Source organism: Halomonas sp. AOP5-B2-8 (assembly GCF_052376475.1).
Lineage (GTDB): Bacteria > Pseudomonadota > Gammaproteobacteria > Pseudomonadales > Halomonadaceae > Vreelandella > Vreelandella casei.
Window position 1 is genome coordinate 344,394 of sequence record NZ_JBQSVS010000001.1, and the last position, 230,686, is coordinate 575,079.

Consider the following 230,686-nt stretch of genomic DNA (forward strand, 5'->3'; position numbering starts at 1 on the left):
CACACAGCCCGCTAGTGGCACGCCAAAATGCGCTTCAAACATAGCTGGAATATTAGGCAGCATGGCCGCCACCGTTTGACCCGGCTGAATACCACGCTGTTTGAGCGCAGAGGCAAGCTGGCGGCAGCGCGTCCAGGTTTCGCCCCAGGTGCGGCGAGTGCTGCCATGCACGATGGCGGGATAATCGGGGTAAATCGACGCGGAGCGCTCGATAAAGGTCAGCGGCGAAAGCGGCACGTGATTGGCAACGGTTTTGGGTAAGCCTTGCTCGAAGATAGCGCTCATAGTCGACTCCTACCTATTGTTATTAAAAGCGATCGTTTTAAATGCATGTTTTGATAGCCTACAAACAGCGCCGCCGCCTTTAAGGCGGCGGCGCGTAGCTATGTGATTCGCGTCAATGAATCTCAAAGTCGCTAAGGCATTGCATGCCCGCCTCAATGACCGCGCGCTGGGCACGGCCAACCGGCAGCCATTGAGTGATAGCAAACTCTGCGCTGCGCAGCTTGGCAGCGTAGAAAGGGTCGTCGCTGCCGTTATCAAGCGCAACTTGAGCACTGAGCGCCGCTTGCCCCATTTGCCAGGCGCACAGCACGTGCCCCGCTAAGCTGAGAAACGGCGTGGCGTAGGCCTGCACCGCGTCCGCCCCTTTTTCAGGGTCGGCGCCCTGCTTGAGCACTATCGCTTGGGCGGTTTTTAGATCGTCTAAGCCGGCGGCTAAGCCACTGCCTAACGCAGCAAGCGCAGGGTTCGCGTTGAGCTGTTCGACGGTAGTGGCAACGTCATCTAGCAGCGCAGTTAGCGCCTCGCCACCATCGCGTTGAAGCTTACGCCCTGCCAAATCAAGCGCCTGAATGCCATTAGTACCTTCGTAAATCGGAGCAATCCGCGCATCGCGCAGCAGCTGAGCTACGCCGGTCTCTTCCACGTAGCCCATCCCTCCGTGCACCTGAATGCCCATGGACGCGATATCAACCGCCTGGTCAGTGGAAAAACTTTTAATCACCGGAATAAGAATATCGGCGCGGGCCTGTGCAGCGCTGCGCGTATCGCGGCTGTCTGCATGACGGGCTGTATCCAGCTCGGCGGCGCAATACAGCGCCAGTGCCCGCAATGCATCGGTACGCGAGCGCATTGAAAGTAGCATACGGCGCACGTCGAAATGATCGCTAATACTGCATTCAGCACCGCCACGCGAGGCCGGCGCTCGCCCCTGACGACGCTCAAGCGCGTAGGCGAAGGCATGCTGGCAGGCACGCTCAGCCACGCCAATGCCCTGGACACCTACTTTGTGGCGAGCCTCGTTCATCATGGTAAACATATGATTCAGACCACGCCCTTCCTGGCCGACCAAGTAGCCAATCGCACCGCCATTTTCACCAAAGCTTAGCGTGCAGGTGGGGGAACCGTGAATGCCCAGCTTATGCTCAATGGATGCACAGGTGACGTCGTTGCGCTCTCCAAGCGAGCCGTCGTCATTGACCAAAAACTTGGGCACTAAAAACAGTGAAATGCCTTTATTGCCTTGCGGCGCATCGGGCTTTCGGGCCAGGACTAGATGAATGATATTGTCAGCGGCGTCGTGCTCGCCCCAGGTGATATAGATTTTCTGGCCGCTAATGCGGTAGTGATCGTTTTCGGGCACGGCGCGAGTGCGCACTTGGGAAAGGTCCGACCCCGCTTGGGATTCGGTAAGGTTCATCGTGCCCGTCCAGCTACCTTCCACTAATTTGGGCAAGTAAGTGGATTTGAGGGCATCGCTGCCGTGGTGCGCCAGCGCCTCGATAGCGCCAGCGGTTAGCATGGGGCAAAGACCTAGCGCCATATTGGCACCGTGAAGCATTTCCTGAACGGCACTGGCCACCACTTCAGGCAAATTCTGCCCACCTAACGCCTCGGATACGCCAATACCGTTCCAGCCACCCTCTACATACGCCTGATAAGCCGCTGCAAAGCCATCCGGTGACGTCACGCTGCCGTCGGTATGACGCTTGGCACCCTGTCGATCACCGCTAGCATTTAGCGGCCCCCAGACATCGCCCGCAAGCTTTGCCGCTTCTTCAAGCACTGCCTCAACTAAATCGGGCGTAGCTTCTTCAAAGCCTGGCAGGCTTAGCGAGCGATGCGCGAGCAGCTCTTCGAGCACAAAGCGCAAGTCGCGTACGGGCGCAGCGTAAACATTCATGGCGAACCTCGGCAGAGAGTGAATCTGGGCGTTCTTAAACAATTGTTTGAAAGTAGCGCTACGATAGTAGTAATACTCTCGCCCAGACACCATTAGCCCAAGGTATCAGCCGCCGCCAATAATGCCTCTATATTGCGCTACTTGCGCACGCCCATCTGCTCCACGTCATCATAATAGGTGATATGACTTTCATCTTCGGCAGGCGGCCCTACCACGGGCTCAACGGCGTCAACATCCCATACCGCGTCGGACAAATCTTCCAGGTGCTCGTGCTCTAGCGCGCCCTGCATTAATTCTTCGGTCACCACTAGCTCGGCACCCGCTGCGGTCATTGGCGTTGTTGGCGTAAATGGAGCCACGGGCACCGGCGCTGGGCGAACATGGCGACGCCAGGAAAAGAACATGACGAGGAACAGGCTGAGCGAACCAAAAGCCCAGAATAGACCTGCGTCGCCTATCGCCGTCATGACCGGTGAAATCATTAGCGGGCTTAGCGTGGCGCCAATCGAATTGATCAACAGCAAGCCCTGGCTCATACGCACTAAGGCGCCCGCGGGTGCACGGTCAGCGGCATGGCTAACCGCGACAGGGTAAAGAGCAAACACCCCGCCGCCGAGCAAGAACAGCAGCCCTGCTAACAGCGGGGTTGAGAGCGGCAGCCAGAGTATCGCCGCCGAAATCAATACACAGAAGCCGCTAATCCCAATCAACACCATCTGACGGTCGTGGCGGTCCGACCAGCGGCCAATCGGATACTGCAGCAGCATGGCGCCCATAATCACCACGGCCATCATCTGCCCTACCTGGCTAACGCTCATACCGTTACGCTGCAAATAGAGCGGTAGCAGCGTATAGGCCGCCGCCACTACCATGCCCGAGCCCAAACTACCCATCACCCCGGTGGGTGTCAGCATAATCAAACGATGGGGAGGCAGCGGTTCGGCATGTTCCATGATCGGCGAGACACGGGGAATCATTGCCATTGGCAGGACGGATAGCGAGGCCAGCAAACCAATCACCATAAAGGGCGCGGTGACGCCCATGGCGTTAGTCACGCCTAGCAGTAGCTGGCCCAAGACCCCGGCGCCATATAGCGAAATCATATACAGCGCCAGCAGGCGGCCGCGGACCTTTTGATCCCCGGCGGTCAGCAGCCAGCTTTCAATGACCAGATAAACGCCCACCGTCGCCCAGCCGCCAATCAGGCGTAGGCCAAACCAGGCCCATGGGTCGAAAAACAAGCCCTGCAGCAGCACCGTAACTGCGACGAGTGAGGCGAAACTACCGTAGGCACGAATGTGGCCAATGCGCAGCAACAGGCGATCATTCACCAGCGCACCCAACGCTAAGCCGATAAAGTAAGCCGACGACACAATACCGATCACCGTGGCCGACTCACCGGCGGCGTCCAGACGCACGGTAATTAAGGTGGCAAGAAAACCGTTGCCAATCCCGAGAATGAATAGCCCTAACAGGGGCGCCAGCGCCATGGCTAATAGTTGCCGCGACATGAAAACCTCACCTTGCCTACAGGAGTGAAAAACACGCATGAAACATGTTGCCAAATGTGCTCAAAACCACCGTCATCTCACCTGGCACACCTAGTCAGGCTGGGGTATCGGCGCGCAATTATTGCCCTCAATGGTGCAAAGTCAATGCTTTTCGAATGCTTCGCTCACTCGCGCTGGCGGTTTCTAAACAATAACCGTGTCGGGGCCAGGAAATTCCACTACCAAATTATTCTCTTGTGCCCACCAGCGAAAGGTCGCTTCACTAAAAAAGCTAACGTGCGTGGGGGTCGCTAATATAGTGCCAGTGGGGTAAATAAACGCCCTAAAAAGCGCCGGCATCCCGTATCATGCGGCGAGTTTTGATGTTTATCGTATTCGGCTTTGGCAGCGGCGGCGCTCAAATGCTGCTCCGGGGGGAACACATACCAGCGCGCACGTGGCACACTGGTCATAGTCACGACGCTGGTCCCTGTGGTAAAGCGCAGTGTAAGTTTCCGCGCATAGCGGGCAGCGGCGCATCATCGTATTCTCTGGCTTATCGCTATGGTTTAAGGAAAGAGGCATGCTAACAGGTCTGGATCATCTTGTTGTTACCGTCACGGACATGGGGCGCGCGGTGGATTTTTACTCCCGCGTGCTAGGCTTAGACGTACGCTATCGCGATGCCCAGCGGGTCGATCTAATGCTTGGGGATACCGCGCTACGTCTGCATCAAACAGACACCGATATCGCCCCCGTCTCCGCAACGCCTACTCCCGGCAGCCTGGATTTATGCCTGCGCTGCCAGCTGCCGCTGGACGAATTTAAGCAGCATCTGGACGCCTTGACGATTGACGTGGAGCTTGGGCCTGTGGCTCGCCAGGGCGCCAACGGGCCGATTGAGTCAATTTATCTGCGCGACCCGGACGGCAACCTGCTGGAGATTTGCCGAGCTTCTTCACGCTAAGCATTGGCCCGCGTTAATGCCAAGCCGGGGATCGCAAGGTATCATACGGCCCTTGAACAGCAGCCGCTGTGCTGGGTAATGCGCAGCGAGCTCTATGCCCTTATACAGATTGATCGAAAGGAAACGCTATGCGTGATAACGCCAATGCGCCGCTTGAAGGCGAAATAATCAGCGAAGAACAGCGCCACCAGCCCGACACCACGCTGGCGATGGTTATTTATGCGCTTTATCTGGCCAGTTTTTTTCTCGGTTTTACGTCAGTTATCGGGGTGGTCATCGCCTATGTGTATAAAGGCAAAGGCCCTGCCTGGCTAGAAGAGCACTATCGCTACCAGATTCGCACCTTCTGGATAGGGCTGGTGTACGGCATCGTGTTTTCGCTCTTGACCTTCATACTGATCGGTTTTCCATTACTGTTGGCGCTCGGCGTATGGCTGATCATCCGCTGCGTTAAGGGCTTTAAAGGGCTGCAAGAGAAGCGTGCACCCACCAACGTAGATACTTGGCTGCTCTAATAATGACTCAGCACAGGTCTGAATCCGATGGGCGTTTCTCAAAAGCCAGTGCCATTAGCGGGCTTTGGCGTCATTTGTCAGGCTGGTCGCTCTCACGCCTGTGGCGGGTTTCCTCAGCGCTAGGGCCTCAGGTTTACCGCTTTAGCAAGCGTGAACGCTTTATCACAGAGCGCAACTTGGGCGTTGTTTACCCCCATTTTTCGGCTGCCGAACGCAAGACGCTTGCCAGGCATAGCCTGCGCCACTCAACGGCAACCATGTTAGAGCTTGGGCATGCCTGGATGGCGGAGCCGGATAACGTTGAAGCGGGAATTTTGGCGGTCTATGGGCGTGACAAACTCGATAGCGCCCGGTCGCAAGGCCGTGGAGTGATTGTGCTAGCCCCGCACTTTGGTAACTGGGAAGTGCTCAACTTTTGGCTGTCGAGCCACTTCCCCTTTACCGCCATGTACGAGCCACCCAAAATTACCGCTTTAGACCCCATCATTCGCCATGGCCGAGAGCGTATGGGAGCAAGCCTAGTGCCGACGAATCCTCGCGGCGTCGCGGCACTGCTCAAAGCGCTTAAACGTAGCGAAGCTATTGGCATATTGCCCGACCAAGAACCCGACTGGGGCAGCGGTGTTTTCGCACCTTTTTTTGGTCGCGATGCCTACACCGCCACGCTGCTGCCAAAACTAGTGGCGCGTACCCAAGCAAGAGTCGTCACCGGCGTGGCGCTGCGCGTTCCTGGCAAAGGCTTTGAGATCCACTTTCTAGATGCCGACGAGCGCGTTTATAGCGCCGATGACGTGGAGTCTGCCACGGGGGTCAACGCTTGCGTAGAAAACGCCATTGCCCTGGACCCCGCGCAGTATCAGTGGGAGTACAAACGCTACCGTAAAGTGGTGCAAGAACAGCAGCAATTGCCCAACTTTCGCGACTTTCGACCGTATTGATAACGCCTCATTCTTACGGCAGATTACTCGTTATTGTCACGGGCATACACATCGTCTAAGCGCTCTATATCGTCCTCGCCCAGGTAGCTTCCCGACTGCACTTCGATCAATTCAAGAGGAATCTTGCCAGTGTTTTCCAGCCGGTGAAGCGCCCCGATGGGAATATAGGTCGACTGATTTTCACAGACTAAGAAACTCCGCTCTTCAATCGTCACCCGTGCCGTGCCGCTCACCACTACCCAGTGTTCAGCGCGGTGATGGTGGCGCTGCAACGACAGCCGCCCACCGGGTTTCACAGTAATGTGCTTCACCTGATAACGCTCGCCGCTATCCATCGCTTGAAAGCTTCCCCAAGGACGCTGAACCTGAGGCGCGCATTCAGGCTCGCGACGCCCCGCCAGAGAGAGTGCCGCCACCAGCTGTTTGACCTGCTGTGCCTGCTCACGGTGAGCGATTAATACGCTGTCAGATGTTTCCACGACAATCAGATTTTGCACACCCAGCGTTGCCACCAAGCGATGTTCGGCAATTACCAGCGAGTCCTGGGTATCGGTTAGCCAGGTATCGCCTTTGGCAGCGTTACCAGCTTCATCAGGCACTACCGTTGCCCACAGCGCATCAAAACTACCGATGTCGCTCCACTGCGCCCTCAGCGGCACCACCGCGGCGCGCTCGCAGTGTTCCATGACCGCATAGTCGATAGAGTCCCCCGGGCAGCGGCAAAATGCCTCTTCGCCCAGGCGCAGAAAATCTAAGTCGCGATGGGCCGAGCTAACCGCCTCCACGCAGGCCGCAAGCATCGTCGGCTGCAGGCGCTCTAACTGCTCTAAATAGCTTGAAGCACGCAGCAAAAACATGCCGCTGTTCCACAGGTAGTCGCCGCTTGCTACCAGCTTAGCGGCGCGCTCGGCGTCAGGCTTTTCGATAAATGCGGCAAGATGATGCCCCCCGTCTAAGGGCGCACCGCAGGCAATGTAGCCATAGCCAGTTTCAGGCTGGGTCGGCACGACGCCAAACGTCACCAGGTAGCCTGCTTCGGCGAGCGGCGTGGCAAGCGCAACGCTGTGCTGAAATGCGCCAACATCGCCTATTTCATGATCCGCCGGCAGCACCAGGAGTAGCGGATCATCGCCGGCTTGCCGCGCCAGCAATGCCGCACAGGCAATCGCGGGTGCGGTATTACGCCCTTCGGGCTCAAGCACCAGCGTAGCCGCTTGATTCATTTCGCGCAGCTGTTCGGCCATTAAGAACCGGTGGCTCTGATGCCCCATCAGCATCGGGGCTTTATCGGTCAGCCCGACTAAGCGCCTCAGCGTTTGCTGCAACAAACTCTGCGGCGACGTTAAGCGCAAAAATTGTTTAGGCATTTGCTCTCTTGATAGCGGCCAAAGCCGAGTGCCGCTACCACCGCTTAAAATTACCGGCTGAATCATGGTTCCATCCTTGTGGTCATCCTTGCATCAGAGCACGCGTTTTAGCGAATAGGCTCACCGAAATCGGCCTGTAACCAGTGACGCAGCTCGCTCATTCTAGGCGCATTTTCAGCCTGTTCGAGCGCAGGCAGCGTGCCGGGTACAAATCCGCGGGCGATAAACGGCGCCAGAAGCGCGGGGTCTGCACTGATGATATGCACCGGCACCGCCGCGCTAGCATTATCACCGGTAATTAACGGCGCAGCCTGATGATCACCAAGAACGATCATCAGCGTTTTGTCGTCCACCACCCGCTCCGCCCAGCGCCCGGTGACTTTTACAGCGTAGTCCACCGACCAAGCATAGTGATCGCGAATACGTTCGATGTCTTGCCACAGCACTTCTGGCGGGGCGCCGGCGTTTTCCCACGGTGCAAAAATGCGGCCATCCTCGATTAACGACCAGTCTTCAATGACCGGCAGTATCGGTGTCCAGGGCGCATGGCTAGAAATCAACGCCTGCTGGGCAAACACCGGCGAGTCGCCTAGCAGGTATTTTTGAGTGTAATCGAGAGTGAACTGGTCGGGCATAGTCACCCAGTTAAGGGCAGGGCCGGCGTAGTCGATATCGTTGGCGGCGGCTATTTCATCGAAACCGTAAATCTCGCCTTCCGGCCACGCCATGGTAATAGCGGGCATGACGGCTAGCGTGCGCTGCCCGGTGGCACGAAAATCATCAATCAACGTGGAATGGCCGCTGTCTAACATCAGCCGATACCACAACTGGTTGTCGATCCACCGGCCGCTGAGCGTGGTCGCGTGCGCCAGCCACGACTGCCCTCCGCGAATCGGGGCTTCTAACATACCCGACACGACGTGAATATCTCGCTTTTCTAAGCGCTGCTGCATCTCGGCAAGGGTGGGCAGCAACACGTCAGCATAGCGCGGGTCATTCAGCGCCGAGATGCCGTAAGACTCAATGAAAGTCAGCAGCACATTATGTCCCTCAAGCCCTGGCAGGGCCTGGGCCTGCATAGGCGCATCTTCCAACTGCGCGATAAATTCACGGCGAGCAGCATGGGTATCAGTTACTTGCTGCCATTGAAAACGCGTGATGTTGACCAAAGGCAGGCGGGCGCTATCCACTAATCGCATACCGTTAAGCTCAAGCGCTGCACCGCCGGTCGCCATCACTAGCAGCGCTAATGCAACCACTCTGGGTATGCGCTTAGTAACGTAAGACGCTGGTGGCAGTAGCAGCCATGCCAAGCCCGCAGCAATACCCAGCAGCAAGCCGGCGCCGGCCAGCATTGCGCACACGGCCAAAAATTGCCCGAGATTACCTTCCAGCAAGTTATAAACCGCGCTCATTAAAGGCAAATCGAGATAGAGGTTGAGTGGCCTGGCAAAGGCCATATGCGTCGCGGCAGTTCCCAGGTTAGTTGCCGTTGCCAATACCACCCAGCTCACCAGCCCCACTGCCACGATGAGGCGAGCCCTGCCACGAGGAAGCAGCAGCATTAAAGGCGCGATGACCAACGCTTCCCAGGCAATCAGATGTGAGCTGATATCACTAAAACGCCACCACAGCGGCGCGATGAGCAGCAGATTGAGCAGCAGTACCGTTGATAATAATCGAGTCATCGCATTCTCGTGTGTGTCTGCTTTAGCTTAAGATACCTAAGATAAGAGCTATCAGTGTCCTACCTTATTGAAAGGCAATAGACAGGCGCAAGGCATAGGGCTGCTGAAAAACACCATAATAATGTATGTCGAAAGGATTTCGCCCATGTGTGTTAGCAGCGTTAATAGAGGCAAGGTTGATAAAAACAAAGTTGGTAAAGACCGGGTTGGCAAAGACAGGGCTCGCAAAGACAGAGCTAGGAGGGTGCGGGCTGGCAAATTGACAGTGTTACTCGGCTGCACGATCGCATCGACTGCGTTTGCCGACGATGACCAGCACTTCAACGCGGTGATTGAACGTGCGCAACAGCTTGCTGAGAATACGTATCAAGCCCCTGAAGAAACGCTGCCTGATGCGCTGCGTGATATTAGTTACGATACCTATCGGCAAATTCGCTTTGATCCAGAGCATGCTTACTGGAAAGAAGAAAGCCCGTTTAACTTACAGCTATTTCACAGCGGCTTCCTTTTCCAAACCCCCATTGTGCTCAATGTTATTGAGAACGAGGGCATTGAAAACGACAGCGTAGCCTCTCTGCCGTTTGCGCCCGAGGATTACAACTACGAAGGAAATGCTGAAGCGCTGAAGGAACAGGATTTATCGGGTAGCGGCCATGCGGGATTCCGCCTGCATTATCCACTCAATAACGAAGAATACGCAGACGAAGTAGCGGTTTTCCTTGGCGCGAGCTATTTTCGCATCGTAGGACGCGACCAAGTGTATGGGCTTTCGACGCGGGGGCTGGCAATCGATACGGCGTCCCCCGACGGCGAAGAGTTTCCAGCATTCCGCGAATTTTGGTTTTATAAGCCCACTGCTGATGCCGATCACCTTGAGCTATTGGCACTGTTGGATAGCCCTTCTGTCAGCGGCGCCTATCGCTTTATTATCCGGCCCGGTGACGATACGCAGGTGGAAGTAGAAGCCGAGCTATTTGCGCGAGACGATATTGCCAAGCTAGGCGTTGCCCCACTCACCAGCATGTTTACTTATGGCGAAGCGAGCCGCGAGCGCCCGGACGATTTTCGCCCGCAGGTACACGACTCGGATGGGCTACTGATGCATACCGGTAGCGATGAGTGGATTTGGCGCCCGCTGAATAACCCTGATGATCTTCACACCTCGGTGTTTATTGACGCATCGCCACAGGGGTTTGGCCTCATGCAGCGCGAGCGCGACTTTAACCGCTACTTAGATACGGAGGCCCAGTATCATCGCCGTCCCAGCCAGTGGGTGGAGCCTTTAGACGACTGGGGCCCTGGTCACGTTGAGCTGATTGAGATCCCCACTGCCGATGAAACTCACGACAACATTGTTGCCTTCTGGGTCGCCGATGACGCGCTGAAGGCCGGTGAGTCTCGCCGCCTGCACTACCGCACCTACACCCTCAATGCTCAGCCAGAAGACGCAATGCTTGGGCAAGTCATTCGCACCCGTCATGGCCGTGTCGGCATTATCGAGCAGGAAGATTCAGCCTCGTCAGGGCAGCGCCAGTTTATTATCGACTTTCAGGGGGGCGCGCTAGATGAGCTAACGGCCGACCAACCGGTTGAGCTAGATATCAGTATCCAAGACGGTGAGGTGCTGTTGCCTCAAGTCACCGCCCTACCTAATAAGGGCTGGCGCGCTAGCTTCAGACTCCCCGCCAGCGATCAGCCTAGCGATGTTAGCCTCAGACTGACCTTAAATGGCGAACCGGTTAGCGAAACCTGGAATTACGTGTGGTATCCGGATGTCTGACCCAAGCAACACAACGCTATCCCTTATCTGGCTCATCATCCGCTATAGGTCGTTCACGCTATGATTTACCACTGGCAAGCGCTTACCTCTTCACAACTCGCCGATATCGCCCAGCGCGACCCGGTGGCGGTACTGGTGCTCGGTGCCATAGAGCAGCATGGCACTCACCTGCCTTTAGCCACTGATCTCACTATTGGCCTAGGCCTTCAGGCGGCCATGCTGGAGCAGTTGAATGAATCGCTTAATGTCATTTGCCTACCGCCAATTTCCGTGGGCGCCAGCGATGAGCATGCAAGTTTTCCCGGCACGCTGAGCTTGCCCGCGCCGCTTGCTATTGCCACTCTGGAAGCCTATGGCGATAGCCTAGCCCAGACGGGCATTCGCCGCCTGGTACTGCTAAACAGCCATGGCGGTAACAAAGCGGTGATGGACATCGCCGGGCTAACGCTGCGGCGGCGATATGCCATGCGTGTGGTAAAAGCGACCTATACGCGGCTACCTCCTCTTGAAGACGGCATTGATGCTGAAGAACTACGCTATGGATTACACGGCGGACTGCTGGAGACCGCGATGATGCGGCACTTAGCACCATCGCTTGTGCAGCTTGATGACTACCAAGCCGCCCCCACCGCGGCGCCACAGGGCAACGCATTAGTCAGTGCAGAGGGCGCCGCGGCGTTTGCATGGCTAGCAGAAGACCTAAGTGCTCAGGGCGTGGCAGGTGATGCCACTCTCGCTAGCATTGAATTAGGAGAGCGGTTAGTACGCCACTACGCAAGCCAACTTGCCATGGTAGTAACAGAAACCGCCCAATTGCCACCGTTAGCAGAGCAAGAATAACGCTCTGACGAGCGGCGGTTGCGATTAGCGCTGGCTGCTTAGCACATCGTCCAAGAGATGCCCGCCACGGGTTGCCTTAGCGTTTAGGTAGCGCTGATTGTGATCGGTAACGCTGCCGTAGAGCGCTTGGCGCGACACCACTTCGATGCCGCCTTGGCGCAGGGCGTCCATTTTCAGCGGATTATTGGTCAGCAGTTGCACCTGGTCGATTTTAAGGGCGCTGAGCATGTCCACCGCGACGCTATACTGGCGCTCATCATCGCCGAAACCCAGCACTTGATCAGCATCGACCGTATCCAGCCCACCGTCTTGCAACGTATAGGCACGCAGCTTGTTAGCTAAACCAATGCCACGCCCTTCTTGAGCCAAATAGAGCAGCACACCGCCCCCCATGGCCTGAATATCCTTTACGGCATTGCGCAGCTGTTCACCGCAGTCACAGCGCAGGCTAGCGAAGAGATCTCCCGTTAAGCAGGCCGAATGCATACGCAGCGGCACCGCTGCTTCCCACTCTTCCGGCTTGCCAATGACCACGGCCACATGCTCGCGCAGGCCGTCGGGCTCACGAAAGAGCACGAAGCGGCTGTCGGCCGCTTCTTCCAACGGAATATGCGCTTCGCTCACCCGCTTAAGCATGCCCGGCACACCGGACAAGCACTGCTGAGCATCCTTGGCATTAACGGCTAACAGCCGCCCTTCGGCAAGCTGCTGCTCAATATCCGCGGCGGCTTTTTCACTCACAAACGCGCAGAGTGCTGCGGGTATGAGCAGGGCGCGACGCATGAGCGTCACCGCACCTACTTCCGCTAGCGCCGCTGGCTTTAAGCCCTTTAATCGCTCGCTGCCCGCTGACGGCTGATCTTCTGAGGTGGCTAAACGATGCAGTTCACCAGCGCCAATGTTCGCTGCTAGCGGTAAGCTTGCCGCCTCAGCGGTGACCGCCACACCGATAGCCGCTAAGCGGTGGCGAGTAAGCACTAGTGAAGGGGGGCTACCGGCCAGCTGCGCAAGGGCATCTATCGACTCGCTGCCTTCCAGCGCCTGCACTAATAAACGCTGTTTGCCGGCATTAATCACCACGGGAAAACCACGACGAATATCGAAAATAGCGCGTTCAATCTGATACATGTTGGCCTCCTGGCTTCCTGGCGTGGGAGTTGTTATAGCTTGCGCTGGGCGCTGCTTGCTGCGAAGTGCTGACTCGAAGTGCTTGCTCTTAACCAAGCAGCGCCCGCATGATTAAGCGGACTTTTCATTACGGAGACGTCATGCCCGACCCCAACGTCAACACGGACGCTACCTCGCCAACCATCCATCAAGATAGCCGTATTGAGGCGGCTGATGCCTGGGAGTGGCTGCTGGCGCTGCGCTACTGTCGCGCCTGCTCGGTGATGATTAAGCTCACGCCTAGCGGCGAATGGGCAACGTCTCTGGCCGTTAGCGCTGACGCCCGCGAGCTGCTGGACTGCCTGGCGCCGCTGGCCAGCCAATCTCAATGGGTTGTCGCTCAGTTGGGCCAAAGCCTTGATGGCCGCATCGCAACGGAAAGCGGTCATTCGCACTATATCAACGGCCACGAAAGCTTGGTGCATCTGCATCGGCTGCGCGCCATGGTCGACGCCGTGGTGATCGGTGCGGGCACTGCCTGTGCCGACAACCCGCAGTTGACCGTGCGCCACGTTAGCGGCGAGCACCCGGCCCGCGTCGTGCTGGACCCTCGCGGGCGGGTACCCAGCAGCCTGGCCCTGATGCAAACAGATACCGCACCGACGCTGCATATTGTGGGGCCGGAGGTATCGGCGACGACGTCTCATTCCCACGTTGAGCGCTGCGTGCTGCCGCTGAACGCTAGCAGCCAGTTCAACCCTCAAGATGTCATTGCACTGCTGGCCGAGAGAGGCTTGCATCGCGTGCTGGTGGAAGGTGGCGGCATTACCGTTTCTCAGTTCATCGAAGCGCACGCCGTTGACCGTTTGCATCTGCTCATCGCCCCGCTGCTGATTGGCTCCGGCAGGCCGGGGCTGAAAATGACACCCATCGACACGCTTGATAAAGCGCTGCGTCCGCCCACGCGAACCTTCCGCTGCGGTGAGGACACCTTGTTCGATATGCTGCTTCGGAAGGCTGCCCCCTGAGGGCGACGCCTTTTCACGACGGCTCAGCGCAACCCAGATACCCGGCAAACTGGCCAGCAGCACTAACACACCGTAAGCCAGCGATACCGCCACGCCCTGGGCTGCTGGCAAGCCCACCAGCGCCCAAACACCGGCCGCGGCACCTTCACGTAGCCCCCAGCCCGCGACCGAGAAAGGGATCACCATCGCTAAGAGTAATACCGGCGTGAGCGCGAGCAGCTGCAACACGGGTAGCTCAACGCCAATCGCCCAGGCTGCGCAGACCATCACTAAGCCATAGCTCAAGACAATCATCAGTGACGAGAGCAGTTGCCGAGGCCACACGCCGCGTTGCAATAAGCCACGCTTAATATCGCGTGCTAAGGCTTGGCTCCAGTCTGGCAGCCGCCCAGACCAGGCGCTAAAGCGATGGCGCAGCAACAGCCCGCCGACGATCGCTAAGGCTGGCCCTATCACTATGCTGAGGCCAACCACCGTGATCACGGGCATACCCAAGGCGGCATGCCAAAGCGGCGAAAACAGCAGCGCCGTTAGCGTTAATAGCACTAACGCTAGCTGGCCCGACGCACGTTCAATAATCACCGCCCGCCAGGCCTTGCCCCGGGACTGTGCTTGGCGGGCATGACGATGAGCGCGGCCTGCATCGCCTAGCACTCCTCCTGGCAACAGCTGATTGACTAACAGTGCGAGATAATACTCGCGCAGCGCATAGCCGAATCTCAGCGGCACGTTAATTAGCCCCGCGGTGAACTGCCAACGCCAAGCGCTGAGCATGATCTGTAGCGTACTGATAACAAACGCCAGGACTACCCAGCCGACAGAGAAACGCTGCACCTCATCAACGATCGCCCTAGGGTCAACCCACAGTGCGACTGCTCCCAGCAGGGCGACGCTGACAACGCCATGGTGAAGCCATGGGCTGCCTAACATCGCGTGCAGCTGCGTGCGGACTCTCGGCGCCTGGGCCATTGGCTTACGCCTCTTCCTGGGGCATGGCGAACAGATCACGATGCCCCACCCAGATACCTAATTCACCGCCAGCAACCGCCTGCTGACGATGCTGCAACCAGGCGGCAATACGTGCCGATGATTCAGGCACTTGTTCTGTTACGGCCAGCGCCCAGCCTTCCAACAGCGCCGACATCAACGGCAGCTGCTCGCGATTGCCAGCGCTTAGATGCCAAGGCGTTTCAGCTTGCTCAATGCGGTACTGCGCCTTTTCTAAGGCGGCGACTAACGCGTCATGGGCCTGGCCACCCAGCGCGGCACCTAGTCCTTTATCGCGCTGCTGGTGAGCCATAAACATCGCCAGCATCCAGTGATCTTCATCGTCTACTACCGGGGCGTCGAGGACATCCGTAAAGTACCACTCGCCGGTCACGCTTAAGGCAATCAATAGGGCCTGATGCTGATGAGCACAGCGAGTGACCAGTTCATCAATCCACTGCTGTGAAACCAAATCAAGCAGCGCTGACGCGGTCACTAGGTGTGAGTCGTTGATCGGCACATCGCTCAGCGGCTCAAGCGATACGCAGTGTGTTTCAACCGTTACGGGCAACCCCTGACAATCGCTAAACTCCACCACTCGCTGCTGGGCCTGCTCTAACAGCCCAGCGTCATGATCGATTAATTTCCAGCGCTGGTAGCTGCCCAGATGCGGGGCAAGAAAGCGCATATTGCTGCCTCGGCCGCAGCCAAGATCCGCTATGCGGGGTGATGCTGCACGCGCACTGAGCCACTCAGACGCCTGCATGGCCAGCGGTTGGCTGCGCGAGGCAATGTCAGCCTCTTCGCGCAGCGTCAACCAGTCTGCTGCAAACTGGCTGCCGGCACTAAAACCAAGCGGAGCCCTCGGCGTGGTTAACGCAGCAGCAAAGTCAGCGCCTGCCGCCTGCCAGTCATTAAGGCTATGGCGTGCTTGCGCAGCGCCTTGACGAAGCTGATGACGTAAATCGGGGTCACCGCAAAATCGATTAAGGGCATCTTGCAGCGCCTCGCTATCACCCGGCGGAACGCTCAAACCCGCCCCCGGCGGCAGCGTATCGCGCAGCGCACCACCGGTAGTGGTAATCACCGGCAGGCCGTGGGCCAGCGCCTCAGTAATCACCATGCCGTACCCTTCATACCAAGACGGCAACACGAGGGCGTGGGCACGCTGGTATGCTGCTTCAAGCGTTTCATCATCGCACTCACCGTGCAAGATTACTCGACCGGTAAGCTGATGTTGCTCGATAAGCTGCTGAACGCGCTGGGCAAACCCTGCGTCACGCGCACCGCCATAGCAGTCGCACTGCCAGTTATCCCCCGCTACGTCTGCCAACGCCTGAACTAAAATGTCCTGCCCTTTGCGGGGCGTTACCGTCGCCACACACAGCAGCCTCAGCGGCTCGCCTGGCTCGTCGGCGCGACTTACCGGCGCTTGAGCGACTCCCGGCTCAACGACCGAAATAGCGGCATTGAGCGGCATGGCGTAGTTCGTTGCCAGTTCCAGCACACGCCGAGCGGTAAAATGACTAGTGACGATAATGCGTGCCACGCCTGCAAGGGCCGCAAGTTCACTGCGATGAAAGCGCTGCTGATCCGCTTCGCTCAGACCCAGCTCATCACCTAACGGATGATGCAGCAGAGAGGTAATATCCAAGCGCTGCCCGTGTAGAGCGATCACCTCTGGCAATGCCCCCATGGCCAGCCCATCAATCACCACCGACGCCCCTTGTGGCAACGACTCAAGCGCTTGGGTGAGCTGCTGTGTTGCCTCGCTATCGGGATCAGGAAACGCACCAGAAAGGCCGATCACGTCGATCTCCCAGCCCTGCTCACGCAAGGCTGCGACGGTGTGCGCATCGTAAAGATAGCCACCGGTGCGTTGCGCAGGGTCGCCAGCAACGATTAACGTGAAATGCCGACTCATAGCGCGCCTTCGAAGCTTGCCCAGGCCACATGAGACTCGTGGAGTTTGATTTCCATATGCGTAATACCACGGGCCGTCTGGCCCATTTCCCCCTCGCCAATCGCGCCGGCGAGCTTGTCAAAAATCGCCTTGGCCATAAATTCCGTGGTGGTGTTTTTGCCTGAGAACTCGGCTTCTTCGTCCAAATTGCGAAAGTTGTAGCCCGCAAGCACCTCTTTTACCGTTTCACTCGCCAGGCCAATATCGATCACGAGGCCATCTTCATCTAGCTCAGGGCGTTGAAAAACCACATCCACGACATAGGTCGCCCCATGCGTACGCTGGGCAGGGCCAAAAATCTCGCCTTTAAAGCTATGCGCAATCATAAAATGGTCACGGACGCATAAACGGTACATAGAGACTCCTTGTCATCAATAATTAGTTCTGAAATGTAGCTATGAAAAAATAGTTATAAAAAACAGCTATAAAAAAAGTTACGAATAGCGTAATCGGTGGCACAGCGCGGTGCTTCCTGACCCCAATAGATGCGGTGCAAGCGCGGGGAAATCGTGAAAGTCGCTTTCACCACTCACTAAAATGTCCAGCCGATCGTCGTCCAGCAAATTTAGCGCTAACGCTAAGCGGCGGCGATAGTCCCAGCGGGAAAGCAGTTTCGTAGGCAGTTGGCCGACTTGGCTAGCGCGAAGCGTCAAGCGCTGGGAATGAAAGGCGCCGCCCAAAGGCAATGTCACGTCATCTTCGCCGAACCAGCTCATCTCAATGAGTCGGCCCGCGTTACCCAGTAGGTCAAGCCCCTGACGCAGCCCGTCAGGGTGCCCGCTGGCGTGAATAACGCAGTCTTGATTGTGAGGGGCCTGGTCGGGAGTACTAAACGCCACCCCTAGGTGGGCGGCAACGGTCTCGCGCTCAGGGTTAATATCGATTAGGTGTACATTCACCCCGGGAATTTGGATGCACAAATACGCCACTAAAGCGCCTACTACGCCCGCGCCGATGACGCACACCTGCTCGCCCAGCATGGGCTCTGCGTCCCACACGCCGTTAATCGCCGTTTCCATATTGGCAGTCAGCACCGCGCGTTGAGCAGGCACATTTGCAGGAATGGCAACGACCGCCGAGGCGGGCACCACATAGTGATCTTGATGTGGAAACAGACAAAAAACGGATTTATTCAGTAGTTCATCAGGGCCATGCTCGACACGCCCAACGCTGCAGTAGCCGTATTTTACCGGGCCAGGAAACGTCCCTTTTTGAAAAGGAGCCTGCATGCGCGCAAACTCGCTCGCCGGTACGCGGCCATTGAATACCAACGATTCGGTACCCCGGCTAACCCCACTGTACAAGGTGCGTATAAGCACTTCATCTTGCCCAGGGGGCTTGAGTATTTCACGCCGCATCTCGCCTTGCTGGGGGTTGGTCACCCAAAAGGCAGTGGCGTAGTCAGGCGCCAGCATAGCCATTCCTTTTCGTTGCGAGCTCAACCAACCCGAGCCCATGCTCATTCCATTGAATGCTACGTTTTATCGCTAGGCTGCGAACTAGCTAGTCTGCGAACTAACAACGTCTTGCACCATAAGCCCGTTAGCGTTGTCACATAGCCAGTGGCCACCTTCAGAATAGTGTTCAATGGCTCACCTAATTCAGCGTAGCGCTTGGAAAGAAAATATTCGATTAACAATTTTTAAACACTTGATACTATCACTGCCTTCAACGTTAAGTTGCTCTATGTACAACCCTACCTTCTTCTACAAGAATGGTACATATAAAAATAGTTGCATCACTTACTTTAACTGCGGACAGCGACGCCGCTTCGTGAGCCAACATGCCGCTTTTCTCAAACGCGTCTTCCTGCACTCCGCACAAGTCGCTTTATACCGCTTTTGAACTGCTTTTAGGCAGTCTGATATTAATCATCCTTGGCAATGCTTTGCCGTTACTTATGCTGGGCTCCAGCAACTGGTGGGTGGCCGGTGGTTTCTACGCGTTTATTTCTATACTGATTCTAATTTTCTGGCCCCACGGGGCGCTCGGATGGGCAAATCGCGTCACGCTGATACGCGCGGTGCTGGTGGCCATAGTGGCTGCTGGCTTGCTCGCAGGCGCTTTTAAAGACGCTATTTGGCAGTGGCTGTTGATTGCGGTAATAGCGTTGCTGCTTGACGGCGTGGACGGTTGGATCGCGCGATACACGTACAGCCACTCAACCTTTGGCGCGCGCTTTGACATGGAGCTAGACGCCCTGCTGATTATGCTGCTATGCATCGGGCTGTGGGAGTTTGAATCGCTGGGCGCCTGGGTATTGCTCATTGGCGGCATGCGCTATCTGTTTGTGATGGCGGGCTGGCGATTCAAGTGGCTAACCGCCCCTCTGTTTGCCAGCTTTCGCCGCAAAGCAGTATGCGTATGGCAAGTGGCGGCGCTACTCCTAGCACTGACGCCGCTCAACTCGCCGCTAATGGCTAATTTACTAGCGCTCAGCGCGTTAGTTTCGTTAGCTTATTCATTCGGGGTCGATGTACGTTGGCTCTACGCAAGATCTAAACCCTAAGCAGAGCTAATCGGCCAGCCGATTCTGAAGCGCATTTAACGCGTTAGTATCGGCCTCTAGCTCGCGGGTTGCGTCTTCTAGCTTGGCACGTCTTGTTTCAATATCGCCGGCATCGCCTTCACTGAGAGCCTCTTCAAGATCAGCCTGACGCTCTTGAACCTCCTCCTGGCTTTCCCGCACGTCCTTTGCAGCATCGTCTAGCACGCCTTCGTTGGTGCATTGGGCTTCTATAGCGTCTAACGCACGCTGCAAACCGTCAATACGATGTTGATTACCATGCTCACGGGCGTATTCAAGCTGTTCTTGAACGTCAGCTGTCTTGTCCTCACACAACATGTCCGTGGCATGTGCCAACGGCATGGTGACAACGCCTGCCATCATGATGAACCCGAGCATGGTTAATGATTGCTTTTGCATAGCTCTCTCCTGCCTGTTTTACGAATTTTCCTGGCTAATCATTTTACAGCACTGCCTTACGGCGCAAATGCGATATAGTTATCACAAAATACAATTTATTGCATAAAAGAAATATTCTATATTCTTTATAAGAATATAGAATCTCTTCAAAGCAAAATCTCTTCAAAGCATTGGACACCGCTCGCTATGAACATTCAGCAGTTACGCATCGTACGCGAGACCGTGCGTCAACACTTTAATCTGACAGAAGCCTCCAACGCGCTGTTCACGTCACAGTCTGGGGCCAGCAAGCATATCCGTGATTTAGAACAAGAGCTGGGCGTTGAGCTATTCGAACGGCGCGGCAAGCGTATTCTAGGGCTGACCGTGGCGGGCAGTACGCTAATTGATTGTATTGAGCGTATTTTGTTGGATGTCGAAAACCTCAAACGCTCGGCGCATCAGCTTACCCATGAGGATCAAGGCAGCCTGGCCATTGCGACGACGCATACCCAGGCCCGCTACGCCCTGCCACCGATTATCGCCCGTTTTAAAAAAATCTTTCCCAACGTGCACTTGGAGCTGCATCAGTGCAGCCCGGAGGAAATTGTCTCGTTATTAAAAGCGGGCAAGGTCGATATCGGCATTGCCACGGAAGCGCTTAACGAGGAAGGGCAGCTATTTGCCTGCTTCCCCTTCTACCATTGGTATCACGGCGTAGTAGTGCCTCAAGAACACCCGCTTAATGATGGATTACCACTGACGCTTGAACGCATTACCGAGCATCCTATTGTGACGTACCACGAAGGGTATACGGGTCGAAAGCGAATCGATACCGCGTTTTCGACAGCCGATGTCTACCCTGACATTGTGCTAACCGCGCTTGATGCGGATGTCATCAAAACTTACGTTGAGCTAGGCATGGGCGTTGGTTTGATCGCATCGATGGCTTATCACGAGCAGCGCGACCAGGGCTTAAAACTGCTGGATGCCAGCAGCTTATTTCCACGCAACACCACCTATCTTGCGCTGAGGCGCGGCCACTTTTTACGCGGCTATGCCTATCAGTTTTTGAAGCTTTGCCGTGAAAACTTAGACGAAGAGACCGTCCAGAAGGTGCTAGCGGGCCGTCAGGATTAATCCTTCTCTTAATCACAAAAAAACATAAGCAATCCATTTTTTATTCGTTAATTAGCATATAGAACCCCGTTAGGCTGCTCCCATCACATCAATAAACGATCGTTCAAGATCCGACTCTGGAGCAGCCTAACTATGCGAACTATCTCTTCATCAACTAGCTCTTCTTCCAGTATTTGGCAACTCTCCAAACTCACAGGCGCCGTTCTGCTGGCCGGCGCCGTGCTGGCGGTTACCTTTAGCACCACCGCCCAGGCTCAAAGTGAAAGCGTTGAGCTTCTCAACGTCTCTTACGACCCCACCCGTGAGTTCTATCGCGAATACAACGAACTGTTTGACGAATTTTGGCAAGCTGAGCACGGCCAATCTGTGACCGTTCGCCAGTCTCATGGTGGCTCAGGCTCGCAAGGCCGCGCCATCATCGACGGTATTGATGCAGATGTGGCGACACTGGCACTCGCTTACGATATTGACGCAATTCATGAACGTGCTGACTTAATTCCGCAAGACTGGCAGTCGCGCCTTCCTAATAACAGCTCTCCTTACACGTCCACCATCGTTCTACTGGTGAGAGAAGGTAACCCTAAAAACATTCAGGATTGGGATGACTTAGCCCAAGAAGGCATTGACGTCATTACGCCCAACCCGAAAACATCAGGCGGAGCACGCTGGAACTTCCTGGCGCTGTGGGGCTACGGCTTAGAGCAGTTCGATGGTGATGAACAGCAGACCTATGATTTCGTGCGCCAGGTATATGAAAACGTGCCGGTGCTCGACTCAGGTGCCCGCGGCGCGACCAACACCTTTGTCCAGCGCCGCATTGGCGATGTGTTTATCGCTTGGGAAAACGAAGCATTCTTGTCAGTGGAGCAGCTAGGACAGGGTGAGTACGAAATCATTGTGCCGTCTCAGAGCATTCTTGCTGAGCCACCCGTGACCGTGCTGGATGCCAACGTTGATCGTAAGGGCACCCGCGAAGTAGCAGAAGCTTATTTAGAACATCTCTATACCGATGAAGCCCAGCACTTAGCAGCGAAACACTACTACCGGCCAAGCAATCAGGAAATCTTGGCTGAATATAGTGATGAGTTTCCAGCACTCGATCTTTTTACCATCGATGAGGTCTTCGGCGGCTGGCAAGAAGCCCAGCAGCGCTTCTTCAATGATGGCGGTGTATTTGACGACATTCTCGAAGCGATCAACACCCAGTAAATCGCGTGTAACCAACCTGCCAGGGGGCTATCGCCTCCCGGTATTTTAACGAGAAGCCACTATGTCGATCACCCCTGCCAAGCGTCGCGTCATCCCAGGGTTTGGTCTCACCATGGGGTTCACCCTGCTGTATATGGGGTTGGTGTTTCTGATCCCGGTGGGCGCCTTTTTGCTCTATACCACCACCATGAGCTGGGACACATTTTGGAGTGCGGTCACTCAGCGTCAGGTCGTCGCTTCCTACAAACTGTCTTTTGGCGGTTCCTTAATTGCCGCAACGATCAACTTGGTGTTTGGGGCATTGGTTGCCTGGGTATTGGTGCGTTACCGGTTTCCTGGTAAGCGTTTGGTCGATGCGCTGGTTGATCTACCGTTTGCCCTGCCAACGGCGGTAGCCGGTATCGCCTTAGTAACGCTCTACGCGAGCACCGGCTGGGTGGGGCAATACTTGGATGTGTTTGGCATTCGCATCGCCTACACACAGCTGGGCGTGGTGATTGCCCTTACTTATATCGGTTTACCGTTTGTGGTGCGTACCGTACAACCGGTATTGGAAGACTTAGAAGCCGAGCTGGAAGAAGCCTCCGCAAGCCTGGGTGCTGACCGCCTCACCACCATACGTCGGGTTATTTTCCCCGCGCTATTCCCCGCCCTGCTCACCGGCTACGCACTGGCCTTCGCACGGGCGTTGGGCGAGTACGGCTCGGTGGTCTTTATCTCTGGCAATCTGCCATTTCGTACCGAAATTACCCCGCTATTGATCGTCGCCAAAGCTGAACAATACGACTATCACGGCGCAGCCGCTATCGGCACGGTCATGCTTGTCGCTGCATTTTTAATGCTGCTGGTCATTAACGGCCTGCAGTGGTGGGCCAGTCGGCGCCATGGATAACAGGAGTACGCCGTGACAACGTCATCAACGGTCATTGAGACCCATGACACTATCGCTAAACGCTGGCGACGCGCGACCGAAGAGCCCGCTTGGCTGCGAATCATCCTCATCACCATCGCCTTAATCTTCCTGGGTCTTTTTTTAGTGCTGCCGTTAACGGTCGTGCTTTACGGTGCCTTTGAACAAGGTATTGGCGTCTGGTACGACGCGGTAAGCGACCCTGATGCGCTATCAGCGATTCGCTTAACGTTTCTCATCGTGGCCATTGTTGTACCGCTCAATACGCTGTTCGGCGTGGCGGCCGCTTGGTCTATCGCCAAGTTTGAGTTTCGCGGCAAGTCGATTTTAATTTCGCTCATCGACATGCCCTTTGCGATATCTCCCGTGGTGGTGGGCCTAATCTTCGTCATTTTGTTCGGCTCACAGGGTTGGCTTGGGCCTTGGCTCTCGGCTCACGATATGCGGATTATTTTCGCCATTCCTGGCATCGTCATCGTGATCGCTTTTGGCACTCTGCCGTTTGTTGCACGCGAGCTTATCCCGCTTATGCAGCAGCAGGGTAAAGAGGAAGAAGAGGCTTCTTTAACGCTGGGCGCCAACGGCTGGAAAACGTTCTGGTACGTCACGCTGCCCAATATCAAATGGGGGCTGATTTACGGCGTCATTCTGTGTAATGCCCGCGCAATGGGCGAGTTTGGCGCGGTGGCCGTTGTGTCTGGCCGCATTCGTGGTGAAACCAACACCATGCCGCTGCATATCGAAGTGCTTTACAACGAATACATGTTCACCGCCGCCTTTGCCGTCTCTTCGCTATTGACAGGCCTAGCGCTGGTCACCATCGCGATTAAAAGCGCCGTTGAGTGGAACGAAGAGCGCCGTCAGCGCATTGCCGCCGCATGACCCCCTTTAGCTCTTCACAGAGATAAGAGAGAGCCTTCATGAGCATCGAAATTGATCACGTTAACAAACACTTTCGCGACTTTGTGGCGGTAGATAATGTCAGCCTCACTTTCCGTGATGGCGAACTGACTGCCCTACTCGGCCCTTCTGGTTCGGGCAAAACCACTCTGCTGCGGATCATTGCCGGCCTTGAGCAACCCGATACCGGACGCATCCGCTTTCACGGCGAAGATACCACTGACCTGCACGTCAGTGAACGCGGCGTTGGCTTTGTATTTCAGCACTATGCGCTGTTCAAACATATGACCGTGTTTCAAAACGTGGCTTACGGACTCACCGTTCGGCCACGCAAAACCCGCCCCAGTAAAACCGAGATTAAGCAAAAGGTCATGCGGCTACTAGAGCTAGTGCAGCTGGACTGGACCGCACATCGTTATCCGCACCAGCTTTCTGGTGGCCAGCGCCAGCGCATAGCGTTGGCTCGCGCGCTGGCGGTCGAACCTAAAGTGCTGCTGCTGGATGAGCCTTTCGGCGCGCTGGATGCCAAGGTACGCGCAGAGCTTCGCCGCTGGCTACGCAGGCTCCACGACGATATCCACGTTACCAGCGTTTTCGTCACTCACGACCAGGAAGAGGCGTTGGAAGTCTCTGATCGCGTCGTCGTCATGAATAAAGGCCGCGTTGAGCAAGATGGCTCGCCAGAGGAGGTCTATGACCACCCTGCCAATCCTTTCGTTTACCAGTTTTTAGGTAACGTGAACCTGTTTCATGCACGGGTTCATGACGGCGTTGCACGCATTGGCGATGTGCAGCTGCCGGCACCGGAATTTGCAGGCTATAAGAATGAGCTAGGCCAGGCCTACGTGCGACCCCATGAAATCGAAGTGTTTGCTGGGCGTGAGCATGCTGATGCTTTGCATGCCAAAATCGAGCTGGTCTCGGTTGTCGGTCCCACCGTTCGGCTTGAACTGCGTACCAATAACAGCGAAGCGCTGATCCACGCTGAACTCACCAAGCACCGCTTTCGCGCGTTAGGACTAGCCCAAAATGGAGATGCTTGGATTCGCCCGATGTACAGCCGTATTTTCTTGCCTGATGAACGTGTTTCAAACGGTTAAGCATTTAATGGGCAGATTTCGTCGCTGGTGCGAGCGCCACCAGCGACCAGCCCCCATGGCACCAAACAAATCAAAACTCCCCCCCTGGCTTGGGCCTCGTGACATTATGGATTGGATCGATGGGCCTTGAGTAGAAATAAACGATACAGTTCACGGGATACTTCTCAACGTTTAGGTACTTATCAGCGGCTAAAACTATCATTCAATGTCTATTGTCCAATTACGCTTAGCATTACAGAGTGGTGTGGTTATACTCTCTGTCAGAACAGATCTGTTAGTAATAATCGATTATATTAAGTCATGCCATCATGAGAGCTTCCCTGCTCTCACTAACCACTGATTTAAAAAGCATGTGCACCGTGGAGCGACTCAAGAGCTTCCACCTTTAACGTGCTCAACAAACCATGCGTGCGCTCCCTCGGACGAGGAAGTGGTACGTTAATCGTATGCAGTATCGTACCTGGATGACTTCCCATCACTAATACCCGATCCGCCAGATACAGCGACTCATCGATATCGTGGGTAACCAGCAAGATAGCAATGCTATGGGAGTCGGCAATCGAAAGTAGCAAATCCTGCAACCGCATCCTCGTAAATGCATCCACCGCGCTAAACGGCTCATCCAGTAGCAGTACATCTGGCCGCGAATATAATCCTCTCGCAATCGCAACACGCTGAGCCATTCCACCGGATAACTGCTTTGGCAGCGCTCTCTCCCACCCTACCAACCCCACCTCAGAGAGCAGTTCATGCGCTCGTCCGATATCAGCCCGCTTACCATCAGAAAAGCTGACATTTTCCTCCACTGTAAGCCACGGCATCAGGCGAGGCTCTTGGAAAATAAAGGCGACCCGACGCATGCTCTGTTGCTGACGTGCGTGCTCAAGAAGTCTTACCCGACCGACAAAATCGCGATCCAGGCCCGATGCGATTCTTAGCAATGTGCTTTTCCCGCAGCCGCTGGGGCCTAGCAACGCAACAACTTCCCGGGGCTTAATCCCCACATGAACATGATCAAGGATTAGCGTATCGCCAAAGCGCTTCTCATGAACATCAAGTCTCAATACATCTGTCATTATGTCTGCCGCTCCTCAATGGGCTGTGCTAAAAGCATCTCGCCAGCGTAGGCTGCGCTCTTCGACAAACTTCAAAAGGGTATCGGTTAATTTGCCCATTACCGCCAATGAGGCGATGGCAATAAGCACCAGATCAGGTCGAGAGACCTCTCTACCATCGGTTAGCAAATATCCTATTCCCTGGGTGGCGGCTAATAGTTCAGCGGCAACGACACATAACCATGCCATCGACAGGCCGTTTCGTAGCCCCGTAAATAGATAAGGCTGGGCGGCGGGCACAAAGATACGCCGAATTTTATCAAGGTGGGAGAAGTGGTACATATCCCCCACCTCGACAAGTTTGCGATCAACGTTACGAATACCGGCGACCAAACTCATATAAACAGGAAAGAAAGAACCTATGGCAATGAGGGTAATTTTGGAAGTCTCACCAATACCTAGCCAAATTAGCAGTAAAGGTACCCAAGCAAGCCCGGGTACAGCCCTTAGCGCCTGAAACGTTGGATCTACATACGCCTCGATTGAACCGCTAATGCCTACCAGCGCGCCGAGCACTAGTGCCAATACCGCACCGCATATAAATCCTGCAAAGACACGCCCGGTGCTAGCTGCAATGTGCTGCCACAATGCCCCTTCTGCTAATTCCACCAGCGTGGCTGCCAACTCACTAGGAGCTGGCATTATATAAGAAGGCACCAATCCACTACGCACTACCGCTTCCAGTAGAGCTATTAAAAACATCGGAAGCAGCCATCCTCGCCAGCGGCGCCTACCCCGTGCCACGTTTTTGAGCATGGGTCGGGGACGGGCCTGTCCGCTATCTGCATTCGAAGCATCGCGCACGTCACTATGCGATGGAACCACGCGTGTCATGGTGACTCTACCTCAAGTAGCTTATCGATTAAGGTTGCATCGACCAGGCTATCCAAGGCGTCCTCTACATCTGCATTGCGACGTAAGATGCCATCTGCTTGGAGTAGTGGAATGACAGGCTCAATGGCTGCAATAAATCGTTCATCTGGAATGGGCGAATCGAAGTTATAACGTGCCAGTTGGAGTTGAATAACCTCAACCGGCAGTTGTGTCTCATCGGCCACTAACTGTGCGGTTTCACCAGGGTTATCAATGATCCATTGGCGAGCACGCTCATACGTTTTCAGCACGAGAGTGACGACATCGGGGTAGTCACGCAGAAAGCTTTCGGTGGTATTAAGCGATGCACCCAGCCCAAACTCAGGATTACGATAAATAAAGCGGTTACCAGCGAGCTCAGCTGAAGCCATATGAGGATCCAAACCGGCCCAAACATCCACACGCGCCTGCTCAAGTGCCGTTTTTCCATCGGGATGCTGCAAATGGACGATGTTGATATCACCAGGCTCAAGCTGATTGGCCTCCAATGCACGGAGTAAAAAGAAGTACGGATCCGTCCCCTTGGTAGCTGCTACGGTTTTACCTTCAATATCTGCAATTGATGTAATACTTGAATTTTCAGTCACCATTAACGCACTGGGCTCAGCCCATAAATAGCTATAAATTGTTTTAACCGGCTGCCCATTGGCACGACTAATAAAAGCAGAAATGCTTGATGTAAGAGCAAAACTAGTTGCTCGACTATTGAGAAACTCCAATGAATTATTACTACCGCGAGAGTGAACCCAGTTGACCTTTACATCATGGTTTTCCAATGCTTCTTCTAGCCACCCATGGTTTTTAATAATCAAACTTTGAGGAGAGTAATATGCATAGTCCAGACTTAACTGATCAGGGTAGCTTACCTCCGCCGAGGCTGTAGACACGCCAAGCGTCGACGTAGCTATTATTACAGCAGCCAATGAAAAGAGTTTTACTTTTTTAGTTTTCACTTCTTTTTCTCCACAACAACTAGAAAGGATCAAGGGGAGAAAACATAGTCATCAAGTTCAGCACTCGAGACAAATCACTTAACATGATAAAGGTATCAAAAAGCCTATATAACAAAAGTAAAAAAGCCCCGGCACAGAGCAGGGGCTTTTAAAATTCAAAAAACAACAATAATAAAACCATGGAGTCTCTGATTAACGTTGACATCCACTCATGTAGTATTAATGTGATGCCGCTTATATAACTTGGAATCCATGAGTCCCATCTTTCTCCAACTGCGCGACTAAACCAAACTCCCAATCCAGATAGGCCTGCATGGCCTCTTCGGGGTTATCCGTACCCTCATATGGGCGCCGGTAGCGGTCGATCAGCGGTGACAATGCTTCACCAGATCCCGTTTCTTCCGGCAATCCCACTCTTCGCCAAGCTGCATTGCCACCCTCCAGCACAACCACCTTATAGGGCACTTGCTGGGCCAACTCTTGCCGGGCGAAACGGGCTAAGCGGTCACTGCCACAGGTTAAAACGATAACCTGTGGCTGGGGCAGGGCTTTTACTTGGGAGACCACATCCGTACGCAGCACCCATTTAGCACTAGGAATGTGGCCTTTTTGATAGCGCTGATACGTCGTAAGATCGAAAATCGTTACTCCGCTTTCACCCAGCAGTATCGCTAGGCTTTCCGCCGTCACCACGTCGGCAGACTGCACCGGCGGATACCGGCGTTTTTCATTGCCTGACTCTGTGAAATGACTAGGTTCGACGCCCTCAAGCACATAGACCTCCCACCCCATTTGCGCCAGCCAAGATGCCGTCATGTTGGCACGTACGCCATCGTCGTCTACCAGCACCACCCTGGCGCCTCTCACCGCCGCATGATGATCCGTCTCTTGAACTAACTGACCTCCTGGTGCAGAGAAGGCGTCAGGAAAATGCCCTGCAGTAAATTCATCAGGGGTTCGTACGTCGAATAGATAGGTGGTGCGAGCCGGCTCTTGCTGCAAAGCAGAAAGCTGCTCTAGCGTGGCTCTTTTAACCAAGGTTTGATCCGCCAACGCGCGCGCAGAGGTCGCCGCCGCTAAACGCGTTTCATCACTAACCAGCTGGAAACACCGGGACTGGCAATACTCAAGCGTTTGCCCCGCTAGTACCCAACCGATAGTGCCATTGCGCAGCGCCGCCACTTGATTGGGGATGCCCGCGTTAATTAACGACTGGGTACCAATAAGGCTACGCGTACGCCCGGCACAATTAACGATCACTTGGGTAGAGAGGTTGGGGGCAAGCTCTTTTATACGCAACGCAAGCTCCGCACCAGGCACGCTAATGCTCGTCGGAATACTCATGGTTTGATACTCATCAAAGCGACGCGCGTCTAGCACCACCACATCAGCATTAGAGTCGAGCAATACTTTCACTTCTTCCGCGGTCAAAGAGGGCGTATGCCTTACAGACTCAACCAGTTCTCCAAACGCTTTGCTAGGAGAATTAACGTCATGAAAAATTTCACCCCCCGCTGCCTCCCATCCCTTTAGGCCGCCCTCAAGAAGCGCCACATCACTATATCCCCATATAGAAAGCTTTTGATAAGCCTGCTCTGCCAGCCCCTCACCGTTGTCATACACCACTACCGGTGTACTGAAACTAGGGACCCGAGTTAAAACCTCCAGTTCGAGGCGAGACAGGGGAATATTGGTAGCAAAGAGTGGGTGCCCTTCTGCAAACAGGGCTTCTTCACGGACATCGATAATGGCGATTTCTTGAGACTGCAACAAAGCCTCTTTAATCCTGAAAAAACCTTTGAGCGGGTAAAGCGACATACCGCCTCCTTATTAAAAACGGGGTAACTAGTAACGACATAACCAATAACATGAAACGCCTTTATTTCATTAAAACACCACCTATTCATTAATTTATTATTTTTTATTGAATAAGCTTTTCTCTTTTAACTATTTAAGCAGACGGCCAGCCTATTGCTAGCATAAAACCACCACTGAACCAGCTTAGCATTGTCATTTTTATAGATTTTTTTGTTTGCCACTTTCATTGGAGTGCCTCTCGATGGCTATTGTTTCTAAACGATTAATATCACACAGGCTCGCCGACACTGCGCTGCCCTGGGCAGTGCCTATAACACTCATACTGCTGTGGCAGCTTGCGGTCACTTTCGGATGGATTTCTAACCGCATTATGCCTGCCCCGCTGGCCGTTCTTGAAGCAGGCTGGAGACTGACCGCCTCGGGTGAAATTTTTTATCACTTAGGCATCAGTTTTCAGCGCGCGGCGCTAGGGTTTGTGATTGGAGGAGGCATAGGGCTCGGGCTTGGCCTGATCAGCGGGCTGTCTCATTGGGGCGAAAAATTATTGGATAGCACCGTGCAAATGATTCGCAACATCCCACATCTGGCACTGGTTCCGCTGGTCATTCTCTGGTTTGGCATTGATGAAACAGCCAAGATCTTTCTCGTGGTATTGGGTACGGCCTTTCCCATTTACCTCAACACCTTCCATGGCATTCGCAATATTGACTCCAACCTGATGGAGATGGCGCGCAGCTACGGCCTGTCTGGCTGGCCGCTCTTTACCACCGTGCTTTTACCGGGTGCCATGTCGTCAATCCTGGTGGGCATGCGTTACTCGCTTGGGTTGATGTGGCTAACGCTTATCGTGGCGGAAACTATTTCAGCCAGTGAAGGCATTGGTTATCTCGCCATGAATGCTCGTGAATTTTTGCAAACCGACGTCGTCGTGCTCGCCATTGTGCTCTATGCGTTACTAGGCAAGTTAGCTGATGAAGCTGCCCGCTTCCTAGAGCGTCGCTGGCTGCGCTGGCACCCCGCCTATGTTAAGAGAGACTGAACATGAGCTTTTCTACCTATTCAGAAACAACGACGTCAGTTAAAGAGAGCGCTGCCAGCAGTGCTCGCACCTCCCTCTCTTCGTCGAAAGGAGGTACGCATTTACACCTCAAGGGTGTGGTTAAAAAGTTTGGTGAGCTAGAGGTACTTAAAGGCATCGACCTGGAGATCGAGAACGGCCAGTTCATTGCTATCGTGGGTCGTAGCGGATGCGGAAAAAGTACGCTACTCCGCCTGATTGCCGGATTAGATCGCCACAATGCGGGCACCTTAAGTGCCGATGGCCATGCTGACCTCGCCTCCACGGATATCCGTTTAATGTTTCAGGATGACCGGCTGCTGCCCTGGAAATCCGTTATCGACAACATTAGGATTGGACTTAAAGGCGACAGGAAGCCTCGCGCGTTAAGAGTATTAGAAGAGGTCGGCCTTTCCGACAAAGCCGATGTGTGGCCCGCCAAACTTTCAGGTGGACAACGCCAGCGTGTTGCCCTCGCACGTGCACTTATTCATCAGCCGCAGCTACTGCTACTGGATGAACCTCTTGGTGCGCTGGATGCACTCACCAGAATCGAGATGCAGCGCCTCATTGAGCGATTATGGCAACAGCATGGTTTCACCGTATTACTGGTTACCCACGACGTTCAGGAAGCTGTGCAACTGGCGGACCGCGTGATTGTTCTGGAACAAGGGCAAATTGGCATGGATAAGGCAGTAGATCTTGCCAGGCCCCGCGAACAAGCCAGCGCTGATGTCACTGCCATTGAAGGAAAAGTACTGAAACGCGTCTTAAGCCAATAACAACCATCTGACCTTACCCCTTAGCTTTTCTCATAATCCCAAAGCACACGGAATGTGCCCATTAAGGAATAACTCCATGAAACCTTTCGCTCTGCCACTCGCCTTTAAACGAACCGCCATCGTGGGGGCTTTAGCAACAGCCACACTACTTCAAGCACCGCTTACCCTGGCCGAAGAGTTACGTATTGGCTATCAGCGCTCGTCTACTCTGATGAGTGTTTTAAGGAATAACAATTCGCTTGAAGAGAAACTCGCTGAGCAGGGCGTCACCATCAACTGGTACGAATTCACCAGCGGCTTACCGATGCTTGAGTCTTTAAATGTTGGCAATATCGACATCAGCGCTGATGTCGCTGATACCGTGCCGATTTTTGCCCAAGCGGCCGGCGCCGACCTCACCTTCTATGCCAGTGAAGCCCCCTCGCCTGCCGGTCAGGCATTGATCGTTCTCGAAGACAGCGACATAGAAACATTGGAAGACCTCGCCGGTAAGCGAATTACCGTGACACGTGGCGCGGGCAACCATTACTTACTGATTGCCGCCCTTGAAAGCGTTGGCCTCACGTTGGATGACGTACGCGTCTCCTATTTGCCACCTGCCGATGCCCGTGCTGCCTTTGCCCAAGGCAATGTAGACGCCTGGATTGCGTGGGAACCCTTCCTCTCTGCCTCCCGCGCAACCCTTGAGACTCGCACTATCACAGATGGAAGCGACGGATTGGCCAGCTACACACGTTATTACCTGGCAGCCACGCCCTATGTAGAGGCGAACCCTGAGGCGATATCAACCGTTTATGAAGCGCTAAACGAAGCGGGCAACTGGGTAAACGAGAACTCAGAAGAAGCCGCCGAGCTGTTAGCACCGCTCTGGGGCAATCTTGACCCTGACATTGTACAAACGGCCAACCTAAATCGTAGCTATGACGTTCAGCCTGTCACGCTGGAAGGCCTTGGAGAGCAACAGAAAATTGCTGATGCCTTCTTCGCCGCGGACATTCTGCCTCATGCCGTTGATGCAACGGGCTCGCCCATTTGGCAACCAGGAGAATAAGATGACCGCATCTTCTGTCGCGTCCCAAACAGCAGCGCCTGTCAAAAAAGGGAAGTTTCTGTGGTTTTTACCCACTCATGGAGATGGGCACTATTTGGGAACGGCCAAAGGAGGCCGCGAAGTCAGCCTTGGCTACCTTAAGCAAATTGCCCAAGCAGCAGACCAACTCGGCTTTTACGGGGTTCTTCTTCCCACTGGCCGAAGCTGCGAAGATTCCTGGGTGATTGCCTCCGCTCTGGTACCCACCACCGAGCGCTTGCGCTTTCTCGTTGCGGTGCGCCCGGGGTTGCAGTCGCCCACCGTGGCAGCTCGTATGACCGCAACCCTTGACCGCATTTCCAATGGCCGATTGCTGATCAATGTAGTGACCGGAGGCGATCCCGTTGAGAATAAGGGCGATGGCATCTTCCTGCCCCACGACCAACGGTATGAAGTTACCCGGGAGTTCCTGGACGTTTACCGTCGTTTGCTTGCCGGTGAAAATGTTACCTACCAGGGTAAGCATATCCACATTGAAGAGGGCCAACTGATTTTTGAACCGGCTCAAACACCCTACCCACCACTATATTTTGGTGGTTCATCGGTAGCAGGTATCGAAGTAGCGGCGGATATCGTTGATAAATATCTCACCTGGGGTGAGCCACCGGCACAAGTGGCCGACAAAATTGCTACCGTGCGTGAAGCAGCCACCAAGGCGGGCCGTGAATTAACGTTTGGCATCCGGCTGCATGTCATTGTACGCGACACGGATGAAGAAGCATGGGCAGCGGCGGATAAACTCATTGAGCATGTGGATGATGAGACCATTGCCGCTGCACAGAAGACGTTTTCACGTATGGATTCCGAAGGCCAGCGCCGGATGGCCGCCCTACACGGTGGGCGGCGGGATAAACTTGAGGTCAGCCCCAACCTATGGGCGGGGGTGGGCCTGGTGCGCGGCGGCGCAGGCACCGCATTAGTGGGTAGCGCTGAAACCGTGGCCGAGCGTATTCGAGAATATATGGCGGTGGGCGTCGATACCTTTATTTTCTCAGGTTACCCACACTTGGAAGAGGCCTACCACTTTGGTGAAAAGGTACTTCCACTGCTGCCAAAAGACCACGAGCCGCCACCCGAACTCGACACTCTTCGCGCAGCGGTGCGCGGCGAAATAGTTGCTAACAGTACCAAGCCTCGCTAAACAAACACTTTTTAACTCAGGACTCAATATGCCTCTTTTCTCAAAGAGGCATGTTTTTTATTTATCTTTATTCCTTAATAAGCTTTTCATTTATCCTTATTTACCAGCCATTGTTATTTTCTCCCCGTACGACATACTCTTTTTAATTGCAGCAATTTCAATCTGGGAGATTTAAGGATGACGTCATTAAACAAACACTATCTGATAGTACCCGGTTGGAATGGCTCTGGTTCGGATCACTGGCAAAGCCATTGGCAAACACAGCTGCTTAATAGCTCACGTACACATGTTAATAGTTGGAGCCACCCTCAATTAAATGATTGGGTTTCATCACTTGAACATGCTATTGCTCAGGCCAAGGGGCCTATTGTCCTGATTGCTCACAGCCTTGGGTGCGTTACTGTAGCGCATTGGGCAGCCACAAGGCCAAACTTAAGGACCAAGATACAAGGCGCCTTGCTCGTCGCACCTGCTGACGTAGAACGAGGGAGTGTGAATCAGAGCTTGGCGGCGTTTGGCCCTATTCCCTTAACGCCATTACCTTTTCCCAGTTTGGTAGTCGGGTCTACCAACGACCATACCGCGAGTCTCGAACGTATTCAGCATTTTGCTAACGAATGGAAAAGCGCTCTACATATTATCCGCGATGCAGGTCATATTAATAGTGCATCAGGGCATACGCATTGGAGTGACGGTCTTCGCTTACTAAAGTGCTTTAATTATTATCGCGAGCTACATAGTGATCAGCGACGCAGTGCTTAATGTCTTTTGCTAAGAGATCATAGTCTTCTCCTTTCGCCTTCAGCGTCATCTCTCATCCCTCGTTAAGAGGGATTTTTTATCATCTTACTTATGTCTTATTTATGAATATCAACATCTAAAATACTTCCTAAGCTTTTATTTATAAATAGATGATCATTTACAGAAGCACTTCCGATGCGCAATCACTAACCACCCTGCATTGATTTATAAACACTTATTAAGGATAAGGACTTACGATGAAACTTCGCTCATTATTACTTTCTTCAGCACTCATAGCGGTTGCAACGGCCTCCTATGCCGATAATGTGGTACGCATTGGTACAACGTCTGGGGTTACGTCAGATTCACTGCTAGCGCTCAGTGATGAAATTAGTGAACAAGGTATTGACCTTCAAGTCATTGAATTTAGCAACTGGACGCTCCCCAATGAAGCGCTTAACAATGGCGATATCGATCTCAACTTTTTCCAGCACCAAGCCTTTTTAGATAACGCGATCGACCAGCGTGGCTATGAGCTCAGCATGTTGGGGCTGGGGTTATTGCAAAATATTGGTATCTACTCCAATACCCTCACCGCATTGGAGGATATCCCCGAAGGAGCCCGGGTGGCGGTTGCCAGTGATCCTGTCAATCAAGGGCGGGGGCTATTGCTACTTCAGCGCGCAGGATTAATCGAATTAAGTGATAGTGATGCCATTGGCGCTACCGTGCACGATATTACCTCGAATCCCCATCACCTCCGTTTCCATGAAATTGATGGACCACAAATCATACGCAGCCTGGATGATGTGGATTTAGCCGTTTCATGGCCCAGCCAATTTGTGAATGCAGGGCGTTCGGAGCAAGCTGGCGAGGCGCTTCTTTATTCAGGGATTGACGATACCTTCTACGCCATTGGCTTTGTGGCCCAGGAGAGCCGAACGGATGACGCTCTTCTTCTGGATGTCATTAACCAATTCCAAACGTCTCCTGCCGTAAGGGAAACCATTGATGCCAGCTATGGCGGCAACCCTGATCTCTATACGCTCCCCTGGGTAGAGTAGTTACTTATGAGCTCATCACCCACTACTGCCTCAGCGGATGGCTCCTTAATGGAGCCTCTCCCCATTGTCGCCGACCGTGTTCGTATTATCCGTAGTGACGAGGAAGCAATCTCCACGGCACATGCACTTGCCAAGCGCTTCGCACAGGAAGCCGCCACTCGCGATGCTGAACGGCGGCTGCCCTGGAAAGAAATTAATGAGTTTTCTTACAGCGGCTTAGGCGGAATAACCGTACCACGCGAATACGGCGGGGCGGATGTCTCTTATCAAACCGTTGCGGAGGTTTTTCGCCTTTTGAGTGCTGCTGACCCCGCTTTGGGTCAAATTCCTCAAAACCAGTTTGGCGTAATCGGCGTAGTGAAAGAGCTGGCTAGCGAAGAGCAGAAAGCGCACTGGTTTGACCTCGTCTTGAAAGGTCAGCGATTTGGCAACGCAGGGCCAGAGCGGGGAACCAAAACCATTCTGCATCAGCGCACACGCATTGCTGAACAGCAAGGCCAAGATAACCTCAGCCTTAATGGCACACGCTTCTACTCCACCGGCGCACTCTATGCCCACTGGATTCCTACCCGCGCTCTGGATGAACAGGGCCGTGCTGTACTGGCTTTTGTGCCACGCTCAGCGCCAGGCGTAGACGTTATCGACGACTGGTCGGCCTTTGGTCAACGTATCACGGCCAGTGGCACCGTCACGTTTAACGACGTTCAGGTTCCCTTGGAACATACCCTGGCGGTGTGGAAAATCGCCAATAAGCCTGGGCTGAGCGGGCCATCTTCACAGCTCATTCAGGCCGCTATTGATGAAGGCATTGCCAGTAACGCTATCGACGATGCTATTCAGTTTGTGCGCGAACACGCCCGCCCCTGGACAGATTCCGGCGTTGCTCGCGCCAGCGATGACCCTTATATCATGCATGCATTTGGCCGCCTGAAAATCGACCTCCATGCCGCCAACGCAGTGCTTCAGGAAGCTGCCGCGACGCTTGATGAGATCGCTAGCCAGCCGATTGACGATAAAGGCAGTGCAAGAGCTTCCGTTGCGGTGGCAGAAGCGAAAATTCTCACCACGGAAGTAGCGCTTGAAGCCAGTGAGCGACTCTTTGAGCTTGCCGGGGCATCTGCCACCCGCGCCAAGCACAACTTGGATCGCCATTGGCGTAACGCGCGTACCCACACCCTGCACGACCCGGTTCGCTGGAAATATCACTTACTCGGCAACTACTACCTCAATGACGTGCTACCCGCGCGCCATCAATGGAATTAAGGGAGCAACCATGACTCGAGCTACCCTCTCGTCTCCTCAAGCAAACCGCGCGGGGTTGATCATCAGCGATCAGCAAGCGATTGCGGCCGCGCACATCCTCGCTAGACGTTTTGAACAGCAAGCAGCTAAGCGTGATAAAGAACGCCTCCTGCCTTGGCAAGAGCTTGATGAATTTACGAAAAGCGGCCTATGGGCGATCACCGTACCAGCTGACTATGGTGGCTCAGAGCTAAGTAGTGACGCACTTACTCAAGTAATGGCCATCATTGCTGCAGCCGATGGCTCCATCGCCCAAATCCCCCAAAACCACTTTTATGCCCTTGAGGTGTTGCGCGTAGGCGGCAGTGAAGCACAAAAGCGCTTCTTCTATTCAGAGGTCATCCGCGGTAAGCGATTGGGTAATGCACTAGCGGAAATAGGCCATAAGGATTACAAACGCCGCACCAGATTGTACAGAGACGCCAGTCATAAGTGGCGCGTCAATGGACAAAAATTTTACTGCACCGGCGCTCTTTATGCCCATTGGATACCCACTCTAGTGGTGGATGAAGCAGGCCGCCAGCAGCTGGTTTTCATTCCCAAATCAGCACACGGAGTCACCATTACCGACGACTGGGACGGCTTTGGCCAACGCCTCACGGGAAGTGGATCAGTACAGCTGGAGAACGTTTTGGTAGACCCCTTATGGGTAGTGCCGTTTACCGACTCCTTTGAACGGCCCACCGCTATCGGCCCCTTTGCCCAGTTGATGCACGCCGCGATTGATTTGGGCATTGCTCAAGGCGCTTTCGCCGCCACACTGGCGTTCGTCAAACAGCATGCTAGGCCTTGGATTGATGCAGGCGTAGAGCAGGCAAACGAAGACCCGCTGTTAATTGAGCGGGTAGGAAATCTCTCCGTGCGCCTAAAAGCGGCAAAGAGTCTGCTTAAACGAGCGGCTGGCAGCGTTGCCATTGCCCAGAAAACGCCCGATGACAACAGCGTGGCGCAAGCCTCCATCGATGTCGCCGAGGCGAAAGTACTCACCACCGAGGTTTCATTGTTGGCGGGTTCACAGTTATTCGAGCTATCCGGTACGGGGGCAACGTTGGATAACCGGCAGTTAGATCGCTTCTGGCGCAATGCCCGCACACATACCTTACATGACCCTGCACGCTGGAAGCTGCACGCAATAGGCAATTTCTACCTCAATGATCAACGCCCACCCCGTCACGGAGCTATCTAAACGATGCCAATGCCCAAAAAACATATTCTGCTTAATGCGTTCAACATGAACAGTGTGGGCCATATCAATCACGGGTTATGGACTCACCCAAGGGATAACTCGTCAGACTACAACACGCTGGAATACTGGACAGAGTTGGCAAAGACTCTGGAGCGCGGCCTGTTTGATGGCCTGTTTATTGCCGATATCATCGGGGTGTACGACGTTTATCAAAATAGTGTTGAGACGACGTTGCGAGAGTCAGTACAGCTGCCTCTCAATGACCCTGCCGTACTCGTCTCGGCGATGGCTGCAGTGACGCAGCATTTAGGCTTCGGCATTACCGCCAACTTAAGTTTTGAGCCGCCCTATCTCTTTGCTCGCCGCATGTCGACACTCGATCACCTCACCCGTGGCCGCATCGGTTGGAATATCGTCACAGGATATCTCGATAGCGGTTCTAAAGCAGCCGGTCTCCATGGACTAGCCCCTCATGATGAGCGCTATGACCGCGCGGACGATTACTTAGAACTTCTCTACAAGCTATGGGAAGGCAGCTGGGAAGAAGGTGCCGTACTGCGCGACCGCCAGGCTCGCGTGTTTAGCGACCCCGCGAAAGTGCACAAAATCATTCATCAAGGCCCTTACTACCAGATGGAAGGCTACCACCTAAGTGAACCTTCCCTACAGCGCACGCCGGTACTTTATCAGGCAGGCAGTTCAACCCGTGGGCAACAGTTTGCCGCCCGCCATGCAGAAGCCGTGTTTATCAGCGCCCAGGATAAGGGTGAGGCAAAACGGGCAGTGGATAGCCTGCGTCGTGAAGCCGTTGAAGCGGGGCGCAAAGCTGACGATATCAAAATCTTCGCGGGCATTGCGATGATTACGGGCACTAACCAACAGGAGGCGAAGGATAAGTACGATGATTACCGCCGCTATGCCAGCCCCGAAGCAGGACTTGCCCACTTTTCTAGCAGCGTCGGCATCGATTTTGATCGCTTTGAGATGGATGAGCCGATTCACTACGGCAACAGCAATGCCATTCAGTCGGCGGCGAGCAGTGCCCAAGCCAACGCCATGACCAAGCGTAAGTTACTGGAACGTTTCAAGCTAGGCAGTCGCTACCCCACCCTAGTAGGCGACCCCTCCAATATCGCCGATGAACTTGAGTCATGGATCACTGACGTCGGCATTGATGGGTTCAACGTATCGCGCACGGTCACACCGGAAAGCTTTGACGATATTGCCGATCTCATCGTGCCGGAGCTGCAAAATCGCGGTGTCTACAAAACCAGCTACCAGGAAGGCAGCCTACGCCACAAACTCTTTAGTGCCGGGGACCGTCTTCCTGACTACCATGCTGGAGCTCAGTATCGCCGTTTAAATAGCCACCTCAACATTCAACAGGTTTCAGAGGAAACGATCACCGAAGAGCACTGGGTTAAACAAGAGGAATAATAGATAGCGAAGCAAAACCCAAGCTCGTAGCGATGTTTAATACGAGCCTGGGTAAGTCATAATAAGGAGTGCTATCGCTTAGCCTAGCAATGATAGGATTGTGAATTTAGGTATTCTAAGTATCTACCGACTGCCGCAGTACCGCCTGAGTAATCCTGCTACCTGGAGGTACATCGCGGGTTAGCCAAACGTTGCCGCCAATCACAGCGCCGCGACCAATGGTGATACGACCAAGAATGGTGGCACCGGCATAGATCACCACGTCGTCTTCCACAATGGGGTGGCGTGGCTCGCCGTTGGTGAGTGCACCCTGATCGTCTTCATCGAATCTTACCGCTCCTAGCGTCACCGCCTGATAAAGGCGTACCCGCTCCCCAATGACCGCCGTTTCACCAACCACAACCCCCGTGCCGTGGTCGATAAAGAAATGGCTGCCAATTGTTGCGCCAGGATGAATATCAATACCTGTCACCGAGTGGGCTTTTCGGCAATGATTCTGGCGAGGATCCTCAGCCCTTCCACATAGAACACATTTGCTATGCGATGATGAATAATTGCCAATAGCCCTGGGTAACAAAGCAAAATTTCGTCTACCGAGGACGCTGCCGGGTCGCCGCGATAGGCAGCTATCACGTCCTGATCCAATTGCCGACGCAGTGCAGGCAGCATGGTGGCAAAACGCCGGACAAATTCGTTCGCTTTGCAATCTTGAGCCTGGGGTTCCAGGCGCGGCTGCTGGCAACTCAGTTCTAAACGCACCTGGGTAACCAGAATATTCAACGCGTGACCAAGCTGATGCCCCACATAAAAATCTTCACTCTCCTGTTTGAGATCGAAGGGTCCTAAACGCATGGGAAATAAGATGCCGCATAAGGCATCAATCACCTCATGTATATGGCGGTGAGCAGGAAGCTCCCGGGTGCCCAGGTCGGTCTCCCGGCCTTGGCGCTCGCGCCACTCGTGCCTTAACCTGGCGTAACTCTGTCACCACACTGTCTAATGGCCATGGAGATGGCTCATTGTGTTCTTTTTCACTCATCTCAGCGTGGGCCTCTTCTGTTTCAAGCCTTGATAGTTTGCCCTGACTACGAATAAGACGTCGGCACTGGATACTGGTCCAGCAGTGCCCACCGGCCTAGATCGCGTATTTTATAATCCACCGGATCATGGAGTGTATGGGTGCGTGCATTGCGCCAAAAACGATCCAGCCCCAAAGGCCGCGCAGTCGCCCTCGCACCTGCAATATCAAACAACCGGCTGCTAGCATCCAAAGCCGCTTGGTGCGCCACGACTTTCGCCTCTGCAATGGCAATCGCGGCCTCACCCCGGTTTTCGGCACTAATAGCGGTACGTTTCACAAAGTGGCGCTGGGCTATATCGCCTGCTATATCGGCCAATACTTGAGCACTACGCAGCTTGACCCATAGTTCACCAAAGTGGCGCTGAAGGTAGGGGTCATCTTGCGCTTGAGCTGCGTCAGAGGCTAACCAAGGTCGCCCATGCTCAAGCGTAAAGCGCTTAGCCTCCTCAAACGCCCCTTCGGCAATGCCGACGTATAGATTGACTAACACTAACTGGGCTAAACAGGCGCGAAACTGAGCCGGCGGGGACCACGCAAAACCAGGCGGTAGCAGGACTTCGCGCTCTAGCACTTCCACCTGCTCGAAACTCACGGTACCGCTATCGGTTTGCCGCTGACCGATAGCGTCCCAATCATCATGCACGGTAATGCCAGGGCGGTGAGTGGGCAACGCCGCAATCACTAGACTTTGGGTCGGCTCATGCCACGCTGAGACGGTCAGATAGTCTGATCCTTTTGCTCCCGAGCAGAACCCCTTCTTGCCTTGCAGGATAAAGCCGCCACCATCGCGTTCGGTAGCGACTGTGCGCTTATCCAGCGGGTTAAGGGTATTGCCCCAGAAAAGATGTTCTTGAGCAGTGGCGGCTAAAAGTCGCTGCTGCTGGTGTTGATTGCCGTAAAGTAATACCGACCCCACTTGCAGGTGGTGGAAAGCAAACACATGGGCAAGTGCTGAATCCACCCTGGCTAAGCGTCTGACCACTTGATAAACAAGTGACCATGGCTGCCCCTGACCGCCATACTCAGTGGGTACAGCAAGCGTCAACAAACCGCTGTCACGAATCAGCTCGCGCTCAAAAGAGGCATGCCCACCCAGGCGATCACGCTCAACGGCACTTTCGGCTAGGCGCGCTGCCAACTGATCAGCAATGGTCAGCCAATGCTGCTGATCATCGCTCGACAGAACGTCTCGCTTGGGATCCACCGCCCTCAATCGTTCAGACTGATCTGGATAGGCATTTCCAATGCTCATGCGGCCACTCTCCTCAATGCATTAATGCAAAAACCAGAAAAAAGAACCATCAATCGGTAAAACGCAGGCCCAGGCACCCTGAGGCTCAATCACCGTTAGTGGGTAAGGATACGGTGTATTACTCATCGCTAGGCCGCCATACCACAGAAGCGATATCCAACTCGTGGGGAATAAGCTCCAATTCAAAGAAGGTATCGGCGACATCCTGCTGCTGAGCAATCACTTCATCAGACAGATATTGAGCACCGTAGCTTGCGCGATTCGCGGCTACATACACCACATCCGGATCAAGGCCGATGGAAGGGGCTAGCAGCTCAGCCACTTCACGCAGGTTATCAGCTGCCCAGCTATCTAGTTCCTGTAGCTCTTGTACAATCTCTTCAACAACATGCGGGTACTGCTCTACCAATGGCCCTGCGGCAATATAAAACTCATGGTTACTGACTAAATCGGTACCGTCGGTCAGAATACGTGTTCCTAATGCATCTTCGGCAGCAGCCAAGTAGGGTTCCCAAATGACCCAGGCATCGACGCTGCCTCGCTCAAATGCTGCGCGCGCATCCGAAGGGGTTAAAAAGGCAGTGCGAATATCGTGGATCGATAGCCCGGCATCCTGTAGCGCACGTACCAACAGGTAATGGACATTAGAACCACGGTTTAGCGCAACGCGCTTGCCTTCCAGCTCGGTCACACTTTGGATAGGCGAATCTTCGTGCACAAGAATCGCTTCTGCTTGAGGCGCTGGGGGCTGGTGGGCCACATAAACAAGATCCGCCCCGGCAGCTTGGGCAAAGACCGGCGGTGTTTCACCTACCGTGCCAAAATCAATGCTGCCTACATTAAGGGCTTCCAGCATTTGTGGGCCAGCAGGAAACTCCGTCCAGGTGACATTGATATTACGATCAGAAAATCGTTCTTCCAGCGCTTGACGCTCTTTGAGCAGTACCAACGTGCCATACTTTTGGAAACCAATACGCAAGGTTTCAGGGTCATCGGCAGCCAATAATGAGTGAGGCAAGAAGGCCAACACTCCCGACAGTACGGCGGCAGATAAGGCCGATTGTTTGATCATAATAGAGCCCATCCAAGAAAATTAAGCGTAGGCAACAGAGCGCTGGTAGGCACTCGCTGATGCCGAACTCTGACTGGGGAGCGTTTCAATCAGCTCTTCAATAGAGCGACTGATCCGAGCGCTTGCCTCCTCCCCCACCTGATAGCGCTTTTCACCATCAAGCGTGAGCTGTTTCGCGTTGACGTAGACACCGCCCAACACATTGCTGGCCCCTAACGCTGACAACACCGGCTTTAACGCGTAATCGATCACCAGTAGATGACTGTCAGAGCCGCCGTTGGCAAGAGGCAACACTACTTTGCCTTTCAGCCCACGCTCAGGTATTAAATCTAGCAGCAGCTTAAGTGCCCCTGAAAAGCAGGCCTGGTAAACGGGCGTTGCCAACACAACCGCATCTGCCTTGGCGATCGCCTCTCGGTAGCGAACAATTTGAGGGGCTGTAAAATCAGCAAAAAACACTTCATTACCGTCAAACTCATTAACGTTGAATACGTCTGTTTCGATCCCTTTTTCTTGTAGCTCGCTGTTAATAAAGTCGATTAACGCTGCGGTACGTGACAAACGGCCTGGGCTTCCTGCAATTAGTACAACACTCATAACAAGCTCCTTATTCAACAAATAGCTAAGATGTCATGGATAGAAACAGTGATTTAAGAGGCTGATTCCTGAGGCGTGCGCGTAGCTCTCGCATCAAAAGCACCGCCTGTAAATACGCCCTCTTCTGTCACCGCCTGTTTACCGGGCAACAAAGGGAAGACGAGTTCAGCGAAGCGGATCGCCTCTTCAAGATGCGGATAACCCGAGAGCACAAACGTATCCACGCCCAAATCCGCGTACTCTTTCAAACGCTGCGCCACCGTTTCCGGGTCACCAACCAACGCCGTACCTGCTCCGCCTCTTACCAGCCCGACACCTGCCCAAAGATCAGGGCTTATCTCGAGCTTATCGCGCCTTCCACCGTGCAGCTCGGCCATGCGCCGCTGCCCAACGGAATCCATGCGGGAAAAATTCTCTTGAGCTTTTTGAATGGTTTCGTCATCGAGACTGGCAATCAGCTTATCTGCCGCCTGCCACGCCTCTTCGCGGGTTTCTCTCACAATCACATGGAGGCGCACGCCAAATTTCACCTCGCGCCCGTACTTGGCTGCGGCTGCACGTACCTCAGCGATTTTTTCCGCGACAGCGGCAGGGGGTTCGCCCCAAGTTAGATAGGCATCAACATGCTTTGCGGCTAATTGATGAGCGGCGGGGGAAGATCCGCCAAAATAAAGCGGTGGATAAGGCTTCTGGACAGGATCAAAAAAATTCTTGGCTCCTTCAATCTGAAAGTATTTGCCCTGATGATCAACACTTTTGCCTTCCAACAGGCGCTTCCAAACCGTTAGAAATTCATCGGCCACTTCATAGCGCTCGTCATGGGTCAAGTGAACCCCTTCGGCCGCCAGCTCAGCGGCATCGCCACCCGGCACTACATTGAGCAACAACCTGCCTTTTAACGCCTGATCCAGCGTTGCCGCCTGGCGAGCGGAGGCAGTAGGGCCTGAAATAGAGGTGCGCAAAGCCACCAGTAACTTAATCCGCTGAGTGACGGGTACTAAACTTGAAGCCACCACCCAAGGGTCTAGGCAGCTGGATCCCGTAGGAATGAGTAAGCCATCATAACCATGGTGTTCTGCGGCAACCGCTATTTGCTGCAAATAAGCGTTGCTGGGTGGCCGCCCACTACCTTTACCCAAATAACGCGTATCGCCAGACGTAGGCAAAAACCAGAAAATATCTAAACTCATCGCGTCATCATCCTGTCAATAACCTGTAGCCAGGTTGCAAAGGGCATTAAGCACTGATTACCAACAGCATAAAGAAATGGATAAAAGCCACACAAATCACTTTATTAGATATAAATATTCAGAACACAAAAAGCCAGTCTAACGCCATCAAATTTCCGACCACTTTTATTTTAACTATTCGCATCACAAGCCTTCTCAGGCTATATAGCCTCCGCTACTAAACCCCACCTTATCAATAAAAAAACCAATCAATCTCTTATGAAAAATACATTTAACTAAAAAACCTATCACTAAAAACAATTTGCTAATCATGAATTACAAAGCATCCATAACTATTTTTAAGCATCGGCATAGTGATTTATGGTCTTGCATTACTAACCATGACTGAGTACATCATTATGCGAACACCCCCTCTCACTCGCTTTTTCTCTTTTGCCCAAGCTAGAAAATACTGGCTAACCAGCCTTTTATTGCCCTTTACCGCTATTTCACAGGTCAAAGCTGAAGACGTTAAAATTGGTGTTGTTTCAAATGGACTGATTGTCGATTCGATCTATGTCGCGGCTGACCTTGCAAAAGAACAAGGTATCAACGTTGAAGTGATTGAATTTAGCGACTGGGTTCTTCCTAATACCGCCGTACTAAATAAAGATATCGATATCAACTACTTTCAGCATGAACCTTTTCTGACCAATGCCGAGGAGGAGCGCGGCTTTGATTTAATCCCTCTTGCCTACGGGGTTGAGGGCTTAATGGGCATTTACTCAAAGGAATTTGATAAAGCAGAAGACATACCGGCGGGTAGCACCATTGCAGTAGCCGATGACCCAGTTAATCAGGGCCGAGGATTGCTGCTTTTAGAGCAAGCTGGATTAATCACCTTGCCTGAAGGCATTGGCTACCATGCCAGCCTGTACGATATTGAAGACAATCCGTTGGATCTGTCTTTTGTAGAGCTACCAGGGCCACAGTTACCTCGCGCGTTTGAAGATGTTGCCGCTATTCTTAGCTACCCACATTACATAAAATCTTCCGGGGTGACTGATCCTGCAGATGCACTGCTATTTCATATTGACGATACGCATACTTTCGCGCTGCGTTTCGTTGTGCATCCTGATAACGAAGATGCTCCCGCTATTCATCAGTTCATTTCAATCTACCAGCAGGCGCCTGAAGTAAAGGCCTCTCTTGAAGAAGCCTTCGGCGATAGCTCGCTGTATCAATTGGCATGGGAATACTTTCCTCCCTTGGAGCTGAGTGAATGAATATTGCCGTTGCCCCCTATCGTAAGATAGCCCCTTCGGGGGCTGCTTATAGCCAAAAAACGTCTCCCCGTCCCCCTCTGCATCTGAGACTTGAAGGTGTCAGTAAAACCTATGTATCTGGTCAGCGGCGTGTGGAGGCGCTTAAAGATATCAATTTGGATATTTACCAGGGAGAGATCTTCGGCATTATAGGGAGGAGTGGTGCGGGTAAATCAAGCCTGATACGCACGCTGAATCGCCTTGAAGATGCCACTACCGGTAAAGTGCTGATTAATGGCGTCGATATCCAATCCCTCGATACAGGTGGTCTCGTTATACTACGCCGCCGCATTGGGATGATTTTTCAGCACTTTAATCTGCTCTCTTCAGCGACCGTATTTGAAAATTTAGCGCTTCCGCTTAAAGCGGCGGGCATTCGTGATAAGAAGCGCATCCGGCAACGGGCACAAGAGCTTCTGCGCTTAGTGGGCCTAGAGGGAAAAGAAGATGTTTACCCCTCTCGCCTTTCCGGTGGACAAAAACAGCGCGTTGGCATTGCTCGTGCGCTGATGCTAGACCCAGAAATTCTGCTATGCGACGAAGCGACCTCGGCACTCGACCCTGAAACGACGCAATCCATTTTGAGCCTCATCAAAGAGATTAATAAAACGCTAAAATTGACCGTCGTACTGATTACTCACGAGATGTCAGTGATTAGTCAAATATGTGACCGTGTGGCGGTACTTGAAGATGGCGCGCTGGCTGAACTAGGGCCTGTTTGGCGCGTGTTCGGGCGCCCTGAACACGAAGCCACTCAGGCGTTACTGGCGCCATTAAAACCTAAAGTAGCTGACGATATTGCTCAGGCGATATCTGCTACGCCGGCGAATAGCACTTCCAGAGCGATTGTTAAGTTATTTTTCGATGGAACCGCCGCCACCTACCTGCCCCTGGGCATCCTTAGCCAGCGTTTAGGCGGCGACCTCAGGCTGCTGCAGAGTGGCATTGGTCGACTTCAAGGCCATCCACAAGGCGAGCTGCTTGTCAGCCTGCCCTACCAGCAACACGAGCTAGCACAACGCCTCGAAACTATTAATGACCTTATCTCAACCGTGGAGGTACTCGGCTATGCTGTCCCAGCGAATGCTTGATGCACTTTGGCAAGCCTTTCTCGATACGCTTTATATGGTGGGTGTATCAGCGGCGATTGTATGGTTTGTGGGTATTCCACTGGCCATTATTTTGGTGACCACCGCCAGGGGGCAAATTTTTGAAGCCCCGCTGGTTAATAGAGTGCTAGGCAGCATTGTCAACGGCTTCCGCGCCACACCCTTTATCATTTTACTGGTTGCGCTGATCCCGCTTACCCGCTTGATTACTGGTACAACCATTGGCATTTGGGCAGCCGTTGTGCCTATTACTGTGAGCGCGACGCCTTTCTTTGCTCGCATTGCTGAAGTCAGTCTGCGCGAAGTCAGCTCAGGGGTGATTGAGGCTGCCCAGGCGATGGGTTGCCAAAAGCGCCATATCATTTTCAGCGTTCTTCTGCCTGAGGCCTTACCGGGGATTATCGGCGGCTTCACCATCACGCTTGTAGCCATGATTTCTGCCTCTGCCATGGCAGGTGCCATCGGTGCAGGCGGGTTAGGCGACTTAGCTATTCGTTATGGCTACCAGCGCTACGATACCACCGTAATGCTTGCCGTTATTGCCATTCTTATTGCCATTGTTGCCATCATCCAGTATGCCGGTGACCGCTATGTTTACCTTTTAAAAAACAGGTAGGCCAATGTTTCTAACTCTTAATTAAGGTAGGCACCCAATCCATTCAGAAAAAGTTTTGGGGAAAGAGCATAGCTTCACCAAGGCGCTGGAGTAGTATCTTCAGCGTAGTGCTAACGAGGAAACATGATGACAAACAAGCGTCGCGGAGCAACCCCCAACACCTCCCGGAAACGGGACAAAAGCCTGTTTGTAAACCGCGGTTTTACCCGCGATCGAGCTTTCCCATACTGAAAGCCAGGCACTGCTTGAGTTTCTGTATCGCCATCAGGAAGCACCGGAATTCACCGTACGCCTAAATACTTTGGCTATCAGGGACAACCGCTGCACCCAGCACCGCGCCATTTTTGACTATGCGGGCCAAGCCCGCCGTGGTGAACGCGTTACCGTTAAAGGCGACCGACCTTATGTCAGTGAAACCGCTGCTGAAATCGAATGGGGACTCGTCCGGTAACGAGTATTGCTTTGCCGCTTACCAAAAATATAAATGCTAGTACACCTACATAAGGCTGAAGGATGGACCTTGAACGATCGGTCGCTGCTAAACTAGCCCAACGCTGCCCAATCGCTGGAGACACTTAATGACACGGACCCACCATTTAAAGCCAACGTTTCAATTACGCTTGGTGCTGCATCGTGACGTGATTATTGGGCCGGGCAAAGCAGAACTGCTAGAAATGGTTAGCCAGACAGGTTCAATTTCAGCCGCTGGCCGCGCACTCAAGATGAGCTACAAAAAAGCCTGGCAGCTCATCGATACTATGAACAACCACTTTCCATCCCCTCTTGTATCGACCAGCTCTGGCGGTAACGAGCGCGGCGGTGCTCATCTCACGGAGCTTGGCAAGCAGGTGCTGACTCACTACCGTGCGTTGGAACGCCAGCTCTCGCTGGAGGACTCGACTGACGCTCAGGCGCTGCTTTCGCTATTGGTCCCGGCCAGCCATCCCAATCCCTGAACGTGCTTATTATCGTATTGAGCTAGTGAGCCGTTTTGTGTAATCTCCGCTATATCCATATGGAAATAACGGAATTAATACAATGCTTACACATGCAATGAATCGCCGTTTATTAGCCACTGCGCTGACACTAGCACTTCCAACCTCAGCCTTTGCCACTGACAACATTCAAGTCGCCGCCGCCGCCTCGCTTACCGATGCGCTCAATGACGCCATTGCCGTCTATGAAGCTCAGCATGATGTTGACGTGACGCCCATTTATGCATCGTCCTCGACGCTTGCTCGGCAAATCGCCAATGGCAGCCCCACGGATCTCTTCCTGTCCGCCAACGTACAGTGGATGGACTGGCTCGAAGAGCAAGGCGTCAACATCCAACAGCGCAGCGACTTACTCCAGAACCGTTTGGCGCTGGTATCAGCGAGCCCTGACCTGCCAGAACAGTTCGTCCCAGGCGACGAGGCACGCATTGCAACGCTGCTAGAAGAGCGTGATCGTCTTTCCGTCGGCGACCCGGATCACGTGCCGGCCGGTATCTACACCCAGCAAGCGCTGGAATTTCTCGGTGAGTGGGAAGAGCTGGAGCCAAAGCTTGCACGTGGCAACGACGTCCGCGCGGCGTTAACACTGGTAGAACGACAGGAAACGCCGCTTGGCGTTGTGTATCAAACTGATGCCTTTGCCAGTGACCGCGTGCGGGTACTCGGGCTATTTCCCACCTCCAGCCATGAACCCATCACCTACCCCATTGCACTAATAGGGGCAGAGCAAAACGACGCGGCCGTGGCGCTGCGCGAGTGGTTAGCAAGCGAAGAAGCGCTGACTATTTTTGCTGACTATGGCTTCGACACCGACATTAGCAGCCCGTGATACTGTCGCCAGCCGAATGGGAGGCTATCCGCCTTAGTCTCCTCATTGGCTTAGCGGCAGTGGCCTGGATTTTACCACCGGGCATTGCGGTTGCCTGGTGGTTAGCCCGACACGACTTCAGAGGCAAATCCATCGTCGATGGTTTTATTCATCTACCGCTGGTGCTGCCACCCGTGGTAGTGGGCTATTTACTCTTAGTATCGCTCGGTCGACAAGGGGTGGTCGGCCAGTGGTTATATGCCACTCTCGGCGTATCACTACCCTTCACATGGCAAGGCGCCGCCGTTGCCAGCGGCGTGATGGCATTTCCATTATTGGTACGAGCACTACGCCTATCATTGGAAGCGGTGGACCCCAAGCTTGAAGCCGCAGCGCGAACGCTAGGCGCCAATCGCTGGCGAGTGTTTACCTCCATTACGCTACCATTGGCCATTCCAGGCCTGCTGACGGGCACCGTCTTGGCCTTTGCCCGCGCGCTTTCCGAGTTTGGTGCCACCATCACGTTTGCCTCCAATATCCCAAGCGAAACACGTACCTTGCCGCTGGCGCTGTATACGCTGATTCAGACGCCCGGCCAGGAATCAGCGGCGGCGCGGCTCTGTGTTATCGCTATCATCATCGCCCTGTTCTCATTGATTGCCTCTGAATGGCTGGCTCGCCGCACCAAACAACGACTGCAGGAACGCGATGCCTACTAATCCTACTAATCCTAGTAACCTTAGTCATCCCGCATTGCCTGTGGGCTCCTCTTCGCTGTCATTGTCTATCGACCAACGGCTCGGTAGTTTTCATCTTCAAACCGAGCTGGTACTCCCCGCCCACGGCGTGACCGGCATTTTTGGCACGTCAGGAAGCGGCAAAACCAGCTTGCTGCGCCTTATTGCAGGTCTTGAATATCCCGATAGCGGGGTTATTCAGCTGGGTGACCAAGTGCTGCTGGATACCCGGCGCCGCATTAGCGTTGCCGCCCATAAACGTAGAATCGGTGTCGTGTTTCAGGAAGCCCGGCTGTTTCCTCACTACCGAGTACGCGGCAATCTCACCTATGGCATGCCAGCACATGCATCAGCCCGCTTTGAGGAAATCGTCGAGCTCCTGGGTATTAAAGCGTTGCTCGACCGTATGCCCGGCACGCTATCGGGCGGGGAAGCCAGGCGGGTTGCCATTGGCCGCGCACTGCTCAGCGACCCTCAACTGCTGCTGATGGATGAGCCACTGACAGGGCTAGATGGCGCGCGCAAAGACGAGCTACTACGCTTTATTGCTCAACTGACCAAGCAGGTAGACATTCCGGTAATTTACGTCAGCCATGATGCGGAGGAGATTTCAGCTATCGCCGATCATCTGGTGCTGATGAAGGCGGGCCGTGTCGTGGCCAGCGACCGATTGAATCACTTGCTACAGCGCTTTGATTTGACTCACGAACTCGGTGGGTTTGACGCTGCATCGATTCTTGAAGGCCGCATAGATGAACACGACGCGACGTACAATCTGACTCACCTCGCCCTTAATGACACCCATCGATTAGTCATACCGGGCACGTCGGCTCCTATCGGCAGCCCACTGCGCGTGCGTATCCTCGCACGCGATATTGCCTTAGCACTGACGCCATTACAGTCAACCAGCTACCGCAACCAGCTCAGCGCCACTATTGAAGACATGACCTCACTATCGACAAGCCCGCACTCCGTAGAGCTACTTTTGAACGTTGGCGATATCCGCCTAAGGGCAAGGCTAACGCGAAAGTCCTGGGATGAAATGGGGCTACATATCGGCAAACAGATCACGGCACTCATTCGCAGCGTATCGGTTGCTCACTATTGATCAGCGCCGGATTCGTGCAGTGCGGTGTATGTCATAAAGGAGCATCTTGCGGGGATGCTAAGGTGGTGCACTCAGTTTCTCGCACAAGCCCCTAGCCCCTAGCCCCTAGCCCCTAAACAGTTGGCCCGACAACCATCGTGTCGGGCCAACGTTAAGTGCTGCGTGAGCGATAGAAAGGCATCGTTAGAACGTTTTGGGGAACATCATTTGCGGCAGGTATAGAAACACGCTCGGCAGCAATATCATGGCAATAATCACTAGCATAATAAGCACGATGAGCGGCATGACAGCCACGAAAGCGCGCCCCATCGACACCTCGCCTATCTGTGTAGCTATCAGCAGACAAATACCGTATGGCGGCGTGATCAGTCCCAGCGTCAGCGACAAAATCACCACCAGGCCCATATGGATCTGGTTGATATCTGCCGACACGCAAAGCCCTTGAATGATAGGCAGGAAGATAATCACCGCCGTCACCGGGCTAAGCACTGTGCCGATGACGAGCATGAAAAACATCACCAGCAGCATGATACCGACTCGGGCCTGGGTAACAGACAGGATAAAGTCGGCAACCTCCTGAGCAATCCCCAGGTACGAGATCAGCCACCCCATGATCCCCGCTGACGCAACGGCGAACATCGGCAGCGAAAAGCTCACCACGGAATCGGCTAAAATACCCGGCAGTTGCTTAATATGAATCGCACGATAAAACACAAAGGCTAGAAGCCCACCGACCAGAACGGCTACCGAGGCCGCTTCTGTAGCGGTAAATACGCCGGCGGTAATACCGCCTAGCACGACCAGCGGTAACATCATGGGAGGTGCCGCCGTCAGGGCGGTGCGGCCCACTTTTGAGAACGAAAACTTGCCTGTTGCCTTGATACCGTGACGCTTGGCAACGTAATAGACGTAGCCCATCTGCATCAAACCTACCAGCACACCAGGCAATACGCCGCCCATGAACAACGCCCCGACAGACACATTGCCGAAAGCACCGTAAATCACCATCAAGATCGAGGGTGGAATAATACCGCCCAGTACTGAAGACGCCGCCGTTAAGGCAACAGCAAAAGGCGCGGGGTATCCGGACTTCTTCATCGCGGGAATAAGTACGGCGCCGACGCTGGCCGTATCAGCAGCGGCGGAGCCCGACAGGCTGGCAAACATCATCGACACCATGACGTTGATGTGCCCAAGCCCCCCGCGAACGTGCCCGACCGTGCTGTCAGCAAAGTTCAACAGGCGATCGGTAATGCCGCCGTCGTTCATCAGCCGGCCTAACAATAGAAAGAACGGCACGGCCAGCAGCGGAAATGAATTGATGCTGGCAAACATCTGGTTGACGACCGAGGTCAACGGTAGCCCTAGCTGGGTGATCGTAATAATAGATGCTAAGCCAATGGCAAACGCAATGGGTACGCTAAGCGCAATAAGAAGCAAAAAGCTGCCAATCAAGACCAACAAAGGGTTCATATTTTGGTTGCCTCGCGCGCGCTATCTACGCTGTTAGCTTTTTTGAGCATCGCAATATCATCCATTATGATTTCAAAGGAAAATAGCAACATCGCTAATCCCGCTACTGGAATCGCGGCAAATATATAGGCCATGGGCGTTCCTAGCGCGACCGAACGCCGGCTCCAGCCCATATCAACCAGCACATTGCCGTGGACAATTAACACATAGATCACCGGCAAGCAGGCGACGTTGCCAAACAGACGCAGCGCCCGCTGGGTGATCACAAAACGCGATGGAAAGACATCAACCACATAGTGACTGCGCCTGCGCACCGCAATAGCGGCACCCAGAAACACTGACCATACGAAAAACGCCATGGCTACTTCATCGGTCCAGGAAACCGAAATTTTCAAGTAGTTGCGCGCCACAACCTGATAGAGAACCGTAAGAATAAAGCCCGCAAACAAACTGCTCGCCACAAACGTCAGCGCCTTTTCTATTACATTGTTTATTCGTCGCATGCGTGCGCCCTTTCCTTCGCGGTAACGCTCCCCGTTAACGGGGAGCGGTCAGCTAACCAAGTGACTTATCGGTGACGGCTTAAAGATTACGAATCGTTTCAAGCAGTTCGGTCAAATCGCGCTCTTGAGCAAACTGGTCATGAAGAGGAACGATTTGATCAATAAAGGCCTGCTTGTCGACCTCCGTTACCGTTACACCCAGGTCTGCAAACTGCTGAATGACTTCGGCATCATACTCAACGCCTTTTTCTGTTCCGTACTCACCCGCGTGCTGCGCCGCGTCGAGAATAATGGCCTGATCTTCTTCTGAGAAACGATTAAAGCGGTTCTCGCTGATAGAGATGTGGCTCATCATGATCTGATGCTCGGTTTTGGCATGATACGGGGCGACTTCGTAGAGTCGGCTTGAGAAGTAGCCGCTGATAGTGCTTTCAAAGGCACCGACGACGCCAGTTTGCATACCCGTGTAGATTTCTGTCCAGGGGAGCGAGGTAGTCAACGCCCCCGCCGCTTGCCACATTTCTGCGTCAAGGCGTGAGCCGGTAACGCGCATTTTGACGCCTTCAAGGTCGGAAGGCTCAACAATCGGCCCCACATTGCTGCTTAAGTTGCGCGTACCGCCGCCGGTTAAGCTAAGCAGTTTCAAACCAACGCCAGACTCGCTCATGGCATTGTCGAAATACGCATAGACAGGAGAATCAGACGATGTGGCTGCGCGAAAGTCGTCCATATCATCAAACAAATAGTTGAGGCTGAAGATCTCGAAATCAGGAATATAGGGCGAAACATTCATGACCCCGCCAATAATCATGTCGGTCGTGCCAATGCGTATTTCGTCGACCATGGTTTGGTCGTTGCCCAGCTGCCCACCTTGAAAAATTTGTACTTTCACACGGCCATCGGTAGCTTCTTCGACTTCTGTTTTAAAGGCTTCCGCCGCATCAACCCAGGGGTGGGGCGCGGTGACGACGGTACCAAGGCGCAGCGTTTCTGCCAATGCTGGCGTTGCGGTCAACAGGGCCGCCGCGCTTAATAGGGCAATACTTGAGAGAGTGCGGGTCATCGTGGAGATTCCTTTGTCGATATATGGTTAGCAAAAAGGCCGTATGGCTACTTGCCCGATACCGGCTCGCCGAGCGTGTGCATTAGGCGGTTGGCCCATCCAAACAGCGTCGTTGAAAGCGTTAAATCCAAGATTTCTTGATCGTTTAAACCCACCTCTTTCAGACTTCCAATATCTTCTTGAGTGACGTTGGGAGGACATTCGGAAAGACGCATACCGAATTTCAAAATGGCGCGCGTGCGCGGGTCAAGATCGGCCTCTTTGCCACGCAGGAAGATATCCCCCATGACCCGATCATCGCCGACAATATTATTGTAACGCTGGGCATGAACAGCAGCACAATATATGCAGCGATTGACCACAGACGCAGCCACCGCGCCCAGTTCACGCTCTTCGCGGGCAAGGCCACCCTTGTCGTACATAATGCCGTTGAACAGCGAGGTGCGAATGCGCAGCGACTCCGGGTCGTGTGCCAACACCAGCACGTAATCGGATATCTTGGTATTAGAGGGCGTTTCCTTCAGCGCTTCGCGCTGGGCGGGCGTCGCCTGCTCATAATCAATCGGCGTGATATGGGGGCGCCACGTAGGGACACGCGTCGTAAACTTATGAATAACGCGGCTCATTGCGTTTCTCCCATCACACTTAACACAGCGGCAACTCGCAGCTGATAATTAACAAAGGCGACCAGCCCGGCTAAGCGCACAATGTCCGATTCATTGATATCCGCTTTACGCAGCCGTTCAATATCGCTTTCGCTGGCATCTTTGGGTGAGCGAGTGACTAAATCTACATAGCTCACCATGGCAGCTAGACGCGGCTCACTTGCCGGTGGGTGGCTGTCCGTCGTTGCCAAGCTCAGCGGGTCGGCTTCGCTGCCGTAGCTGGACAGCAGCTCGACATAGTGGCGCGTTAGCCCCTCTTGCTGGCACATTTTCGCCATCCGGCAGGCAAACACTGCCCTGGTTTCAAGCGCCAGCCCACCTGGGTCGCTGGGCAACAGGGCGGCTTTATAAGAGGCCTGCGTCAAGTCCATCAGCTTGCTACGCATCGCTAACGCGTCAGCGAGGGGGCCGGTACTCGGCACATTGGCCGCTGCTTCTATTACATTTGTCATTTTTATGTCCTTAAACGGATCAGCCAAGCGCTTCTTATCAAAGGGAACCGCTTTATAACGGTGACGGCAGCGGCGATGCCTGCCACTCGTCGCCCAGGAGTTCCGGGGTGTCATAGTCCTGAAACTGCTGCCAGTGGCGCTCAACGTCTTGCTGGTAAAAACACGCAGCGATGGCGTTAACCAGCCAGCTGGCTCCCTCGCTAATGCCCGGGATATCGCCACTTACTTTGCCAAGACTGACGGACGCACCGTAGTTGAAGCAGTGTATGTGGCGTAACCATGGCGCTGAACCAGGCTCACGTTCTTGAAAAGCGAAGTCGCGCCCGACATACGGGAATTTACCCAGCTCGTCATCCTCAAGCTCACGCGGCGGCTGATAGCAGTCGCGCCATAGCAGAATACGGTCGGCGTAACCCGCTAATTCAGTGCGTGCCAAAGGGTCGACTTCAAACCCGGTTCCCATAATCAGAAAGTCGCCGCGAACCTCGCCCTGCTGTGTTTCGAGCACAACGTCATCGCCGTCCATTCGCGTTGAACGGACACCGCAGCCAAAATGAAAATAGGCGTTGTCATGGCGGCTAACGCGCAAGGTAGAGCCACGCGGTGGCGGGGTCTGGGTAATAAAGGAGTAGTGCATAAAGCGCCAGCGCCAGTCGTCGCTCAAGCCGGCATAGCCTTGAGTGAAGCCAAACGAACCGATACCCATCATTTTATTGACGGTGGGCATTTGCGGACGGCGAATCAGAAAGCGCACCGATTGCGCGCCGTTCTCCAGCGCTTCGGCGGCATTATCAATGGCCGACGCGCCCACGCCTACGACAATAACCCGCTTGCCTTTTAACGCAGTAAAGTCGATATCATCTGCGGTATGCGCCCACACCCGCTCAGGCAAGGTGGCCACAAAACCCGGAATTTTGGGTGCGCCGGTGCCTTCACGCCCGGTCGCCATGATGAGTTTACGGGTCAGCACCGACCCGCTGCGGGCACCGGCACCCGAAAGTTCAAGGCTTAATAAATCGCCTTCTGGCTTAACATGCTCAACGTTAACGTTATTATCGATCGGCAGTGCCAGCACCTGACGATACCAGCATAAATAGTCCATCCACATGGGGCGGGGGATTTTATCCAGTGCTTCCCATGCCTCGTTACCGAACTGAGCTTCATGCCAGGCGCGAAATGTCAGCGACGCGAATCCATAGCTAGGGCCAGGTAGCGTTTTAGGCGAACGTAGCGTTTCCATCCGCGCATAGTTCATCCATGGTCCTTCAAGACCCGCGGCATTTCGATCGAAGACACGAATATTCCGAATACCCGCAGCTAACAGTGCAAACGCTGCGACCATACCGCACTGCCCGCCGCCTATGATGACGACATCATAAATATGTCGGCCATCGTGAGCGGCTCGGCTAGGCACCCAGTTTTCACGGGGCAGGTTTAAACACGCCAAGTCATAGCGGACGCGTTCATTAAGCGCTTCAAGACCAGCGCCAACCTGTGAGGGGGAAGAAGTTACTGTCATTGCGTCATCTCAATCTGGGACTGCCTAGCCTTGTCTGCTTCATGAGGCCACCAAAACCAACGGATAGGTACATCTGAGCTAGCAGTGCTTGCGGGCAGGTCGGCCTGTTCTGCCAACGCAACAATATCCCGTGCCTTAGCGAAGTAATCCTCGCCTTCTTCGAACGTGGCGTCTGATGCAGGGCTCGCCTGGGTGAAAAGCGCGTCCAGACATATCGCTGGCATGCTGGGCTGATTTTCCACCAAGTGTTGGCGAACGCTCCAAACACCGGATTTTTCATCGACGGTGTAGAGCTTCATTAATACCGCCGCGTAACGTGTAATAAACTCGACGGCAGATATTACATAGTTAGCCGACTCATTGCTAAAAAAGAAATGAAATCCGAGTCTTACCCAGCCTGGACGATATAAGCTTCGACCTTTTTGGACTAAGCGTTCGTGCTCTAACGCCGTGTCCGCATCAATTGAAAGCAGCTCATGACCATAAGGGCCTGCACACGAACAGCCGCCTCTTGCCTGAATGCCAAACAGGTCATTGAGCATGGCAACAATGAGATTGTGGTGAATGTCACGCTGCCCGGCGCGAACGTTAAAAGAGAAAATAGACAGCCGCGGCGCATCCACCGGCCCCAAAAGCGTTAAGTTATCAAGCGTTGACCAGCGCGCCATAGCCATCGCTATCATGGCTTTTTCCTGCGCTTCAATGTAATCCACACCAACCAGCGATTTAACGCGAAAGGCAAGGCCCGCTCGGATGTTGCCTAATATATCCGGGGTGCCGCCCTCCTCCCGGCGTTGAATATCGCTCACATAACGATGTTCCGTCGCGGTGACATAAGACACCGTGCCGCCGCCTGCAACCGAGGGGATGGCATTACGGCACAGCGCCTTTCTAATCACCAAGACGCCGGAACTACCCGGCCCACCTACGAACTTATGCGGCGAGACAAAAACCGCGTCCAGGTGATCATTTTTGCCGGTGCCCGCCACATTAATATCGACGTAAGGGCCGCTGGCGGCATAGTCAAAAAGCGCCAGCCCATCGTAACGATGCACCAGCGTGGCGATAGCCGAAACGTCCGTTTTGATACCGGTTACGTTAGAGGCTGCCGAAAACGCGGCAATTTTTAGCGGCCGGTCAACGTAGCGCTTTAGCTGCGCTTCTAGTTCGTCCAGGCGGATAAGGCCATCTTGGCCTAGCGAAATACGTACCAAGTCGGCATCGCATTCACGCCAGATAAGATCGTTGGAATGATGCTCGTAAGGTCCGATAAAAATTACCGGCCTAACGTCACCCAACGTATCGCCCCCCTGCTTTAGCTCTAAAATCTTACAACAGCGATCAATCGCTGCCGTTGCCCCGGCACCAGCAAACAACACCGCATAGTCGTCATTAGCCCCAACAGCCTGGGCCACCGCTTGGCGCGCGGACTCGCGATAGCGGGTGGTGACTTTGCCGGTAAAAGAAGTCTCGGTGTGCGTATTGGCATAAAACGGCAGCAGTTGCTGGTAAACGGCGTTTTCAACAAAGCCTAACGCACGCCCTGAAGCCGTGTAATCAGCATAAAGCAGCGGGCGCATGCCAAACGCGGTAGGAATAGACATGCCTTCGCCTATCACGTCATCGCGAAGAAACGCTACCCACTCACTAGAATTGCCCGAGAGGCAGCTCGGTGGTTTTTTTGACTTGTTCCATTGAAAAACATGATGTGACATTGCTTAACTCTACTGTCGAAATTAGCCTTTTATAAAAGGCGTCGAAAGACTGATTATCGCGTGTAATGACCTTAAGCAAATAATCATACTCACCGGCCAAACGATTAACTTCCATAATTTCAGGAAAAGACTGAACAGCTTCCTGAAATGTATCTAGCCAGGCTTGGTTATGTTTGTCTGTTTTAATCATGACAAACACAACAAGGCGAAGATTTAGCTTCTCAGGATTGAGAACGGCAATTCTTTTTTCTATAAACCCGTCTTTCTCTAACCGCTGTATTCTTCGCCAGCACGGGGTTACCGACAACCCAATCCCTTCTGCTAGCTGGGCAATAGAAAGACTATCATCATGCTGAAGCTGTTCAAGAATTTTTAAATCAAAGCGATCAATAAGCAATTTATTTCCCTTCAGATAAAATTATTAGAATAATTTTTTATATATTCAAAATATTGCTCCGTCAAGGAAAATAAATTCCTCTGCCATCCCGTCGATAAAAAAGCAAATAATGGAATTATATAAAGTCTGGCGGGGCAATCACACTCTTTATAAAATCAGGAAAACTTTGTAGACAGCATATTATCAATGCTTCTCACCAATTGAATATAAGCGTTAAAAACCAGCGTTAATAAAACACTAAAAAGCAGCCAAACTAAAAATCATAAAATATTATAAGCTAACCAAAAAAATCTATTGAATAGGCAACCCCGCCCTTTAGCTTTAAAAATACAACATAATCAGCTACCACATACATTGTTAGCAAAGGCTATGTTAGTTCGCCATTACAAACTTTATTTTTAATCATTACACTTTTTTAATCATTAAAGCATGCTAGGATTCATCGCTATTGAATACCCGACTTTTGCACTCAGGTATGGCTCTATCGCCATACTCGTCAGTAGATATACGCAGTCATTTGTTTCAGCTAGCGTTTCTATTGCTTGAGTTTCTATTGCTAAAGCGCCTACTCAGAAAGAGTTTTTAAGTTATGACACCGATCACCCTGCTGTTCCTGGCCGTATCAATGTCAGCGGATGCCTTCGCTGCCTCCATCAGCAAAGGCACAGAACTTAAGAAGCCCACTTTTCGCCATGCGATCGGTATTGGCTTAGTCTTTGGCATCATTGAAGCCATCACGCCGGTGCTCGGCTGGGCGGCGGGAAAGGCATCGCAGCAGTATGTGCAAGCCTGGGATCACTGGGTGGCATTCACTCTGCTTTCGGTGATTGGCCTGCATATGATTTACGCCGGGCTCAAAAAGGACGGCAAAGTAGAGCATCGCAAGCAAACACTCTGGCTATTAGTCATCACCGCCACCGCGACCAGCATTGATGCGATGGCGGTCGGCGCAAGCCTTGCCTTTATCGATGCCAACATTATCGCTACTAGCTTTGCCATTGGTCTGGCCACAACAATCATGGCTTCAATGGGCACGCTGCTGGGCCACCGGCTTGGTAAGTTTGTTGGCCATTGGGCAGAGTTAATCGGCGGTATTGTATTGATTGGGATTGGGCTGGCGGTACTGGCACAGCACACCGCCATTTTTTAGATCTTTTCAGCACGCCTAGACCCTGCATTGCACGCCACATAAAGGTCAGCTATCGCCAACGATAGCCGACCTAACCAGCCTTTAGATAGGCATCTGCGCGACCACTCCCCCATCACTCCCGCCCCTTAAACACCGGCCCCACCAGGGCGCCAACCTGTACTGTTCAGGCTTTAAGGAGTAGGGTATGCCACCTGCTCGATACCTCCTGCGCCTTATGGCGGCTTAATGATGGTATTGATCTGGCCCCCTTACGACGGCGTCTCCAACGTCGGATATTGCTTTACCAGACGGCTAACCGCAGTCTCATCTCGCTACAGACATAACTAGAAAGATGTTCTGTTTTTTGCTTACTTCCTGTGGCGACCGCTCCGTGAATGGAGTGTGGGTTGCTATAAAGGATGCTAAGGCTGCAAAGCCTATGGGTATTCAATGAACGAAGAAAGTTTCTATCAGTTCTCTACACTGACCGTGCTCGCCTTATTGGCGGCCTTTTATGGCGGCACTTATCTGCTGACCTTGCTAATCAAAAAGAAAAAGGAAAATACCGACGCCTTCATGGTGTCCAACCATCAAATCGGTTTTGGCCTAGGCGCCGCCAGTATGACCGCCACTTGGATATGGGCAGCATCCTTCTATGGTGCCGCTACCTCGGGCTATACCTACGGCATTTCAGGCCCCTTGCATTACGGGCTATGGGGTGCGCTGATGATTCTGTTCATCTACCCGTTTGGGCGTCGCTTTCGCAAGCTGGCTCCCAATGCGCACACCTTAGGCGAGCTGATTCATGCACGGCATGGTTCTTCCAGCCAGCTAATCCTCGCCTCTTCTAATATTCTGGGCAGTATCATTAGTCTGATGGTCAATTTCACGGCGTCGGGTGCGCTGGTCTCAGTACTCTCGCCGCTGTCATTCCAAGCAGGCGTTGTGATTGCCGGTGTCGGCGTGCTTTCTTACACGCTATGGTCCGGGTTTCGCGCATCGGTGCTCACCGACTTTGCCCAGCTAATGGCGATGATGGCCGTCGCCATCCTGATCATTCCAGCAGTCATGTTCGCACTCGGTGGCCCGCAAACGCTATCCGATGGAATGAGCCTACTGACGCCAGAGCAGGCAAATCTGTTCTCGATGGACGCGATTCTCAATCAGGGTGCACCCTTCTTCGTCGCCGTGTTGGCCTACGCTATTGGCAACCAGACTATTTCCCAGCGGCTATTCGCGGTGCGTGAAGACCATATCAAACCGACCTTTATCACCGCGACGATTGGCTACGGCGCGATCGTTATCGGCCTGGGCATGATTGGTTTGATGGCACTGATGACCGGCATGGAGCCCATCGATGGCGATATGAACAACCTGATACCGCAAATGGTGTCGATGTATCTGTCACCGGTATTTATTGGGCTGTTCTTTATTCTCGTTATCGGTTCGCTCTCTTCCACCGCCGACTCTGACCTTTCCGCCATGTCCGCCATTGTGATGGCCGATGTGTACGGCAAGAATATCGCCAAAAACAAACCTGATCCCACCAAGATGCTGTTTATTGGCAGGCTGACGATGATCATTGCCACGTTGATCGGCGTGATTCTGGCCAGCTTCTCGATGGATATTCTGATCATGCTGGTGTTTGTCGGCGCGCTCTGGGGTGCCATTGTATTTCCCGTTATCGCCAGCTGTTTCTGGGACCGAGTGACTAATAAGGCCTTCACCTCCGCGGTCATCGCGGGCCTGGTGATGTTCTGCGTCGCCCGCTTTGAACTAGTGCCAATGGTCGGCGTCACCGCTGGGCTGTTTGAGTTACTGGCCGCCGTGGGCGGTGGTGTGGTGCTGGGTCTGATGGCCTTTGGCTTCTGCGGTCGTCGGGTCGGTGTGGTCTTCGGTGCCCTCTGCACCATCGTGCTCGCCTACTTCTGTTTCGGCTTCCTGCGCGACTACACGGTATTACTAGCCTCGTTAATGGCTTATGGCGTCAGCACCCTTGTGTGTATCGGCGTTAGCCTGCTGAGCTCCAGCAAGTTCGACTTCGCGCAGATTAACCAGGACGTCATTAACTACGATCCGGTCAAGCCTGCTGTTCAGGCTTAAGGCCTTCGCATCGCAAGAACCACTTTCATTAACGGGTGTGCAATAGCGCACCCGCTAGACAATAGGAGTGAATATGCAAACCTTAGTATTGGCGCTATATGTACTCATCTGGCCGTTAATCTCCCTCGCCATTTTCGCGATCATCGGCATTGCCACCGTTAACGACATTCGCGTAGCGCGACGCGATAAACGCGAACTGGTGTGAAATAACGATTAAAAAACGGTTAGCACCGTTTTAAGCAGTAAGGGGACAAGGCACGGCAAGGGACTGCCGCGTCTTGTAGGCCAGGATCTATTTCAAGTTCATATCTATTTCAGAGCTATAGCTAGGTCTACATCAAGCTCCAAAATGCATCAACCAGCGGGTTCTTTAAGTTTTTCTTTAACGTAAACAAGCCAATATCGTAGGGTTCCAGCTCAGGCGTCACGTCGAGCACCCGGATACGGTCCATCAATGGGCTGTTATCAAGCACAATCTTTGGCACCACGCCAATCCCGAAGCCCAAGCTCACCATACTCACAATCGCCTCATTACCGGTGACCTGTGCATAAATGCGCGGGGCGATATCTCGTTGGCGAAACCATTCGTCCACACGCGCTCGTGAGACACCGCTTTCAGATAAAATCATCGGGATGCTTGCCCACTCCTCCGCTGCCGTTGGCGAATTCATGGGCACATTTGGCACCTGCTGCTCAAGCGGCGCAATAAACAGCAATGGCGACGTCGCAATAGGTTTAAATGCCAGGCCTCGCGCTAAGTTTGCAGGCTGAGCCGCAATACTGAGATCCTCTTTACCATCTAAAACATGCGCAATCGCGTGCTCTGGATCCCCCGTACGCAGCTTTATTTCAATCGCAGGATAGGCAATACGAAAGCGGCGCAGCAGCTCATAAAGAAAGCTGTAGCTAGCGGTGACGGAACCATACAAGCTGATTTCACCGCTTAACTGATCAGAATTATCGGTTAACTCATGGCGGATCAAGTTCCACTGGCTGCTGGTATCGCGCGCGTATTTAAGAAATTTTTGGCCTTCCTGGGTCAACGCCACGGTTCGATTGTCGCGATTAAACAGCGACACCCCCAGCTCGTCTTCTAAATGACGAATGTTACGCGACAGCGCAGAAATGCTGATATGGCACTCATCGCTGGCGCGCCCGAAATGCAGCGTTTCTGCCAAGGCGAGGAATTGTTTTAAGGTTTTAAAATTCATAGGTGTCATTCTATCTCGTCATTGCATAAAACGGGATGTGTTATTGCAAATATATCAATTTAAGAAATAGTCACTTTTGTATAGATTAGCCTTATTCACATGGCGCTGAGCTCCATCTTGAGCGGCCATGTCATGCATTTTTAATACCGAATTCAAAGTATCGGCGTGTCTTACAGCGATTTTTTATATCAATATTATGCTCACCAAACATTAGGATGTTAACGATGGCTAACTATTTCAATACCTTACCGCTACGCGAGCAATTGGCTCAGCTAGCGCAATGCCGCTTCATGCACAGCGCTGAGTTTGCTGATGGCGTCGAAGCACTAAAAGGCAAAAAAATGGTAGTGATCGGCTGTGGTGCACAGGGCCTTAACCAAGGTTTGAACTTGCGCGACAGCGGCCTAGACGTTTCTTACGCACTGCGCCCTGAAGCCATTGAGCAAAAGCGTCAGTCTTGGAAAAACGCCTCTGAAAACGGTTTTGTGGTGGGCACTTATGAAGAGTTAATCCCCACCGCAGACGTTGTTTTGAACCTGACACCCGACAAGCAGCACACGTCGGTTGTGACAGCGGTGATGCCGCTGATGAAGAAAGACGCCTGCCTGTCTTACTCTCACGGTTTCAACATCGTAGAAGAAGGCATGAAAGTGCGCGAAGACTTAACCGTCATCATGGTGGCACCGAAGTGCCCAGGCTCTGAAGTTCGCGCTGAATACGTGCGTGGTTTCGGTGTTCCTACCCTGATCGCTGTTCACGAAGCCAACGACCCTAAAGGTGAAGGCCTGGCGCTGGCAAAAGCCTACGCGGTAGGTACTGGCGGCCACAAGGCGGGCGTGTTGATGTCGTCTTTCATCGCGGAAGTTAAATCCGACTTGATGGGCGAGCAAACGATCCTTTGCGGCATGCTGCAAACGGGCTCTCTGCTGTGCTTCGACAAAATGATCGAAGAAGGTATCGATGCAGGCTACGCGTCTCGCTTGATCCAATTCGGCTGGGAAACCGTCACCGAAGCGCTGAAGTACGGCGGCGTGACGAACATGCTAGATCGTCTTTCTAACCCAGCGAAGATCAAAGCGTTTGATCTTTCTGAAGAGTTAAAAGACATCATGCGCCCGCTGTACAACAAGCATCAAGACGACATCATCAGTGGCCACTTCTCTCATACAATGATGGAAGACTGGGGCAATGATGACAAAAATCTACTGCAGTGGCGTGCCGATACCGCTGAAACGAACTTCGAGAAAACCCCGGCTGGCGATGTAGAAATCTCTGAACAAGAGTTCTTCGACAACGGTATTTTGATGGTCGCCATGGTTAAAGCCGGCGTTGAGCTTGCGTTCGAAACCATGACAGCGGCGGGCATCGTTGCTGAATCGGCTTACTATGAGTCTCTGCACGAAACGCCGCTCATCGCCAACACCATCGCGCGTAAGAAGCTCTACGAAATGAACGCGACGATCTCTGATACCGCAGAATACGGCTGCTACCTCTACAACCACGCCTGCGTACCGCTGTTGGCAGACTTTATGAAAGGCATTAAATCCGACGTGATCGGTAAAGGACTTTCTTTAGACGACAACGGTGTGGATAACGCTCGCTTGATCGAAGTTAACGCTGCCCTTCGTTCACATCCCGTCGAAGCCGTTGGCTCGGTTCTGCGTGGCTACATGGCTGACATGAAAAAAATCGTTTAATCGGCTAATGAACCGATAGGCGTCTAGGTTTTCAAAATCGAGCGCCACCAAAAAAAGCCGAGCTATCATCACGATATGCTCGGCTTTTTTGACTCTTCTGTGCTTAAACAACTTCTATCGAACAGTGTAAGGAAGACAGTAATGGATCCATTAATCCGCCCAGGCACTATCCGCTTAACAAAAGCGACGGTTAGCTTTGATGATCGCTTCACGCTAAGCGAGATTGATTGGACCATTACGCCAGATCAACACTGGGTGATTACGGGTACTAATGGCGCGGGAAAATCGGCCCTGGCGGCTACGCTAGCGGGCATTGGTGACATTAAGGGAGGAAGTATTCAAGGGCTTCCCAGCAACGTGGGAATCGTCTCTTTTGAAGCCCAGGCGGAGCTTATCGCCCAGGAGCTCAAAAAAGACGACGCCGATATTATGGACGTCATTTCACTCGGCACGCCCGTTAGTGAAATGATTTTTGATTACTGCCAAGATCATCAACTCGCCAGCGAACTGGTAGAAAAATTCGGGCTGACAACGCTACTCGATCGCGCGTTTCGAAAACTTTCCACCGGCGAAACGCGTAAAGTCATGCTGATTCGCGCACTGGCCAACAAGCCTGATTTACTTATTTTAGACGAGCCGTTCGATGGCCTAGATGTGGCCACGCTGGCCATGCTGCAAGCACATCTCACCTCTATTATCGACACCGTTCCTATGGTCATGGTGCTGAATCGTTTTGATGAAATGCCGGATTTCATCACGCACGTGGCCTATCTAGACAAAAAAAACGCGGACAATAGAAAAGGTAAAAAGACTGGCGACCAGGGGCGCCTAGCGCTCACGGTAGACCGTCAGGACGAGGCCGCCTTTAATGAGCTTTATCAGTTGCTGCATTTAAAAACCACCGACCTAAGCGTGCCAGAGGCCGACCCTACCCATAAGCTACCCGCTCTCGATCCAAGCCAGCCATTGGTAAAACTAACGCAGGCAACGATTCAATACGGCGACACCGTGATTGTTGATAAGCTCGACTGGACCATAGAACGGGGCCAGCATTGGCAGCTGAGTGGGCCTAACGGTAGCGGCAAAACCTGCGTGCTGTCGTTGATCACCGGCGATCATCCGCAGTGCTATACCAACGATATTTTTGTGTTTGGATTCCAGCGCGGTAACGGCGAAAGCATCTGGCAGATTAAACAATTTATCGGCTATGTATCCACTAACCTGCAATGGGAATACCGCGTTAGCACCAGCTGCAAAAACGTGATTATTTCTGGCTTCTACGACAGCATTGGCATGTACACCAAGCCCACCGACAGCCAGAAAAAAATTGCCGACCAGTGGCTGGAGCTGCTGGGCATGACAGAGCGCGCCGACCAGCCGTTTAACAAGCTTTCTTACGGCGACCAGCGCCTGCTGCTCATCGCCCGCGCGATGGTCAAACATCCGCCCCTGCTGATTCTAGACGAACCCTGCCTTGGCCTGGACGAAATGAACCGCCAACTCGTCCTGGCTCTGATCGAAAAAATCTGCCAAGGCTTCGAAACCACGGTGCTTTACGTCAACCACCACGCGGAAGACCAGATAACGGGCATAGAGCATTACTTAGGCTTGGAAAAGAATCACTAGCGCAGAGTTAAGCGATGCGCACCAGCAACAGCGCTCATGATTGAGCGCTTAAATGCCATAATCCCGCTCCACCTTGGCCACCCGAACTTTAAACGCTGAGTACCACGCTTTGTGGCCCAAGCGCTGGGCTTCAAGATGCTCAGCGTTCTGCTTCCAGCGCTTGATGGCTTCCTCGCTTGCCCAGTACGAGACGGTGATACCCACCGCCTCACGCGCAGACTCAATGCCCAGAAACCCCTCCTGCTGGGAGGCAAGCGCGAGCATTCTGTCAGCCATTGCCCCGTAGCCATTATCTTGCTCGGTGCGCACAGAGCTGAAAATGACCGCGTAATAAGGTGGGCTGGGGGTGTTGGCAATTGACATTGCATCCTCTGGAAATGTTGTGACGTGCACCGCTTTCTTAACCGTCTCTACAGCCATCGTTGGATGCTCTATTAGTCTTTTTTATCTATCGTTATCTCAATAGTTTTACTGTCGCCAGCAAACCATTTCTGAACGTACAGCGTACCCACGATAGGCGCCGTTCCTTCCTCGGGCACTTCCTTGTAGCGCACACTATTTTTGGTTTCTTTTTCGTATTCAAACATAACTACTTTCTTCGACATGACATGTACCCGATATATAACGATTGAAACCTGGGCGACTAACGCCGCTCAGCTGGTGTGTGGCGTGATTCGCGCTATTAAACACTAAACATTTAGCGTTCCCAAAGGCCTGAATCATACATGAGGCGCATGGTGTAGTTGAGCTGAAGCGTTTGGTTACCGTCGCATTCAATCTCGCTACTTCGCCCTACTGGAGAAGGCCCCGTTACCGATATGGAAGAATATGTTCTGAGCGGGTCAAGCAGCCTGTACTCGTAGCCGTCATTTGAAAACACGATGGAGGCGTCACCGTTACCCGCGGCGTAGTAGTTGAAAAACCCCAGTGGCGGCCTTTTTTCAGGTGGATAAACAAACTCAACTTGGCCATTGCGTGACGCGCGGTACTGCATATAGCCGGACGTACGGTTTACAACAGGCGACGAGCAGAGCGAAAACACCTGATTATCCGCTTCACAACTCCACAGCGTGGCCTCTTCCTGATCGCACAAAGGGCTTTGCTGATAGTCATCCCGATACGCTTCCCAATCAGCCTGCGCAATGGCGGGCACTGGCTTTGTTTTGGAGGAAAGATCAGTTTCCTGCGATAAAACGGCGGGAGTGGCCAGCATTAGGCATATCGATAGCAGCGGTTTCATCATGTTGTTTATAGTCCCCAGCGTTAGGCTATACCGCGCTACCCAGCTTCATCACCATTGGCTGTACGCAAAGCGTCGAACCGGCTCTCAGCGCTTCAAGCTGCCCTGTTGCGATAAAACCAGACGATTTATATAAGCTAACGGCACCTTCGTTGCCTGTCGTCACGGCAAGCGCTAATAGATTACACCCGTAGCCGATTGCCCAGGCTTTAATTTCCCGCAGAAGAGATGTTGCGATGCCCTTTCCTCTTAGCGCTGGTGAAACCCACATTTGATAGATATGCGCCGTTGCCACATCAGGCTTATGTATCACGCCCCAAGCAAGACCAACGGGCAGGCCGCCAATCTGTACGATAAGTGGAAGCGCATTAAGGGCTCGTGATTGAAGGTCTAGGCGTAACTGCCATTCCGCATCTGATAATACGGCCTCCTGCTCATACGTTGACCCAAACGAGTTTGGGGCATCCCTTAAGGATTTCAATCTGACTGTTTTGTATAAAACCCAATCTTCTGGCGTTAATAAACTGATCTCGAATTCATCCATCGCATGGCCTTAGGGCATAACGCCAACTCATCTATTTATACTCCTAAAGAATTGATCAGCCTCTTTTGGGCTTCTCAAGCGTATAAACTCAACGTGCTTAATAATTAGGGCGCATCCGGTGAACACCTGCGAGGCCGAGAACATGCTTGAGCGAAGAGTTATGAGCTACTTACTGGCTCAATATCTTCACCAAACATGATCCGATGGCCCTCGGGTGTTTCGACACCAAACTCTCGCAGGCCCCACGGTTTGTCAGCGATTGCCTGAAAAACATCCGCCCCACGGCGTTGGTAGTCCCGATAAATCTCGTCGATACCCTCACAGTTTACATAGGCAAAGTACGAGTGTTCATGCGTATCTCGCGCAGACACTTCATCAGGGCAGTGGCCTAACATGATATGAAAACTGCCTAGGCTTAAAAACGACCAACCCTCCACTCGGAATCGAACGGAAAAGCCAAGCTTGTCGAGGAAGTAGCGTTCGGTGCTCTCAATATCTTTGACTGCAAGGACATGCTGGGTTGATGTAACTGTAAACATTGATGGCACTTCCTAGTGTTGTGGGTACTTGTAGTGAATTTTTGAAGCTGTCACTTTAGTAACGCGACGCGGCGAAAAGCTTCCAGCCAACAGTGATGTTCTAAAGATATCTACGAAAGCTGGATCAATTCAGACCGCTTCTACTAAAACAGCTTTAGACTATTAATCAACCAACTCAACACCTAAGACTTCTAACAAGCTTAACGCTTCATATCGTGAAAACTTAGCCTTTTGGACATTATTTTCTAGTATATTAATGGCATACGCCGTTGACTCGCTAAAATCGACTTCTTGCAAATTTGTTCTCATAAACACACTACGACTGAAATCACTATCTGTCATTTTCGAACTAACAAAACTACCTTCACGAAAGTCGACATCATGTAACTTACAATCATCAAAAACCAACTCACTTAAGGTAAGACCAAAGAAAGACGAGTCATTTAAAATACAGCGCCTAAAACTCAGCTCAAAATCTAAGTGGAAAGCTGACCACGTCGCTTTCGTCCAATCAACTCCAACCAGCTTACTATCTTGAAAATCAAGCTCAAATAGCTTTGTATTTGAAAAATCAACCAAGCTGAGATTACAACGATCAAATGTGCAGCTAGTGAACTTACAGTTCTGAAATTTAGATGCTGAGAAATCACAATCGGAGAACCGGCAACCTTCGAATTCGATGCTGATATAGTGTTTATCAGGTAACGAAAGCTTCTCAAAAGAAACGTCGAAATAATGCTCACTATTTTTTAATGCTGTCATCGTATCCTCTGAATAGCTTAATACTTGGGCTTAGTCACTGGTTTGGGGCGACAGCGAGAAATCGGCCGGTTGCCGCTCCTGGCTATTTCATGAACCATGACGCTGAGCATAGTGGCGACACGTCAGCTGCGTCCGGCGGCCATAGACCTCAACTTGTTACACATTGTTCTGCCATTCTAAGTACTTACATACATTGTCGTATTCAAGCCATGGCACATCGTGTGAAATCCAAATATGCGCTTCAGGCTTCAATTCAGGGTCATCATCCAACGTGGCCACTCGAACAATAACATGTGGCTGCGCGATTCTTTCCGCCACCAGGTGAGAACCACAGTGCCTACAGAAATGACGAAGCTTCCCAGGTGATGATTCATAGGTTGAAAGAGACTCAAGACCTTTGAGCCAGCGGAAATGTTCACGTTTTACACCCGCCGTTGAGGCATATGGGGCCGCGTGCGCCTTGCGACACGTCTGACAATGACAATGAACGATCGGCATATCCAAGGAATCTATTTCGTAACCAATTTCGCTGCACAAACAGCTTCCTTTCAGTCCCACTCGATGATCTCTCTTTTGGTATTTAACAACGCTTTAAAACGTGCACTTTTCAACGTCTTTTTTGATCCCATTGTTATGTGTTTTCATTGTAGGTTAGCTCTATTTTACTGCCTTGAAAGTCTTTAAAAAGAGCGTTATGCGCACTGTATGAAAGAGCGTCATCTCTTTCCCCATATCCCGCAATCCAATCAAGGAGCATGGGAAGATTGTCATCTTGTGCTTTTTTTGATGCGTATTTATGAGGCTCCAACGGTCTATTTCTCGCATTTTCCTGGCAAAGATGAACGGGCAAATTCATAAATATTGCTTCACTTGCGAACGGCTTTACCAGCTCAAGCAAGTCAGCGTAACAGCCTTCTACGACCCACTCTTTATTTTCACCAATGAAAGCCTGAATCTGCTCACTCACCTGACCTATCGGTCGTCGCTCGGGCGGGTTCGAAGGCAGCCACGCTAGAGCATCTAAATCGAGATGGGTTAGTCCTTGTTTTTTAAATTTTCGGGCTAATGTAGATTTCCCGGAACCAGAGTTTCCAAAAATGATTATTTTTCTCATGGGCTTCCGTTCTTGATTTAGGCATAACGCTGCGCTCACCGGCTAGTCCGGCGCAGCGCTTGGTTAGACATTTGCCACTGCTAGTTCTGGCCAAATTTCCAGCCACCTTTTTTCGGCCATGCGTTTCCTGAAATCAACTGGCTTAGGCCTCTTGGGGTTTAGCGTAATAGAGTAATTAAATAAAGGTTCGACGCCAAAAGGAGCGACAATGACGACCTCACCACTGTCATCCAATGTGGCTCCGACTGCTGTTTCAACTTCTACCCAATAGCTCATAGCATCTTCTGTGGACGCATACGGACTATCTGAATTCCGTATATGCATTCTCGCCTGGTTCTTTACCGACCATGGGAAGTCGGATATCGTTTTGAGTTGCTGTTCTAAGCCTCTATCCGTTTCCTCGCTTGTATTGTCCGGATCAAAGTAAATCAAGTCGATGTCACTCAGAGCTGTCGCGCAGCTATACCCATGAACTCTATCCCACACAGTGTTGCGGACGAAGCCAGCGGCAAGGCACCAATCACTCAACCCCAGCGAACTGGCAATGAAAAGCGCCTGCATTCGCATGGAGTCTTCCAATATCCACTTCTTGATCTGTGCACTGTTGTCCATTTCGATGCCTAACGCCTGAATTAAGCCGCGCCGCGAAGCGGCGTCGGCTTGAATGAATTGTTAGACCGCTGACCTACAGTCTTAGACGCCATATAAGGGAAGCTATGGTCGGCTGCAGATGCCGAATCCGTCGCTGTAGGTCTCCGTAAAACGTATCGAATTCCGTGTAGGCAATTCTTGCGGATTCTGCCTTCTCAAGAGCCACCGAAAGCTCTTGATTAAGTTCTAAGAGAGCCATGCCGGCCTTTTTGTGACCGAGATAGAGAAGATCGGAACCTATAAGCAAGAGATCCGCGTTTGCCGTTTCGTGTCCACTGATCTTGGCGGAACCTTCCCATCTGTAATCTATTCTGCGCACGACACGCAAAGCTTCGCTCCGTAGTGCAGCAAATCTGGTGAACTTGGTCACCACCCAGCTGGAGATGAGGCCAGTAGCGATACCAACGAGTACATTCCCAAAAAACTGCATGGACTTCCCCAGCGGTCTAACGCCGCCAGAACGCGGCAGCTTTGTAGTTGTTTTTTTTGTGGCAGTCTTTTTCGCCACAAAAAAGCGACGGAAAAGCTGCTCGCCGTTACTGGCTTTGTTAACTGTTTCCCAACCAACACGCTTTGGACGCAAGATGGACATCTTTGATGCCTTTTGGTTGAAAAGGAGTATCAAGTGCTGCCAGGGCTATTGATACCCAATCAGGATATTTTTTACTACCACTCCACTCAATATTGGAACCACAAGTACTACAGAATTTTCTGATAATGCTTCCCGATGAATTGTATGAGGCTAGCAGCTCTTGGCCTGAGACATACTTCAAGTCCGATTTCGGCACGCTCGCATAAGTTGCAAACGCGGCACCATGCTGCTTTTGACACATTTTACAATGGCAGTGTGATGTAGCCTTTGGCTGTGATAAAAGCTCAAAAGATACAGATCCACATAAGCAACTACCTCTGTGCATTACCCCTCCAGACAGTTAACAGTGATTATATACCCGGCTGCATAACCTCAATGAACGCGCTGGCGCGTTCATTGAGGTTATGCAGCCGCTCTGATCAAATCTACCTCATTGATTCTATTGCGAGCAAAGAAAATTTTGGCTACCTATCCAAAATTCGCGTGCTGGCACGATTTGCCATTCTCAATAATACTGTATACAAATACACGTTAAAATTAATAAAAAGGGATACCCCATGAAGCTAATGGATAGGGTCCGGGCTACCTTGCGGGTAAAACGCTATAGCCTTCGTACTGAGAAGACGTATTGCTATTGGATTCGCTTCTTCATTCGTTTTCATGGAATACGCCACCCTGCCACGATGGCGGGTGAAGAGGTCAGGCAATTCCTGGAGCACCTTGCAATTGAAAGGCATGTGGCAGCTGCCACACAAAATCAGGCACTTAATGCCATCGTATTCCTGTATCGGCACGTACTTGAACAACCGCTTGGTGAGATTGGCACTTTTAGCCGAGCCAAGCGCCCTCAGCGTTTACCGGTCGTGCTTTCCCATCAAGAGGTAATGCGTGTTTTCGAGCATCTTGCAGGCTCCATGCGCCTAATCGCTTCTCTCATGTATGGCTCCGGCTTACGTGTTTCTGAAGCCTGCCGTCTGCGTGTCAAAGACCTCGACTTTTCACGACACGTGATCACCGTCCGCGCCGGCAAAGGTAACAAAGACCGTACTACTCTCTTACCACCTTCTTGTATGGCGTCATTGCAATCTCACGTTCACCGGGCAGAGCAGCAACTGACCAAACGCCTTGAAAGCAGCGCGATACCTGTATCGCTACCCCATGCGCTAGACCGAAAGTACCCAAATGCAGGAACGTCGCTTGCATGGCAGTGGCTTTTTCCTTCATCAAAGCCCTGTTTTGATGCCGAGAATCGGGTAGTGCTCCACCATATTCATACCTCCGCCGTCCAAAAAGCGGTGAAACAAGCCATGCGTGCGGCGTCTTTAACGCGCCCAGGGTCATGCCATTCTTTGCGTCATAGTTTCGCGACTCAGCTGCTTAGCCAAGGTACGGACATTCGCACGCTGCAAGCATTGCTAGGGCATAAAAGCGTCGAAACCACTCAGATATACACACATGTACTGGGTAATGACTTTGCGGGCGTAAAAAGCCCACTGGGTTAACGGTGCCACCTGACTGAACAGGATAACGCTCTTTCCTCCCTTGCATCACTCCCACCTACCTCCTACACTCCACCAACGAACAGCTTGACGGGGTGCCGGTGAATCCGGCTGAGATGGCGCAGGGTCTGTCCTTTTTAAGGATGCCGAGCGCTGGTCCCGCTGAACCTGATCCGGCTAATGCGCTGTATTTCATATGAGATGCGACGCGGGTACCGGCGTAGGGATCAAGCGATGGCCATGGCTAGCTCTCTTACGATCGCACGCCACCTTTCCGCGCCATTTCCTCGATCTTTTTCGCCTTACCTCCGGATCATCACCACCGGAGGCATCATGGGCTACCGCTTTACTGATCTCACCACCGCTTGCCAGCAAGATTGGCGCGCCTATATTGAGCACGATTTTGTGCGCCAGCTGGGTAATGCCACGCTGCCTGAGGCGTCGTTTCGCCACTACTTAAAGCAGGATTACCTGTTTCTGATTCACTTCGCCCGCGCCTATGCGCTGGCCGCCTATAAAAGCCCAACGCTTGCGGATTTGCGCCAAGCCCACGAAGGCTTAAAAGCCATTGTCGATGTGGAGCTGGGCCTGCACGTGGGCTTTTGTCAGGAATGGGGCATTAGTGAAGCAGAACTGGCGGAGCTTCCCGAAGCCAGGGCGACGCTGGCCTACACTCGCTATGTATTGGATACCGGCAATCGCGGCGACCTGCTTGACCTGCACGTAGCGCTGGCCCCGTGCTTAGTGGGCTATGGCGAAATCGCCAACTGGCTGAACGCCCAGCCTTCCACCCTGCGCGGCGCGCAAAACCCGTTTGATGCGTGGATTGCCATGTATGAAGGCGAGGAGTTCCAGGCAGCTATGCAGTCGGAGCTTGAATGGCTCAACGCCCGCCTTGCCGATGTGTCGCCCGCCCGCTTTAAAGAGCTGAGCAAAATCTTCCGCGATGCTACCCGCCTGGAAATCGACTTCTGGCAGATGGGCCTGTCGCTAACAGACGAAGACCTGCCTCACTAATCCTTCCCAACAACAATCGAAGAGACCGCAATGGCTAATACCTTAACGGCGAAGACCGCCACCAGTAAAACCAGCCACTTTTTAGCCGAAACCGCCCAGGTCGATGCCGCGGCCATTGCGCCGCTGCCCGGCTCGCGCAAGGTGTATATTGAAGGCTCGCGTGCAGATATCCGCGTGCCGTTTCGGGAAATTTCTCTCTCGCCGACTAAAACTAGCGGCATTGATGAAGAGAACCCGCCGCTGCTGGTGTACGACACTTCCGGCCCTTACACCGACCCTGCTGCCAGTAACGATTTGCGCAAAGGCTTGCCCGCCCTTCGCCGCGCCTGGATTGAAGAGCGTAACGACACCGAGTTCCTGTCAGGTCATACCTCTGATTACGGCAAGCGACGCGCCAACGACCCCACCCTTGCCCAACTGCGCTTTGATTTAACCCGCACGCCGCGCCGCGCTAAAGCGGGTAAGAACGTCACCCAGCTTTACTACGCCCGCCAGGGCATTGTCACCCCGGAAATGGAGTTCATTGCCCTGCGAGAAAATCAGCGACGCCAAGCGCTGGGAACCACAGAAGTGGAGCGTATTCTGGGCCACCAGCACCGAGGTCAGAGCTTTGGCGCCAGCCTGCCGGATCAGATTACGCCTGAGTTTGTGCGCGATGAGGTCGCCCGTGGGCGGGCTATTATTCCTAATAATATCAACCACCCAGAATCTGAACCGATGATTATTGGCCGTAACTTTCTGGTCAAGATTAACGGCAACCTGGGCAACTCCGCGGTGACGTCTTCTATCGAAGAAGAGGTGGATAAGATGACCTGGGGCATCCGCTGGGGCGCGGACACCATTATGGATCTTTCTACCGGTCAGAACATCCACGAAACCCGCGAGTGGATTATCCGCAACTCACCGGTGCCGATTGGCACGGTGCCGATCTATCAGGCGCTGGAAAAGGTTAAAGGCGTGGCCGAAGACCTTACCTGGGAAGTCTTCCGCGATACGCTGATTGAGCAGGCTGAACAGGGTGTGGACTACTTCACCATTCACGCGGGCGTGCTGCTGCGCTATGTGCCGCTGACCGCCAAGCGGGTCACCGGCATTGTCAGCCGCGGCGGCTCGATTATGGCCAAGTGGTGCCTGTTCCATCACCAGGAAAGCTTTTTGTACACCCACTTCGAAGAAATCTGCGAGATTTGCAAGCAGTACGATGTGGCGTTCTCGCTCGGTGACGGCCTGCGCCCCGGCTCAATCGCCGATGCCAACGACGAAGCGCAAATGGCGGAGCTTAAAACCCTGGGCGAGCTGACCCATATCGCCTGGAAGCACGATGTGCAGGTAATGATTGAAGGTCCCGGCCACGTGCCCATGCATCTTGTGAAAGAGAATATGGATAAACAGCTAGAGTACTGCGACGAAGCGCCCTTCTATACGCTTGGCCCGCTAGTGACGGACATCGCCCCTGGCTACGATCATATTACCTCGGGCATTGGGGCGGCGATGATTGGCTGGTTTGGCTGCGCGATGCTTTGCTACGTCACGCCCAAAGAGCACCTGGGCCTGCCTAATAAAGACGATGTGAAAACGGGCATCATTACCTACAAAATTGCCGCCCACGCAGCGGATTTAGCCAAGGGCCACCCGGCGGCGCAGCGGCGTGATAACGCGCTTTCCAAGGCCCGCTTCGAGTTCCGCTGGGAAGACCAGTTCAACCTGGGGCTCGACCCGGACACCGCCCGCGAATACCACGATGAAACCCTGCCCAAAGATTCCGCTAAGGTGGCGCACTTCTGTTCTATGTGCGGGCCGAAGTTTTGCTCCATGAAAATCAGCCATGAAGTGCGTGAGTATGCTGAAGAGCATGGCCTTAACGGCGACCAGGAAGCCATCATGAAAGGCATGGAAGAGCAGGCGGAGAAGTTTCGACAGAAAGGCAGCGCGCTATACCAAGAGGTGTAAGCACACCCTGCGCTGAGTGTTCGTTAGCCCTCGCGATGCAAGCGAGGGCTTTTTATTGCCCACTCACTGCTGAAATACACACTGACGTTATAGACAGATCAATCTTCCCAACTGCTTTATTGTTATGATATAACATATTTTAAATAAAACCGTTTTACGAGATAAGCATCATGGGATTGTTAAGAGCCGTAGTTACACCACTGCTGGTAAGCATAGTTGCACTCAGCGCAGGCACCGCTGGGGCCAGCGAGCCTGCACTAAAGGTGGTGGCTTCGTTTTCCATTATTAACGATTTTGCTCAGCAAATAGGCGGTGAGCGGATCGCCCTTACGAGTATTGTCGGGCCAGATTCTGATGCGCACATGTACGAGCCAACGCCTGCTGACGTAAAGGCCGTGGCACAGGCAGATATCGTGCTGATCAATGGCCTGATGTTCGAGGGATTCTTGGCACGCCTGATTGAGGCCAGCGGCAGCGATGCTGACATAGTCACGCTGACGGATAACGCTGAGATTCTTCAAGACCCCCAGGGCGGCCACTACCATTTTATTGGCGATAAGGCTGTGTTCCACGCGGCACCGGAAGACCCTCACGCCTGGCAATCGGTTAGCAACGCGCAGGTGTATGTCAGCAATATCGCCCAGGCATTCTGCGCAGCAGATCCGGCTGGCTGCCGTGCGTATGAAGCCAATCAACAGCGCTACTCGACCACACTAACAGCACTCGATGACGATATCCGCGAGCAGCTAAGCACCCTTCCCGCGTCGCGGCGTACAGCGGTGGTCGCTCATCATGCCTTTCGCTACTTCGAAAATGCCTACGGCCTCACCTTTTTCGCCCCTCAAGGCATGTCAACGGAATCTGAAGCCAGCGCTGCGAATGTTGCGGGCCTAATCGATGAACTTCAATCACAGCAGGTCTCGGCGGTGTTTGCCGAGAACATTTCCAACCCACGCTTGGTCGAGCAGATTGCCACTGAAGCGGGCCTACCCATGGGCGGCACCCTTTACTCGGATGCGCTTTCCAACGCAGCGGGGCCCGCGTCAACGTATGAAGCCATGATGCGCTACAACGTTGCCACGCTAATGTCGGCGCTTACGCCGCCTTAATTCTTTCTTACTGTGACTTATACCCAGCAAGGCACTACGAACGTTCTGTTTTCAGGAGATGTTTATGAAGAAACGTATTTTGGCCCGCTCAATCGCGGCGTTAGCGGTCGCTATTGGCAGCACCAGCGCTTATGCCCACGATGAGGGTGTCACCGAGTGGCGGCTTTTCGTCGCTGACCAAGCGTCCCCAACGGTTAGTGTTATTGATGCCACTGACAAAGCGCTAATCGACACTTATGAGCTCAGCGGGCCGGCGGCGCTGCATCGTACCAGCAGCGGCCAAACGGTATTTGCCGTTCAAGGCTCGGAAGGCCGCGTCTCGGCGATCAATACCGGGATCGCGTTTCATGACCACGGCGACCATGCCGATATTGATGTCGATGCGCCCGAGCGCCTGGATATGGAGCTAACGGGTGAGCGTCCGGCCCATTTTGTTGAACAGCAGGGCTATATCGCCCAGTGGTTTGACGGCGAAGATGAGGCGCGCTTCTTTACCGAAAACAGTGTGCTTGAAGGTCAGCCAGAGATTCGTACAGCTAACATTGAGGCTGCCCATCACGGCGTTGCGGTGCCCTATCAACATCACGCCGTTGTATCGATTGCTAACCCTGACGATGCCTCCCAACGCCCCATTGGTGCCCGGGTAGTAGACTTTGAAGGTAACCATGTTGGAGAAGACGTCGCTTGCCCAGGGCTGCATGGTTCGGCGGGCTCGGGCAGCCTTTATGCCTTGGCGTGCCAAACCGGCCTGCTGATTATTTCAACTCAAGACGGTACACCTGAGATCGAGCACCTGGCCTACCCTGCTTCGCTGCCAGAAGGCAGTGCTTCAACGCTACTCGGCGGTAAAGGGCTGCAATACTTTATTGGCAACTTTGGCGCTGACCGTCTCGTGATTATCGATCCCTCTCAAGGGGAAGAAGGCTTCCAGCTAGTGCAGTTGCCTACTCGCCGCGTCCACTTTGCCACTGACCCTATTCGTCCGCGGTTCGCCTATGTGTTTACCGAAGATGGCCAGCTGCATAAGGTAGATGTGCTCAGTGGAGAGCTGACGCAATCGCTGCGCTTAACAGACCCCTACTCCATGGACGGCCATTGGAACGACCCGCGGCCACGTATTGCCGTCGCTGGGGACAACATTGTGGTGACCGACCCTGCAGCGGAAACACTACATTTCGTCGATGCTAATAGCTTTGAACAAGTGGATGACATGCCGCTAGAAGGGAAACCGTTCAATATTGTGGCGGTAGGCGGAAGCGGTGTTTCACATCACGATTGATGTGATGCTCTCGTGAACGCAAACAGGGGGCCGAAGGCCCCCTGTTATCATCAGTCATTACTATTAGACAGTAATGACTATCAGCATAAGAATTAGTGCTTTTTCTTCAGCGCTTCCTTGGCTTCACCTTTGCCTTTTTGCAGCTCACCCTTCGCTTGCTGAACTTTGCCTTTGGCTTCAGTTTTTTCGCTGCCGGTTACTTTACCCGCTGCTTCTTTCACTTTACCAGCAGCCTTGTTGGCAGTACCTTTCGCTTTATCTTCTTTACCTGTTGACATGACGAGCACCTCTAATCCGTTAGTAGGGAAAACGCCGTATGTGAAAGTGTGAATTGCACTGCGAATCACACATCGACATATCATCAGAGTAGTCTTTATTAAAAAAGTTGCGCTAATTTATTTATGATCATTTTACTTCGGGCAAGCGCGTGGGCTCCCAGTAATTCAATAAATAGTGCAAACATGACATCACAAGCAGCGTTGACACCAACGCCACGCTCATGGAAGAAAACCGATAAAGTGCACTATAAACAAGGTCTTGATTAGGCCCAAGTGACTGCCCAAAGAGGATGCCCAAGGTCGTTAGCCCACCAAAACCAATCCCGGAACCGCCCCCTTCGTGAATATGTTCACGCCCAAAAAGCATTAATCCCAGCCAATAAATAATCACCACCAGCAGGAAATGATGGCTTTGGGTATACAGCAGCAGCTGCATTAGAAGCGCTAAATTGCACCCCAGCAACGTGCCTACCGCCCGCTTCGCGGCAGAAAGGCGTGCGCCGGAGTATCCCAAGGCAAACAAAATCAAAATGGTCGCCATCTGCGCCGAAAGCGAGTCTTTTAAGTCAAAGGCTTGAAACACAACAAAAGAAAGCGTCGCGGTTATTCCCCCAATCAACGTTTCATGGCGAATTTGCGCCGGTGACTTAACGCCTTTCGGCGGAGGTTTGCGAGCCTCGACGTCAGGAAACAGAGTATGCATCAGCATGGCAATAAATACCGCTAGGCCGCTCGCGGCTAAATTACAGGCCAATAAATCGCTTAAGTCGGTGCCGGGGTAGCTGGCAAAATGGAGCAGGATACTGAGTGTGAGCACACCATTGGCGCCGAATAAAAACAGCGGCCCCTTCGCCATCAAGTTAAATCTAAATAAAAATATGCCCAGCACCACCAGCGTCATTACCACCGGCATATGTTTGAGCAGCCCAACCACTAGGCTAACTTCCAGCACGTTGAGGGAAACATTGGTTAAAAACTGGCGAATAATACTGCCATTGAGAATAGGCACCATGCCCAGCAAGAACATCGGGAAAACGGTAAAAAATACCCCGTAGTTCCAGCCCATTAGCTGACTGACCACAAACCCCAGCGTACCGCCGCCCGCCACCCGCAAGCACTGGCGCAGACCATTTTGGGTTAGCCCAGGGCGAGAGGCACGCTGCACATTAGAACCATCGCGCTTAGCCCACCACCGGCTAAGCGGCTTAATATACATAGTGCAGCAAACTAATCAGGTGCGCCTGCAGCCAGCCAAAGGGTTTTGCCAGTACAAAGTCGCTCGGCTGGAGCTGCACGGTAGCGCGCGCGCCGCTCGGTAGCGCGTTTATAACCGGCTGCTGGAGAGCAATGTGCACACGCATACGCTGGGCATCGCGAATCCAGCGGTCGGATGTGGGAATATCGGCTAATTGACCATCGGCCGCTAGCTGCCCTTCACGTACACCGGCATCCACGGCAATGACTCTCGCGTCAAATACTTGGCCCGGCCATGCATCGAAAATGACTTTCGCCGGGTCGCCCAGCACAACATGACGCAAACTTTTTTCACGAAAATCGGCAATGATATCTACTTCTTCAGCCACCACTGCGACGGCCGGCTGGCCGGCTTGAACATAGTCGCCAACGCCTAGCTGCAGGTTAGTCACATTGCCTGACTGGGCGGCGCGCACCTGCGTATGAGCAAGGTCCAGCTGAGCCTGTGATAGCGCGTTTTCTGCCTGACGAACGCGCAGATTCGCATTACCTGAATCGCCTAGCTGCACTTCAAGACTGACGATTTTCGCCCTGGCGGCGGCGACGCTAGCTTGCGCCGTTCGTTCAGCGGCCACCTGCTGATCGTACTGCTGACGCGATACACTTTGGCGAGATAGCAGCGTTTCAGCACGCCGACGCTCACTCTGGCTTTCACTGGCCGTTGCTTCTGCCGAGGCCAAATCTGCCTGTGCGGAGGCTAAGTCTGCCTCTAAGCGGGCATTCTCCCGCTCGGCCTGCTCACGATTAAGACGCGCCTGATCGACCGCTAACGCAAAGGGCGCTGCCTCTATCTGAAACAGCACATCGCCCTTTGCAACACGCTGATGATCGCGCACTAAGAGTGCGTCTACCGGGCCACTAAGCTCAGGCGCAATGCGAGTAACCGGCCGCATTACCCGCGCTTCCGGCGTCATTGGCATAAAGCTGTCGGCCACTAAAAAATAAATAAATAACACTATGAAGGCGACAATAGCGACCTTCACCCAGCGGGCAAACGTTTGATCGGGGGTCATGCAGGGCTCACTTGTTAGCCGCCAGGGTAGCCCTGGCCAGCGCCGCCGAGGGGCGCGCATTGTATAAGATACTTTAGTCTAACAACTAATTAGCTAGCTAACAATATAACTAACCCAGTGAGCACATATGCTTTGATAATGGCGGGCTGTAAAAACCAAAAAACCCATGGCATAAAGGCCATGGGCTTGACGATTAACGCAGATCACTAACGATTAAAAACGATAGCGCAGACCTACGCTGGCTGCATCGAACGTGTAGGCAGACTTATCGAGGTAGCGCATATAGTCAGCGCCGACGGCTAAATTCGGTGCGACGTCAAATTCTGCGCCGCCGCCATACGAGAAGCCACTTTCACGATCACTGTTAAAGTCTACGTCTGTAACGCCCGCTAAGCCGTAAATGCGAACGTCAGGGGAGACGGGGAAAATACCTTTGGCATAGGCACCCGCTAAATAATCCAGCTCAGCGCCACCGTCGGAGCCACCCGTACCTAAGTGCCCTTCTAGTGCGAAGTAATCGTTAAACTGCGCGCCGCCGCGAAGGCGTAGGCCTACGGAATCACGCGAAGAGCCATTGTCTGGATCAAGACTCCAGAACATCGCATCACCGCCTACGTATCCTTGTGGATAGTTGAAGGATTGCTGTGCTTGAGCAGATGCTGCGAACGTACCTGCGCCAACCAGGAGTGCCGCGGATGCTAGTGATAATACGGACATCTTCATAGGTTGTACCTCAGTTAAAAAACAGTGTTTCCTTACTCCACTGCATTGTGGTCCATTCCTATCAATAACGCAAATATTTACCGTCCCTTGGATAAGCTAAGCACCACAATCCCCCCGACAACGACCGCACCACCGACTAGCTGCCCAGGGCTAAGCATTTGATCTAGAACAAAATAACCGAGAACCAGCGACGCTACTGGTTCGATATTCATTACCGGCGCATTACGCGCCATATCAAGCCGAGGTACAAAAATAAATAGAACTGAAAATGCCGACCCGTACAGCAGGGCAAGTAGCGCAAGCCCTAACCAACCCGCGCTATTTTCAGGCAGGCTCATGCCTCCCGGAACGACACCCGCGATACCGCCAATGACCATCGCGGTAAAAACCGTCTGCATGGTCAGCAGGCTGCGCAGCGTACTACCTACGCCGGCTAAACGGTGCTCGGTAACCCACAGCGCACAGGCAAACACAAATGCGGCCACGAGGCCAAAACAAATCCCTGCGACCCAGCCTGGCCCCATGTCATCGGTATTAGCTAACCAAGCAGGAATATCCAGCACCACCAGCAGCCCAATTAAGATAGTGCCCATAATGAGGCAGCTACGCAGCGTTGGTCGCGGGCCGCCAAATGCCCAGCTCAGCAGCGCCAGTTGAATGGGAAATGTATTGACCAGCAACAGTGCAATTACCACGGGCAGCCTTGCTACCGCCGAGTATAGGCTAACGCTCTGAATCGCAATTAGCAGCCCTACGGTTAACTGCCACGGCCAACTACCCGCGGGCAGCCACAGGCGCTTTTTCTGCACAATCACCAGCGCCAGCAGGATGAGGCACGCCACACCCGAACGCGTTAATACCGCGAGCAATAGCCCAGCACCATTATCAAATGCCAGCCGTGCAGAGACATGATTAGCGGCAAACATTGTCGCCACTGTCACCATCAGCAGAATGGCTAAACGACGCGGCAACAGATTGGGTAAAGGGGACGCAGGCATAAGAACAAAACGGCTCATAGTGGCGATGATAGTGGCGATGTAAGAAGAAAAATAGCGAGAAACGAGCATCTAGGTTCAGCATGCCTAGCTTTTATAGCCAAGGCTAACGAAATCTAGCGGCTATTTTCCGCACCGCAGCATATTAAACTAAAGTCTATATTAGTGCGCGACTTAATCCCCAAATTAACCATTTGGAGGGCACAGAAGCGAGATTGAGCAGCAGATATCAATAAAACGCCCCGAGCAGATATCTACTCGGGGCGCTAGTGACGGCAAGTGGCTTAGCGCTGAACTTAGCTACACCAGCATGGGCACCATCGCTTCTAGTACCATTACAATGCTCATTGCCGTAATGGTCAGAATAGAAACACCAAAGACACGTTTGGCCCAGCGCACGTCGTCGTCTAAACGATAGCCACGCAACGCCAAGTAAAGCCAGTACCCGCCCATGGTGAGTGCCACACACAAATATCCAGCGCCTGCCTGGCTGGCTAAACCTAATGCCAGCGAAGCAGGAATAAAGGCCACGATGTAGCCGAGGATATGGTGTTTCGCCATTTTGATACCGCGCACTACCGGCAATACCGGAATAGACGCACGACGGTAATCAGCGTAGCGAAAAATCGCAATCGCATAGGAGTGCGGCATCTGCCAAAGGCAGAAGATCACCAGCAGCATCATTGCACCGCTGTCGAACTGCCCCGTCACCGCACAGTAACCCACGACCGGTGGCATGGCCCCGGAAAGGCTACCGACTAAGGTGCCGTACTCTGAGCGACGCTTCATATAGAGACTATAAAGCCCTACATACACACCCCAGCCAATCACCGCTAAGGCAACGGTTAATCCGTTGGTACCCAGCGCCAGACATACCACACCCAACACGCCTAGCAGCGCCGAAACGCCCAATGCCTGGGTAATTGAAATGCTTCCTCTCACCAGCGGGCGATGGCGCGTGCGCGCCATCAATGCATCAATATCGCGGTCAATAACGTTATTACACGCACAGCCTGAAGCGATAATTAATGCAATCCCCACCATGACCGAGATAAGGCTAAGCCACTCAAACTGCCCCTGCACGGCAAGAAAGTAGCCGCCCAGGGTAGCAATCAAGTTGCCGCCAATAATGCCCGGCTTAGTCAGCTCAAGCAGATCGCTCCAACGGCTAGGCGTTGTGATCAGCCGATCATCATGTTGAGATGCAGATGCTGCATGATCCACAACGAGCCTCCTATCACTAGGACAAGTATCGATATTGTGAAGACGAAGGAAAGCATGTTCCAGCCATCCTCAGACTTGAAGTTCAAATGCATGAACATAACAAGCTGTACCAATACTTGCAGAATGGCCGTTACAACGATAATACCGACGTTGATTGGCATGCTGAAAGAGCCCAGCATAATGGCGCCAAAAGGGATAATAGTCAGCACTAACGACAGCACGAGGCCCGTAACATAGGACTTTACGGAGCCGTGATCAGACGGTTGGCTAGAAGAGCTCATATCACAGCACTCCCATCAAGTAGACGAAGGAGAATACACAGATCCAAACGATATCCAGGAAGTGCCAGAACAAGCTCAAGCATAGGATACGCGGGCGCGTTTTATCAGTCAGTCCTTTGGTCGACAGCTGTACCAACATCACTGCAATCCAGATCAAACCAAATGTTACGTGCAGACCGTGCGTGCCTACCAACGTGAAGAAGGACGATAGAAAGGCACTACGATCCGGCCCATAGCCTTCATGGATCAAATGATTGAACTCATAGAGCTCCATGCAGATAAAGCTAAGGCCCAACAAGAACGTGATACCCAACCATATTTTCACCTGGCCAATGCGGTTGGCATTCATCGCCAACACGCCCATGCCGAAGGTAAAACTACTGATCAGTAGCGCGAAGGTGCTGACCAAAATAAGCGGCAGTTCAAAAATGTCTGCGCCGGTCGGTCCACCCGCCGTGCCCCTCATGAGCACGGCGTAGGCTGCGAACAGTGACCCAAAGATCACTAGATCGCTCATTAGGTAGACCCAGAAACCAAACACTTTGGTACCAGCGGCATCGTGGTGCTCATGCTCTTCAGCATGGGCATCGAGATGTTGTGTTTCAGTAGCCATTACGCCTGGGCCTCCACACGTTGTTGATGGGCACGCTCGATACGCTCGACCTCAGCTGCTGGCACGTAGTAATCGATATCGTCGTTAAATACCCGCACCAAGAAGCTGATCAGCATACCAATGACGCCAAACCCTGCCAGCCACCAGATATGCCATATCATCGCGAAACCGAAGATCATCGCAAATAAACTGATGATCACACCTGCTCCGGTATTTTTGGGCATATGGATATCGGTATAAGGCGCTTCTTCTAGCTGCTCGTTGCTACGCTGCTTTTGCGACCAGAAGCTATCGATATCGCCCACAACCGGTAAGCGTGCAAAGTTATAGAACGGCGCAGGTGAGGAAGTAGACCACTCAAGCGTACGACCATGCCACGGGTCACCAGTAACATCCGCATTCTTCTTGCGGTCACGAATACTGACAACGAACTGGATAATGGTGCATAGAATGCCTAGTGCAATGATAACCGCACCTACCCATGCAAGAATCATCCACGGCTGCCATTCGGCATTCGGGTAGGAGTTCATGCGGCGTACAGCACCGAAGAAGCTCAGTACGTAAAGCGGCATAAAGGCAACATAGAAGCCGACAAACCAGCACCAGAACGCACGCTTGCCCCACTTCTCGTCCAGCATGAAGCCGTACGCTTTCGGGAACCAGTAGGTCAGACCCGCCATCATACCGAACACCACACCACCGACGATAACGTTGTGGAAGTGGGCAATAACGAACAGGCTGTTATGCAGCACGAAGTTGGCCGCAGGTACTGACAGCATAACGCCTGTCATACCACCGATAGTAAAGGTGATGATAAAGCCCAGCGTCCAAAGTACTGGCGACGTCAGCTCCAGGCTTCCACGGAACATAGTGAACAGCCAGTTGAACACTTTCACACCGGTGGGGATGGCAATAATCATCGTCATTATGCCGAAGAAGGCATTGACGTTCGCACCCGCCCCCATGGTGAAGAAGTGGTGCAGCCACACAATAAAGGACAGCAAGGTAATCGCGATTGTCGCCCACACCATCGTCATGTAGCCAAACAGCCGTTTACGGGCGAATGTGGCGATAACTTCAGAGAACACACCGAAGGCAGGCAGAATCAAGATGTAAACTTCTGGATGGCCCCATGCCCAAATGAGGTTGACGTACATCATCATGTTGCCGCCAAAATCATTGGTAAAGAAGTGCATGCCCAGATAGCGATCTAACGTTAGCATCGCAATGGTAGCCGTCAGGATCGGGAACGAGGCAATGATCAATACGTTGGCGCACAGCGAGGTCCACGTAAAGATCGGCATGCGGAACATGGTCATGCCTTTAGTACGCATTTTAATAATGGTGACGAAGAAGTTGATACCTGTGAGCGTTGTACCTATCCCGGATATCTGCAACGCCCATATCCAATAATCCACCCCGACCCCGGGGCTAAACTCTATCCCCGATAACGGCGCGTAAGCGAGCCAGCCCGTTGTGGCAAACTCCCCGACGAACAGCGAGATGTTAACCAGCAGCGCCGACACGGCAAACAGCCAGAAACTCAGGTTATTCAGGAATGGGAACGCAACATCGCGCGCACCAATTTGCAGTGGCACTACAAGGTTCATCAGACCAATCACCATCGGCATTGCGACGAAGAAGATCATGATGACGCCATGCGCGGTAAAGATCTGGTCGTAGTGGTGAGGCGGCAGAATGCCTTCAGAGCCACCGGCCGCAATGGCTAGCTGTGTACGCATCATGATCGCGTCGGCAAAGCCACGCAGCAGCATGATCAACGCCACAATAAAGTACATGATACCGAGTTTTTTATGGTCGATGGAGGTGAACCATTCGTTCCATAGCCAGCCCCACTTACGGAAATAGGTTAACGCGCCCAACAGGGCCGCCCCACCTAAAATAGCGATAATTCCCGATATCAACAAAATGGGTTCGTGATACGGAATTGCTTCTAAGGTTAGTTTACCGAACACGGTTTACTCTCCCGCCTCGTTGCTCAAAGATTGACGAGCTTCGTGGCTATCGATGGCTGGCGCACGATTTTCATCATGTGATGGGTTTGGGTCGGTACCTGAATGAAAGCTCGACACCAGACGCTCGTAAAACTCAGGCGTAACGCTTGAGAAGTACTCGACGGGATTAAACTCAGACTGCTCCGCTAACGCTTCGTAGCCTTCTGGATAACTCAGCGTGTTAGGTGATTGCGCAACTTCTGCAACCCAAGCATCGAAATCTTCGTTTGACGTCACGTGTGCGTCGAAGGTCATGCCCGAAAATCCAGCACCGCTATAGTTGGTCGAACGACCTGGATAAACACCAACTTCATTGGCGATCAAGTGAACATCGTTATCCATGCCGGCCATGGCGTAGATCTGGCTGCCTAGGCGGGGAATGAAAAACGCGTTCATCACTGTCCCTGAGCTCACACGAAAACGCACGGGCGTATCGACAGGGAAAGCCAATTCATTAACACTGGCGATGCCTTGTTCTGGATAGACGAACAGCCATTTCCAATCCAGCGCTATGGCCTGAATCTCCATCGGCTCAACGTCGCTTTCCAACGGCTTATGAGGATCAAGACTGTGGGACGTTTTCCAGGTTAATAGGGCGAGCACAACGATAATCGCGCAAGGCACGATCCAAATCACCGCCTCAATCAAATTGGAGTGCGCCCAGTCAGGCGTATATTTCGCGACGCTATTACTGCGACGATAACGCCAACCGAACAGCATCGTCATTGCAATAACTGGAATGACCACAATCAACATCAGACCAAACGATGTGAGGATCAGCGTACGCTGCTCAGCGCCAACTTGGCCTTTTGGGTCTAACAGCGCCGAGCTGCAGCCTGCTAGAAAAAGGCACAGCGCAAGTAGCACCAAAGTGCCTCGCCTACGCCACAGTGAGTGTCGTTGCATGGTGTGATCTCATCAGAGGTTCAATAAACACTAGCCAACTACAAAGTAGGCTAACTATCACCCCATACTTTTCCCAAAGCATTATCCTCAAAAAACGCCCTACCGCTGCGATTTAAAAAGGCCGTACGATGTCAATCAGCGCTATGTCAATCAGCGCTAATTAGTACGTTAACTGCTGCTTTAACCGCTACGTTTGCAACTAAGGCGCGTAGCAGGCGGCATCGGTAGCATTGCTCCGGGAAAAATATGCGCCGTCGAATGGGAATGGCGGCGGGTCTCTTTCGTCAAACGATCAAGATTGTAGCATTCTCTACTGGTCTGGGTCATGCAAGAAGTGGCGCTTTGACGCACCCCAAATAGTTGCTGTTTGATGCTATTGCCAAAGCGCTTATGCGATGCTAACCCTGGGCACATCAACGCCGGGATTGGTTAGTAACTGCGGCGCGCCCTTCTCATCGGTAACGATTACATCAAAATCTTCCAGCGAGGCGAAGTAGGCCGGCCGAATCACGCCAAACTTGCTGGCATCCACCACTAATAAGCGCTGCATCGCCGTCGAAATGGCCGCCTGTTTGGGCGCCACCTCATGAAAGTGGAAGCAGCTCACTCCGCGCGCAAGGTCCACTCCCGCTGCCGAAATGAGCGCTTTGTTAATACCCAAACGCTCAATAGCCGCGGCCATCGTATCGCTGCCAAACGACTGGGAAACTGCATAGAATAGCCCACCCAATAGCACTAAGCGCACGTTGGGCAATGCAGCGACCGCATTGGCCACATTGAGCGCATAGGTCACCACCGTCAGTTCTTGAAAATGGCTTAACTGACTTAATAGCGGGATAAGCGTCGAGCCGCAGTCAATGAACAGCGTGTCGCCCTCCTCGATAAACGTAAGCGCGTGCTGGCAAAGCCGATATTTGGCTTGGTAATGGCTATCCTGCTGCTCGGTTAAATCATATTTAGGGATTGCGCTAGCGTAGTTCGCCATAAAGAGGCGCCCACCCAGCAAACTAATAGCAGAGGGCTGGGTAGTGAGATCGCGGCGAATAGTCATTTCCGAGACACTGCACAGCTCTGCGGCATCGCGCAAATGCAGGGTGCCGCCACAGGCAAGCGCTTCCTGAAGCAGGCTAATGCGCAACGCGCTACGGCCATTAATAGTGGGCATCCTCTTACGACCCCTCTTCTTATGATGACTGCGACATCCTTATCGCACTCATTCTTCACTGACGGCTTTTGATTCTATGTTGAGCGAACGTTGGCGTCATTGCCACTGACTTATTTTCACGGACACGACGACTTTTTATGCTCCGGCGCCCTAAGCAAAAGAAATACCAAAAGCAGGTAGTAGAACGCTTGCAAATCCGCGTTATAAAAATAACACTAAATGTTATAATTTTAACATTAACGCCAGCCCGCACGATTATAACCTCGGATAGCCACCCTCTATGGCTCCGCACCAACTTTTGTTGAGGCTTTCATGACTACTCGTACACGCTCTTGTACACCCTCTCGCACCTTGCCTCTGATTCCGCTGGGCGCTGGCGTAGCTGGAATATTAGGAGCCACCTTTGCCACGCCGCTACTGGCAGACCCCGCTCAGCCTAACTCTCTTAATCCGCTCTGGTCCTTTGCTAACGTCTCCGTTAACTACTTGGACTGGTCGAACGGCACCGAAGCCCGCACGGCCTCTAACGCGGCAAAAAGCGACTTTATGTTTCTCGAAATCGAAGGCGGCGCTGGCTTTAGCTGGGGCGAATTTTACGGTTTTTTTGATTTCGAGAACCCTACCAACGACCAGTTTGATGAGTCCAGCGGTGGTAAAGACAACTTTCGCACTGCGGGCAAGCTAACGTCGCACATTTATTTAGGCGACAGCCCGCTGTCAATTTACGCCCACCTTTACGACTTTCGCGACTATGGTTTTGAAAGCCGTGAGCAGGACCAGGTGCTGGGCTTAGGCTACCTCACTACGTTTGATAACGGCCTATGGTTTAAACCGTTTATTGGCGCTGCTCGCGTGCAAAGCGATGGTTACACCGGCATGAACGGCTACATGGCAGGCTGGGTGGCGGGTTATGATTTCACTGCACTCAATCAGAACTTCAGCGTGACCAACTGGCACGAGCAAACGTTTGGCCGTGATGACGAGTATCTGGAGCAGAACTATGTGGGCGCTTCCGCAGGCAGCGTAGGCACCAACGGCGCCTTAAGCCTGTGGTGGCACCCGAGTGATTTGATCACCACCGGCATTCAGTATCGCTATTCAGAAAATAAGTTGGGCACTCCCAACGATTATCAAAATGCGATGATTTACTCCGTCAAGCTCAACTTACTATAAGCATTTGCAACCAGTAAGCTTTTGTAACCCGCGCGCCTAACCCTCGCGTACTCGAAGGATCCCCCTATGACACTCCTTATGAGCTTGGTAGGCATGGTCACTCTGGTGGCCATTGCTCTGATCTTTTCTTACGACCGTAAATCTATCCGCCTGCGCACCGTATTGGGCGCGTTCGCTATTCAAGCCGGCATTGGTGCCTTTGTACTGTATGTGCCCTTCGGCCAGGCGGTGCTACAAGCTATATCGAGCGGCGTTAGCCAAATATTGGTCTATGCCAACGACGGTATTGGCTTTCTGTTTGGTGGCTTAGCCGACGTTGATAACGTCGGTTTTGTGTTTGCCATTAAAGTGCTGCCGGTGATTATCTTCTTCTCGTCACTGATTGCCGTGCTGTACTACATCGGCATTATGCAGTGGGTCATCCGCATCTTGGGTGGCGCGCTACAAAAAGCGCTTGGCACCTCACGCACCGAATCCCTTTCCGCCACCGCGAATATTTTTGTTGGCCAAACGGAAGCGCCGCTTGTGGTACGCCCGTTTATCGCCCGCATGACGCCTTCACAGCTGTTTGCAGTGATGTGTGGCGGCCTAGCCTCGGTGGCTGGCTCAGTACTGGCGGGTTACGCCGCGCTGGGCATTCCTATGGAGTACTTGGTAGCAGCATCGTTCATGGCCGCCCCGGGCGGGCTGCTGTTTGCCAAGCTGATCATGCCGGAAACGCAAGACGTAACGGATAGCGACAGCGTCTCCAAAGTGGAAGAAGAAATTGAGGCTCAGGAAGACAAGCCTGCCAACGTGTTAGACGCCGCCGCCTCCGGCGCCACCTCTGGCCTTATGCTGGCCGCTAACGTGGGTGCTATGCTGTTAGCCTTTATCGCGCTAATTGCCTTAATTAACGGCATCCTTGGTGGCATTGGCGGCTGGGTTGGCTTTGAATCCCTTAGCTTAGAAATGATCTTAGGCTGGCTGTTCGCGCCGCTGGCTTTTTTGCTCGGTGTCCCTTGGGAAGAAGCGACGCTGGCAGGTTCGTTTATCGGTCAAAAGCTGGTGGTCAATGAGTTTGTCGCCTACATCAACTTAGCGCCGTACATTGATGGGGAGCAGGTCGTTGCGGCCACGGGCCAACTAATGACGCCGCACACCATGGCGATTCTCTCCTTTGCGCTATGTGGCTTTGCCAACCTATCCTCCATTGCGATTCTGCTTGGCGGCCTGGGCAGCATTGCACCCACCCGTCGCAAAGAAATTGCTCGCTTTGGTGTCAAAGCCGTTTTGGCCGGTACGCTTTCCAACTTAATGTCGGCCACTATTGCCGGCTTCTTTATTGCGCTGAGTAGTGCCGCAAGCTAACAGCAGCAAGCACGACACCCTGTAACGGACGCTGTTGTTTTAGATCGCAGTGTCCGTTTTTTCTTTTACCAATTTGCGAGAATTCTATGACCGCGACTGCCTCCCCACAAATCGCTCAAGCCGCCCGCCAAGCGCTGACGATGATGGATTTGACAAGCCTGAATGACAATGACACCGACAGCACGATCGAATCGCTGTGCCAGCAGGTGAAAACGCCTTTCGGACACCCGGCCGCGGTATGCGTTTATCCGCAGTTTATTGTCACTGCGCAGCGCGCGCTCACTGCCCACACGCTCAATGATCAGGTCAAGATTGCCACTGTTACCAACTTTCCCCATGGCGGTGACGACATCATGGGTGCTGCTCGTGAAACCCGCGATGCCGTTGCCTCAGGTGCGCATGAAGTGGATGTAGTATTTCCCTACCGCGCGCTAATGGCAGGCGACGAAGAAACAGGACTTGAACTGGTTGAGATGTGCAAAGCCGCCTGTGCTGGCCAGGCGCTACTCAAAGTGATTATTGAGTCTGGCGAACTCAAAGAGCCTGCGTTGATCAAACGCGCCAGTGAAATTGCCATTGAAGGTGGCGCCGACTTTATTAAAACGTCGACCGGCAAAGTGGCCGTCAACGCCACGTTAGAAGCCGCTGAAATTATGCTCAACGCGATTAAAGCCAGCGGTAAAGACGTTGGATTCAAAGCGGCGGGTGGCGTTAAAACCGCTGAAGATGCGGCCGAATATTTGGCTCTCGCCAGCGATATCATGGGGGCCGCCTGGGTGACGCCGGCGCACTTTCGCTTCGGCGCCTCTAGCCTGTTAGGCAACTTATTAGACACATTGACCGGCAACACCAACGCCGCCCCCATTGACGGAGGTTATTAATGTCAGCCAACGCAACCAAACATGCCCTACTTCCTCAAGAGCTGATTCGCCTTAAGCGCGACGGCCAGCCGCTGCCTGCTGAAGAGATTAAAGGTTTCGTGCAGGGCATTGCCGATGACCGCATTAGCGATGCCCAAATTGGCGCCTTCACCATGGCCGTGTTTCTCAACGGTATGAGCCGTGAAGAAGTGGTCGCACTGACTACCGCCACCCGCGACTCCGGCCATGTGATGCAGTGGAGCGACCTAAACCTGCCCGGCCCGATTGTTGATAAGCACTCCACCGGCGGCGTAGGCGATTTAGTCTCGCTAGTACTCGGCCCGTGGGTCGCTGCTTGCGGTGCCTTTGTGCCGATGATTTCTGGGCGTGGCCTGGGTCATACCGGCGGCACGCTGGATAAACTTGAATCAATCCCCGGCTACGACCCTTACCCTGCGCCAGAACGCTTTCGCGAGGTAGTGAAATCCACCGGCGTGGCTATTATCGGCCAAACGGGCGACTTGGCCCCCGCGGACAAACGTATTTACGGCGTGCGTGATGTGACCGCTACCGTGGAATCTATTCCGCTGATTACCGCCTCTATTCTCGGCAAAAAGCTGGCGTCAGGGCTGGATGCGCTGGTCATGGATGTCAAAGTCGGCAGCGGCGCTTTTATGCCCACACCGGAAAAATCCCGCGAGCTTGCCAAAAGTATCGCGAACGTAGCAACGCAGGCGGGCACCCCCACCACGGCCCTGCTTACCGACATGAGCCAGCCGCTGGCACCCTGTGCCGGTAACGCTGTCGAGATTGTTGAAACACTGGCGCTGCTGCGCGGCGACCGCGGGGATAGCCGCGTGATGCAGGTAACACGTGAGTTGGCGGTGGAAATGCTGATTGCTGGCAAACTCGCAGGTTCCCGTGAAGATGCGCTTAAACAGCTTGAAAAAGCGCTAACCTCCGGCGCTGCCGCCGAAGTATTTGCCCGCATGGTGCGCGAGCTTGGCGGCCCCAGCGACTTTATGGAACGCTCTGATCACTACCTGGCCAAGGCCGAGGTGATTAAACCGGTATACGCCGAGCAAGCAGGCATCGTACAGCGTATTGATACCCGCGCCGTGGGCATGAGCGTGGTGGAACTGGGTGGTGGTCGCCTGCGTAACGACGCAAGCGTTGACCACAGCGTAGGCTTCACAGAGATCGTAGAAACTGGCGATAGCGTGGATAGTCAGCGCCCCATCGCCATGGTTCACGCCCGCGATAACGCCGCCGCAGAGCGTGCCGCAGAGCAACTGCGTGCAGCGTTTACGATTGGCGAGAGTACGGCCAGCGCCGATACCCTGCTGCAAGACACGTTTCGTGGAGAAGCCTCATGAGCCGCGCGATTGTAATCGTCCTTGATTCTTTTGGAATTGGCGCCGCCCCGGATGCCGCCACCTTTGGCGATGTAGGGGCTGACACTCTCGGCCACATAGCCGCCGCCTGCGCCCGTAATGAGGCCGATAACGCCCATCGTTCAGGGCCACTCAAGCTACCCAACATGGCCAAGCTTGGCCTGTTTCATGCCCACCGCGATGCCACCGGCAGCGTGGCCGAAGGCGTGACGCTACCGGAAAGCCTGGAAGGTGCTTACGCCCACGCTAAAGAAATTTCCAGCGGTAAAGACACGCCCTCCGGGCACTGGGAAATTGCTGGCGTGCCGGTGCGCTTTGACTGGGGTTACTTCCTCGATAAAACCGACAGCTTCCCGCTGGAACTGCTCGATGCCATCGTTCAAGAATCGGATTTCACCGGCGTGATTGGCAACTGCCACGCGTCGGGCACCGAGATCATCGCCCGCCTGGGTGAAGAGCACATCGCCACGGACAAGCCGATCGTTTACACCTCGGCAGATTCGGTGTTCCAGATTGCTGCTCACGAAGAGTATTTTGGCCTGGAACGGCTGTATACGCTGTGTGAGACCGTCCGCGAACTGCTTGAGCCCTACAACATTGGCCGCGTTATCGCCCGCCCGTTTGTGGGTGAGGACAGCAAGACCTTTGCCCGCACCGGCAACCGCCGCGACTACAGCGTTGAGCCACCGGCCCCCACGGTGCTGCAAAAGCTCGCCGATGCCGGCGGCGAAGTGGTGTCTATTGGTAAAATCGCCGACATTTACGCTCATTGCGGCATTACCCACAAGGTAAAAGCTAGCGGCCACGATGCGCTGATGGATGCCACACTCAGCGAGATCAAGCGCACGAGTCAGCGTGACGTCGGTGAGCGCGCCATGATCATGGCCAACTTTGTCGATTTTGACTCGGTTTACGGCCATCGCCGCGACGTGCCCGGCTACGCCGCGGCGCTTGAAGACTTTGATGCCAAGCTGCCCACACTGCTGGCGGCACTGAGTGACGATGACCTGCTGATTCTAACTGCCGATCACGGCTGCGACCCAAGCTGGCACGGCACCGAGCACACTCGCGAATACATTCCGGTTCTAGTGTATGGCCCAGGCTTCACGCCCGGCCCGCTAGGTGCGCGCGACACCTTTGCAGACATTGGCCAAACCCTGGCCGACTTTTTCCTGCTACCGGCCATGGCCGATGGCGAAAGCTTTCTTCCTAACGCTAGCTAACGCCTAGCGCCGCTTAAAGGAGACTTTTATGGCAACCCCGCACATTAACGCCGCCCCCGGTGACTTCGCTGATACTGTATTAATGCCCGGCGACCCGCTGCGCGCCAAATACATCGCCGACACCTATCTAGAAGACGTTCGGCAAGTTAACGATGTTCGCAACATGTTCGGCTACACCGGCACCTATAAAGGCCGCAAAATTTCTGTGATGGGCCACGGCATGGGCATTCCGTCGGTCTCCATCTATGCCAAAGAGCTGATCACCGACTACGGCGTGAAATCGCTGATTCGCGTGGGTTCCTGCGGCGCGGTTCGCGACGATGTCAACGTGCGCGACGTGGTCATTGGCATGGGCGCCAGCACCGACTCCAAGGTCAATCGCATGCGCTTTAACGACCACGATTTTGCAGCGATTGCGGACTTTGATCTGACGCTGCACGCGGTGGCCGCAGCAAAGGCTCAGAACGTTCCGGTAAAAGTCGGCAATATGTTCTCAGCTGACCTGTTCTACAACCCTCAGACCGAGATGGCCGAAATGCTGAAGCGTTACGGTATTGTCGGCGTTGAGATGGAAGCTGCTGGCCTCTACGGCGTCGCCGCCGAGTTTGGTGCCCGTGCCATGACAATCTGCACCGTATCGGATCATATTTTGAAGGGTGAATCGCTCTCCAGCGCCGACCGTCAATCGACCTTCGACGATATGATGCTGATTGCGCTAGACACAGTGCTGCGCGACGACGCAGCGCGCGCTTAGGAGAAAGTGCTCATGAGTCAACGTTCTGATGAGTTCATTACAGCAGAGATCGTTTCAGAAGAAATCGTTCAACAGCTGCTAAGTGCGCAAGCCAATGCCTATGCGCCCTACTCGAACCACCCGGTAGCTTCAGTGATGGTGACGCCGGATGGCCAGCAGTTTGCGGGTGCCAACGTGGAAGTAGCGCACTATAAAGGCCTGTGTGCCGAAGCATCGGCTATCTCTGCGATGGTCACTGCAGGGCAGCGACAGCTCGCGACCGTGTACGTGATGGGGCCAGGGGATCATCTTTGCACGCCTTGCGGCGATTGCCGCCAGCGTATTCGCGAGTTCGCGACGCCAGCAACGCAAATCAAGGTACTTTCCGCTCGCGGCGAGCTGATGAAAACCTACACCATGGAAACCCTGCTGCCCGACGCCTTCGGCCCCGAACAGTTGCCACCGCGTTAACCCCACCTGCACGGCATTAAAGACCAGCTCCTTCGCGGGCTGGTTTTGTGCGTTTATTGCTCGTACTCTTAGTGATGATGACTTATCAATGATGAAGTGTGCCGCTTAGAGCACATCCCCCTTGGAGAACGCCATGGCTGGTTTACTGCCCAACGTCGATCCCGACGGCTTGCTTGAGTACTCAGTGGTCTACACAGACCGCTCGCTAAATCATATGTCGCAGCAGTTTCAAGGCGTGATGCGCGACATTTCTGCCACGCTGAAAGAAGTCTACAGCGCTCACTCAGTGGCCATTGTGCCCGGTAGCGGGACCTTTGGCATGGAAGCGGTAGCGCGTCAGTTTGCGCTCGATCAGAAAACCCTGGTCATCCGCAACGGCTGGTTTAGCTATCGCTGGACGCAAATTATTGAGATGGGTCGCTTAACCGATTTACACACGGTGCTTAAAGCGCGGCGCCTCAATGCCGATGACGCGACTGCACCTTTTCAGCCGGTGCCCATTGATGAAGCCGTAGCGCAGATTCTTAGCGAAAAACCTGCTGTCGTATTCGCCCCGCAGGTGGAAACCTCGGCTGGCTTGCTGCTGCCGGACGACTATATCCAAGCACTGGCTGAGGCCACTCACGAAGTGGGCGGCTTGTTTGTGTTAGACGCCATCGCCGCTGGCACGCTGTGGGTAGATATGCAGACGCTCGGCATTGACGTGGTGGTGAGTGCCCCTCAGAAAGGCTGGAGCGGCTCACCCTGCTGCGCGATGGTGATGCTCTCAGAGCGCGCCACGCAGCGATTAAGTGAGACGCAGAGCAACAGCTTTGCGTGCGATTTAGCGAAGTGGCACAGCATCATGCAGGCCTATGAAAACGGCGGCCACGCTTATCACGCCACCATGCCGACCGATGCCCTGCGACAGCTGCGTGACATCATGCAGGAGACCCGCGATTATGGCTTTGCCAAGGTAAAAGAGGAGCAGCAAGCCATTGGGCATGACGTCCGCGCCATGCTGAAACGCCACGGCTTTGTTAGCGTTGCCGCTGAAGGCTTTGAGGCACCGGGCGTCGTGGTCTGCTATAACAACGATAGCGGCTTAGTGGGCAAACTGGCCCAGGCGGGCATTCAAGTAGCCGGCGGCGTGCCGCTGATGTGTGATGAAGGCGACAATTTTCAGACCTTCCGCATTGGCCTGTTTGGGCTTGATAAACTCCATCACACCCAGCGTAGCGTCGATAGCTTAGAGCAAGCAATTAAATCAGTGGCCTAATACGACAATGCCCGCCATTAAAGACGGCGGGCATGTTCTACGGCCAGTGATCTATTGGCGAAATGTGCTACGAATAGCCAAAGCCGCGCGGCATCATGCCCAGGTGATTATCGACCCGAGTCACCCCTGCAATGTTTTCTGCTGCAACAGCTGCTGCTTGCTTCTGCTCTAGCGACTCAACTAGCCCCCAAAGCTCTACCGCACCGCCGTTGACAATCACGCTAATGTTTCCCGTCTGTACACCAGCGTTATGCTCAACTTCTTTTAAAATAGCGTCTCGAATGTGTCGATCATCGGTCGGTGACTGGGTCGGTGCCACTGCCGCATTAGCAACCCCTTGTAGCAAGTTGGCACGACTGACAATGCCTATCAGCTTATCGTCGCGCACGACGGGCACGCGTTTAATGTGATTTTTTTCTAGCAATCGAGCAATATCGTGAAGGGGTGTGTTCTCTTCCACCGTGATCGGATTCGAGGTCATCACTTCATGCGCTTTACGGCCGTGCTGCTTAACGTAGTCGCCGGGATCTTTGCCCCCGCTAACCAGTGATAACCACCAGGACTGATTGCCGTCATCATCATTTTTCAATTGGCGCATTAAATCGCCTTCGCTGACAATCCCGATCACCCGTTGCTCACTATCAACAACTGGAACGGCACTAATACGGTGATTGATCAATAGCTGGGCAATTTCACGCACCTCGGCATCGGGGCTCACACTGATCACTTTTGGCGTCATAATATCAATAGCTTGCATGGCTTTTCTCCTTGCGACAGCTCTAAGATGAACCTTAAAGGCTGCGCCGCAAACGCAGGTTAAGCTACCCATTATTTGAGCCTAGTTCGCTCCTCGCGATTTAGCCATGCATTCGCTGTGGTTAACGCTGTTAGTTGCTGCCCTTCATGACCTCGTTCTTGATGATCTCGTTCTTAATGACAGTATTCTCTTCGACTTTTTCAACATCAACAATCCCTGAGCGACTGACCACAACCTTCCAGCGGGCAAGGTAGGGCGAGTCTTCGCTGCCGGTTTCTCGAACGACGAGGTTAAATAAATGGCGACGCTCAACGCTTTCACGAACCGCTTGGCCATCTTTCAGGCGGTATATGTGGTGCTTTCCTTTATTCATTAATCGAGTAAGCATTGATATATCGAGATTCAGCGTTTCACGGGTATGTTCGTAGCCGCTTAAAAAACGAGTGGGCGACATACGCGAACTTGAACGATAGTGCAGCACCATTTCTTCACGCTGGGCGACCGTGCGGCGGCGCATCTGCTGAATGTCGTCGCTTAACGAGGCGAAGCGTTTGTAATCAAACCACTCTAACTGGCGGCCTACCAAGGCATTACGAGTAGGATCGAGATACTGACGGCGCCACTTAGGCCGTCCTTTGCGCAGCAGCCGCCAGAGGGTGTTGCGCAAATCGTCTTTGAACACTTCCCGCATGGCGTAAAGAAGCGCCATGGCCAGCACAAACAGCGCCGTAATATCGCCTACCACCTCACGCACGCGTAATACACCCAACGTTACGCATGCCATCACCACGGCCGTCGCCAGCGCCTTAACCGCTTTTTGCTCACCGCCACCCAGCTCTAACGCCTGCTGTTTAAGCGTGATGGGATGCTCGATTAGGCGGCGCAGCAGGCGCATTTTATTCGACATTCGAGTGGGATCAGCCATCACTCGCTCAGCGTTATACTCCTGCTCGCGACGATACTCATCCTCACGATGGCATACGCTAATAAAGCGCCGACGGCTTTCGGTAAACTCACCGCCACGAGGCATGTGCGCTACCAACGCCAACAGCTGCTGCTCAGTAAACCAAGAGAGATAATTATCAATATTAGCAAAGTACTTATATAAGCTTTCATCGCTGGGCTGATTGCGCCGCAGCCGCTTAAGTATGCCATCGCTTAAATCGATCATTTCATTCAGCTGGTCGCGTAAAGCGTTGGCGCTTTCGTGCACCTCACTGTTCTCTTCTCGCTCCTCTTGGCGGGCATGGCGGAGCTTATTGGCACTGACCAACATCATCTGAGTGGTGCGCTCCATCGCCACCACGTACTGATAAGCATATAAACTCAAACTCAGCCGGTAAGAGTCACTGCCCAAACGGTTTCGGCTGGCGAGACGGCTATGCACCAGCGGCAGCAGATATTCGTCACTATAGTAGGTGCGCGACACATTAATTGCCGAGTGGTAAAACGCTTCCTCGGAGATGAGCTGGGTACTTAATCCCAGCTCGCCAGGTATGAAAAGATAAACATCGAGGTTATGCGATGTCTCTTCCTTAAGCCGCCGAGTAAGGCGCAGCTGAAAGCTATTTTTACGCTCAACGTTGATCAATTGCGCTCCCCCCCGACGTCAATGCTCACTACGATAATATTGAGAAGCTAAAGCCACATCTCCAGGGTCCTCTACATTTGGCGAACGGGCGCCACTGCACCTTTGCATAACAGATACCCGCTATCGCCGTGGTTACTCATCGCCGTGTTCGCCACTGGCGCTGGTATAGGTATTGCTCTGGGGCTCGCCTTGAGCCTGGGGTTTGTGACGATGTGACGCCGCTCGCTCAGACGTCTTATCGTTTGCCCGCTCCCGTTCATCTTTTTGCGTTTCTGCCGTGGTAGGCAGCGGTGCGGGCTGGGGCGGCGCGGGCTTTTTACGCGAGCTATCTGTGTCCTCTTCGCCGCTAGCTTCGATGGCAAAGTCAGTACCGGTTTCATCCTGACGACGGTCTTCAGAGCGCGCTTCCATACTGACGCTAAGACGCGGGATGCCCAGGTCAATCGCCTGAGATTCCATGCGCTGTTTTAGCAGCAGGTTAAATGCCCGGGAAACATCCCACTGCATTTCTGGCGCCGTACGAAAACGCATACGCAGAATAGGACAGCCATCTTCGAAGCCCTGAACCCCCTGCATCTCAAGCGGCGACCAGATGTAATGGCGCATCATCGGATCTTTACGCAGCTCTTGGGCGGTCTCCTGCATCAGCGTAATCGCATCGTCGATCTTCATATCGTAGGGAATTCGGATACGCATTAATGCGATACCGAACTGGCGCGACATATTGTGAATCGATTCGATACGGCTAAAGGTGATGATATGCACGACACCGTCTAGATCGCGTAAACGCACGGTGCGCAGCGTTAGCCCTTCGACCGTTCCCATATGATTATTGATCTTAACGAAGTCATCTACCGCTAGCGAATCTTCGATCAAGATAAAAATACCGGTAATCAAATCCTGAACGAGGGTTTGGGCACCAAAACCAATGGCCAAACCGATCACACCCGCACCGGCCAGTAGCGGCGTCACATTGACGCCTAAGTTGGCCAATCCAGAAATTACCGCAATAATTAAAATGATGACAAAAATGACGTTGCGAATCATCGGCGTGATGGTTTGCGCCCGCGCCTGATTAACGCGCCGCCCGCGCGAACGCGCAGAGGAGGTAAGCGCGCGCTGAATTGCCGTGTCAGCCAGAATCCATACCAGCCACGCAAGCAGTACGGTGGCACCCAGGCTGACCAGCGCTTGACCAATTCGGGCGCTGGCAACGGCTTGCTGGCCAAGACCAAACAATGACCCACCCCACACCTGCATGGAAAGTTCGGCAAACACCATCCACGAACAGATATGCGCCAACACAAAACCAAACCGCTCTAGGCGCTTACGGTACTGGCTGTAGCGATGCCGATGACGGCGTTTCCCCATCCGTTCCGACTGGCGTCGCAGTAGCCCCGTAATGACTAATGTGAGCACCAACAGACTGGCTGAAATAATCGAACGAGCCAGCGCGGTACCCACATCGCCAACGGTAATAAAAATAGCCAGCAGAGAACCGCTCACCAGCAGCAGCGCGGGAATATGCCACAGGCCGCCCAGCGAGCGAATCATTTCAACGGCCGTACTGGCATCGCGGCGCTGTTTAAACGGGCGATTGCAAATCAGATGGCGCACGGGACGTTTAAATTTAAAAATAAACCGCACGGATAGTAGCGCCGCCAGCATATTGGCAAGCACCGATACCAGACTCGACAGCTCACTGCCAAGCAGCTCTACCAAGCGTGTAGAGTTAACCGCGTCACCGAGAGCAATCAATGCCCCAATCACAAACAGGCCACGCAGGGCCTGCTGCTGGAGAAGCTGAACAGCGGTAAAACGATGACCGCGGCTGAAAAATGCCACCACCGTTTCAAACACCACCGACAGCGCTCGACCGCACAGGCAAATATACGCCACGACTAATACCATCGTTCGCCCTGGACTATCAGGCAGCACCTGACCAATCCCTAGCGTGATGGCAAAGGCTAGCGCCCAGGGCAGCATGCGCCGGAAAAAATGTATCGCCAGTAGCCTGCCTTTCGGGTCACGAGGTAGATCCAACGGCCAATGGCGGCGAGTTGCCAGCATCCGCCCAAAAGCTATCATCACCACCAGAAGCCCTGTCCAGATAAGCGCCAGCACCGCGCCCTCAGCCACGGCTCGAATGATCTCACCCTGATCAGCATCATCGTTAAGCGCGCGTAAATCGTCAGCGCCCTGCGACAATTGGCGCGACCACTCATCAAGGGGAGAATTGCCGGCTTGAGCTTGATCACCAAGATCGCTTAGCGTATCTGCAAGCGCGCCAAGCAGGCCTTGGCGCAAAATACTGTCTTCCTCATTGGCAGCATCCGTGGTGATCTGCAGCTCGCGCAGCGACGCCAACAGTTGGGTCCGCTGCTCCTCGTTTTCGAGCATGCCGATAACATCGTTTAACGAGCTCTGAAACTCGCTCCCGCTAACGTCGGCTTTTTCCTCATCAGCGCCGCCGCCCAAACTTGGCAGGGACACCATCTGCGCCTGAGCCTGCATGGCAGTCACGCTGATCAGCACAAAGAAGACGATGCTTATTATCGTGTGGGTTAACCGGTGCTGTCGCACGCTTTACTCCTGAAAATTAGTCTGAATAGCGTCCTGCTGACCTTCTTCATCCGCATTGAGTACGCGCAGCCTCGACGCGTGTCTATGATAGGCTGAGCACCTAAACGTTCACCTCAAGGATGCTGAGATGACGCTACAAGCTCCGCCCAACCGCTTAAACAGCCATGGAAAAAACCGGCATGTTGGCGTCGAAATTGAATTTGCTGGCCTACCGCCCAGCGACACAGCGCTGATCGTACGCGATCTATTTGGCGGGGAGCTTAACGTGGTAAGCCCTCACCGGCTACTAGTAGAGGCTACTCGCTGGGGCCAATTTGGTATCGAGCTAGACACTCAGTACGCTCACCCTGACCAATCCTTGTTTGAAGACCCTAGCGCTCTCGACAACGAGTGGACGCGCCACCGGCAGCAACGCCGCATTGAGTTTCACCAGAAAACCCGTGAGCTGATTGGCGACATGGTCACGGGCCTAGTACCGACAGAGATCGTTGTGCCACCCGTGCCCTGGAATGAACTCGAAGCGCTAGACACGCTATTTGAAACTCTGCGCAAGCACGGTGCGAAAGGCACCGATGCAAGCCTAATGTATGGGTTCGGGCTGCATCTTAATCCGGAAGTGGCGCATTTTGACGTCGGCTACCTGCTCGCCATGCTGCGGGCCTATATGCTACTTGCCAGCTGGTTGCGCGACGACATCAAAATCGACATTACCCGGGAAATACTGCCTCACGCCAACCCTTTCCCTAAAGAATACGTGCTGAAAGTGCTCGATAGCCACTATTCACCCGATCTTGACACGCTGATCAATGACTATCTGCACTACAACCCTACGCGTAATCGCGAATTGGATATGCTGCCACTATTCGCCTATTTACGCCCAGCGCATCCGCATGCATTGCTGCATGCCAAGCTCACTAAATCGCGCCCTACCTTTCATTACCGGCTGCCTAATGCACAGCTTTCACAGCCCGGCTGGGGCTCGGTCGTTGAATGGAACCGCTGGGTCGAGGTAGAAAAACTCGCCGCCAATGCCGAGGTACTGCTGGCACGGTGCGCCGAATATATCGCCGATCAAAACCGGCCGCTGCTAACGCGTGTAAAAGCAAAGCTGGCCCGAGGATCAAAAAAACTGGGCCACTGGCTTCGCCGTAAGCGTTAGAGCGCTACCTTCTTTAATTTAAAAAATAGCGAGTAACTATCGGCATGTCTCGACCGCTTATCGGAATCACAACGTCTGATCAAAAAAGCCAGCTAGCCTGGTGGTTTGATTGGTTTGCCGTCTGGCGCCATGGTGGTAAGCCGCTGCGCCTATCGCCCGCGCGCGCTTTACCGAAGAGCCTGGATGGCTTGATCATTGGCGGCGGCGACGACATACAGGCCTACCTCTACGGCGCAGAGGTACAGCTGGATGTGCGCCTTGACCCCGCGCGCGATGAGCTAGAGCTTATGCTACTGGAACGTTTTATTCCGTTACAAACGCCGGTACTAGGCATCTGCAGGGGGGCGCAATTAATCAACGTGCATCTTGGCGGCACGCTTGATCCTGACATCTACACCACCCATGAAGGCTTAAAGCGGCGCCGTACCGTGCTACCCCGCAAAACCGTCGACATTGTCGGCGCAAGCAAGCTACACCGCTTGCTGGGAGTAACGTGGTGCCGCGTCAATAGCCTGCATCATCAAGCCGTTTACCAAGCTGGACGGGGCATTGATATCGTCGCTCGCGACCGCGATGGCCTAGTCCAAGGCATCGAGTCTCGTGAGCATGACTTTTTGATTGGCGTGCAATGGCACCCCGAATGGCTGATTTTCAACCGCCCCCAGCAGCGCTTAATTCGCGCACTGGTGGCGGCATCAAAGCGCCATTCTAGCCGGTGCGGAAAACAGTGCGAATAGCGTTACTACTTGAGAACCGCTAGCGCAGCGCTGTAGTCAGGCTCGTTTTTCAACTCACTCACCAGCTCGCTGTGCAGCACCCGGTTATCGGCATCCAGCACAACTACCGCTCGAGCGCACAGCCCTTCCATCGGACTATTGCGCAGTGCAACGCCCCAGGCCTCAAGAAATTCGCCGTGGCGGAAAGTAGACAGTGTTTCGACGTTATCTAATCCTTCAGCACCGCAAAAGCGCTTCGCCGCAAAAGGTAAGTCGGCAGACACAACCAACACCACGGTGTCAGCAAGATTAGAGGCCAGCTCATTAAAGCGGCGTGTGGACATTGCGCAGGTGGGGGTGTCTACGCTGGGAATAATGTTGAGCACTTTACGCTTGCCGGCGTAAGTCTCGAGCGTGACATCCTGCATGTCAGTATTGGTAAGCGTCATCACAGGTGCCACTTGGCCTTCAGCGGGCAGCGTGCCAGCGACATCCATAGGTTCGCCTGCGCGGGTAATCTGTTGCATTGCCTACTCCTTGGGTTATTCAGCTAAATAGGGTGAGAATGTCTCGGGCCTCACTGACAAACCCACTAGAAAGCATTGATGATAAGCGCTATCGTCACGCCTTTGCAGACTTGCCGTTAGCGTATTTGTTCAACGCTGCCGGTTTATCTTACTGAGGTTTTGGCATGGCCTGTGTACTAATTGTTAAAACTGGCGACGCTTTTCCAGAAGTGATCGACCAACACGGTGACTTTGAAACGCTGTTTGAAAAACAGCTCAGCACCGCCCTGCCAGAGCATTTGACGCTGCGGGTTTGGGACGCACGGACCAACACACCCGCGCCCTCGGTGGGTACGCTGGCCGCCATCGTTATTACCGGCTCGCACAGCATGGTGAGTGACGCCGAGCCCTGGAGTGAAGCACTCAAGCCATGGCTTGAAGAAGCGCTCGCCAACGATACGCCCATGCTCGGCGTTTGCTATGGCCATCAGCTGATGGCTGCCGCGTTTGGTGGCGTGAGTGACTATCATCCGGCTGGCCGAGAGTCCGGCACGCGCACCGTGCGGCTCACCCAGGCAGGTCAAATCGACCCCTTGTTTCGCCAGCTTCCGGAACGCTTTGCGGCGCACCTTACTCACGCGCAGTCGGTTATACAGGCGCCACATGGATCTACCGTGCTAGCCCATAACCACCACGATGCTCACCAGGCGCTGCGCTACGGGCCGCGCCAGTGGAGCGTGCAGTTTCACCCTGAATTCACCGCCCCCGTGATGCGCGCCTATCTTGAACGCCAGCGCGAGGCGCTGCGCGACCAGGGCGAAGAACCCGAAGTACTACTAGCGAACGTGGTTGACTGCCAGGCATCTTCAAGCCTTCTCCAGCGGTTTTTAACCTTCGTATAACTCCGCAGCACGACTCACGACCGACGCTCATCGCGCCGGGAAGCTAAACGATCCGCCAGGCGCGTTGGCTCCGGTAGCTTAGTGCGGCCTAAGCAGCGCATTACCCAGGCAAGCGAGGTTTCCAGCGTCACCCGGTGCCCTGGCGACACATAGACGGGCTTGACCTTGGCGCGGGAGCGCACGACGGCACCGATCGTCTCGGCTCCCGCGTAAAGCGGCACCCAGTCGCCGCGCTGCTCGCCCACCTCCGCATGCTTTCCACACAGGCGTGACTTGGCAATACCAATCGTGGGCAAATCAAGCCACAGCCCTAAATGCGCCGCCACGCCTAAGCGGCGGGGATGAGCAATTCCCTGACCATCCACCATCACTAACTCAGGCTGCACGCTGAGCATTGCAAAGGCCCCTAGCGCCGCTGGAACCTCACGAAACGACAGCAAGCCAGGAATATACGGCATGCGCGTGGGCTCGCGATAAACCACTTGCTCAACCACGCTTAAATCTGGCGCAGTGGCCGGGTTCCATTTCAGCACGACCACCGCCGCGCGCGTCGTTTCGCCGCCGTCTTCAAAACCGATGTCAACTCCGGCAATGTGCGAAACCGGCGCTAGCCGATCTGACGTTTCTAGCCGCTCAGCCAGCTGTGACTGCAGCGCCCTCGCCTCCCTTGGCATAAGGTTCCAATCATGAAGCGGTGCCAGCATGGCGTCCTCCTAACGTGGTAAAGAATAGCGTGATGCAGGACAGCGTAGTGAGTGAGATCGTAGTGAGTGAGATCGTGGTGTGAGATATCGTAGTGAGAAATAGCTAAAGCAGCAAAAAAACGCCCCCGCACCAGGAAAGGTGCGGGGGCGTTATGAGCGTCTCAATTGCTGCTTAGCAGCCGTTGATTAAGCCTTACGTTAATTAAGACTCACGCTAATAAAGACTTAGGCGCGTTCGCGACGACGAACCGGCGCATCGCCTTCATCACGACGGCGGCGCGGTGCGCGCTCAGCCGGTGCGCTGTCTTCGCTGATTTCTAGTGGACGACCGGCTACACGAGCACGTGCCATCTTAGTAAGAATCGTTGCAGGCAGGCCGCTTGGCAGCTCAACTACAGAGAACGCGTTGCGAATATCGATACGGCCGATACGCGCGCCTTCAATGCCACCTTCGTTAGCCAAAGCGCCAACTAGCTGGCCCGGCTTAACGCCATCTTTATGACCAACGGAGACGCGGTAGCGCGTCATGCCTTCGGTCGGGGCACTGTTGCTAGTACGCTCACGGCGAGCACCCGGCTTACCGGCAGGTGCGCCGTCACGCGTCGGACGCTCTTTGCGCGGCGCCTGAAGACGACCAATTGGCGCTTCATCAGCACGCGCCATAGCGGCAAACGCACAGGTCAGCTCGATCGGATCATGGCCTTCTTCAATAAGACGCTCAATCAAAGCACGCTGTTCTGCGGCGCCTTTGGTTAAAGAGGCGATAACGCGATGATGGAAGACGTCATCACGATGAGCGCGGATAGCCGACTCATCAGGCAACGGCATTTCAGCCATTTTCTGACCGGTTGCCTGCTCCATCCAACCGACTTTGCGGCCTTCACGGAAGCCAGCAAAGGTAATCGCGATACCGCTACGACCAGCGCGACCGGTACGGCCGATACGGTGCGTATAGGCTTCCGCATCTTGGGGCAGGTCATAGTTGATGACGTGAGTGATACGCGATACGTCTAGGCCACGAGCCGCAACGTCGGTAGCAATCAACACATCAACTTTGCCACGCTTCAAGCGAGTAATAGTACGCTCACGCAGGCTTTGATCAAGGTCGCCCGAAAGCCCAGCAGCGTTAACACCGCGTGCAGTCAGTTGCTCAACCAGGGTAGTACAGGCTGCACGAGTACGAACAAAGACGATGGCTCCATCGACCGGCTCGACTTCAAGAATACGTGACAGGGCTTCTAGCTTGGCGCCGCCATCAACGCGCACAATGCGCTGCTCGATGTTTTCGCCAGTCGTGGTGCCAGATTCAATCGCCACTTTCACGGGGTTAACCAGGTAGCGGTTAACGATACGCTCTATTTCTGCCGGCAGCGTAGCCGAGAAGAACACGCGCTGTGCATCTTTAGGGGTATCGGCAACCACGCGTTTTACGTCGTCGATAAAGCCCATGCGCAGCATTTCGTCGGCTTCGTCCAGCACTAGCGCGGATAGGCCATCCAGTTTCAGGCTGCCGCGATCCAGGTGATCGATAATACGACCCGGTGTACCCACAACGACTTGTGCGCCACGCTTAAGAGCGCCTAGCTGCTCACGATACTCTTGGCCGCCACACAGGGTAGCCACTTCGAGGCCTTTCAGGTTTTGGCCGTACTTACTAAACGAGGCAGCTACTTGCTGAGCCAACTCGCGGGTCGGTGCCATGACCAGCACCTGTGGCTCGCGACGCTGGAGTTCCAGGCGCGATAATAGGGGTAAAGCAAACGCAGCCGTTTTACCCGTACCTGTCTGAGCTTGGCCCAGCATGTCGCGGCCTTCAAGCAGCGCAGGAATGGTTTGTGCCTGAATCGGTGAGGGTACTAAATAACCCTGTGATTCAACAGCAGACAGAACGGCAGGCAATAGAGCCAGATCACCGAAGCTCGGCGAGGCGACAGAAGTCGAGGTCATTAATCACACCTTGGTAGGCCGGCAAGTACCGGCAAAAAACATCATAAGCGTCTCTGACTCTGTCATCGCGCAACGACCTTAACAAAATGGTCGTTGTCGAAAACAGGCACCGCCGTAGCGGTCGTAGCCATCAATGGAGTCGGAGACGCCGGTCGCACCTAGCATCCGGTTAGCAAACACCGCGTTTGCGGGCCAACCGTTGTGGCGACCTTCTGCGCCGATTTCACCCGTGTGGTGAAATACTGGAGGCGCGCCATCTACACAGCAATGAACATCAAGCAATTGGCTAAATGTTCCCGCAAGCGATACTGCTAAGTAGCTAAGCAGGTAAACGCTTATCGTCGTGATGGAGGGGTCAACACATGCGAGGAGCGCGCATCCTAACACCGCATTTTGCTCCTGACCAGCACTTTTAACTTGCACCACATTGAATCAACCACTTGCACTTGTGTACATTTCGTCTAACATATTAAGTGTTCAGTCAAGTTCAAGACTATCAAGGAGTGAGGCGATGAACTGGGATCAGATTGAAGGCAAATGGACAGAAATGAAGGGCAAGGCTCGTTCAAGCTGGGGCGACCTTACCGACGATGAGCTTGATCAGATTGGTGGCAAGAAAGATCAGCTGGTCGGCAAGCTTCAGCAAAAATATGGCCTAGCGAGAGAAGACGCAGAACGTAGAGCCGATGAGTGGGCTGAGAAGCAATAGTCACCTGAACAAACCTGCCAGCACTTAAGAGCAGTACGTTAAGACAGTCAAATTTTTGCAACACCATTTAGAATACTAATAAGCACAGCAGCTTATTATTTATCGTAGCCACATGGAGAGATGCTATGCGTAAAACTATCCTGACAACCGTTATCGGTACCGCCCTACTGGGAAGCGTTGCTATGAGCGCCCACGCGTCAAGTGAGCCACAGGGCATGTATTCTGCCGACAATATTCTTGATGCAGAGGTTTATTTTGCCGGCGGTTCCGGTGAAGAAATCGGCGACGTTGAAGACATTCTGTTTGACGAAGAAATGCGCATCACCGCACTGGTCATTGAAAGCGGTTCCGTACTCGGGCTAGGTGGTCGTGAAATCGTCGTCGATACCGACTACTTCACTCTTGAAACCGATATGGAAAACGATGGTGATACGGAACACCGCGTCATGATCAGCGCCAGCCAGGAAGAAGTAGAAGCATTTCCTGCCTACAACCATGACTGGTGGGAGCAGACCAAAGCTAGCGCCCGCGATGCTTGGGAAACTACCCAGGAAGGTGCACAAAGCGCTTGGCAGAGCACTCGTGAAGCAGTCAATCCTGACGAGTAATCACACCAGCACGGTTTTTCATTGAATTTGAGCAAGCAAAATACGCCTTGAGCCTCCAGTAAAAACCGTAGTGATAGCAGCTCGTTAACACTAGCTCGTTAAAAGGGCCGCCCCATTTCATTGGGGCGGCCCTTTTCTATTACTGCGCCCGCCGTCACATTACCAAGCTATTTGTGCCTGACGCCCTGCCCTGGCAAACGCTCTCGATCATGGGGCTGCTGAAAATCGAGCAGCGGGCCAGCGGGGACAATACGGGTTGGATTAATCTTATCGTGGCTGTAATAGTAGTGGCGCTTGATATGATCCATATTGACCGTCTCGGCCACGCCCGGCCATTGATAGATTTCCCGCACATAGTTGGCAAGGTTGGGATAATCTGCGATGCGCTTAACATTGCACTTGAAGTGGCCGTAATAGACTGCATCAAAACGCACCAGGGTGGTAAAAAGGCGAATGTCAGCCTCTGTTAACCACTCCCCCGCCAAATAACGCTGCGTGCTTAAGCGTGCCTCCATCCGTTCCAGCGCTTCAAATAACGCTTTCACGTGCTTTTCATAAACGTTCTGCTCGGTGGCAAAGCCTGATTTATAAACCCCATTATTGATGTGGTCGTACACATCGGCGTTAACTTCATCTATAACGCTACGCAGGTCCAGTGGATAAAAATCTAAATCGTTGCCCGTTAGCTCATCAAACGCATCATTAAACATGCGCAGCAAATCCGCAGACTCATTATTGATGATAGCGCTGCGCTGCTTATCCCACAGCACAGGAACGGTGACTCGGCCAGTGTAGTGCGGGTCGGTCATCGTATAGAGCTGGCGGTGAAAGTCGACGCCATTGATTGGGTCGCCGCTGGCCCCCTCATCCTGACGATAAGTCCAGCCATCCTTAAGCATCAGCGGGCTAACATGCGACGTGCCAATAAGTGGCTTCAACCCTTTTAGCGTACGCATAATTAAAGCGCGGTGCGCCCAGGGACACGCCAGGGACACATATAAATGATAGCGATCTTTAGCTGCTGGATAGCAGCGACCATCCGTTTCCGGCTGGTCGCCCACCCAGTCGCGCAGCTGGGCTGATTCGCGCACGAATTCCCCGTTATTCTTTTTGGTGTCGTACCACTGGTCGTGCCACTCGCCATTGACTAATAGTCCCATGGGGCCTCCTGAAAGTGTCTTCAGGTAATGGACACATTACCTTGCATCTATTCAGCATACGCCCGCATCAGGGATGCTCAAGCGGATGTTTTAGGGCTTTTCATTCGACTGAGTCGAATCCTGCACGGCGCACTCACTGATCACCGCTTGCTTTAACGCAGTGGCCATCGCATGGGCAGCAGGCCCGGCACGATCTCGGTCACGGAAAATGAGCTGAACCGGCACCTCGCGCACTCCACCTGCGGGCAGCGGCAGCGGCTTCAACTGACCGCTTCGCAACTCGTCAGCGATACGCGTTTCAGGCATCCACGCAAAACCCAAACCACGCCGGAGCATATCCAGCGACGTATTTAGGTGGGTGACCGTCCAGCGCTGCTCGGCTTTCAACCAGCCAGCGTTCGTCGATTGGCGCAGCGCTGAGTCGCGCACTACAAGTTGGCGATACTGAGCTAGATCGCGCAAGTCAAGCAAACGGCCTAGCTGATGAAGCGCATGCTGGGGATGTGCCACTGCGATAAAGCGCACGGTTACCAGTGGTTCACCCAAAAAACCCTGGGCATCAATGCCCGAGACCACAAGATCAGCCCGGCCATCGTAGAGCATTTCTACGCCGCCATTGAGCACGCTTTCGTGCAACTGAACACGCACTTGAGGGTAGGTTTCAGAAAAGCGCTCTAGCGCTTTGGCTTGGGCATCGGCGGGAAACACCTGGTCGATAGCGACGACGATCTCCGCCTCTAAACCAGCAGCGAGGCGAATGGCAACATCCTCAAGCGAGGCCGCGCTTTCAATCAATTGACGTGCGCGCCGAAGAAGCAGCTCACCGGCTTCGGTTAAGCGCACTTGGCGACCAATGGGCTCTAACACTTGAACCCCTAACTGCTCTTCTAACTTATGGACGGCATGATTCAACGTGGAAGGGCTCTTGTGCACGGCTTCTGCCGCACGCGCGAACCCACCATGATCAACCACGGCAGCCAACATTTGCCATTGTGAAAGCGTTACCCGGGACATTTCGATTTCCTCGACGCAAAATAGCGAAACACTGCGTTTAATATTCGAAAAATATGACTAGAATGCCAGTAAACGCTCCGCAGTTCTGCAACCTATATAAAAGGCTGGCTAATCATGGCCAACGTTTGGCACCCGGCCATCTTTTAAACACTCATGCTTGCCCGCATAAACCCGACTTGTAGTGCTGGCTGGCGCTAACACTGTCATCCTTTTACTGACCTATCGGCACTAGACTAAAGGATGAATACTATACATTTGTTGTATTAATACTTTTAAAAAAAATATTTTCGTATATGATCGGATAACGCTATTTAATTAGCTTTTCTCAGTTACATTTATTTGCAAACAGCGTTCACTAATAGACTTTTCGTGCACATTGTTTGCATTTTTATATTTAAGTACGTTTTATGTATAGGCATACAGTCTATGCACCCCCCTCTGCATGGGGTATGGTTCCGGGTATATATATTTTTTTGTCATCTTTTAATCACGAACTCGGCGGTCCATTTACCCATGTTGCGAATCCTCCATTCGCTGCCTCGCACGCACAAATTATTACTGTTACCCGTGGCTACTATGGTCACAGTGCTAGGCACACAGAAGTTAGTCACTACTTATCATGATCTAAACCAGTCATATACACCGTTAGAAAGCGTGCTAGTGCCGCTGCCTAGCGATTCGGCACCGGGCGTTCCTTCATTAAGCCAAGAACGCACCCCGGTGGCTGAAGCGATCGATCGTGCCTCACGCGCCCTCGACGCCACCCGCGGAAACATCCCTCTCAGCGATCTAGCGGTTACTGAGGTCGTTGATCTTGACGTCATTTCCAAGGCCGAAGCTGATATAGCTAGTCAGCCGACGCTGGGCAGTAATCTAGCCGCCGTTAGCACCATTACACCCAACACAGTAGCGCTGGGTGTATCTTCGCTTGATAGCGGTGCCCTGCACATGGCAGTGGTCGTTGGCACGTTAACGAGCGGCATGTTGGACGTAGATAGCGCATCTTCAATGGAAATTGCCGATGCCACCTCGTATGAAGACTATGGCATTGAGCTATTCGATGACGTTTCGTTTCTGAATTTAGAACTAGCGGCAGAAGAGCCGTTTGTGCCCGTATGGAAAACGCATATTGTTGAATCCGGCGAAACATTCGCCGTGCTGGCGCAAGATCAGCTAGGCCTTGGCTATAGTGAAGTGCTCACCCTGCTTGAAGACTTACCCGATCAGCGCTTGTTAACCAACTGGCGCGCCGGGCATAGCTTTGATTACCAGTTGGATGAAGACGGCCGTTTACTGTCGCTACGCATGATGAAAAACACCCGCGAAGGTGTCATGTTAGAGCGTGATGCCGACCAGTACGCGATTACCGCTATTGAGCGTCAGGGTGAACCTGTTCAACGCCTTTATGCGGGTAGCGTCAGCGGCAGTTTTGCACGTTCGGCCCAGGCCACCGGCTTAAATAGCGGCTCAGTGACTGAATTAACCAAGATACTTGAGAAAAAACTCGATTTCCGACGTGATAGCCGTCGTGGAGACCGTTTCCAAGTACTGGTTGAGTCAGACATGATTGATGGCGAAACCCTTGAATCTCGCGTATTAGCCGTTAAGTATGACGGCGAACGCATGGATTTGACCGTGGTACGCAATCTGAACGACAACAACTTCTATACGCCCGAAGGTGGAAGTCTGGATCCTGCGTTCGCGCGCCATCCCTTTGATGGCAGCTACCGCTTAAGCTCTAACTTCAACCCCAACAGAAAGCATCCCATCACGGGGCGAGTCAGCCCACATAACGGCACCGATTTTGCTATGCCCATTGGCACGGCGGTTCTCGCCCCCGCGAACGGTCGCGTTGAGCGCGTTAGCAACCACCCTGCTGCCGGGCGATATATTGTAGTTCGACACGACAACGGATACCGCACGCGCTACCTACACCTTTCTAGCCAGCTGGTTAACCAGGGCGACCGCGTGACCATGGGTGAGCGTATCGCGCTTTCCGGCAATACAGGCCGCAGCACCGGCCCGCACCTGCATTATGAAGTCATCGTTAATAATGCACCGGTAGACGCCCTGACCGTTAGTCTTCCCGAGAACAGCAGCTTAAGCGGCGATACATTGGTCGCCTTCCAGAGCCAGGCAGAGCCAATGCTGGCCACGTTGGAAAGCGGCGAAACTGGCCCGGTTAGCGTTGCGAACTACCAGCAAAACGATGATTAATGTTTATATTGACTAACAAGGCCTAGATGAACAGCAAGGGCCTTGCTAGCCACTAACTTACTGACGCTGATAATGCAAAACACCGCCCAATTGAGGCGGTGTTTTGCATTGTACTGGATACCCATATCTTGCTGAAACCGCAGTTAGCTTGAGGGTAGCGCGCGCTGTAACGCCGTCAGCAGTGTCGCATCGCGTCGATAGATATCAGGCCTAAACTCTACCTCTCCCTGCTCATTCGGCCAGGCGGTTAAATAATGCAGCGCCACGGGTATCCGCTGAGCCAGGCTCACATTACGATCACTGCCTCCACTTAGCAGGCTGCTCATTTGATAACGGCTGCCGGTATCTTGCAGCAGCATCTGCGCAAGCTCGGCCACCCCCTCGACGCGAATGCAGCCGGAGCTTAACGCACGCTGGTCGCGCTGAAACAGGCCGCGGGCAGGCGTGTCGTGTAAATAGATCATGTCGTTATTAGGAAAGCGCACGACCACGCGCCCTAGCGGGTTACCCACACCGGCCACCTGGCGCAACATAACGCCGCCTGGGCGCTGCCAGTCAATCTCCTCAGCAATCAGCGGCACGCCCGCTGGGCTAATCACCTGAATATTTTGACGCGCCAAATAACCGATATCCGCCCGCACGCGAGGCAATACGTCCTCACGCATAATAGTGGGCGGTATTGTCCAAGAAGGATTAATGGTTAGATGACTGATCGCCGAGTGGATAATGGGCGTTTCACGGCGTGGCGACCCTACCACCACGCGCGCATCCCACTGCTGACCATTAGGACGCACGTAGTGCATTCGGTAGCCCGCAATGTCGACCCACACACGCGGCTCGGCAAACTGCATTGGACGTATCCAGCGCGCGCGCTCTAAGTTGACACGCAGCTGATCAATACGCGTGGCAACCGATGTATTTAACGCCAAGCGCGTTTGCTCACCGACCACCCCATCAGCTTGCAATAAGTGACGCCGCTGAAAGCGTCTCACGGCCGTTTCCAGTGACGCATCAAAAAGACGCCGATTGGTTGCCGTGCCCTTCACTCCAATCAGTGGATAAGCACCGCTGTCGGCTGCCAATAAATCGGTATCGCCCCAGAGAGCTAAGCGCTGGCGAAGTACAACGACATCATCTGTTTCATCGCCTGGGCGGAGTGACTCCTCCCGCGCGGCCAAGTAAGGCGTGCTGCTCAGATTAGCCAGCTGGTAATGTTGCTTTAAGGCATCGCGCAACTGCTGATATTCAGCCGATGAGGGACGGGCCAGCGCGATAGCGTCTTCCAGCTTATTATCTTCAATGGCATGCACAACGCGCAGCAGTGAGTATCCGCGCGCGGGCCGCGGCGCGTCCCACTGGGGCTCAACATCCCGCGGGTCGACCTTGCCACGCTCTACATGATCCAGCGCCAGCAGCAGCGACTGGGTTGCCTTGATATCAAATGCCGCCTGCGCCGACACTCCTAAGGTCTGGCTACGATGAAATTCATTGAGCAACGTGTCAGCGTGATAATCCATTGGCGCCAAGCCGTCACTTTCCAAGCCATTCAACGCAGCCACCAACGACTCAACCGTTAAGACAGCCTGCCAAACCGGCTGACCGTCACGCAGTTGATAAAACTCGGCAATGGGTAGATGCTGCTCTTCGGCAGTGATTAGCTGCTGCGCTAACGCTTGCTGCAATGGCGCTGAGTCTGCATATGCACTGTTAATACCTAAAGCACTGTGGGTAAGCGTTAGGCACAGGGCGGTTCCCAGCGCCCATCGTTTTAGTGGCTGCATCTCGTTCATCGCTCTCTCCTTGCGTTACTATCGCGTTCCACACTAGCCGCCCCGTCTTTTTATCTTAGTCGGCTGTGGTCATCATGACTGATATTGTTTGCAGGATCGATTTATATGGCGCTTCGTTTAAAACTTATCACGCTGCTATGTTTTCCTTTTTTAGCATTATTTACATTACCGCTATACGCCGCCGGCTTCTTTGCTCAGGTTGCCTCAACGCCGCCTCCCGGCGTGCCACCGTTACAGCATCAGTTGCTACAGCTTGCTCCTCAGGCAACGCACCAGGCGCTGCGCTTGGCTGCTCAAGCACTTAACTGCGCGGCACCGAATGCCGAGCGTCTAGCGGTGATCGACTACTCGCTGCCGTCTACCGAGCCACGTCTGTGGGTATTTGATTTGCGCCAGCATCAACTGCTCTTTGAAGAGCTAGTTTCACATGGTCAGGGCTCCGGCGACATGCAGGCGGAAACGTTCTCCAATACGCCTGACAGCCACCAGTCGAGCCTGGGGCTATTTCGTACGATGAACAGTTACTACGGCAGCAACGGCTATTCACTGCGTTTAGAAGGCCTTGAGCCCAACGTCAATGATCTAGCGTATGAACGCGCCATTGTCATTCACGGCGCGGACTACGTGAGCGATGCCTTTATCACTCAAACGGGCCGGTTAGGACGCAGTCATGGCTGCCCGGCCGTTCGTGAAGATGTGACGTATCCGCTCATCGACAGCCTTAAAGAGGATCAGTATGTTTTCGCCTATTATCCCGATGCCGAGTGGCTGGCCACCTCTGCCTTTCTAGGCTGCACAGCGGCCAACGATCAGATTGCTCGCCGCTAAGCTCGCGGCATGTGCGCACCAATAGCATTTCGTTTTCACGCACGGCCTATGCCATGCTGCCCCCACAGCAACTCTATTTTTTATCAGTTCTATTTCTTCATCCGTCGCAATGGGAAACAGCATATGACCAACGTCAAAAAGCTAGACCTCGCCTTACAAGGTGGTGGCGCCCACGGCGCTTATACCTGGGGAGTGATTGATCGCCTGCTGGCGGATGATCGCATTGAAATAGAGGGCATCAGCGGCACCAGCGCCGGGGCAATGAACGGCGTAGTCATGGCCGATGCGCTGACCCGAGGCGATAAACAAACCGCCCGACAAGCGCTGCACGACTTCTGGCAAGCGGTCAGCCGCGCAGGTATGGCCAGCCCCATTCGCCGCTCCCCCATGGATATGCTGACCGGCAACTGGAGCCTTGACCAATCGCCCGGCTTTGTCGCCATGGACTTATTAAGTCGCGTAGTGTCGCCCTACCAGCTTAATCCGCTGAACGTTAATCCGCTGCGCGACATAGTGGCCAGCCATATTGATTTTGAGCGGGTTCGACAATGCCAGCAGCTCAAGCTATTTATCACGGCGACCAACGTGCGCACGGGAAAACAGCGCGTGTTTCGCCGCGAAGAAATGAGCGTTGATGCGGTAATGGCCTCGGCCTGCCTGCCCTTTATGTTCCAAGCCGTAGAAATCGATGGTGAGGCCTACTGGGACGGCGGCTATATGGGCAATCCCGCCCTGTTTCCGTTAATGGAAGAGTGCGGTGCGCGGGATATCCTTCTCATACAAATTAATCCCATTAGCCGCGATGAGATACCCACCTCCGCCTCGGCGATTATGAATCGCCTTAACGAAATCACGTTTAACTCAGCGCTGATAAAAGAGATCCGAATGATCGCGCTGCTTAAGCATGCCCTTGAAGAGCAAGGTATTACAAACTGCTATCAGCAGGCACTGTTTCATCGCATCAGCGGTGAACAAGCGCTTGAAGAGCTCTCCGTTTCCAGTAAATCCAATTCTGAGTGGGCTTTTTTATGCCACCTCTTTGAACACGGCCAGGCCGCCGCCGAACGCTGGTTGAGCGAGAATTTCGACGCTATTGGCGACCACTCCACGCTGGATATAGATACGGTTTATCTGAATGAATAAGCAACGCCACGAATAGGCTCGCTCATATATTTTCAACTTGCCCCTACTGCTAAGCACCAAGATGCCGCAGAGCTGATATCGCGTGCCCAATCATGCAGCATAGTGATGGGATTGATCCGCTTCAAACACCTTTCTAAAAAAATAAGATTATGATTTTTAAAAATAAATAGGCAACTGGCAAACTACCTGCATAACTCCTACCAGTGGTGGTAGGCGTGGACCAGGCCCAACAGGGTACGAGTGCGTCGAAACTGACCTTCAATGATGAAGGCATGTTCTCGTCAATTGTTTGCGCGGCGCGGTTTTGATCAGCGTTGTGTAACAAAAAACTCGTTTTATGCCCTGTGAGGCCATCATGGACATTCGCAATAAAGCCAACCGCATTCGACTGTTTAATTTTTCCACACCGCAAATGCGCGCTTTTCACTTCTCATGGTTCGCGTTCCATATCTGCTTTTTCGGCTGGTTCGGCATCGCCCCCCTAATGGCGATTGTGCGTGAAGATCTGTCACTCACCCAAACACAAATTGGTAATACGATTATTGCCTCGGTCGCCATTACGGTGATTGTTCGGCTAGCAATTGGCATCCTTTGTGATCGAATCGGTCCACGTAAAACCTATACCGGCCTGCTGCTGTTAGGCGCCATCCCCGTGATGGGCATTGGCTTCGCCAATAGTTTTGAGACATTTCTGCTGGCACGCTTAGCCATTGGTGCCATCGGCGCTTCGTTTGTGATCACGCAATACCACACCACGATGATGTTCGCGCCTAACGTAGTGGGAACCGCTAATGCCACCAGCGCGGGCTGGGGCAACTTGGGAGGTGGCACCACACAGATTTTGATGCCTCTCATCTTCTCAGGCCTGCTGATGCTAGGTGCTAACGAAGCCTTCGGCTGGCGATTGGCGATGATGGTGCCCGGCGTGGTCATGCTGTTTACCGGCATCGGTTACTGGCTGTTCACCCAGGATGCTCCCAACGGCAACTTCAGTGAGCTGCGCGCACGAGGCGAGCTACCGGAAGCCACCGGTGAAAACGGCGCCAAGCAAAGCTTTCTAGCCGCGGCTAAGGATATACGTGTATGGGCGCTATTCGTTGTCTATGGTCTCTGCTTCGGCGTCGAACTGACGATTAACAATATTGCGGCGATCTACTTCTTTGATAAATTTGATCTCACTTTAGCCACTGCGGGCCTGATCGCTGGCTTATTCGGGCTGATGAATATTTTTGCCCGCACGCTAGGCGGCGTCTTCTCGGATCTTTTCGCCAAGCAAAACGGTTTAAAAGGACGCGTACGCTGGCTGTTTATCGCCCTCATTTTCGAAGGCATTGCGCTGGTCGCGTTCTCACAAATGCATGTATTGAGCCTCGCCATTGGCATCATGTTGGTGTTTAGCCTGTTTGTACAAATGGCCGAAGGTGCCACCTACGGCGTGGTGCCCTTTATCAATAAAAAAGCGCTGGGTGCGGTAGCGGGCATTGTCGGCGCGGGCGGTAACGTAGGCGCAGTGGGTGCAGCGTTCCTGTTTCGAAGCGAGAGCTTGAGCTATCAGCAGGGCCTGTTCTATTTAGGGCTTACGGTGTTGGCGCTGGCATCCTGTGTCTTGCTGGTACGCTTTAGCGACGCCACCGAAGCCGAAGAGGCTAAAGCCTACCGCGATGCGGTGGGCGATGAAGTAGGCGCAGGCGCGCTATCATTGCGTTAAGCGCTTTTAAATACACCCCTGCGCTTCACAGCGATGAGGGAGTCATGACTTTAAGCGGTAAGCTACCAGGGAAAACTCTATGTCTTCAGCGCAGCAGCTGCTACTAACCGCCATCCGTTGCGATATCGATAGCCTCTCCCACCTTGCCACTACCGCTGATATTGTCGGTGACATTAGCCGCTTTATTCATATGCTACAGCGTGAGCGTGGCGCCTCCACGGTCTATCTTGCCTCTCAAGGACAGCGCTTCAAAGCACGTCGCGATAGCTACCGCCAGCACAGCGAGCAGGCTGAAACGCTAATGCGTCAGCGGTTGGAAGCGCTTAGTCAAGAGGCTCGTCCACAGGCTGCTGCTCGCCTATTGCGCCGTATCGCCGCCGTTTGGCATGCCCTTGATGAACTTGGCACGCTGCGCCAAGCCATTGATACGTTTTTGATCTCTCCCGATGCCGCGACCCAAGCGTTTAATCAGTTGACCAGTGGGCTGCTAGCGATTGTCTTTGAAGGCGCGGACACCTCCATTGATCCCGACATTACCCGCAGCCTGGTGGCTATTTTCCACTTAATGCAAGGCAAAGAGCTGGCTGGCCAAGAGCGCGCCTGCGGTGCGTTTGGTTTTACCCATGGCCACTTTGATGAAGCACACCGCGACTTATTAAATCAGCTAGTGGCTGATCAAACGCGTTGTTTTGATACCTTTTTGGAATTTGCCACGCCCGAAGCTCAGCAGGCTTGGCATACCGAATGCTCGCCACGTACGCTATCGGGCATCTGCCATCTACGCGACATCGCCTGCCGCCCCTCACCCAGCGCGCAGCATCCACCTAGCGACAATGCTAATACGCTGAGCGAAACCTGGTACGAACTCATGACGCTACGCATTGATTCAATGAAAACGGTCGAAGAAGCGCTTATCGATCAGTTAAGCACCCTTTGTCATCGCAAAATAGCTCAGGCCAACGCTGCGTTAGCGAAGGCTAACGTCATGCCCTTTCGCTACATGCCCGCCCCCTGCGAACAGCTGCTAGCGCTAAATGACGCCCAGCCGCTCGGTCATTTGACGGCCGACGCGCTAACGTCACCGCTAGGACGCTCGCTGATCGAACTGACCCAAGCCCAGGCTAGCCGCCTGCAAGGGCTTAGCGACGAGTTAGAAAACACCCGTAAAACCCTGCGTGAGCGTAAACTGATTGAGCGCGCTAAAGGCCTGATCATGGCACATCAAGACATGAGCGAAGAGGAGGCCTATCGGTTTTTGCGTAAAACCTCGATGGACCAAAGCAAAAGTATGGCGGACATGGCCCAAGCCATTTTGGATCTCTCGGCCATGCTTAAACGCAAAGAAGAGCACCGCTCCCGTTAGGCCGACATAAGCTGGCATCGCATCACGTGGAATAAGCTTATGTTTGCAGGATGACCTCTCCTTGGCCATGCTAAAGGCCACCTGTTTAATCCAGCAAGGAGTGCAATCCTATGCATCACGGCGTGCTATTGATTACCGGCGCATCAAGCGGCATCGGAGCAGCGACTGCTCGTGCCGCCGCCAGGGAAGGTTACAAACTGGTATTAGCGGCTCGCTCTAGTGACAAGCTCAGCGCACTCGCCCAAGAGCTAGGGCCAGAAAATGTGCTGCCCTATTCACTTGATGTCACCAACATGGAGCAACAGCAGGCGATGGTCGAGCAGGCTATCGAAACCTTCGGTCGGTTAGATGCCGTTTTTGTCAACGCTGGCCGCGGCGGCTCGCCTGGTGGCTTTAGTGGCGCTGACCATACCGCTTGGCGAGAGATGATCCTGACCAATGTCTATGGCGCAGGCCTCACCATTCAGGCCTGCTTACCGGCCCTAAAACGTAGTAAAGGACAGGTAGTTTTAACAGGCTCCTCAGCCGGTCGCACCACCATTCCCGGTTCGATGTACAGTGCGACTAAATGGGCTATAACAGGCATTGGCTATAATCTGCGCGAAGAACTTCGTGGCACCGGCATGCGCGTCACGCTGATTGAGCCAGGGATGGTCGACACGCCGTTTTTTGACGAGCCGCCGGAGCATGCCCTTGAAGATCGCGATGTCGCCAACGCCGTCATCTATGCGCTGTCACAGCCTGCTCATGTGGACGTTAATGAAATACTCATTCGGCCGACGCCACCCGTCGAGTAAGCGCTATTCATGCAGCAACGTTGCAAATAGGATGCTTATCGGGGCTCAGCAATGGATCATGCCTTGTAATTGGTCGGCACTGACCGCATAACGTGATATTACCAAGCGCGCTAAGTAATTTTGCACTCCACGCGCCCACGACGTCATATGCAGGTGAACCATGAGCCAACTCGCCAATACCGCCCTCTCCGTGCTGGACTTAGCCCCGATACGCCAAGGCGGTAGCGCCGCTGAGACTTTTCGCGACAGCGCGGCGCTAGCACAATTAGCCGAGCGGCTGGGCTATACCCGTTACTGGCTAGCCGAGCATCACAACATTGCTGGCATCGCCAGTGCCGCCACCGCTGTGTTAATCGGCCACGTCGCCGGGCAAACCTCGACGATCCGCGTAGGCAGCGGCGGCATCATGCTGCCGAATCATCCACCGCTGGTGATTGCCGAGCAGTTTGGCACGCTGGAAACGCTGTATCCTGGCCGTATTGACCTAGGTTTAGGGCGTGCCCCTGGCTCTGATGGCGCCACCATGCAGGCCATGCGCCGCAATGCCCATGCCGGCGTCGATGACTTTCCTCAGTTACTCAATGAGTTAAGTAGCTACTTAGCTGACGCCGAACCTCATCAGCGCGTTAAAGCCGTTCCCGGCCAGGGAACACATGTGCCGATATGGCTGCTAGGATCTAGCGGTTACAGTGCGCAGCTGGCAGCCAAGCTTGGCTTACCTTTTGCGTTTGCCGCCCAGTTTGCACCGGGCTATTTATTTGAGGCTTTGCGGCTATATCGCGACAACTTCCGCCCTTCCGAACATCTTGCCAAGCCCCATGCGATGGTTGGCTTACCCGTGATGGCGGCTGAAAGTGATGCGATGGCCCACTACCTAGCCACCACCGCACAGCAGAAGTTTCTTAATCTAATTCGAGGCAAGCCTACTCAGTCGCTGCCACCGGTTGAACAACTAGATTGGTCACCGGCTGAGCAGGCTCAAGTTAGCCAGTTTTTAGGCGCGGCGATTATTGGTGGGCCTGAGACAGTGAAAGCCGAGCTGGAAGAGTTTCAAGCACGCACCGGCGCTGATGAGTTAATGATTAATAGTGACTTTTTTAATCATTCAGATCGCTTGCGCAGCTATGAAATTGTCGCCGAGGTCGCTCGCTGATCGCTTAGCCGTTGCTTAGGTATTCGCTAGACATTCGATAACCAATAGGCTTTAAACCAGAGGGCACCGCTAGAAAGCTTATGACAACACTCACCTTCACGCCGATGACAGAAGATGATTTCGCCGTCTTTTGGCCAACGTTTCAAGCGATTGTCGCGGCACAAGAAACTTACGCGATTGAGCCCAGCATCAGTATCGAGGCGGCGCGCCAGCTATGGCTTAAAGCACCTAAAGCCAGCGTGGTCGCCAAGGATGCCAGCGGCCAACTATTAGGCGCGTACTACCTAAAAGCCAATGCTGCAGGCCCCGGTGATCACGTATGTAACTGTGGTTACATGGTGGCCCCCGCCGCGCGGGGCAAAGGCGTTGCACGGGCCATGTGCGAGCATTCCCAGCAGCAGGCACATCAGCTAGGTTTTCTAGCGATGCAATACAACGCGGTGGTGGCGACTAATGAGGTTGCCGTCGCGTTATGGCAAAAACTCGGATTTAGCATTGTCGGCACGGTTCCCAATGCCTTTCGCCATGCGCAGCTTGGTTTTGTCGATACCCACGTGATGTATAAAGTGCTGCCAGGCCACTAAGGTCTGCCGCTTCTTGGCGATTCTTTACCCAGTCAAAAGTAATGATGAGATCTAAGCAAAGGCCGCGCACATTAAGCGGTTTTCCGGTAAGGTTCAGTGCATAAGTTAAGTCGGCCTAGCCGTCAATCAACGATTGATTGCACCGACCACCTGAACCTTACACTTTTCACGGGAAAGCATTTCAGAATGTTTAAACCGGCTTTTATTTCACGCCTCTCTCTGCGCTCACGTTTTATTGCCCTGATTGCTACCTTAATCTTCGCGACCACGCTGCTGCTTGGGTGGGTGGCCGCTCGGGAAACAGCCCACCAGTTGGAATCAAACATTGGCTACGCGGCGTCAGAATCCGCCTACCAAATGGTAGACAAGCTTGACCGCAGCATGGATGCGCGTGTTAAAGAGGTCAAGCTACTACTAGGGATTCAGGCGCTCACTAATGACAATGATTTGAGCGTACTGCGCGAGCAGTTAGAGCTATTGCAGAGCAATCATAATGTCGTTTCCTGGATTGGTTTTACCAATCCAGAAGGCATCATCCAGGTTGCAACGGATGGCACTCTAGAAGGAGAATCTATCGCGGCGCGCCCGGTATTTATCGAGGGTCGGCAAGCACTTTGGGTGGGGGATGTTCATGAAGCATTGCTGCTTGCCAAGTTACTGCCTAACCCGAGTGGCGAAGCCCTTAAGTTTGTTGACATCGCCACACCGGTGACCGACCAAAACGGCGAGCTACGCGGTGTGCTTGCCGTGCATTTAAGCTGGGAGTGGGCGCGGTACGTTGAAAACTCCATGCTATCACCGTCGGTACACCAGCAAGACACTGAAATGCTGCTGCTGTCGGCTGATAACACAGTGCTACTAGGGCCTGCAGAGATGATTGGCCAGCCACTCAATACGCTGAAACATTTACCCAGTCGCGACAACCCAACGCCTCAGTGGGCAATCGAAACATGGCCTAGCGGTGAGCGGTTTGTGACAGGCTATACACGCAGCAGCGGCTTTGAAGACTTCCCAGGTCTAGGCTGGGTAGCGGTTAGCCGCCAACCCATTGCTACTGCCTTTGCTCCCGTAAAGCAGCTTCAAGCGGCCATTATGGGCACAGGGGTATTGCTAGCCTTGGTGTTCGCGTTGATTGGTTGGATCATTGCATCACGCATGGTTGCTCCCCTCACCCGCTTAGCAAGGGCTGCTGATCGTATAAAAGAGGGCGAGAATGGCGACACTATCCCGCTTGAAAGCGGCTCTCCAGAGCTTAAACGCCTATCTACTTCAATGCGTAATATGGTCGATCGTCTATTGGTCCAGAACTACACCATCAACCGTCTGGAAGATTTAGCGAATACTGACCCGCTCACCGGCCTGCCTAACCGCGCGTTCCTCAATCAGTATCTGCAGCTAGCGATTCCCGAAGCAGAAAGAAATCTGCAAAGTATGGCGGTTATTTTCATCGATCTAGATGGCTTCAAGCAGGTTAATGACGAGCTGGGCCATCATGCCGGCGATTTACTGCTGATTGAGATCACACAGCGGCTGAAGAACGCACTGCGCAGTGGTGATGTCGTGGCCCGCTTGGGTGGCGATGAGTTTGTCATGGTGCTTAAAACGAAACCTGAGAATCTTGAAATACTCACCCATGAGGTAAGTAAGCGTTTACTAAACGCCATTGCCGACCCCATCTTATTACCTGAAAACGAGCAGGCCACCGTCGGCTGCAGTTTAGGCGCGGCTTGGTGGCCTCAGCACGGTCACCATATAAACACGGTTATGAAACTTGCCGATGTCGCGCTTTACACAGCCAAAAGCCAAGGCAAACATCAGTTGGTAATTCACACCCCTTAAACATCCACTCCAAAGCAGCGCTGCAGCTGCTGCTCAGCGGCATCGCTGCCCATAGCCGTCAATTTGGCAATATTGCGCTCGGGGATAGCATCGGTATCGCCGTAAAACTCAATCGCCTTCTCGACGCTCTCTTCACGCAACAAGTGGACCATCGCGTAGGGGGAGCGGTTGGTATAATTAGAAGCATCCTCAGGCTCAGCGCCATCAAAGCAGTAATCAGGATGAAAGGTTGCGAGTTGATAGATGCCTTCATAGCCCTGATCGACCAAAATATGCTCAGCCAGCTCAACAAAGTCGAGATAATGGTCAAAGCTTTTAAACAACGTTGGAAATACCAGCAAGGTTGTTTCCGTCTCCGGGTGCTCGTCTAACCACTGCACTTCAACCATCAGCTCTTCAAGCGCCACTTCCATTTTCTTGGAACGTACGACCTCGACGCGAATGGATTCACGCTCTAACTCCCGCTGCGCAAATGGGCAAATATCCTGCGCCACAATGAAGGTGCGCACCCAGCTTAGCGTTTGCGCCACTATTTGATTATCCGCGTGCATAGCACCCTCTTTAGCATTAGCCCGACAATGGCCGATGGACAGATCGCGGCAGTTTATCAGTTGCCGTCAGTTGCCACTACGTGGCCCTATCAGGCGTGCTCTTGGTAGCGCTTTAAAGCGACTTCATAGGATTTATGAATATGGTCGTTCATTAGTTCTCGCGCCGCCCTGACATCGCGCTGTAATGCTAGCTCAACGAGCTGGTGATGCTGCTCGTCAAGCTCTTGACGAATCGTTGGCATTTTCGGACCCAAGCGACGATAGCGATCAAACTGGTCGTGCAACTGCTCAATAAAGCGCAATAGCCAAACGGAACCACAGGGCGCCACCAGCGTACGATGAAATTGCGTATGCAAGTGCTCCCACGGCTCGCCTTTATCCAAACTGATATCCGCGCGTTTCAGGCGGTGCGCGGCGGCCAGCAAATCGGCCTCCCACAGCGAATCGCCATGGCTGATTGCCCGCTCCAACGCCATGCCCTCCATTTCCAGACGCATCTGGACAATATCTTCCAATTCCTCACGCGACAGCTTTGGAACCCGAAAACCACGCTGATTTTCCTGTATCAACAGACCATAGGCCGCCAACTTATTGAGTGCTTCTCGTAACGGGCTCAAGCCTACGTCATAGCGCTCTTTGAGCGCATTAATGGCAAGCTTTTCGCCCGCAATAAAACGCCCCCCCACTAAGTCTTTACGCAAGTGATCAAATACGCGGCTTGATGCTGTTGCAGCTAATTTAGGTAAAGAATCACTCATAATGCTGTCCCTTTATTATTTCGCGCTCGTGATCATTCTTCGCCTCAGTATTGACGCCACACCGAGCACTACCTATAGTCTATTTTATATAAAATAATCGATTTTTTAACCTACGAACGATAAATAAGGTCGGATATGCTTTCTATCTCATTGTCAGCCCTGCAGGGCCACTGTCCATGAAAACACGGGGCATGAAAGTGCAATCCGTCTCCTGGCAATTGTTTTGGGCATTTTTCCGCGTAGGCATCTTCGGCTTTGGCGGTGGCCCTTCCATGATACCGCTTGTACGTGCCGAGGTTGTCACCCGCTACCAATGGCTCACCGATGAAGAATTCGCCGACGTATTAGCGATCGGCAATACCTTGCCAGGCCCCATCGCCACCAAAATGCCCGGCTACATTGGCTACCGAGTAGGCGGCACAATGGGCTGTATTGCCTCAGTTATTGCCGTCATTTTTCCCATGATAGTGGCAATGATAGTCATGTTAGGCATTTTTAGCCGATATCGCGATGTTGCTTGGATTCGAGGCATGGGCCAAGCAGTGGTTCCAGTGGTGATGGTAATGATGGCGCAGCTAACCTGGGACTTTTTTGATAAATCCAAGGCGTCGCTTGGCTGGCTAGTCAGCATAGCCATGGTGATTATTTCTGCTGGACTCATCTATTGGCTCGGCATTCATCCTGGCTGGGTCATTGGTGCCATCTTACTGGCTGCCCTGCTTCGACCCTCCAGCAAGAAAAAAACGGAGGAGACCGCGTGATTTACTGGGATCTCTTCTTAGCTTTTTTTATTCCCAATATTATCGGCTACGGCGGCGGCCCGGCGATTATTCCTTTAATTGAAGCCGAGGTCGTCGGCCGCTACGGCTGGATGACGTCTCAAGCCTTTGCTGAAACGCTTGCCTTAGGCAACGCTTTACCCAGCCCTATCGCGACCAAAATGGCGGGCTACGTTGGTTATGAAGTCGCTGGCGTTGGAGGCGCTTTCGTTTCGATCGCGGCCACCGTCATTCCTTCCTTACTGTTAATGCTTGGCGCATTGGGGTTGCTGTATCGGCACCGCGAATCGCCACGCGTGAAGCGTATGAGCCAATGGGTTCGCCCAGTCATCGCTATGATGATGGCATGGTTGACCTTGGGTTTTCTGCTTGAAGGTATTAACACCAGCGGCGTCATTCACACACTGATTATCGGAATCGTCGCTGCCATAGCCCTGATTCGCTTTAAAACGCACCCAGCCTTTGTCGTCATTGGCGCCTTGATTTATGGGGCACTCCTGCTGGGCTAACACTGCCTAAAACACCGCATTTTTATAACAAGAACCCGATAACGGAACCACGCGCTCACCACGTCGCTGCAGTTAGGGCGACTTCCCAGAACACCAAACTCAATCTATAAAGGTGACAAGAATGACGCGTTCAAAATTGACTCTAAGTACGACCCTTGCGGCCATAGGGCTTGCATCGAGCTTGGCAATCGCTACCACCGCACAAGCTGACTATCCTGAACAGGATGTACGCTTAATCATTCCTTACGGCCCTGGCGGAGCAACCGACATTCTGTTTCGCTTAATTTCCCAGGAAGCCGAAAAGACGCTGGGTGAATCCATTGTTCCTGTCAATATGGCCGGCGCGGGTGCAACCTTGGGATCACGCAATGTTAAAGATGCCAATCCCGATGGCTACACCCTGCTTGGTAGCCACGACACCATTGCACTTTCAAAGCTAGCAGGAACTGTCGACTACTCGTTTGATGCCTTTGAGCCCATCGCATTACTCACTCAAACCATCAACATTCCCACCACCTATTCCAATCATCCGGTACAAAGTGCCGATGAAATCGCTGACTACGTCAGTGAGCACCCTGGCCAAGTACGCTTTAGCATGATCCCTAGCTCAACCGACCACTTCTTCTGGTCACAGTTTTTTCAGGAAGCCGGCATCGATATGGCGGACGTGCGCTTAGTGGGCTATCCAGACACAGGCCAGCAGGTATCGGCTCTGTTAGCCGAAGAAATTGATTTCGCGATGTTTAACCTACCCTCAGGCGGAGCATTCTTTGAAGATGGCACCTTTCGCGCATTAGGCATCGCCCATTCCGAGCGCCTTGATAGCATGCCCGATGTGCCGACGCTGCGTGAGCAGGGCATCAACATGGATCACTCTACAAGCCGTGGCATTTTCGCGCCTAAAGGCACACCGCAAGAAATTATCGACACCCTCTCTGATGCTTACGGCAATGCTCTTGAAAATGAAGAAGTACGTAGCCGTATCGAAAATGAGTTCGGCTCTGTAGTGAGGTTCCTTGCGGGCGATGATTATCAAACGTTCCTGGATGAAAATGAAGCTACATTAAGTGCTGCTGCAGAAAACATCGATTTCCAGAACTGATAACGCACCCTCTGGCCCACGTAGTTGCACGGGCCAGGGCTGCCTGAGGCATCGCTAATGCTGACGCTAACTAAAGACCGCGCCTTGGCGCTGGCACTGCTGCTAATTGTGGCTGTCATGTGGATAGAATCGGGTGATATTCGCCCCCCTACCAGCTGGCAACCTTATGGATCAGCGCTTTTCCCACGCATCTTGTTGGTAGTGATTGGACTGTTATCACTCATGATCTTGGTACGTTCGCTATTGATAAAAGTGCCTGAACGCGCGAGTGCAAAACAGCTCATCAAAGAGTGGTTTCAGAGCCGGCGTACTATCGTCGCTCTATTTCTACTGTTTGGGCTTTATGCAGCACTACTTCCACTAGTGGGGTATATCGCAGCCACCATTGGCTTCTTAATCACCTCTCTCGCACTCCTGATGGGTATTAATACACGTCGTAAGTGGCTTATTAATCTCACCCTTAGCTGCTCCCTAGCCATCGTGATATTTGTGATATTCCGCTATGGCCTGAATGTCTGGCTACCTTAACCTGGAGTGAATAATGACTAACTTTTTTCTCCAAGCGCTTGCTGAAGTGGGTACGCCATCGGTTTTAGGCTTGATCACCATCGGCGTCTTGTTCGGAATTGTAGGCGGCAGTATCCCTGGATTCACCGTCACTATGGCCATCCTAGTGGTCTTCCCTTTCACTTTTGCCATGGACCCGGTAAGCGGCATCTCACTCATGGTCGGTGTCTTTGTGGGGGGCTATTCAGGCGGGATAGTGTCGGGCGTTATGCTCGGCATCCCCGGCACGCCCTCCTCCATTACCACTGTCTACGATGGCTACCCGATGGCCCAGCGAGGCGAGCCTGGTCGTGCACTGGGCATTGGCGTTGCCTCATCGTTTCTAGGCACCATTATCAGCGTAGCGGTACTGGTCTTTTTCGGGCCATTAATTGCTAGCTTCAGCATGAACTTTCGCCCTTGGGAGATCACTGCGCTGATTGTTTTCGCACTAACGCTGGTGGCAGGACTTTCAAGTGGCGCGCTGCTTAAAGGTTTAATGGCCGCTGCGCTGGGGCTGTTAATTACCACCGTTGGTTATGACCGCAATAGCAACCTACGCTTTGATTTCGGGCTACCTGCTTTGAGCTCAGGGTTTGAGATTTTACCGGTAATGATTGGTATTTTTGCGTTCTCGCAGCTTCTTGGCAATATCGAAAAACTTAAAGACGATGGCAGCGGTAGCAAAAAAATCGATACCAATGTCACGATCCCTTACGGCCAAATTATTAAAGATATGGCGGGGCAAAAGCTCAATATCATGCGCTCGTCTTTAATTGGCAGCTTAGTCGGTGCACTGCCAGGCACTGGCGGCACCGTTGCTAACTTTCTAAGTTACGATCAGGCTAAAAAATTCTCCCGACATCCGGAAGAGTTTGGCACGGGGACCCCTAGCGGCATCGTCGCCTCAGAAGCTTCTAATAGTGCAGTAGCGGGCGGCGCCTTTGTGCCCACGCTTGCACTAGGCATACCTGGCGATTTGCCTATGGCCATCATGATGGGGGTACTCATTCTGCATGGTATTACGCCGGGGCCGATGATGTTTGAGCAGAACCCGGTACTCGTGGGAGCCATTTACGCCAGCCTGCTGATCGGTGCGGTGGTGATGGTGCTTTGCAACCTGCTGCTAGTGCGTTGGTTCGCCAAAATATCGTTGATTCCTCAGCAAATCCTCGTTCCTGTAGTACTAATGCTGTGTGCGATTGGCGCCTACGCACTCAATAACAACCTGTTCGATATTTGGGTGTTATTTATCTTTGGCATCATTGGCTACCTACTTTGGAAAGCTGAAGTACCGCTCACCCCGCTGATACTGGGCGTAGTGCTTGGTGACAACCTTGAGCGCCAGCTATTCCGTGCCCTTGAACTTAATGAAAGTTGGTTAACTTTTTTAACTCGGCCTCTCTCTGCGCTTTTCTTAGCATTAGCCGTCGCTTCTATTCTATTTTCGCTTTATCAAGAGCGTAAGATTCGCCGCTTAAAAGGACTCTAATATGCAACAAGATGCACTCTACTATCCCAGCGCTTCACGTCGTATGTCTACGTTCGGAAAACGTGGCATGGTTGCCACTTCTCAGCCATTAGCCGCTCAGGTGGGCATCAGTATTTTACAGCAAGGCGGCAATGCTATTGATGCCGCTATTGCAGCAGCGGCGGCGTTGACCGTCGTCGAACCCACCTCCAACGGTATCGGCAGCGATGCCTTTGCCATTGTGTGGGTCGACGGCAAGCTACATGGCCTAAATGCCAGCGGCCCGGCGCCACAAGCGGCGACCATTGAAGCATTGAAAGCACTCGGTCACGATACAGTTCCCACCCACGGCATGCTGCCGGTAACGGTACCGGGTGCTCCCGCTGCCTGGGCAGCGCTTTCCGAGCGCTTCGGTAAACTACCTTTTGCCGAGCTGTTAGCGCCAGCCATTGCACTCGCCGATGAAGGCTTCCCTGTATCACCCGTCATTCATCAAATGTGGAAGGCTGCCTTTACCAATTATTCGGCATACAGCGAGGCTTCTTTCAAACCCTGGTTGGATACTTTTGCGCCCGAAGGACGAGCACCAAACGCCGGTGAACTGTGGCGCTCTGAAGGCCATGCAAAAAGTCTAAAGGCAATTGCTGACACTCATGCCAAAGCGTTTTATGAGGGTGAACTAGCGGAGGCCATCGACGCATTTTCGCGCCAACACGGTGGGCTCTTGCGTAAAGAAGATCTAGCGGCTTACCAGCCAGAATGGGTCGACCCCATCAGTGTGCGCTACAAAGGCCATGATATTTGGGAAATCCCCCCCAACGGCAGCGGCATAGTGGTGCTGCAAGCGCTGGGCATGCTTGAACAGCTGGGTGAAGAGGGCTGTGATCAGATTGAAACGCTGCACCGCCGTATTGAGGCTACCAAACTAGCCTACGTCGATGGCTTCGCGCATGTTACTGATCTGGATGCCATGCGCCCCACCATCGACCAGATGTTGAACGATGACTATTTGAAAGCGCGGGCAGCGCTAATTGGCGAGCAAGCCGTTGACCCTGTACACGGTAACCCAATTAAGGGCGGCACAGTCTATCTGGCAACAGCGGACAGCGATGGCAATATGGTGTCGCTGATTCAAAGCAACTTCAAAGGCTTTGGTTCGGGCATGGTCGTACCGGGCACCGGCATTAGCCTGCAGAACCGCGGCTGGTCGTTCTCACTCGATCCTACGCACCCTAATGCCTTAGCGCCTGGCAAACGCACCTATCACACCATCATTCCGGGCTTTATCACCAAAGATAATCAAGCCGTTGGACCATTTGGCGTTATGGGCGGCTATATGCAGCCGCAGGGTCATGTACAGGTGGTGACGGCCATGCTTGAAGATCAACTCAATCCTCAGGCAGCGCTCGATATGCCGCGCTGGAAATGGACCAAAGGCAAAACCATCGAAGTCGAGGCTGATTTCCCCAACCATTTAGCCTTAGCGCTGGCCCGCCGTGGGCACGACATTGTTAAGGTGGCCGATTCAATCAGCTTTGGCCGTGGTCAAATTATCCTGCGCGATCCTGAAACCGGTGTACTGCAAGGTGGCACCGAGCCGCGCACCGATGGGGCCGTATTACCCTGGTAGATCGCTTTCCTGCTCACATGCTCTCCGTCGCGTTGCCGTTTCAGGCAACCGGCGGTTGAACTAGCTATCCACGCTTAACCCCCGCATCATGGCACTACTTTTTTTACTCAGTGTTTTGCCTCTTCAGCTATGCCGTCATCACGTCAGCCTTCATCTTCTTCATCTGTGCCCTCTTCTTCAGCGGCCACTTCACCGCTAAGCGGCTTTTTGGGCGTCTTTCGCTATAGCCGTCGCGCGCTTGGCTTGGTGTGGCAAACCTCGCGCTGGATGATGTTGGGATTAGCGCTATGCACGCTGGTCGCGGGCATCTTGCCAGCGGTAGCGGCATGGATTGGCCAATTGATCGTGGATGGCGTCGTTAGTGCTATGGACGCCCATCAGGCAGCGTCAAATCCCAACCTGCTGGCATCCATTGCGCCGGTACTCAAGCTAGTGGGGATAGAGGCGCTCATTATTGGTTTAATCGCGCTGGCCCAGCGCGGCCTTTCGGCTCAGCAGTCACTTTTGCGTGCCATGCTGGGGCAAAAAGTGAACGTCATGATTCTGGCGAAAGCGAGTACGCTGTCCCTCAGCCAGTTTGAAGACTCCGAGCTATACGACCAGCTGACGCGTGCGCGGCGTGAGGCGTCTACGCGCCCCTTGGCGCTGGTCAACAAAACCTTTGGACTGCTGCAAAATGCAATCTCGCTTGGTAGCTTCAGTGTCCTGTTAGTGCAGTTTTCCCCCTGGGCGCTACTGATTTTAGTGGTGGGCGCACTGCCGGTGTTTATCTCGGAAGCTAAGTTTTCGGGCGATGCTTTCCGGCTGTTTCGCTGGCGTTCGCCGCAAAACCGTATGCAGATCTATTTAGAGACGCTGCTTACCCGGGAAGACAGCATTAAAGAGGTCAAATTGTTTGGCCTTGAAGGATTATTTCTTAAACGCTACCGCGCTATTTTCACCCAGCTATTCGCCGAAGATCGCCGCTTAACGCTACGCCGGGAAAGCTGGGGATTTTTGTTAGGTTTGCTGGGCACTCTGACGTTTTACCTTGCCTACGGCTGGGTCGTGGTTGAAACAATTATCGGCGCGCTGACGCTGGGCCAAATGACCATGTATTTAATGGTCTTCAAACAGGGGCAAACAGCCCTCTCGGCGAGCCTCACCGCCATCAGCGGCATGTACGAAGACAACCTCTACCTCTCCAATCTTTATGAATATTTGGAGCAGCCGGTTGAGCCCGAAAACGGCACGCTAACCCAGGGTGTTGCCCCCGGAGATGGCCTGCGCTTTGAACAAGTCAGTTTCTCTTATCCTGGCGGCGCCGATGTTTTACACGATATTTCATTGCATCTTGCCCCTGGCCAAAGCCTAGCCTTAGTAGGTGAAAACGGGTCGGGGAAAACCACGCTTATCAAACTGCTAACGCGGCTTTATCGCCCCACGCAAGGGCGTATTCTGCTCGATGGTAGCGACCTGCAGGAGTGGAGTACCCAGGCGCTACGTGAACGTACCGGCGTCATTTTTCAGGACTTCGTACGCTATCAGCTCAGGGTGGGTGAAAATCTTGGCGTCGGCGATACTCGCGCGTTTGACGACGAACAGCGCTGGCAGCAGGCCGCGCGCCATGGCATGGCCGATGACTTTATTGGCCGCATGGCCAGCGGCTACCACACTCAGCTTGGTCGTTGGTTTAAGAATGGGCGGGAGCTCTCTGGCGGGCAGTGGCAAAAAATTGCGTTATCGCGTGCTTACATGCGCAAAAACGCCGATATTTTAGTGCTAGATGAGCCCACGGCGGCCATGGACGCCGCCGCAGAGGCCGACATATTCGCCCGCTTTCGCGAGCATAGTCAGCAGAAAATGACGATTCTGATCTCCCACCGCTTCTCAACCGTTCGCAGCGCTGATCTCATTTTAGTCATCGATCAAGGCCATATGATTGAGCGCGGCACACATGAAGAGTTATTAAAAGCACAGGGTCGCTATGCAATGCTGTTTCAACTACAGGCAGAAGGCTATCGCTAGATAGATCACGGTAACAACACATCAAACCGCTGTTTAATACAACGCGCCAGACTGGCGATGAGGTAAGGTTTGGAGGTGCCAGAAGGGCTTTTGGAGATGCCAGAGGAGATATTGCCAAAACGCTGAGCTTAAACACTTCGCTTAAGCGGCTTGGCGATATCCCCTCAGACCCTTTTGATCTTTACGCGAGTAGCTTCCTTTGCCTTTTTTCGGTGCCTGCTGCTGCATTTTAAACATGGGCGTTCGCAGCTGCGCTTTTAATGCGTTGTCTTGGACCTTGCGCTGTTTCATCGTTTTATCCTTACGTTAAAAGATGCCTGCTCAAAACAGGCATCCCATCAGACATCGGCTATCTTTTAGTGTTCAAGCACCCGCTTACTCATCCCATGCCGGTGCAAAGCCGGGATTAGCAATACGCTCTTGGCGATCCAACATAGCAATATCGTCCATCTCACTGTCGCTTAACACTAAATCAAAAGCAGCAATATTGCTTTGAATATTACGCGCCTTAGTGGAAGAAGGAATTGTAATCATCTTACGCTGATTGACCCAGGCCAGGGCAACTTGCGCAGGAGTTACTTTATGCGCGTCGGCAATTTGCTTGAGGATCGGATCGTCCATCACCTTACCTACCGCCAGCGGCATAAATGCAGTCACCTGAATGCCCAGGTGCTCGCAGTGCTCTGCTAGCTTACGGTTCTGCAGGAAGGGGTGAACCTCGATCTGATTGGTCAGAATTTCATCTTTACCCAGGATGCTAACCGCCTCGTCCACCTGATTGCAGGTAAAGTTAGAAATACCAATATGGCGGGCTTTACCCTCCGCTTTGATTTCCTTCAGAGCCGTCAAATAATCGGCCATAGGCACGTCACCCTCTGGTGATGGCCAGTGGATCAACAGCAGGTCAACGTACCCTGTGCCCAGTTTCTGGAGACTTTCGTCTACGCTGACCTTCAGCCTTGAGGGCTCCAAATTGTCAAACCACACCTTGGTGGTGAGGAAAATATCGCTGCGGTGCACGTCACTGTCATGAATAGCCTCGCCAACTTCCGCTTCATTGCCATAAAACTGCGCCGTGTCGATGTGCCGATACCCGGCCTCAAGCGCTGCATGAATGCTCTGCTTGAGCGTTTCGCCCTCCAGGCGAAAAGTACCGAATCCGGGATTAGGAATTACATTTTGCATCATTAACATCCTTTTCTATTGATAGCGTGTTAACTAACATGGGGGCAGTCACCCGCGCACTTCAACCCATGCACCCAAATCTTCGCCTACCATGATGATGCTATGACCTCTGCTACCCATTCACTGCCCAGCTCTTCGGAACCATTAGTACCGCTGCATCGCCAGCCCGGCTTTTTAAGCTTTTTGCTATCGCGATTAGCGGCGGTATTTGCCATGCAGATTCAGGCCATTGTGGTGGCCTGGCAGGTGTATGACATAACCCGAGACCCGATGGCCCTGGCCTATGTGGGCCTGGCTCAGTTTCTACCCATGGTGCTATTGCTACTGCCTGCCGGCGATTTTGTCGACCGCTTTTCGCGCAAACGTATCTTGCAACTTAGCTGGGTCGTTCAGGGCCTGTGTAGCGCACTGCTGCTGACGCTTTCGCTAAATGGAAGTCAAAGCGTTAGCGGCTTTTACGTGGTATTAGCATTGTTCGGTGCCGCGCGGGCTTTTACCGGCCCGGCCTTACAAAGCCTGCTGCCCAATATCGTCCCCCGTGCGCAGCTTGCCTCTGCGATCGCGTTAAACAGCTCTATCATGAAAGTGGCGGTAATACTTGGCCCGCTATTAGGCGGCATTCTGTACGGGCTAGGGGGTGGCAGCCTGGCGTATAGCGTCTGCTTAGGATGCTTTATAGCCGCATTATTTCTACTGCTGCCGGTGCCCATTCGCTATATTGAAGCGGCTAAAACGCTGGAGAGCACCGCCATCAAGCGTTTTACCGCAGGCATCCGCTACATACGCTATCAGCCGATTATTTTAGGAGCGATTTCGCTGGATCTATTTGCCGTGCTGTTAGGCGGGGTGGTAGCACTGCTGCCTATCTATGCACAAGAGGTACTGCACGTGGGGCCCGAAGGATTAGGTGCACTGCGAAGCGCGATTGCTGTCGGCGCACTGCTCATGGGGCTGTACTTAGGCATCCGCGGCATCAAGCATCGCGCCGGGCTGGTTATGTTTGTGGCGGTCACTGTTTTCGGCATTGCAAATTTAGTGTTCGCTTTCTCGACGTTTTTTTGGCTTTCGATGGCGGCGATGTTGGTGGCTGGCGCTGCCGATATGATTAGCGTTTATGTACGTACCACCCTGATTCAGCTCGCGACTCCCGATGAAATGCGCGGGCGCGTCAACGCAGTCAATATGCTGTTTATTGGTTCCAGCAATGAGCTGGGTGAGTTTCGCGCAGGCAGTATGGCGGCATGGTTTGGCGCCGTACCGGCAGCCATCATTGGCGGCGTAGGCACGCTCGCGGTCGTTGGCGCTTGGATGAAGATTTTCCCCACCCTGCGCCAGGTCGACCGCTTTGACGACGCTCGTTGATACAAAGCACATATTAACGCGCCAGCAGCGTGATAGCGGTAGCGGGGCGCGCTCTAAAAGCGATAATTGTGCACAGTGAGCATGATGGGAAGAGTGGTCTTAAGGGTCAGAGAAGTGATGCAGCACAAACGTCGATAGACTTGCCAGCCGGCGAGGTGGCAACCCGCTGTACCACGCTACCCACCACAATCAAGCACGGTGACGGCAGAGGATTCTCAGCCAGCATGCTTGGCATGCTGGCTAAGCTGCCCACCAGCGACTGCTGGTTCGGCTGGCTAGCGTTGGCCACTAGCATGATCGGCCATTCATCGGGCAGACCTGCCTGGCGTAAGCCTTGGCAAATAGCGGCTACTTTGGAGAGGCCCATATAAAACACCAGGGTTTCATCTTTACGTGCCAGCGACGCCCAATCCGGCGTGCCCTCTTCGCGACATATCTGGGCGGTCACAAAGCGCAGCTGCTGCGCATGGCCGCGATCGGTCAAAGGAATACCCATACAGGCTGCAGCGGCTGAGGCGGCGGTAATTCCCGGCACAATAGTGGCAGGCACCTGGGCGGCTGCCAGAGCATCCAGCTCTTCACCCATGCGCCCAAATACCGCTGGGTCACCGCCTTTCAGGCGCACTACCGACTTTCCTTGTTGAGCAAGCGCGACCATCAGTGCGCCGATTTCATCCTGAGGAACGCTGTGATGGCCGCGCGCTTTGCCCACGTAGTAGCGCTCTGTGCGGTGAGGAATCAGTGCCAGCACGTCATCGCCGACCAAGCGGTCATAGACAACGGCATCCGCCTGCATGAGCAGCCGAGCAGCCTTGAGCGTTAATAGCTCCGCATCGCCGCTTCCCGCGCCGACTAAGTAAACCTGCCCGCCACGGCACTGACCCAAAACTCCCCGCAGCGGCACATGTAACCCCTCAGTAGGGCGAACTGACGACGAGCACCCACGGGCCAACATGCGCATAAAGGCGTTAAGCCAGTTCAGTATTAGGGGTCTGCTTAGCGCGCGCATGGGGCCGCTCCTCTTCAATAAGTGATTTCAATTCGGGAATACAGCTGCCGCACTGAGTGCCGCAGGCGAGCCTGGCACCCAGCGCTTCGATGCTGATATCGCCCGCACGAATGGCGTTAGTAATAGTGGTTTGGCCTACTTGATGACAGCTGCACACCACAGGGCCGGTATCGACGGCACCATCGTCGCAGCCCGCTAATAAGCGCCGCCGGAGGGTATCGCTCAGCGTCGTCTCGTTAAAGCGGGATTCCAGCCACGAAAACCCCGGCAGCTCGCTGGGCAGGCCGACCATTAGCCACCAGCGGAGCTGGCCATTTTCAACACCCGCCGCACGCAGCCGCCCGCTCGCGGCATCTTGACTGAGTACTGACACAGACCCTGGCAGCCACGCGCTAAGCTGTGCTAACCAGTCGCTGACCGGCTGGGTATCGGCGAGCTGCCAACGCTGGCAACCGCGCATAGGAATGCGTGTCCAGTAGGCGCTGGCGCACCAAGGCGTTGCTTCAATAGCTGTATCAGCAATAAGCAGCGTGGCCTGCCACTCTACCCTTAGCGCCGCCAGCGCTACGGCACCGTGTTTGGACTCCGGCTGACCGGAGAGCGGGTCCGTAATGCTATCGATCAGCGCACTGCTTCTAGCCTGCTGAGTGAAACAATCGGTCCAGTGAATGGGTACAAACACCTCGCCACGCCGCTGGGCATTGGAAATCCGCACACGGGCACGAAACGCCCCCTTTGCAGCGGTTAATACTGCCAAGCCTTGGTCGGTAACACCGGCGACGTGTGCATCGTCGGGGTGCACATCGATGAAGGGCTCCGCGCGGTGATTCATTAAGCGCGGCGCGCGAGCGGTGCGCGTCATGGTGTGCCACTGGTCGCGAATCCGACCGGTATTTAAACGCAGCGGGTAAGCGGCGCTAAGCGCTTTCTCGGGCCACTGTGGAACAATCGCCAGCAGCTTGGCGCGGCCATTCGCGGTGGCAAATTCACCCTCTTCAAACAGCCGAGCAGTGCCCTTCGGTGCGGCCTTGGTGACCGGCCATTGAATCGGCGCTAAGGCGTCGTAGCCTGCGTGCCCCAGCCCGACCAGGCCCGAGATATCAAATAGCCGCTTTGGAGTGGCGTGTAGGGCGTCGTTCTCAAACCCTGACAGCCTTGCGTGCTCATCAAAAATCTCCCAGGGATGCGCATAGTTAAACGCCTCAACAAACCCCAGCTGTTTGGCGACTTCACAGATAATCCACCAGTCGTGGCGTGCCTCACCCGGGGGTGCCAACATGCCCCGCTGACGTGAAATACGTCGCTCGGAGTTGGTCACGGTGCCATCTTTTTCCGACCAGCCTGATGCAGGTAGCACGATATCGGCATAGGGCAGCAGGTCGGTGTGGGCCGCGCACTCGGATACAATCACCAGCGGGCATTTTTCCAGCGCGGCGCGCACCCGCGCCGCGTCGGGAAGGCTAATGACGGGATTGGTGGCCATGATCCAAAGCGCTTTAATCTCGCCGCGTTCAATGGCCTCAAATAGCTCAACGGCTTTATAGCCGGGGCTTGCGGGTAACGTTGGCGTAAGGTTCTCGGTTGCCCAAAAGCGGCTGACCAGATCAATCGCGCCAAGGGTGTTGTAATCCATGTGGGCGGCTAGCTGATTGGCAAGCCCGCCGACTTCGCGCCCGCCCATCGCATTTGGCTGGCCGGTAATTGAAAAGGGCCCGGCTCCCGGCAAACCAATTTTTCCGCCCGCTAGGTGGCAGTTAATAATCGCGTTGCATTTATCGGTGCCGCTGGACGATTGATTAACGCCTTGAGAATAAAGCGTGACCACGTGCAGCTGGCTGGCAAACCAGTAAAAGAAGGTTTCTAGCCGCTCGGGATCCACATCGCAGGCGACCGCGACATCAGCCACCGGCCCTGCTGACTGCTGGGCAGCCACCAAGGCATCGTCAAAGCCCTCGGTGTGGCGCTCAATATAAACAGTATCGAGCCTGCGATGCTGCGCCATCCATGCCAGTAAGCCGTTAAACAAATACGCATCGCTACCCGGTTTAATACCTAGGTAGAGGTCGGCGATTTCACAGCTGTCGGTCACTCGCGGGTCAATCACCACCAGACGCATCAGCGGGTTGCGCTCTTTAGCGACTTTAATGCGCTGGTAAAGCACCGGGTGATTCCAAGCAAGGTTGGACCCCACCAGCACTACTAGCTCGGCCTCTTCCAAATCCTCGTAGTTACAGGGAACCGCATCCGCACCGAAGGCGCGCTTGTAACCTGCCACCGCTGACGCCATACAAAGTCGTGAGTTGGTATCTAAATGAGGGGTGCCTAAAAAGCCTTTAAATAGCTTATTAGCCACGTAGTAATCTTCGGTTAACAGCTGCCCGGAAAGGTACGCTGCCACGCTGTGATTGCCATGCGCTGAGCGCAGCGAGTTTAAGCGCTGCGCGACGGTGCTCAGCGCGACGTCCCAGGTAACGTTGACACCATCCACTCGGGGATGGTTTAGGCGCCCATGATGACCCAGCGTTTCATGCAACGCCGACCCTTTAACACACAGCCGTCCGTAGTTGGCTGGGTGCTCAAGATCGCCCTCTACGGCGCACAGCGTACCCGCTTTCACGGTTGCCGTTACGCCACAGCCGACGCCACAATAGGGGCATGTCGTTTTCACCTGAGTCATAGCTACTCCTCGGGTTGCTGATTAACGCCACGCATAAAAAAACGCCCAGTCCTTTTCTCTAATGCGCTATATAAACGCATTGGGAGAAGAGGGCTGGACGTCGTTGCCACAGCGTATCTTCGTCGGTGCAGACTAATTCACTAACACCTGCCTATTTCCTGACAGTGACACATTTTTAACGGCTACTTATTTTTCTAACGGCTTTGGAGTTATTCGCTGCCGTCGCCTATCAATGCGCTTACTGCTTATTAACTCATTTATTATCTCGCTTATTGATTAGACAACTGCAAATGACAGTCCGCTCATCGCTATTTTCTAAATTAAATATTTAAAAACAGAAGCTTATAAATTAAAAAAATCATAACCGAGCATCTCAAATCCGCTCAGTACACGCTAAATGATGCCTGGGAGTGCATACCAAGCACTTAACGCACCATTGCCGTGCAGGCTTACATTCGAGCAGCTAAGTTAGCCACCTTAAAAATCCCTCTAAGCAACTGACATAATTACAAAAAAAATAATTTAAAAACAGTTGGCTAGATAATTGCTTTTTAATTAGATATCAAGATTTTAAAAATGCTATCGGGCAACGGCGCCCCTGCTACCTCTTCTGCTTAGAAGGTGTAGCAGGGGCGTTTTTTGTTTGGTGCTCAAGCAGCCGCAAAGACACAGAGGAGCCGCCCATGGAAACCACACCCCAGTGCTCATCCATTCGCCATCTGGTGATTATCGGAAACGGCATGGCGAGTCATCGTCTGATTGAGGCGTTGGTGAAACAGCCTACTCGCCCACAGCGCATCACGGTCATCGGTGCAGAGCCGACCCCTGCGTATAACCGTATTTTACTCTCGCCGCTGCTCGCTGGTGAAATGCAACCCGACGTACTGATGCTGCGCGACGCTGCGTGGTACGCAGATCAAGGCATCACGCTAATACTTGGCGAAAAAGTCGACACGCTTGATCGCGCCCATCAAACGCTCACCACCGATAGCGGCCGCACGCTCACTTACGATCACGTGGTATTAGCCACCGGTTCCCACCCGGCAATGCCCGACATTCCAGGCATTGAGCTTGGCGGCGTGCATGGCTTTCGCGACTTACAGGACGCCGCCGCGCTTGAGACCATTGCCCTTCAAGGAGGCAATAGCGTGGTTATCGGAGGCGGTCTGCTGGGATTAGAAGCCGCCGAAGGGCTACGTAAACGCGGCAATAATATCCACGTTAGCGTGCTCCAGCGTAGCGAGCGGCTAATGAACCGGCAGCTGGATACGACCGCCTCACACCTGCTGCAAAACACCCTGACCCAGCGCGGTTTGAATATCGTTACCGGCGCCCAGCTAGTAAGGCTAGAGGGCAATGCCCAGGGCCAAGTCACCAGCGTCCATCTTGCTGATGGCCGCAAGCTGGAAGCGACCAGCGTGATTATCGCCGCTGGTATTACACCCAATGCCGCGCTTGGCCATCACGCGGGCCTAGCGACGGAGCATGCCGTTTTAGTCAATGAATACCTCACGACCAGTGATCCGGCCATTTCAGCGCTGGGCGAGTGCTGCCAGTTTAACGGTGCTACTTACGGCTTAGTGGAGCCGATTTGGCGGCAGGTAGAAGTGCTTGCCGCTACGCTATGCGGCATTGCGACGCCTGGATACAGGGATGCCCCCAGCGCCACCAAACTCAAGATCAGCGGCATTACGCTTTATGCATTTGGCCCCACACAGCCCAGCGCTGAGCACGAGGTGCTGAGCTACCGCGACATCGAACGCGGCGACTATCGCCGGGTGCTGCTACGCAACGGGAAAATTGAAGGCGCGGTGCTTTACGGCGATACCGCGCTGGGCCCTTGGTACTTCGAGCAAGCACTCGCAGGTAGCAATCTTAATGACTGCCGCCAGGCGCTACTGTTTGGCGCCGCGGATATTGAAGTGCTGCGTAGCGCGGCTGCTGAAAATTCGTCTGTCTCTTATGCAAACTCACCTCACACAACGCCGGAGGCAGCTTAGTCATGTCTGCTAAAAACTGGTCTGCTAAAAGCGGGTCTGCTAAAAACTTGCCTGCTAAAAACTTATCCATGCAAACAACGTCTACCCAACAGCAGCTTATTATTATTGGTAACGGCATGGTCGGCCACCACCTGGTCGAGCAGTTAGTCGAGAACGGTGCACTAGAACGCTATCAGGTCACCGTGTTTGGCGAAGAGCGCCACCGGGCCTATGACCGAGTACATCTTTCTGAGTACTTTAGCGGCCGCGATGCAGATGCTCTGGCGCTTTGCGAAGCGGATTACTACGCCCTTAGCAACGTGGAGCTGCGCAGCGGTGAAGCGGTGATCGAGATTAATCGCGCGGCTAATGAAGTTATTACCGACCAGGGCCGCTACCCCTACGACCGCCTCGTGCTGGCCACCGGCTCCTATCCGTTTGTGCCACCGATTCCCGGCAATCATCGTGAGGGCTGCCTGGTATATCGCACGCTGGACGATCTTGATGCCATTCGCGCAGCTGCTGAAACGGCCACTACCGGCGTAGTCGTCGGGGGTGGTTTACTGGGGTTAGAAGCAGCCAATGCCCTGCGTGGTTTGAACTTAGACACCGCAGTTATCGAGTTCGCGCCGCGCCTAATGCCGATGCAGGTGGATAACGAAGGCGGCGGGCTGCTGCGCGAAAAAATTGAAGCGCTGGGCGTTCAGGTGCTCACCGAACGCGCGACGCAGCGTATTGAAGACGGTAAAGCAAGCCGCCATCGCATGGTTTTCCAGGACGAAAAGATCCTTGAAACCGACCTGATTGTTTTTTCAGCCGGCATTCGGCCTCGCGATCAACTGGCGCGAGACTGCGGCCTGGAGATTGGCGAACGTGGCGGTATCGTGGTGGATAATCAGTGCCTCACCAGCGACCCGGCCATTCTCGCGATTGGCGAGGTGGCACTATGGAACCAGAGTATTTTCGGTCTTGTTGCGCCCGGCTATCAAATGGCCAAAGCTGCATTTTCCACACTGATGGGCGGCGACACGCTCTTTGCTGGCGCCGACATGAGTACCAAGCTCAAACTCCTGGGCGTGGATGTCGGTTCGATTGGGGACGCCCACGGCAACCAGAACCCCGGCGCTCGAATGTTCCGCTACTTGGACCCGATCAAGCAGGAATACCGCAAGCTAGTCGTTTCCAGCGACGGTAAAAAACTGCTCGGCGCTATGCTGGTCGGCAACAACGGCGTGTATGACACGCTGTTGCAGTATTACGCTAACGGCATTGAACTGCCTGCTGAGCCCGCATCGTTGATTCTGCCCCAAAGCGGTGCGGCCCCTGCCCTTGGCCCCGGAGCGCTGCCGGAAACGGCAATGATTTGCTCCTGCCATAACGTCAGCAAAGCCGATATTTGCGCCACTATTGACGGCGGTGCGGAAGACCTTGCTGGCGTAAAAATCGCCACGAAAGCCAGCACCGGCTGTGGTGGCTGTACCGCGCTGCTCAAAAGCGTGGTCGACTATGAGCTGGAAGCACGCGGCGTCGATGTCGATAAATCGATTTGCGAACACTTTGCGCATACCCGCCAAGGGCTCTACGATATTGTCCGCGTTGAAGGCATTAAAACCTTCACTGCTTTAATTGAAAAGCACGGCAACCCCGATGCTCACCGCCTAGGCTGCGATATTTGCAAACCCGCCGTAGGTTCAATTCTGGCCTCCTGCTTTAACGAGCCCATCACGGATGCCGCGCATATTCCTTTGCAGGATACCAATGATACGTTCATGGCCAACATGCAAAAGAACGGCACCTACTCGGTCGTGCCCCGCGTAGCCGGCGGCGAAATCACGCCTGACAAACTGATTACCCTGGGTGAGGTCGCTAAAAAATACAGCCTCTACTCAAAAGTCACCGGCGGTCAGCGAATCGATTTGTTCGGTGCACGCTTGGAAGACCTGCCGGATATCTGGAGCGAACTGATTGCCGCAGGTTTTGAGACCGGCCACGCCTACGGGAAATCGCTGCGCACGGTCAAATCCTGCGTGGGCAGCACCTGGTGTCGCTACGGCGTGCAGGACAGCGTCGGCATGGCGATCTGGTTAGAGAATCGCTACAAAGGTCTGCGCTCTCCTCACAAGATCAAGTTTGGCGTTTCCGGCTGCACCCGCGAATGCGCTGAAGCACAGAGCAAAGATATCGGCATCATAGCCACCGAGAACGGCTGGAATCTCTACGTCTGTGGCAACGGCGGCATGCGCCCGCGCCATGCCGAACTGTTTGCCACCGATCTTGACGATGAACAGCTCTACCGCACTATCGACCGATTCTTGATGTTTTATGTACGCACCGCCGACCGGCTACAACGCACTTCCGTGTGGCGCGAAAATTTAGACGGCGGCTTGGCGTATCTTAAAGAGGTGATTTTGGACGATAGCCTAGGCATCAACGACGAACTGGAGCGCCAGATGCAAAGCGTGGTGGATACCTACCAGTGCGAATGGGCCGACGCCATCAGCGACCCAGAGAAGCTCAAGCGCTTCCGCAGCTTCGTCAACGACGACCGCCCAGACCCATCGATCATTATGACCTCCGAGCGCGGCCAGCTACGCCCGGCGTAAGCGATCCTGTGCACTGTCCCTGACACTGAATAAAACGAGGCACCCCATGACCGCAGCTGCATTGAAAGACGAGATGGATACGGCAGTCTTCAACCACACAAAGACGTGGCAAAAAATCTGTACCAAGGCCGATCTAGTGGCCTTCTCTGGCGTTGCCGCTTGGTTTGAAACCGCAAGCAGGCCGGCCCAAGTCGCCATTTTCTATTTGCCGGTCGACCCAAACGCCGCCACGCTACCTGGCCGGGCCACTGAGATTTACGCCCTCGACCACTTTGATCCGTTCTCCAAGGCCAATGTGATCGCCCGCGGTATCGTCGGCGATATAAAAGGCGCGGCCGTCGTCGCCTCGCCTATCTACAAGCAGCATTTTCGCTTAGCAGACGGCCAGTGCTTAGAGGACGAGAACGTTGCGCTACGCACATGGCCAATCGCTTTTAAGGGCGACGCGGTTTGGATTGAGGGGTAGCCGTGGCATACGTTTTCAGTTGCGCAAAATGATCATCGGCACGCTGCAAGGCGTCTAATGATTTAGCTCGATCATGCTCAGCCAATAAGGTGCACAGTACTTCGGAGACGGCTAAGGCAGGGGTGAGCGTATGGAAAAAGCTGTAGCTTTCCGTGGCGCAAAAAATGGTGTGCGTGGACATTCCAACCAGCGGTGAAACTTCGCTGTCGGTGATCGAAAGAATGTCCAGCCCCTTGCCTTTAGCCAGCTGCCCAAGCGCTAGCGTTTCAGTCGCATAGGGTTTGATGGAGACGACGAGCATCACGTCATCCGCCGTCGCGCGGATGAGCGCGTCTCCACCGGTTCCCGCAGGCCCATCCAGGTGGATCGAACGATCGCTTAACAGTGACATAACATAATGGAAATGCCATGCAACAGAATGACACGAGCGCAAACCTAACACGTATACCTTCCTCGCCGACCCCAGCCGCTCAGCGATGGCTTCAAGCCGCTGCAGCGAATCAGGCTCGCTGAGCCTAGCAATTTGGGCGCTCAGCCCATGCAGCATATGAGAGGCAATGTCGCTTTTGCGCGGCTCGGTATCTTCGCTGTCGCGCAGGCGAACCTGCGCAGCAAAGCCGTCACTCCCCCGGCGCAGCGCCGCGGCATAGTGTGCCCGAAGCTCATCGTATCCTTGCATGCCTAAGAACTTTGCAAGCCGTGTCATCGTCGCGGGTTGCACCGCCGCATGACGCGCCAGCTCGCGCATGGACACCAGCGCCACTTCGTCCGGATACTCAAGCACGTAGCGAGCGGCCTGCTGGAGCTGCCCTGACATGGCATCGTACTGAGCAATAATCTGCTCTCTCAGAGGGTCGCTTTGCGCCATTCGTGTTGCCTCTTATCCGGCTCATGTCAGTGATTCATCATTCGTAGCCAAGCCGCTGAGACATAGGGTCCTCGCCGCTAAGCAGCCCATGATTTAAACGCTACTGATCTAAAAAAACAATGATCTAAATGTTTTATTATAAATACAATGATCCATTTGTTGCTAAAATCTATAGAGTTGTGCCAATCTACTTATCATCTAAAGCCCACACCGCCGAGCACTCAGGGCAGGGTAATAAGGAGCAGACTCTATGACACGTATTCTTCATCGCGGCATCGGCGGAACGTTGCCTCATGCTGCGTCGGCGCAGGGCGTCTACATCACTGATACCAGTGGACGCCGCTATCTTGATGGGTCTGGAGGTGCTGCCGTTACCAGTGTCGGCCATGCTCACCCAGAAGTGTTGGCCGCCATGCGCTCGCAGATTGATCACCTTTGCTATGCGCATACGGCCTTTTTCACCACGGATGCTGCTGAAGCGCTTGCGGAGAAGCTAGTCGATTTAGCGCCCGAGGGGCTGAATTATGTCTATCTGGTCTCAGGGGGTTCAGAGGCCGTTGAAGCCGCTTTGAAGATGGCACGGCAATACTTTGTGGAGATTGGCGCGCCCCAGCGGCGACACATCATCGCCAGACGCCAGAGCTATCACGGCAATACCATTGGTGCTTTAGCCACGGGCGGCAACGCGATGCGCCGCCAACAGTTTCAGCCCATTTTGCCAGAAACTCATCACGTCTCGCCCTGCTATGCTTATCGCGACAAGGGCATTGATGAGCCACCGGAAGCTTACGCCGCTCGGCTTGCAGACGAGCTCGAAGCAAAGATTCTGGCGCTTGGCCCCGAGGAGGTCATGGCCTTCGTTGCCGAGCCCGTGGTGGGTGCTACGCTGGGTGCAGTCGGCTCGGTTGCGGATTACTTTCAGCGCGTTCGCGCCATTTGCGATAAGTACGGCGTCCTGCTGATTCTTGATGAAGTCATGTGCGGCATGGGGCGCACCGGCACCGTGTTTGCCTGCGAACAGGACGGCGTCATACCGGATATCGTCACCATCGCCAAAGGCCTGGGTGGAGGCTATCAGCCCATCGGCGCGGTAATACTGTCAGATAAAATATACGCAAGTTTTGCCAACGGTTCAGGCCAGTTTCAACATGGGCATACGTACATTGGCCACCCCGTTGCGGCCGCCGCTGCCAATAAAGTGGTTGAGATCATTGCCCGGCCAGAGACGCTTGCTAACGTTAATGCTATGGGTGCGAGGTTGCAGAGCGGCCTTGAAGCGGCTCTCGCGACCTGCCCCCATGTTGGCGATATACGCGGCAGAGGCTTGTTTCGCGGTATCGAAATAGTCGCCGACCGAGAGCATAAAACACCTTTCGATCCGGCTAAAAAGCTTCACGCTAAAATCAAGCGCCAGGCCATGGCACGGGGCCTGATCAGCTATCCGATGGGCGGTACACTGGATGGCACGTACGGTGACCATATTTTGCTGGCGCCGCCTTATATTATTGAGCCCAGCGATATCGATCTAATCATTGAGCGCATTGCCGATGCTATCAACGCCGCGATCGCAGAATAACGGCGATAACGCACTACTTGAACGGAGCCTCTCATGACGCCATCCCCCTGCCCACCGATTGCTGACGCTGACTGGCCGAGCGACATTGCCGATCAACGCGAAGGTTTTGCCGGTGCACTGAATGTTTATCGCACCATGGCTCACCACCCGGCCCTGCTTAAGGCGTGGGCACCGCTGCGCCAGCATGTAGTGAAAGACAATGCACTAGGGCCCGAGCTGACCGAAGTGGTGATTTTGCGCGCGGGCCTGCGTATGGAGGCGGCCTATGAATGGGCGCATCACGTCAGCCGAGCGCTCGCGCTGGGTTTCTCGGAGGCGCGGATCACGGCCATTCGAGGGATTCCAGAAGGCGTTGACGGCCTTATCGTCCAAGCCGTGGATGCGCTATTTGACGCACGCATGCTAGCGCCGGAGCAGGAGTCCGCACTAGCAGCAGCCATTGGGCGTAAGGCAGTGATCGATCTAATTGCGATGGTGGGTTTCTATTCGGTGCTGGGCTATCTGCTCAAGACCTACGACACGCCCCTTGATACCAATATTCAAAAGGAAGCAGAGAATAGGCCCGCGTTATTTTCGATAAACCCGACTGCCGCCTCTCTATAATCTGAGAAGATCATAAAGGCAGAATAGCCGCCTATAGTAGGCGGCGATCGTGGCGATGAAAGCGCCTATAAAGCACTTTTTTAGCTATTCAGAAACTTAATCAGCGCCTGATTAAACTCTTCCGGATGGGTAGCATTGACGCCGTGGGGCCCGCCTTTGATAACTTCTAGCATCGCATTGGGCAGCATCTCTTGCGCCCGCTTACCGCTGACTTCAAATGGCACGATGCCGTCTGAATCGCCGTGCAGCACTAATGTAGGAATATCGATCTTAGGCAAGTCCTTGCGGAAATCGGTGTAGCTGAAGGCTTTGATGCAGTCATAAGTCGCTTGCGGTGAGGCAAAGGCAGCAATATCGCGGTGATAAAGGCGGTTAGGCTCACTGACTAAATCGCTACGCTCACCCGCGGTAAAAAAGTCTTTGGTAAACCCGTCTAAAAACGCGAGACGATCACCGGTTACCCCGTCTAAAAATTGATTGATCGTGGCATCGTCCAGTCCACCGTCCGGGTTGTCGTCTGACTTATACAAATAAGGTGGCACCGCCGACGCAAACACAGCCTTACTGACACGCCCTGTGCCGTAGCAGGAAAGATAGCGCGCCACTTCGCCGCCGCCCATTGAAAAGCCCACCAAGGTGGTATCATTCAGATCAAGGATTTCGATAAGCTTCTTTAGATCTGACGCGAGTGTGTTGTAGTCATAACCACCGTCGGGCTGAGTAGACCAGCCGAAGCCACGACGATCATAGGTGATCACCTTATAGCCCGCCTCCACCAGCGCAGGCACCTGCTTTTCCCAGGAACGCCCGCTTAACGGCCATCCATGGATGAGCACAACGGGCTTACCCGCTCCGCGAACTTCGTAATACAGTTCTACCGGCGTGCCTTTCTCCGTTCCTACGCTCAGCATTGGCATCGTTTAACTCTCCTATTGGGCGTCAAGTGAATCAAACAAACACATCATCAGATGTTAGAACTTATGTTAGGACTTACGATCCGGCTTGATCGTTAATGTGAGGCCGCATTTGAGCATGAGCCACCTCTGCGCTAAACAAGCATTCGGTATGTAACTAGCAAAGTTGCTATGCTTACCGGCTCTATTATCTCTGTGTGTATTGGAGCAAAAAAGTTCGTGAAGACAGAATCAAGTACGTTAGCGTTCTCTGCCTTTATGGCACTGCTGATCGGCTGTGCTGGCATTACCGCCACGCTGGCATCTAACTCTCAGGCGATCTTGCTGGATGGGTTGTTCAACCTTATCTATTTCAGCATAGCACTGGTGACGATTAAGGTAAGCAAACTGGCGAGCCGTCCCGATAGTGAATCCTATCCGTTCGGGTATAACTATTTTGAGTCGCTGGTAAATCTATGCAAAGGGCTGCTTATTTTAGGCGTTTCTATTTTTGCCTTGGTGGATGCTGTCGCTGCGCTACTTACCGGTGGCCGTGAAATATCGGCGGGAATCGCCGTCCTGTATGCGCTCTTTGCCACCGCCGTCTGCTCGCTAACCGCCTGGGTGATGCATCGCAGCCAGCGTCATGTTAATAGCCCGCTGGTTAGCGCCGATAAGCTCAACTGGATGGTGAATAGCTTAATCTCTGCCGCGATCTTGATGGCGTTTTGCCTAGTGGTGCTTTTTGAGCAGATGGGCTGGTACACCGTGCTGCCCTATGTGGATTCAGTGTTGGTGATTGCCGTCGTTATTCTGTGCTTAGGTGTGCCGGTACGTATGGCTTCCCAAGCATTAAGAGAATTACTCAACAAAACGCCTGAAGAAGCTATCGCAGAGCCTGTACGCCAAGCCGTAGCGCGTGGCCTCGTTGACATTGATACCGTAGAGGTGCGCGTGCGCATGGTTCGCCCCGGCCGCATGCTGTATGTCATGGTGCACGTAGTGCTGCCTGAAACAGCCGATGTTTCAATCGCAAGCCAAGACGAACTGCGCGGCCGTATTGATAACGAAGTACGCCGTTATTACGCGCCGGTGGTATGCGATGTCGTGTTTACTGCCGATACCCGTTGGGCAGCACCCTCTTGTGGGCTATTGGTCAAAACGGACGTTTAAGTACCGATGACGCACTAACTACTGCGCCCTTCGCAACAAACCAATGGTGACGACGACTCCGCCAACCAATGCGAGCCCAAACAGCGTTAACGCGAGCGTATGGCCCACCGCATCAATCAGCATTCCCGTACTTATCACGGGAATACTGAAACCCATGTAAGCCATCAGAAAATAGCCCGCGCTCGCTTGAGTAGACAACATACCGGCAATTTCTAATACGCCGCTTAATCCCCCGAGATAAATAAATCCATAGCATGCGCTGCTAGCGGCAACCGTGCCGATCAGCACTACGAAGAGATAACCTTGAATCGCACCCCAAGCAATCAAGCTATAGGCCAGCGGTAGAATAACCAGGCCCAATACGGTTGCGGTACGGGGCGCCAGCTTTCTCGCCGAAGGTTGGAAAAGCACGCCGCAGCTGCAAATGCCAAAGATGGCAAACCCACTCCACGCCGATAAGCCGTGTTTCTGCAATGTCGATGGCAGTATCGCGATCACCAACCCCACCGTTGCCCAGGCTAGTAAAATCGCTAGCCCATACGCCAATGTTCCCGGCGGATAGCTTGGAAGGCGCAACATGGCGTTGTTAACCGCATTTGGCGCGTAATCATCGAGTGTGATAATCATCAGCAACGCCAGCGAGGCCGCCGCCAGGTAAAGCCATAGGCTTGGCGGCGATACGCTGGGCGCGTGGAAGATAAACAGGCTGGTAACGGCAGCCCCTAGACCAAACCCAAGCGCCGTACTGGCCGTTACGTAGCTCGTGGCATCGTTCGTGGCACGGTTAGTGGTATCGCTCTTTTGATCTTCAAAAAGCATTTGCATGTAAGCGGGCGCTACCGCTGACGTTAGCCCCATGCCGACACCCAGTAAAAAGCGAGCAATGCCCAACCCTAATAAACTAGGCGCCATCAGAGTAATAGCAGTTGCGAGCAGGCTTAGCAGCAAGGCAATTACGATTAATGGCTTGCGCCCCACTCGGCCTGCCAAACCGTTTAAACCGAGCAATACCGGCACAATGCCCGCCACGTAACAAGCAAATGCGATGGTCGTAGCCCCAACGCCAAAGCCATCGCGAACCGCTAGCGCATCATAAAGGGGAGCCTGTAAATTAACCCCGGCAGTTATCATACACAGCGCAAACGCCAAGCGGATGGCGTTACATCGTTTCATGAGCGGTTCCTAACGGATCATTTTGTGAACCGCTAAGCTCGCATTTTCACCAACGCTGGGTAAGGTACACTTAAGCACCATTATCCAAGCACTGTTCCACTCTTTTAAAGAACAGTTTAAATAACCGTTTCTAAGAATTGTTTTTAAGAACCGTTTCTAAGAACCGTTTAAAGCCACAGGACCACTCATGGAACTATCCATCAATCGGCATGGCGGTACGCCCATTGCGCAGCAGGTCGAAGCGAGCATTCGAGATTGGATTGAAACGCAGGGTTCGGGAGGTGGCCGTCGTTTACCTTCTATTCGCCGTTTAGCGGCCACGCATGACATTAGCCGTAATGCAGTAATCGAAGCCTATGAACGTTTGGTTGCAGCTGGATTGGTGTGCTCCCGACGTGGTTCAGGATTTTATGTCGCGGATAGCGCTGCATCGTTAGTCTCACAGCCATCCATTAATGGCGCATTGGAAGAGGTCACAAACGGCTTGTGGGGGCTTTTCAATGCCAATGAGCACACGCTCAAGTTAGGCTGTGGTTGGCTGCCCAGCCATTGGCGAGAAGGAGACGACCTAACCCACGCTATTCGCCACGTAGCACGCAGCAGTCGCGCAGGAATTTTCGAATACAGTACGCCTCAAGGGCCCCTAGCACTGCGCGAGTTGATTCAAGAGCGTTTGCGTATGCTCGCCGTGGGTGTGGACGCACAGCAGATCGTGATGACCGGCGGAGGTAGCCACTCGCTCGACCTGATAATAAGGATGCTTTTGGAGCCCGGTGAAGTGATGTTTGTAGAGTCGCCAGGCTATTATAATCTGTTCGGGCTGCTGCACTTGCAGCGCATCCGCGTCATAGGTGTGCCTCGCCTTGCCGACGGGCCCGATATCGAGCGTTTAGAGCAATTATTAGCCGAGCATCGCCCTAAGCTTTTCTACATCAACAGCGTGTTTCATAACCCTACCGGCAGCACCCTAACCCCCGCCATTGCGCATCGGGTATTACAGTTGGCGGAACAGCACGATTTTCAAATTATCGAAGACGATATCTACGCGGATTTCCAGCATACACCCACCTCGCGCTTAGCAGCATTAGACGGTTTAAACCGGGTTTTCTACCTTGGCAGCTTTTCGAAAAGTCTTTCTTCTTCGTTACGGGTAGGCTTTATCGCTTCCCCGCCGACGCTGATACAGCGCTTAGTAGATATCAAGATGTTGACCAGCATTTCCGCATCACGCTTTGCCGAACAGGTCGTCATTACCATGCTGCAAAACGGTAGCTACCGGAAGCTCACCGAACGGCTAAGAACCAAACTATCCAATCAAATGGCGATAGCGCTCACGATGCTTAAAAAAGCTGGTTGGGAAATTTATACCGAGCCCGCGGGAGGAATGTTTATTTGGGCGAGGCCACCCTCTGACACCTCGCCCGAGATGCTGATTGAATTGGCTAATCAGTGGGAAATCACGCTATCGCCGGGGCATTTATTCTTTGCTGATCACCAGTCGACACCATGGTTACGCCTTAACGTTGCCTACATGCAAGACCCAAGAGCGAGAGCGTTTATTGAAGCGGCGAGCTAACAGCGCCCTGCTAAGCGAGTCATCTAAAATAGATTATTAGCGCGATTACCTCACCTGCTAACGAAGCGATTAACTCGCTAACGCATTGAGTTCGTCATACAGCGCTTTGGGGAACGTGACGCCATTAGCATGACTTCTTTCCCGAGCTTCAAAGCGCCGCTGGGAAGGCAAGCGTGCGCCTTGGCCAAGAATACTGTCGAAAAGAACTTCGGCATGCTTGAGATGACTTTCGGCCTGGCTGCCGAGAAAAGCCTCAGGCGACATCGCAATAATCAGCTCGCCATGAAAGGGCTTACCGGTTTTCTCGGCATTCGCCGCCTGGGTTTCATGGCCAAGTAGATCGCCAATCAACGGGCCGGCTAACAGCTCCACCATGGTAGAAAGTGCAGAGCCTTTATAGCTTCCAAAGGGCAGCATGGCACCCGCTAGTGCAGCCACCGGATCGGTAGTGGCGTTGCCTTCATCATCGATCGCCCACCCGTGGGGAATCGACTTACCAGCGCGCCGATGAAGCTCTATCTCGCCGCGAGCGACCACACTGGTGGCAAAATCAAACGTATATGGCGTTCCACCAGGGCGCGGCCAGGAAAACGCGATGGGGTTGGTACCTAAAAGAGGCAAAGTACCGCCCGCAGGTGCAACAAAGGCATGGCTCGGCGTCATTGCCAACGCCACAAGCCCTTCTGCGGAAAGTGCTTCAACCTCAGACCACAGGGCTGAGAAATGAAAGCTATTGTTAATCGCGAGAGCTGCAATCCCATTCGCTTTAGCTTTTTCTATCAGCATCGGCTTGCCAATCTCAAACGATAGCAATGAGCAGCCTTTATTCGCATTGACCTTAACGACACTCGCAGCCTGATCCGTAATACTTGGCTCTGCGCTGGTATCAACACCGTCGTTAAGGGCGGTCTGGACACATCCAATCAATCGATATAAACCATGCGAGTGGCACTCATCGCGCTGTGCCGCCAAGACGCTTTTGGTAATCGCATCGGCATGGGGCTGACTAAAACCGTTATGAGTGAGCACCTTGTTACTCAGTGCTTCGGCTTCCTTTAGTGAAATAGTAATATCACTGCTCATAGCATCACCTAACTATTTATCTTTATTGGTTTTTTTATTAAGCACTAAAAAAAGCAGGTACCGAGCACCTGCTTTTTATTTACCTATCGTTCGAGCATTTTTACAGCTCGCGCTTACCGTCGACTAAGCGTGTAGTACTCAGAGGATTACCATCTTTCAGCGCCTCGGGTAGCAGCCCTACTGGCAATGACTGGTAGCAAACGGGGCGTAGGAAACGGTGGATAGCCGCCGTGCCTACTGACGTCGTGCGGGAATCAGACGTTGCCGGGAACGGCCCGCCGTGTACCATGGCATGGCAAACTTCAACGCCAGTGGGCCAGCCATTGGCCAGAATACGGCCAGCCTTGCGCTCAAGCGTGGGCAGCAGCGCTTTGGCGGCATCCAGGTCTGCGTCATCCATATGCAGCGTTACGGTTAGCTGACCTTCAAGCTGCTCAGCCACACGTTTAACTTCGGCTTCATCAGCGCATTCGATCACTAAAGAGCTGGCACCAAACACTTCAGCCTGTAGCGCTTCTGAAGCAAGGAAGTCACTCGCTGAAGCGGCAAACAGGCCTGTCTGGCATTGGTAATCGCCACCCGCTTTACCGCGAGCAACTTCACGCACTTTATCCGCACTGCTCAAGCTAGCAACACCCTCTTGATAAGCACTGTGAATGCCTGGAGTGAGCATGGTCTGTGCACCGCTAACTTCAACGGCGCCTTTCGCAGCTTCAATGAAAGTGTCCAGCTCAGGGCCTTTCACCGCGATGACGAGGCCTGGGCTAGTGCAGAACTGGCCGGCGCCCATATTGAGCGAACCAATAAATGCCTCACCTAACGCCTTGCCACGCGCTTTCAGCGCCGCGGGCAATAAGAACACAGGGTTAATGCTGCTCATCTCGGCATAAACCGGAATCGGCTGTGGCCGCGCCTGAGCTGTTTTCATCAGCGCCGTACCGCCGCTGCGCGAACCGGTGAAACCCACCGCCTGAATACGAGGATCATCGACCAGCGCCTGACCGATTTCTCGACCGGAGCCGAACAGCAGTGAAAAGACACCTTCGGGCAAGCCACAGGTTTTTACGGCTTTTTGAATCGCCCGCCCAACCAGCTCAGAGGTACCTGGATGCGCAGAGTGACCTTTTACGACCACTGGGCAGCCCGCCGCTAGTGCAGATGCCGTGTCGCCACCGGCAACCGAAAATGCAAGCGGGAAGTTGCTGGCCCCAAACACAGCCACTGGGCCTAGTGCGATATGGCGCTGGCGCAAGTCAGCGCGCGGAAGCGGCTGGCGATCTGGCATGGCCGGATCAATACGAACATCCAACCACTCTCCTGCACGTACAACGGAGGCGAATAAACGTAGTTGGCCGCAGGTTCTGCCACGTTCACCCTCAAGACGCGCCTGAGGAAGCCCAGATTCCGCCATGGCACGCTCAATTAATTCGCTGCCAATAGCTTCAATTTCACTAGCGATCGTTTCAAGAAACGTAGCGCGCTCTTCAAGCGACGTTTCTCGATAGGTGTTATACGCTGCTTCGGCCAGCTCGCAAGCTTGCTCAACGTGTGCTCGACTGCCGCCTGCATACACTGGCTTTAAGGATTCGCCGGTTGCAGGATTAACCGCTTGGATATTGGCCTGTGTACCGGTTACTGACTTTTGGCCGATTAGCATTTCGCCTTGAATCGTCATACGTTGCTCCTCATATGGTTCAGTGATCTCACTGGTCGCGATATTTTGCGTACATGTTGCGCGCCCGGTTAAGGTGTTGAAACATCGTTTCACGGGCGGCTTGGGCATCGCGGGAAAGAATGGCTTCAATAATGGACGTGTGCTCTGCCTGAACTCTTTCCAAGTAAAGTTCGGAAGATATAGGGTTAATATCGGTACTCAGCAGCTTGGTGCGCGGAATCACGCTCTGGCTCCACTGCTTGTAAAAAGATTGGAAAAAAGGATTTTTAGTCGCCGTCGCGATGGCAAAGTGAAAAAGATAATCCTCTTCCCGCGCCTGGCTTTTCTGGGCAAAGGCATTGCTAAAGGCTAAATGCTGAGTCTCTAATCGCTGACGGTCTTCGTCATCATGGCGTAAAGCTGCCAGCTCAGCTGCTGCGGGCTCTAACGTCAAACGCAGCTCCAGAAGATGTAAAATATCTTCCACCGTAGTCGGATTGATGCGCTCAGCAGGTCGTGCTTCTAAACTAGAAGAACGCAGCACCGTGGTACCTACGCCACGTCGTGTCGCTACTAGCCCCAGGGATTTAAGATGGGTAATTGCCTCACGGATAACGGTGCGACTCACACCAAAGGAATCGCAAAGGCTGTTCTCTGTAGGTAGCTTTTCCCCCACGCTGACCTTGCCTTGGGCGATCAATGCTTCCAGCTGATTGGCCACGTGAACGGACAAGCTTCCCTGCTGCATCACTTTAGTTACTTGAAGCGGTTTTAGGGCAGATGCCGTTGCGTTTTGCTTGGCCATGAAAGCTATCCTTAATCAAAGGCTAGGTTGTATTATATTATACAACCTAGATCTCGAGAGAACCATTAGACGTCGTCTGGATGGCCTAGTTTGGTAAATTTGCCCCCATGATAGCGCACTGCGAAATCGTTACTATCAATATCGCGGTCAATCTCTTCCGTCTCAGCTCTCCAGGGTTCAGAACTATCTTTCGGCGACCAGCCTAGGAAGGCTACATGAGAGTTATCCCACCACTTTTCGGCATTATCCGACGCGCCGTAGATGACCGTATAGCCTAAGCGCGGGGTCATAAAAGCGCGTTCTAAGAGACTAACAAAATCACCCAAACTCAGCCAGGTTGCCATCATGCGAGTATCGACAGGTTTATCGAAACACGAGCCAATTCTGACGCTCAGCGTTTCCACCCCAAACTTGTCGTAATATAGGCTGGCGAGGTTTTCACCGAAACATTTCGAAACGCCATACAAAGAATCTGGCTTTTGCACTGCTTGGGTATCGATACGCTGATGTCGCTCGTAAAAGCCTATAGCGTGATTGGAACTAGCAAACACAATGCGCGGCTTACCCTGTTTGCGCGCGGCTTCATAGAGGTGGTAAGTCCCCATGATGTTGGCCTGTAAGATGGCCTCCCACGGGCTCTCTAGCGACATACCACCAAGATGAACAATGCCATCGCAATCACGCACTAGGTCAGCGACCGCCTGCATATCATTAAGGTCAGCTTGAACTAGCTCTTCACCCTCCCCCGGCGTGCCTAAATCTGCAATGTCGGAAAGCCGCACATGCTTGGCAAGCTTCGACAAATGAGGTCGTAGGCTTTTGCCCAGCCCGCCCGCTGCGCCGGTAACGAGAATGCGATTTAACATATAAACTCCTTATTCTTTTATAAAGGCTACGTTTGAAAACGTAACGTTTCAACAACACCTAAAGCCTCAAAAAATCGAGCTCCATAAATGAGTGAACTGTAAAACTAGGCCCTTTCAAAGCCGTATAGTGAGGCAGGGTTATCCACAAGAATTTTTTGGCGCACATTCTCATCGGCCCAGTGCAGCAAGACGTCTAACTGATCAGCATCATCAGGGTAGTGCTCCCGAGGAACGCCAACATGAGGCCAGTTCGAACCCCAGATAACGCGCTCAGGCGCATGCTGGATAAGTCGCTTGGCAATCGGATCTACGTCGGCATAATCGGGGCCGCCGGTTAGGCTGGTTTCATAGCCCCCGCAAATTTTAATCCATGCATTTCCGCGATCTAGCAAACTTAGCATCTGATCAACCCGTGCATCGTCAGCGGCCACGGGAGGCATGAACTTGCCGATATGATCGATAATATAGTCGGTTTCAATCGCTTTCAGCGTTGTCATGTAGTCATCTATTTCACGACCATTAAACTGCACCATTAAGTGCCAGCCAAAGGGACGCACACACTTTTCGACAGCGGCCAACTCTGCAATTCCCACTGCGCCACCGGGTAGCTGCATGATCCTGGCACCGCGTGCACCCTGGGCATGCATCGACTCAATCTGTGATTCAGAAGCACCGGGGGCTACTGCCACAATGGCGCGGGCGCGCTCCTGTCCAATTTCTTTAACCCCTTGCAAAATGGCTCGGTTATCAAATTGATAGGCATTGGATTGTGTTACCACAACGCGTTCCAGAGAAAGCCATTTCTGGACTTGTTGATAATCAGAAACCGTCGCCAACTCAGCGATATTGGGTCCACCCGGCTGGGATTCATAGCCAGGTAAATATAGATGCATATGACAATCGGTCGCCCCTGCAGGCGCCTTTAGGAGAGGTGGTTTACCGCTTAGCAGCCGTGTATTCGTGGGGATAGACAAGGTTACTTCTCCCTAAGTGCGTAGGTGACCAGCGCATCTCGATTAATTTCAATACCTAATCCCGGGCCATCCGGGATTGTCATAACGCCCTGACGGTGTTCAAGAGCGGTGTGGACAATAGCCTGACGAAAAGGGTTCTCGGTGCGATCAAACTCCATAATGGGTTCAATCGGATTGCGCCGTGGCGGATTGGGCGCCAGAGCCGCCATGAACTGCAGGCTTGCTGCTATACATACAGCAGTCCCCCAGACATGTGGCACTAAACGCACGCCGTGCATAGCCGCCATATCCGCCACTCGCCGCATTTCGCTGAAGCCCCCCACACCGCAAATATCCGGCTGCACAATATCCACTGCGCGGCGCGCAAGCGGCTCATGCATGGCGTAGCGACCATGCCAGTTTTCACCGCTGGCAACAGGGATCGGTTGATCGGCTCGAACGGCTTCATAGGTAGCGATTTGCTCGGGTAGCACGGGCTCTTCAAACCAGTCGATACCCAGCGGCGCAGCGCGGCGACCAACCTCAATGGCTTCTAGATAGTCATAGCCATGATTGGCATCAATCATCAGACGCATATCAGGTCCGATAGCATCACGTACGGCGGCAATGACGGCCAGATCTTCCTCAACGTCAAAACCAATTTTAATTTTGACCGCATGGAAGCCTTCACGACGATAGCCCGCCACCTCAGCGGCGACATCCGTAACACGATCAACGCCCGCACGCCGGAACGAACCAGTAGCATAAGCACGCACACTATCTCGAAAACGGCCGCCCAGCAGCGTCGATATCGGCACGCCAAAGTGCTTACCCTTAATATCCCATAGCGCTATATCAATACCGCTCAGCGCCGTCATGGTTAAACCACGCTGCCCTTGATCTCGCAGCCGGTTGTAAAGAGAGAGCCAAACTTTCTCCGTTTGCAACGGGTCTTCACCTATTAACGACTGCGCGTATACGTCGACAATCGCGGCATTAGGCTTCGCCGGCCCTAAGCACTCGCCCCATCCAATGGTGCCATCATCACAGATGACTTCGACCAAGCAGTGTTGGCGGCGCGAAAAGTGCATTGAGGCACTCTCGAACGCCGTCTCAAGCTGGTAATCAAGTATATGGGTGTTCACAGCAACTACTTTCATAATCGATCTATCCCTTAGCAGCTCAACTTACGAAGCCTTAGCGGAAAAAGCCTGGTAGCGTCAATGAGATAGCGGGCACATAGGTCACCAGCATTAAGGCAACAAAAAGCGCCAAGAAAAACGGCCAAATAGTACGCACCGCTTCTTCAATTTTAATCTTGCCGATCACACAGCCAACAAACAGACACGCGCCTACTGGGGGGGTACACAAGCCTAGTCCCAAGTTCATCATCATAATGATGCCGAACTGAATCGGATCCATTCCGAACTGCATAGCCACCGGTAGAAAAATAGGCGTACAGATCAGAATTAACGCCGCCATGTCCATAATCATGCCCAAAATCAACAAGATGATATTGAGCATCAGAAAAATCACGACCGGCTTATCGGAAATAGCCATCAGGCCTGTCGTCAGCATTTCCGGGACATTGTAGAGCGCAAGCAGGTAGGAGAAGGCCGATGCGCAGCCGACTAAGATCATTACCAGCGAGGTGGTTTTTACCGATTGCACTACAGCCGCTTTAAAAGAGGCCCAGGTCAACTCGCGATAAACGAGACCGGTCACAGCAATCGCGTAAATGGCGCCGAAGGCTCCCGACTCCGTAACGGTTAGAATGCCTGACAGCACCCCACCGACAATGATCACCGCGGTCATAAGTCCCGGGAGTGAGGCAATAAAGCTAATAATTAACGCATTCCAACCAGGGAATGCTTCGCCTTTATAGCCGCGCTTTACTGCGACAACATAGGCTGCCACAGCAAGACTCAGGCACATCAAAATACCGGGCACAATGCCAGCAATAAATAGTTGGGTAACAGAGATACCACCGCCTGCTGCTACCGCATAAAGAATCATATTATGGCTCGGCGGAATCACCACACCAGCGACCGACGAGGTCACCGTAACGTTCACGGCATAGTCGGCGTCATAGCCTTTCTCTTTCATAACAGGAATTAGAATGGAGCCTAACGCAGAGGTATCCGCCACTGCCGAGCCGGAGATACCCCCGAACAACATGGAAGAACTGATATTCACCATTCCCAAACCGCCACGTACTTTACCCACCATGGCCGAGGCTAGGCGCACAAGGCGCGTGGAAATACCACCATGCATCATTAGCTCGCCGGCGAAGATAAAGAAGGGAATAGCGAGTAATGAAAAAACGGAAATGCCTGAAAGAATGCGTTGAAAAGCAACAAACAGAGGCAAGCCTTCATATAAAAAGGTCACCACCGCAGCTAAGCCAACAGCAAATGCGACCGGTGCACCGACTAAAAGGCCTAGAAAAAATATCCCGAAAAGAATCATAAGACCCATCGTTTATACCCTCTTCACTTTTCGAGTTAGTAAGCGCTGCGCTATATCAGTGGCTGAAAAAAGCATGATTAACACGCCACATATCACCAGAGGGGCCGCACGCCAACTTTCTGACATACCGATCATGGGAATAGCTCTTTCTAAGTTGGTCATCACCAACGTCCAACCCTGGAAGGCCATAAACCCACCAAAGGAGAAGATAAAAAGGTCTGACATATGGTGCATTACATCGCGTAAAGGCCCCGCGAACCTTTCACGAATAAAATCAATATTGAGATGGGTATGGTGTCTTACGCCCGCCGCTGCGCCTAAGCAGGTGATATATACAACCAGCACCAGTGCAGCCTGTTCGACCCATGTGGGCGTATTATTTAGCGCATACCGGCCAAAAACTAACCACCCGAATATAGCAATCAGGATGACTAACAAAATGCCCGCGATAAGGATGCATAATGCAGCAATATTATTTAAGGCTCGATCAAGCGTGCCGCTTTCTGCTAAGTGCTGATCATCAAGGGGTGGTTCGATTTTGTTACTCACGACACATTCCTTTTAAGCTTCCGGCAGTGACTAGCTGCCGGAAGCACATCAATAGAAAATCACTCAGCTGCGCGAATTTCCTCGATCAGCTCGCCTGTGCCTGGGTTGTTAGCAATAAAGTTTTCATACATAGGTTCCATAAGCGCCTGGAAGGCAGCCTTATCTTCTACTTCATTGATTTCAACGCCATGGTCTAGAACGATTTGACGGCTCTCTTCAGAGCTTTCTACCCAAAGCTCACGCTGACGTTGTGAAGCTTCTTCGGCGAGGCCACTGATAATGGTTTGATCTTCCTCTGAAAGGTCATCCCAGCTAGCTTTAGCGACACACAAACACTCAGGAATGATCAAGTGTTCGGTTAGTGAGAAGTAATCGGTTGTTTCGTAGTGATTACTTGATTCAAAAGAGGGGAAGTTATTTTCAGCACCATCAAGCACGCCAGTGGTTAAACTCTGATAAACCTCTCCATACGACATCGGTGTAGCATTACCGCCCAGCGCCTCCATCATCTCGACATAAAGATCATTGTTCATAACGCGAATCTTTAAGCCTTGAACATCTTCGGGCGTGTTAATGGGCCGCTTGGTGTTGTAAATACTGCGTGCGCCTGAATCAAACCAAGAAAGCGCAACTAGGCCTTTTTCCTCTAAGGCATCAGCAAAGCGGTCGCCAATTTCACCATCCATTACCGTGTGCATGTGTTCAATATTGTTGAACAAAAAAGGTAATGAGAAAACATTGGTTTCTTTAACAATCGGCCCCATCGGCCCCATATTAAAATTGGCAAAGTCCAACGCCCCGTTGCGGGTCTGCTCAATGGCGTCCGACTGATCACCTAACACGGCATTATTATAGACGCGTGGATTAACGCGCCCTTCCGTTTGCTCAGCCACAGCCTCAGCAAACTCCTTGAGCGCCACGGAGTTGGGATAACCATCTGGATGAATGTTCCACCCGCGCCAGTCTTCCGCTTGCGCAGGCAGCGCAAAGGCTACTAATGCAGCTGCGCCAACGATAGGTGCTAGGGTCTTCAAAGGGCTTTTTTTCGTACGGTTATTGGTGCGCATTTCGAACATCCTTTTGTTATTGATAGCTTTTAGTCGAAGATACTTATGTCGCGTCTGTTAGTACTTATAGGGCCAAATCGATCAGGCATTGAGTGGCTGACAGCTCTGCATTGGCTGGCATTATCGGCAGTGTGCGAACACGTACAGCAGATCGGTCTAATAAAATTTATGTAATACATCATACAACTAGAAAGATAAGTTCCAAGGCATGCTGGCGCAAGATAAAAAAGTTAGATTTAAACCAAAGTATCAGTTCGAAGCACGCCAGCTGAGCATTTATAAAAAACACAAAAATACCGTAAATATCTGAAATTAGTATTTATTACCATCAATAGCGGATGCAGCGGATGGTCAACGAACCAGAGCCGGCCGCTTAGGATCAAACTCCCACCCAGGCACCAGATACTGCATGGCCATTGCGTCGTTTCGCTGAGTCACATCCAGCATTTTATATAGGCGATTCGCCTCCATTAGCTTTTCTTCATCCAGCTCGACACCCAGTCCCGGTGTGGTCGGAACGTCTAGCTTTCCATCACGGATGAGGAATGGGTGTTTCGTGATACGCTGGCCATCTTGCCAAATCCAGTGAGTATCAATCGCCGTAATATCGCCAGGGCAAGCCGCGGCAACGTGCGTCATCATTGCTAATGAAATATCAAAGTGATTGTTACTATGCGACCCCCACGTCATCCCCCATTCGTGGCACAGTTCGCCAACTTTGACAGCACCTTGCATCGTCCAGAAGTGACAATCCGCCAAAGGGATATCCACTGCATTCAATTGAACGGCGTACTGGAGCTGCTTGAAATCAGTCGCGATCATGTTGGTCGCCGTTGCTAAACCAGTACGCTTCTTAAACTCTGCCATGGTTTCGCGTCCCGAATAGCTTTCTTCCTGGCCACAGGGGTCTTCTGCATAGCTCAGCAAGTGCTTAATCGGCTCTAGAATTCGAACCGCTTCATCAAGCTTCCAAGCGCCGTTAGGGTCAAGCGTCAGTCGCGCATCAGGGAAGGCGTCGTGCAACGCGCGGATGCAATCGGCTTCGTCTTCACCGCTTAACACCCCGCCCTTTAGTTTGAAATCTTTAAAGCCATAGCGCTCATAGGCTGCTTTGGCTAAATTGACAACGGCATCTGGCGCCAGCGCTTCTTGATAGCGTATTTCGTCCCAGCGGTCTCGGGGGTTCTGCGCCTGAAGGTAAGGTAAGTCTGTCTTACCGGGGTCGCCTAACAAGAATAGATAGCCCAGCACATCGACTTGGTCACGCTGGCGCCCATACTGACCAAGCAAATCTGCCATGGGTAGCTGAAGCGCCTGGCCGTAGAGATCCAGCAGGGCCGACTCGATACCGGTAATAACATGCACCGCAACGCGCAGGTCGAAGGTTTGGCGGCCCCGCTCTTCACGTCCATTTTGAGCGAGCAACAGGCGCACTTGATTAAGCGTTTGCTTAACATTATTGATAGGTGAGCCTTCCACTAACTCACGACACTGCGCAAGCCCGCTCAGTATGCCTGCGCTGGAAGGGATTTCACCCACCCCCTTATTGCCTGCAGTATCCTCGAGGATAACCACGCAGCGGATAAAATAGGGTGCGTGTCCGCCGCTAAGATTCAGTAAAAAACCGTCGTAGCCTGCCACAGGAACCACACGCATGGTTTTAATCTTCGGAAACATATGACGTTACCTCTATTATTATTGCCCCTTACCAAAAACCTATCCTTGCAATCAGGTTACGGGGGCCGGGTTAAACAACACCAGGTCGTTATGAATACCTAGCCGATCAGCGGCGGCCTGTTTACGACCACTGGCGACATCAAGAATTAGATGAAACAGCTCCCAGCCAACCTCTTCGATACTGGCATCACCCGTGGCAATGGAGCCTGCATCCAAATCGATAATGTCATGCCAGCGCCGGCCAAGATGGGAGTTAGTAGACACTTTAAGCACGGGCACCATGGCTAACCCATAAGGCGTTCCACGGCCCGTAGTGAATACTTGTAAATTCATTCCAGCGGCTAGCTGCAGGGTTCCACAAATGAAGTCGCTAGCGGGCGTGGCCGCAAAGGTCAGCCCTTTTCGACGCAGGCGCTCACCCGGGCCGATCACGTCAACAATGGGCGAGTTACCCGATTTGATGACTGAGCCCAATGCTTTTTCAACCACATTACTGAGACCACCCTTTTTATTGCCAGGTGATGGGTTAGCGCTGCGATCTGCCTGCCCCTGAGCAAGATAGTCATCGTACCAGGCCATTTGCTCAATCAGCGCCCTGCCCACCTGCTCGTCGATAGCGCGTGGCGTCAACAGATGGATGGCATCGCGCACTTCTGTCACTTCGGAAAACATCACGCTGCCGCCGGCTCGCACAATAAGATCCGTCGCAAAGCCGACCGCAGGATTCGCGGTAACCCCAGAGAAGGCATCACTGCCACCACACTGCATGCCAACGACTAAATCTGATGCTGGGCAAGTTTCCCGCTGACGGCGATTGAGCCGCTCTAAATGCCGCTCAGCCATGGCCAAAATGCCCTCGACCATCTCTCCAAACCCTTCAAAGCTTTCATCTTGAAGGCTCAGCACATTGGCTTCAGGGTCAGCAGCCTCGGTGTTCTCATAGATTTTGACGGGTCGATCATCAAGCAACGTAGAAGGCTGCAGCTTCTCGCAACCCAGACCAATGATCATGATCTCGTTACCAAAATTCGGATTCAAAGCGATGTTTTTAAGGGTGCGAATCGGCACGATAGCAGCCGGTGCATTAATAGCCACGCCACAGCCATAGCTATGATTCAGCCCCACTACGTCGTCTACGTTGGAAAAGCGCGGCAGCAGCTCACTCTTAATACGCTGCACCACGTAGTCGACGGTGCCCGCAACACACTGCACGCTGGTGGTAATGCCCAATACGTTCTTGGTGCCAGCGCTGCCATCAGGATTGCGAAAACCCTCAAAAGTGTAGCCATATAGTGGCTCAGCGGCCGGTGCCTTACGCGTAGCCAGCGGTAGTTCGTCGAGTGCAGGCGCGACAGGCATGCGCATATTTGTTTCGTTAACATGGCCACCGCTAGAAATAGCGGTTTCCGCGTTACCGATCACTTCACCATAGCGAACAACTTGATCACCTTTCGCTAAATCCACCAGAGCCACCTTGTGGCCCTGAGGAATCGACATGGTCGTGGTGCACCCCTCTTCAATCAGAGCACCTTCGGCAAGACCGCCGTGCTCAATGACAATGGCAACATTATCATTGGGATGTACTTTAATTACGCGAGCGCTAGTCATGGTCTGTGTCATGGTGTTTTCCAAAAGTAGATTATTTATTGTCGGCGGCTTGGCTCAATTCCAGCTTTTGCCTGGCGCGAGACTTAAATCCCATGATGATCGAGAAAATGACGGAGGCAGCGATTAACCCCCACAGCACCATGGCAATCGGACTTTTGGTAAAAAAGATGGAGTAAGTGCCAAAAGATTCGAGGCTTTTAACAAAGTAGACTTCTATCTGGCTTCCTAAGATAAAGCCGATGATAAGAGGAGCCACTTCTAAACCGATTTTCTGAATCACATAGCCCAATACGCCAAAGATAAGCAGCGTCCAAACATCGAACATAATGCCGTAATTAATCGCATAAGCGCCGACCACGCACATCATGACAATGATGGGATAGAGAATATGTTTGGGTACCATCACCACCTTGGCAATGTATTTAATGGCATAGAACATTAAAAAGAACATGACGATATTGGCAAATATTAATGCCGTCATCATGATGTACCACGTTTCGGTATTTTCTGGGATAAACAGCGGCCCTACTTGAATACCCTGGAGAGTAAAAGCACCAATAAGCACCGCCGTCGTAGCGTCACCAGGAATACCTAGCGACAGCAACGGGATAAGTGCACCGCCGGTTAGCGCATTGTTAGCAGACTCAGACGCAATCAACCCTTGAGGCGCGCCTTTACCCATTTGAGAAGAGTCGCGAGCCAGGTTTTTCTCCTGGGTATAGGCCAGCACCGATGCAGCGCTGCCACCAACACCAGGCAGTATGCCAATAAAAGTACCGATAAAAGAAGAGCGCGTTAAATTCACAAAACTACCTTTGAAGATCGACAGAGAAAACGGGCTCTGCTTGCCAACCTTCATACGCTCGTTACTCACATCGCTGCGAACGCCTTTTTCAGCGTCTAGCAAAATCGCGGATATACCAAAAATACCGATCAATACCGGAAGCAGTGAGAATCCTTCAAATAAGTAAGGCTCCATAAAGTCGAACATCAACCGGGTATGACCATTACCGCCATCTGAAATACTGTAGTCGCCAATCAAACTAAGCCAGATGCCAATCACACCGCTGAAGATACCCACCAGCATGCTGCTTGAAAGAGAGGCTATAACGCTCAGGGCCAATAGAATAATGAGAAACTTCTCTACATAAGAGAACTTAATCGAAAAGTCGGCTAGCAAAGGAGCAAACAGAAACAGTACAGCGGCACTAATAAGCCCACCAACGACGGAAGCAACTACGCAGATCCGTAGCGCCTTTTCCCCCTCACCTTTACGGGCCATCGGATAGCCGTCAAACGTGGTGGTAATAGAAGATGGCGTACCCGGAATATTGAGCAGCACAGCAGGCACCATGCCACCCGAAATACCGCCCACATAGAGGCCAAGTAATAACGCTAAACCGTAGTTAAGCCCTAGTGCATAGGTCAGTGGCAAGCAAACGGCGACGGCCATCGTCGCCGTCATACCGGGAATAGCGCCGAAGATGATACCAACTAGGGTTCCAAATCCGACGAGCAGAAAAAAAGTGAGATCGAGCAGTGACAGGAATTCCATGGCGGTACTCGCTTAGGTCACGGTAAAGTGATGGTGAACAGCTTGGCGAGAACGAACCAGGCTAAACTAGGGGCGACAACAGCATTAATGACGATGATAGTCACTGACCTTTTCGTCCACTCATGCACATACAGAAGTGACATAAGAAGCACGAAAGCCATTGAAACAAATAGAAAGCCATAGCCCGTATACGGGAAAAGATCGCCTACGACGGCCATCAAGTAAAAATACGCCGCTATAAGGATAAGAGTGCCAAAAAAACGAAAGCGATCCATAGGCTCACCGACGATCGGCAGAGTCCGCTCGCCTCGTTTCACAGCCACTAAAAAAGGCGCTACCTTGGTTAACAAAATCAGGGCAAACAGGCCACCCATCATCCAGTGGATAATCCTCGGAAAGAATAAGTGGGAGGTTTCGAAATCTATCGAAACGCTTAATAAACTGGTTAGACCTGACTCCATACTAGCTCCAGACATTGATGGGCCGCATGCTTATCATTCTCGGCATACAAAAAGCTAGCGGCATACAAGCCGCTAGTTTCACCGCGTTTACTTAATGTTATTAATGATTTCTTCGTAACGAGACATTTTATCGTGCAAGTACTCAGACGCTTCTTCAGAAGGTTTAAAATCGGGGATAAAGAAAGAGTTCTGTAGGACTTCTTGAATTTCTCCTTCCGCATAGATTTCAGCAAGCGCTTCGTCAATCTGGCTTACGATGCCTGCGTCCATCTCTTTGTTGTAAAGGAAGAAGAACTCTTTATCGAAGGTAAAGCTCTCGTCTTCAGCCGCATCGCCCCCAATCGTCACATGGACGTTAGGCTCAACATACTCAAGCAACTGCTCGCGGGTGGTTTGACCTAACCCCTCTTCATTGGCTTGCTCAATCGTGCTCTGACGAGCCGTTAGCCAAATAAACCGCATAGCTTTCTGATCGTCTTCCGGCAGGCGCGTGTACTGCTCATTGGCCTGAACGCTGCCGTTGATAACATCGGCTTGGCCATCGAAAAGCTGCTGATTTTTATCGGACTGAGAGCCGGTATTAACGGCAACTAAATTATCCTCTTGCCCCGGATGCTCGATAGCAATCGCGTTTTTCAAGGCACTAAAGCCGATCTCAGAAACGCCACCAGGCTGGACCGCAACACGAACAGTCTCGCCACTGCCTACCGCCTCAATAATGTCATCGAGATTTTCATAAGGAGAATCCTTAGGTACTAGATAGGCATTACCCGGATTAATCGAGATCGTGGGGCCAATGATGTACTTCTCAAAAATGTCGTCATATCCCTGAACACCATAAAGGTGCCCAAGGTATGACTGATCATGAAAGATCATCAACGTATTGCCGCGAGAGTCCCTGTCCAGGGTACGAAAAGCGGAGCTTGCCCCAACCGCATCTACCTTCATGTTGAGGCCGAGGCGCTCAGCTAATCGGTCAACGACAATGCTGGCATTTTGATAGGTGTCGCCCCCGGTAGACGTAGAGCCAATCACCACCCGAATATTACCGCGGAGCTGGCCCTCTTGAGCCATGACAACCCCAGAATGGATGGCAAATGCTGCTAGCAATGTAGCTGAGCCAACGGTTGCAACCACCTTCTTAGATATCATCATCAGTTAGCCTCTTGCGTGCATTATTGATTTATTGTCGCTTAGTGGTTATCACTTCTTGACACAATCAATGAGTGTCTCTAGCTCTTTACATTCAGCAGAAGAAGGCATAACCAACGGTGCCCGCACGTCGCCTGCTGGGCGACCTATAAGAGCAGCGCCGGCTTTAATCAAGCTGACGGCATAGCCGGCTTTTTGATCACGTAGGTCTACAAACGGAATGAAAAAGTCGTTGGTAATTTGTTTAACAACGTCTTTATTTCCTTTACGCAGTTCCTTGTAGAAGGTAACCGCCATATCAGGAACGAAGTTGAATACCGCCGAGGAGTAAGTATTCACGCCAATAGAGAGATAGGCTTCGGCAAAGATTTCAGCCGTAGGAACACCGCCGATATAGGACAGACGATCGCCAACCGTTTTGATAATTTTGTTTAACGCCTGAATGTCACCTTTGCCATCTTTCAAACCAATCAGATTGGGGCAAAGATCGGCAAGCCGCTGAACGGAAGGAGCCGTCATAATACCGTTGCCGCGATTGTAATAAATCACGTTTAACTCAGTAGAGTCACACACTTGGCGTGCATACTCGACCAACCCATCCTGTGGGCACTCGGTAAGGTATGGAGGCATTAAGAGAATGCCATCAGCACCCGCCTCTTCTGCCGCCTTTGCAAACGCCACGCTTGCTTCAACGCTCAACCCAGCGCTAGCAATAACCGGCAGTCGGCCATCAATGACCTCAACCGCAACGCGAACAATCTGGCGATACTCGTCAAGCGACAAGCTAAAAAACTCACCCGTACCGCCGGCTACAAAAACGGCTGAAATATCATGACTGATGAACCACTCTAAACGCTCACGATAGCTCGCCTCATCAAAGCGGCCTTGGCTATCAAAATCAGTAATAGGAAATGATAGCAGGCCATCGCCAATGGCATTTGTTACTGCTTCTTTTGAAAATTTCACGTTGTACCCTCTTTTATAAATGCGTTGATCCCTGGGTGAGCTAGTACCATCGAGCCGCCCAACGCCTAATGTAATACATCATACAACCATGAAGATAAGTACCTCACGCTGGGGAAGCAAGCAGAACTCGCGAAATCTAAACCAAAGTAGTAGGCCAAAACTGGCAATGATCATTATAATTAGATATTAACGACCCAATCTGGCCTAAACAACGCTGGGTTGAATTCATCCGGATAACCACCGGGATTGGCAAGAATCCGAGTGCCGTTACGCAAAATATCGACCGGCTCATGAACGTGCCCATGAATCCATACATCCATTTTGCCCATTAAATGAGGAAGATGAGAGGCAAACGCAGGGGAAAGGTCATCGCCTAAATATTGACCGGGAATGCAGTCGTGAAGCGGTGCATGATGACTGATCACCACCTTGGGGCCATCAAACGGCTGTGCGAGCTCCCCTTCGAGCCAATGACGCGCTTCACTATGCAGCTGGCAGCTTTCTTCAGGCGTAAAAATGCGCTCTGGCGCGGTTTTGACGATGCGAAAATCAGGCATATAGCGGAGCGCTTTAGACAGGGTATCAGCCGGATTTTTTGTTGGATCACCAGCGTAAAGCGCAAAATCGGTCCATAGCGTGGTGCCGTAAAAACGCACGCCGTTCAGCGTAATGCTACGACAATCCAGTAGCTCAATCTCGAGCCGCTCGGCTTCTTCTGCCAGCCCCTCGCGCAGCAATGGCAGGCAGGTATTATAGAACTCGTGATTACCGGGCACGTAGATAATGGGTGTGTTTGGAAAGCTCCGGCGAGCCCAGGCAAGCCCCTCACACTGGCGGTGAATATCGCCCGCCAGAATGACTACGTCAGCCTCAACCTCAGGCAATTCGCGGTATCCATCAAAGTACTCCAAGTGTAAATCAGACAAAACACGCAGGCGCATTGACTCCCCCTTTTACTCGTCACTCAGAGCAGAACTTAGCGCGAAATCTGCTCAACAAACTGGCTTACCAAGTTCACCACATCGGCTTCACATTCACGGTGAGGTACATGATGGATATTTGCCAGTATTTCGCAATGTGCGGGGCCGTTAAGATGGCGCGCAATGCTTTCCGGCTGCCGACGAGAACCATACTCATCGTTTGCCCCATGAATGATCAAGCTGGGGCACTTGACGCGCTCAAGAGCGGGCACTAATGACCAGTTTTCAAACGCTGGATTCAGCCATGTTTCTGTCCAGGCATTGAGCACCCAGCGGGCTTTATCGCCGTGGTATTTGGTTAGCTTAGCAAGCTGCTCTGGTGCCTGAAATGCGGCCTGGGCTTCTACGATGCCGCTTCGCGTGCGCTGTTCATTAAAGGCCTGCGCAGAAATAGTGACTAAACCATCGCAATCATCGGCGTAAGCCCCCGCACACTGAACGGCCATACAGCCACCCACGCTGTGCCCCATCGCGATAAAACGCTCTACGCCCAAAGCATCGCGAAGCGCTGCAAACCCTTGGCTGGGTTCATCATCGATAAAACTTAACGACAGAATATCGTTACGCGCGGCAGATAGGCCAAAACCAACGCGATCATAGGCAATCACGCGACGCTGGGTGGCGACGCATAGCGCCGCGGGAAAGCTGCGCCATAGCGCAACGCAACCTAAAGAGTCGTGCAGCAAGACGATGGGGGTTTCAGGCATTTGTGTATTACTTGGCTGCCAGGTGCGCGTAAACAGGCGGCCATCGGGCACATCGACCCACTGGTCATGCTGTTCGAAAGAGGATAAGGCTGAGTTCGTCATTAGCAGCTACGTGATTTTTATTAGTTGACGATGAACATAGCACGCCAGCGCGGTGGCTCCAATGATTGCCAATGTGTGCCAGTTAGATTGTCAGGAATGCTTCTTACGCAAAAATGCTGCGATGCAGCAAAAAACAGCTATACTAGAGATGTTGTCCCACTAGGAGGGCCACAAAATGACATTTCTAACGTTACACCCTGCGCGCGATAATGAAGTTCTAGCGTTCTGGAACTTAAACGCCCAGTGGCATCGTGCCGCCGCCGAAGCACTGACAGCCTATTTAGGTTAATTCAGCTGCTTTTGCTACCCCAAGACCAAAAGATAAGCCATGCAGCCGGAATAATTTCCGGCTTTTTTAATTTTATGAAAACCTTTTCCATTCAAAGATATAATAGCCCTAACGCACCTTATGTAAGCCCAGGCTTACATAAAATAGCCGATTACCTACACCGTTTGGACTATCACAAGCCTCTGAAAGTCCTTACTATCGTGACCAATAGCGAAAATGCTGCTGCGCACAATACAGGCTCTATAACAAAATGTTGCATGCATTTCTGTCATGCACCTCTGACTAATGTCCCTTTAAATAAAGGAGTGAACGCCATGCAATATTCAAACGCCCAAGCTCAAACATTAAACGACGATGTCATGGAAGTATGGGCACAGCGCGCAAGGCAGCAGCTAGCTGCCCTTGATGCTATTAAGGATTTCCTGCGCTAAAGCAATTGCTCAAGATCTGTTTCAGCCCCCCAGCGCCTCGTATGAACGAGGCGCTTTTTTATAGCCAGTTAGTTTCTGGAGCGTCGGCACTGTCGAGCTGGGCTAGGAAGGTATCTTGTAGAATATACATTCGTTTTACATCGCGATATTTTCCGTTAATAAAGAACTCTTGAACCAGCTTTCCCTCCTCAATAAACCCGCTCTCTTCGTAAAGATGGATTGCTTTGACGTTTTCCACCGCCACAATCAGGTACACCTTATGTAGGTTTAAGATGGTGAAAGAGTAGTGCAGCGCCTGTTGAATTAATGATCGGGCAAAGCCTTTACCCTGATAATCGGGCGCAATGATAATTTGAAACTCACCGCTGCGGTGGATGTAGTCAATCTCAATCAGCTCTACCAAACCAATCGCGTCACTATTGCCATCCTCTGCCACAAATCGTCGTTCAGCATTGTCGTGAATATGCTTGTTATAAAGCTCCTCTAGCTCGTCAAATGACTCGTAAGGCTCTTCAAACCAGTACGACATAATGCTCTGGTTATTATTTAGCTCATGCACAAAACGCAGGTCGTTGCGCTCCAGTGCGCGTAAATAAAGTGCGTGGCCCATCATTTTCCATCCTTATCGATATCGCTCAATCATGCGCATCTTGAAGCGTGTGTTAAGGGTCGTCTTGCCGCGCAGCTAATTTAGCCAGACGCTGAAACGAAAACAGCGCTTCCAACGGGTGTTCTCTACCCTCTATAAGCGCGCGCAGCAACGTTGCGCCAATCATGCTATAGCTTATGCCATTACCGCCATATGCCATGGCAAAGTGTACGCGCGAGCCAAACGCCTCGTGAGGGCCAAAAAAAGGCAGGCCATCCTCCGTTTCAGCAAAAGTGCCGCCCCATGAGAAGGTGGGATTCATATCAAGCCTCGGCCATAGCGCTTCTATCTTACGCGCCAAACCAGCGGCTTTCTCCTCAACCCGAGCATCGCGACGCTTAGGAATATCTTCATCGTCGTCATCACCGCCTACTAATAAGCGGCCGTCACCGGTGCAACGCATATAAAGGTACGGGCGCGCTGACTCCCACACCATCGTGTGGCGTAATGCCCCTAACGCCTCAGGTGCAAGCGGGTCGGTGATAAAAGCGTAGCTGCTGCGATTGATCGCCACTTTCTCAGGTAGCCAGGCTTGTGACTCATACCCCGCCGCCATAATTAAGTGCTGACAGCGCAGCGTAGCCCCGTTAGTAAGCGTTAACGTCACGCCCTGCTCGTCAGGCGACATGGACGCCATTTGCGTGCGGTCGTATACCTCCCCTCCACGCTCGACAACGGCATTAAATAGCCGATAGGCCATACGGTAAGGATCAATACTGGCTGCCAGCTGGGTAAGAATAGCCCCAGGCGCTTCAAAGCCGTATTCCGCTAAAATGGCATCACTGTCCAGCCATGTGGCATCAAATCCGTGCTTTTGGCGCAGCGTCAGCTCCTCTTTGAGGGCTGCCACATCTCCTTCGTGACTGGCATAGTAGAGGCTCTTCTGGCGCTCAAAATCTACGTCGCCTAGCGCCACCGCCAGTGCTTCAATCTCGCCAATCGCTTGAGCACAGGCGCGATAAGCGAGTACTGCATCGGCTTCTCCGTAGCGTTTGGCCAAATCGGTCATGTGCGTATCTATTTCGTATTGTAGCAACGCCGTGCTCGCCGCAGAGCTACCCCACCCCACATCACGCTGCTCAATGACCACCACGTGATGGCCGTGTCGACTAAGCTCATCAGCGATTAAGGCGCCGGTAATACCGCCGCCAATCACCACAACGTCACACGCATGATGGTGGATAAGCTTGGGAAACGCTGTCAGCAGGCCATTTTTGATCGCCCAATAGGGATAGCCACTTTTTAGATCCATCGGGTTGCCTATGCTGGAGAGACTTGCAGTATGCTGTTAACCATAGATGCATCCTTCAAAACGTGCTTGAGAAAACATGCCTAAGTAACTGCCACCACAAAAAAAGGAGAGGCGCATGATTGATTTACGCAGTGATACGGTGACACGCCCAACGACCGCTATGAAAGAGGCCATGATGGCGGCTCCGGTGGGCGATGACGTGTGGGGCGATGACCCAACAGTCAACGCCTTTCAAGCAACTCTAGCCGAGCTGGCTGGGGCAGAGGCCGCCCTGCTATTTCCTAGCGGCACGCAAAGTAATCTCGTCGGGTTAATGGCGCACTGCGAACGCGGCGATGAGTATATCGTGGGGCAGTCAGCCCATACCTATCGCTATGAAGGCGGGGGTGCCGCGGTCTTAGGCAGCATTCAACCCCAGCCGATTGAGAATGCCTCCGACGGAACGCTGCCACTTGAGAAAATAAGCGCGGCCATCAAGGCTGATGATTTTCACTTTGCGCGCAGTAAACTTCTGGCCTTGGAAAACACGATGGCCGGCAAAGTGCTATCGGCAGATTACGTCATTGCAGCAACGAATTTGGCGCGTGAACGCGGGCTGGCGACACACTTAGACGGCGCACGACTGTTTAATGCTGCCGTCGCTACGAACACCTCACTGAAGCAGCTCTGCCAGCCTTTCGACAGTGTGTCTCTATGCTTTTCAAAAGGCCTTGGTGCACCGATGGGCTCAGCCTTGGTCGGCTCACAGGCGTTAATCGATAAGGCACGCCGTTTACGCAAAATGGTCGGTGGCGGCATGCGCCAAGCAGGCATTATCGCCGCCGCTTGCCAGCACGCGTTGGACCATCACGTGGCTGATCTAAGTCATGATCATCGCCGCGCCGAACGCCTAGCGGAAGGCCTCGCGAAACTGCCCGGCGTTGAAATCACTTCCCAGGCTACCAACATGGTATTCGCACGCTTCCCTGATGCCCATATCCAGCCACTTTCCGCTTGGCTCAAAGAGCATGGCGTACTTATTGAGCTGCTTTACGCCACGCGCTTCGTTGTGCACCGCGATATCAACGATGCGAATATTGATAAGGTTATTGCGGTGATGAATGCCTACTTCAGCCAGCACTGAACGGCATCTCGTGGGGCTAGCGTGTTGATAAAGCACTACAGCCGCCTCAGCTCCCACGACATCACCCCACATAAAGTATGCGTCCCGCTCAGAGAAGCTGACTAAGCACGCCATATGCTGTGGCGTAAAGCACACATAAATAACAGAAAGCTGCTAGGGGATAGCTGATTCATCCAGTGCCTCAACAAGAGATTCGGCAAAGCGAAGGGCTGAGGGGAGAGCGCCAAATACCCAGAATGGAGGAACAGTTATTAAATTGTTTTCTCGAATGCTGGGCACATACTGCCATAGGCCACGGCCGGCAAGTTGATCGGCTATATTCCCGGAAAGTTGCGGGCCTTCCACGATGACTAGTCGCGCATTAATGTCGACTAGCGCTTCTACACCGACAATCGAAAATCCTTTCTGACTTGTTGGTTCTTGCCAAGCGTTGGACAGACCCAAACGGTCAAGCACGGCTTGAACCAGGCTGTTTTCTCCATAAACTCTCACATGCTGGGCATCTAGAGCGCGAATAATCAGCAATGGTTCGTTCCATTCCCTGATTCTATTTTTTAGGTGTTCAATGTTATTTTCAACGTCGGCTATATACACCTCACCAGAATCTGGCTGCATAATAGCGGTGGCTACTTGTCTTGTGAACTCTGTAAGTTCATTCCAACGGTCTACTTCTTCTTGATAAAGGGTGAAGCGATATGTGTTAACTCTATCTGATAATTTCTCATCGAATACTACGAAAACACTGTCTGACATTATGATATCTGGATGCATTGATGTAATGAGTTCAAGGTTTGGTTGAAAAGAGACGCCAACCTCAACTATGTCTTCCGAAAGTGATCTTATACTCCCCCACTGTTGATAATTATCTATCATTGACATGCCTTCTGGCGGAGCACCAATAGCAACGAGTGTTTCGGCAGTAGTCCAACTTAGCGCTATTGTAGAAGGATGAGATGAAGCATGACTGATGACGGCAATAAAAAAAGAAAGGCACAAAGTAAAGGCGTGCAGAGCGCATTTTCTACTTATCTGTGGTTGAGAGAGATTAATCATGCTGTTTCTCAATATACGGCGAAACTTATAAGAAGTGATTTGTGTGTTATTTACTTGGCGGCAGTTTTTATCATTCTTCATTTTAACAACCTTTAAATTTCCGCCAAGTTAATAAGCTTTAGAATGCAGATATATCACCCTGCTCATGAATTATTAGAAACTGTAGTCCATGGTGAGCATGAAGTTTCTTGGCGCACCGTAATAATTATGTCTACTCCCCCCTCGAACCGTAGAGTAGTACTCTTTGTCGGTTAGATTATTACCATTCAAGGAGATGTCCAGGTTGTCATTGACTTGATAGCCGAGCAGTGCTGAAACAGTGGTGTAGCCCCCTTGTTCAGTTTGGACATCCCCACTTCCGGCATAAATACCACTGACGGCATTTACACCTGCACCAATGCGCCACCCCTGATTTGGATTGTCACTAAAGTGATAGCGTGACCACAGGTTGACGTTATGCTCCGGCGTGTCCGGTGAGAGTGTTAGGCCTTCAGAGCTAGCGTCCCTCACGAACTCTGTCTGCGTATAAGCATAACCAGCGGTGAGATCCCAGCGAGGAAATAGCTGACCGCTAACTTCCAGCTCGAAACCCTCACTTCTTGCTTTACCGATCGGAATTGAGAAACCAGGATTGATAGGGTCAGCGTAGGCGCGGTTGGTGTCTTCGATGCGGAAAACGGCGGCATGCCAGTTTACACTTCCCTCAAGGTTGGATCCTTTGATCCCCATCTCTATCTGGTTACCTTCACGTGGGTCGATAAAATTATCGTTGTGGTCTGTTGTCAGCTGCGGTTCGAAAAATCCGGTGTAGCTGGCGTAGAGATTGATTGCGGGATTCAGCCGGTATATCAGGCCCGCATAAGGAATGAATTCGGTTCCACTCCCGTCATTCTCGCTCACCGCTCCTCCTACATTGACGGAAGTCTCAACTTCCCACCAACTGATACGCCCTCCTAAGGCAAGGGTAAGAGGATCGAATAGGTTGAAGTTAGCTTGGCTATAGATCGCATATTGCTCGCTAGTTTGATCAGAACGGATTGGGTTTTGATCGAAAATAGGAGGCTCTGACGTTCTATGGCCTGAAGAGAAAATGCTTGCAGGAACAGTGGCCGGGTTACCAGATGCAAATTTACGAGTAACTTCCCTAGTCAAATAGCTCGCGCCGAGTACGGCTTCGTGAGAGGTACCTGCCAGTTCAAAGGGAGTACGTGCCTGCAATTCGAGATACTCATCCTGGCGCTCTTGATCCCACTGGATTCTGCGCATCAAGAATTCACCGGTATCGGTTGAAACAGGCGAATGGCTTTCAGTCTTTTGGAGGCTGGAATCTCGATTCAGATGATTGGCTTTAAAAGTGATTTCAGCGCCATTGTTCAACCGGTGCTCCAATTCCATAAAATACCGCTGAGCATCGCCTGCTTGTTTTTCCCAATCCGAACCTAGATAAGTAGAGCGACTGACATGAAGCAATGACCCGTCGCTGTAAATCGGTAGCCCAGAGTTAGGGCGGAACTCTTCGTCTTGTATAGTTGCCCCCAAGGACAATGTGGTGTCCGGAGTCAGGTCGAATTCCAAGGTTCCATAACCGACTCTGTTCTCCGAATAGACATTGTCGATGAAGGAGCCGCGATCATCATAAACACCGACGAACCGGCCCCGGACTCGCCCATCACTATCTAGCGCGCCCGTTACGTCGACGACCCCCCGATAAGCATCATCTGTGCCGGCAGAAAGAGTAACCGAGGTTTGGCTTTCAGCTAAAGCACGTTTGCGCACCAGGTTGATGGTGCCGCTGGGCTCACCAGCCCCATGGAGGATACCCGCAGGCCCACGTAGTACCTCAATGCGATCGAGTAGGGCTGTATCAAATAATCCTGCGCTTTCCCAGGCGCTTTCTGGACTCTGAGCAGGACTACCATCAATAAGAAAGGAGGTAATATTATAGCCTCGGGCCTTGAGTTCGTACTGATTTGGCCCGTACTCACGCACGGTCATACCAGTGACATTGCGCATGGCCTCAGCCAGTGAAGTAGTATTTTGATCATCCAGTCGCTCCCGCGTTACGATGCTAACGGACTGAGGCGTTTCCTGTACCGACTGTGAAACCAGGCCGATGCTAACGCCTTCACTTGTGTAGGAATGACTGTTTTCGGTCATACCCAAGGGTAGACGCTCTCCCGTCACCTCAATCGTTGACAACGACATGTCATTTAGCAGCTCCTCGAGCCGGTAACTGCCATCCCCCTGCCTTATGGCCCTAAGACTGGCTCCACTCAGCAGCTGCTCCAGCCCTTCCCCGACGCTGTACTGACCCTCCAGGCCAGGGCTTTGGCGCCCTTCTCCTAGTTCGCCGGCGCCGCTAATAAACACACCTGCTTCAGCGGCGAAGCGATTAAGCACCGTGCTGATCGGGCCCGCGGGGATATCGTATTGGCGTGTTTGCTGCAGGGTGGTTTGCGCCATGGCGGGTAGCGCCAGCAGAGGTATGGCTAGCAAACCGGCGGCGGAGAGATGAACCGCCAGCGCGAGGGCGCGGCGCCGCCGTGGAAATGGGCGGATTGCGGTAGTCGATGGGTTTAACGCAGTGCGTTGTTGCGGCATATCGATTCCCCTAATGGTTATATTTTTGCTGCTTATATAGGGGAATCGAATCAGCAGTAAAAAGGGGAACCAAAAAGCCGTTTTTTTATTTGTGGTTCGAACCTGCCTCTATTACATCTTCTGCCTCAATCTTGATCCACCAGGGCATGATCTGGCGCACATTCACCGGCAGCGTGGTCTCAATCATATCTAGAGTGCGATTCAGGTCACTAAGTGGGAAAGCGCCTAGCAGTGTCAAGTCAGCTATCGCAGGGTCAACATCAAGGCGACCACGGTGGTGGCGGCCAAGCTCTGCAGCGAACGTCTTAAGCGGCATACGATCTGCCAACAAAATACCGCTGGCCCACGCTTCCCGGCGGTCTTCAGCTGGCGTGAGTTCACCGATTTGCTCAACGGTATAGTGGGCCTGTTTTCCGGCATTGACCACCTGTCGCTGACCAGCGTGCTGAGCATTGCCAAGGGTATGGATAGCCACGGCACCATCAAACACTGCCAGCAGTTCGCCTGATGCTTGCTCACTCACGCTAAAACGGGTGCCCAGCGGCGTTAGACGAGCATGACGGGTATCAAGGTAAAACGGTCTTTCGACGTCATCGCCGGTCGCAATCAGCACCTCGCCAGCGACAAGCGACAAGCGACGCTGGTGATGATCGTAATCAACATTGAGTGCCGAGGCGCTGCTTAGCCAGACCTGGGTACCATCCTCCAGCACGATACGGGAAATTTCGCCGGTGCCGGTGTGATAATCAGCCCCCCATTGCAGTACCAGCCTTGGCAGCGGCGTGCTCTGCCAGAGCGCGGTGGTTAGTACGGCGACCAATGCAAGGCTAGCCAAACCGCCCAGCAAATGACGACGCCCCCGCCGCCTATGTCGCGCCAAGCTGATCACTCTATCAGCGGTTTGGCGTTCATTCTCACCTAAAGTATCGGTGAAGCGGCGACTTACGCCGTCCACCTGCTGCCAAGCCCATCGATGGGTGCCGTTGGCATCATGCCAAGCTTGCCAGCGCTGATGCTTCGCAGCCGACAAATCTCCTGCCTGCCACTCCGCAAACCACTCGGCGGCCTCCGTCAGCGCAAGGCGCTTAGCAGCTTTTTCCGAGCAGGCAGCAGGCTCCATTTAGAGACTTGCCTCAAAGCCTGACTCAATCAGCGCGCACTGCAACATGGCCTGGGCCATATATTTTTTGACCATGCGCTCAGAAACGCTCAATTCCTTGGCAATCTGACGGTAGGGCTTGCCCTGCAGTTGAGAGGCTAGAAAAGCGTTAGCGACTTTTTCGGGTAGCCGCGCCAGCATGCGATCGATTTCGCATAGCGTCTCGATAACGATTTGCTGATGTTCGGCAGAAGGCAGGTGTACTTCAGCGCGGGCAGCCAGCGCCTCTTGCCAGGCGCGTTCGATATCTTGCCGACGCCAATAATCCACACATAGCCCTTTAGCCATGCGGCTCAGATAGGCCCTCGCGCCGTCGAAACTGTCCAAATGGCGCGGCGATTGCAGCAGACGTACAAAGGCATCCTGGGCTAGGTCAGATGCGGATTCACCACAGCCCAGTCGTCGGCTTAGCAACTGTTGTAACCAAGGTTGATGGTGATGGTAGAGCTGGCCGAGTGAGTCTCGACAGCCGGTTTCATAAGTCATCGATTCGGATAAACGAGTGGCTGTCACAATCGCCGCAGCCCCCACATAAAGTATGCGCCGCCAATCAAGGAGGCGACCAAACCCGCCGGTATCTCATAGGGAAAAATCAACTGACGGCCTACCCAGTCCGCCAGCACCATCAACAGCATACCGATCAAAGCTGCCCCCAACAGGTGCTGACCCGCCCGTGAGAAGCCGACTAAGCGCGCCATATGTGGCGCCAGCAGGCCAATAAACGAAAGCGGCCCCACCACCAGCGTCGCGCAAGCAGTGAGCAGTGCCACCAGTAGCAACAGCGCCAAGCGAGCACGGTTAAGCGTTACCCCAAGGGCTTTAGCCGTCGGTGCGCCTAAAGGCAAAATATCCAGCCAGCGGGTAAACGGCAGCGTGACCAGCGCCAATACGGCCGCAATGCCGCCCACCACGACAGCATTGGTGATATCCACGTAATAGGTAGAGCCCGCCAGCCAAGCAATCACCTGCTGGCCACGCGGGTCACCGCCTGCCAGCATCACGCTACGCACTGCATCAAACAGCGCACTGACCGCCACCCCGGTGAGCAGCAAACGCTCGGGTAGATAACCGCTCTTGCGGTTGATACCCACCAACACCAGCAGCGTCGCGAAAGCGCCTAGGGTGCCCACACCAATCAGCATCATATTGGTGGGTGCAGGCAGCAGGAAAATCCCCAGAATCAGCGCAATGGCACAACCACCGCTAATACCCAAGACTTCAGGGCTGGCCATGGGGTTGGCCGAAAGACGCTGGAGAATCGTCCCGGCAATCGCCAGCATCAAGCCGCTGGCCGCTGCCGCCATCACTCGCGGCAGGCGCCACTGCATCACGTTCCAGTTATCCGGCGACAGCCAATACCAGCCGTCTACGCCCTGGCCAAACAGCAAGCCAAGAACCGTTGCCCCTAGTAACGCGAGCAGTAATCCGGTAGCTAAGCGTGACGGCGCAGGGTGACAGTGGGCGAAAACACCGGCCCCTTTCGGTGGCTGGTCGCCCTGTAGTTTCAGGCGAGGAATCAGCCACATTAACAGCGGCGCCCCTAGGGCACCGGTAATCGCTCCAGTAGGAATAAAGGCCGTCATCATGCCACCGAATTGCTGCAGCAGCAGATCAGTGGTGGCCAACAGCACTGCGCCCAATAGCGCCGACCAGATTAGCCGCGGCCCTAAGCGGCGCGCACCGGCCATGCGCACAATATTGGGCGCTGCCAAGCCAATAAAACCAATGATGCCCACCACGCTGACAATGCTGCCGGTAATAAATACTGCCAGTCCCATTCCAGCAAAGCGCAGATAGGTCAGCGAAACCCCTAAGCTCTTGGCGCTGGCGTCATCCAGCTCCAGCACTGCCAGAGGGCGCAGCAGAAACCACGCGGCAACACAGCTAATCGCCAGCCGTGGCCAGAGCACCGCCACCCCGTCCCAACCGTTTTGCGCCAGCGACCCCGCGCCCCAAATCAGCAGCCCCGAGAGCGCCTCGTGATTAAACAGCAACAACGCGGTGGAGAGTGCCCCCAGATACAGATTGACCACCAAACCCGCCAACACCACCACGATCGGCGCCAGCCCGCGCCGCCAGGAGAGCAGGAAAACCAATCCAACCGCCAGCGCACCGCCTAATAAGGCGACCCATTCGCGCCCGGCGACAAGCAGCCCCGGCGCCAGCAAGGTGGCGGTCATCAGCGCCAGGTTAGCGCCCGATGCCACCCCCAGGGTGGTGGGCGAAGCCAACGGATTGCGCAGGACCTGCTGCATGAGCACGCCTGCCACTCCCAAGCCCCCCCCGGCGAGCAGGGCGACCGAAAGGCGCGGCCACCAGGCATAGTAGAGCAGCAGCTCGTCAACGTTCTCAAAAGAGGGCGCCACTAACGCCTGCAGGCCCAGCGCAAAACCGCCTTGGCCCTCTAGCCCGACCCAAAACAGCACCACCATCGGCAGGCTAAGCAATAGGCAGGCTTTCGCAGGCGACATGCCTCCCACTCGTTGGGAAAATTGTGCAGCGCCTAGCATAGCGAGCTGCCTTTTGTGATCGCCGAGCAGTTCGCCACATAGGACGTGATAGGCAGCAGAGTCATTGTCCAAGCCTTAATCGTTCTGGAGGTTAATAGTTAAATTATTGACAATGATTCTAAATGATAATAATTAGCACTACAATTGACACCTTGATCGATGAATAAATAATGGAGCCCACTATGGCCGCCAAACCGAGCTACCAGCTTTTCGATATCAAACTCGCCCGCCGTACCCAAGTCAGCGCCTCGCTTGTAAGGTTTACCTTTACTGGCCCAGGTATTGGCCAAATGGCGACTTACGCCCCGGATCAGCGCGTCAAGCTGTTCTTTCCTGAAGACGGTGGCAGTCTCGACCAGCTGTTTGAGATCGCCAAGCTGGAAGAGCACGACTGGTACGGTGCCTACCGCGCCCTACCGGATGCCCAGCGGCCATCTGCGCGTACCTATACCATTCGCGCCCTACGCTCAGAAAAAGCCGAGGTGGACGTGGAGTTCGTACTTCACGGCGACAATGGCCCCGCCTCGCGCTGGGCAATGCGAGCCCAACCAGGCGACCGCCTGGCGATGACAGCCCCGGACGCCAATGCGGAAGGCCCAAAACTAGGTTACGAATGGAAACCGCCCCAAGGCGTGCGCCGTATCCTGATTATCGCCGATGAAACCGCCCTTCCTGCCGCGGCCGGCATCTTGGAAACTCTCGATGACCTGCCCCTTAAACCCAAGGTCGAAGCGCTGTTCGAAGTACCTCGCGGCGACGATGTTCAGCCGCTGCCTCAAGCCGCCAGGCTACGCTGGCTGGCTCGCGATACCGAGCCCGGCTGTCAACACGGTGAAATGCTGCTGAGGGCAGTGCGCGACATTGATTTGCATAAGGAAATTCAAGCGCTAGGCGGCTTTCCCACGACAGCCACTACCCACGATGCAAGCGACGATGAGGAAGGCCCTCTCTGGGAACCCGCCATCTTGGACGACAGCGCCCCCTTCTACGCCTGGATCGCCGCTGAAACCAAGGTCGCCATGAAGCTGCGCCGCTACTTGGTTAACGAGTGCGGGCTACCCAAACAGTACGTCACCAGCATGGGCTACTGGCGCATGGGCAAGGCCAATGGTTAAAGTCATGGCAAACAGCACCGCACTAAACAGTGATCACACCAGCATGCCAGCTCAAACGCCTATTGGCTGGCGAGACAGCTCCAACCACTACGGGCGCATAAGCCGTGCGTTGCACTGGCTCACCGCCGCACTGGTCACACTGCAATTTACCGTGGTGCTGGCTTGGCGGGGAATGGGCGAAAACGCTATCACGCTGTTGTTGGCGAGCATCGGGCCTCACGGCTCGTTAGGTTTTATGCTCCTGATCGTGACTCTGGCGCGCCTTGGCTGGGCATGGATAAATCGCAAGCAACGCCCGCCCCGCCCGCCGGGGCTAGGTGGCCGCATAGCGCGGCTCGTACATATCACCTTTTATGGGCTGTTGTTGTGGCTACCCGCTTTCGCCATTCTGCGCCAGTATGGCCGCGGCGGTGCGCTGCGCTTTTATGGCATGGAGCTACTGCCCGAAGCAGAACGCGAGATCACCTGGATGATCGCCCCCGCCGAGCTCCTTCACGGCCCGCTCTCGTGGCTGCTATGCGGATTAGTCATCGGCCATATCGCCATGGCGCTGGTTCACCGCTTCTGGTTCAAGGACAAGGTGTTGGAGCGCATGATGGGATCAAGAGACCGGTGAGGGCTCCGCCAGAGGCTCTTCGGCAGTCTCAGACTCAGCAGCCAACAGCTTGCCGCTCTCCAGCCTCACCAATCGATCCGCGAGGTGGAAGTAGCGGTCATCGTGGGTGATGACCAGTACCGCTTTGCCCATGCGTTTTAGCTCGGGCAACACCTCGCAATAGAACACCTCTTTGAATAGCGGATCCTGGTCTGCCGCCCACTCGTCAAACACCAAAAACGGGCGATCTTCAAGGTAGGCCACTACCAGCGCCAAGCGCTTACGCTGCCCCTGGGAGAGCGCCTGAGTAGTGAACGCACCGTTCTCAACCCGCACCTTGTGCTGCAGATGCAGCTTGGCCAGCAGTCGGTTGCCCTCTTCGTCGAGATCTTCCCGCGGCGCTTCCAACAGGCGCTCAAAGAGATGGAAGTCCGAGAACACCACCGAGAAGAGCTGCCGGTAGGCATCCCAGCCATCCGCTTCGACGCGCTCGCCGTTGAGCAACACCTCGCCACCTTCCGGCGGATAAAGCCCCACCACTACTTTGGCCAGCGTGGTCTTGCCGCTGCCGTTGCCCCCCACCAGAAACACCACTTCCCCCGGCGTAAAGCTTAGGTTAATCGGCCCCAGCTCAAAGAAGTCATCGCTCTGCTCGTGGTAGTACTGGTGGGTAACGTCGTGCAATTCAAGCCGTTGAAAATCAGGCGTCTGAGATGACGCCAGCCTCTCCTGCCCCTGGGGCATCTCGCGGGTGATGTCATCAATTCGGCTAGCGGCTACCCGCGCCATATTGATCCGCGGAATATTGATCAACAACCCTTCCAGGGGCGTCACCATAAACACAAACACCAGGGCAAAGCCGGTCATTACCTGGGTTTGATTAGGCCCATCGCCCGCCAATACAAACAGCACCAGGCCGATGAAGGCGTACATCAGGAACTGCCCCCAACTGGTCGAGATCACGAACAGCGACATGCCATAGGTGCGCAGCCGCCGCACGCCTTCAACCGACTCCCCCAGTATCTGATCCATAAAAACCCGACTCTTGCGCTGATGCAGGCGCAACTCTTTTGCCCCATCGGTCAGCGCGCGGAAATGACCAAACAAGCGATCCTGCTCTGACGAGGCACTCTGGAGGTAGTTAATAGCGCGTAAGTGCACCAAGTGGTAACCAACCGCCCCAAGCCCAATCACCCCCAGTGCAAATAAGAACACCTGCCAGGAGAGCATCGCCAAGTAGCCCAAGCACCCCACCACGATGACCGTATTGGTCAAAATAACCGGCAAGCTAACGAACAAGATCGCCACATTGTTGCTGTGCTCGGTAAGCGCCGACTGGATCCGCGCACTGCCCACACGCTCGAAATGAGCAAAAGGGGTCTCGGCCACGCACTGGGCAACAAAACGGCGTAACTCGGCCAGCGCCCGCTGCCCCAACCGCTCAAACAGCGCCGTCGACACCATCCGACAGGCCATCAGGGCCACGGCAATGACCGCAAAAGCCCAGGCCGCACTAGCGCGGCTGGCGGCATCGCTGGTCAACGCTGCATTGATTTGGGCAATCAGCAGCACGCTGAAAAGCCCCGAAAGAATACTGGCCAGGGCAGCGGCGGTCATCAGCCCGCGGGTTCGACGAAACAGATAGGAAAGCACATTCACCTCGTTGGGCAGAGATTGGAAAGCGATTGAAAACCGACACCTATCTCTAATGACGAACCGCGCACGCAAAAAGTTAACCAACATTCTTGTAAACAAGCCTCATTCTCATTCGTCCTTAGATAAAGAAGTCAGTACCGCCGCCCTCCGGTGGGGTGATTTTTACGGCTGTTTTTTCTTCGCTTTTTCGATTCGTTTTTGTGATTCGTTCTTATTGATAGGAGCTAAGCGGTGTCCAGTTCTGTCCAGGCACAAACACAGGTACATGTATCCTCTGAAAGCCACACGGCGGCGGCCCCGCTGCTCTCACGCCCAGAGGGTTACACCTATCAAGTCACCGGTAATGCCAACACACAGTCACTTCTCGTAAAGGGTGATCATGAGCACCTTGAGTGGTCATTGGTGGACGATAACCATACCTTGACGCTGCGTTGGCCGAAGCGCTCGGCACCGCCCTTACCGGTGCTGCTTGCTGCTATCGAAGGGGCTTTTAACGTTTACCCAGGTACTGTAGCCCTTCGTTTGCAGCTCCCCACGGTTTTACACCCCACTCTGTGTGCCAACGGTATCGCGGTTAAAGATCGCCATGGAGAACTCTGGGCCTACGCGGAGCTATTTTGGCAGTTGCCAACCCTTTGGCTCACCTCCCCCTCCATGCACGCCTACCCTCAGCAACCCATCCTGGAGAACGAAAAGCGACATCCACGCCGCCCACCGCGCCCCAGTGGCACGGTCTATCAGCGCCATATTGCCTGGCTGGATGCCACATTAAGCTTTCGAGTGCTTGACCTGGAACTTGATCTGGAGCGCTTCAACCGCTGGATGAACGACCCGGTCGTCGCCCATTTTTGGGAAGAGCAGGGTGATTTGGAACAGCACCGCGAGCGGCTGGAGAGCACGCTCCAGAACCCCAGCGTTGTACCTCTGATCGGCTGTATCAACGGAGAGCCCTTCGGTTATTTCGAGACCTACTGGGCCAAGGAGGATCGCATCGGCGCTTATTACGACGTTGGTGACTTTGACCGTGGCTGGCACGTGCTGATCGGCGAAGCCGCTTTTCGCGGGCGGCCCTATGTCGCCGCTTGGCTGCCCTCTATCTCTCACTACCTGTTCCTGGACGACTGCCGCACCCAACGCCTGGTGATCGAGCCCCGCGTGGATAACGCCAAGATGCTGCGCAACCTTGCCCAGTGCGGTTATGCCCATGTGAAGGCGTTCGATTTCCCCCATAAGCGGGCCATGCTCGGCATGCAGCTACGCGAACACTTTTTTAACGAGCGCAGTTGGATACCGCTGGCTCCGCACCTTGGGTCAGCGCCACGACCCGACCCACGCTTCACCCCATAAACACGTCAGCCACGAGGACTCTTATGCATATTCATGATTTGATCGGCATCGGCTTCGGCCCCTCCAATATTGCCCTGGCCATTGCGCTCGACGAGCAACGCCAAGCAGGGCAAGCGCGGGATGCCGTCTTTATTGAACGCCAGCCCAGCTTTGCCTGGCACCCGCATATGCTGCTGGAAAATGCCCATATGCAGATCTCTTTTCTCAAAGACCTGGTCACGCCGCGTAACCCAGGCAGCCGTTTCAGCTTCCTCAATTATCTTCACAGCAAAGGCCGCCTGCAGGACTTTATCAACCTGCAAACCTTCTTCCCCAGCCGCCACGAGTTCAATGATTACCTAAGCTGGACCGCCAGCCACTTTGAACACCAGTGCGCCTATGGAGAGGATGTGTTTGAAGTACTGCCCGAAACTGAAAACGACGAGGTCGCCTACCTCCGCGTTCGTTCACGGGATGAGAACGGCGCGGTGCAGGAAAGACTCACCCGTTCATTAGTGATAAGTGTAGGCGGCGCGCCCAATGTGCCTGAATGCTTCTCTGGGCTAAAAGAAGACCCACGGGTCTTCCACTCCAGCCACTATCTTCGGGAGCTAGCCAAACAAGACGCCCCCAAACGCATCGCCGTGATCGGTGCGGGCCAGAGCGCCGCTGAGATATTCCTGGATCTGCACGGCCGTGAAGGCATTCAGGTGGACCTTATTAGCCGGGCATGGGCCTTTAAACCCTCGGACGATAGCCCCTTCGTCAACGAGATTTTCAACCCCGAATACACCGACTACGTGTTCAACAACCCCACCGGCCAGAGGGAAGCGCTGCTGCAGGAGTACAAAAGCACCAACTACTCAGCCCCTGACTTGGCGCTGATTCAGGAGATTTACGATGTGTTCTATCAGCAAAAAGTAACCGGCCTAGTCCGTCACCGCTTCCGCCGCCGCCATGAGGTCATTGGCAGCGAAGCAACTACTGAAGGCGTTGAGCTACTGGTGCGCGATTTGGAGAGCGGCCATACCGAGTCCACCCGTTACGACGCAGTGGTATTAGCCACCGGCTATGTACGCGACACCCATAAACGGCTGCTGGCCCCCGTTGCGGGCTACCTGCCAGATTTTGCCGTCAACCGCCACTATCAGCTCTACACCAAGCCTGCGTTCAAACCGGCTATTTTCCTGCAAGGCAGCTGCGAACCCACCCATGGTTTAAGCGACACCCTGCTGTCGATTTTGGCGGCGCGGACAAGTGAGATTTGCGAAGAACTGAATGAGGCACTGCCAACAGTCCATTCCGGCGTATCAACTCCCTCTCTCGTAGGCGCGGACTAACCAAGCACTATCGACGCATGGCCGCTCTCTCGGAGCGGCCCCTAATATCGAGACTTACGCCCATTATGCCCTTACATTCTGATGTCGCCGCTTTCTTAGACCTGGTTGCCGATAGCGGCAACCCACCTTTCCACACTCTCTCACCAGAACAAGCACGCGCTGCCTACGAGGCATCATCACAGATGCTTGATGAGCCAATATCTAACGATGCAACGTCACTGAGCATCACCTGTCGAGATGGCCACCCTCTTGAACTGCGCCGCTACCAAGGCGAGCAGCCTTTAGCGCCCACTCTGCTCTACTTCCATGGTGGCGGCTATCTACTGGGCAGCCTGGACTCCCACGATTCGCTCTGCCAAAGCATCGCTCAAGCAACTGGCTACACAGTGCTGGCTGTCGACTATCGCCTAGCCCCCGAGCACAAGTTTCCGACAGCGTTTCACGATGCTGAAGATGCCTACTGCTGGCTGCTGAAGCATGGTGAAGAGATGGGGCTCGATACCTCACGCATTGCCGTGGGTGGTGACAGTGTTGGCGGCACCCTCGCCACAGCTCTTTGCATATCAGCACGAGACAATGGTTGGCCCCCGCCGCGCTGCCAGATCCTGCTCTACCCTTGTACCAGTGCCTGGCAGGAGAGCGAGTCTCACCGCCGATACGCACAAGGCTACCTGCTGGAAGCAGACACCCTGCAGTGGATGTTTGGCCACTACCTAAATAGCGATGAGGAACGTCACGACTGGCGTTTTGCGCCGTTGGAGGCTGCGGATCTCAAAAACTTACCACCTGCCTTCATCGCCCTGGCCGAACACGATCTCCTAGTCGACGAAGGCATCGCCTACGTGAACCGCTTACAGGAAGCGAATGTGGATACCCAACTGACCATATACCACGGCATGGTGCACGACTTCGCACGCCTGGGCAGCATTACGCCTGATGCCACCGGTCAGGTGCGTGGGGATATCGCCAAGGCGCTACGGCAGCATTTTACGAGCCCTCCCGCACAGTAGATATGGCTGCCAGCCTATGGGGCATTCATATGACACCGCTTACTACGCGTACCATTTTGAGCAACAGAGTGTTGCAAGACAGTACAAACCCAGAACATAATACTAATAATAACAATTATCATTAACGCATAAATATCATTCAAGGGGATTACTATGCAGCAACTTCGTACCGGCCTGCGCAGGCAACTGATCACCGTGGCCATTGCCAATGCCTGCGCGGCAATGCTATTCGCGGCACCGGCTGCTCTCGCTCAAGGCACTGATCTACAGCCTAATGAAAGCAGCGACACAAGCACCACACTGCCTACCCTGCAAGTAACCGAAAGCCGTATTTATGAAGAAGCAACGGGGCCTGTACAAGGTATTGCGGCCACCCGCAGCGCAACAGGCACCAAAACCGATACACCGATTATTGAAACGCCGCAGTCTATCTCGGTAGTTAGCAGTGAGGAGTTTAAAAACTACGGGGCTCGGAACTTCACTGAAGCGCTGGGCTATACTGCTGGCATCTCCAGGTTCGAAGGAGCCGATCGAACCACAGAAGGGTTAAGAATTCGCGGTTTTCGCAACACGACAACCTACCGAGATGGCAGCAAATACCAAGCAAACGTGTATGACGGTCAGCAAGAACTCTATGGTCTGGAACGGCTGGAAGTACTTAAAGGCCCCTCATCAATCTTGTATGGCGTGGCTGCCCCGGGTGGCATTCTTAACGCTGTTAGTAAACGCCCCACCAGCACTCCACTACGCGAAGTTAATATCGAGGCAGGCAGTTTCGACCGACGTCAAATATCTGCGGACTTCTCCGATTCATTGGATGAAGATGGCGTATTGTCATACCGTATTACCATGCTGCATCGGGACAGTGACAGCTTCGTCGACCACGTACCGGATGATCGCACCTATATCGCGCCAGCTTTAAAATGGCAGCCGAGCGAGACTACTTCACTCACCCTACTGAGTGAATATCAGCGCGACGAAACGGCTTATGTGTATGGACTACCCACCAGCGGCACCATTCTTTCTAACCCGAATGGGGACATTCCTCGGGAGCGATTCGCTGGAGAGCCTGACTTCGATGAGTATGATAACGAGCGTTACTCGATCGGATATTTACTTGAGCACGATTTCTCTAATAGCCTCCACCTCAGCCATAGCCTCCGCACCTTCCGATCTGAGCGAGACTTTCCTCAGATAGGTCTTGGCCAAAGTAACGATCAACGAGTCTATATGAGAACCGCTTTAGATCGCCATGATGACTCTAGAGCGCTCACCTCAGACACATCTTTACAGTATAATTGGGATATGGGTGATACCGCTAACACCAGCCTGATAGGTATTGATTATCATCGTCAACGCCATGATGTGTCGCGTCATTTCCGTGCGTCAGCCCCGCCGCTAGATGTGTTTGACCCCATTTATGGCGCTGAGGAAATCAGCAGCGAACGAATACCTGGACCATCTAGTAGACAACGCAGTGAACAGATTGGCCTGTATGCTCAAAATCAGATGAAAATCGCTGACAAATGGGTGCTCATGCTGGGTGGACGTCAGGACTGGACTGAGTCTGAGAGCTCACCCTACTTTGGCCCCACAGAGTGGAGCAGTGAAACGGAAAATGCTTTCACTGGACGCGTGGGGGGTGTCTATCTTGCCGATAATGGTTTGGCGCCCTTTATCAGCTATAGCCAGTCGTTTGAACCGACCAGTGGTACTGACCGTAATGGCAATAGGTTTGACCCCACGCGAGGCGAACAATATGAATTAGGCGTCCGCTTTCAGCCAGATAGCTGGGATACCATGCTCACCGCCACCGCTTACGAGCTGACACAGGAAAACGTCAGCGTCACCGATCCGGTGGATACCAGCTTCCAGACACAGATAGGGGAAGTACGTTCACGTGGTGTCGAATTGGAAGCGAAGACGGCAATAGGCCCCAATGCCAACTTGGTAGCCGCCTACACCTACACAGATGCGCGTACAACGAAAAGCAGCCCCGTTACGCCAGATCAGGTGGGCAGGAGAACAGCTAATACGCCCTATAATCAGTTCTCTTTATGGGGCGACTACCGTTTTGGCGATTTCGGCCTACCAGGGCTGAAAGTAGGAGGTGGCGTTCGCTACGTAGGCCCAACCCGGACGACTTGGGTAGAGGGAGAAGTGCCGTCGATTACACTTGTCGATACGCGAGTGAGTTATGAAACTGGATCTTGGGTATATGCAGTGAATGCCACCAATCTCACTGATAAGACCTATATTGAGTCTTGCACTTATGGATGCTTCTATGGCGAACCGAGAAGCATCATAGGCTCAATCAGTTATCAATGGTAACGTCATTACCAATAGAGGCAATGGCAGGCGGCATCACCGCCTGCCATTGTTTTATAAAAGCCAAAATAGAAAGTATATAAATGATCGATATGGGCAACTTACCACCGTCAGGCCACAGAGCATTTTTTTTAGTCATACTGCTATTTTTACCGCTGGTCGTGCCACTTGCTAACGCTGAAGAACCCAAAAAACTCGTCACTTTCGACTATGCTATTGCAGATACACTTGCTGCTTTGCAACGCCCTCCCATAGCAATGGCGGGTTTAGCACAGTATAGAAAATTAAACCAAGAATACTTACTGCCTGACACCCTTGAGCTCGGACTTAGGTTTCAGCCCAATTTTGAATATCTAGCATCATTGGAACCTGATGCCATTCTGATATCGCCACCGGCCCACTTGAATTTAGAGAATAAGCTTTCCGATATTGCTGATGTAATTAAAACCCGGTTGTTTGGGAAAGCATTAAATATTTGGCAGAGCCTTGAACAACTTACTATAAATTTGGGGGAACTGAACGACCAGCAACAGCAAGCTCAAACATTCATTGACTCTGTAGACGCTGAGCTATCATTAATAGCCACACAGATTGAAAGACCTATAGATCCTCTGTTGATCGTAGAAATTCGAGATGACCGACATGTTCGTGTCTATGGGCCTGGAAGTCTGGAAGATATGACCCTCACCCAACTTGGATTAGAGAATGCCTGGAAAGGCAACACGAATGACTGGGGGTTCAGCACCTTAACTATCCCAGAGGCATTTCAGTTAGAAGGGAAAATAATTCTGCTTCGCTCGAATTACTCTCAAGACTTACCTGACTCAACATTACCAGCGTCAGGACTATGGCAGCATTGGTTGGATGATACATCAGTAAGTATCAATAGAAATTATTGGCCATGGGGAGGGTTCCCCTCCATGCTTCGCTTTGCAGAGTCACTCAAGGATGCGCTAGAAAATACTTAACTTCCCGACTGCCTTCATCAGGCAGCCGGGAAGAGTAAGCATACTTGTCAGAAACCGGCCGTTAGGCCGGTAAATTCTCCTCTACGCGCTTCGTTGTTTGGGTATCCTCTTGCAGCTTTCCCATCACTTTTAGCAATAGCGAATCGCTGGAAACAATCGAGAAGTGATCCTCAGAAGTTTCAATAGCCCAACATGGCACTTGTCCCACTTGATGCATTAGCGCTTGCCGTTCCTCGTGTGGACGCCCCTCAGACCACCAACAGTCCACTTCACAACTCAACGTCGGCAACATACCAGACTTTAGGGAGAGTCGCTTCAGATGGCGTGCCACACAGAAGATCCGTGCCAATTCCTCACCACCCAGAGCGGCATAACCTGCCCGTCCGCGGGCCGCATCCAACGCCAGCAAACGTTCTAGCATAGTGGCAAGCTCCGTTTCGCTTGGCTCCTTACAGGTCGATGCATGAGTACTATTAGCGACCATCTCAGGTGAGATACCCGGCAAGATTACCGACACATAGGCCGCAAAATCCCGGCGCCAATCATCTTCGCTCTTCTGGCCGCTACCGGGGATATAGGGATCCACCAACGCCAACAGGATCACCTCCTGGGCCTGCTTTTCAAGCCGTGCCGCAATCATTGCTGCCACGGTACCACCTAGGGACCACCCCAATAACCGATAGGGCCCCACAGGTTGTATACGACGTATAGTCTTCACATAATCATCAGCCATTGTTTCAAGTGAGGTATCTCGATGCTGTGGGTCATTCAACATTCGGCAAGGCAGGCCGTAAACAGTACATATCCCCTGCAAACGTCGGGCTAACGGCTGATAGTCAAAAACCGTTCCCATTACGGCATGAATGCAGAACAGTGGCGGTTGACTTCGGCATTCGCCATTGAGCATGACAGCACCTTTGGGTAGAACCTCAGTGTGATTTTTCACTCCCAGCAGATCAGCAATAGTCGGCTTCTGCATCAGATCTAACAGCTGAAAGTTGATCTTAGTTTCCTGCAGAGCTTGTACACGGCTCACCACTTTTAGACTTAGCAAAGAATCACCACCTAATTCGAAGAAGTTGTCGGTTTCTCCGACTCGCTCAACGCCCAGCACTTGCTGCCAAATCTCGGCGAGTTGGCGTGCCTCTGGTGTAGAGGGTGTCACGTACTCCCTGGCGTCCTTTAGTTGAGGCTCAGGTAACGCCTTGCGATCCACATTGCCATTAACATTCAGCGGCAGAGTATCAAGGGTGACCACGACGCCCGGCACCATATAATCCGGCAGTCGTTGACCCAGCACTTCACGTAGTGAGCTAGTGTCGAGTTCACTGTCAGCCTGGGGAACCACATAGGCCACCAACCTGGAACCATGGGAACCTTCTTGGGCGACCACGACCGCTTCGCGAACCTCTGGCTGAGAGAGCAGTTCGGCTTCGATCTCCCCCAGCTCGATACGCAGGCCGCGGATCTTCACTTGATGATCCAAGCGGCCCAGGTACTCGAGCTGGCCATCTTCCCGCCAACGCACCAGATCGCCCGTACGGTAGAGGCGTTCGCCCTTAGTGAACGGATCAGCGATAAAGCGCTCCGCCGTGAGATTACTGCGATTGAGATATCCACGGGCCAGGCTTATCCCGCCCAGGTACAACTCTCCCGCGACGCCCTGTGGTACTACCAAGACGTAGGTGCGGGTACCACTAATGGGCCGCCCAATGGGAATCTGGCGGTGAGTGTCATCACGACACCACCAATGAGTGACATGAATAGTAGTTTCAGTGGGGCCATAGAGATCATGCAGGTGGGCACCATCAAGACACTCAGCCACATCTTGCTGTAGCGTGGCTGGAACGGCCTCGCCACCGCACATAATATGCTTGAGCCGCGTCTTGGCCTTAACATCAGGATAGGCCAGGAAGGCCTTGAGCATTGAGGGCACAAAATTGAGCGTGGTAACTCCGTGCCGCTGGATCAGCTCGATGATGCGCTCTGGATCTCGATGATCTCCTGGTTGGGCGATCACCAAACGTGCCCCGACACTCAGCGGCCAGAAAATCTCCCATACCGAAACATCGAACCCAAACGGCGCCTTGTGCAGTACGGCATCGGTATTGGTGAGTTGATAGGTCTCCTGCATCCAGACCATGCAATTGGTCAAGGCATCATGGCGGATGGTGGCGCCCTTGGGTCGCCCGGTGGATCCCGAGGTATAAATCACATAGGCAAGATGCTCGCCGTGCAGCGTCACCGCTGGATTGGTAGAAGCATGATGCGCAACATCTAGTCGATCCAACTCAACAACGCTTAGTCCATCAGCTACCGGCAATGACGCGCGCAAGTGGTGCTGAGTCAGCAACAGTTCAATGCCACTATCTTCGGCGATGAAGGCCAGCCGCTCTGCGGGATACTCGGGATCCAACGGCACATAGGCTCCACCCGCCATAGGTGTTGTCTATAAACAGCTGCACTAATGCCCAGGTGGCAGGTATCTGCAGCCCAGGCGCTAGGCGTCGCCTACACACGCCAGCGCCGGTTTGATGCTTTTTGGTCTCAAGACGCTAAGTTCGACGTTTGGGATATCGCCGGCGGCATTTTGATTGCCAGAAAAGCTGATTACACCGTCACGGGCCTCACTGGCGAGCAGAATACCGCTCATTGTAACAGTTTACTTGCGGCACACCCCGAGCGGCACAGCCAACTGCTAGCGTGTTTAACTTCTGCCTGATAAACGACCCAAGTCATTTCTACTCTCATCGGCTAGCCAATCAAACGTGGGCTAGCTGACCGAGACCGCCCCCTTGCCTGCTTTTCCCAGGCGGCGTTTGCCCTATCTCACGTGAATCTTTTCATTTTTTTGTTAAAAATGAGAACTATTAGCACTAGAATGGAGCCATTATCATTAACCCTATCGCCAGGAGTGATTCATGTTCGAGGTCAAAGGCGCCACTTTTGAGATTAATGGCAAACCAATTCTAACCCCCATTGACCACAGCTTTCATGAAGGCAAAGTTTACGGCCTGATTGGCCACAATGGCTCAGGCAAGTCGACCTTGATTAAATTGATGGCCCAGCAGCAGCCGGTCAGCCAAGGTGAGATTGACTTTGACCAGCGCCCGCTAAGTGATTGGGGAAACCGTGAATTTGCCCGCCAGGTGGCTTACTTGCCCCAGCATTTGCCCAGCGCCGAAAGCCTTACCGGGCGCGAGCTAGTGGCCTTTGGCCGTTATCCATGGCACGGGCTGTTGGGGCGCCACACCCCAAAAGACAAAGAGGCCATTGATCGGGCCATTGCCCTTACTCACACCGAGGCCTTTGCCGACCGCCTGGTCGACACGCTCTCCGGCGGTGAACGCCAGCGCGTATGGCTGGCCATGCTACTCGCCCAGGGCAGCCGGTTTCTGCTGCTCGATGAGCCATTAGCAGCGCTGGATATCGCTCACCAAATCGAAGTATTGGCGCTGATCCGCAAGCTGTGCGACGAGCTAAATCTCGGTGTTATTATCGTGCTGCACGACATCAATATGGCCTCACGCTACTGCGACGAGCTGATGGCATTGCACAGCGGTCGTTTACTGGCCTGCGGCACGCCAAACGACATGATGTGCGATAGCACGCTGGAAGCTATTTACGGGCTCCCCATGCAGGTAATGAAGCACCCTAACGGAGAGCATAATATCGCCGTTGCCCAGTGACACCTCGTCTTCGCAACGGGCTATTCGCGTTGAGCTGCCTGAGCTCTCTCTCTAGTCAGGCCATCGCCTCAAACACTATTGTGACGCTGGACTGGACGATTGCCGAAACATTGATCGCCCTAGACAATCCGCCCGTAGGGTTAGCAGAGATTCCCCAGTATCAACGCTGGGCCGGCGCCGAGCAGCTACCGCCAGGCGTTGTTGACGTTGGTCTTCGGGCGCAGCCCAACCGCGAGTTAATGGCTCAACTAGCGCCAGATCATATTTTGCTTTCGCCACTGTATATGCGCTTAAGCGAACAGCTTAGTACCGTTGCCCCCGTGACCGCGCTAGACACCTACCAGCTCGGCGAGCCCTTGTGGCAACGCCTTGAGCGCACAACCCACACCTTGGCTGCGCTGAGCGGCAGCGAGGATGCAGCGGTCGCTATGATCAATGCCTTAGAAACCTATTTGGATCAGCAAAAAACGCAGTTAGAAGAGCAGCCATCGCTACTCGTTGTGCAGTTTATCGATGCGCGCCATCTACGCGTGTTTGGCGAACACAGCCTTTTTCAAGCGGTACTTGAACGCTTGGGGCTGAGCAATGTTTGGCAGCATCCGACCAACCAGTGGGGATTTTCAACGGTGGCGCTAGAGGAGTTGCTGTCCTATCCCGATGCGGCCATTGTCGTCGTCGAGCCACTGCCCGCGGGGATGAGCGACCGTTTTTCGAACAATCCACTGTGGCAGCACCTGCCCGCCGTGCAGGCAGATCGCGTTATTCGCCTACCGGCGGTGTGGAGTTTTGGCGGGTTTCCATCAGCAGCACGCTTCGCTGAGTTACTCAGCGAAGCGCTATTAGCTCGTTAAGCGAAATTCTTTAAAGAAAGCTTAAAAGTCTAATGCAGCAGAAAGCTTGACCGTACGAGGCTCGCCTTGCGTCAAATAACCGCCGGTCGCAGAAGCCCAGTAGTTCTCATCGGTGAGGTTTTCGATATTGGCACGCAGGGTGAGCGTGTTCTGATTTAACGGCATGGCGTAACGAACCCCAAGGTCCCAGCGGGTCCAAGCGTCAACCTCAAGCTGGTTGGCGGGGTCTAGATACTGACTGCCGTTACGCACCGCGCGGCCGCTCAATGTCCAGCCCGGAGCCTGAGGAATATCCCACTCGCTGCCAACCACTAAGCGGTAGTTGGGCACTCCCACCGCGTCGTTGCCTTGATTAGCGCCGTCATCGGTGCGAACCAGCTCAGGATCAATCCACATGGCGCTGCTCAGCAAACGCACCCCCTCCACCGGCTCACCGTACACACTGAGCTCCACGCCACGATTACGCTGCTCGCCGTAATAGCCAAAAACACCGGTTTCAGCGTCAATAAAGGCATTGGGTTGCTCGATTTCAAACAGACTCAAACTGCCGCCGATAGTACCCAAATCCAGCTTAGCACCCACCTCGTTTTGTCCTGCTTCGACCAAACCAATGCTCTGGCCCGCGTTTACCGCTCTTGTTGGCGCGGTGTCGCCTGGCTGGAGCGCTTCAATGTGATTGGCGTAAAGCGACAAGCTATCCGTCGGCTTTACTACGATGCCATACACGGGCGAAAGGCGCGTATCGCTAAAGCGAGCATCAAAGTCGCCGTCATAATCATAGTTGGTGACCTCGACCTCCTGGTAGCGCGCCCCTAGCGTGAAGAGCAGGCGATCATCCAGAAAGCCCAACGTATCAGACAGCGATACGCCGTTGTTGCGGGTACGGCTACGTAAACTGGGGTCATTCATATCTCCACCTGCAAACGCAGGCTCGCGTACGGCAATGTCAGCCGGTCGGTAAATATTGGACGGCTGACCGGGTGAAGCTAGCTCATAGGCCGAGCGCGTCGTGCGATAGACGCTTGAATAGCCAAGGTCCAGCTGGTGACTCACTGCACCGGTGTCAAACGCTCCGCGCAGACCCGCTTGGCTGCCAACGCTTTCCGCACGATAAGGAGCGCGCAGTTGGCCAATGGTGGAATCACCTTGCGCATTGTTAACCGTTGACGATGCATAAAGCCCGCTTTCGCGCGTGTTATTGCCACCCAGTGCGGCATACGCGGTCCAGCTGCCGGTGATATCGTACTCTCCACGCAGCATCGCGAAATTGGTGCGCAAATCGGTATTCGCCCACTCTGGCGAATAGTTGGCATCCGCTGAGGGTGCATTGGGAACCGCCGTTAGCCCAGCACCAGCATAGACTACCGAACGCCCACCGTTGACGTTATGAGTTTGATGGCCAATATCTAACGAAGCACGACCACGGTCACCGCGATAATCGAGTCCAACCACGGCAGACGTTGCCCGCCTCTCCTCATCGTTGATCGCGGTGTCGCCGCGACCGCGCACAACGTTAGCGCGCACGCCAAATCGATTCTCATCGCCAAAGCGTCGCCCAACGTCTATGCCACTTTCCACATAGCCGCTGCCCGTCACCCCGGTGGTTAGTCTTGTCAGCGGCGCATCCGCAGCGCGTTTTGGCTCAATGTTGATCGCCCCACCCACACCCGAGCCGCTGGGCGAAACGCCGTTAGCAAAGGCATTGGCGCCTTTAAACAGCTCGACGCGCTCGGCGATATTGGTCGCGACCACCTGGCGAGGTAATACGCCATAAAGCCCACCATAAGAGATATCTTCGCCATCAAGTTCAAAGCCACGAATCTGAAACTTTTCAGCATAGTTGCCAAAACCAAAACCGCTTTGCACCGACGCATCGTTAATAAGCACATCGGCCAACGTGTCCGCCTGCTGATTATCAATAAGCTCAGCGGTAAATCCAATGACGTTGAACGGCACATCGGCAGCATTACGCTGCCCCCAGGAGCCAACGCGCGCTCCGGCAGCCACCTGCCCCCCGGCAAACGCGGGCGACGGTGTATCACCGTGAGTGGCCGCTTCACCGATCACCGTGACCGTATCAAGCGGGGCATTATTACCAGAGGATGCTTGCGCCCACACTATCGTGGGCATCGGCAGCGCTCCCAGTAACACAAAGGTGAGCGTGCGCCAGGAAGGGGAAGGCAGCGACATGAAGCGAGTTCCTCAGTATCGATTAATAGCGGTCAGCGGGTGCTGAAAACATAGCGGGAATGCGAATGCTACAGCAAAGCAAAATTATTTTCATTTGATATTAAAACGCATTTAACACACACGCCACTATTTAACTGAGATGCATTACCGTTTAAAGTAAGCGCATTGTTATTCACCCAGCGCCCTGTGTTGGAGTCCGTTTATGCCCCTCGCCCTGCGTCAGCCGCAAATCTTCGAACCTTCATTAGCTGCCTGCTATATAGGGCCGTTAGCCAACTTTACGCCGCCTCTTATTGGCGGGACGCCCCCGCTGGAAGCCTTTAACGCTGCCCGCTGGCTCGATGCCCATTGGCTGAAAGAAGATATCGCCCTCATGGCGGAGCAATACCCAGGTGGGGACCTGCGAGCCGTTGCCTCTATTTGGTCGAAGTGGCATTTCAGCGCGCTGGCACTGCCGACGCTTGTGGCCAACCTGCTGCTTAATCGCAAACTGCCGGTGGGATTGAATGATCTCCAGGTCGTCCTTAACGACAAGGGCTGTACCTCACGGCTGTGGCTGCCTCACGAAGGCACGCCATTAACTACCCACTCCCCATATGAACGCTTTGCGACGTTAATCGAGCAGCACTGGACACCGCTAATTGAACAACTAGCGGCTATTTCCGGCGCGGCAACGCGGGTATTTTGGAGTAATGCAGGGAGCTACATCGATCATTTCATCAATGTGTTGGCTGAGCATCCCCTCGTCAACGAGGGCGCCCTTGAAGCGGCCAAAGCACTGCTAGAAACACGTACCTTGGCGAACGGCAAACGCAATCCGCTCTTTCAACCGGTTCGTTACGTTCAGCCTAAAGGCAGCGAAGAGGTAAAGCGGGTGCGCAAGCTGTGCTGCCTGCGCTACCTACTGGATGAATTAGGCACCTGCGGCACCTGCCCACTTGAAGCCTGCAATATCGAGGCAAGCAAGCACGCCCGAAGCAACCAAGCCGCTTGCTAATTGAGCGACTTGCTCAGAAAAACAGGCAGGCGATAGTTGATCTAGATATTAATTTGCGCCACCGCATCGGCGCTAGCCAGCGCCCGCTGCTCGCCCTTAAGCTCGCTTAACTGCCCTTTCGACATTTCCAACAGCCTGTCAGCATGTTCGAAATAGCTATCGTCATGGCTGATAGCAAACACCGTGATGCCCATATCGCGCAAATGTGGCAGCAGCTCACGATAGAATAAACGACGAAACTGCGGGTCCTGATCGGCGGCCCACTCATCCAACAATAAAATTTCCCGCTTTTCAGCAATCGCAAGCAGCAGCGCCAGACGCTTACGCTGTCCTTGTGAAAGCTGCGTATTAGTGACTCGATCCCCTTCCCACTGCAATTTATGCTGCATTTGCAGCCGTTCTAGCCACGTCGCCACCGTTTGTGGATCAGCCGGCAGCCCACCTGGGCCCATGGCTTGATCAAACTGGTGAAAATCGGTAAACACGCTCGCAAAACGCGCTCTAAAGGCATGCCATTGGGCCGACGTCAGCACCTGGCCATCCACCTTTATTTGGCCACTTTGGGGCCGATAGAGCCCCGTTAATAGGCGCGCCAACGTCGACTTACCACTACCGTTGCCCCCAATAAGAAACACCTGCTCTCCGCGCTCTAGCGTCAGGCTAACAGGGCCGACTTGAAACCCTTCACCCTGTGCACTGGCCGGGTAATGATAGCTGACGTCGACCAGCTCAAGCCGTTGCCAGTCGTGCAGCGAATCGTCGACGCTAAAGCCTGGTTGGTAGTCGGCAAGCTCCAGGCTTGCCAGCTTATCAAAGGCTACCTGCGCGCTAATCAAGGTAGGCCACGCGCCGATGGCCTGAATCAAGGGAGTGCGTAAAAACAGCAGCGCTAGCGCAAACGTAGCGGCGACGGCAGGCGTTGCCCAGCCCAGCCCGTTAGCCATAAAGAAAACCACGCCAATGGCTCCAAGCATCATAATATTGGACCAGTTGCCGGCGCTTAGGTGATAGGTATCGGCACGAATAATGTGATAGAGATAATCACGGGCATTAGCAGTATAAGTTTCGTCGAAAAAGCGCTGCGCACGATCGCGGTTGAGCGCAAGCTCTTTACGCCCTTCAATAGCCGATTGATAGTCTTTATATAAGCGGTCTTCACTTTCACGCACTAAGCGAAAATGGCGATAGACCCGCGACACCAACACCCAGCCCACCCCCATGGTGAATGCGATCCACAGCACGGTAATCACCACCATTTGCGGCGATAGCCAAGCCAGGTAAGCGATTGAAGCCAGCGTTAAGGCCACCCCTTGAATCAGCTCTGGCAGGCGCACAAAGCCAATGGTGATATTTCGCACATCGCTCGATAAACTGGCAAGCAACGTGGCATTGCCCAGTTGCTCCAGGCGCTCGATATCGCTATCCAGGATGCGCTTCACCAAGCGTGAGCGCAGGTCAAATACAAAGTGATGCCCAAGCACGGTCAGCGCCAGCTGTGTCGCCAGCGTGATGGCGAGTAGCAGGGCCAATAAGCCCAAAAATTGCGGTAACGCGGCCAAGCTGCCTACTTCAATCAGCCGCTGATTAATAAACGCAATAACGCCCACCCCTAAGCCAGCACTTAACAGGCTCAAACCTATCGCGCCCAAAAATGGCCAGCGATAGTGGTGAAGTACTAAGCGCACCAGCTCCATGGGAATTTTCACCTTGTAGATAAAAGAGCGCTGAAGTTTGACGTACTGCCCGGCGATGTCAATAAAGGCATCAAATCGCGCTTACCTGTAAACTAGGCGGATGGCATGATTCCCATTCATAACGGGCAATGCATAAAAGCGGTGTATAAAAGGCGCATAACCGCCGCGGCTACACCCTCAGCTAGTCGTTACAATAACCAAGGAGACCCCATGCACTCAGTGAGGGCCCCGTTTACCAAGCACCAGCGCTACATTAGGAATGTTTCATGACAGCCACTTACCGCGACGGGCCTATCATCACCTCGCTGCTGGATACCGACTGGTACAAGATCACCATGATGCAGGGGGTACACCACAAATACCCCAATGCCAGTGTTACCTGGGAATTCCGGTGCCGTAATTCGGAAGATTTGGCGCCGTACCTGAGCGAGATTCGCGATCAGATCGATCAGTTAGGCACTCTCAAGCTCAGCGTCGAGGAATCGGCTTATCTCAGCACGATTAACTACCTCACGCCGGACTTTATACGTTTCCTAGAACTGTTTCGCTTCCGTCCCGAGTACGTTGACGTGTTTATGGAAGACCAGGAGCTATGTATCGTCATCGACGGTCCCTGGTCGCACAGCATACTGTTCGAAATCGTGTTATTGGCGATCATTAGCGAAGTACGTAACCGCGTACTCTACCCTGATATTACTATTGAGCAGGCGGTGAATCAGCTGCGCTATAAGCTCGATACGCTGCGTGATAACTACACGTCCGAACAGCTGGCAGGTCTGAACCTTGCAGACTTTGGCACCCGCCGTCGGCTTTCTCAGCCGGTGCAGGAAGCCATCATTACGGTGTTGAATCAGGAGTTCCCAGGCAATTTCGTGGGTACCAGCAATGTCGATATCGCCAGGCGCCACGGGCTCGCCCCCATGGGTACGATGGCCCACGAATGGGTCATGGCACACCAGCAGCTAGGTAGTCGTCTAGTCGATAGCCAGCGCGCGGCGCTGGAAGCCTGGGTTCAGGAATACCGCGGACATCTTGGTATCGCACTCACCGACACCATCACGCTGGACGCCTTCCTGCGAGATTTCGATCTGTATTTTGCCAAGCTTTTCGATGGACTTCGCCACGATAGCGGCGACCCACTGCACTTCGCGGAAAAATGCATCCAGCACTATAAAACATTGGGCATCGACCCCCGCAGCAAGACGCTGATTTTTAGCGATTCGCTAACGTTCGATAAGGCAATGGCGCTTAAGACAACGCTTGAAGGCAGAATCAAAACAAGCTTTGGGATTGGCACTACGCTTACCTGCGACGTGCCCGGCCTAAAACCGATGAACATGGTGATTAAAATGGTGGCCTGCAACGGCCAGCCGGTGGCCAAGATCTCCGATGAACCCGGCAAAACTTCGTCACGAGACCAGGGCTTCGTCAAATACCTTAAGCGGGTATTTCAGGTAGAGCATTGAGACCAACGCAAAGCTAGGAGCAGGGCCAGGCGTAGATCTGACTCGCGCCTTTCAAACCGTTGCGATGCCGCTCAGCGGGCGGCTATCGCAACAGCAGGCGTGTCCTACTCAATCAGCACCCTCGCCCGGCTCAATCAAATAGGCTCATCCGTGTCATCACGTTGTCGCGCTTGATTCGCCAATGGAACAGCGCCCCCGCGACATGCAGAACCACCAGTCCTAAAATGATCCAGGCTAGCCATCCATGCCATACAAACAACTGCTCGGACAGTTGCTCATGACGGCCGATTAAGCCCGGTAACTGCCACTTGAAAAACTCCACCGGAAACCCACCGCTTGCCGTCGCGGCCCAGCCCACTATCGGCATAATAATCAGTGCCAAATACAGCAAATGATGCACGCTAGTACTGACGGTACGCTCAAAGGCATTCAGCGGCGGTGAATGGTCCGGCACCACAAAGGCTAGGCGCGTAATGATACGCAGCGTCATCAGCAGTAAGATCAATACGCCGAGCGTTTTATGGCTGGTGTATAGCAAATTGGTAAGCACGCTTCCCGCCAAGTCAAGAATACGGTCAAAACCTACCAATCCTAATGTTAAGCCACTGGCCAATGAGAGCAGTAACGCCCCAGCGACTAGCCAGTGCAGTACCCGATGCGGGTAAATATAGTGATCCAGTTCGTGCATGCCATGCTCCTAACCGCCAATTTATTTGCTTATCATTCTAGTCAGTAACGCTCCCTCACGCTGATTAAAGCATTGCGCCACGTTCAACGCTAAACGTTACTTACCTTATAGCGCTTGTTCAGGTGCGGCTAGCTGCTCGCGAATCAACTCTCCTAAACGGCGCGCCGGCTCTGAGGGGCGATGCGGCGCACGGTGAAGTGCCAACTCAATCATTGGTAGCGCGGGCAGCCCGCTACTTTCATCTAAAGGCCGTAAGGATGGCGTCAGCATACTGCGCGTGACGACCACCACCGCAAGCCCAGCCGTCACGATAGGCGCTAACCCCGCCATAGACTGGCTGGTATAGGCAACTCGCCAACTGCGCCCCGCCGCCTGCAGCGCCTGCTCGGCCACTTCACGAAACACATCAGCGCCGGGGGAATAGAGCGCCAGCGGCAGTGGGTCACTGAGCAACGGCTGCTGATTCACGCCCACCGCCCACACCAACGGCTCGCGGCGAATGACATCGCCACCGGGGGAGTTGCGCTGGCGCGTGACTAAGGCCAAATCTAACTCTTTGGTCTTAACTTGCTCAACAAGCAGTGCGCTGGTGCCACAAATAACCCGCAAGCCAACTGACGGATAAAGCTGATGAAAGTAAGCAAACACGGAGGGCAATAACGACGCGTAATCTTCAGGAATCCCCAGGGTAAGATCACCGGTGACTTGGCGCGCCTGCATGTCGCTCCACGCTTCGTCGTTAAGCGCTAACAGGCGGCGCGCGTGGCTAAGCAAACGCTCTCCTTCCGATGTAAAGCGTATTCGTCGCCCTTCTCGCTCATGCAGCGTAAGCGTTAACTGCGCTTCTAATCGCTGCAACTGCATGCTGACCGTCGACTGCGTGTAATCCAAGCGCTTAGCCGCCGCGGTCACGCTACCGGTATCAGAAATGGCCACTAGCGTACGCAGCAAGGTGAGATCCAACGTCGGTGCGCGCATATATCATAATCCTTGATGAACACCATCAATAAAGATTGATATTGTGATGCATTGGCAATAAGTATGCTGCTCTGCACATGCTTAAATCAAGGAGATCGCACATGCATCCCGTTCACGCCCCCGTCATATTTCCACGCTGGTACAGCATTGGCGCGGCGCTAGTGGCCGTGATGCTTTGGAGTGCGGCGCCGCTGCTGGCTGAATTCGCAAAGGCCACGCCACCCCTGCAGCTAACGACGGTAACGCTATTAGCTGGGGCACTAGCAACGCTCCCCTTAAGCCGCCGCGTCAACGTCGCGGCCAGCAGCTTTGGCTGGCAGTTCAGGATCTGGGTAGGCGTTCCATTGCTCATTTTTGGTGCGGTGAGCACGTACTTTATCGGCATGCGTTTAGCGCCCGCCGCTGAAGCGGCGCTGATTACTTATACCTGGCCCGTGCTGTTTGTATTACTCACCCAGTGGAGTCGCTTTGGCCGCTTACGCTTAGGCGGGGCTTTAGGCGCACTGATTGCGTTTTCAGGCGCGGCGCTGCTACTCGTGCCTCAAGCGATCAGTGGCGGCCTAGGTGGCGCTACTACTGGCTACGCCTTGGCACTTTTAGCGGCTTTTTGCTGGGCTATCTATTCATGGTTGAGCCAAGCAGCGCCGGTGGCACTTACGCCGCTATTACCTAGGCTGCTGCTTGTTGCTAGCGCTATCGCTACAGGTGCTAGTCTGCTATTAGAAGGGCGCATTGCGCTGCCCAGTGGCGAGGCACTTTTGGCAGGTATCGCCCTGGGGCTAGGTCCGTACGGGATAGCGATGGTGGCTTGGGATAAAGCCCTTCGCTGGGGGCACACCAGCTTGGTAGGCAGCCTTGCTTACGGCGTACCCATTTTAGCCGCCCTGCTGCTGGTCTTGGCAGGGATGAGCGTTCTTGACTGGCGCCTACCCGCAGCGGCGGTACTGGTCATCGCTGGATGCATCAAAGCAGGCCGCTAGGCGCTATGTTCCAAAACAAATACAAACGCCCTTGTCGCTATCAGCGGCAAGGGCGTTATGGACTGCGTCAAAAGCGTGGGAAGTTACATATCTGGCGCAATATCCGCGGCTTCAGTCTCAACGTTCAGCTCAAACAAACCGCTGCCAGCGGTGCTATATCCGCGTGCACTCACGGTATAAGTTCCCGGTAGCAACTGTTCCTGCAACTGCGAATTGGTACCGCCTGCGCCATCATCGTCACTTACAGCAACGCCTGGGCCGCTAATTTCTAAAAAGGTGTCGAAATCTGAAGAACGCATGGCAATCGTCACCAGCGAGCTTTCCTCGATCGTAAGCTCGTAAGTAAGCGGTTCACCGCTGTACCAGCCATTTAACGTCTCGCCAGACGTGAGCGCGCCTTCGTTTTGCAACTCAACGTCATCGGGCAATTCACGCGGCTCAACGGCAAGCGCGAATAGACCGCTCTCGGAACCATAAGCCGTGCGTGCTGTTAGCTGATAGGTGCCGGGTGCTAAAAAGTCAGCAATGCGCGCATCCAAGTTACCTGCACTATCGTCATCTTCGCGGTAGTAGCCATTGGGGCCTTCCAATACCAGATAGGAGTCGACTTCGCTGGAGCTCATCTCAATTTGGTACATGCCAGCTTCTTCAATCTCTAGCTCATAGCCAAGATCTTGACCGCTGTACCAGCCATTGAAGGACTCATTGGGCGCAATAGGGCCATCATTGCGCAGCTCACCATCACCTGGCAGCTCGCGCGGTTCTGCCGTTAGCGAGAACAGGCCATTGGCATCGCCATAGGCCGTGCGTGCGCGCAGCGTGTAATCACCCGGGGCAAGAAAATCCGAAATGCGTGCGTTTAAATCACCAGCACTATCATCATCTTCACGCAGATAGCCATTGGGGCCTTCCAACACTAGATAGGCATCGAAGTCATCGGCACGCATCTCTATTTGATACATACCGGCTTCTGCGATCGTTAGGGTAAATTCACGGGCTTCGTTATTGAGCCAACTATCGATAGGCGCATCAACGGTTAGCGTATCGGAATCACTGAGCTCGATAGTACGGCCATTGACGCTAAACGGGCCGTAGCTATGCGCATCAGCTCCGCTCACTACCACTACATAATCACCGCTCTCTTCAATGCGCTGGCGTACCGTTGGCGCACTTGCCAGCAGCTGCAACTGGTCATCATACAGAGCCACTATGCCCTGCAATGCGCCACGCAGAGAAATTTCGACTAAATCTTCTGCTTCCAACGTCATGGCATAGCGCAAAAAACGGCTGCCATCTTTACCGTTGAGCTCGCTAGCCGACGTTATTTCACCATTCATACGCTCGTTGAGTGTAAATTTCTTCAATCCCGCAACAGCAGAAGAAGGCTGTTTACCAGTCCCATCAACGTTTTCGACGGGCGTCGCGTCGGTTGACAGCCCCTGTAAAGGAATAACTTGAGCGGCCAAAAAACCAACGACAGCGCCGCCAACAGCGACAAGTACAAAACCCAAGGAAGAAGATTTAGCCATGAATAATTTCCTATTAAGTCGCAATGACAATGATTAATTAATGCGTCAATCGTAAGTATAAGATGCTTACGCTATTCAAGTGAGCGTTTCATGAAAAGCACTGTATTTCAGTCACGCTATTATTGACACAGTTCCTGCACAATTCGGTAAGTAGCTGAAATTCAAGGTCGCATAAGGAAAGTGTAAAAATCTCGAATATGAACCTAATTGCACCGATCTTCTTAAAGCTTGCTGAGCTTAAGCGACACGGGTACTATCGTTTGGCCTATAAGGCACCTCATCAAGAGTGCGGGATTCGTGACACGCAAAACTGAGGTACTCCCATGGGAGCCCGAAAAAGACTGATCCGAACGATTTGCTTGGCAGCGATCGTAACATGTAGCGCTGCCAATAGTGCCTTTGCACACGAAACAGAAATACAGGAAGGCGTCGCATCGTTTTACAGCGACCGCTTTCAGGGAGCCACCACTGCTAGTGGGGAACCTTTTGACCAACAGGCATTAACGGCGGCTCATCCAAGCCTGCCTTTTGGAACGAAAGTACTGGTGACACGCCCGGATACTGGGCAAGAAGTAGAAGTGTTGATCAATGACCGCGGTCCTTTTGTGCAAGGGCGAATCATTGATTTATCTAAACGCGCGGCGGTTAAGCTTGGCATGCTCCGACGCGGTACGGCACCGGTGATGGTAACGCTGTTGGATTAACGGATAACACATTCTTGGTTGGTGTGTGATACCCCTTAGCCTAATCAATGCGACAGCACACGTAGTATCGTAACAGCAGCATATAGACAGGGCGACCAGCAATGGATCGCCCTGTTTTTTTGTGCGTCCTGTCTCTAAACGCGCGATTAACCTACATTGACGAACTTGCCAGCAGGCTAATGGTCTCTATGCTACAAGGGACACCGCACGCGTCGTACAACGCGTAATGTTCATCATGTAACGTATTCGCAGGAGACATTTATGCAGTCGCGCTTTTACACGCTTACCGCTTATCCCAACGGCCTACCCGACCGCTCTCTGTTCGCGCTTGAGACGCAAACGTTGCCTGACCTTGCCGAAGGCGAAGTGCGTATTCGCAACCACTGGCTGTCTGTGGACCCCTACATGCGTGGCCGCATGAGTGGCTTGCGCACCTATGTAGAACCGTTTGGAATTGGTAAACCGATGGAAGGCGGTGCGATTGGCGAGGTTATCGAGTCCAATGATTCACGTCTTAAGGTCGGTGATAACGTCAGTCACATGGGTGGTTGGCGTGATATTGCTCAGCTTCCCGCAGAAGGCCTCACGCCCTTACCGGAAAATGACGTGCCTGAACAAGCGTATCTGGGTGTTCTAGGAATGCCCGGCATGACTGCCTGGACCGGCCTCAATCTGATAGCCGAATGCAAGCCGGGCGACAACGTTTTAGTGAGTGCCGCCAGCGGCGCGGTTGGCTCGCTGGCCGTTCAGCTAGCGAAAGCAAAGGGCTGCCATGTTGTTGGCATTGCGGGCGCGGCTCATAAGCTCGCATGGCTTGAATCATTAGGCGTCGAGCCTGTCAGCTATCAAAACCGGACCGCGCAAGAATTAAGCGATGCGATCAAACTTGCCAGCCCTAACGGCATCGACGTGTATTACGAAAATGTGGGCGGCATCTGCCTTGAAGCGGCGCTCAGCCAGCTAAATGAAGGCGCTCGCATCGCCGTATGCGGCATGATCGATAGCTACAATGCTGAAGCGCCCTCGCCCGGCCCCAGCAATCTTTCTCAGCTGGTGATTCGCAAAGCGAAGATGCAGGGCTTTATCGTTGCTGATCACTGGTCAAGCTACCCCTATTTCCTAAACGAAGTGACTCCCCAGGTAGCGGCAGGCAAGCTGGCTTATAAAGAAACCGTCAAAGAAGGCCTGGAGAGTACGCCTGATGCCTTCCTTGCGCTGTTTGAAGGTGGCAACACCGGCAAAATGCTGGTTAAGCTATAACGCTCTCACCTGCTGTCCCACGTTACCGCAGCGACTGCGACGTTGCGGTAACGTGCTCGCCTCAGAAAAAAATCAAACCGTTAGACCAATAGCGGCTTGATTACTAAAATAGCCACTGAAAAGGTGTGTCTTAACCCATCGGCGCTGTCGATGGGTTAAAGCGCGTTGTTGGCATGTTGCTTGTCTATCTAAATCAAGCAACGTTAGTACGTTTTCATAAGGGGACATCTCATGAAAGAAAGCACGCGTGACCACTGCAAATGGCCAGCTATCATCGCGGGCCTTGTTTTATTAATAGTGGGTTTAGTGCTCGCCGTTGGCGGCGGAAAGCTAATCAGCCTGGGCGGCAGCGCCTACTACTTAATCGCCGGATTGAGCATTATCGCGTGCGGCATTTTATTCATCTTGCGCCGAGGCGCCGCTCTCTGGCTCTACGCACTGGTACTTTTAGCCACCCTGGGCTGGGCACTTTGGGAAGTGGGCCTGGACTGGTGGCAGTTGGTTCCTCGGGTCGCGATTCTCTGCTTAATAGGCATTTTGCTACTGCTTCCCTGGTGGCGTAAGCCGCTCCATTCACGCGGCGGCAGCTTGGCACTGATGGCCAGCATTAGCGCGGCGATGATCGTGGCCATCGCCAGTCAGTTCAGCGACCCCGGCACTATTAAAGGTACCCTAGCCACAAACAACATACCCGGTGCCGGCGCCGTTAACCCCGCCCAGGTGGCAGGTGACGACTGGCCTGCCTACGGCGGCACCAACGCTGGCACTCACTACTCCTCGCTTAATCAGATAACGCCTGACAACATTAGCGAGCTTGAAGAGGTGTGGCGCATTCAAACCGGCGATCAGGCGGGCTCTAATGCACCACCCGAAATTACCAATCAAAATACGCCGCTAAAAGTTAACGACAGCCTGTATATCTGCACCTCGCACAGCCGTGCCATGGCACTCTCTCCTGAAACGGGTGAAACCCTTTGGGAGTTCGACCCGGAAATCAGCACTCAGGGGGCAGATGACTTTTCCAGCTGGGCGCACATGACCTGCCGCGGCCTCGCCTACTACGATGCAGCCAGCTATTCTTCTGACGCCACGCCTAACGACGACGCAACTAACATAGCGACAGACAGCGCACCGGCAAGCGACACGGCAATGTCTTTTGATATCTTCGATAACAACGATATTTTCAGCCTGGATCTTTCTTTTCTGTCGCTGCTGTTTGGCGTTGCAGACGATAGCACTACGCCCGCAATGCTGAGCGCCACGGATGTCATGTGCCCACGCAGGCTCTACCTGCCAACGGCGGATGCTCGCTTGATCGCCTTGAATGCCGATAACGGCGAACGCTGCGCTAACTTTGGCGATAACGGCGAAATTGATCTGACTAACAATATTGGCGATTTTGCACCGGGCGGCTACTACTCAACCTCCCCTGCCACGGTGACCGAGAACCTGATAATCCTGGGCGGCCATGTCACCGACAATAGCTCCACCGATGAGCCATCTGGGGTTATTCGTGCTTTTGATGTGCACACCGGCGAGCTGGTATGGAACTGGGATAGCGGCAATCCAGACAATACCGATCCATTGGCTGAAGGCGAAACCTACACCCGCAACTCACCCAACGTATGGGCGCCGATCAGCGTTGACGAAGAACTTGGCATGGTTTACCTACCCATGGGCAATGCCACCCCCGATCAGTATGGCGCCGACCGCACAGAAAATGACGAAATCTATGGTGCGGGCTTAGTAGCACTCAATCTGGACGATGGCCAAGTTGAATGGGCTTATCAGTTTGTACACCATGACTTATGGGATATGGATACCCCCGCCCAGCCGGTGCTGATAGATCTAGCCACCAACGACGGCACACAGCCTGCGGTAATCCAGCCAACCAAGCAGGGCAGCCTGTATATATTAAATCGCCAAACCGGCGAGCCGATTGTACCCATCGAAGAAGTGCCCGTGCCTCAAGGCGCTGTAGACGGCGACTGGACTGCTGAAACCCAGACTCAATCGGCGCTGAACCTACTGCCTCCGCCACTCACCGAACGTGATATGTGGGGCGCGTCACCGTTTGATCAAATGATGTGCCGCATTCAATTCAACTCATTACGCTATGAAGGCCAATACACCCCGCCGTCGCTGGAAGGCAGCATCATCTATCCCGGCAATGTAGGTGTGATGAACTGGGGCGGGGTTGCGGTTGACCCTGAGCGTCAAGCGCTGTTCACCGGGGCTAAGTACCTAGCGTTTGTGTCCACGCTGATCCCGCGTGACGAGGTGGAGGAAGGCCAAGGTTCTGCCAGCGAACAGGGCTTACAGCCCAATGAAGGCGCGCCCTACGCGGTTGAACTCGGCCCGCTGCTTTCCGTGCTAGGCCTTCCCTGCCAAGCGCCCTCTTGGGGTAACGTGGTTGGAATTGATCTACAAAGCGCAGAGGTCGTTTGGCAACACCGCAATGGCACAACTCGCGACAGCATGCCGTTTGGCCTACCGATTGGCTTGAACGTGGGGGTGCCTGCGCTTGGCGGCCCATTAATCACGGCGGGCGGCGTTTCGTTCTTAAGCGGCACGCTGGATCAGTATCTGCGTGGTTACAACGTCACCACTGGCGAAGAGCTATATAAAGCGCGTCTGCCGGCCGGCGGCCAGGCTACCCCAATGACCTATACCGGCACAGATGGGCGTCAGTACGTGGTCGTTACGGCGGGAGGCCACGGCACTTTTGGTACAAAAATGGGTGACTATGTCATTGGCTACGCGCTACCGGAATAATGTGAGCCAAGTAAAACGTTAACTATGCTCAGCTACGCTATTTTTTAGCGGCTCGCATTGGTAACGACAAACACAACGGGCGGCCTCAGGGCCGCCCGTTGTGTTGATGGGAAGTGGAGAATAAGCGCCTAGGCCATTCTCAGCGCAGCGCTTATTAGTACCTCAATTGCAGGGTTAGAACCTTACTTCCACTCCGCCATACACACTGCGTCCTGGCGCGGGCTCGTAAAAGCGCCCAAAGGTGCCGTTCAGGCGCACGTTAGCGAAATGCTCCTCATCAAGTAGATTACGTATGCCGACATAAGCATTCAGCCTGGTGTCGCTGCCCAGCGCCCAGCCATCCCCCACCCGCAAATTGACCAGCCAGTAGCTATCAACCTCTGTGTCGTTGGCGTTGTCTGCGACCATATCGCCCACGTACTGGGTTTCCAGCGTTGCAAAGCGTTCATCAAGGCCTTGCCAACTTAGCTGATTGACCCATGTTTGCTCGGGCAAACCGGGAATACGATTACCATCAAAACGCTCAGCTGGCGTTGCAAAACCATCAAATTCGTAGCGCGCCAACGTTAAGGCGCTGTCCAATCGCCACTGGCTGGCTAACTGCCAACCTAGCGCCAGCTCAATCCCATCACGGTCGGTATCGCCCGCGTTTTGATAGAAGGTGCGAGCACCCTCGTCATACGGCACTAACTCATCGCGCACACGCACCGAAAACAGTGCCAAGTCGTAATCCATCGCCAGCGGTTCAACGTAACCGCGCAGACCTATCTCACGATTCCAGGCCTTTTGCGGCGAAATTGAAGGGTTGAAACCGCCACCCGAGGGGTTAGCAAACTCTGAGAAGGTGGGCGTTTCAAACGCGGTACCGGTATTCACATATGCCTGATGCTGTGGGCGATAGCGGTAGCTCAAACCCGCTGAGCCACTCCATTCGTTGAAGGTTTGCTCACCGCTTTGATCGCCATCGTCCAGGTAGCGGTCGTCGACCTCTAACTCTACTCGGTCAAAGCGGGCACCCAGCGAGAGTGTTACCTGCTCGGAAAGCGCCAAATCCCCCTGAGCAAAGACCCCGGCCGAGGTTGCCGTTTGCGTCTCTTCCGCCAATTGCTCACCCACCACGCCCTGAGCGTTTACGTCATTACGAAAGCGCTCATCGTTTTGACGCGCCACATCCACACCGGTGATATAGCTCAGCGGCAGGCTGCCTACATTAATTTCATGATGATACTCAGCGCTCGCGCCCAGGTAATCACGCTGATAGCCCAACCGGCTACTGCCCACGAACGGCAGCTGCTGCTCAAAATCACGCTGCGCAACAAAACCCTTTACATAGAGCTCGCCAGGGCCTGCGGACAGATCTTCGTACTGTAAGCCGAGCAGCTGCTGATCAACGTTTTGCCTAGCATCCAATGCTATGGAGTTTGGGGCGGCCTGATCACGCCCGTTCGCGACTTCGCGTGCATTTAGCGCACCAGAATCTTCGGAGCGCGGGTTTTCAAGCAAATTGATAATGGCCGTTATCGCCCTTCCGCTGCCTAACTCACGGCGCAGTTTGGCATTTAGCAAATACTTTTCAGTCGAGCTCTGCTCACGATAGCCATCAACATTGAGCGCCGAAAGACTTACATGATGCGACCAGTCTCCTTGAGAACCGCCGGTTTGCAGCGACGTTTTTCGATAGCCGTCACTCCCAACCTCCGCGCGCAGGCGCGTTCCTGGGTTATCGCGACCGTCGGCGGTAGTCACCGCGATCACTCCGCCAGCCGCGTTGCCGTAAAGCACCGAAGAGGGCCCGCGAATGACCTCGATACGCTCGGCGCTGTCTAAATCGATGGCATCAAGCTGCGCTTGACCGTCGGGCAGCGTGTAGGGAATGCCATCGACCATCACGGTAATGCCACGCACGCCAAACGGTGCCCGCGCGCCAAAACCTCGAATAGAGATTCGCTGGCCCTGGGCAAAGTTATCTCGGTTTTGCACAAACACGCCCGGTACGCGCACTAATGCCTCATCCAGGCGAGCACGCTGCTGCCCCTGTGCAATGGCGTCACGGTCAAGCGTTGAGACCGCGGCAGGCGTTGCGTACAGTTCGCGCGCCAGGCGCGGTGCCGTGACCTCTAGCGTGTCCATCGCGCTGGAAGTCACTGGCATATTTTGGCCCCAGCTTTGGCTAGCCGTCAGACAGCTTAATAAACAAAAAGACGTGGTCGCTACTCTTCTCAACACGGGGTCCCTCCCAGATACCTCAACGTGAAAATGCATGGCAGGATTGAACGATTTCCTGATCTGGCTAGTCTCTAGTAGTTAATTGAGGCATAGATAAATTGTTTGGTAATGCTTAAACTTGTACAGGCTACACCCCTGAAAGCAAAGGAGGCTTCATGGCGTTTACAGCGACAGATCCAATCAAAATGATTTTTGCGGTTCTATTTCCGCCACTCGGCGTATTTCTTGAAGTCGGATTTAAAGGACATTTCTGGCTGAACATTATTCTAACGCTGTTTGGATTTATACCCGGCATCATCCATGCGTTTTATGTGATATTAAAGCACTAGCATTTAGTTCTCATTGCTTGATAAATGCAACGCCGCCTAAGGTCACACTTAGGCGGCTTTTTTATGCCTAGTCAACGTGGCCATGGAGGCGCCGATGCCAGGAGTGAATGCATTCTCACGGGACTACAGGGCAAGCGCTTTTAAGCTACCCCTTTGCAACCTCTGACGCTTCTTCTACAGGCGTCTCACTTAACTGCTCGCCTTCGCTACGCGCAATCACCGATGTGCCGACTAAATCGCCGGTCACGTTCAAGGCCGTGGCGCCCATGCCTACCAGTGCATCAATAGCGGCGAGCAACGCAACGGTTTCAATCGGCAGCCCGACCTGGGCAAACACCGTGGCAATCATAATGATACCGGCACCCGGCACCCCGGCAGTGCCCACCGAGACCAGCGTACCAATCAGCACAATCTGTACCATGCTGATGAAATCCAGCGGCGCGCCAATCACGTTGGCGGCAAAGACTGCCGAGATAGCGATACGAATCGCCGCCCCATCCATATTCAAAGTGGCCCCTAGCGGCAGGCTGAAGCCATAAATACTCTTAGAAATTCCTAAACGGCGGGCCGCGTTGACCGTTAACGGCAGCGTGCCAGAGCTACTTTGAGTGGCAAATGCCGTGAGCATGGGCGTGCGTGCCTCACGGAAGAAGGTGCGTAGTTTCACACCAAATAAACGCATGATGCCGCAATAAAGCAGCACATGAACGCCCAGCGCGATATACAGCACAACCACCATATCACCCAACGATAGCAGCGTTTCCAAGCCTTGACGGCTCACCGTTTCGGCGACAATTGCAAAGACGCCGATGGGCACATAGTGCAACACCCCTGACATAACTTTTAGCGTGACATCGTTTAGTGCCTCAATCACCTCGTACAACCGCTCGCCCATCGCATGCTGGCGCGGTGATTGGCGCATTTTTAGCAGCGCAATACCAAACACTAATGCCGTAAAAATAATGCCCAGCATATTAAGCTCGGCAAAAGCCCCGATAATATTATCCGGCACGATGTTAAGCAGCGCCTCGACAACGCCAGGGTTTTCAGGCACCGAAAAACTGGCTTCGTCGTTGAGCGTCATGCCACTTCCGGGGCTAAACAGCGTAGCAACCGTTAAGCCCACCATAATGGCCAGCGCTGAAGACGCCAGATAATAGCCAAAGACCTTTCCGCCTATACGCCCCGCGCTACCCTCGCGCGACTGGTTAACCCCCACCATCAGCGTGAACAGCACGATGGGCACAATCAAAAAGGTCAGTAGCCGCAGCAGTAAATCACCCAGCGGTGCCAGCCAAACGGCCACTGCATCCCCGCCAACAAGCCCGACTAACACGCCCAATACCAGCGCGATGGTGACGCGTAAAATCAACGACGCGTTCAAATAGGCCTTCCATATGCGTGTCATTTGAGTCCCTACAGGTTTGAATACGTTGATGGGCCTATTTTGATAAGCCTGCACACCACCTTATTAGTGTGGCACAGCAAGATCGACAAGGTGAGTAGGCGGCAGTAAATCGAGGCTATGGCAGACCATCCGTATGTTGGTATGTGGGTAACTGAAGATGGACGTATTCGTCATGATCTTTTACCCAACAATCGCTACGACGAGGCCCGTGGTGAGCATAAAAGTGCTTACCAGGGCCGCTATCGAGTAACGAATAACTACATAGAATACTGGGATGACACCGGTTTTACCGCTGATGGTGAGTTCATCGATGGCGTGCTCTATCACGCAGGTATGGTGCTATATCGTAAAAAGTAAGCAATGCCATTCTTTACAGCGCTATTATTCAGTAACGGCAACAGCCACCGGCTTACTAAAAGCCAGTGGCTTTAGAGGCACAGCAATACAGTGGAGCAGTTTAAGATTTCTTCCACTTAGAGACGCTTCCTACAATGCGAGGCAGTATAGACAACAGTAGTAAAGCCAGAAAAATCAGCGTAATAGGCCGTTCCAATATAAACCCTAAGCTACCTCCGCTGATCTGCATACTTCTTACTAGCTCACCTTCAGCCATACTACCGACTAATAGACCTACCACCGTAGCGGCCACTGGAAAGCCATACAAACGCATCAGCCATCCCAGGATACCCGTAACCACAACGGTAATCGGGCCCACCATATTTCCTGTAATGGTGTAAGAACCTGCGACAGAAAGCACCATTACCACGGGAATCATGAATTTAAGCGAAATTTTGACGATATATCCCGCCAAAAAAATAAAGCCCAGCCCAACCACCAACAATAAGGCGGCCTGAGCCATATTGCCAAGAATCAGGGCATAGACAATGTCGGTATTTTCGCGGATGAACCGTGGGCCTCCCGTCACATTATGCAAAGCAAACGCGCTGAGCAATACAGCGGTACCCGCGCCGCCCGGCAACCCCAGCGCCAGAAGGGTAATCATTGAACCCCCTTCAGAACTGCTGTTAGCCGACTCTGCCGCAATGAGCCCGGAAGGATGGCCTTTGCCAAAAGACTCTGGCTCTTTCGACTGCTTTTTCGCCGTTGCATAAGCGGCAAGGTTAGCGATACTTGCCCCTACGCCAGGAATGGCGCCTATAACCGCACCCATCCCCCCTCCCCGCAGCACCTGTAGTGGCCTGCTTGCCGCAAACGCCATTCCTTCCAAAATACTGCGAAACCGGACAACACGGTTCTCCTGTGCATCCACGATGTAGTTTTTACCAACCAGATTAAACAACTCAGACGCCGCGAAAAAGCCGATGAGCGCAGGTATGGCCGGAATACCATCCAGCAAGTACATACTGCCAAAGGTTCCTCGCATCTGTCCTGCATCGCTGTAGCCGACAGTGCTAATCAGAATACCCAGCGCGCCCGCTGCTAGCCCTTTAGAAATGCTAGCGTCATTCAACACGGCAATCAGCGTGACCCCCCATAGAGCAATAACCAACATCTCCGTTGGCCCTAGCTTAAGAACCCAATGGGATACTGATTGAACTGTCAGCAGTAGCAGCAAGTATCCGACTAACGTGCCTAGTACGGAAGCCATTAACCCAATGCCGAGCGCTTGAGCATGCTGCCCTTTGCGCGCCATAGGATAGCCGTCAAAGGCCGTGGCTACCGAGGAGGATGTGCCGGGTATATTCATCATGATAGCGGGTATCGCACCGCCGAAACCGCCGCCTGTAAAAATGGCAGTCAGAAATAGAATAGCGGGTAGAAAATCCATATACAGCGTAGCAGGGAGAAACACCGCCATGGCAATAGAAATCGACAGCCCCGGTATCGAGCCAAAGAACAATCCGATTATCAAGCCAGGGACGACCACCCACCACGCTGCTGGCGTGCTTGCGAGCAGCTCAATCGCGGCCTGGAATGCATCCGTATCAATCATGAATTTCAGCACCTTTGTCGTTAAAGCAGGATAGTCGGAAGGCGTACGTTAAGAAGCTGGACAAATACCAACACCACAACGAAAGAGACCAGCACGCCACTTCCTAGCAACACCCACCAGCGCTTTTCTCCTTGCACGTAAAGCGTCAAAGCAAGAAACACGAAGCTGCCTATATCAAAACCAATGAATGGCAGTGCACCCACGTAAAGAACCAACAGCGCCATGAAAAGAAGGGTTTTGACTGGAACAGTGCGGCCTGAATCATGCGCATGCTCCCGGTACCAATCCACAATTTTCGTACCTGTAATAACCAATAGAGATGCAATGCCGATACCGGCGACGGGGACTACCAACACCCAGTCGGTAGCCCCACGAGCAGCGGCATGAACGCCGTGAGCGTAGTAGAAAAACGCCCCCGCTAGCGTTAACGAAAAAAGTACATTTCCCCATGGGAAGGAGCGGCTAAAAGTTGAAGACGTCATAACTCCTACTGCCTTTTGTAAAACGATCAAAACACCGTACGCGGCTACTTGACTAAAGGTGCGTACTGTTGAATAGCTTCATAGGTAGCATTAATAAGCGCCTGACTCTCTTCAGGCGTTAGCCAATCAGCACCCATTCGTGCGTTTTTCGCCCACTCTTGAAACTCGTCACTTTCTAACGTTTCTTGGTACACCTGCACGATGCGATCGTAACGTTCGGGATATTCCTCCTGCAGAGAAGAATGCACCATAAGGCCTGAGACATTCCCACCAATCAGCGGTAAAGGCTCAACGCCGAACTCAGCCAGTTCATTGTTTAGGAGTGGTGCATCCCAGCTATCGCTTGGCTGATCGTGTACAACAGCCAGTGCTCGCACCTCTTCATTTATCGTCAGCGCAGCCTCGGCGGCAAGAATCTCAAAATCCACTTGGTTGCCAGCCAGCGCCGTACGTAATGGAGCACCGCCGCTATAGGTCACAAAGCGCACATTTTCATGATCGATACCCAGCGCATCCATCATGACGAGCGTTTGGATATGCCCCCCGTTACCCACAATAATGCCGGAGCTGACCTCACCGGGTTCGCGCATGGCCTCAATTAATTGCTCAAGATTTTCGTAGGGGCTGCTGTTGTGCACGGCAAGCACACCATAATCATTCCACTGCGCACTCAAGAGCGAAAAATCCTGCCACTCAACCGGCGCACCACTTACCTCAATGGCACTTGCTAAGTAGGGCGTCGCCTGCATGACAAGCAAGGTTTCTCCGTCAGCTGATTGTTGTTGAAAGTAGGTAGCGCCTAAAGCGCCAGCACCACCCGGTCGATTCACGACGGTAATAGGCATGCCAAAGCGAGGGGACATATGCTCGGCCAACCCGCGAGCCAACCGGTCTGCGCTGCCGCCCGCATCGAAAGGCACCACAATTTCCAGAGGGCTATCAGGCCAGTCGTCTGCAAGCGCTAAGGAAGATACACTTAACGTGAGCAAGGGGAGCACCCAAAGGGAGCGACAAAGAACATGAGAAATAACTGAAGCTTTCTTGAATCGCAGTTGATATGGCATATCACTTCTCCGATTATCGGATTGTTATTGAATATCTCGTTATTAAATATTTCGTTATTGATCATCTAGCAGACATGTCAGAGAGCTTTGTGTTATTGGTCGAGCTAACATGCGCTATTGATGCATGGTATCTTTGTTATGTCAATAGAACAAACAAAACACCCACCTTACCTAGGAGGCGATGTGCGAGAGCTATCTTACTCGCCCTCATTTGAGAGCTCTAACGATCCCTGGCCCAAACATCATCGGGTTTATCTGGTATTGCGTCAGGAGATCCTGGAAGGAAACTATCCTCCAGATCAATCAATGCCCAACGAAGTATTATTGGCCCAACAGTTTGGTGTTTCACGCATCACAATGCGTAAGGCAATGGAGCGCCTTAATCGAGAAGGATTGGTTGAACGACACCGCGGTAAGGGCACGTTCCCCATCGCTGCCAACGAAGCCTCGCCGATACAGGCAAGTATCTCTGGAGTTCTAGAAAACCTAATTGCGATGGGACTGACTACGGATGTGGACGTGCTAGATTTTGGCTACGTAGCTGCCACCAGCATCATTGCCCATCAGCTGCAATTGACTGCCGGTAGCTTGGTACAAAAAGCAACTCGTATAAGAAGTCATCATGGCACCCCGTTCTCGCTATTAACCACCTATGTTCCTGAACATATAGGCCGCTCATTTTCGCAAGACGACCTAACTACTCAGCCCCTGCTACTTCTATTTGCACGAGCTAATGTAACGATTTCCCACGCAAAGCAAACAATCACCGCCAAACTAGCGACGCCAAAGCAAGCAAATCTGCTTAAGATGGAGCCAGGTGACGCGCTACTATGCATAAGTCGCATCGTTTTCGATGAACATCAGCAACCGGTTGAGTTCATCGAAGGTTTTTATTGCCCTGAAACTTATGAACATCAAGTATCATTAGGCGTTAAAACTCATGATAATCAGCAGGTTTGGGACACATGATGTTTTGCCATTAGCATGGCAGCCGCTATTGTGAGCTGCTTTCAATCAATCGTCATAGAGCCAAAAAAGGAATTTCTGCATGCGCGTACCCACCATCTGTTTAGCGGCAACGGCACTGGCACTTTTGATGAGCGGCTGTGCACAGCATCAGCCCGCGAGCAGTTCAGATACTTTGGCTGAAATTCGTTATCAGGTAGGCCCTTGCTACGGCACCTGCCCTGTTTACAGCGTAGCGGTTGAGGCAGATGGCACCACGCGCTTCACGGGCGAGCGCCACACGGCCACTGAAGGTGAACACACGCTGGCTGGCGATGCCACGACGTTTAGTGCACTACAAACACGCCTAGCATCTTGGCAGCCGAATATGGGCACCACGCAACAAACGCTTGATTGTGAACCCCGCGCGACTGACCTGCCTCAATATACCGTCACCTGGATTAACGGCGAGGGCGAACAGGCGGTACTGGAACACGATACGGGCTGTCACTCTGACAGTGGCCGTGAGCTGACCAACACCCTCAGAAGCCTCAATAAAGAGCTGAACATTGAACAGTGGGTGCAGCAGTAAACGCATCGCTAGCCATGATGACAAGCATGCAAAATCGTCACCGAGGAGTACCCATGCACGCTATTAATCCCCGCAAGCTGCACCACAGCAAATGGACGGCGGTGCAACCCAGCAATAAAGAGAAACACTTCTTGGTGACCAAGCTGCTGCGCGATGAAGACGACAACGTCGTCGATGTCGTGATTGAAGCCATCCACTCGCATCGCGAAGTCGTTGTGCCGTGGCAACGTCTAAAAGATGCCAGCGTATGGAAAATGGGCTGGCAGTAATGAATCTGACCCTGCCATAGAGGCAAAAGCCAAGAAAGGCGTTGACACATCTAAATATTAATGACACTGTGTCGCCAGTTGGTTAGCAAGCAGCATGGTTTCAGAAGTGTACGAAAAAGATTCAGAAGTGTACGAGATTGATATGTACGAAATCTTTCGGCAAGCCTGTAATTGTATTCCTTGTTTTATCCGCTATTAATCTGGGTGATACCAGGAACTTTATTAAGCGCTTTGCGCGAAAGGATTTTTACTATGTCTACTGGCACAGTTAAGTGGTTCAACGATACTAAAGGCTTCGGTTTTATTGCTCCTTCTGACGGCGGCGATGACCTGTTCGCTCATTTCTCTGAAATTCAGTCAGACGGCTTTAAAACCCTGCAAGAAGGCGCTAACGTTTCTTTTGACGTTACCCAGGGTAAGAAAGGCCTTCAGGCTTCAAACATCAAGCAAATTTCTTAAGCCTACGTTTTTTAAAACATAGCGCTTTTAAGTTTGCTCGAACCTTACGAGGTTCGAATAACAAGGCCCGCTTATGCGGGCCTTGTTGCGTTTGCTAGTTAACAATTGCGTTTGAGCCCTACTCACTTCGCAACCAATGCACCAGGCGCACCTCTACCGTAATCGCAAGTGCTTCAAGCGCCCCAGCGCGAGCACGGCCTTCGGCACTAGCTCGATAAAGGTGCGGCGTCATCGCCAGCAGATCCGAAATGTCTTCAGCGCCTTCAAGTGCGAGTGAATAGCAGAGGCGCTCAGTATGGTGATGTATAAAACCCTCCGGCACCTTTGACTCACTTGAACGCTCGGGCTTTAAGGTGGGGTAGATAATTTCCCGTAGCTCGCGCAAATGGCTTGGCCCCGCCTCAATCTGTAACAGCATGCCGCCCGGTTTCAACACGCGCGCAAATTCGCCCATGACGGGAAAGCCAAACATGCACAGCACACTGTCTAATGTTTGTGATTGCACCGGCAAATGCGCGTTGCTGCCGACCACCCATTGGCTTTGCGGTGTTTGACTATGTTCTTGTTCCCCCCCCCGCCGACTATCCTGCTTAGCCGCGGCCAGCACCGCCCACTTTGAGATATCCAGACCCATTAGCGCCAGCGGCAACGCATCCTGCGCCGCGCTAGCTAACTGGCGCAGGTAGTAACCTTCACCACAGCCTGCATCCAAACAGCTAAACGGCGTATCGCGTATCGACTGACGCTTCGCCTGGCTCAACACGGCACGACTCACCGCATCTGCAATTGGCCGATAGTAGCCAGCGTCAAGAAAGCGCTGACGAGCAGCCACCATGGCTTTACTATCGCCTGGGTCGCTTGAGCGCTTTTGCTGCACCGGAAGCAAGTTCACATAGCCCTGCTTGGCGATATCAAAGCTGTGTTTTGAAGGACTAGGTTTTGAAGAACTAGGTTTTGAAGGATCATGTTTTGAAGGATCATGTTTTGAAAAATCATGCTTTGAAGGGCTATGCCCAGCGCTACATCGCCAGGTGCTGCCTTCCAGATAAAGGGGCTCGCCATCCAGCGGGCATGCCAGTGATTGAAAAGGGGTTATGCTCATCGCTATTTCTTCGCAGGTTATGGGTTTAGCGCGTCACCAGGACAATGCCGACTAAGATAACGCCGCCACCCATTAGAAAATTGGTGCTTAACGGTTCATTGAGCAATAGGGTACCAAAAAGCACGCCGAAAAGCGGGCCGAGAAAAGAGAACACGCCCAACTGCGAAGCGCGATAACGACGCAACAATGTGAACCACAGCATCAGTGCGGCAAACGAAATAATTAGCGCCTGAAAGCCAAGGCTAGCGACAGCCATGGACGTAAACTGTGGATTCACTAACTGGCCCGATAGAGCGGCCACTGGCAGTAACAATAGGGCCGTAATGCTTAGTTGATAGCTTAGAGTAAGCTCTGCCGGCGCCTCGGAAAGCGAGGTCCTGCGGATCACGACGGTCGTGGCCGCCCACGAAAGGCCAGCCAGCAAGCCCAGAGCATCGCCAATAATAATATGGATGCCATAAGCACCGCTTGGCGCCATCGCTATCACCATTCCTAAAAACGCTAGACCGACACCCCACCATTGGCGGGCTGAAAGCTGCTCACCAGGCACCCAAAGATGTAATCCCAACGCCGCAAAGATGGGGGCCGTATAAAGAAAGACCGACATGTGTGATGCAAGCGTATAGTTAAGCCCCCATGCAACAAAACCGAACTCGGCAGCAAATCCGAGTCCAACCAGCAACCCAGGGCCCCAGTGATGGCCCACCTCTTTCCAACGAATTCCTCGCCAATAGGCGAGCAACCCTACCAGGCATCCTGCGATAGCGGAGCGCAATGCTATTTGTACAACGGGTGAGATATCTTCAGCCACGCCTTTAATTGCCACTTGCTGAAATCCCAACACCAGACAAAACAACAGCATCAGCGATGCTGCCGTAGCATCCATCGACTTACGCTGAGAAATGGCAGCAGAAGTGAATGAGGCCGTCCTTTGATGGTTCATTACGTACTCCTGTAAGATCAAGGTGGCCATTTCAGCAGGGCGCTCGATTTTCTACAAACGATTACTTTTCAGGCCTAGGCTCAGGAAAACTCATGCTATGCGAATTGAAAGACTACCGCTGAATGCACTGCGTGCGTTTGCCGAAGCGGTGCGAGAAAATAGCTTCAAAGCCGCTGCACATCGCCTAGATGTTACCCCGGGTGCAGTTAGCCGACAGGTTAAACTGTTAGAAGACCGCTTGGGCGTGAAGCTATTTGAACGCCATGCTAATGGGGTTTGTGCCACTGAAGCGGGCCATATGCTGGCTGAAGATGTGCAAGCCGGCCTGTTGCGTATCGCCAACGGCGTACAGCATGTCACCGAGCGCTCCGAAGATGCCTTTCAATTGCTACTGAGTGCACCGCCTTCTTTTCTACAGCTGTGGCTACTTCCTCGCCTGCCCCACTTTGAAGCTAGCGAACGGCAAGCTGAAATATCTCTGGATGCCGAAGCGCGCTTAATCTCACCGTTATGGTTGCCTAACAGAGCACGCTTAGCGTTGCGCTATGGCCAAGGCCCCTGGCCGGGTGTTACCAGTCTGCGACTGTTTGAAGACACCCTCTTTCCCGTGTGTTCACCATCCCTACTCAAGCAGGCAAACTTGCAAGCCCCTAGCGACTTGCTAACCCAGACATTGCTCACCGTGGACTGGTGTCGTCATGCGGGTCCCCCAATACCAAACTGGCATGACTGGTTTAAAAGCACTGGGGTAGCGATGCACAAAAAACCCAATCAGCGGCAATACTCGCTATACAGCCTGGCACTCGATCAGGCCATTGCCGGGCAAGGTGTGGTACTTGCTAGCTACCCTTTGGTCGCTGATCGGCTCGCTAGCGGTGTTTTGGTACGCCCTTTTGCAGACAGATACTCGCTGGCGTCTCCCTTAACCTACGATCTACTTCTGCCTATCGAAGGAGATATGCCACCGGCGGTAGCTCGCTTCGTCACTTGGCTGCAGCAGGAAGCCACCAACTTCCGCACAATATAGTGGCTGCTTAGCGACGTTAACGATCTACCCGGGCGTACTCTTTAAACAACACCGATTGCCACTGGCGAACGGCCAGCACAGACGTGGTGCCAAAGCGCTTATGGATAGGCAGGCTACTTTCCCGCTCACACAGGGCATGAAACTCTTTTGCGAGGCGCTGCATCGTCTGCTGCCACTCTTCATTACCCGCGGGGGACAACAAGCCGTTCAGCACCATTAGCTTTTCGCTGTCACTATCAAAGCGGGAGCGAAAAAACTCGCTGGCTAGATATTGCTGGAAAAAGCACTGGATCGGCCCACCCGGGCGCCAGCGAAAATTCGCGGCTACCCGGCGCCTTATCCGGTTACCTGGCAACAGGTCGATCAACTTAAGCCGTTCAAGTTTAACCAGTTGCTGTGTGCATTCGGCCTCGCTCAACTGGTATTGATGATGGATTTCGTTGAAGCTATAGCCATTAATGACGCACACAGCGACCAGAAACAGCTCGCGATCATCGGCAATACTTTGCTCTTGAGCCTGGGTCAGCTGCTGTAAACGCTGTTCGTCATTCTGCATGGCCTGTACCAGCTCGACGAACTCGATATTAAGCTGATCACAAATGCACTCAAGCCGCGCTAGCGTGAAGTGCTGTTCTGCGAACAGGCGCTTAACAGAGGCTTCGCTTAAGGCTAGCCACTGGGCGACATCAGCGTAGGTTTTACCCTGAGCACGAAGCTGGCGTTTCAAGGTCTTAATGAGTGAACTGGCCTGGGACACAAGCGCCTCCTAGCACCAAAAGTAGCAAATAAAGATACTCTAAAGCCTGCATGCTACAACTTAGCGCATTAGAGTTGCAAAAATATCGCCTCTTGCACACATTGCTGCTACTTCTAGGAATTGATAAGGCAACCTATACATGCGAAACGTACTGCACATGAGGGGCGCCTGGCCCTACTTGATCGCTATCTTTCTCAATGCGTTTGTGGATTTGGGTCACAAGATCGTTATTCAGAATACGATCTTCAAAAGCTATGACGGCACCACCCAGGTCGTACTCACGGCCCTGGTAAATGGCTTAATTTTGCTACCATTTATTTTAATGTTTAGCCCCGCTGGCCATGTGGCAGATAGCTACCCCAAGGTGCGCGTCATGCGTGTTTCTGCCTGGGCGGCGGTGGCTATTTCACTCGGCATCACCGCCGCGTACTACCAGGGATGGTTCTGGTTAGCGTTCGCGATGACGCTACTGCTTGCCATTCAATCGGCTTTTTACTCCCCGGCTAAATACGGCTTGGTAAAGGGGTTGTTCGGCAAGCCACGTTTGGCGGAAGCCAACGGGCTGATTCAGGCGGTCACTATCGGCGCTATTTTAGCGGGCACCGTGGCCTTTACCGCACTGTTTGAAACCTGGGTATCGCCTGATGACCAGACGCCAGCGCAGCTGTTACGTCACATTGCACCGCTGGGCTGGCTGCTCGTGCTCAATAGCGCTCTCCAAGTGGTCACGCTTTATCGCCTGCCATTGGACAACACGCCACGCTCCCAAACACCGCTTACCTGGCAGCGCTACATTAAGGGCCGCGCGCTAAAAGACAACCTGCGTATCGTGGCGCGCCAGCCTGTTCTCAGGCTGTCGATTATCGGCCTTGCAACGTTTTGGTCCGTTGGCCAAGTGCTGCTGGCAGCCTTCCCCGCCTATGCGAAAGATGCGCTAAGTATCGATAACACGCTTGTGCTTCAAGGAATTCTCGCCGCGAGCGGCATTGGCATTGCAGCCGGGTCGCTGCTGGCGAGTAAGCTTTCCCGCAACCGTATTGAAACCGGCCTTATTCCCTTGGGCGCTATCGGCGTGGCCGCGGGGCTATGGTGCCTTCCCCTGCTATCAACGCCGCTTAGCCAAGCGCTCAATTTCGTGTTTATTGGCATCATGGGCGGGCTGTTTATCGTACCGCTGAATGCGCTGATCCAGTTTCACGCGGCCGATCACGAATTAGGTACCGTGCTGGCTGCCAACAATTGGATTCAAAATATCGCCATGCTGGGCTTTTTGATGCTCACGGCGCTATTCGCGCTGGCCGGTGTGGATAGTCACTATCTGCTGCTTCTCATCGCGGCTGTGGCCATGGTCGGCGGCGGTTACACTATCTTCAAGCTACCCCAAAGCCTAGTGCGCCTTCTGCTAAGCTTTCTGCTCACGCGACACTATCGCGTGGATGTTCACGGCTTGGAAAACCTACCGGCACAAGGCGGCGTGCTACTACTGGGCAACCATATCAGCTGGTTGGATTGGGCCATGGTGCAAATTGCCAGCCCGCGGCCCGTACGTTTTGTCATGCTAAAAAGCATTTACCAGCGCTGGTATCTACGCTGGTTCTTTAAAGCGCTGGGCTGTATTCCTATCGAACGCGGCGCCGCTGCCGAACAGGCGCTAAGCGATGTAGCCGAACTGCTCAATGCCGGAGAAGTGGTGTGTTTGTTTCCTGAAGGAGCGATTAGTCGCAATGGCCAGCTTGGCGAATTTCGGCGCGGCTATGAACGCGCCTGTAAAATGGCCAATCCTGACGTCAAAATAATCCCGTTCTACCTGCGTGGACTATGGGGCAGCCAGTTCTCACATTCATCAAGCAAGCTCAAAGAGCTGCGCAATGCCCCACTGCACCGTTCGGTGGTGGTCGCTTTTGGAAAACCACTGCCCAAAGACACGCCCGCCGATGTGCTCAAACGACGTATTTTTGAACAGGCTAGCCGTTCCTGGCAGCGGGCCATGGGCGAACTACCCACGCTTGCTAATGCCTGGATTCAAAGCGTTAAGCGCCGCCCAGGCGAGCTTGCGCTAGCCGACACCCTTGGGCGTCCGCTCAGTGCCAGCCAAGCGTTAACCGCCAGCGCACTGCTATCTAAGCGCATCCGTAAGCTTTGCCCTGGGCAAAACGTTGGCCTATTGCTGCCTACCAGCAGCGCTGGAGTGATCACCAACATGGCTACGCTGCTGGCGGATAAAACCGTTGTGAACCTCAACTACACGGCGAGCCAAGACGCACTGGCGTCTGCGCTCACCCAGGCAGAGATTACAACGGTGTTCACTTCAAAGCGCTTTGTAGCAACGCTAGCCCAGCGCGGGTTAGCGGTTGACCAGCTACTTGGCCAGCAGCAAGTAATGTATCTGGAAACCCTACAGTCAACGATCAGCCGCGCCGAGCGTGCCAGTACCTGGCTTGCCGTACGCCTACTGCCCACGTGGCTATTACAGCGCTGCTTTAGCAGTAGCCATGATGCGGATGCAACGGCCGCGATCCTGTTCTCTAGCGGTAGCGAAGGTCAGCCTAAGGGCGTGATGTTGAGCCACCGCAACCTCATGGCCAACATCAAACAGACCTCTGACGTTCTTAATACACAAAGCAACGACGTTGTGATGGGATCGCTGCCGCTGTTTCATGCCTTTGGCCTCACCGTCACGCAGCTGCTACCGCTCATTGAAGGGGTGCCGCTAGTGTGTCACGCCGACCCAACCGATGCCCCCGGCATAGCCGGCACGGTTGCCAAGCAT

Annotated in this window: 210 protein-coding genes, 1 pseudogene and 1 riboswitch (2 of these 212 only partly in view); of the genes and pseudogenes, 101 read left to right on the top strand and 110 right to left on the bottom strand. The window is 53.4% G+C overall.

Annotated features, from left to right (window positions below; all coding sequences use genetic code 11):
• From ACT3RP_RS01535 to ACT3RP_RS01545, 3 genes are all read right to left on the bottom strand, one after another.
• On the bottom strand, positions 1–285 hold the beginning of the coding sequence (locus tag ACT3RP_RS01535; protein ID WP_483393087.1) for an acyl-CoA synthetase. Its footprint begins 1,344 nt before the window's first position; the window shows 285 of its 1,629 coding nt (coding positions 1–285); its start codon is at positions 283–285; its stop codon lies off the left edge, out of view.
• Positions 286–397: 112 nt separating this feature from the next.
• Complete coding sequence (locus tag ACT3RP_RS01540; protein ID WP_483393088.1) at positions 398–2,185, bottom strand: acyl-CoA dehydrogenase; 1,788 nt, start codon at positions 2,183–2,185, stop codon at positions 398–400.
• Between the two features lie 137 nt (positions 2,186–2,322).
• Positions 2,323–3,696, bottom strand: coding sequence for an MFS transporter (locus tag ACT3RP_RS01545; protein WP_096281558.1), 1,374 nt, complete (start codon positions 3,694–3,696; stop codon positions 2,323–2,325).
• A gap of 562 nt (positions 3,697–4,258) precedes the next feature.
• On the opposite strand from ACT3RP_RS01545, the gene ACT3RP_RS01550 reads away from it, so the two are divergent.
• The 3 genes from ACT3RP_RS01550 to ACT3RP_RS01560 all read left to right on the top strand — a co-directional run bounded on the left by ACT3RP_RS01550 (position 4,259) and on the right by ACT3RP_RS01560 (position 6,095).
• Positions 4,259–4,642: a VOC family protein gene (locus ACT3RP_RS01550; protein ID WP_483393089.1), complete on the top strand. Its 384-nt coding sequence runs from the start codon at positions 4,259–4,261 to the stop codon at positions 4,640–4,642.
• A 128-nt stretch (positions 4,643–4,770) separates the two neighbouring features.
• Entirely contained in the window at positions 4,771–5,157 is a 387-nt protein-coding gene (locus ACT3RP_RS01555) for a DUF4870 family protein (RefSeq protein WP_441684609.1), read from the top strand.
• 2 nt (positions 5,158–5,159) lie between these two features.
• Complete coding sequence (locus ACT3RP_RS01560; RefSeq protein ID WP_483393090.1) at positions 5,160–6,095, top strand: lysophospholipid acyltransferase family protein; 936 nt, start codon at positions 5,160–5,162, stop codon at positions 6,093–6,095.
• A gap of 23 nt (positions 6,096–6,118) precedes the next feature.
• Here ACT3RP_RS01560 and ACT3RP_RS01565 read toward each other — a convergent pair whose 3' ends face one another.
• Both ACT3RP_RS01565 and ACT3RP_RS01570 read right to left on the bottom strand, forming a co-directional pair.
• Positions 6,119–7,528 (bottom strand): mannose-1-phosphate guanylyltransferase/mannose-6-phosphate isomerase, encoded by a 1,410-nt coding sequence (locus tag ACT3RP_RS01565; protein ID WP_483393091.1) that lies wholly within the window; start codon positions 7,526–7,528, stop codon positions 6,119–6,121.
• 41 nt (positions 7,529–7,569) lie between these two features.
• The gene (locus ACT3RP_RS01570; RefSeq protein ID WP_483393092.1) at positions 7,570–9,150 is read right to left on the bottom strand and encodes an alkaline phosphatase; all 1,581 of its coding nucleotides are present in this window, start codon (positions 9,148–9,150) and stop codon (positions 7,570–7,572) included.
• 259 nt (positions 9,151–9,409) lie between these two features.
• On the opposite strand from ACT3RP_RS01570, the gene ACT3RP_RS01575 reads away from it, so the two are divergent.
• Positions 9,410–10,930: an OpgD/OpgG family glucan biosynthesis protein gene (locus ACT3RP_RS01575; protein ID WP_483393093.1), complete on the top strand. Its 1,521-nt coding sequence runs from the start codon at positions 9,410–9,412 to the stop codon at positions 10,928–10,930.
• Positions 10,931–10,990: 60 nt separating this feature from the next.
• Positions 10,991–11,770, top strand: a complete 780-nt coding sequence (locus tag ACT3RP_RS01580; protein WP_483393094.1) for a creatininase family protein — start codon at positions 10,991–10,993, stop codon at positions 11,768–11,770.
• A 24-nt stretch (positions 11,771–11,794) separates the two neighbouring features.
• On the opposite strand, the gene ACT3RP_RS01585 is transcribed toward ACT3RP_RS01580, so the two are convergent.
• A complete protein-coding gene (locus ACT3RP_RS01585; RefSeq protein ID WP_096281575.1) occupies positions 11,795–12,898 on the bottom strand; it encodes a GTP cyclohydrolase II in 1,104 nt (367 codons plus the stop codon).
• A 263-nt stretch (positions 12,899–13,161) separates the two neighbouring features.
• On the opposite strand from ACT3RP_RS01585, the gene ACT3RP_RS01590 reads away from it, so the two are divergent.
• A complete protein-coding gene (locus ACT3RP_RS01590) occupies positions 13,162–13,905 on the top strand; it encodes a RibD family protein (protein ID WP_444647228.1) in 744 nt (247 codons plus the stop codon).
• 105 nt (positions 13,906–14,010) lie between these two features.
• On the opposite strand, the pseudogene ACT3RP_RS01595 reads toward ACT3RP_RS01590, so the two are convergent.
• The 4 genes and pseudogenes from ACT3RP_RS01595 to ACT3RP_RS01610 form a co-directional block, all read right to left on the bottom strand.
• Positions 14,011–14,874: pseudogene (locus ACT3RP_RS01595) on the bottom strand (lysylphosphatidylglycerol synthase transmembrane domain-containing protein); the annotation flags it as partial.
• A gap of 4 nt (positions 14,875–14,878) precedes the next feature.
• A complete protein-coding gene (locus ACT3RP_RS01600; protein ID WP_483393095.1) occupies positions 14,879–16,816 on the bottom strand; it encodes a glycosyltransferase in 1,938 nt (645 codons plus the stop codon).
• A complete protein-coding gene (locus tag ACT3RP_RS01605) occupies positions 16,813–17,211 on the bottom strand; it encodes a 6-pyruvoyl trahydropterin synthase family protein (protein WP_441686892.1) in 399 nt (132 codons plus the stop codon). Before ACT3RP_RS01605 ends, ACT3RP_RS01600 begins: the two co-directional genes overlap by 4 nt.
• Positions 17,212–17,289: 78 nt before the next feature.
• Positions 17,290–18,270, bottom strand: a complete 981-nt coding sequence (locus ACT3RP_RS01610; RefSeq protein ID WP_483393096.1) for a zinc-dependent alcohol dehydrogenase — start codon at positions 18,268–18,270, stop codon at positions 17,290–17,292.
• A 368-nt stretch (positions 18,271–18,638) separates the two neighbouring features.
• Between ACT3RP_RS01610 and ACT3RP_RS01615 the strand changes: the two genes are divergently transcribed.
• Positions 18,639–19,364, top strand: coding sequence for a CDP-alcohol phosphatidyltransferase family protein (locus ACT3RP_RS01615; RefSeq protein ID WP_483393097.1), 726 nt, complete (start codon positions 18,639–18,641; stop codon positions 19,362–19,364).
• 6 nt (positions 19,365–19,370) lie between these two features.
• Here the strand turns inward: ACT3RP_RS01615 and ACT3RP_RS01620 are convergent, their stop codons facing one another.
• On the bottom strand, positions 19,371–19,781 hold the full coding sequence (locus ACT3RP_RS01620; protein ID WP_096281586.1) for a DUF1090 domain-containing protein: 411 nt from the start codon (positions 19,779–19,781) through the stop codon (positions 19,371–19,373).
• Between the two features lie 186 nt (positions 19,782–19,967).
• Between ACT3RP_RS01620 and ACT3RP_RS01625 the strand changes: the two genes are divergently transcribed.
• From ACT3RP_RS01625 to ACT3RP_RS01645, 5 genes are all read left to right on the top strand, one after another.
• Positions 19,968–20,900 (top strand): CysB family HTH-type transcriptional regulator, encoded by a 933-nt coding sequence (locus ACT3RP_RS01625; protein ID WP_441686889.1) that lies wholly within the window; start codon positions 19,968–19,970, stop codon positions 20,898–20,900.
• Between the two features lie 132 nt (positions 20,901–21,032).
• Entirely contained in the window at positions 21,033–22,109 is a 1,077-nt protein-coding gene (locus ACT3RP_RS01630) for a sulfate ABC transporter substrate-binding protein (protein WP_444624625.1), read from the top strand.
• A 61-nt stretch (positions 22,110–22,170) separates the two neighbouring features.
• The gene (cysT, locus tag ACT3RP_RS01635) at positions 22,171–23,001 is read left to right on the top strand and encodes a sulfate ABC transporter permease subunit CysT (RefSeq protein ID WP_096281592.1); all 831 of its coding nucleotides are present in this window, start codon (positions 22,171–22,173) and stop codon (positions 22,999–23,001) included.
• 12 nt (positions 23,002–23,013) lie between these two features.
• The gene (cysW, locus tag ACT3RP_RS01640) at positions 23,014–23,901 is read left to right on the top strand and encodes a sulfate ABC transporter permease subunit CysW (protein WP_441686884.1); all 888 of its coding nucleotides are present in this window, start codon (positions 23,014–23,016) and stop codon (positions 23,899–23,901) included.
• 38 nt (positions 23,902–23,939) lie between these two features.
• Positions 23,940–25,019 carry a sulfate/molybdate ABC transporter ATP-binding protein gene (locus ACT3RP_RS01645; RefSeq protein WP_441686883.1) on the top strand — a complete coding sequence of 360 codons (1,080 nt, stop codon included), beginning with the start codon at positions 23,940–23,942 and terminating at the stop codon, positions 25,017–25,019.
• 341 nt (positions 25,020–25,360) lie between these two features.
• Here ACT3RP_RS01645 and ACT3RP_RS01650 read toward each other — a convergent pair whose 3' ends face one another.
• From ACT3RP_RS01650 to ACT3RP_RS01665, 4 genes are all read right to left on the bottom strand, one after another.
• Positions 25,361–26,095, bottom strand: coding sequence for an ABC transporter ATP-binding protein (locus ACT3RP_RS01650; protein WP_441686882.1), 735 nt, complete (start codon positions 26,093–26,095; stop codon positions 25,361–25,363).
• Positions 26,096–26,110: 15 nt separating this feature from the next.
• Entirely contained in the window at positions 26,111–26,968 is an 858-nt protein-coding gene (locus ACT3RP_RS01655) for an ABC transporter permease (protein ID WP_444671600.1), read from the bottom strand.
• Positions 26,965–27,960 carry an aliphatic sulfonate ABC transporter substrate-binding protein gene (locus tag ACT3RP_RS01660; protein ID WP_483393098.1) on the bottom strand — a complete coding sequence of 332 codons (996 nt, stop codon included), beginning with the start codon at positions 27,958–27,960 and terminating at the stop codon, positions 26,965–26,967. The genes ACT3RP_RS01655 and ACT3RP_RS01660 overlap by 4 nt, the downstream gene beginning before the upstream one ends.
• Positions 27,961–28,194: 234 nt before the next feature.
• Complete coding sequence (locus tag ACT3RP_RS01665) at positions 28,195–29,778, bottom strand: rhodanese homology domain-containing protein (RefSeq protein WP_483393099.1); 1,584 nt, start codon at positions 29,776–29,778, stop codon at positions 28,195–28,197.
• A 241-nt stretch (positions 29,779–30,019) separates the two neighbouring features.
• Here ACT3RP_RS01665 and ssuC point away from each other — a divergent pair, with 241 nt between their 5' ends.
• The 9 genes from ssuC to ACT3RP_RS01710 all read left to right on the top strand — a co-directional run bounded on the left by ssuC (position 30,020) and on the right by ACT3RP_RS01710 (position 39,578).
• A complete protein-coding gene (gene ssuC / locus ACT3RP_RS01670; protein WP_483393100.1) occupies positions 30,020–30,817 on the top strand; it encodes an aliphatic sulfonate ABC transporter permease SsuC in 798 nt (265 codons plus the stop codon).
• Positions 30,818–30,819: 2 nt separating this feature from the next.
• Positions 30,820–31,617, top strand: a complete 798-nt coding sequence (locus ACT3RP_RS01675; protein WP_483393101.1) for an ATP-binding cassette domain-containing protein — start codon at positions 30,820–30,822, stop codon at positions 31,615–31,617.
• Positions 31,618–31,693: 76 nt separating this feature from the next.
• Complete coding sequence (locus tag ACT3RP_RS01680; RefSeq protein ID WP_483393102.1) at positions 31,694–32,668, top strand: aliphatic sulfonate ABC transporter substrate-binding protein; 975 nt, start codon at positions 31,694–31,696, stop codon at positions 32,666–32,668.
• 1 nt (position 32,669) lies between these two features.
• Positions 32,670–33,848, top strand: a complete 1,179-nt coding sequence (gene ssuD, locus ACT3RP_RS01685) for an FMNH2-dependent alkanesulfonate monooxygenase (RefSeq protein ID WP_483393103.1) — start codon at positions 32,670–32,672, stop codon at positions 33,846–33,848.
• Positions 33,849–34,025: 177 nt separating this feature from the next.
• Complete coding sequence (locus tag ACT3RP_RS01690; RefSeq protein ID WP_441684849.1) at positions 34,026–34,610, top strand: RBBP9/YdeN family alpha/beta hydrolase; 585 nt, start codon at positions 34,026–34,028, stop codon at positions 34,608–34,610.
• A gap of 236 nt (positions 34,611–34,846) precedes the next feature.
• The gene (locus ACT3RP_RS01695; RefSeq protein ID WP_441684851.1) at positions 34,847–35,653 is read left to right on the top strand and encodes a MetQ/NlpA family ABC transporter substrate-binding protein; all 807 of its coding nucleotides are present in this window, start codon (positions 34,847–34,849) and stop codon (positions 35,651–35,653) included.
• Between the two features lie 6 nt (positions 35,654–35,659).
• Entirely contained in the window at positions 35,660–36,916 is a 1,257-nt protein-coding gene (locus ACT3RP_RS01700) for an SfnB family sulfur acquisition oxidoreductase (RefSeq protein WP_441684853.1), read from the top strand.
• Between the two features lie 10 nt (positions 36,917–36,926).
• Positions 36,927–38,141: an SfnB family sulfur acquisition oxidoreductase gene (locus ACT3RP_RS01705; protein WP_483393104.1), complete on the top strand. Its 1,215-nt coding sequence runs from the start codon at positions 36,927–36,929 to the stop codon at positions 38,139–38,141.
• 3 nt (positions 38,142–38,144) lie between these two features.
• Positions 38,145–39,578, top strand: coding sequence for an LLM class flavin-dependent oxidoreductase (locus ACT3RP_RS01710; protein WP_441684857.1), 1,434 nt, complete (start codon positions 38,145–38,147; stop codon positions 39,576–39,578).
• Positions 39,579–39,693: 115 nt separating this feature from the next.
• Here ACT3RP_RS01710 and ACT3RP_RS01715 read toward each other — a convergent pair whose 3' ends face one another.
• The 6 genes from ACT3RP_RS01715 to ssuD (ACT3RP_RS01740) form a co-directional block, all read right to left on the bottom strand.
• Positions 39,694–40,050 (bottom strand): serine O-acetyltransferase, encoded by a 357-nt coding sequence (locus tag ACT3RP_RS01715; RefSeq protein WP_483393105.1) that lies wholly within the window; start codon positions 40,048–40,050, stop codon positions 39,694–39,696.
• Positions 40,047–40,430, bottom strand: coding sequence for a hypothetical protein (locus tag ACT3RP_RS01720; RefSeq protein WP_441684860.1), 384 nt, complete (start codon positions 40,428–40,430; stop codon positions 40,047–40,049). The genes ACT3RP_RS01715 and ACT3RP_RS01720 overlap by 4 nt, the downstream gene beginning before the upstream one ends.
• Positions 40,431–40,663: 233 nt before the next feature.
• Complete coding sequence (locus ACT3RP_RS01725; RefSeq protein WP_483393106.1) at positions 40,664–41,911, bottom strand: acyl-CoA dehydrogenase family protein; 1,248 nt, start codon at positions 41,909–41,911, stop codon at positions 40,664–40,666.
• Between the two features lie 118 nt (positions 41,912–42,029).
• Positions 42,030–42,983 (bottom strand): sulfonate ABC transporter substrate-binding protein, encoded by a 954-nt coding sequence (locus ACT3RP_RS01730; protein WP_483393107.1) that lies wholly within the window; start codon positions 42,981–42,983, stop codon positions 42,030–42,032.
• 21 nt (positions 42,984–43,004) lie between these two features.
• Entirely contained in the window at positions 43,005–43,580 is a 576-nt protein-coding gene (gene ssuE, locus ACT3RP_RS01735) for an NADPH-dependent FMN reductase (protein ID WP_096281596.1), read from the bottom strand.
• A 53-nt stretch (positions 43,581–43,633) separates the two neighbouring features.
• The gene (gene ssuD / locus ACT3RP_RS01740) at positions 43,634–44,770 is read right to left on the bottom strand and encodes an FMNH2-dependent alkanesulfonate monooxygenase (protein ID WP_483393108.1); all 1,137 of its coding nucleotides are present in this window, start codon (positions 44,768–44,770) and stop codon (positions 43,634–43,636) included.
• A gap of 398 nt (positions 44,771–45,168) precedes the next feature.
• Here ssuD (ACT3RP_RS01740) and ACT3RP_RS01745 point away from each other — a divergent pair, with 398 nt between their 5' ends.
• From ACT3RP_RS01745 to modC, 8 genes are all read left to right on the top strand, one after another.
• The gene (locus tag ACT3RP_RS01745) at positions 45,169–46,035 is read left to right on the top strand and encodes a MetQ/NlpA family ABC transporter substrate-binding protein (protein ID WP_483393109.1); all 867 of its coding nucleotides are present in this window, start codon (positions 45,169–45,171) and stop codon (positions 46,033–46,035) included.
• Positions 46,032–47,165 carry a methionine ABC transporter ATP-binding protein gene (locus tag ACT3RP_RS01750; protein WP_483393110.1) on the top strand — a complete coding sequence of 378 codons (1,134 nt, stop codon included), beginning with the start codon at positions 46,032–46,034 and terminating at the stop codon, positions 47,163–47,165. The genes ACT3RP_RS01745 and ACT3RP_RS01750 overlap by 4 nt, the downstream gene beginning before the upstream one ends.
• Positions 47,143–47,799, top strand: a complete 657-nt coding sequence (locus ACT3RP_RS01755; protein WP_483393111.1) for a methionine ABC transporter permease — start codon at positions 47,143–47,145, stop codon at positions 47,797–47,799. Before ACT3RP_RS01750 ends, ACT3RP_RS01755 begins: the two co-directional genes overlap by 23 nt.
• A gap of 211 nt (positions 47,800–48,010) precedes the next feature.
• A complete protein-coding gene (locus ACT3RP_RS01760) occupies positions 48,011–48,250 on the top strand; it encodes a TauD/TfdA dioxygenase family protein (protein WP_483393350.1) in 240 nt (79 codons plus the stop codon).
• A gap of 127 nt (positions 48,251–48,377) precedes the next feature.
• The gene (locus tag ACT3RP_RS01765; protein WP_441684869.1) at positions 48,378–48,755 is read left to right on the top strand and encodes a winged helix-turn-helix domain-containing protein; all 378 of its coding nucleotides are present in this window, start codon (positions 48,378–48,380) and stop codon (positions 48,753–48,755) included.
• Between the two features lie 82 nt (positions 48,756–48,837).
• On the top strand, positions 48,838–49,623 hold the full coding sequence (gene modA / locus ACT3RP_RS01770; RefSeq protein ID WP_096281607.1) for a molybdate ABC transporter substrate-binding protein: 786 nt from the start codon (positions 48,838–48,840) through the stop codon (positions 49,621–49,623).
• Positions 49,623–50,321, top strand: a complete 699-nt coding sequence (gene modB, locus ACT3RP_RS01775; protein WP_483393351.1) for a molybdate ABC transporter permease subunit — start codon at positions 49,623–49,625, stop codon at positions 50,319–50,321. The genes modA and modB overlap by 1 nt, the downstream gene beginning before the upstream one ends.
• Positions 50,311–51,447, top strand: coding sequence for a molybdenum ABC transporter ATP-binding protein (gene modC / locus ACT3RP_RS01780; RefSeq protein ID WP_483393112.1), 1,137 nt, complete (start codon positions 50,311–50,313; stop codon positions 51,445–51,447). The genes modB and modC overlap by 11 nt, the downstream gene beginning before the upstream one ends.
• 183 nt (positions 51,448–51,630) lie before the next feature.
• On the opposite strand, the gene ACT3RP_RS01785 is transcribed toward modC, so the two are convergent.
• From ACT3RP_RS01785 to ACT3RP_RS01820, 8 genes are all read right to left on the bottom strand, one after another.
• Positions 51,631–52,920 (bottom strand): TRAP transporter large permease, encoded by a 1,290-nt coding sequence (locus ACT3RP_RS01785; protein WP_096281624.1) that lies wholly within the window; start codon positions 52,918–52,920, stop codon positions 51,631–51,633.
• Complete coding sequence (locus tag ACT3RP_RS01790; protein ID WP_483393113.1) at positions 52,917–53,423, bottom strand: TRAP transporter small permease; 507 nt, start codon at positions 53,421–53,423, stop codon at positions 52,917–52,919. Before ACT3RP_RS01790 ends, ACT3RP_RS01785 begins: the two co-directional genes overlap by 4 nt.
• A 79-nt stretch (positions 53,424–53,502) precedes the next feature.
• Positions 53,503–54,486 carry a TRAP transporter substrate-binding protein gene (locus tag ACT3RP_RS01795; RefSeq protein ID WP_096281628.1) on the bottom strand — a complete coding sequence of 328 codons (984 nt, stop codon included), beginning with the start codon at positions 54,484–54,486 and terminating at the stop codon, positions 53,503–53,505.
• A 47-nt stretch (positions 54,487–54,533) separates the two neighbouring features.
• On the bottom strand, positions 54,534–55,112 hold the full coding sequence (locus ACT3RP_RS01800; protein WP_441684881.1) for a peroxidase-related enzyme: 579 nt from the start codon (positions 55,110–55,112) through the stop codon (positions 54,534–54,536).
• A complete protein-coding gene (locus ACT3RP_RS01805) occupies positions 55,109–55,603 on the bottom strand; it encodes a CMD domain-containing protein (RefSeq protein ID WP_483393114.1) in 495 nt (164 codons plus the stop codon). The genes ACT3RP_RS01800 and ACT3RP_RS01805 overlap by 4 nt, the downstream gene beginning before the upstream one ends.
• A gap of 52 nt (positions 55,604–55,655) precedes the next feature.
• On the bottom strand, positions 55,656–57,122 hold the full coding sequence (locus ACT3RP_RS01810; RefSeq protein ID WP_483393115.1) for an NAD(P)-binding domain-containing protein: 1,467 nt from the start codon (positions 57,120–57,122) through the stop codon (positions 55,656–55,658).
• On the bottom strand, positions 57,119–58,726 hold the full coding sequence (locus ACT3RP_RS01815) for an aminotransferase class V-fold PLP-dependent enzyme (protein WP_444671582.1): 1,608 nt from the start codon (positions 58,724–58,726) through the stop codon (positions 57,119–57,121). Before ACT3RP_RS01815 ends, ACT3RP_RS01810 begins: the two co-directional genes overlap by 4 nt.
• A gap of 43 nt (positions 58,727–58,769) precedes the next feature.
• Positions 58,770–59,234, bottom strand: a complete 465-nt coding sequence (locus tag ACT3RP_RS01820) for an Lrp/AsnC family transcriptional regulator (protein WP_217990292.1) — start codon at positions 59,232–59,234, stop codon at positions 58,770–58,772.
• Positions 59,235–59,823: 589 nt separating this feature from the next.
• Between ACT3RP_RS01820 and ACT3RP_RS01825 the strand changes: the two genes are divergently transcribed.
• From ACT3RP_RS01825 to ACT3RP_RS01835, 3 genes are all read left to right on the top strand, one after another.
• A complete protein-coding gene (locus ACT3RP_RS01825; protein WP_096281637.1) occupies positions 59,824–60,384 on the top strand; it encodes a manganese efflux pump MntP in 561 nt (186 codons plus the stop codon).
• A 429-nt stretch (positions 60,385–60,813) separates the two neighbouring features.
• Positions 60,814–62,466, top strand: coding sequence for a sodium:solute symporter family protein (locus ACT3RP_RS01830; RefSeq protein WP_096281639.1), 1,653 nt, complete (start codon positions 60,814–60,816; stop codon positions 62,464–62,466).
• A 73-nt stretch (positions 62,467–62,539) separates the two neighbouring features.
• The gene (locus tag ACT3RP_RS01835; protein WP_217990293.1) at positions 62,540–62,671 is read left to right on the top strand and encodes a putative transporter small subunit; all 132 of its coding nucleotides are present in this window, start codon (positions 62,540–62,542) and stop codon (positions 62,669–62,671) included.
• A gap of 127 nt (positions 62,672–62,798) precedes the next feature.
• Here the strand turns inward: ACT3RP_RS01835 and ilvY are convergent, their stop codons facing one another.
• Positions 62,799–63,677, bottom strand: coding sequence for an HTH-type transcriptional activator IlvY (gene ilvY, locus ACT3RP_RS01840; protein ID WP_441684892.1), 879 nt, complete (start codon positions 63,675–63,677; stop codon positions 62,799–62,801).
• 224 nt (positions 63,678–63,901) lie between these two features.
• Between ilvY and ilvC the strand changes: the two genes are divergently transcribed.
• Together ilvC and modF are read left to right on the top strand one after the other, a co-directional pair.
• On the top strand, positions 63,902–65,374 hold the full coding sequence (gene ilvC, locus ACT3RP_RS01845) for a ketol-acid reductoisomerase (protein WP_096281643.1): 1,473 nt from the start codon (positions 63,902–63,904) through the stop codon (positions 65,372–65,374).
• Between the two features lie 141 nt (positions 65,375–65,515).
• A complete protein-coding gene (gene modF, locus ACT3RP_RS01850; RefSeq protein WP_483393116.1) occupies positions 65,516–67,000 on the top strand; it encodes a molybdate ABC transporter ATP-binding protein ModF in 1,485 nt (494 codons plus the stop codon).
• A 48-nt stretch (positions 67,001–67,048) separates the two neighbouring features.
• Here modF and ACT3RP_RS01855 read toward each other — a convergent pair whose 3' ends face one another.
• The 11 genes from ACT3RP_RS01855 to ACT3RP_RS01905 form a co-directional block, all read right to left on the bottom strand.
• Positions 67,049–67,363 carry an antibiotic biosynthesis monooxygenase family protein gene (locus ACT3RP_RS01855; RefSeq protein WP_301734114.1) on the bottom strand — a complete coding sequence of 105 codons (315 nt, stop codon included), beginning with the start codon at positions 67,361–67,363 and terminating at the stop codon, positions 67,049–67,051.
• Positions 67,364–67,434: 71 nt separating this feature from the next.
• On the bottom strand, positions 67,435–67,587 hold the full coding sequence (locus tag ACT3RP_RS01860) for a hypothetical protein (protein ID WP_483393361.1): 153 nt from the start codon (positions 67,585–67,587) through the stop codon (positions 67,435–67,437).
• A gap of 110 nt (positions 67,588–67,697) precedes the next feature.
• Positions 67,698–68,243 carry a hypothetical protein gene (locus ACT3RP_RS01865; RefSeq protein WP_483393117.1) on the bottom strand — a complete coding sequence of 182 codons (546 nt, stop codon included), beginning with the start codon at positions 68,241–68,243 and terminating at the stop codon, positions 67,698–67,700.
• Between the two features lie 25 nt (positions 68,244–68,268).
• Positions 68,269–68,784, bottom strand: a complete 516-nt coding sequence (locus tag ACT3RP_RS01870) for a GNAT family N-acetyltransferase (protein WP_483393118.1) — start codon at positions 68,782–68,784, stop codon at positions 68,269–68,271.
• Positions 68,785–68,942: 158 nt separating this feature from the next.
• Positions 68,943–69,323, bottom strand: a complete 381-nt coding sequence (locus ACT3RP_RS01875; RefSeq protein ID WP_483393119.1) for a VOC family protein — start codon at positions 69,321–69,323, stop codon at positions 68,943–68,945.
• Positions 69,324–69,485: 162 nt separating this feature from the next.
• Positions 69,486–70,085 carry a pentapeptide repeat-containing protein gene (locus ACT3RP_RS01880; RefSeq protein WP_483393120.1) on the bottom strand — a complete coding sequence of 200 codons (600 nt, stop codon included), beginning with the start codon at positions 70,083–70,085 and terminating at the stop codon, positions 69,486–69,488.
• 156 nt (positions 70,086–70,241) lie between these two features.
• Positions 70,242–70,643 carry a GFA family protein gene (locus ACT3RP_RS01885; protein WP_483393121.1) on the bottom strand — a complete coding sequence of 134 codons (402 nt, stop codon included), beginning with the start codon at positions 70,641–70,643 and terminating at the stop codon, positions 70,242–70,244.
• 73 nt (positions 70,644–70,716) lie between these two features.
• The gene (locus ACT3RP_RS01890) at positions 70,717–71,199 is read right to left on the bottom strand and encodes a P-loop NTPase family protein (RefSeq protein ID WP_483393122.1); all 483 of its coding nucleotides are present in this window, start codon (positions 71,197–71,199) and stop codon (positions 70,717–70,719) included.
• A 63-nt stretch (positions 71,200–71,262) separates the two neighbouring features.
• Positions 71,263–71,811 carry a nucleotidyltransferase family protein gene (locus ACT3RP_RS01895; RefSeq protein WP_483393123.1) on the bottom strand — a complete coding sequence of 183 codons (549 nt, stop codon included), beginning with the start codon at positions 71,809–71,811 and terminating at the stop codon, positions 71,263–71,265.
• Between the two features lie 73 nt (positions 71,812–71,884).
• Positions 71,885–72,442: a hypothetical protein gene (locus tag ACT3RP_RS01900; RefSeq protein WP_483393124.1), complete on the bottom strand. Its 558-nt coding sequence runs from the start codon at positions 72,440–72,442 to the stop codon at positions 71,885–71,887.
• The gene (locus ACT3RP_RS01905) at positions 72,399–72,767 is read right to left on the bottom strand and encodes a GFA family protein (protein ID WP_444672641.1); all 369 of its coding nucleotides are present in this window, start codon (positions 72,765–72,767) and stop codon (positions 72,399–72,401) included. The genes ACT3RP_RS01900 and ACT3RP_RS01905 overlap by 44 nt, the downstream gene beginning before the upstream one ends.
• A 232-nt stretch (positions 72,768–72,999) precedes the next feature.
• Here ACT3RP_RS01905 and ACT3RP_RS01910 point away from each other — a divergent pair, with 232 nt between their 5' ends.
• The 5 genes from ACT3RP_RS01910 to aztD all read left to right on the top strand — a co-directional run bounded on the left by ACT3RP_RS01910 (position 73,000) and on the right by aztD (position 79,296).
• Positions 73,000–73,944: an integron integrase gene (locus tag ACT3RP_RS01910; protein WP_483393125.1), complete on the top strand. Its 945-nt coding sequence runs from the start codon at positions 73,000–73,002 to the stop codon at positions 73,942–73,944.
• 78 nt (positions 73,945–74,022) lie between these two features.
• Positions 74,023–74,185: riboswitch (TPP riboswitch) on the top strand.
• Between the two features lie 89 nt (positions 74,186–74,274).
• On the top strand, positions 74,275–74,958 hold the full coding sequence (gene tenA / locus ACT3RP_RS01915; RefSeq protein ID WP_483393352.1) for a thiaminase II: 684 nt from the start codon (positions 74,275–74,277) through the stop codon (positions 74,956–74,958).
• 30 nt (positions 74,959–74,988) lie between these two features.
• A complete protein-coding gene (thiC, locus tag ACT3RP_RS01920) occupies positions 74,989–76,908 on the top strand; it encodes a phosphomethylpyrimidine synthase ThiC (protein ID WP_483393126.1) in 1,920 nt (639 codons plus the stop codon).
• A 170-nt stretch (positions 76,909–77,078) separates the two neighbouring features.
• Positions 77,079–78,017, top strand: a complete 939-nt coding sequence (locus tag ACT3RP_RS01925) for a metal ABC transporter solute-binding protein, Zn/Mn family (RefSeq protein WP_483393127.1) — start codon at positions 77,079–77,081, stop codon at positions 78,015–78,017.
• A gap of 64 nt (positions 78,018–78,081) precedes the next feature.
• Entirely contained in the window at positions 78,082–79,296 is a 1,215-nt protein-coding gene (aztD, locus tag ACT3RP_RS01930) for a zinc metallochaperone AztD (RefSeq protein WP_483393128.1), read from the top strand.
• 92 nt (positions 79,297–79,388) lie between these two features.
• Here the strand turns inward: aztD and ACT3RP_RS01935 are convergent, their stop codons facing one another.
• The 11 genes from ACT3RP_RS01935 to ACT3RP_RS01985 form a co-directional block, all read right to left on the bottom strand.
• On the bottom strand, positions 79,389–79,574 hold the full coding sequence (locus ACT3RP_RS01935; protein ID WP_096281669.1) for a CsbD family protein: 186 nt from the start codon (positions 79,572–79,574) through the stop codon (positions 79,389–79,391).
• A 127-nt stretch (positions 79,575–79,701) separates the two neighbouring features.
• Positions 79,702–80,739 carry a DUF2955 domain-containing protein gene (locus ACT3RP_RS01940; protein WP_444624599.1) on the bottom strand — a complete coding sequence of 346 codons (1,038 nt, stop codon included), beginning with the start codon at positions 80,737–80,739 and terminating at the stop codon, positions 79,702–79,704.
• A 40-nt stretch (positions 80,740–80,779) separates the two neighbouring features.
• The gene (locus ACT3RP_RS01945) at positions 80,780–81,841 is read right to left on the bottom strand and encodes an HlyD family secretion protein (protein ID WP_096281671.1); all 1,062 of its coding nucleotides are present in this window, start codon (positions 81,839–81,841) and stop codon (positions 80,780–80,782) included.
• A gap of 213 nt (positions 81,842–82,054) precedes the next feature.
• Entirely contained in the window at positions 82,055–82,564 is a 510-nt protein-coding gene (locus ACT3RP_RS01950; protein WP_096281673.1) for a porin family protein, read from the bottom strand.
• Positions 82,565–82,641: 77 nt separating this feature from the next.
• A complete protein-coding gene (locus ACT3RP_RS01955; RefSeq protein ID WP_096282411.1) occupies positions 82,642–83,562 on the bottom strand; it encodes an EamA family transporter in 921 nt (306 codons plus the stop codon).
• 297 nt (positions 83,563–83,859) lie between these two features.
• Positions 83,860–84,783 (bottom strand): heme o synthase, encoded by a 924-nt coding sequence (gene cyoE / locus ACT3RP_RS01960; protein ID WP_483393129.1) that lies wholly within the window; start codon positions 84,781–84,783, stop codon positions 83,860–83,862.
• Positions 84,741–85,064: a cytochrome o ubiquinol oxidase subunit IV gene (gene cyoD, locus ACT3RP_RS01965; protein ID WP_444624598.1), complete on the bottom strand. Its 324-nt coding sequence runs from the start codon at positions 85,062–85,064 to the stop codon at positions 84,741–84,743. Before cyoD ends, cyoE begins: the two co-directional genes overlap by 43 nt.
• 1 nt (position 85,065) lies before the next feature.
• Positions 85,066–85,677: a cytochrome o ubiquinol oxidase subunit III gene (gene cyoC / locus ACT3RP_RS01970; protein ID WP_444624597.1), complete on the bottom strand. Its 612-nt coding sequence runs from the start codon at positions 85,675–85,677 to the stop codon at positions 85,066–85,068.
• On the bottom strand, positions 85,677–87,653 hold the full coding sequence (gene cyoB / locus ACT3RP_RS01975) for a cytochrome o ubiquinol oxidase subunit I (RefSeq protein ID WP_441686727.1): 1,977 nt from the start codon (positions 87,651–87,653) through the stop codon (positions 85,677–85,679). The genes cyoC and cyoB overlap by 1 nt, the downstream gene beginning before the upstream one ends.
• Before the next feature lie 3 nt (positions 87,654–87,656).
• On the bottom strand, positions 87,657–88,598 hold the full coding sequence (cyoA, locus tag ACT3RP_RS01980) for a ubiquinol oxidase subunit II (RefSeq protein WP_096281683.1): 942 nt from the start codon (positions 88,596–88,598) through the stop codon (positions 87,657–87,659).
• 388 nt (positions 88,599–88,986) lie between these two features.
• Complete coding sequence (locus ACT3RP_RS01985; RefSeq protein WP_483393353.1) at positions 88,987–89,754, bottom strand: DeoR/GlpR family DNA-binding transcription regulator; 768 nt, start codon at positions 89,752–89,754, stop codon at positions 88,987–88,989.
• 321 nt (positions 89,755–90,075) lie between these two features.
• Between ACT3RP_RS01985 and ACT3RP_RS01990 the strand changes: the two genes are divergently transcribed.
• From ACT3RP_RS01990 to ACT3RP_RS02025, 8 genes are all read left to right on the top strand, one after another.
• Complete coding sequence (locus ACT3RP_RS01990; protein WP_441686653.1) at positions 90,076–90,936, top strand: outer membrane protein OmpK; 861 nt, start codon at positions 90,076–90,078, stop codon at positions 90,934–90,936.
• 66 nt (positions 90,937–91,002) lie between these two features.
• Positions 91,003–92,286 (top strand): NupC/NupG family nucleoside CNT transporter, encoded by a 1,284-nt coding sequence (locus ACT3RP_RS01995; protein ID WP_096281687.1) that lies wholly within the window; start codon positions 91,003–91,005, stop codon positions 92,284–92,286.
• 86 nt (positions 92,287–92,372) lie between these two features.
• On the top strand, positions 92,373–93,167 hold the full coding sequence (gene deoC / locus ACT3RP_RS02000; RefSeq protein ID WP_096281689.1) for a deoxyribose-phosphate aldolase: 795 nt from the start codon (positions 92,373–92,375) through the stop codon (positions 93,165–93,167).
• The gene (gene deoA / locus ACT3RP_RS02005; RefSeq protein WP_441686651.1) at positions 93,167–94,522 is read left to right on the top strand and encodes a thymidine phosphorylase; all 1,356 of its coding nucleotides are present in this window, start codon (positions 93,167–93,169) and stop codon (positions 94,520–94,522) included. The genes deoC and deoA overlap by 1 nt, the downstream gene beginning before the upstream one ends.
• Positions 94,519–95,763, top strand: coding sequence for a phosphopentomutase (locus tag ACT3RP_RS02010; protein WP_483393130.1), 1,245 nt, complete (start codon positions 94,519–94,521; stop codon positions 95,761–95,763). Before deoA ends, ACT3RP_RS02010 begins: the two co-directional genes overlap by 4 nt.
• A gap of 28 nt (positions 95,764–95,791) precedes the next feature.
• Positions 95,792–96,517, top strand: coding sequence for a purine-nucleoside phosphorylase (deoD, locus tag ACT3RP_RS02015; RefSeq protein WP_444624590.1), 726 nt, complete (start codon positions 95,792–95,794; stop codon positions 96,515–96,517).
• A gap of 12 nt (positions 96,518–96,529) precedes the next feature.
• Positions 96,530–96,967: a cytidine deaminase gene (gene cdd / locus ACT3RP_RS02020; RefSeq protein ID WP_483393131.1), complete on the top strand. Its 438-nt coding sequence runs from the start codon at positions 96,530–96,532 to the stop codon at positions 96,965–96,967.
• 133 nt (positions 96,968–97,100) lie between these two features.
• A complete protein-coding gene (locus tag ACT3RP_RS02025) occupies positions 97,101–98,225 on the top strand; it encodes an aminotransferase class V-fold PLP-dependent enzyme (protein ID WP_483393132.1) in 1,125 nt (374 codons plus the stop codon).
• A gap of 67 nt (positions 98,226–98,292) precedes the next feature.
• Here the strand turns inward: ACT3RP_RS02025 and ACT3RP_RS02030 are convergent, their stop codons facing one another.
• The 3 genes from ACT3RP_RS02030 to ACT3RP_RS02040 all read right to left on the bottom strand — a co-directional run bounded on the left by ACT3RP_RS02030 (position 98,293) and on the right by ACT3RP_RS02040 (position 103,087).
• Positions 98,293–98,982 (bottom strand): CBS domain-containing protein, encoded by a 690-nt coding sequence (locus ACT3RP_RS02030; RefSeq protein WP_441686646.1) that lies wholly within the window; start codon positions 98,980–98,982, stop codon positions 98,293–98,295.
• 130 nt (positions 98,983–99,112) lie between these two features.
• The gene (locus ACT3RP_RS02035) at positions 99,113–100,573 is read right to left on the bottom strand and encodes a hypothetical protein (RefSeq protein ID WP_483393133.1); all 1,461 of its coding nucleotides are present in this window, start codon (positions 100,571–100,573) and stop codon (positions 99,113–99,115) included.
• Between the two features lie 132 nt (positions 100,574–100,705).
• On the bottom strand, positions 100,706–103,087 hold the full coding sequence (locus ACT3RP_RS02040) for a mechanosensitive ion channel domain-containing protein (RefSeq protein WP_483393354.1): 2,382 nt from the start codon (positions 103,085–103,087) through the stop codon (positions 100,706–100,708).
• A 196-nt stretch (positions 103,088–103,283) separates the two neighbouring features.
• On the opposite strand from ACT3RP_RS02040, the gene ACT3RP_RS02045 reads away from it, so the two are divergent.
• The gene (locus ACT3RP_RS02045; protein ID WP_096281708.1) at positions 103,284–104,315 is read left to right on the top strand and encodes an amidoligase family protein; all 1,032 of its coding nucleotides are present in this window, start codon (positions 103,284–103,286) and stop codon (positions 104,313–104,315) included.
• Between the two features lie 44 nt (positions 104,316–104,359).
• A complete protein-coding gene (locus ACT3RP_RS02050) occupies positions 104,360–105,052 on the top strand; it encodes a gamma-glutamyl-gamma-aminobutyrate hydrolase family protein (RefSeq protein ID WP_096281710.1) in 693 nt (230 codons plus the stop codon).
• A gap of 5 nt (positions 105,053–105,057) precedes the next feature.
• Here ACT3RP_RS02050 and tpx read toward each other — a convergent pair whose 3' ends face one another.
• On the bottom strand, positions 105,058–105,558 hold the full coding sequence (tpx, locus tag ACT3RP_RS02055; RefSeq protein WP_096281713.1) for a thiol peroxidase: 501 nt from the start codon (positions 105,556–105,558) through the stop codon (positions 105,058–105,060).
• A gap of 164 nt (positions 105,559–105,722) precedes the next feature.
• On the opposite strand from tpx, the gene ACT3RP_RS02060 reads away from it, so the two are divergent.
• The gene (locus ACT3RP_RS02060; protein ID WP_441685295.1) at positions 105,723–106,439 is read left to right on the top strand and encodes a glutamine amidotransferase; all 717 of its coding nucleotides are present in this window, start codon (positions 105,723–105,725) and stop codon (positions 106,437–106,439) included.
• A gap of 14 nt (positions 106,440–106,453) precedes the next feature.
• On the opposite strand, the gene nfi is transcribed toward ACT3RP_RS02060, so the two are convergent.
• The 3 genes from nfi to ACT3RP_RS02075 form a co-directional block, all read right to left on the bottom strand.
• On the bottom strand, positions 106,454–107,143 hold the full coding sequence (nfi, locus tag ACT3RP_RS02065) for a deoxyribonuclease V (protein WP_483393134.1): 690 nt from the start codon (positions 107,141–107,143) through the stop codon (positions 106,454–106,456).
• Between the two features lie 225 nt (positions 107,144–107,368).
• A complete protein-coding gene (locus ACT3RP_RS02070; protein ID WP_096281719.1) occupies positions 107,369–109,090 on the bottom strand; it encodes a DEAD/DEAH box helicase in 1,722 nt (573 codons plus the stop codon).
• Positions 109,091–109,168: 78 nt separating this feature from the next.
• Positions 109,169–109,477, bottom strand: a complete 309-nt coding sequence (locus ACT3RP_RS02075; RefSeq protein WP_444624583.1) for a hypothetical protein — start codon at positions 109,475–109,477, stop codon at positions 109,169–109,171.
• Positions 109,478–109,601: 124 nt separating this feature from the next.
• Here ACT3RP_RS02075 and ACT3RP_RS02080 point away from each other — a divergent pair, with 124 nt between their 5' ends.
• Positions 109,602–109,799 carry a CsbD family protein gene (locus ACT3RP_RS02080; RefSeq protein ID WP_096281721.1) on the top strand — a complete coding sequence of 66 codons (198 nt, stop codon included), beginning with the start codon at positions 109,602–109,604 and terminating at the stop codon, positions 109,797–109,799.
• Between the two features lie 125 nt (positions 109,800–109,924).
• Positions 109,925–110,407, top strand: a complete 483-nt coding sequence (locus ACT3RP_RS02085) for a PRC-barrel domain-containing protein (protein ID WP_096281723.1) — start codon at positions 109,925–109,927, stop codon at positions 110,405–110,407.
• 167 nt (positions 110,408–110,574) lie between these two features.
• Here ACT3RP_RS02085 and ACT3RP_RS02090 read toward each other — a convergent pair whose 3' ends face one another.
• Both ACT3RP_RS02090 and ACT3RP_RS02095 read right to left on the bottom strand, forming a co-directional pair.
• Positions 110,575–111,567, bottom strand: coding sequence for a glutathione S-transferase family protein (locus tag ACT3RP_RS02090; protein WP_441685287.1), 993 nt, complete (start codon positions 111,565–111,567; stop codon positions 110,575–110,577).
• Positions 111,568–111,657: 90 nt separating this feature from the next.
• Positions 111,658–112,581 carry a LysR family transcriptional regulator gene (locus ACT3RP_RS02095; protein WP_096281727.1) on the bottom strand — a complete coding sequence of 308 codons (924 nt, stop codon included), beginning with the start codon at positions 112,579–112,581 and terminating at the stop codon, positions 111,658–111,660.
• A 513-nt stretch (positions 112,582–113,094) separates the two neighbouring features.
• On the opposite strand from ACT3RP_RS02095, the gene ACT3RP_RS02100 reads away from it, so the two are divergent.
• The gene (locus tag ACT3RP_RS02100) at positions 113,095–114,798 is read left to right on the top strand and encodes a peptidoglycan DD-metalloendopeptidase family protein (protein ID WP_096281729.1); all 1,704 of its coding nucleotides are present in this window, start codon (positions 113,095–113,097) and stop codon (positions 114,796–114,798) included.
• Between the two features lie 143 nt (positions 114,799–114,941).
• Here the strand turns inward: ACT3RP_RS02100 and ACT3RP_RS02105 are convergent, their stop codons facing one another.
• Positions 114,942–116,588 carry a L,D-transpeptidase family protein gene (locus ACT3RP_RS02105; protein ID WP_483393135.1) on the bottom strand — a complete coding sequence of 549 codons (1,647 nt, stop codon included), beginning with the start codon at positions 116,586–116,588 and terminating at the stop codon, positions 114,942–114,944.
• Between the two features lie 105 nt (positions 116,589–116,693).
• Here ACT3RP_RS02105 and ACT3RP_RS02110 point away from each other — a divergent pair, with 105 nt between their 5' ends.
• The 8 genes from ACT3RP_RS02110 (at position 116,694) to ACT3RP_RS02145 (ending at position 126,003) form a co-directional block, all read left to right on the top strand.
• Complete coding sequence (locus ACT3RP_RS02110; protein ID WP_483393136.1) at positions 116,694–117,416, top strand: murein L,D-transpeptidase catalytic domain family protein; 723 nt, start codon at positions 116,694–116,696, stop codon at positions 117,414–117,416.
• Between the two features lie 123 nt (positions 117,417–117,539).
• The gene (locus tag ACT3RP_RS02115) at positions 117,540–118,559 is read left to right on the top strand and encodes a patatin-like phospholipase family protein (RefSeq protein WP_441685280.1); all 1,020 of its coding nucleotides are present in this window, start codon (positions 117,540–117,542) and stop codon (positions 118,557–118,559) included.
• A gap of 355 nt (positions 118,560–118,914) precedes the next feature.
• A complete protein-coding gene (locus ACT3RP_RS02120; protein ID WP_096281735.1) occupies positions 118,915–120,267 on the top strand; it encodes an MFS transporter in 1,353 nt (450 codons plus the stop codon).
• A gap of 79 nt (positions 120,268–120,346) precedes the next feature.
• Positions 120,347–121,630, top strand: coding sequence for a nitrate- and nitrite sensing domain-containing protein (locus tag ACT3RP_RS02125; RefSeq protein ID WP_483393137.1), 1,284 nt, complete (start codon positions 120,347–120,349; stop codon positions 121,628–121,630).
• A gap of 110 nt (positions 121,631–121,740) precedes the next feature.
• Positions 121,741–122,427, top strand: a complete 687-nt coding sequence (locus ACT3RP_RS02130; protein ID WP_444624578.1) for an SDR family oxidoreductase — start codon at positions 121,741–121,743, stop codon at positions 122,425–122,427.
• A gap of 160 nt (positions 122,428–122,587) precedes the next feature.
• The gene (locus tag ACT3RP_RS02135) at positions 122,588–123,580 is read left to right on the top strand and encodes an LLM class flavin-dependent oxidoreductase (RefSeq protein ID WP_096281741.1); all 993 of its coding nucleotides are present in this window, start codon (positions 122,588–122,590) and stop codon (positions 123,578–123,580) included.
• 80 nt (positions 123,581–123,660) lie between these two features.
• Positions 123,661–124,164 (top strand): GNAT family N-acetyltransferase, encoded by a 504-nt coding sequence (locus ACT3RP_RS02140; protein WP_096281743.1) that lies wholly within the window; start codon positions 123,661–123,663, stop codon positions 124,162–124,164.
• A 186-nt stretch (positions 124,165–124,350) separates the two neighbouring features.
• Positions 124,351–126,003, top strand: coding sequence for a HAMP domain-containing protein (locus ACT3RP_RS02145; protein ID WP_444624577.1), 1,653 nt, complete (start codon positions 124,351–124,353; stop codon positions 126,001–126,003).
• Here ACT3RP_RS02145 and ACT3RP_RS02150 read toward each other — a convergent pair.
• Together ACT3RP_RS02150 and ACT3RP_RS02155 are read right to left on the bottom strand one after the other, a co-directional pair.
• Complete coding sequence (locus ACT3RP_RS02150) at positions 126,000–126,554, bottom strand: DUF1415 domain-containing protein (protein WP_096281747.1); 555 nt, start codon at positions 126,552–126,554, stop codon at positions 126,000–126,002. The two genes, ACT3RP_RS02145 and ACT3RP_RS02150, sit on opposite strands and share 4 nt — an antisense overlap.
• Positions 126,555–126,643: 89 nt before the next feature.
• Entirely contained in the window at positions 126,644–127,312 is a 669-nt protein-coding gene (locus ACT3RP_RS02155) for a GntR family transcriptional regulator (protein ID WP_096281749.1), read from the bottom strand.
• A 176-nt stretch (positions 127,313–127,488) separates the two neighbouring features.
• Between ACT3RP_RS02155 and ACT3RP_RS02160 the strand changes: the two genes are divergently transcribed.
• The 7 genes from ACT3RP_RS02160 (at position 127,489) to ACT3RP_RS02190 (ending at position 135,356) form a co-directional block, all read left to right on the top strand.
• Positions 127,489–128,073 (top strand): chromate transporter, encoded by a 585-nt coding sequence (locus ACT3RP_RS02160; RefSeq protein WP_483393138.1) that lies wholly within the window; start codon positions 127,489–127,491, stop codon positions 128,071–128,073.
• Entirely contained in the window at positions 128,070–128,600 is a 531-nt protein-coding gene (locus ACT3RP_RS02165) for a chromate transporter (RefSeq protein WP_441685268.1), read from the top strand. Before ACT3RP_RS02160 ends, ACT3RP_RS02165 begins: the two co-directional genes overlap by 4 nt.
• A 121-nt stretch (positions 128,601–128,721) precedes the next feature.
• Entirely contained in the window at positions 128,722–129,702 is a 981-nt protein-coding gene (locus ACT3RP_RS02170; RefSeq protein ID WP_444624576.1) for a Bug family tripartite tricarboxylate transporter substrate binding protein, read from the top strand.
• Between the two features lie 57 nt (positions 129,703–129,759).
• Positions 129,760–130,230 carry a tripartite tricarboxylate transporter TctB family protein gene (locus ACT3RP_RS02175; protein ID WP_441685264.1) on the top strand — a complete coding sequence of 157 codons (471 nt, stop codon included), beginning with the start codon at positions 129,760–129,762 and terminating at the stop codon, positions 130,228–130,230.
• A gap of 13 nt (positions 130,231–130,243) precedes the next feature.
• Entirely contained in the window at positions 130,244–131,740 is a 1,497-nt protein-coding gene (locus ACT3RP_RS02180) for a tripartite tricarboxylate transporter permease (protein WP_441685262.1), read from the top strand.
• A 1-nt stretch (position 131,741) separates the two neighbouring features.
• Positions 131,742–133,349 carry a gamma-glutamyltransferase family protein gene (locus ACT3RP_RS02185; RefSeq protein WP_441685260.1) on the top strand — a complete coding sequence of 536 codons (1,608 nt, stop codon included), beginning with the start codon at positions 131,742–131,744 and terminating at the stop codon, positions 133,347–133,349.
• Between the two features lie 129 nt (positions 133,350–133,478).
• Complete coding sequence (locus ACT3RP_RS02190) at positions 133,479–135,356, top strand: ABC transporter ATP-binding protein (RefSeq protein WP_483393139.1); 1,878 nt, start codon at positions 133,479–133,481, stop codon at positions 135,354–135,356.
• Positions 135,357–135,497: 141 nt separating this feature from the next.
• On the opposite strand, the gene arfA is transcribed toward ACT3RP_RS02190, so the two are convergent.
• Complete coding sequence (gene arfA, locus ACT3RP_RS02195) at positions 135,498–135,647, bottom strand: alternative ribosome rescue factor ArfA (protein WP_096281765.1); 150 nt, start codon at positions 135,645–135,647, stop codon at positions 135,498–135,500.
• Between the two features lie 84 nt (positions 135,648–135,731).
• Positions 135,732–136,550: a 2,5-didehydrogluconate reductase DkgB gene (dkgB, locus tag ACT3RP_RS02200; protein WP_096281767.1), complete on the bottom strand. Its 819-nt coding sequence runs from the start codon at positions 136,548–136,550 to the stop codon at positions 135,732–135,734.
• A gap of 93 nt (positions 136,551–136,643) precedes the next feature.
• Here dkgB and ACT3RP_RS02205 point away from each other — a divergent pair, with 93 nt between their 5' ends.
• A complete protein-coding gene (locus ACT3RP_RS02205; protein WP_483393140.1) occupies positions 136,644–137,903 on the top strand; it encodes an MFS transporter in 1,260 nt (419 codons plus the stop codon).
• A gap of 106 nt (positions 137,904–138,009) precedes the next feature.
• Here the strand turns inward: ACT3RP_RS02205 and cobA are convergent, their stop codons facing one another.
• Positions 138,010–138,912: a uroporphyrinogen-III C-methyltransferase gene (gene cobA, locus ACT3RP_RS02210; RefSeq protein ID WP_483393141.1), complete on the bottom strand. Its 903-nt coding sequence runs from the start codon at positions 138,910–138,912 to the stop codon at positions 138,010–138,012.
• The gene (locus ACT3RP_RS02215) at positions 138,872–141,589 is read right to left on the bottom strand and encodes a nitrate reductase (protein ID WP_483393142.1); all 2,718 of its coding nucleotides are present in this window, start codon (positions 141,587–141,589) and stop codon (positions 138,872–138,874) included. Before ACT3RP_RS02215 ends, cobA begins: the two co-directional genes overlap by 41 nt.
• Before the next feature lie 683 nt (positions 141,590–142,272).
• Here ACT3RP_RS02215 and ACT3RP_RS02220 point away from each other — a divergent pair.
• From ACT3RP_RS02220 to nirD, 3 genes are all read left to right on the top strand, one after another.
• On the top strand, positions 142,273–143,589 hold the full coding sequence (locus tag ACT3RP_RS02220; RefSeq protein WP_441685251.1) for an NAD(P)/FAD-dependent oxidoreductase: 1,317 nt from the start codon (positions 142,273–142,275) through the stop codon (positions 143,587–143,589).
• Between the two features lie 68 nt (positions 143,590–143,657).
• On the top strand, positions 143,658–146,171 hold the full coding sequence (nirB, locus tag ACT3RP_RS02225) for a nitrite reductase large subunit NirB (protein ID WP_483393355.1): 2,514 nt from the start codon (positions 143,658–143,660) through the stop codon (positions 146,169–146,171).
• Positions 146,172–146,217: 46 nt separating this feature from the next.
• Complete coding sequence (nirD, locus tag ACT3RP_RS02230; protein ID WP_483393143.1) at positions 146,218–146,637, top strand: nitrite reductase small subunit NirD; 420 nt, start codon at positions 146,218–146,220, stop codon at positions 146,635–146,637.
• Here the strand turns inward: nirD and ACT3RP_RS02235 are convergent.
• Positions 146,606–147,505: a MurR/RpiR family transcriptional regulator gene (locus ACT3RP_RS02235; RefSeq protein ID WP_483393144.1), complete on the bottom strand. Its 900-nt coding sequence runs from the start codon at positions 147,503–147,505 to the stop codon at positions 146,606–146,608. The genes nirD and ACT3RP_RS02235 overlap by 32 nt on opposite strands.
• Positions 147,506–147,755: 250 nt before the next feature.
• Here ACT3RP_RS02235 and ACT3RP_RS02240 point away from each other — a divergent pair, with 250 nt between their 5' ends.
• A complete protein-coding gene (locus ACT3RP_RS02240) occupies positions 147,756–149,081 on the top strand; it encodes an aspartate aminotransferase family protein (RefSeq protein WP_483393145.1) in 1,326 nt (441 codons plus the stop codon).
• A gap of 33 nt (positions 149,082–149,114) precedes the next feature.
• Complete coding sequence (locus ACT3RP_RS02245) at positions 149,115–149,684, top strand: carboxymuconolactone decarboxylase family protein (protein WP_193063539.1); 570 nt, start codon at positions 149,115–149,117, stop codon at positions 149,682–149,684.
• Between the two features lie 80 nt (positions 149,685–149,764).
• On the opposite strand, the gene ACT3RP_RS02250 is transcribed toward ACT3RP_RS02245, so the two are convergent.
• Positions 149,765–150,601: an alpha/beta fold hydrolase gene (locus ACT3RP_RS02250; RefSeq protein WP_441685240.1), complete on the bottom strand. Its 837-nt coding sequence runs from the start codon at positions 150,599–150,601 to the stop codon at positions 149,765–149,767.
• Positions 150,602–150,817: 216 nt separating this feature from the next.
• On the opposite strand from ACT3RP_RS02250, the gene ACT3RP_RS02255 reads away from it, so the two are divergent.
• Positions 150,818–151,750, top strand: coding sequence for a cation diffusion facilitator family transporter (locus tag ACT3RP_RS02255; RefSeq protein ID WP_193063535.1), 933 nt, complete (start codon positions 150,818–150,820; stop codon positions 151,748–151,750).
• 18 nt (positions 151,751–151,768) lie between these two features.
• Here the strand turns inward: ACT3RP_RS02255 and ACT3RP_RS02260 are convergent, their stop codons facing one another.
• Positions 151,769–152,923, bottom strand: a complete 1,155-nt coding sequence (locus tag ACT3RP_RS02260) for an MFS transporter (RefSeq protein WP_441685238.1) — start codon at positions 152,921–152,923, stop codon at positions 151,769–151,771.
• 187 nt (positions 152,924–153,110) lie between these two features.
• Here ACT3RP_RS02260 and ACT3RP_RS02265 point away from each other — a divergent pair, with 187 nt between their 5' ends.
• Positions 153,111–154,499 carry an aminotransferase-like domain-containing protein gene (locus ACT3RP_RS02265; RefSeq protein ID WP_483393146.1) on the top strand — a complete coding sequence of 463 codons (1,389 nt, stop codon included), beginning with the start codon at positions 153,111–153,113 and terminating at the stop codon, positions 154,497–154,499.
• Positions 154,500–154,568: 69 nt separating this feature from the next.
• Here ACT3RP_RS02265 and ACT3RP_RS02270 read toward each other — a convergent pair whose 3' ends face one another.
• The 19 genes from ACT3RP_RS02270 to ACT3RP_RS02360 form a co-directional block, all read right to left on the bottom strand.
• A complete protein-coding gene (locus ACT3RP_RS02270) occupies positions 154,569–155,582 on the bottom strand; it encodes an Ldh family oxidoreductase (RefSeq protein WP_483393147.1) in 1,014 nt (337 codons plus the stop codon).
• A 100-nt stretch (positions 155,583–155,682) separates the two neighbouring features.
• A complete protein-coding gene (locus tag ACT3RP_RS02275) occupies positions 155,683–157,257 on the bottom strand; it encodes an aldehyde dehydrogenase (NADP(+)) (protein ID WP_444624563.1) in 1,575 nt (524 codons plus the stop codon).
• A 28-nt stretch (positions 157,258–157,285) separates the two neighbouring features.
• Entirely contained in the window at positions 157,286–158,041 is a 756-nt protein-coding gene (locus ACT3RP_RS02280) for a FadR/GntR family transcriptional regulator (protein WP_483393148.1), read from the bottom strand.
• Positions 158,042–158,106: 65 nt separating this feature from the next.
• The gene (locus ACT3RP_RS02285; RefSeq protein ID WP_483393149.1) at positions 158,107–158,907 is read right to left on the bottom strand and encodes an NAD-dependent epimerase/dehydratase family protein; all 801 of its coding nucleotides are present in this window, start codon (positions 158,905–158,907) and stop codon (positions 158,107–158,109) included.
• Between the two features lie 104 nt (positions 158,908–159,011).
• On the bottom strand, positions 159,012–159,881 hold the full coding sequence (locus ACT3RP_RS02290) for an amidohydrolase family protein (RefSeq protein ID WP_483393150.1): 870 nt from the start codon (positions 159,879–159,881) through the stop codon (positions 159,012–159,014).
• Between the two features lie 2 nt (positions 159,882–159,883).
• The gene (locus ACT3RP_RS02295; protein WP_444624559.1) at positions 159,884–161,020 is read right to left on the bottom strand and encodes a mandelate racemase/muconate lactonizing enzyme family protein; all 1,137 of its coding nucleotides are present in this window, start codon (positions 161,018–161,020) and stop codon (positions 159,884–159,886) included.
• Between the two features lie 37 nt (positions 161,021–161,057).
• Entirely contained in the window at positions 161,058–162,338 is a 1,281-nt protein-coding gene (locus ACT3RP_RS02300) for a TRAP transporter large permease (RefSeq protein WP_444624558.1), read from the bottom strand.
• Positions 162,339–162,341: 3 nt separating this feature from the next.
• On the bottom strand, positions 162,342–162,878 hold the full coding sequence (locus ACT3RP_RS02305; protein ID WP_444624557.1) for a TRAP transporter small permease: 537 nt from the start codon (positions 162,876–162,878) through the stop codon (positions 162,342–162,344).
• Positions 162,879–162,937: 59 nt separating this feature from the next.
• Positions 162,938–163,945 carry a TRAP transporter substrate-binding protein gene (locus ACT3RP_RS02310; RefSeq protein WP_444624556.1) on the bottom strand — a complete coding sequence of 336 codons (1,008 nt, stop codon included), beginning with the start codon at positions 163,943–163,945 and terminating at the stop codon, positions 162,938–162,940.
• Between the two features lie 351 nt (positions 163,946–164,296).
• A complete protein-coding gene (locus ACT3RP_RS02315; protein WP_483393151.1) occupies positions 164,297–165,622 on the bottom strand; it encodes an enolase C-terminal domain-like protein in 1,326 nt (441 codons plus the stop codon).
• 51 nt (positions 165,623–165,673) lie between these two features.
• Complete coding sequence (gene garD, locus ACT3RP_RS02320) at positions 165,674–167,242, bottom strand: galactarate dehydratase (protein ID WP_444624554.1); 1,569 nt, start codon at positions 167,240–167,242, stop codon at positions 165,674–165,676.
• 19 nt (positions 167,243–167,261) lie between these two features.
• Positions 167,262–168,785, bottom strand: a complete 1,524-nt coding sequence (locus tag ACT3RP_RS02325) for a tripartite tricarboxylate transporter permease (RefSeq protein WP_444624553.1) — start codon at positions 168,783–168,785, stop codon at positions 167,262–167,264.
• A gap of 17 nt (positions 168,786–168,802) precedes the next feature.
• The gene (locus ACT3RP_RS02330; RefSeq protein ID WP_444624552.1) at positions 168,803–169,246 is read right to left on the bottom strand and encodes a tripartite tricarboxylate transporter TctB family protein; all 444 of its coding nucleotides are present in this window, start codon (positions 169,244–169,246) and stop codon (positions 168,803–168,805) included.
• A gap of 87 nt (positions 169,247–169,333) precedes the next feature.
• The gene (locus ACT3RP_RS02335) at positions 169,334–170,401 is read right to left on the bottom strand and encodes a type 2 periplasmic-binding domain-containing protein (RefSeq protein ID WP_483393152.1); all 1,068 of its coding nucleotides are present in this window, start codon (positions 170,399–170,401) and stop codon (positions 169,334–169,336) included.
• A gap of 48 nt (positions 170,402–170,449) precedes the next feature.
• Positions 170,450–171,364 carry a 5-dehydro-4-deoxyglucarate dehydratase gene (kdgD, locus tag ACT3RP_RS02340; protein ID WP_483393153.1) on the bottom strand — a complete coding sequence of 305 codons (915 nt, stop codon included), beginning with the start codon at positions 171,362–171,364 and terminating at the stop codon, positions 170,450–170,452.
• A 179-nt stretch (positions 171,365–171,543) separates the two neighbouring features.
• Positions 171,544–172,305 (bottom strand): metallophosphoesterase, encoded by a 762-nt coding sequence (locus ACT3RP_RS02345; RefSeq protein WP_483393154.1) that lies wholly within the window; start codon positions 172,303–172,305, stop codon positions 171,544–171,546.
• Positions 172,306–172,340: 35 nt separating this feature from the next.
• Positions 172,341–173,153: an alpha/beta fold hydrolase gene (locus ACT3RP_RS02350; protein WP_444672562.1), complete on the bottom strand. Its 813-nt coding sequence runs from the start codon at positions 173,151–173,153 to the stop codon at positions 172,341–172,343.
• Between the two features lie 778 nt (positions 173,154–173,931).
• Positions 173,932–174,483, bottom strand: coding sequence for a spermidine N1-acetyltransferase (gene speG, locus ACT3RP_RS02355; protein WP_096282418.1), 552 nt, complete (start codon positions 174,481–174,483; stop codon positions 173,932–173,934).
• Between the two features lie 52 nt (positions 174,484–174,535).
• Complete coding sequence (locus ACT3RP_RS02360; RefSeq protein ID WP_441686589.1) at positions 174,536–175,774, bottom strand: NAD(P)/FAD-dependent oxidoreductase; 1,239 nt, start codon at positions 175,772–175,774, stop codon at positions 174,536–174,538.
• 115 nt (positions 175,775–175,889) lie between these two features.
• Between ACT3RP_RS02360 and ltaE the strand changes: the two genes are divergently transcribed.
• Positions 175,890–176,897 carry a low-specificity L-threonine aldolase gene (gene ltaE / locus ACT3RP_RS02365; RefSeq protein ID WP_483393155.1) on the top strand — a complete coding sequence of 336 codons (1,008 nt, stop codon included), beginning with the start codon at positions 175,890–175,892 and terminating at the stop codon, positions 176,895–176,897.
• 153 nt (positions 176,898–177,050) lie between these two features.
• Here the strand turns inward: ltaE and ACT3RP_RS02370 are convergent, their stop codons facing one another.
• The 5 genes from ACT3RP_RS02370 to fhuB all read right to left on the bottom strand — a co-directional run bounded on the left by ACT3RP_RS02370 (position 177,051) and on the right by fhuB (position 184,220).
• The gene (locus ACT3RP_RS02370; protein ID WP_441686591.1) at positions 177,051–178,031 is read right to left on the bottom strand and encodes an ABC transporter substrate-binding protein; all 981 of its coding nucleotides are present in this window, start codon (positions 178,029–178,031) and stop codon (positions 177,051–177,053) included.
• Between the two features lie 72 nt (positions 178,032–178,103).
• Positions 178,104–180,551, bottom strand: a complete 2,448-nt coding sequence (locus ACT3RP_RS02375) for a TonB-dependent siderophore receptor (RefSeq protein ID WP_483393156.1) — start codon at positions 180,549–180,551, stop codon at positions 178,104–178,106.
• Between the two features lie 85 nt (positions 180,552–180,636).
• Entirely contained in the window at positions 180,637–181,671 is a 1,035-nt protein-coding gene (locus tag ACT3RP_RS02380) for a FecR domain-containing protein (RefSeq protein WP_193063502.1), read from the bottom strand.
• Positions 181,672–182,223: a sigma-70 family RNA polymerase sigma factor gene (locus tag ACT3RP_RS02385; RefSeq protein WP_319022233.1), complete on the bottom strand. Its 552-nt coding sequence runs from the start codon at positions 182,221–182,223 to the stop codon at positions 181,672–181,674.
• On the bottom strand, positions 182,220–184,220 hold the full coding sequence (gene fhuB / locus ACT3RP_RS02390; RefSeq protein WP_483393157.1) for a Fe(3+)-hydroxamate ABC transporter permease FhuB: 2,001 nt from the start codon (positions 184,218–184,220) through the stop codon (positions 182,220–182,222). Before fhuB ends, ACT3RP_RS02385 begins: the two co-directional genes overlap by 4 nt.
• A gap of 182 nt (positions 184,221–184,402) precedes the next feature.
• Here fhuB and ACT3RP_RS02395 point away from each other — a divergent pair, with 182 nt between their 5' ends.
• Complete coding sequence (locus tag ACT3RP_RS02395) at positions 184,403–185,335, top strand: siderophore-interacting protein (RefSeq protein ID WP_444624545.1); 933 nt, start codon at positions 184,403–184,405, stop codon at positions 185,333–185,335.
• Between the two features lie 4 nt (positions 185,336–185,339).
• Positions 185,340–185,951 carry a cytochrome b gene (locus ACT3RP_RS02400; RefSeq protein ID WP_226938637.1) on the top strand — a complete coding sequence of 204 codons (612 nt, stop codon included), beginning with the start codon at positions 185,340–185,342 and terminating at the stop codon, positions 185,949–185,951.
• Here ACT3RP_RS02400 and ACT3RP_RS02405 read toward each other — a convergent pair.
• Positions 185,937–187,583 carry a cyclic peptide export ABC transporter gene (locus ACT3RP_RS02405; protein ID WP_441686530.1) on the bottom strand — a complete coding sequence of 549 codons (1,647 nt, stop codon included), beginning with the start codon at positions 187,581–187,583 and terminating at the stop codon, positions 185,937–185,939. The two genes, ACT3RP_RS02400 and ACT3RP_RS02405, sit on opposite strands and share 15 nt — an antisense overlap.
• A 234-nt stretch (positions 187,584–187,817) precedes the next feature.
• Here ACT3RP_RS02405 and ACT3RP_RS02410 point away from each other — a divergent pair, with 234 nt between their 5' ends.
• The 5 genes from ACT3RP_RS02410 to ACT3RP_RS02430 all read left to right on the top strand — a co-directional run bounded on the left by ACT3RP_RS02410 (position 187,818) and on the right by ACT3RP_RS02430 (position 194,558).
• A complete protein-coding gene (locus tag ACT3RP_RS02410) occupies positions 187,818–188,933 on the top strand; it encodes a GNAT family N-acetyltransferase (RefSeq protein ID WP_319022231.1) in 1,116 nt (371 codons plus the stop codon).
• Positions 188,934–188,956: 23 nt separating this feature from the next.
• A complete protein-coding gene (locus ACT3RP_RS02415) occupies positions 188,957–190,252 on the top strand; it encodes a lysine N(6)-hydroxylase/L-ornithine N(5)-oxygenase family protein (protein WP_193063494.1) in 1,296 nt (431 codons plus the stop codon).
• A 65-nt stretch (positions 190,253–190,317) separates the two neighbouring features.
• Entirely contained in the window at positions 190,318–191,262 is a 945-nt protein-coding gene (locus ACT3RP_RS02420) for an alpha/beta hydrolase (protein WP_441686531.1), read from the top strand.
• Between the two features lie 153 nt (positions 191,263–191,415).
• Positions 191,416–193,593, top strand: coding sequence for a TonB-dependent siderophore receptor (locus ACT3RP_RS02425; protein ID WP_193063489.1), 2,178 nt, complete (start codon positions 191,416–191,418; stop codon positions 193,591–193,593).
• A gap of 80 nt (positions 193,594–193,673) precedes the next feature.
• Complete coding sequence (locus tag ACT3RP_RS02430) at positions 193,674–194,558, top strand: ABC transporter substrate-binding protein (RefSeq protein ID WP_193063488.1); 885 nt, start codon at positions 193,674–193,676, stop codon at positions 194,556–194,558.
• Between the two features lie 61 nt (positions 194,559–194,619).
• Here ACT3RP_RS02430 and ACT3RP_RS02435 read toward each other — a convergent pair whose 3' ends face one another.
• Positions 194,620–196,998, bottom strand: coding sequence for an amino acid adenylation domain-containing protein (locus ACT3RP_RS02435; RefSeq protein WP_483393158.1), 2,379 nt, complete (start codon positions 196,996–196,998; stop codon positions 194,620–194,622).
• A gap of 27 nt (positions 196,999–197,025) precedes the next feature.
• Here ACT3RP_RS02435 and ACT3RP_RS02440 point away from each other — a divergent pair, with 27 nt between their 5' ends.
• From ACT3RP_RS02440 to ACT3RP_RS02450, 3 genes are all read left to right on the top strand, one after another.
• Positions 197,026–197,280: an inositol monophosphatase family protein gene (locus tag ACT3RP_RS02440; protein ID WP_193063484.1), complete on the top strand. Its 255-nt coding sequence runs from the start codon at positions 197,026–197,028 to the stop codon at positions 197,278–197,280.
• Between the two features lie 199 nt (positions 197,281–197,479).
• The gene (locus ACT3RP_RS02445) at positions 197,480–198,247 is read left to right on the top strand and encodes an ABC transporter ATP-binding protein (RefSeq protein WP_193063482.1); all 768 of its coding nucleotides are present in this window, start codon (positions 197,480–197,482) and stop codon (positions 198,245–198,247) included.
• Positions 198,248–198,276: 29 nt separating this feature from the next.
• The gene (locus tag ACT3RP_RS02450) at positions 198,277–199,098 is read left to right on the top strand and encodes an ABC transporter substrate-binding protein (protein WP_483393159.1); all 822 of its coding nucleotides are present in this window, start codon (positions 198,277–198,279) and stop codon (positions 199,096–199,098) included.
• Positions 199,099–199,119: 21 nt separating this feature from the next.
• Here the strand turns inward: ACT3RP_RS02450 and ACT3RP_RS02455 are convergent, their stop codons facing one another.
• Positions 199,120–201,288: a TonB-dependent receptor gene (locus ACT3RP_RS02455; protein WP_441686568.1), complete on the bottom strand. Its 2,169-nt coding sequence runs from the start codon at positions 201,286–201,288 to the stop codon at positions 199,120–199,122.
• Between the two features lie 202 nt (positions 201,289–201,490).
• Between ACT3RP_RS02455 and fhuF the strand changes: the two genes are divergently transcribed.
• Positions 201,491–202,285 carry a siderophore-iron reductase FhuF gene (fhuF, locus tag ACT3RP_RS02460; protein WP_483393160.1) on the top strand — a complete coding sequence of 265 codons (795 nt, stop codon included), beginning with the start codon at positions 201,491–201,493 and terminating at the stop codon, positions 202,283–202,285.
• 41 nt (positions 202,286–202,326) lie between these two features.
• Here fhuF and ACT3RP_RS02465 read toward each other — a convergent pair whose 3' ends face one another.
• Positions 202,327–203,979, bottom strand: a complete 1,653-nt coding sequence (locus tag ACT3RP_RS02465; RefSeq protein WP_096281837.1) for a multidrug ABC transporter permease/ATP-binding protein — start codon at positions 203,977–203,979, stop codon at positions 202,327–202,329.
• Positions 203,980–204,245: 266 nt separating this feature from the next.
• Here ACT3RP_RS02465 and pncB point away from each other — a divergent pair, with 266 nt between their 5' ends.
• On the top strand, positions 204,246–205,445 hold the full coding sequence (gene pncB, locus ACT3RP_RS02470; RefSeq protein WP_441686566.1) for a nicotinate phosphoribosyltransferase: 1,200 nt from the start codon (positions 204,246–204,248) through the stop codon (positions 205,443–205,445).
• Positions 205,446–205,575: 130 nt separating this feature from the next.
• On the opposite strand, the gene ACT3RP_RS02475 is transcribed toward pncB, so the two are convergent.
• Both ACT3RP_RS02475 and ACT3RP_RS02480 read right to left on the bottom strand, forming a co-directional pair.
• Positions 205,576–206,133: a cytochrome b gene (locus tag ACT3RP_RS02475; protein WP_444624536.1), complete on the bottom strand. Its 558-nt coding sequence runs from the start codon at positions 206,131–206,133 to the stop codon at positions 205,576–205,578.
• Positions 206,134–206,238: 105 nt separating this feature from the next.
• Positions 206,239–207,111: a LysR substrate-binding domain-containing protein gene (locus ACT3RP_RS02480; RefSeq protein WP_441686564.1), complete on the bottom strand. Its 873-nt coding sequence runs from the start codon at positions 207,109–207,111 to the stop codon at positions 206,239–206,241.
• A gap of 101 nt (positions 207,112–207,212) precedes the next feature.
• On the opposite strand from ACT3RP_RS02480, the gene ACT3RP_RS02485 reads away from it, so the two are divergent.
• The gene (locus ACT3RP_RS02485) at positions 207,213–208,091 is read left to right on the top strand and encodes a DMT family transporter (RefSeq protein ID WP_483393161.1); all 879 of its coding nucleotides are present in this window, start codon (positions 207,213–207,215) and stop codon (positions 208,089–208,091) included.
• Between the two features lie 83 nt (positions 208,092–208,174).
• Here the strand turns inward: ACT3RP_RS02485 and ACT3RP_RS02490 are convergent, their stop codons facing one another.
• On the bottom strand, positions 208,175–209,620 hold the full coding sequence (locus ACT3RP_RS02490; protein ID WP_441686562.1) for a hypothetical protein: 1,446 nt from the start codon (positions 209,618–209,620) through the stop codon (positions 208,175–208,177).
• Between the two features lie 323 nt (positions 209,621–209,943).
• Between ACT3RP_RS02490 and ACT3RP_RS02495 the strand changes: the two genes are divergently transcribed.
• From ACT3RP_RS02495 to ACT3RP_RS02505, 3 genes are all read left to right on the top strand, one after another.
• Complete coding sequence (locus ACT3RP_RS02495) at positions 209,944–210,324, top strand: septal ring lytic transglycosylase RlpA family protein (protein WP_096281849.1); 381 nt, start codon at positions 209,944–209,946, stop codon at positions 210,322–210,324.
• 261 nt (positions 210,325–210,585) lie between these two features.
• Positions 210,586–211,584: an NADP-dependent oxidoreductase gene (locus tag ACT3RP_RS02500; RefSeq protein WP_096281851.1), complete on the top strand. Its 999-nt coding sequence runs from the start codon at positions 210,586–210,588 to the stop codon at positions 211,582–211,584.
• A gap of 231 nt (positions 211,585–211,815) precedes the next feature.
• A complete protein-coding gene (locus ACT3RP_RS02505; RefSeq protein WP_483393162.1) occupies positions 211,816–214,359 on the top strand; it encodes a glucose/quinate/shikimate family membrane-bound PQQ-dependent dehydrogenase in 2,544 nt (847 codons plus the stop codon).
• A gap of 174 nt (positions 214,360–214,533) precedes the next feature.
• Here the strand turns inward: ACT3RP_RS02505 and ACT3RP_RS02510 are convergent, their stop codons facing one another.
• Complete coding sequence (locus tag ACT3RP_RS02510) at positions 214,534–216,510, bottom strand: TonB-dependent receptor family protein (protein WP_483393163.1); 1,977 nt, start codon at positions 216,508–216,510, stop codon at positions 214,534–214,536.
• Positions 216,511–216,740: 230 nt separating this feature from the next.
• On the opposite strand from ACT3RP_RS02510, the gene ACT3RP_RS02515 reads away from it, so the two are divergent.
• Positions 216,741–216,914, top strand: a complete 174-nt coding sequence (locus ACT3RP_RS02515; RefSeq protein WP_096281858.1) for a YqaE/Pmp3 family membrane protein — start codon at positions 216,741–216,743, stop codon at positions 216,912–216,914.
• Between the two features lie 145 nt (positions 216,915–217,059).
• On the opposite strand, the gene ACT3RP_RS02520 is transcribed toward ACT3RP_RS02515, so the two are convergent.
• A complete protein-coding gene (locus ACT3RP_RS02520) occupies positions 217,060–218,322 on the bottom strand; it encodes a dicarboxylate/amino acid:cation symporter (protein ID WP_483393164.1) in 1,263 nt (420 codons plus the stop codon).
• 117 nt (positions 218,323–218,439) lie between these two features.
• On the opposite strand from ACT3RP_RS02520, the gene ACT3RP_RS02525 reads away from it, so the two are divergent.
• Entirely contained in the window at positions 218,440–218,679 is a 240-nt protein-coding gene (locus ACT3RP_RS02525) for an Atu4866 domain-containing protein (protein WP_444624531.1), read from the top strand.
• 100 nt (positions 218,680–218,779) lie between these two features.
• Here the strand turns inward: ACT3RP_RS02525 and ACT3RP_RS02530 are convergent, their stop codons facing one another.
• Genes ACT3RP_RS02530 through ACT3RP_RS02540 form a run of 3 tightly spaced genes read right to left on the bottom strand, consistent with a single transcriptional unit; the run spans position 218,780 to position 221,747 of the window.
• On the bottom strand, positions 218,780–220,276 hold the full coding sequence (locus tag ACT3RP_RS02530; protein ID WP_096281864.1) for a tripartite tricarboxylate transporter permease: 1,497 nt from the start codon (positions 220,274–220,276) through the stop codon (positions 218,780–218,782).
• 20 nt (positions 220,277–220,296) lie between these two features.
• On the bottom strand, positions 220,297–220,758 hold the full coding sequence (locus tag ACT3RP_RS02535; protein ID WP_096281866.1) for a tripartite tricarboxylate transporter TctB family protein: 462 nt from the start codon (positions 220,756–220,758) through the stop codon (positions 220,297–220,299).
• 44 nt (positions 220,759–220,802) lie between these two features.
• The gene (locus ACT3RP_RS02540) at positions 220,803–221,747 is read right to left on the bottom strand and encodes a Bug family tripartite tricarboxylate transporter substrate binding protein (RefSeq protein ID WP_483393165.1); all 945 of its coding nucleotides are present in this window, start codon (positions 221,745–221,747) and stop codon (positions 220,803–220,805) included.
• A gap of 258 nt (positions 221,748–222,005) precedes the next feature.
• Here ACT3RP_RS02540 and ACT3RP_RS02545 point away from each other — a divergent pair, with 258 nt between their 5' ends.
• The 4 genes from ACT3RP_RS02545 (at position 222,006) to ACT3RP_RS02560 (ending at position 224,087) form a co-directional block, all read left to right on the top strand.
• Positions 222,006–222,791: a GntR family transcriptional regulator gene (locus tag ACT3RP_RS02545; protein ID WP_483393166.1), complete on the top strand. Its 786-nt coding sequence runs from the start codon at positions 222,006–222,008 to the stop codon at positions 222,789–222,791.
• 79 nt (positions 222,792–222,870) lie between these two features.
• Positions 222,871–223,359 carry a DUF6438 domain-containing protein gene (locus ACT3RP_RS02550; RefSeq protein WP_483393167.1) on the top strand — a complete coding sequence of 163 codons (489 nt, stop codon included), beginning with the start codon at positions 222,871–222,873 and terminating at the stop codon, positions 223,357–223,359.
• Positions 223,360–223,412: 53 nt separating this feature from the next.
• Positions 223,413–223,628, top strand: a complete 216-nt coding sequence (locus tag ACT3RP_RS02555; protein WP_096281870.1) for a TIGR02450 family Trp-rich protein — start codon at positions 223,413–223,415, stop codon at positions 223,626–223,628.
• Positions 223,629–223,880: 252 nt separating this feature from the next.
• Positions 223,881–224,087, top strand: coding sequence for a cold-shock protein (locus ACT3RP_RS02560; protein ID WP_096281871.1), 207 nt, complete (start codon positions 223,881–223,883; stop codon positions 224,085–224,087).
• Positions 224,088–224,205: 118 nt separating this feature from the next.
• On the opposite strand, the gene ACT3RP_RS02565 is transcribed toward ACT3RP_RS02560, so the two are convergent.
• Complete coding sequence (locus ACT3RP_RS02565) at positions 224,206–225,189, bottom strand: putative RNA methyltransferase (RefSeq protein WP_483393168.1); 984 nt, start codon at positions 225,187–225,189, stop codon at positions 224,206–224,208.
• A 25-nt stretch (positions 225,190–225,214) separates the two neighbouring features.
• Positions 225,215–226,132 (bottom strand): DMT family transporter, encoded by a 918-nt coding sequence (locus ACT3RP_RS02570; protein ID WP_483393169.1) that lies wholly within the window; start codon positions 226,130–226,132, stop codon positions 225,215–225,217.
• A 97-nt stretch (positions 226,133–226,229) separates the two neighbouring features.
• Between ACT3RP_RS02570 and ACT3RP_RS02575 the strand changes: the two genes are divergently transcribed.
• Positions 226,230–227,159: a LysR substrate-binding domain-containing protein gene (locus ACT3RP_RS02575; protein WP_096281874.1), complete on the top strand. Its 930-nt coding sequence runs from the start codon at positions 226,230–226,232 to the stop codon at positions 227,157–227,159.
• Positions 227,160–227,175: 16 nt separating this feature from the next.
• Here the strand turns inward: ACT3RP_RS02575 and ACT3RP_RS02580 are convergent, their stop codons facing one another.
• Positions 227,176–227,916, bottom strand: coding sequence for a helix-turn-helix domain-containing protein (locus ACT3RP_RS02580; RefSeq protein ID WP_096281875.1), 741 nt, complete (start codon positions 227,914–227,916; stop codon positions 227,176–227,178).
• Positions 227,917–228,055: 139 nt separating this feature from the next.
• Here ACT3RP_RS02580 and ACT3RP_RS02585 point away from each other — a divergent pair, with 139 nt between their 5' ends.
• A protein-coding gene (locus tag ACT3RP_RS02585) for an acyl-[ACP]--phospholipid O-acyltransferase (protein WP_483393170.1) crosses the window boundary here: on the top strand, positions 228,056–230,686 show its 5' portion. It continues 840 nt past the right edge of the window; 2,631 of the gene's 3,471 nt are visible here — the first part of the coding sequence; its start codon is at positions 228,056–228,058; its stop codon lies off the right edge, out of view.

Coding starts and splice junctions, on each gene's coding strand:
- ACT3RP_RS02235 (WP_483393144.1), bottom strand. CDS start 147,505: ATGGCGCAAAGCGACCCTCTGAGAGAGCAGATTATTGCTCAGTACGAT.
- ACT3RP_RS01665 (WP_483393099.1), bottom strand. CDS start 29,778: ATGTCGCTTTACCCGCTCAAAGGTTTTTTCAGGATTAAAGAGGCTTTG.
- ACT3RP_RS02520 (WP_483393164.1), bottom strand. CDS start 218,322: ATGACACGCATATGGAAGGCCTATTTGAACGCGTCGTTGATTTTACGC.
- ACT3RP_RS02400 (WP_226938637.1), top strand. CDS start 185,340: ATGGCAAACAGCACCGCACTAAACAGTGATCACACCAGCATGCCAGCT.
- ACT3RP_RS01870 (WP_483393118.1), bottom strand. CDS start 68,784: ATGGATGAATTCGAGATCAGTTTATTAACGCCAGAAGATTGGGTTTTA.
- ACT3RP_RS02435 (WP_483393158.1), bottom strand. CDS start 196,998: ATGGCGGGTGGAGCCTATGTGCCGTTGGATCCCGAGTATCCCGCAGAG.
- ACT3RP_RS02100 (WP_096281729.1), top strand. CDS start 113,095: ATGTTGCGAATCCTCCATTCGCTGCCTCGCACGCACAAATTATTACTG.
- ACT3RP_RS02420 (WP_441686531.1), top strand. CDS start 190,318: ATGCCCTTACATTCTGATGTCGCCGCTTTCTTAGACCTGGTTGCCGAT.
- ACT3RP_RS01785 (WP_096281624.1), bottom strand. CDS start 52,920: ATGAACCCTTTGTTGGTCTTGATTGGCAGCTTTTTGCTTCTTATTGCG.
- ACT3RP_RS02145 (WP_444624577.1), top strand. CDS start 124,351: ATGTTTAAACCGGCTTTTATTTCACGCCTCTCTCTGCGCTCACGTTTT.
- ACT3RP_RS02240 (WP_483393145.1), top strand. CDS start 147,756: ATGACACGTATTCTTCATCGCGGCATCGGCGGAACGTTGCCTCATGCT.
- ACT3RP_RS01830 (WP_096281639.1), top strand. CDS start 60,814: ATGAACGAAGAAAGTTTCTATCAGTTCTCTACACTGACCGTGCTCGCC.
- ACT3RP_RS02010 (WP_483393130.1), top strand. CDS start 94,519: ATGAGCCGCGCGATTGTAATCGTCCTTGATTCTTTTGGAATTGGCGCC.
- ACT3RP_RS02045 (WP_096281708.1), top strand. CDS start 103,284: ATGACGCTACAAGCTCCGCCCAACCGCTTAAACAGCCATGGAAAAAAC.
- speG (WP_096282418.1), bottom strand. CDS start 174,483: ATGGGCCACGCACTTTATTTACGCGCACTGGAGCGCAACGACCTGCGT.
- cobA (WP_483393141.1), bottom strand. CDS start 138,912: ATGCGCGCGCTAAGCAGACCCCTAATACTGAACTGGCTTAACGCCTTT.
- ACT3RP_RS01895 (WP_483393123.1), bottom strand. CDS start 71,811: ATGGACAACAGTGCACAGATCAAGAAGTGGATATTGGAAGACTCCATG.
- ACT3RP_RS02030 (WP_441686646.1), bottom strand. CDS start 98,982: ATGCAAGCTATTGATATTATGACGCCAAAAGTGATCAGTGTGAGCCCC.
- ACT3RP_RS02115 (WP_441685280.1), top strand. CDS start 117,540: ATGACCAACGTCAAAAAGCTAGACCTCGCCTTACAAGGTGGTGGCGCC.
- ACT3RP_RS01995 (WP_096281687.1), top strand. CDS start 91,003: ATGACACTCCTTATGAGCTTGGTAGGCATGGTCACTCTGGTGGCCATT.
- deoD (WP_444624590.1), top strand. CDS start 95,792: ATGGCAACCCCGCACATTAACGCCGCCCCCGGTGACTTCGCTGATACT.
- ACT3RP_RS01615 (WP_483393097.1), top strand. CDS start 18,639: ATGCCGCTTTTCTCAAACGCGTCTTCCTGCACTCCGCACAAGTCGCTT.
- ACT3RP_RS02515 (WP_096281858.1), top strand. CDS start 216,741: ATGGCGTTTACAGCGACAGATCCAATCAAAATGATTTTTGCGGTTCTA.
- ACT3RP_RS02085 (WP_096281723.1), top strand. CDS start 109,925: ATGCGTAAAACTATCCTGACAACCGTTATCGGTACCGCCCTACTGGGA.
- ACT3RP_RS02445 (WP_193063482.1), top strand. CDS start 197,480: ATGTTCGAGGTCAAAGGCGCCACTTTTGAGATTAATGGCAAACCAATT.
- ACT3RP_RS01990 (WP_441686653.1), top strand. CDS start 90,076: ATGACTACTCGTACACGCTCTTGTACACCCTCTCGCACCTTGCCTCTG.
- ACT3RP_RS02250 (WP_441685240.1), bottom strand. CDS start 150,601: ATGCCAATGCTGAGCGTAGGAACGGAGAAAGGCACGCCGGTAGAACTG.
- ACT3RP_RS02350 (WP_444672562.1), bottom strand. CDS start 173,153: ATGACGAACTCAGCCTTATCCTCTTTCGAACAGCATGACCAGTGGGTC.
- ACT3RP_RS01675 (WP_483393101.1), top strand. CDS start 30,820: ATGAGCTTTTCTACCTATTCAGAAACAACGACGTCAGTTAAAGAGAGC.
- ACT3RP_RS02280 (WP_483393148.1), bottom strand. CDS start 158,041: ATGGCCAAGCAAAACGCAACGGCATCTGCCCTAAAACCGCTTCAAGTA.
- deoA (WP_441686651.1), top strand. CDS start 93,167: ATGTCAGCCAACGCAACCAAACATGCCCTACTTCCTCAAGAGCTGATT.
- ACT3RP_RS01545 (WP_096281558.1), bottom strand. CDS start 3,696: ATGTCGCGGCAACTATTAGCCATGGCGCTGGCGCCCCTGTTAGGGCTA.
- arfA (WP_096281765.1), bottom strand. CDS start 135,647: ATGAAACAGCGCAAGGTCCAAGACAACGCATTAAAAGCGCAGCTGCGA.
- ilvY (WP_441684892.1), bottom strand. CDS start 63,677: ATGAATTTTAAAACCTTAAAACAATTCCTCGCCTTGGCAGAAACGCTG.
- ACT3RP_RS02440 (WP_193063484.1), top strand. CDS start 197,026: ATGCCCAGGTGGCAGGTATCTGCAGCCCAGGCGCTAGGCGTCGCCTAC.
- ACT3RP_RS01705 (WP_483393104.1), top strand. CDS start 36,927: ATGACTCGAGCTACCCTCTCGTCTCCTCAAGCAAACCGCGCGGGGTTG.
- ACT3RP_RS02530 (WP_096281864.1), bottom strand. CDS start 220,276: ATGATTGATACGGATGCATTCCAGGCCGCGATTGAGCTGCTCGCAAGC.
- ACT3RP_RS02040 (WP_483393354.1), bottom strand. CDS start 103,087: ATGCAGGCTCAGGCGCAGATGGTGTCCCTGCCAAGTTTGGGCGGCGGC.
- ACT3RP_RS02175 (WP_441685264.1), top strand. CDS start 129,760: ATGCTGACGCTAACTAAAGACCGCGCCTTGGCGCTGGCACTGCTGCTA.
- ACT3RP_RS01805 (WP_483393114.1), bottom strand. CDS start 55,603: ATGACAAATGTAATAGAAGCAGCGGCCAATGTGCCGAGTACCGGCCCC.
- ACT3RP_RS02070 (WP_096281719.1), bottom strand. CDS start 109,090: ATGACCTCGACTTCTGTCGCCTCGCCGAGCTTCGGTGATCTGGCTCTA.
- ACT3RP_RS02535 (WP_096281866.1), bottom strand. CDS start 220,758: ATGACGTCTTCAACTTTTAGCCGCTCCTTCCCATGGGGAAATGTACTT.
- ACT3RP_RS01910 (WP_483393125.1), top strand. CDS start 73,000: ATGAAGCTAATGGATAGGGTCCGGGCTACCTTGCGGGTAAAACGCTAT.
- ACT3RP_RS01880 (WP_483393120.1), bottom strand. CDS start 70,085: ATGACAGCATTAAAAAATAGTGAGCATTATTTCGACGTTTCTTTTGAG.
- ACT3RP_RS01750 (WP_483393110.1), top strand. CDS start 46,032: ATGAATATTGCCGTTGCCCCCTATCGTAAGATAGCCCCTTCGGGGGCT.
- modF (WP_483393116.1), top strand. CDS start 65,516: ATGGATCCATTAATCCGCCCAGGCACTATCCGCTTAACAAAAGCGACG.
- fhuB (WP_483393157.1), bottom strand. CDS start 184,220: ATGCTAGGCGCTGCACAATTTTCCCAACGAGTGGGAGGCATGTCGCCT.
- tenA (WP_483393352.1), top strand. CDS start 74,275: ATGGGCTACCGCTTTACTGATCTCACCACCGCTTGCCAGCAAGATTGG.
- garD (WP_444624554.1), bottom strand. CDS start 167,242: ATGACACAGACCATGACTAGCGCTCGCGTAATTAAAGTACATCCCAAT.
- ACT3RP_RS02185 (WP_441685260.1), top strand. CDS start 131,742: ATGCAACAAGATGCACTCTACTATCCCAGCGCTTCACGTCGTATGTCT.
- ACT3RP_RS01610 (WP_483393096.1), bottom strand. CDS start 18,270: ATGCTGGCGCCTGACTACGCCACTGCCTTTTGGGTGACCAACCCCCAG.
- ACT3RP_RS02205 (WP_483393140.1), top strand. CDS start 136,644: ATGACCTCTGCTACCCATTCACTGCCCAGCTCTTCGGAACCATTAGTA.
- ACT3RP_RS02060 (WP_441685295.1), top strand. CDS start 105,723: ATGGCCTGTGTACTAATTGTTAAAACTGGCGACGCTTTTCCAGAAGTG.
- ACT3RP_RS02275 (WP_444624563.1), bottom strand. CDS start 157,257: ATGACGATTCAAGGCGAAATGCTAATCGGCCAAAAGTCAGTAACCGGT.
- ssuC (WP_483393100.1), top strand. CDS start 30,020: ATGGCTATTGTTTCTAAACGATTAATATCACACAGGCTCGCCGACACT.
- ACT3RP_RS01645 (WP_441686883.1), top strand. CDS start 23,940: ATGAGCATCGAAATTGATCACGTTAACAAACACTTTCGCGACTTTGTG.
- ACT3RP_RS01905 (WP_444672641.1), bottom strand. CDS start 72,767: ATGCACAGAGGTAGTTGCTTATGTGGATCTGTATCTTTTGAGCTTTTA.
- ACT3RP_RS02105 (WP_483393135.1), bottom strand. CDS start 116,588: ATGAACGAGATGCAGCCACTAAAACGATGGGCGCTGGGAACCGCCCTG.
- ACT3RP_RS01690 (WP_441684849.1), top strand. CDS start 34,026: ATGACGTCATTAAACAAACACTATCTGATAGTACCCGGTTGGAATGGC.
- ACT3RP_RS02140 (WP_096281743.1), top strand. CDS start 123,661: ATGACAACACTCACCTTCACGCCGATGACAGAAGATGATTTCGCCGTC.
- ACT3RP_RS01555 (WP_441684609.1), top strand. CDS start 4,771: ATGCGTGATAACGCCAATGCGCCGCTTGAAGGCGAAATAATCAGCGAA.
- ACT3RP_RS01745 (WP_483393109.1), top strand. CDS start 45,169: ATGCGAACACCCCCTCTCACTCGCTTTTTCTCTTTTGCCCAAGCTAGA.
- ACT3RP_RS02375 (WP_483393156.1), bottom strand. CDS start 180,551: ATGCCGCAACAACGCACTGCGTTAAACCCATCGACTACCGCAATCCGC.
- ACT3RP_RS02220 (WP_441685251.1), top strand. CDS start 142,273: ATGGAAACCACACCCCAGTGCTCATCCATTCGCCATCTGGTGATTATC.
- ACT3RP_RS02575 (WP_096281874.1), top strand. CDS start 226,230: ATGCGAATTGAAAGACTACCGCTGAATGCACTGCGTGCGTTTGCCGAA.
- ACT3RP_RS01655 (WP_444671600.1), bottom strand. CDS start 26,968: ATGACACGCGTGGTTCCATCGCATAGTGACGTGCGCGATGCTTCGAAT.
- ACT3RP_RS01580 (WP_483393094.1), top strand. CDS start 10,991: ATGATTTACCACTGGCAAGCGCTTACCTCTTCACAACTCGCCGATATC.
- ACT3RP_RS02480 (WP_441686564.1), bottom strand. CDS start 207,111: ATGCGCGCACCGACGTTGGATCTCACCTTGCTGCGTACGCTAGTGGCC.
- ACT3RP_RS01730 (WP_483393107.1), bottom strand. CDS start 42,983: ATGATCAAACAATCGGCCTTATCTGCCGCCGTACTGTCGGGAGTGTTG.
- ssuD (WP_483393108.1), bottom strand. CDS start 44,770: ATGAGTTTAGATATTTTCTGGTTTTTGCCTACGTCTGGCGATACGCGT.
- ACT3RP_RS01695 (WP_441684851.1), top strand. CDS start 34,847: ATGAAACTTCGCTCATTATTACTTTCTTCAGCACTCATAGCGGTTGCA.
- ACT3RP_RS02130 (WP_444624578.1), top strand. CDS start 121,741: ATGCATCACGGCGTGCTATTGATTACCGGCGCATCAAGCGGCATCGGA.
- ACT3RP_RS02525 (WP_444624531.1), top strand. CDS start 218,440: ATGGCAGACCATCCGTATGTTGGTATGTGGGTAACTGAAGATGGACGT.
- ACT3RP_RS02430 (WP_193063488.1), top strand. CDS start 193,674: ATGATCGATATGGGCAACTTACCACCGTCAGGCCACAGAGCATTTTTT.
- ACT3RP_RS02360 (WP_441686589.1), bottom strand. CDS start 175,774: ATGGATCTAAAAAGTGGCTATCCCTATTGGGCGATCAAAAATGGCCTG.
- pncB (WP_441686566.1), top strand. CDS start 204,246: ATGACAGCCACTTACCGCGACGGGCCTATCATCACCTCGCTGCTGGAT.
- ACT3RP_RS02555 (WP_096281870.1), top strand. CDS start 223,413: ATGCACGCTATTAATCCCCGCAAGCTGCACCACAGCAAATGGACGGCG.
- ilvC (WP_096281643.1), top strand. CDS start 63,902: ATGGCTAACTATTTCAATACCTTACCGCTACGCGAGCAATTGGCTCAG.
- ACT3RP_RS01925 (WP_483393127.1), top strand. CDS start 77,079: ATGGGATTGTTAAGAGCCGTAGTTACACCACTGCTGGTAAGCATAGTT.
- ACT3RP_RS01890 (WP_483393122.1), bottom strand. CDS start 71,199: ATGAGAAAAATAATCATTTTTGGAAACTCTGGTTCCGGGAAATCTACA.
- ACT3RP_RS02310 (WP_444624556.1), bottom strand. CDS start 163,945: ATGCGCACCAATAACCGTACGAAAAAAAGCCCTTTGAAGACCCTAGCA.
- ssuE (WP_096281596.1), bottom strand. CDS start 43,580: ATGAGTGTTGTACTAATTGCAGGAAGCCCAGGCCGTTTGTCACGTACC.
- ACT3RP_RS01800 (WP_441684881.1), bottom strand. CDS start 55,112: ATGAGCCGCGTTATTCATAAGTTTACGACGCGTGTCCCTACGTGGCGC.
- thiC (WP_483393126.1), top strand. CDS start 74,989: ATGGCTAATACCTTAACGGCGAAGACCGCCACCAGTAAAACCAGCCAC.
- ACT3RP_RS01900 (WP_483393124.1), bottom strand. CDS start 72,442: ATGTCCATCTTGCGTCCAAAGCGTGTTGGTTGGGAAACAGTTAACAAA.
- fhuF (WP_483393160.1), top strand. CDS start 201,491: ATGCCCCTCGCCCTGCGTCAGCCGCAAATCTTCGAACCTTCATTAGCT.
- ACT3RP_RS01935 (WP_096281669.1), bottom strand. CDS start 79,574: ATGTCAACAGGTAAAGAAGATAAAGCGAAAGGTACTGCCAACAAGGCT.
- ACT3RP_RS01680 (WP_483393102.1), top strand. CDS start 31,694: ATGAAACCTTTCGCTCTGCCACTCGCCTTTAAACGAACCGCCATCGTG.
- cyoD (WP_444624598.1), bottom strand. CDS start 85,064: ATGAGCTCTTCTAGCCAACCGTCTGATCACGGCTCCGTAAAGTCCTAT.
- ACT3RP_RS02495 (WP_096281849.1), top strand. CDS start 209,944: ATGGGAGCCCGAAAAAGACTGATCCGAACGATTTGCTTGGCAGCGATC.
- cyoC (WP_444624597.1), bottom strand. CDS start 85,677: ATGGCTACTGAAACACAACATCTCGATGCCCATGCTGAAGAGCATGAG.
- ACT3RP_RS02265 (WP_483393146.1), top strand. CDS start 153,111: ATGGAACTATCCATCAATCGGCATGGCGGTACGCCCATTGCGCAGCAG.
- ACT3RP_RS02155 (WP_096281749.1), bottom strand. CDS start 127,312: ATGAGTGATTCTTTACCTAAATTAGCTGCAACAGCATCAAGCCGCGTA.
- ACT3RP_RS01795 (WP_096281628.1), bottom strand. CDS start 54,486: ATGACCCGCACTCTCTCAAGTATTGCCCTATTAAGCGCGGCGGCCCTG.
- ACT3RP_RS02190 (WP_483393139.1), top strand. CDS start 133,479: ATGCCGTCATCACGTCAGCCTTCATCTTCTTCATCTGTGCCCTCTTCT.
- ACT3RP_RS02090 (WP_441685287.1), bottom strand. CDS start 111,567: ATGGGACTATTAGTCAATGGCGAGTGGCACGACCAGTGGTACGACACC.
- ACT3RP_RS02415 (WP_193063494.1), top strand. CDS start 188,957: ATGCATATTCATGATTTGATCGGCATCGGCTTCGGCCCCTCCAATATT.
- ACT3RP_RS01550 (WP_483393089.1), top strand. CDS start 4,259: ATGCTAACAGGTCTGGATCATCTTGTTGTTACCGTCACGGACATGGGG.
- ACT3RP_RS01950 (WP_096281673.1), bottom strand. CDS start 82,564: ATGAAGATGTCCGTATTATCACTAGCATCCGCGGCACTCCTGGTTGGC.
- ACT3RP_RS02380 (WP_193063502.1), bottom strand. CDS start 181,671: ATGGAGCCTGCTGCCTGCTCGGAAAAAGCTGCTAAGCGCCTTGCGCTG.
- ACT3RP_RS02285 (WP_483393149.1), bottom strand. CDS start 158,907: ATGTTAAATCGCATTCTCGTTACCGGCGCAGCGGGCGGGCTGGGCAAA.
- ACT3RP_RS01865 (WP_483393117.1), bottom strand. CDS start 68,243: ATGATGAAACCGCTGCTATCGATATGCCTAATGCTGGCCACTCCCGCC.
- ACT3RP_RS02395 (WP_444624545.1), top strand. CDS start 184,403: ATGGCCGCCAAACCGAGCTACCAGCTTTTCGATATCAAACTCGCCCGC.
- ACT3RP_RS02080 (WP_096281721.1), top strand. CDS start 109,602: ATGAACTGGGATCAGATTGAAGGCAAATGGACAGAAATGAAGGGCAAG.
- ACT3RP_RS02560 (WP_096281871.1), top strand. CDS start 223,881: ATGTCTACTGGCACAGTTAAGTGGTTCAACGATACTAAAGGCTTCGGT.
- nirB (WP_483393355.1), top strand. CDS start 143,658: ATGCAAACAACGTCTACCCAACAGCAGCTTATTATTATTGGTAACGGC.
- tpx (WP_096281713.1), bottom strand. CDS start 105,558: ATGCAACAGATTACCCGCGCAGGCGAACCTATGGATGTCGCTGGCACG.
- ACT3RP_RS01570 (WP_483393092.1), bottom strand. CDS start 9,150: ATGACTCGATTATTATCAACGGTACTGCTGCTCAATCTGCTGCTCATC.
- ACT3RP_RS02160 (WP_483393138.1), top strand. CDS start 127,489: ATGAAAACACGGGGCATGAAAGTGCAATCCGTCTCCTGGCAATTGTTT.
- ACT3RP_RS02110 (WP_483393136.1), top strand. CDS start 116,694: ATGGCGCTTCGTTTAAAACTTATCACGCTGCTATGTTTTCCTTTTTTA.
- ACT3RP_RS02125 (WP_483393137.1), top strand. CDS start 120,347: ATGTCTTCAGCGCAGCAGCTGCTACTAACCGCCATCCGTTGCGATATC.
- ssuD (WP_483393103.1), top strand. CDS start 32,670: ATGACCGCATCTTCTGTCGCGTCCCAAACAGCAGCGCCTGTCAAAAAA.
- ACT3RP_RS01765 (WP_441684869.1), top strand. CDS start 48,378: ATGACACGGACCCACCATTTAAAGCCAACGTTTCAATTACGCTTGGTG.
- ACT3RP_RS01755 (WP_483393111.1), top strand. CDS start 47,143: ATGCTGTCCCAGCGAATGCTTGATGCACTTTGGCAAGCCTTTCTCGAT.
- ACT3RP_RS02330 (WP_444624552.1), bottom strand. CDS start 169,246: ATGGAGTCAGGTCTAACCAGTTTATTAAGCGTTTCGATAGATTTCGAA.
- nfi (WP_483393134.1), bottom strand. CDS start 107,143: ATGCTGGCACCGCTTCATGATTGGAACCTTATGCCAAGGGAGGCGAGG.
- ACT3RP_RS01810 (WP_483393115.1), bottom strand. CDS start 57,122: ATGACAGTAACTTCTTCCCCCTCACAGGTTGGCGCTGGTCTTGAAGCG.
- ACT3RP_RS02425 (WP_193063489.1), top strand. CDS start 191,416: ATGCAGCAACTTCGTACCGGCCTGCGCAGGCAACTGATCACCGTGGCC.
- ACT3RP_RS01585 (WP_096281575.1), bottom strand. CDS start 12,898: ATGTATCAGATTGAACGCGCTATTTTCGATATTCGTCGTGGTTTTCCC.
- ACT3RP_RS01720 (WP_441684860.1), bottom strand. CDS start 40,430: ATGCGTTTAGGACCCTTCGATCTCAAACAGGAGAGTGAAGATTTTTAT.
- ACT3RP_RS02485 (WP_483393161.1), top strand. CDS start 207,213: ATGCATCCCGTTCACGCCCCCGTCATATTTCCACGCTGGTACAGCATT.
- ACT3RP_RS01855 (WP_301734114.1), bottom strand. CDS start 67,363: ATGTCAATTGCCAACACCCCCAGCCCACCTTATTACGCGGTCATTTTC.
- ACT3RP_RS02180 (WP_441685262.1), top strand. CDS start 130,244: ATGACTAACTTTTTTCTCCAAGCGCTTGCTGAAGTGGGTACGCCATCG.
- nirD (WP_483393143.1), top strand. CDS start 146,218: ATGACCGCAGCTGCATTGAAAGACGAGATGGATACGGCAGTCTTCAAC.
- ACT3RP_RS02120 (WP_096281735.1), top strand. CDS start 118,915: ATGGACATTCGCAATAAAGCCAACCGCATTCGACTGTTTAATTTTTCC.
- ACT3RP_RS02475 (WP_444624536.1), bottom strand. CDS start 206,133: ATGCACGAACTGGATCACTATATTTACCCGCATCGGGTACTGCACTGG.
- ACT3RP_RS01945 (WP_096281671.1), bottom strand. CDS start 81,841: ATGACCCCCGATCAAACGTTTGCCCGCTGGGTGAAGGTCGCTATTGTC.
- cdd (WP_483393131.1), top strand. CDS start 96,530: ATGAGTCAACGTTCTGATGAGTTCATTACAGCAGAGATCGTTTCAGAA.
- ACT3RP_RS02455 (WP_441686568.1), bottom strand. CDS start 201,288: ATGTCGCTGCCTTCCCCTTCCTGGCGCACGCTCACCTTTGTGTTACTG.
- ACT3RP_RS02300 (WP_444624558.1), bottom strand. CDS start 162,338: ATGGGTCTTATGATTCTTTTCGGGATATTTTTTCTAGGCCTTTTAGTC.
- ACT3RP_RS01600 (WP_483393095.1), bottom strand. CDS start 16,816: ATGAGTCGGCATTTCACGTTAATCGTTGCTGGCGACCCTGCGCAACGC.
- ACT3RP_RS02150 (WP_096281747.1), bottom strand. CDS start 126,554: ATGCACGCGGATAATCAAATAGTGGCGCAAACGCTAAGCTGGGTGCGC.
- ltaE (WP_483393155.1), top strand. CDS start 175,890: ATGATTGATTTACGCAGTGATACGGTGACACGCCCAACGACCGCTATG.
- ACT3RP_RS02500 (WP_096281851.1), top strand. CDS start 210,586: ATGCAGTCGCGCTTTTACACGCTTACCGCTTATCCCAACGGCCTACCC.
- ACT3RP_RS01860 (WP_483393361.1), bottom strand. CDS start 67,587: ATGTTTGAATACGAAAAAGAAACCAAAAATAGTGTGCGCTACAAGGAA.
- ACT3RP_RS02325 (WP_444624553.1), bottom strand. CDS start 168,785: ATGGAATTCCTGTCACTGCTCGATCTCACTTTTTTTCTGCTCGTCGGA.
- deoC (WP_096281689.1), top strand. CDS start 92,373: ATGACCGCGACTGCCTCCCCACAAATCGCTCAAGCCGCCCGCCAAGCG.
- ACT3RP_RS01540 (WP_483393088.1), bottom strand. CDS start 2,185: ATGAATGTTTACGCTGCGCCCGTACGCGACTTGCGCTTTGTGCTCGAA.
- ACT3RP_RS02490 (WP_441686562.1), bottom strand. CDS start 209,620: ATGGCTAAATCTTCTTCCTTGGGTTTTGTACTTGTCGCTGTTGGCGGC.
- ACT3RP_RS02370 (WP_441686591.1), bottom strand. CDS start 178,031: ATGAAGAATGATAAAAACTGCCGCCAAGTAAATAACACACAAATCACT.
- ACT3RP_RS01725 (WP_483393106.1), bottom strand. CDS start 41,911: ATGAGCATTGGAAATGCCTATCCAGATCAGTCTGAACGATTGAGGGCG.
- ACT3RP_RS02270 (WP_483393147.1), bottom strand. CDS start 155,582: ATGAGCAGTGATATTACTATTTCACTAAAGGAAGCCGAAGCACTGAGT.
- ACT3RP_RS01815 (WP_444671582.1), bottom strand. CDS start 58,726: ATGTCTATTCCTACCGCGTTTGGCATGCGCCCGCTGCTTTATGCTGAT.
- ACT3RP_RS02215 (WP_483393142.1), bottom strand. CDS start 141,589: ATGACTCAGGTGAAAACGACATGCCCCTATTGTGGCGTCGGCTGTGGC.
- ACT3RP_RS02245 (WP_193063539.1), top strand. CDS start 149,115: ATGACGCCATCCCCCTGCCCACCGATTGCTGACGCTGACTGGCCGAGC.
- ACT3RP_RS02135 (WP_096281741.1), top strand. CDS start 122,588: ATGAGCCAACTCGCCAATACCGCCCTCTCCGTGCTGGACTTAGCCCCG.
- dkgB (WP_096281767.1), bottom strand. CDS start 136,550: ATGTTAATGATGCAAAATGTAATTCCTAATCCCGGATTCGGTACTTTT.
- ACT3RP_RS01560 (WP_483393090.1), top strand. CDS start 5,160: ATGACTCAGCACAGGTCTGAATCCGATGGGCGTTTCTCAAAAGCCAGT.
- ACT3RP_RS02570 (WP_483393169.1), bottom strand. CDS start 226,132: ATGAACCATCAAAGGACGGCCTCATTCACTTCTGCTGCCATTTCTCAG.
- cysT (WP_096281592.1), top strand. CDS start 22,171: ATGTCGATCACCCCTGCCAAGCGTCGCGTCATCCCAGGGTTTGGTCTC.
- ACT3RP_RS02550 (WP_483393167.1), top strand. CDS start 222,871: ATGCGCGTACCCACCATCTGTTTAGCGGCAACGGCACTGGCACTTTTG.
- ACT3RP_RS02170 (WP_444624576.1), top strand. CDS start 128,722: ATGACGCGTTCAAAATTGACTCTAAGTACGACCCTTGCGGCCATAGGG.
- modC (WP_483393112.1), top strand. CDS start 50,311: ATGCCTACTAATCCTACTAATCCTAGTAACCTTAGTCATCCCGCATTG.
- ACT3RP_RS02095 (WP_096281727.1), bottom strand. CDS start 112,581: ATGTCCCGGGTAACGCTTTCACAATGGCAAATGTTGGCTGCCGTGGTT.
- ACT3RP_RS02315 (WP_483393151.1), bottom strand. CDS start 165,622: ATGTTTCCGAAGATTAAAACCATGCGTGTGGTTCCTGTGGCAGGCTAC.
- ACT3RP_RS01590 (WP_444647228.1), top strand. CDS start 13,162: ATGATTAAGCTCACGCCTAGCGGCGAATGGGCAACGTCTCTGGCCGTT.
- ACT3RP_RS02335 (WP_483393152.1), bottom strand. CDS start 170,401: ATGATGATATCTAAGAAGGTGGTTGCAACCGTTGGCTCAGCTACATTG.
- ACT3RP_RS02025 (WP_483393132.1), top strand. CDS start 97,101: ATGGCTGGTTTACTGCCCAACGTCGATCCCGACGGCTTGCTTGAGTAC.
- cyoA (WP_096281683.1), bottom strand. CDS start 88,598: ATGCAACGACACTCACTGTGGCGTAGGCGAGGCACTTTGGTGCTACTT.
- ACT3RP_RS01875 (WP_483393119.1), bottom strand. CDS start 69,323: ATGTTTACAGTTACATCAACCCAGCATGTCCTTGCAGTCAAAGATATT.
- ACT3RP_RS01955 (WP_096282411.1), bottom strand. CDS start 83,562: ATGCCTGCGTCCCCTTTACCCAATCTGTTGCCGCGTCGTTTAGCCATT.
- ACT3RP_RS02345 (WP_483393154.1), bottom strand. CDS start 172,305: ATGCGCCTGCGTGTTTTGTCTGATTTACACTTGGAGTACTTTGATGGA.
- ACT3RP_RS02465 (WP_096281837.1), bottom strand. CDS start 203,979: ATGGAGCTGGTGCGCTTAGTACTTCACCACTATCGCTGGCCATTTTTG.
- ACT3RP_RS01710 (WP_441684857.1), top strand. CDS start 38,145: ATGCCAATGCCCAAAAAACATATTCTGCTTAATGCGTTCAACATGAAC.
- ACT3RP_RS01565 (WP_483393091.1), bottom strand. CDS start 7,528: ATGATTCAGCCGGTAATTTTAAGCGGTGGTAGCGGCACTCGGCTTTGG.
- ACT3RP_RS01835 (WP_217990293.1), top strand. CDS start 62,540: ATGCAAACCTTAGTATTGGCGCTATATGTACTCATCTGGCCGTTAATC.
- ACT3RP_RS02505 (WP_483393162.1), top strand. CDS start 211,816: ATGAAAGAAAGCACGCGTGACCACTGCAAATGGCCAGCTATCATCGCG.
- ACT3RP_RS02510 (WP_483393163.1), bottom strand. CDS start 216,510: ATGCCAGTGACTTCCAGCGCGATGGACACGCTAGAGGTCACGGCACCG.
- modA (WP_096281607.1), top strand. CDS start 48,838: ATGCTTACACATGCAATGAATCGCCGTTTATTAGCCACTGCGCTGACA.
- ACT3RP_RS02295 (WP_444624559.1), bottom strand. CDS start 161,020: ATGAAAGTAGTTGCTGTGAACACCCATATACTTGATTACCAGCTTGAG.
- ACT3RP_RS02565 (WP_483393168.1), bottom strand. CDS start 225,189: ATGAGCATAACCCCTTTTCAATCACTGGCATGCCCGCTGGATGGCGAG.
- ACT3RP_RS01825 (WP_096281637.1), top strand. CDS start 59,824: ATGACACCGATCACCCTGCTGTTCCTGGCCGTATCAATGTCAGCGGAT.
- ACT3RP_RS01700 (WP_441684853.1), top strand. CDS start 35,660: ATGAGCTCATCACCCACTACTGCCTCAGCGGATGGCTCCTTAATGGAG.
- ACT3RP_RS01625 (WP_441686889.1), top strand. CDS start 19,968: ATGAACATTCAGCAGTTACGCATCGTACGCGAGACCGTGCGTCAACAC.
- ACT3RP_RS01790 (WP_483393113.1), bottom strand. CDS start 53,423: ATGCGACGAATAAACAATGTAATAGAAAAGGCGCTGACGTTTGTGGCG.
- ACT3RP_RS02050 (WP_096281710.1), top strand. CDS start 104,360: ATGTCTCGACCGCTTATCGGAATCACAACGTCTGATCAAAAAAGCCAG.
- ACT3RP_RS02260 (WP_441685238.1), bottom strand. CDS start 152,923: ATGAAACGATGTAACGCCATCCGCTTGGCGTTTGCGCTGTGTATGATA.
- ACT3RP_RS01605 (WP_441686892.1), bottom strand. CDS start 17,211: ATGTACCGTTTATGCGTCCGTGACCATTTTATGATTGCGCATAGCTTT.
- ACT3RP_RS01650 (WP_441686882.1), bottom strand. CDS start 26,095: ATGACAGATGTATTGAGACTTGATGTTCATGAGAAGCGCTTTGGCGAT.
- aztD (WP_483393128.1), top strand. CDS start 78,082: ATGAAGAAACGTATTTTGGCCCGCTCAATCGCGGCGTTAGCGGTCGCT.
- ACT3RP_RS01620 (WP_096281586.1), bottom strand. CDS start 19,781: ATGCAAAAGCAATCATTAACCATGCTCGGGTTCATCATGATGGCAGGC.
- ACT3RP_RS01630 (WP_444624625.1), top strand. CDS start 21,033: ATGCGAACTATCTCTTCATCAACTAGCTCTTCTTCCAGTATTTGGCAA.